At 70.1% G+C, this 228,431-nt stretch carries 204 protein-coding genes, 1 other RNA gene and 2 pseudogenes (2 of these 207 only partly in view); 88 read left to right on the top strand and 119 right to left on the bottom strand.

From position 1 onward, the window contains the following. The 6 genes from OG707_RS25905 to OG707_RS25880 all read right to left on the bottom strand — a co-directional run. On the bottom strand, positions 1-1,992 hold the 5' portion of the coding sequence (locus OG707_RS25905; protein ID WP_329122306.1) for a SpoIIE family protein phosphatase. Its footprint begins 528 nt before the window's first position; only the first 1,992 of its 2,520 coding nucleotides appear in the window; the start codon lies at positions 1,990-1,992; the stop codon falls past the left edge of the window. Positions 1,993-2,174: 182 nt separating this feature from the next. Beyond that, positions 2,175-2,579, bottom strand: a complete 405-nt coding sequence (locus OG707_RS25900; protein ID WP_329122303.1) for an ATP-binding protein — start codon at positions 2,577-2,579, stop codon at positions 2,175-2,177. Positions 2,580-2,696: 117 nt separating this feature from the next. Continuing rightward, entirely contained in the window at positions 2,697-3,101 is a 405-nt protein-coding gene (locus OG707_RS25895; protein WP_329122301.1) for a (deoxy)nucleoside triphosphate pyrophosphohydrolase, read from the bottom strand. 34 nt (positions 3,102-3,135) lie between these two features. Further along, the gene (locus OG707_RS25890; RefSeq protein WP_329122299.1) at positions 3,136-3,315 is read right to left on the bottom strand and encodes an SPOR domain-containing protein; all 180 of its coding nucleotides are present in this window, start codon (positions 3,313-3,315) and stop codon (positions 3,136-3,138) included. 139 nt (positions 3,316-3,454) lie between these two features. Beyond that, a complete protein-coding gene (locus tag OG707_RS25885) occupies positions 3,455-5,167 on the bottom strand; it encodes a purine-cytosine permease family protein (protein WP_329122297.1) in 1,713 nt (570 codons plus the stop codon). 164 nt (positions 5,168-5,331) lie between these two features. After that, positions 5,332-6,084, bottom strand: a complete 753-nt coding sequence (locus OG707_RS25880) for a GntR family transcriptional regulator (RefSeq protein ID WP_329122295.1) — start codon at positions 6,082-6,084, stop codon at positions 5,332-5,334. A 178-nt stretch (positions 6,085-6,262) separates the two neighbouring features. On the opposite strand from OG707_RS25880, the gene OG707_RS25875 reads away from it, so the two are divergent. After that, positions 6,263-7,576 (top strand): glycoside hydrolase family 18 protein, encoded by a 1,314-nt coding sequence (locus OG707_RS25875; RefSeq protein WP_329122294.1) that lies wholly within the window; start codon positions 6,263-6,265, stop codon positions 7,574-7,576. Positions 7,577-7,625: 49 nt separating this feature from the next. Here OG707_RS25875 and OG707_RS25870 read toward each other — a convergent pair whose 3' ends face one another. The 9 genes from OG707_RS25870 to OG707_RS25830 form a co-directional block, all read right to left on the bottom strand. Beyond that, positions 7,626-8,729 (bottom strand): threonine synthase, encoded by a 1,104-nt coding sequence (locus OG707_RS25870; RefSeq protein ID WP_329122292.1) that lies wholly within the window; start codon positions 8,727-8,729, stop codon positions 7,626-7,628. Between the two features lie 12 nt (positions 8,730-8,741). Beyond that, positions 8,742-10,487 carry an ABC transporter ATP-binding protein gene (locus tag OG707_RS25865; protein ID WP_329122290.1) on the bottom strand — a complete coding sequence of 582 codons (1,746 nt, stop codon included), beginning with the start codon at positions 10,485-10,487 and terminating at the stop codon, positions 8,742-8,744. Then, on the bottom strand, positions 10,484-12,214 hold the full coding sequence (locus OG707_RS25860) for an ABC transporter ATP-binding protein (protein ID WP_329122288.1): 1,731 nt from the start codon (positions 12,212-12,214) through the stop codon (positions 10,484-10,486). Before OG707_RS25860 ends, OG707_RS25865 begins: the two co-directional genes overlap by 4 nt. A 1,332-nt stretch (positions 12,215-13,546) precedes the next feature. Then, a complete protein-coding gene (locus OG707_RS25855) occupies positions 13,547-14,392 on the bottom strand; it encodes an ABC transporter ATP-binding protein (RefSeq protein ID WP_329122286.1) in 846 nt (281 codons plus the stop codon). After that, the gene (locus OG707_RS25850) at positions 14,389-15,381 is read right to left on the bottom strand and encodes an ABC transporter ATP-binding protein (protein ID WP_329122284.1); all 993 of its coding nucleotides are present in this window, start codon (positions 15,379-15,381) and stop codon (positions 14,389-14,391) included. Before OG707_RS25850 ends, OG707_RS25855 begins: the two co-directional genes overlap by 4 nt. Next, positions 15,381-16,244 (bottom strand): ABC transporter permease, encoded by an 864-nt coding sequence (locus OG707_RS25845; RefSeq protein ID WP_329122282.1) that lies wholly within the window; start codon positions 16,242-16,244, stop codon positions 15,381-15,383. Before OG707_RS25845 ends, OG707_RS25850 begins: the two co-directional genes overlap by 1 nt. Next, complete coding sequence (locus OG707_RS25840; protein WP_443071390.1) at positions 16,241-17,158, bottom strand: ABC transporter permease; 918 nt, start codon at positions 17,156-17,158, stop codon at positions 16,241-16,243. Before OG707_RS25840 ends, OG707_RS25845 begins: the two co-directional genes overlap by 4 nt. A 47-nt stretch (positions 17,159-17,205) precedes the next feature. Then, complete coding sequence (locus OG707_RS25835; RefSeq protein ID WP_329122278.1) at positions 17,206-18,885, bottom strand: ABC transporter substrate-binding protein; 1,680 nt, start codon at positions 18,883-18,885, stop codon at positions 17,206-17,208. Between the two features lie 71 nt (positions 18,886-18,956). After that, positions 18,957-20,627, bottom strand: coding sequence for an amidohydrolase (locus tag OG707_RS25830; RefSeq protein ID WP_329122276.1), 1,671 nt, complete (start codon positions 20,625-20,627; stop codon positions 18,957-18,959). A 126-nt stretch (positions 20,628-20,753) separates the two neighbouring features. Here OG707_RS25830 and OG707_RS25825 point away from each other — a divergent pair, with 126 nt between their 5' ends. Continuing rightward, positions 20,754-21,449 (top strand): TetR/AcrR family transcriptional regulator, encoded by a 696-nt coding sequence (locus OG707_RS25825; protein WP_329122274.1) that lies wholly within the window; start codon positions 20,754-20,756, stop codon positions 21,447-21,449. A 99-nt stretch (positions 21,450-21,548) separates the two neighbouring features. Here the strand turns inward: OG707_RS25825 and OG707_RS25820 are convergent, their stop codons facing one another. Continuing rightward, complete coding sequence (locus tag OG707_RS25820) at positions 21,549-22,961, bottom strand: carotenoid oxygenase family protein (protein WP_329122272.1); 1,413 nt, start codon at positions 22,959-22,961, stop codon at positions 21,549-21,551. A gap of 90 nt (positions 22,962-23,051) precedes the next feature. On the opposite strand from OG707_RS25820, the gene OG707_RS25815 reads away from it, so the two are divergent. Next, a complete protein-coding gene (locus OG707_RS25815) occupies positions 23,052-25,649 on the top strand; it encodes a glycosyl hydrolase family 65 protein (protein ID WP_329122270.1) in 2,598 nt (865 codons plus the stop codon). Here the strand turns inward: OG707_RS25815 and OG707_RS25810 are convergent. Next, positions 25,633-26,184, bottom strand: coding sequence for an isochorismatase family protein (locus OG707_RS25810; protein ID WP_329122268.1), 552 nt, complete (start codon positions 26,182-26,184; stop codon positions 25,633-25,635). The two genes, OG707_RS25815 and OG707_RS25810, sit on opposite strands and share 17 nt — an antisense overlap. 45 nt (positions 26,185-26,229) lie before the next feature. After that, positions 26,230-26,673 (bottom strand): MarR family winged helix-turn-helix transcriptional regulator, encoded by a 444-nt coding sequence (locus OG707_RS25805; RefSeq protein ID WP_329122266.1) that lies wholly within the window; start codon positions 26,671-26,673, stop codon positions 26,230-26,232. 98 nt (positions 26,674-26,771) lie between these two features. Here OG707_RS25805 and OG707_RS25800 point away from each other — a divergent pair, with 98 nt between their 5' ends. Together OG707_RS25800 and OG707_RS25795 are read left to right on the top strand one after the other, a co-directional pair. Further along, positions 26,772-27,071, top strand: a complete 300-nt coding sequence (locus tag OG707_RS25800; protein ID WP_329122264.1) for a YkvA family protein — start codon at positions 26,772-26,774, stop codon at positions 27,069-27,071. Between the two features lie 149 nt (positions 27,072-27,220). Beyond that, complete coding sequence (locus OG707_RS25795; protein ID WP_329122262.1) at positions 27,221-27,847, top strand: hypothetical protein; 627 nt, start codon at positions 27,221-27,223, stop codon at positions 27,845-27,847. A gap of 89 nt (positions 27,848-27,936) precedes the next feature. Here the strand turns inward: OG707_RS25795 and OG707_RS25790 are convergent, their stop codons facing one another. From OG707_RS25790 to OG707_RS25780, 3 genes are read right to left on the bottom strand one after another with little or no spacing between them, the layout of a single operon-like run. Continuing rightward, positions 27,937-30,867, bottom strand: coding sequence for a hypothetical protein (locus tag OG707_RS25790; RefSeq protein WP_329122261.1), 2,931 nt, complete (start codon positions 30,865-30,867; stop codon positions 27,937-27,939). A 2-nt stretch (positions 30,868-30,869) separates the two neighbouring features. Further along, positions 30,870-32,702, bottom strand: a complete 1,833-nt coding sequence (locus OG707_RS25785) for an HSP90 family protein (RefSeq protein WP_329122257.1) — start codon at positions 32,700-32,702, stop codon at positions 30,870-30,872. Positions 32,703-32,748: 46 nt separating this feature from the next. Then, positions 32,749-33,735: a hypothetical protein gene (locus tag OG707_RS25780; protein WP_329122255.1), complete on the bottom strand. Its 987-nt coding sequence runs from the start codon at positions 33,733-33,735 to the stop codon at positions 32,749-32,751. Between the two features lie 180 nt (positions 33,736-33,915). On the opposite strand from OG707_RS25780, the gene OG707_RS25775 reads away from it, so the two are divergent. Next, on the top strand, positions 33,916-34,911 hold the full coding sequence (locus OG707_RS25775; RefSeq protein ID WP_329122254.1) for an alpha/beta fold hydrolase: 996 nt from the start codon (positions 33,916-33,918) through the stop codon (positions 34,909-34,911). A gap of 22 nt (positions 34,912-34,933) precedes the next feature. On the opposite strand, the gene OG707_RS25770 is transcribed toward OG707_RS25775, so the two are convergent. Next, positions 34,934-35,416: a GNAT family N-acetyltransferase gene (locus tag OG707_RS25770; protein WP_329122251.1), complete on the bottom strand. Its 483-nt coding sequence runs from the start codon at positions 35,414-35,416 to the stop codon at positions 34,934-34,936. A gap of 65 nt (positions 35,417-35,481) precedes the next feature. After that, positions 35,482-36,570, bottom strand: a complete 1,089-nt coding sequence (gene ychF, locus OG707_RS25765; protein ID WP_329122250.1) for a redox-regulated ATPase YchF — start codon at positions 36,568-36,570, stop codon at positions 35,482-35,484. Between the two features lie 179 nt (positions 36,571-36,749). Here ychF and OG707_RS25760 point away from each other — a divergent pair, with 179 nt between their 5' ends. After that, a complete protein-coding gene (locus OG707_RS25760; RefSeq protein WP_329122248.1) occupies positions 36,750-37,274 on the top strand; it encodes a DUF6542 domain-containing protein in 525 nt (174 codons plus the stop codon). A 44-nt stretch (positions 37,275-37,318) separates the two neighbouring features. Here the strand turns inward: OG707_RS25760 and OG707_RS25755 are convergent, their stop codons facing one another. From OG707_RS25755 to OG707_RS25745, 3 genes are all read right to left on the bottom strand, one after another. Continuing rightward, positions 37,319-38,329 (bottom strand): quinone oxidoreductase family protein, encoded by a 1,011-nt coding sequence (locus tag OG707_RS25755; protein ID WP_329122245.1) that lies wholly within the window; start codon positions 38,327-38,329, stop codon positions 37,319-37,321. Between the two features lie 76 nt (positions 38,330-38,405). Beyond that, positions 38,406-39,152 carry a polyphosphate--glucose phosphotransferase gene (gene ppgK, locus OG707_RS25750; RefSeq protein WP_329122243.1) on the bottom strand — a complete coding sequence of 249 codons (747 nt, stop codon included), beginning with the start codon at positions 39,150-39,152 and terminating at the stop codon, positions 38,406-38,408. A 30-nt stretch (positions 39,153-39,182) separates the two neighbouring features. After that, positions 39,183-40,172 (bottom strand): 4-hydroxy-3-methylbut-2-enyl diphosphate reductase, encoded by a 990-nt coding sequence (locus OG707_RS25745; RefSeq protein WP_329122241.1) that lies wholly within the window; start codon positions 40,170-40,172, stop codon positions 39,183-39,185. A gap of 54 nt (positions 40,173-40,226) precedes the next feature. Here OG707_RS25745 and OG707_RS25740 point away from each other — a divergent pair, with 54 nt between their 5' ends. From OG707_RS25740 to OG707_RS25725, 4 genes are all read left to right on the top strand, one after another. Continuing rightward, positions 40,227-41,585, top strand: coding sequence for an APC family permease (locus OG707_RS25740; RefSeq protein ID WP_329122239.1), 1,359 nt, complete (start codon positions 40,227-40,229; stop codon positions 41,583-41,585). 9 nt (positions 41,586-41,594) lie between these two features. Continuing rightward, positions 41,595-42,824 carry an exodeoxyribonuclease VII large subunit gene (xseA, locus tag OG707_RS25735; protein ID WP_329122237.1) on the top strand — a complete coding sequence of 410 codons (1,230 nt, stop codon included), beginning with the start codon at positions 41,595-41,597 and terminating at the stop codon, positions 42,822-42,824. 9 nt (positions 42,825-42,833) lie between these two features. Next, the gene (locus OG707_RS25730; protein ID WP_329122236.1) at positions 42,834-43,088 is read left to right on the top strand and encodes an exodeoxyribonuclease VII small subunit; all 255 of its coding nucleotides are present in this window, start codon (positions 42,834-42,836) and stop codon (positions 43,086-43,088) included. Positions 43,089-43,188: 100 nt separating this feature from the next. Further along, positions 43,189-43,779: a malonic semialdehyde reductase gene (locus tag OG707_RS25725; protein WP_329122235.1), complete on the top strand. Its 591-nt coding sequence runs from the start codon at positions 43,189-43,191 to the stop codon at positions 43,777-43,779. Between the two features lie 64 nt (positions 43,780-43,843). On the opposite strand, the gene OG707_RS25720 is transcribed toward OG707_RS25725, so the two are convergent. Beyond that, positions 43,844-44,371, bottom strand: a complete 528-nt coding sequence (locus OG707_RS25720; protein ID WP_329122233.1) for a DUF4245 domain-containing protein — start codon at positions 44,369-44,371, stop codon at positions 43,844-43,846. A 133-nt stretch (positions 44,372-44,504) separates the two neighbouring features. On the opposite strand from OG707_RS25720, the gene glpX reads away from it, so the two are divergent. Beyond that, positions 44,505-45,536: a class II fructose-bisphosphatase gene (glpX, locus tag OG707_RS25715; protein ID WP_329122231.1), complete on the top strand. Its 1,032-nt coding sequence runs from the start codon at positions 44,505-44,507 to the stop codon at positions 45,534-45,536. 61 nt (positions 45,537-45,597) lie between these two features. Here glpX and OG707_RS25710 read toward each other — a convergent pair whose 3' ends face one another. The 3 genes from OG707_RS25710 to OG707_RS25700 all read right to left on the bottom strand — a co-directional run bounded on the left by OG707_RS25710 (position 45,598) and on the right by OG707_RS25700 (position 48,825). Then, a complete protein-coding gene (locus OG707_RS25710; protein ID WP_329122230.1) occupies positions 45,598-47,418 on the bottom strand; it encodes a bifunctional metallophosphatase/5'-nucleotidase in 1,821 nt (606 codons plus the stop codon). A gap of 200 nt (positions 47,419-47,618) precedes the next feature. Beyond that, entirely contained in the window at positions 47,619-47,987 is a 369-nt protein-coding gene (locus OG707_RS25705) for a WhiB family transcriptional regulator (protein ID WP_329122227.1), read from the bottom strand. A gap of 127 nt (positions 47,988-48,114) precedes the next feature. Continuing rightward, positions 48,115-48,825: a DUF1707 SHOCT-like domain-containing protein gene (locus OG707_RS25700; RefSeq protein WP_329122226.1), complete on the bottom strand. Its 711-nt coding sequence runs from the start codon at positions 48,823-48,825 to the stop codon at positions 48,115-48,117. 146 nt (positions 48,826-48,971) lie between these two features. Between OG707_RS25700 and OG707_RS25695 the strand changes: the two genes are divergently transcribed. From OG707_RS25695 to OG707_RS25680, 4 genes are all read left to right on the top strand, one after another. Then, positions 48,972-50,639: a fumarate hydratase gene (locus OG707_RS25695; RefSeq protein WP_329122225.1), complete on the top strand. Its 1,668-nt coding sequence runs from the start codon at positions 48,972-48,974 to the stop codon at positions 50,637-50,639. Positions 50,640-50,766: 127 nt separating this feature from the next. Beyond that, entirely contained in the window at positions 50,767-51,453 is a 687-nt protein-coding gene (locus OG707_RS25690; RefSeq protein WP_329122223.1) for a hypothetical protein, read from the top strand. Next, positions 51,450-51,575: a hypothetical protein gene (locus tag OG707_RS25685; protein WP_329122221.1), complete on the top strand. Its 126-nt coding sequence runs from the start codon at positions 51,450-51,452 to the stop codon at positions 51,573-51,575. Before OG707_RS25690 ends, OG707_RS25685 begins: the two co-directional genes overlap by 4 nt. A 10-nt stretch (positions 51,576-51,585) precedes the next feature. Further along, the gene (locus OG707_RS25680; RefSeq protein WP_329122219.1) at positions 51,586-52,941 is read left to right on the top strand and encodes a hypothetical protein; all 1,356 of its coding nucleotides are present in this window, start codon (positions 51,586-51,588) and stop codon (positions 52,939-52,941) included. A 38-nt stretch (positions 52,942-52,979) separates the two neighbouring features. On the opposite strand, the gene OG707_RS25675 is transcribed toward OG707_RS25680, so the two are convergent. After that, positions 52,980-53,831, bottom strand: coding sequence for a trypsin-like serine peptidase (locus OG707_RS25675; RefSeq protein ID WP_329122217.1), 852 nt, complete (start codon positions 53,829-53,831; stop codon positions 52,980-52,982). A 69-nt stretch (positions 53,832-53,900) separates the two neighbouring features. Here OG707_RS25675 and OG707_RS25670 point away from each other — a divergent pair, with 69 nt between their 5' ends. The 5 genes from OG707_RS25670 to OG707_RS25650 all read left to right on the top strand — a co-directional run bounded on the left by OG707_RS25670 (position 53,901) and on the right by OG707_RS25650 (position 58,933). Further along, on the top strand, positions 53,901-55,289 hold the full coding sequence (locus tag OG707_RS25670; RefSeq protein WP_329122215.1) for a class II fumarate hydratase: 1,389 nt from the start codon (positions 53,901-53,903) through the stop codon (positions 55,287-55,289). A gap of 44 nt (positions 55,290-55,333) precedes the next feature. Then, positions 55,334-55,999, top strand: coding sequence for a cytidylyl-2-hydroxypropylphosphonate hydrolase (fomD, locus tag OG707_RS25665; protein ID WP_329122213.1), 666 nt, complete (start codon positions 55,334-55,336; stop codon positions 55,997-55,999). 206 nt (positions 56,000-56,205) lie between these two features. After that, positions 56,206-58,035: an ATP-binding SpoIIE family protein phosphatase gene (locus tag OG707_RS25660; protein ID WP_329122212.1), complete on the top strand. Its 1,830-nt coding sequence runs from the start codon at positions 56,206-56,208 to the stop codon at positions 58,033-58,035. A 75-nt stretch (positions 58,036-58,110) separates the two neighbouring features. Next, the gene (locus OG707_RS25655) at positions 58,111-58,554 is read left to right on the top strand and encodes a TM2 domain-containing protein (protein WP_329122209.1); all 444 of its coding nucleotides are present in this window, start codon (positions 58,111-58,113) and stop codon (positions 58,552-58,554) included. Further along, a complete protein-coding gene (locus OG707_RS25650; RefSeq protein WP_329122207.1) occupies positions 58,547-58,933 on the top strand; it encodes a DUF2752 domain-containing protein in 387 nt (128 codons plus the stop codon). The genes OG707_RS25655 and OG707_RS25650 overlap by 8 nt, the downstream gene beginning before the upstream one ends. On the opposite strand, the gene OG707_RS25645 is transcribed toward OG707_RS25650, so the two are convergent. Beyond that, on the bottom strand, positions 58,930-61,185 hold the full coding sequence (locus OG707_RS25645) for a transglycosylase domain-containing protein (RefSeq protein WP_329122205.1): 2,256 nt from the start codon (positions 61,183-61,185) through the stop codon (positions 58,930-58,932). The genes OG707_RS25650 and OG707_RS25645 overlap by 4 nt on opposite strands. 249 nt (positions 61,186-61,434) lie before the next feature. On the opposite strand from OG707_RS25645, the gene OG707_RS25640 reads away from it, so the two are divergent. The 3 genes from OG707_RS25640 to OG707_RS25630 are packed head-to-tail and all read left to right on the top strand — an operon-like array spanning position 61,435 to position 64,984. After that, positions 61,435-61,959: a PadR family transcriptional regulator gene (locus OG707_RS25640; RefSeq protein WP_329122202.1), complete on the top strand. Its 525-nt coding sequence runs from the start codon at positions 61,435-61,437 to the stop codon at positions 61,957-61,959. Next, positions 61,956-62,651 carry an ABC transporter ATP-binding protein gene (locus OG707_RS25635; RefSeq protein ID WP_329122200.1) on the top strand — a complete coding sequence of 232 codons (696 nt, stop codon included), beginning with the start codon at positions 61,956-61,958 and terminating at the stop codon, positions 62,649-62,651. Before OG707_RS25640 ends, OG707_RS25635 begins: the two co-directional genes overlap by 4 nt. Further along, entirely contained in the window at positions 62,648-64,984 is a 2,337-nt protein-coding gene (locus OG707_RS25630; RefSeq protein WP_329122198.1) for an ABC transporter permease, read from the top strand. The genes OG707_RS25635 and OG707_RS25630 overlap by 4 nt, the downstream gene beginning before the upstream one ends. A 6-nt stretch (positions 64,985-64,990) precedes the next feature. Here OG707_RS25630 and OG707_RS25625 read toward each other — a convergent pair whose 3' ends face one another. After that, on the bottom strand, positions 64,991-65,941 hold the full coding sequence (locus OG707_RS25625; RefSeq protein WP_329122196.1) for a hydrogen peroxide-inducible genes activator: 951 nt from the start codon (positions 65,939-65,941) through the stop codon (positions 64,991-64,993). Positions 65,942-66,073: 132 nt separating this feature from the next. On the opposite strand from OG707_RS25625, the gene OG707_RS25620 reads away from it, so the two are divergent. After that, positions 66,074-66,628 (top strand): peroxiredoxin, encoded by a 555-nt coding sequence (locus tag OG707_RS25620; RefSeq protein ID WP_329122194.1) that lies wholly within the window; start codon positions 66,074-66,076, stop codon positions 66,626-66,628. Positions 66,629-66,630: 2 nt separating this feature from the next. Then, the gene (locus OG707_RS25615; protein ID WP_329122192.1) at positions 66,631-67,164 is read left to right on the top strand and encodes an alkyl hydroperoxide reductase; all 534 of its coding nucleotides are present in this window, start codon (positions 66,631-66,633) and stop codon (positions 67,162-67,164) included. Positions 67,165-67,220: 56 nt separating this feature from the next. Here the strand turns inward: OG707_RS25615 and OG707_RS25610 are convergent, their stop codons facing one another. The 5 genes from OG707_RS25610 to OG707_RS25590 all read right to left on the bottom strand — a co-directional run bounded on the left by OG707_RS25610 (position 67,221) and on the right by OG707_RS25590 (position 72,856). After that, complete coding sequence (locus tag OG707_RS25610) at positions 67,221-67,931, bottom strand: hypothetical protein (protein ID WP_329122191.1); 711 nt, start codon at positions 67,929-67,931, stop codon at positions 67,221-67,223. Positions 67,932-67,975: 44 nt separating this feature from the next. Next, complete coding sequence (locus OG707_RS25605) at positions 67,976-69,310, bottom strand: AI-2E family transporter (protein ID WP_329122189.1); 1,335 nt, start codon at positions 69,308-69,310, stop codon at positions 67,976-67,978. 115 nt (positions 69,311-69,425) lie between these two features. Then, on the bottom strand, positions 69,426-70,118 hold the full coding sequence (locus tag OG707_RS25600) for a transglycosylase SLT domain-containing protein (protein WP_329122187.1): 693 nt from the start codon (positions 70,116-70,118) through the stop codon (positions 69,426-69,428). 396 nt (positions 70,119-70,514) lie between these two features. Next, the gene (locus OG707_RS25595) at positions 70,515-71,837 is read right to left on the bottom strand and encodes a PhoH family protein (RefSeq protein ID WP_329122185.1); all 1,323 of its coding nucleotides are present in this window, start codon (positions 71,835-71,837) and stop codon (positions 70,515-70,517) included. Between the two features lie 257 nt (positions 71,838-72,094). Beyond that, the gene (locus tag OG707_RS25590) at positions 72,095-72,856 is read right to left on the bottom strand and encodes an isoprenyl transferase (RefSeq protein ID WP_329122183.1); all 762 of its coding nucleotides are present in this window, start codon (positions 72,854-72,856) and stop codon (positions 72,095-72,097) included. 104 nt (positions 72,857-72,960) lie between these two features. Between OG707_RS25590 and mgrA the strand changes: the two genes are divergently transcribed. Continuing rightward, positions 72,961-73,998 carry an L-glyceraldehyde 3-phosphate reductase gene (gene mgrA, locus OG707_RS25585; RefSeq protein ID WP_329122181.1) on the top strand — a complete coding sequence of 346 codons (1,038 nt, stop codon included), beginning with the start codon at positions 72,961-72,963 and terminating at the stop codon, positions 73,996-73,998. A 107-nt stretch (positions 73,999-74,105) separates the two neighbouring features. On the opposite strand, the gene OG707_RS25580 is transcribed toward mgrA, so the two are convergent. From OG707_RS25580 to OG707_RS25570, 3 genes are read right to left on the bottom strand one after another with little or no spacing between them, the layout of a single operon-like run. Further along, positions 74,106-74,834, bottom strand: a complete 729-nt coding sequence (locus tag OG707_RS25580) for a prepilin peptidase (RefSeq protein WP_443071389.1) — start codon at positions 74,832-74,834, stop codon at positions 74,106-74,108. A 13-nt stretch (positions 74,835-74,847) separates the two neighbouring features. After that, complete coding sequence (locus OG707_RS25575) at positions 74,848-75,615, bottom strand: class I SAM-dependent methyltransferase (RefSeq protein WP_329122179.1); 768 nt, start codon at positions 75,613-75,615, stop codon at positions 74,848-74,850. 51 nt (positions 75,616-75,666) lie between these two features. Beyond that, positions 75,667-76,035, bottom strand: coding sequence for an anti-sigma factor antagonist (locus tag OG707_RS25570; RefSeq protein WP_329122176.1), 369 nt, complete (start codon positions 76,033-76,035; stop codon positions 75,667-75,669). Between the two features lie 246 nt (positions 76,036-76,281). Between OG707_RS25570 and OG707_RS25565 the strand changes: the two genes are divergently transcribed. The 3 genes from OG707_RS25565 to OG707_RS25555 all read left to right on the top strand — a co-directional run bounded on the left by OG707_RS25565 (position 76,282) and on the right by OG707_RS25555 (position 78,681). Beyond that, a complete protein-coding gene (locus OG707_RS25565) occupies positions 76,282-77,592 on the top strand; it encodes a sensor histidine kinase (RefSeq protein ID WP_329122174.1) in 1,311 nt (436 codons plus the stop codon). Next, positions 77,556-78,203, top strand: a complete 648-nt coding sequence (locus tag OG707_RS25560; RefSeq protein ID WP_329122172.1) for a response regulator transcription factor — start codon at positions 77,556-77,558, stop codon at positions 78,201-78,203. Before OG707_RS25565 ends, OG707_RS25560 begins: the two co-directional genes overlap by 37 nt. A gap of 91 nt (positions 78,204-78,294) precedes the next feature. Continuing rightward, entirely contained in the window at positions 78,295-78,681 is a 387-nt protein-coding gene (locus OG707_RS25555) for a VOC family protein (protein ID WP_329122170.1), read from the top strand. A gap of 9 nt (positions 78,682-78,690) precedes the next feature. On the opposite strand, the gene sigJ is transcribed toward OG707_RS25555, so the two are convergent. After that, positions 78,691-79,581 (bottom strand): RNA polymerase sigma factor SigJ, encoded by an 891-nt coding sequence (gene sigJ / locus OG707_RS25550; protein WP_329122167.1) that lies wholly within the window; start codon positions 79,579-79,581, stop codon positions 78,691-78,693. A 190-nt stretch (positions 79,582-79,771) separates the two neighbouring features. Here sigJ and OG707_RS25545 point away from each other — a divergent pair, with 190 nt between their 5' ends. The 3 genes from OG707_RS25545 (at position 79,772) to OG707_RS25535 (ending at position 82,470) form a co-directional block, all read left to right on the top strand. Continuing rightward, a complete protein-coding gene (locus OG707_RS25545; RefSeq protein ID WP_329122164.1) occupies positions 79,772-80,278 on the top strand; it encodes a sigma-70 family RNA polymerase sigma factor in 507 nt (168 codons plus the stop codon). After that, positions 80,275-80,937, top strand: a complete 663-nt coding sequence (locus OG707_RS25540) for a hypothetical protein (protein ID WP_329122163.1) — start codon at positions 80,275-80,277, stop codon at positions 80,935-80,937. The genes OG707_RS25545 and OG707_RS25540 overlap by 4 nt, the downstream gene beginning before the upstream one ends. A 231-nt stretch (positions 80,938-81,168) precedes the next feature. Further along, positions 81,169-82,470, top strand: a complete 1,302-nt coding sequence (locus OG707_RS25535) for an LPXTG cell wall anchor domain-containing protein (protein WP_329122161.1) — start codon at positions 81,169-81,171, stop codon at positions 82,468-82,470. A 92-nt stretch (positions 82,471-82,562) separates the two neighbouring features. On the opposite strand, the gene OG707_RS25530 is transcribed toward OG707_RS25535, so the two are convergent. Continuing rightward, a complete protein-coding gene (locus OG707_RS25530; protein WP_329122159.1) occupies positions 82,563-85,421 on the bottom strand; it encodes a PDZ domain-containing protein in 2,859 nt (952 codons plus the stop codon). A 114-nt stretch (positions 85,422-85,535) separates the two neighbouring features. Next, positions 85,536-86,525: an alpha/beta fold hydrolase gene (locus OG707_RS25525; protein ID WP_329122157.1), complete on the bottom strand. Its 990-nt coding sequence runs from the start codon at positions 86,523-86,525 to the stop codon at positions 85,536-85,538. 211 nt (positions 86,526-86,736) lie between these two features. On the opposite strand from OG707_RS25525, the gene OG707_RS25520 reads away from it, so the two are divergent. Genes OG707_RS25520 through OG707_RS25510 form a run of 3 tightly spaced genes read left to right on the top strand, consistent with a single transcriptional unit; the run spans position 86,737 to position 89,380 of the window. Continuing rightward, positions 86,737-87,765, top strand: coding sequence for a DMT family transporter (locus OG707_RS25520; protein ID WP_329122156.1), 1,029 nt, complete (start codon positions 86,737-86,739; stop codon positions 87,763-87,765). A 16-nt stretch (positions 87,766-87,781) separates the two neighbouring features. Beyond that, positions 87,782-88,192 (top strand): hypothetical protein, encoded by a 411-nt coding sequence (locus OG707_RS25515; RefSeq protein WP_329122154.1) that lies wholly within the window; start codon positions 87,782-87,784, stop codon positions 88,190-88,192. Between the two features lie 45 nt (positions 88,193-88,237). Continuing rightward, positions 88,238-89,380, top strand: coding sequence for a serine hydrolase domain-containing protein (locus tag OG707_RS25510; RefSeq protein WP_329122152.1), 1,143 nt, complete (start codon positions 88,238-88,240; stop codon positions 89,378-89,380). A 1-nt stretch (position 89,381) separates the two neighbouring features. On the opposite strand, the gene OG707_RS25505 is transcribed toward OG707_RS25510, so the two are convergent. After that, positions 89,382-90,206: an alpha/beta fold hydrolase gene (locus tag OG707_RS25505; RefSeq protein WP_329122150.1), complete on the bottom strand. Its 825-nt coding sequence runs from the start codon at positions 90,204-90,206 to the stop codon at positions 89,382-89,384. Between the two features lie 186 nt (positions 90,207-90,392). Between OG707_RS25505 and OG707_RS25500 the strand changes: the two genes are divergently transcribed. Beyond that, the gene (locus OG707_RS25500; RefSeq protein WP_329122149.1) at positions 90,393-90,797 is read left to right on the top strand and encodes a hypothetical protein; all 405 of its coding nucleotides are present in this window, start codon (positions 90,393-90,395) and stop codon (positions 90,795-90,797) included. A gap of 338 nt (positions 90,798-91,135) precedes the next feature. Then, a complete protein-coding gene (locus OG707_RS25495; RefSeq protein ID WP_329122148.1) occupies positions 91,136-92,440 on the top strand; it encodes an HNH endonuclease signature motif containing protein in 1,305 nt (434 codons plus the stop codon). Positions 92,441-92,978: 538 nt separating this feature from the next. On the opposite strand, the pseudogene OG707_RS25490 reads toward OG707_RS25495, so the two are convergent. Next, positions 92,979-93,311 (bottom strand): annotated as a pseudogene (locus OG707_RS25490) (transposase); the annotation flags it as partial. Between the two features lie 13 nt (positions 93,312-93,324). On the opposite strand from OG707_RS25490, the gene OG707_RS25485 reads away from it, so the two are divergent. The 5 genes from OG707_RS25485 (at position 93,325) to OG707_RS25465 (ending at position 98,436) form a co-directional block, all read left to right on the top strand. After that, complete coding sequence (locus tag OG707_RS25485; protein ID WP_329122146.1) at positions 93,325-93,717, top strand: hypothetical protein; 393 nt, start codon at positions 93,325-93,327, stop codon at positions 93,715-93,717. A gap of 304 nt (positions 93,718-94,021) precedes the next feature. Further along, positions 94,022-94,357 carry a hypothetical protein gene (locus tag OG707_RS25480; RefSeq protein WP_329122144.1) on the top strand — a complete coding sequence of 112 codons (336 nt, stop codon included), beginning with the start codon at positions 94,022-94,024 and terminating at the stop codon, positions 94,355-94,357. 454 nt (positions 94,358-94,811) lie between these two features. Next, a complete protein-coding gene (locus OG707_RS25475; RefSeq protein ID WP_329122142.1) occupies positions 94,812-95,003 on the top strand; it encodes a hypothetical protein in 192 nt (63 codons plus the stop codon). A gap of 167 nt (positions 95,004-95,170) precedes the next feature. Then, positions 95,171-96,346: a Cmx/CmrA family chloramphenicol efflux MFS transporter gene (locus OG707_RS25470; protein WP_329122141.1), complete on the top strand. Its 1,176-nt coding sequence runs from the start codon at positions 95,171-95,173 to the stop codon at positions 96,344-96,346. Positions 96,347-96,351: 5 nt separating this feature from the next. Further along, positions 96,352-98,436 (top strand): WD40 repeat domain-containing serine/threonine protein kinase, encoded by a 2,085-nt coding sequence (locus OG707_RS25465; RefSeq protein ID WP_329122139.1) that lies wholly within the window; start codon positions 96,352-96,354, stop codon positions 98,434-98,436. An 8-nt stretch (positions 98,437-98,444) separates the two neighbouring features. On the opposite strand, the gene OG707_RS25460 is transcribed toward OG707_RS25465, so the two are convergent. Then, positions 98,445-98,645 carry an ArsR family transcriptional regulator gene (locus tag OG707_RS25460; protein WP_443071388.1) on the bottom strand — a complete coding sequence of 67 codons (201 nt, stop codon included), beginning with the start codon at positions 98,643-98,645 and terminating at the stop codon, positions 98,445-98,447. A gap of 28 nt (positions 98,646-98,673) precedes the next feature. Further along, complete coding sequence (pip, locus tag OG707_RS25455) at positions 98,674-99,633, bottom strand: prolyl aminopeptidase (protein ID WP_329122136.1); 960 nt, start codon at positions 99,631-99,633, stop codon at positions 98,674-98,676. Positions 99,634-99,738: 105 nt separating this feature from the next. On the opposite strand from pip, the gene OG707_RS25450 reads away from it, so the two are divergent. Beyond that, the gene (locus OG707_RS25450; protein WP_329122134.1) at positions 99,739-100,122 is read left to right on the top strand and encodes a VOC family protein; all 384 of its coding nucleotides are present in this window, start codon (positions 99,739-99,741) and stop codon (positions 100,120-100,122) included. 4 nt (positions 100,123-100,126) lie between these two features. Here the strand turns inward: OG707_RS25450 and OG707_RS25445 are convergent, their stop codons facing one another. Continuing rightward, positions 100,127-100,357 carry a hypothetical protein gene (locus OG707_RS25445; protein ID WP_329122132.1) on the bottom strand — a complete coding sequence of 77 codons (231 nt, stop codon included), beginning with the start codon at positions 100,355-100,357 and terminating at the stop codon, positions 100,127-100,129. Positions 100,358-100,548: 191 nt separating this feature from the next. Here OG707_RS25445 and OG707_RS25440 point away from each other — a divergent pair, with 191 nt between their 5' ends. Continuing rightward, entirely contained in the window at positions 100,549-102,048 is a 1,500-nt protein-coding gene (locus OG707_RS25440; protein ID WP_329122129.1) for an IMP dehydrogenase, read from the top strand. Between the two features lie 25 nt (positions 102,049-102,073). Here OG707_RS25440 and OG707_RS25435 read toward each other — a convergent pair whose 3' ends face one another. Together OG707_RS25435 and OG707_RS25430 are read right to left on the bottom strand one after the other, a co-directional pair. Next, entirely contained in the window at positions 102,074-102,607 is a 534-nt protein-coding gene (locus OG707_RS25435) for a hypothetical protein (protein ID WP_329122127.1), read from the bottom strand. 176 nt (positions 102,608-102,783) lie between these two features. Beyond that, positions 102,784-103,431, bottom strand: a complete 648-nt coding sequence (locus OG707_RS25430; protein WP_329122125.1) for a hypothetical protein — start codon at positions 103,429-103,431, stop codon at positions 102,784-102,786. Between the two features lie 180 nt (positions 103,432-103,611). Between OG707_RS25430 and OG707_RS25425 the strand changes: the two genes are divergently transcribed. Further along, on the top strand, positions 103,612-104,466 hold the full coding sequence (locus tag OG707_RS25425; protein WP_329122123.1) for a hypothetical protein: 855 nt from the start codon (positions 103,612-103,614) through the stop codon (positions 104,464-104,466). A 13-nt stretch (positions 104,467-104,479) separates the two neighbouring features. Here the strand turns inward: OG707_RS25425 and OG707_RS25420 are convergent, their stop codons facing one another. Both OG707_RS25420 and OG707_RS25415 read right to left on the bottom strand, forming a co-directional pair. Continuing rightward, the gene (locus tag OG707_RS25420) at positions 104,480-105,109 is read right to left on the bottom strand and encodes a hypothetical protein (protein WP_329122121.1); all 630 of its coding nucleotides are present in this window, start codon (positions 105,107-105,109) and stop codon (positions 104,480-104,482) included. 154 nt (positions 105,110-105,263) lie between these two features. Further along, complete coding sequence (locus OG707_RS25415; RefSeq protein ID WP_329122119.1) at positions 105,264-105,944, bottom strand: TetR/AcrR family transcriptional regulator; 681 nt, start codon at positions 105,942-105,944, stop codon at positions 105,264-105,266. 87 nt (positions 105,945-106,031) lie between these two features. On the opposite strand from OG707_RS25415, the gene OG707_RS25410 reads away from it, so the two are divergent. Further along, positions 106,032-107,141 carry an FAD-dependent oxidoreductase gene (locus OG707_RS25410; protein ID WP_329122117.1) on the top strand — a complete coding sequence of 370 codons (1,110 nt, stop codon included), beginning with the start codon at positions 106,032-106,034 and terminating at the stop codon, positions 107,139-107,141. Between the two features lie 187 nt (positions 107,142-107,328). Here OG707_RS25410 and OG707_RS25405 read toward each other — a convergent pair whose 3' ends face one another. Then, complete coding sequence (locus tag OG707_RS25405; protein WP_329122115.1) at positions 107,329-107,949, bottom strand: hypothetical protein; 621 nt, start codon at positions 107,947-107,949, stop codon at positions 107,329-107,331. Positions 107,950-108,037: 88 nt separating this feature from the next. Beyond that, positions 108,038-108,541 carry an ATP-binding protein gene (locus tag OG707_RS25400; protein WP_329122113.1) on the bottom strand — a complete coding sequence of 168 codons (504 nt, stop codon included), beginning with the start codon at positions 108,539-108,541 and terminating at the stop codon, positions 108,038-108,040. Positions 108,542-108,805: 264 nt separating this feature from the next. On the opposite strand from OG707_RS25400, the gene OG707_RS25395 reads away from it, so the two are divergent. Next, positions 108,806-109,657, top strand: a complete 852-nt coding sequence (locus OG707_RS25395; RefSeq protein ID WP_329122111.1) for a helix-turn-helix domain-containing protein — start codon at positions 108,806-108,808, stop codon at positions 109,655-109,657. A gap of 11 nt (positions 109,658-109,668) precedes the next feature. Further along, positions 109,669-109,866, top strand: a complete 198-nt coding sequence (locus OG707_RS25390) for a hypothetical protein (protein WP_329122109.1) — start codon at positions 109,669-109,671, stop codon at positions 109,864-109,866. Positions 109,867-109,929: 63 nt separating this feature from the next. On the opposite strand, the gene OG707_RS25385 is transcribed toward OG707_RS25390, so the two are convergent. After that, a complete protein-coding gene (locus OG707_RS25385) occupies positions 109,930-110,199 on the bottom strand; it encodes a hypothetical protein (protein WP_329122107.1) in 270 nt (89 codons plus the stop codon). 1,372 nt (positions 110,200-111,571) lie between these two features. Beyond that, complete coding sequence (locus tag OG707_RS25380; RefSeq protein WP_329122105.1) at positions 111,572-112,162, bottom strand: Uma2 family endonuclease; 591 nt, start codon at positions 112,160-112,162, stop codon at positions 111,572-111,574. A gap of 104 nt (positions 112,163-112,266) precedes the next feature. Between OG707_RS25380 and OG707_RS25375 the strand changes: the two genes are divergently transcribed. The 3 genes from OG707_RS25375 (at position 112,267) to OG707_RS25365 (ending at position 114,000) form a co-directional block, all read left to right on the top strand. Continuing rightward, positions 112,267-112,635 carry a VOC family protein gene (locus OG707_RS25375; RefSeq protein WP_329122103.1) on the top strand — a complete coding sequence of 123 codons (369 nt, stop codon included), beginning with the start codon at positions 112,267-112,269 and terminating at the stop codon, positions 112,633-112,635. An 84-nt stretch (positions 112,636-112,719) separates the two neighbouring features. After that, a complete protein-coding gene (locus OG707_RS25370) occupies positions 112,720-113,379 on the top strand; it encodes a pentapeptide repeat-containing protein (RefSeq protein WP_329122101.1) in 660 nt (219 codons plus the stop codon). A gap of 57 nt (positions 113,380-113,436) precedes the next feature. Further along, positions 113,437-114,000, top strand: coding sequence for a dihydrofolate reductase family protein (locus tag OG707_RS25365; RefSeq protein ID WP_329122099.1), 564 nt, complete (start codon positions 113,437-113,439; stop codon positions 113,998-114,000). Positions 114,001-114,007: 7 nt separating this feature from the next. Here OG707_RS25365 and OG707_RS25360 read toward each other — a convergent pair whose 3' ends face one another. From OG707_RS25360 to OG707_RS25300, 13 genes are all read right to left on the bottom strand, one after another. Further along, positions 114,008-114,637, bottom strand: coding sequence for an OmpA family protein (locus tag OG707_RS25360; protein WP_329122097.1), 630 nt, complete (start codon positions 114,635-114,637; stop codon positions 114,008-114,010). Between the two features lie 4 nt (positions 114,638-114,641). Then, positions 114,642-115,232 (bottom strand): hypothetical protein, encoded by a 591-nt coding sequence (locus OG707_RS25355; protein ID WP_329122094.1) that lies wholly within the window; start codon positions 115,230-115,232, stop codon positions 114,642-114,644. 15 nt (positions 115,233-115,247) lie between these two features. Next, positions 115,248-115,853, bottom strand: a complete 606-nt coding sequence (locus OG707_RS25350; protein WP_329122092.1) for a pilus assembly protein TadG-related protein — start codon at positions 115,851-115,853, stop codon at positions 115,248-115,250. Next, positions 115,850-116,092, bottom strand: a complete 243-nt coding sequence (locus OG707_RS25345; protein WP_329122090.1) for a hypothetical protein — start codon at positions 116,090-116,092, stop codon at positions 115,850-115,852. Before OG707_RS25345 ends, OG707_RS25350 begins: the two co-directional genes overlap by 4 nt. Positions 116,093-116,214: 122 nt before the next feature. Then, positions 116,215-117,096, bottom strand: coding sequence for a response regulator (locus OG707_RS25340; RefSeq protein WP_443071387.1), 882 nt, complete (start codon positions 117,094-117,096; stop codon positions 116,215-116,217). Beyond that, entirely contained in the window at positions 117,089-118,426 is a 1,338-nt protein-coding gene (locus OG707_RS25335; protein ID WP_329122088.1) for a sensor histidine kinase, read from the bottom strand. Before OG707_RS25335 ends, OG707_RS25340 begins: the two co-directional genes overlap by 8 nt. A 56-nt stretch (positions 118,427-118,482) precedes the next feature. Continuing rightward, complete coding sequence (locus tag OG707_RS25330) at positions 118,483-119,373, bottom strand: DUF5936 domain-containing protein (protein ID WP_329122085.1); 891 nt, start codon at positions 119,371-119,373, stop codon at positions 118,483-118,485. 5 nt (positions 119,374-119,378) lie between these two features. After that, positions 119,379-120,320 (bottom strand): type II secretion system F family protein, encoded by a 942-nt coding sequence (locus OG707_RS25325; protein WP_329122083.1) that lies wholly within the window; start codon positions 120,318-120,320, stop codon positions 119,379-119,381. Between the two features lie 49 nt (positions 120,321-120,369). Next, a complete protein-coding gene (locus OG707_RS25320; protein WP_329122081.1) occupies positions 120,370-121,713 on the bottom strand; it encodes a CpaF family protein in 1,344 nt (447 codons plus the stop codon). Continuing rightward, entirely contained in the window at positions 121,710-122,021 is a 312-nt protein-coding gene (locus OG707_RS25315; protein WP_329122079.1) for a hypothetical protein, read from the bottom strand. Before OG707_RS25315 ends, OG707_RS25320 begins: the two co-directional genes overlap by 4 nt. A gap of 143 nt (positions 122,022-122,164) precedes the next feature. Further along, complete coding sequence (locus OG707_RS25310) at positions 122,165-123,763, bottom strand: AAA family ATPase (protein WP_329122077.1); 1,599 nt, start codon at positions 123,761-123,763, stop codon at positions 122,165-122,167. Between the two features lie 19 nt (positions 123,764-123,782). Next, positions 123,783-124,493 carry a Flp pilus assembly protein CpaB gene (gene cpaB / locus OG707_RS25305; RefSeq protein ID WP_329122075.1) on the bottom strand — a complete coding sequence of 237 codons (711 nt, stop codon included), beginning with the start codon at positions 124,491-124,493 and terminating at the stop codon, positions 123,783-123,785. A 73-nt stretch (positions 124,494-124,566) separates the two neighbouring features. Continuing rightward, positions 124,567-125,472, bottom strand: coding sequence for a hypothetical protein (locus tag OG707_RS25300; protein ID WP_329122073.1), 906 nt, complete (start codon positions 125,470-125,472; stop codon positions 124,567-124,569). A 248-nt stretch (positions 125,473-125,720) separates the two neighbouring features. Here OG707_RS25300 and OG707_RS25295 point away from each other — a divergent pair, with 248 nt between their 5' ends. Beyond that, entirely contained in the window at positions 125,721-127,268 is a 1,548-nt protein-coding gene (locus OG707_RS25295) for a chitinase (RefSeq protein ID WP_443071386.1), read from the top strand. An 85-nt stretch (positions 127,269-127,353) separates the two neighbouring features. Here OG707_RS25295 and OG707_RS25290 read toward each other — a convergent pair whose 3' ends face one another. Then, a complete protein-coding gene (locus OG707_RS25290) occupies positions 127,354-128,247 on the bottom strand; it encodes a S1 family peptidase (protein ID WP_329122069.1) in 894 nt (297 codons plus the stop codon). Positions 128,248-128,331: 84 nt separating this feature from the next. Continuing rightward, positions 128,332-128,787 (bottom strand): hypothetical protein, encoded by a 456-nt coding sequence (locus tag OG707_RS25285; RefSeq protein ID WP_329122067.1) that lies wholly within the window; start codon positions 128,785-128,787, stop codon positions 128,332-128,334. A 51-nt stretch (positions 128,788-128,838) separates the two neighbouring features. On the opposite strand from OG707_RS25285, the gene OG707_RS25280 reads away from it, so the two are divergent. Beyond that, complete coding sequence (locus OG707_RS25280) at positions 128,839-129,297, top strand: MarR family winged helix-turn-helix transcriptional regulator (RefSeq protein ID WP_329122065.1); 459 nt, start codon at positions 128,839-128,841, stop codon at positions 129,295-129,297. Between the two features lie 57 nt (positions 129,298-129,354). On the opposite strand, the gene OG707_RS25275 is transcribed toward OG707_RS25280, so the two are convergent. From OG707_RS25275 to OG707_RS25260, 4 genes are all read right to left on the bottom strand, one after another. Further along, positions 129,355-130,833: a GntP family permease gene (locus tag OG707_RS25275; RefSeq protein WP_329122063.1), complete on the bottom strand. Its 1,479-nt coding sequence runs from the start codon at positions 130,831-130,833 to the stop codon at positions 129,355-129,357. Between the two features lie 171 nt (positions 130,834-131,004). Beyond that, positions 131,005-131,415 carry a RidA family protein gene (locus OG707_RS25270; protein WP_329122061.1) on the bottom strand — a complete coding sequence of 137 codons (411 nt, stop codon included), beginning with the start codon at positions 131,413-131,415 and terminating at the stop codon, positions 131,005-131,007. Next, a complete protein-coding gene (locus tag OG707_RS25265) occupies positions 131,412-132,197 on the bottom strand; it encodes an IclR family transcriptional regulator (protein ID WP_329122059.1) in 786 nt (261 codons plus the stop codon). The genes OG707_RS25270 and OG707_RS25265 overlap by 4 nt, the downstream gene beginning before the upstream one ends. Continuing rightward, the gene (locus OG707_RS25260) at positions 132,194-133,588 is read right to left on the bottom strand and encodes a sugar kinase (protein ID WP_329122057.1); all 1,395 of its coding nucleotides are present in this window, start codon (positions 133,586-133,588) and stop codon (positions 132,194-132,196) included. The genes OG707_RS25265 and OG707_RS25260 overlap by 4 nt, the downstream gene beginning before the upstream one ends. A gap of 115 nt (positions 133,589-133,703) precedes the next feature. Between OG707_RS25260 and OG707_RS25255 the strand changes: the two genes are divergently transcribed. Together OG707_RS25255 and OG707_RS25250 are read left to right on the top strand one after the other, a co-directional pair. Next, complete coding sequence (locus OG707_RS25255; RefSeq protein ID WP_329122055.1) at positions 133,704-134,966, top strand: amino acid deaminase; 1,263 nt, start codon at positions 133,704-133,706, stop codon at positions 134,964-134,966. Positions 134,967-134,983: 17 nt separating this feature from the next. Beyond that, on the top strand, positions 134,984-136,591 hold the full coding sequence (locus OG707_RS25250) for an N-acyl-D-amino-acid deacylase family protein (protein ID WP_329122053.1): 1,608 nt from the start codon (positions 134,984-134,986) through the stop codon (positions 136,589-136,591). 70 nt (positions 136,592-136,661) lie between these two features. On the opposite strand, the gene OG707_RS25245 is transcribed toward OG707_RS25250, so the two are convergent. The 6 genes from OG707_RS25245 to OG707_RS25220 form a co-directional block, all read right to left on the bottom strand. Then, positions 136,662-137,084, bottom strand: coding sequence for a hypothetical protein (locus tag OG707_RS25245; RefSeq protein WP_329122051.1), 423 nt, complete (start codon positions 137,082-137,084; stop codon positions 136,662-136,664). A 101-nt stretch (positions 137,085-137,185) separates the two neighbouring features. Continuing rightward, the gene (locus OG707_RS25240) at positions 137,186-138,001 is read right to left on the bottom strand and encodes a hypothetical protein (RefSeq protein ID WP_329122049.1); all 816 of its coding nucleotides are present in this window, start codon (positions 137,999-138,001) and stop codon (positions 137,186-137,188) included. Further along, positions 137,974-138,750 (bottom strand): hypothetical protein, encoded by a 777-nt coding sequence (locus OG707_RS25235; RefSeq protein ID WP_329122046.1) that lies wholly within the window; start codon positions 138,748-138,750, stop codon positions 137,974-137,976. The genes OG707_RS25240 and OG707_RS25235 overlap by 28 nt, the downstream gene beginning before the upstream one ends. Before the next feature lie 12 nt (positions 138,751-138,762). Next, on the bottom strand, positions 138,763-140,145 hold the full coding sequence (locus tag OG707_RS25230; protein WP_329122043.1) for a putative T7SS-secreted protein: 1,383 nt from the start codon (positions 140,143-140,145) through the stop codon (positions 138,763-138,765). A gap of 43 nt (positions 140,146-140,188) precedes the next feature. Further along, positions 140,189-140,479: a type VII secretion target gene (locus OG707_RS25225; protein WP_329122040.1), complete on the bottom strand. Its 291-nt coding sequence runs from the start codon at positions 140,477-140,479 to the stop codon at positions 140,189-140,191. Between the two features lie 97 nt (positions 140,480-140,576). After that, positions 140,577-142,013, bottom strand: a complete 1,437-nt coding sequence (locus OG707_RS25220) for a cellulase family glycosylhydrolase (RefSeq protein ID WP_329122038.1) — start codon at positions 142,011-142,013, stop codon at positions 140,577-140,579. Positions 142,014-142,123: 110 nt separating this feature from the next. On the opposite strand from OG707_RS25220, the gene OG707_RS25215 reads away from it, so the two are divergent. From OG707_RS25215 to OG707_RS25205, 3 genes are all read left to right on the top strand, one after another. After that, positions 142,124-142,651 carry a hypothetical protein gene (locus OG707_RS25215; RefSeq protein WP_329122035.1) on the top strand — a complete coding sequence of 176 codons (528 nt, stop codon included), beginning with the start codon at positions 142,124-142,126 and terminating at the stop codon, positions 142,649-142,651. Positions 142,652-142,661: 10 nt separating this feature from the next. After that, complete coding sequence (locus OG707_RS25210; protein ID WP_329122033.1) at positions 142,662-143,873, top strand: pyridoxal phosphate-dependent aminotransferase; 1,212 nt, start codon at positions 142,662-142,664, stop codon at positions 143,871-143,873. Between the two features lie 79 nt (positions 143,874-143,952). Further along, positions 143,953-144,336 (top strand): SCO4983 family protein, encoded by a 384-nt coding sequence (locus OG707_RS25205; protein WP_329122031.1) that lies wholly within the window; start codon positions 143,953-143,955, stop codon positions 144,334-144,336. Positions 144,337-144,396: 60 nt separating this feature from the next. On the opposite strand, the gene OG707_RS25200 is transcribed toward OG707_RS25205, so the two are convergent. Next, the gene (locus OG707_RS25200; RefSeq protein ID WP_329122029.1) at positions 144,397-144,687 is read right to left on the bottom strand and encodes a hypothetical protein; all 291 of its coding nucleotides are present in this window, start codon (positions 144,685-144,687) and stop codon (positions 144,397-144,399) included. Further along, entirely contained in the window at positions 144,684-145,040 is a 357-nt protein-coding gene (locus OG707_RS25195; protein WP_329122027.1) for a hypothetical protein, read from the bottom strand. The genes OG707_RS25200 and OG707_RS25195 overlap by 4 nt, the downstream gene beginning before the upstream one ends. 179 nt (positions 145,041-145,219) lie before the next feature. Here OG707_RS25195 and OG707_RS25190 point away from each other — a divergent pair, with 179 nt between their 5' ends. From OG707_RS25190 to OG707_RS25175, 4 genes are all read left to right on the top strand, one after another. Next, positions 145,220-145,360: a hypothetical protein gene (locus tag OG707_RS25190; RefSeq protein ID WP_329122026.1), complete on the top strand. Its 141-nt coding sequence runs from the start codon at positions 145,220-145,222 to the stop codon at positions 145,358-145,360. 112 nt (positions 145,361-145,472) lie between these two features. Then, complete coding sequence (locus tag OG707_RS25185) at positions 145,473-145,694, top strand: DUF397 domain-containing protein (RefSeq protein ID WP_329122025.1); 222 nt, start codon at positions 145,473-145,475, stop codon at positions 145,692-145,694. Positions 145,695-145,806: 112 nt separating this feature from the next. Next, complete coding sequence (locus tag OG707_RS25180; RefSeq protein WP_329122023.1) at positions 145,807-146,049, top strand: DUF3224 domain-containing protein; 243 nt, start codon at positions 145,807-145,809, stop codon at positions 146,047-146,049. A gap of 5 nt (positions 146,050-146,054) precedes the next feature. Beyond that, positions 146,055-147,206, top strand: a complete 1,152-nt coding sequence (locus tag OG707_RS25175) for a serine hydrolase domain-containing protein (protein WP_329122021.1) — start codon at positions 146,055-146,057, stop codon at positions 147,204-147,206. Here the strand turns inward: OG707_RS25175 and OG707_RS25170 are convergent. Further along, positions 147,196-148,320, bottom strand: a complete 1,125-nt coding sequence (locus OG707_RS25170; protein WP_329122020.1) for an alpha/beta hydrolase — start codon at positions 148,318-148,320, stop codon at positions 147,196-147,198. The genes OG707_RS25175 and OG707_RS25170 overlap by 11 nt on opposite strands. A 73-nt stretch (positions 148,321-148,393) precedes the next feature. Between OG707_RS25170 and OG707_RS25165 the strand changes: the two genes are divergently transcribed. Continuing rightward, a complete protein-coding gene (locus tag OG707_RS25165; RefSeq protein WP_329122018.1) occupies positions 148,394-148,963 on the top strand; it encodes a TetR/AcrR family transcriptional regulator in 570 nt (189 codons plus the stop codon). A gap of 125 nt (positions 148,964-149,088) precedes the next feature. On the opposite strand, the gene OG707_RS25160 is transcribed toward OG707_RS25165, so the two are convergent. Further along, entirely contained in the window at positions 149,089-150,921 is a 1,833-nt protein-coding gene (locus OG707_RS25160; RefSeq protein ID WP_329122016.1) for a phosphoenolpyruvate carboxykinase (GTP), read from the bottom strand. A 215-nt stretch (positions 150,922-151,136) separates the two neighbouring features. Here OG707_RS25160 and trhA point away from each other — a divergent pair, with 215 nt between their 5' ends. From trhA to OG707_RS25145, 3 genes are all read left to right on the top strand, one after another. Next, the gene (gene trhA / locus OG707_RS25155) at positions 151,137-151,814 is read left to right on the top strand and encodes a PAQR family membrane homeostasis protein TrhA (protein WP_329122014.1); all 678 of its coding nucleotides are present in this window, start codon (positions 151,137-151,139) and stop codon (positions 151,812-151,814) included. A 137-nt stretch (positions 151,815-151,951) separates the two neighbouring features. After that, positions 151,952-153,436 (top strand): MFS transporter, encoded by a 1,485-nt coding sequence (locus OG707_RS25150; RefSeq protein WP_329122013.1) that lies wholly within the window; start codon positions 151,952-151,954, stop codon positions 153,434-153,436. A gap of 2 nt (positions 153,437-153,438) precedes the next feature. Beyond that, positions 153,439-154,047 carry a TetR/AcrR family transcriptional regulator gene (locus OG707_RS25145; protein WP_329122011.1) on the top strand — a complete coding sequence of 203 codons (609 nt, stop codon included), beginning with the start codon at positions 153,439-153,441 and terminating at the stop codon, positions 154,045-154,047. A 149-nt stretch (positions 154,048-154,196) separates the two neighbouring features. Here OG707_RS25145 and OG707_RS25140 read toward each other — a convergent pair whose 3' ends face one another. The 6 genes from OG707_RS25140 to OG707_RS25115 all read right to left on the bottom strand — a co-directional run bounded on the left by OG707_RS25140 (position 154,197) and on the right by OG707_RS25115 (position 163,979). Further along, positions 154,197-156,596, bottom strand: coding sequence for a galactose oxidase early set domain-containing protein (locus tag OG707_RS25140; protein ID WP_329122008.1), 2,400 nt, complete (start codon positions 156,594-156,596; stop codon positions 154,197-154,199). After that, positions 156,593-157,816 carry a glycosyltransferase family 2 protein gene (locus OG707_RS25135; protein ID WP_329122006.1) on the bottom strand — a complete coding sequence of 408 codons (1,224 nt, stop codon included), beginning with the start codon at positions 157,814-157,816 and terminating at the stop codon, positions 156,593-156,595. The genes OG707_RS25140 and OG707_RS25135 overlap by 4 nt, the downstream gene beginning before the upstream one ends. Next, complete coding sequence (locus tag OG707_RS25130; RefSeq protein ID WP_443071499.1) at positions 157,813-159,444, bottom strand: ArnT family glycosyltransferase; 1,632 nt, start codon at positions 159,442-159,444, stop codon at positions 157,813-157,815. Before OG707_RS25130 ends, OG707_RS25135 begins: the two co-directional genes overlap by 4 nt. Positions 159,445-159,479: 35 nt before the next feature. Beyond that, the gene (locus OG707_RS25125; protein ID WP_443071498.1) at positions 159,480-160,712 is read right to left on the bottom strand and encodes a glycosyltransferase; all 1,233 of its coding nucleotides are present in this window, start codon (positions 160,710-160,712) and stop codon (positions 159,480-159,482) included. A gap of 222 nt (positions 160,713-160,934) precedes the next feature. Continuing rightward, positions 160,935-162,947 (bottom strand): thioredoxin domain-containing protein, encoded by a 2,013-nt coding sequence (locus tag OG707_RS25120; RefSeq protein ID WP_329122002.1) that lies wholly within the window; start codon positions 162,945-162,947, stop codon positions 160,935-160,937. A 33-nt stretch (positions 162,948-162,980) separates the two neighbouring features. Next, positions 162,981-163,979: an ArsR/SmtB family transcription factor gene (locus OG707_RS25115; RefSeq protein WP_329122000.1), complete on the bottom strand. Its 999-nt coding sequence runs from the start codon at positions 163,977-163,979 to the stop codon at positions 162,981-162,983. Positions 163,980-163,998: 19 nt separating this feature from the next. On the opposite strand from OG707_RS25115, the gene OG707_RS25110 reads away from it, so the two are divergent. Both OG707_RS25110 and OG707_RS25105 read left to right on the top strand, forming a co-directional pair. Then, on the top strand, positions 163,999-165,330 hold the full coding sequence (locus OG707_RS25110; protein ID WP_329121998.1) for an MFS transporter: 1,332 nt from the start codon (positions 163,999-164,001) through the stop codon (positions 165,328-165,330). Positions 165,331-165,407: 77 nt separating this feature from the next. Beyond that, complete coding sequence (locus OG707_RS25105) at positions 165,408-166,016, top strand: anthrone oxygenase family protein (protein WP_329121996.1); 609 nt, start codon at positions 165,408-165,410, stop codon at positions 166,014-166,016. Here the strand turns inward: OG707_RS25105 and OG707_RS25100 are convergent. The 8 genes from OG707_RS25100 to OG707_RS25065 all read right to left on the bottom strand — a co-directional run bounded on the left by OG707_RS25100 (position 165,965) and on the right by OG707_RS25065 (position 176,150). After that, on the bottom strand, positions 165,965-167,113 hold the full coding sequence (locus OG707_RS25100; protein WP_329121993.1) for a uroporphyrinogen-III synthase: 1,149 nt from the start codon (positions 167,111-167,113) through the stop codon (positions 165,965-165,967). The two genes, OG707_RS25105 and OG707_RS25100, sit on opposite strands and share 52 nt — an antisense overlap. 76 nt (positions 167,114-167,189) lie before the next feature. Further along, positions 167,190-168,533 carry a nitrate/nitrite transporter gene (locus tag OG707_RS25095; protein WP_329121991.1) on the bottom strand — a complete coding sequence of 448 codons (1,344 nt, stop codon included), beginning with the start codon at positions 168,531-168,533 and terminating at the stop codon, positions 167,190-167,192. Between the two features lie 132 nt (positions 168,534-168,665). Beyond that, on the bottom strand, positions 168,666-169,478 hold the full coding sequence (locus tag OG707_RS25090) for a pentapeptide repeat-containing protein (RefSeq protein WP_329121989.1): 813 nt from the start codon (positions 169,476-169,478) through the stop codon (positions 168,666-168,668). Positions 169,479-169,503: 25 nt separating this feature from the next. Further along, positions 169,504-170,931, bottom strand: a complete 1,428-nt coding sequence (locus OG707_RS25085; RefSeq protein WP_329121987.1) for a hypothetical protein — start codon at positions 170,929-170,931, stop codon at positions 169,504-169,506. A gap of 55 nt (positions 170,932-170,986) precedes the next feature. Next, on the bottom strand, positions 170,987-172,192 hold the full coding sequence (locus OG707_RS25080; RefSeq protein ID WP_329121985.1) for an acyltransferase family protein: 1,206 nt from the start codon (positions 172,190-172,192) through the stop codon (positions 170,987-170,989). Beyond that, positions 172,189-174,291 carry a bifunctional polysaccharide deacetylase/glycosyltransferase family 2 protein gene (locus OG707_RS25075; RefSeq protein WP_329127966.1) on the bottom strand — a complete coding sequence of 701 codons (2,103 nt, stop codon included), beginning with the start codon at positions 174,289-174,291 and terminating at the stop codon, positions 172,189-172,191. The genes OG707_RS25080 and OG707_RS25075 overlap by 4 nt, the downstream gene beginning before the upstream one ends. A 39-nt stretch (positions 174,292-174,330) precedes the next feature. After that, positions 174,331-175,026 (bottom strand): hypothetical protein, encoded by a 696-nt coding sequence (locus tag OG707_RS25070; protein WP_329121983.1) that lies wholly within the window; start codon positions 175,024-175,026, stop codon positions 174,331-174,333. 170 nt (positions 175,027-175,196) lie between these two features. Beyond that, a complete protein-coding gene (locus tag OG707_RS25065) occupies positions 175,197-176,150 on the bottom strand; it encodes a LysR family transcriptional regulator (protein ID WP_329121981.1) in 954 nt (317 codons plus the stop codon). Positions 176,151-176,509: 359 nt separating this feature from the next. Here OG707_RS25065 and OG707_RS25060 point away from each other — a divergent pair, with 359 nt between their 5' ends. Both OG707_RS25060 and OG707_RS25055 read left to right on the top strand, forming a co-directional pair. After that, positions 176,510-177,766 (top strand): MFS transporter, encoded by a 1,257-nt coding sequence (locus OG707_RS25060; RefSeq protein ID WP_329121979.1) that lies wholly within the window; start codon positions 176,510-176,512, stop codon positions 177,764-177,766. 32 nt (positions 177,767-177,798) lie between these two features. Further along, on the top strand, positions 177,799-178,794 hold the full coding sequence (locus tag OG707_RS25055; RefSeq protein ID WP_329121977.1) for a LacI family DNA-binding transcriptional regulator: 996 nt from the start codon (positions 177,799-177,801) through the stop codon (positions 178,792-178,794). Here OG707_RS25055 and OG707_RS25050 read toward each other — a convergent pair. The 6 genes from OG707_RS25050 to ftsE all read right to left on the bottom strand — a co-directional run bounded on the left by OG707_RS25050 (position 178,783) and on the right by ftsE (position 182,981). Next, a complete protein-coding gene (locus OG707_RS25050; RefSeq protein WP_329121976.1) occupies positions 178,783-178,983 on the bottom strand; it encodes a hypothetical protein in 201 nt (66 codons plus the stop codon). The genes OG707_RS25055 and OG707_RS25050 overlap by 12 nt on opposite strands. A 128-nt stretch (positions 178,984-179,111) precedes the next feature. Then, positions 179,112-179,500, bottom strand: a transfer-messenger RNA (tmRNA) gene (ssrA, locus tag OG707_RS25045). A gap of 81 nt (positions 179,501-179,581) precedes the next feature. After that, positions 179,582-180,070 (bottom strand): SsrA-binding protein SmpB, encoded by a 489-nt coding sequence (gene smpB / locus OG707_RS25040; protein ID WP_329121974.1) that lies wholly within the window; start codon positions 180,068-180,070, stop codon positions 179,582-179,584. A gap of 18 nt (positions 180,071-180,088) precedes the next feature. Beyond that, positions 180,089-181,294 (bottom strand): S41 family peptidase, encoded by a 1,206-nt coding sequence (locus OG707_RS25035; protein WP_329121972.1) that lies wholly within the window; start codon positions 181,292-181,294, stop codon positions 180,089-180,091. A gap of 67 nt (positions 181,295-181,361) precedes the next feature. Continuing rightward, positions 181,362-182,282, bottom strand: a complete 921-nt coding sequence (gene ftsX, locus OG707_RS25030; RefSeq protein WP_329121969.1) for a permease-like cell division protein FtsX — start codon at positions 182,280-182,282, stop codon at positions 181,362-181,364. Between the two features lie 9 nt (positions 182,283-182,291). Beyond that, a complete protein-coding gene (gene ftsE / locus OG707_RS25025) occupies positions 182,292-182,981 on the bottom strand; it encodes a cell division ATP-binding protein FtsE (protein ID WP_329121967.1) in 690 nt (229 codons plus the stop codon). Between the two features lie 281 nt (positions 182,982-183,262). Here ftsE and OG707_RS25020 point away from each other — a divergent pair, with 281 nt between their 5' ends. Next, positions 183,263-183,454, top strand: coding sequence for a hypothetical protein (locus tag OG707_RS25020; protein ID WP_206963810.1), 192 nt, complete (start codon positions 183,263-183,265; stop codon positions 183,452-183,454). Between the two features lie 77 nt (positions 183,455-183,531). On the opposite strand, the gene OG707_RS25015 is transcribed toward OG707_RS25020, so the two are convergent. Together OG707_RS25015 and prfB are read right to left on the bottom strand one after the other, a co-directional pair. Next, positions 183,532-184,212, bottom strand: a complete 681-nt coding sequence (locus OG707_RS25015) for a hypothetical protein (RefSeq protein WP_329121963.1) — start codon at positions 184,210-184,212, stop codon at positions 183,532-183,534. 272 nt (positions 184,213-184,484) lie between these two features. Then, on the bottom strand, positions 184,485-185,591 hold the full coding sequence (prfB, locus tag OG707_RS25010) for a peptide chain release factor 2 (protein ID WP_329121961.1): 1,107 nt from the start codon (positions 185,589-185,591) through the stop codon (positions 184,485-184,487). 176 nt (positions 185,592-185,767) lie between these two features. Here prfB and OG707_RS25005 point away from each other — a divergent pair, with 176 nt between their 5' ends. Continuing rightward, a complete protein-coding gene (locus tag OG707_RS25005; RefSeq protein ID WP_329121959.1) occupies positions 185,768-186,331 on the top strand; it encodes a hypothetical protein in 564 nt (187 codons plus the stop codon). On the opposite strand, the gene OG707_RS25000 is transcribed toward OG707_RS25005, so the two are convergent. Together OG707_RS25000 and OG707_RS24995 are read right to left on the bottom strand one after the other, a co-directional pair. Continuing rightward, positions 186,328-187,572, bottom strand: a complete 1,245-nt coding sequence (locus OG707_RS25000) for a serine/threonine-protein kinase (protein ID WP_329121957.1) — start codon at positions 187,570-187,572, stop codon at positions 186,328-186,330. The genes OG707_RS25005 and OG707_RS25000 overlap by 4 nt on opposite strands. A gap of 144 nt (positions 187,573-187,716) precedes the next feature. Continuing rightward, positions 187,717-189,342: a serine/threonine-protein kinase gene (locus OG707_RS24995; RefSeq protein ID WP_329121955.1), complete on the bottom strand. Its 1,626-nt coding sequence runs from the start codon at positions 189,340-189,342 to the stop codon at positions 187,717-187,719. Between the two features lie 454 nt (positions 189,343-189,796). Between OG707_RS24995 and OG707_RS24990 the strand changes: the two genes are divergently transcribed. From OG707_RS24990 to OG707_RS24960, 7 genes are all read left to right on the top strand, one after another. Further along, positions 189,797-193,318, top strand: a complete 3,522-nt coding sequence (locus tag OG707_RS24990) for an FtsK/SpoIIIE domain-containing protein (RefSeq protein ID WP_329127964.1) — start codon at positions 189,797-189,799, stop codon at positions 193,316-193,318. Between the two features lie 246 nt (positions 193,319-193,564). Beyond that, a complete protein-coding gene (locus OG707_RS24985; protein ID WP_329121953.1) occupies positions 193,565-194,902 on the top strand; it encodes an ABC transporter substrate-binding protein in 1,338 nt (445 codons plus the stop codon). A gap of 7 nt (positions 194,903-194,909) precedes the next feature. After that, positions 194,910-196,268: a carbohydrate ABC transporter permease gene (locus tag OG707_RS24980; RefSeq protein WP_329121951.1), complete on the top strand. Its 1,359-nt coding sequence runs from the start codon at positions 194,910-194,912 to the stop codon at positions 196,266-196,268. Beyond that, complete coding sequence (locus tag OG707_RS24975; RefSeq protein ID WP_329121949.1) at positions 196,265-197,146, top strand: carbohydrate ABC transporter permease; 882 nt, start codon at positions 196,265-196,267, stop codon at positions 197,144-197,146. The genes OG707_RS24980 and OG707_RS24975 overlap by 4 nt, the downstream gene beginning before the upstream one ends. Before the next feature lie 393 nt (positions 197,147-197,539). Further along, positions 197,540-199,792 (top strand): bifunctional glycosyltransferase/CDP-glycerol:glycerophosphate glycerophosphotransferase, encoded by a 2,253-nt coding sequence (locus tag OG707_RS24970; protein ID WP_329121947.1) that lies wholly within the window; start codon positions 197,540-197,542, stop codon positions 199,790-199,792. A 9-nt stretch (positions 199,793-199,801) separates the two neighbouring features. Beyond that, positions 199,802-200,728: a class I SAM-dependent methyltransferase gene (locus tag OG707_RS24965; RefSeq protein WP_329121945.1), complete on the top strand. Its 927-nt coding sequence runs from the start codon at positions 199,802-199,804 to the stop codon at positions 200,726-200,728. Between the two features lie 28 nt (positions 200,729-200,756). Then, positions 200,757-203,078 (top strand): CDP-glycerol glycerophosphotransferase family protein, encoded by a 2,322-nt coding sequence (locus OG707_RS24960; RefSeq protein WP_329121943.1) that lies wholly within the window; start codon positions 200,757-200,759, stop codon positions 203,076-203,078. Positions 203,079-203,206: 128 nt separating this feature from the next. Here OG707_RS24960 and OG707_RS24955 read toward each other — a convergent pair. The 5 genes and pseudogenes from OG707_RS24955 to OG707_RS24935 all read right to left on the bottom strand — a co-directional run. Further along, a pseudogene (locus tag OG707_RS24955) lies at positions 203,207-203,911 on the bottom strand (glycosyltransferase 87 family protein); the annotation flags it as partial. A 146-nt stretch (positions 203,912-204,057) separates the two neighbouring features. Further along, complete coding sequence (locus OG707_RS24950) at positions 204,058-205,347, bottom strand: hypothetical protein (RefSeq protein ID WP_329121941.1); 1,290 nt, start codon at positions 205,345-205,347, stop codon at positions 204,058-204,060. Between the two features lie 8 nt (positions 205,348-205,355). Then, positions 205,356-205,730 carry a hypothetical protein gene (locus OG707_RS24945; protein WP_329121939.1) on the bottom strand — a complete coding sequence of 125 codons (375 nt, stop codon included), beginning with the start codon at positions 205,728-205,730 and terminating at the stop codon, positions 205,356-205,358. Positions 205,731-205,779: 49 nt separating this feature from the next. After that, positions 205,780-207,270 (bottom strand): bifunctional glycosyltransferase/class I SAM-dependent methyltransferase, encoded by a 1,491-nt coding sequence (locus tag OG707_RS24940; protein WP_329127962.1) that lies wholly within the window; start codon positions 207,268-207,270, stop codon positions 205,780-205,782. Between the two features lie 41 nt (positions 207,271-207,311). Beyond that, positions 207,312-208,550, bottom strand: a complete 1,239-nt coding sequence (locus tag OG707_RS24935; protein WP_329121936.1) for a glycosyltransferase family 39 protein — start codon at positions 208,548-208,550, stop codon at positions 207,312-207,314. 225 nt (positions 208,551-208,775) lie between these two features. Here OG707_RS24935 and OG707_RS24930 point away from each other — a divergent pair, with 225 nt between their 5' ends. Continuing rightward, on the top strand, positions 208,776-209,843 hold the full coding sequence (locus tag OG707_RS24930) for a glucose-1-phosphate thymidylyltransferase (protein WP_329121934.1): 1,068 nt from the start codon (positions 208,776-208,778) through the stop codon (positions 209,841-209,843). A gap of 51 nt (positions 209,844-209,894) precedes the next feature. After that, positions 209,895-211,376, top strand: coding sequence for a hypothetical protein (locus OG707_RS24925; protein ID WP_329121932.1), 1,482 nt, complete (start codon positions 209,895-209,897; stop codon positions 211,374-211,376). A 24-nt stretch (positions 211,377-211,400) separates the two neighbouring features. Here OG707_RS24925 and OG707_RS24920 read toward each other — a convergent pair whose 3' ends face one another. Next, positions 211,401-214,880: a bifunctional glycosyltransferase/CDP-glycerol:glycerophosphate glycerophosphotransferase gene (locus OG707_RS24920; RefSeq protein ID WP_329121930.1), complete on the bottom strand. Its 3,480-nt coding sequence runs from the start codon at positions 214,878-214,880 to the stop codon at positions 211,401-211,403. A gap of 292 nt (positions 214,881-215,172) precedes the next feature. Here OG707_RS24920 and OG707_RS24915 point away from each other — a divergent pair, with 292 nt between their 5' ends. Then, entirely contained in the window at positions 215,173-216,777 is a 1,605-nt protein-coding gene (locus OG707_RS24915) for a glycosyltransferase family 2 protein (protein WP_329121927.1), read from the top strand. Here OG707_RS24915 and OG707_RS24910 read toward each other — a convergent pair. Then, the gene (locus OG707_RS24910; protein ID WP_329121926.1) at positions 216,767-218,836 is read right to left on the bottom strand and encodes a bifunctional glycosyltransferase/CDP-glycerol:glycerophosphate glycerophosphotransferase; all 2,070 of its coding nucleotides are present in this window, start codon (positions 218,834-218,836) and stop codon (positions 216,767-216,769) included. The two genes, OG707_RS24915 and OG707_RS24910, sit on opposite strands and share 11 nt — an antisense overlap. Positions 218,837-218,936: 100 nt before the next feature. Between OG707_RS24910 and OG707_RS24905 the strand changes: the two genes are divergently transcribed. The 3 genes from OG707_RS24905 to OG707_RS24895 are packed head-to-tail and all read left to right on the top strand — an operon-like array spanning position 218,937 to position 224,055. Beyond that, positions 218,937-221,330 carry a glycosyltransferase gene (locus OG707_RS24905; RefSeq protein ID WP_329121924.1) on the top strand — a complete coding sequence of 798 codons (2,394 nt, stop codon included), beginning with the start codon at positions 218,937-218,939 and terminating at the stop codon, positions 221,328-221,330. After that, positions 221,327-222,616, top strand: coding sequence for a hypothetical protein (locus tag OG707_RS24900; protein WP_329121923.1), 1,290 nt, complete (start codon positions 221,327-221,329; stop codon positions 222,614-222,616). The genes OG707_RS24905 and OG707_RS24900 overlap by 4 nt, the downstream gene beginning before the upstream one ends. Further along, positions 222,541-224,055, top strand: coding sequence for a hypothetical protein (locus tag OG707_RS24895; protein ID WP_329121921.1), 1,515 nt, complete (start codon positions 222,541-222,543; stop codon positions 224,053-224,055). Before OG707_RS24900 ends, OG707_RS24895 begins: the two co-directional genes overlap by 76 nt. On the opposite strand, the gene OG707_RS24890 is transcribed toward OG707_RS24895, so the two are convergent. Then, complete coding sequence (locus OG707_RS24890) at positions 224,045-224,653, bottom strand: TetR/AcrR family transcriptional regulator (protein ID WP_329121919.1); 609 nt, start codon at positions 224,651-224,653, stop codon at positions 224,045-224,047. The two genes, OG707_RS24895 and OG707_RS24890, sit on opposite strands and share 11 nt — an antisense overlap. Positions 224,654-224,804: 151 nt before the next feature. Here OG707_RS24890 and OG707_RS24885 point away from each other — a divergent pair, with 151 nt between their 5' ends. Both OG707_RS24885 and OG707_RS24880 read left to right on the top strand, forming a co-directional pair. After that, positions 224,805-225,716 (top strand): ABC transporter permease, encoded by a 912-nt coding sequence (locus tag OG707_RS24885; RefSeq protein ID WP_443071497.1) that lies wholly within the window; start codon positions 224,805-224,807, stop codon positions 225,714-225,716. Continuing rightward, positions 225,709-226,506, top strand: a complete 798-nt coding sequence (locus tag OG707_RS24880; protein ID WP_329121917.1) for an ABC transporter ATP-binding protein — start codon at positions 225,709-225,711, stop codon at positions 226,504-226,506. The genes OG707_RS24885 and OG707_RS24880 overlap by 8 nt, the downstream gene beginning before the upstream one ends. Before the next feature lie 314 nt (positions 226,507-226,820). On the opposite strand, the gene OG707_RS24875 is transcribed toward OG707_RS24880, so the two are convergent. Beyond that, positions 226,821-228,431, bottom strand: partial view of an NAD-glutamate dehydrogenase gene (locus OG707_RS24875; RefSeq protein ID WP_329121915.1) — the 3' portion only. 3,297 nt of this gene lie beyond the right edge of the window; only the last 1,611 of its 4,908 coding nucleotides appear in the window; its start codon lies beyond the right edge, outside the window — the gene reads right to left on this strand; its stop codon occupies positions 226,821-226,823.

Raw genomic sequence — 228,431 nt, 5'->3', positions numbered from 1 at the left:
TACGGGATCCGCCAGCGCGCCCCGCAGCTGCGACAGGCCCTCGTCCAGCGGATGCTCCCGCGACTCGACGAGGCCGTCCGTGTAGAGCGCGAGCAGCGCGCCCTCGGGGAGTTCGACCTCGACCTCCTCGAAGGGTTCGCCGCCCACCCCCAGTGGCATTCCGGGCGGTACGTCCAGGAGCAGCGGCTCCTCCCCCGGTTCCACCACCAGCGGCGGCAGATGGCCCGCGTTGGCGAACGTGCAGCGGCGGGTGACCGGGTCGTAGACCGCGTACACGCACGTCGCCAGATAGACCTCCGACAGGTCCGCCTCCCGCGACTTGTGCGCGGCCCGCGAGGCCTGCTGCGTGCCGCCGGGGGCGCCGAGACCCCGCGCGATCTCGTCCAGCGCGGAGAGCACCTCCGCCGGCTCCAGGTCGAGCAGCGCCAACGTCCTGACCGCCGTACGCAGTTCACCCATCGCGACCGCGGCCCGCAGCCCGCGCCCCATCACGTCCCCGACGACCAGCGCCGTCCGGTGTCCGGGCAGCTCGATGACGTCGAACCAGTCGCCGCCGACCTCGGTCTCCATGTTGCCCGGCAGATAGCGGCAGGCGATGGTGAGTCCGGCGGCCTCCGGGTCGCCGGGCGGCAGCAGGGACCGTTGCAGTATCAGGGCGCGTTCATGCTCGCGCCGGTAGAGGCGGGCGTTGTCGATACAGACGGCGGCCCGCGCGGCCAGCTCCACGGCGAGCGCCCGGTCGCGCTCGCCGAAGGGCTCGCTCCCCTTCGTACGGGCGAACTGCACCAAGCCGACCACCGTGTCGTGCGCGACCATCGGCACGGCGAGCGTCGACTGCACCAGGCTGCCTTCCGCGCCGGGCACGGACTGCAGCTGCGCCTCGCGCAGGGCCTTCGCGTAGGGCGAGACGAACGCGTAGCGGTGGACGGCACCGAGCGGGGGCGCCGCGCCCTCGTCGCCGTTGCCGACCTCCAGCGGCCCGTCGGAGACGGCGCTGGCGAAGGCGACGCGGCGCAGCTCGGCGGAGCCGTCGGCGTGGCCGGGGCCGGCCTCATCGCCGGCGAGGAGGCCCTGGTAGAGGTCGACCGCGGCGAGGTCGCAGAAGCCGGGGACGGCGACGTCGAGGAGTTCGCGGGCGGTGGTCTCCAGGTCGAGGGAGTTGCCGATGCGGGCGCTGGCCTCGTTGAGGAGGGCGAGGTTGCGGCGGGCGTTGGCGGCCTCGCGGGCGGCGACATGGCGGCGGGTGACGTCCGTGCCGAGCCCGGCGACCCCGATGGGGCGGCCGGCTCCGCTGTGGACGCGGTAGAGGTTGACCGACCAGTGCCGGTGGTCGGTGGAGCCGGGGGCGGTGCCCACGAGCTGGAGGTCGGTGACGGGCTCGCCGCTCTCCAGTACGCGTCTGAGCGCGGCGGTCATCCGCTCGGCCTCGGCGGGTGCGAGGTAGTCGTGGACGGTACGGCCTCGGTGCTCGTCGACGTCGCCGCCGAAGAGGGCGGCGAAGCGGCTGTTGGCGCGCTGCACCGTGAGGTCCATCCCGAACAGGAGGAAGCCGAAGGGAGATTGGCCGAAAATCGCCTGCGAGGAGGCGAGGTCGGTCTCGATCTGCCGGAGCACCCTGACGTCCACCACGATGCACACCGCGCCGCGCCGCCCGCTGGGGGTCTCGCTCGGCATGACGTACAGCTCGGCGACTCCGTGCGCGTGGTCCTCGCCCGGCATCCGGAACGGGACCAGACCCGTCCACTCCTTGCCGTCGAGGATCTCCGCGACCCTGCCGCGACCGCGTCCGTGCAGTTCGGCGGGCATGAAGGCGTCCACCGGATCCTTGCCCACGGCATCGCGTGCGGCCACGCCGAAGAGCTCCTCGGCCCGGCGGCTCCACTGCTCCACCAGTCCGTCGGCCCCGATGGAGAAGGAGGCGACTCTGATGTAGTCGTAGATCGAGCCGGGCGGGCTGCTCTGCCACACGACGTCGCCCGCCGTGTCAGGCATCCCAGTAGTCCCAGGTATCTCGCTCACGCGACCGTCCCCTCCAGCTCAAGCACACCGGACCGGCCTTGGACCGCAGTATTCAGCACTACGGCCCCGGCAGGCACGGTGTTCACGATCACAGCACGGTCTCAGTCCCTTTCGGACAGCCGCGACGCGTGATCGCACTCGTCCCACCCCGTCTACTAACCAGGCTGGGCCAGCTCGAACCACACCGTCTTGCCCGTTCTCCCGCGACGGGTCCCCCAGCGCTGTGCGGAACAGGCCACGAGCTGCAGTCCCCGGCCTCCCTCGTCGTCCGGTCCCGAGCTGCGCTCACGGGGCGGATCCGGAAGCGGATCGGAGACTTCCACCAGCAGATCGCCATGATCCAGGCGTACGAGACGGACACCGATCGGGCCCGACGCGTACCGCAGCGCGTTCGTGACCAGCTCACTCACCAGAAGGACCGCGACATCGCCGAAGGCCGGAAACAGACCCCAGGTGTGCAGGGCGTCGCGTACGGCATGACGTGCGACGCGTACGGCATCGGGCTCAGCAGGAAAGGTCCACTCGGCGCAGTCGCCTTCGGTGTCGATCACGCCGACCACTTCCCAAGACCAGCAATGGACCTGAGTCCTATTTCGGGGGGTTAATCACCAGATACCCGATATCAGCGCTCAGCTATCGGGCCATATGGCGCACAGTGTCACGATCGGCGCATTGCGTCAGTCGTGCGCCCCCTCCGCGAGCCGTCGCGCGGCCTCCTTCACGGCGGGCCGGTCCAGCTCCAGCCAGTCCACGGAGTCGATCTCGTCGGGGCCGAGCCAGCGCAGTGCGTCGTGGTCCTCCAGCGGCTGCGGCTCCCCGGACAGGAGCCGCGCGGTCCACACCTGGAATACGTAGCCGGGCTTCAGGGGCCATTCTCCGGGGATGCGCTCGACGACCTCGGACTCGATGCCCAGCTCCTCGCGCAGCTCCCGTACGAGGGCCTCCTCGGGGCTCTCCCCGGGCTCCACTTTCCCGCCCGGGAGCTCCCAGCCCCCGGCCAGCTCGGGAGGCGCACTCCGGCGCGCGGCCAGCAGCCTTCCCCGGTCGAAAAGAGCTCCGCCCACGACGACACGATCAGTCATGGGCGGAGCTTACTGAAGCGGGGTGCGAGCGGGGCTAGCGCGCGATCTGACCGATGCGCTCGACCCAGTAGAGCTGCTTGTGGCCCCGGTCGTCGAGGCTGTCGGCGACCTTGTCGGCCTCGGTCTTGGTGGCGTAACGGCCGACGCGGTAGCGGTTGCCGTTGTCGTCCTGCCGTATCACCAGCCAGGGCAGGAGGACGTCACTGTCGTTCATCGCACGGCCCCGTCCGCCGGAGTGCAGGTCAGTAATGATCCCCAGGAAACCTCACTACGCATATGCCCGAGCGTACGCCTGACCTTTACTGAGCGGATACGACTTTGCACAATGAGGTACGCATCCGGCCATGGGGCTCTCAGGCGGTGCGGACCGGGATCGTCGGTACCGGCATCAGGACCGGGCCCGCGGACTGATCGGTGCGGCAGACGTCGCCGCACGTCGCGTCCAGCGAGCAGCAGAGCGAGCAGATCGGGCCCGACTGGACCGGGCAGTCGGCGACGTCCGGGAGCTCGTAGTCGGTGTCGCAGACCGCGCAGGTGTGGGTCGCGGTGATGTCCTCGACGTCCACGTCGGGGCCGTTCACCGGGTTGGGGCGGGCCAGGTAGTACTTGCCCTTGGTGGCCCAGGCGATCAGCGGGCAGAGCGTGACGGCGAGGCCTGCGGCGATGAAGGTGGAGAAGGCTTCCGCGTACTCGCCGAAGACTCCGAAGAACGCGATGATCGAGACGGTCGACGCGACCACCATCGCACCGAATCCCGCCGGGTTCACGGCGTAGAGGTAGGCGCGCTTGAACTCGATGTACTTGGGGCTCCAGCCGGCCCGCTTGTTGATGACCAGGTCGGCGGCGACGGCCGCGATCCAGGCGATGCCGACGTTGGAGTAGAAGCCGAGCAGCTTGTTGAGGGCCGCGAACATGTTCATCTCCATCAGCGTCAGCGCGATGGCGAGGTTGAGGAAGATGTACCAGACCCGGCCCGGGTGCTTGTGCGTGATGCGGGAGAAGAAGTTCGACCAGGACAGCGAGCCGCTGTAGGCGTTCGTCACGTTGATCTTGATCTGCGAGACGATGACGAAGATCGCGGCGGCGGGGAGCCCGAAGGAGCCGAGCCAGGGCTTGAGGGCCTCGATCTGCGGGGCGATGGGCTCCAGCGCGTGGGTCTTGCCGACCGCTTCGAGCGCGGCGAAGGCGAGCAGTGCGCCGCCCAGCTGCTTGGCCGCGCCGATGATGACCCAGCCGGGGCCCGCGGCGAGTACGGCCAGGTTCCACTTGCGCTTGTTCGCCTCGGTCTTGGCGGGCATGAAGCGGAGGTAGTCGGCCTGCTCGCCGATCTGCGCGATGAGGGAGAGGGCGACGCCGGTGCCGAGCCCGAAGCCGATCCAGGAGAAGCCCGAGCCCGCGCCCTCCGTGCCGCCGAAGGAGGAGAAGGCGGAGAAGGTGTCCGGGGAGTGGAAGGCGAGGACCAGGAAGGGCAGGACCATGCCGATCAGCCAGATGGGCTGGGTCCAGGCCTGCACCTTGGCGAGCGCGCCCATGCCGCGGAAGACGATCGGAATCACGATCAGGGTCGTGATCAAGTAACCGAACTGGACCGGGAGTCCGACGGCCTGGTGCATGGCCTGCGCCATGATCGAGCCTTCGAGGGCGAAGAAGATGAAGGTGAACGAGGCGTAGATGAGCGAGGTGAGCGTCGAGCCGAAGTAGCCGAAGCCGGCGCCCCGGGTGAGGAGGTCCATGTCGACGCCGTACTTGGCGCAGGCGCGGGCGATCGGGATACCGGTGACGAAGATGATCGTCGCGGCGCAGAGGATCGAGGCGAGTCCGCTGGTGAAGCCGTACGTGAAGACGATCGAGGCGCCGATCGCGAAGTCCGCGAGGTAGGCGATGCCGCCGAGCGCGGTCGAGGCGACCATCGTCGGGGACCAGCGCCTGAAGGAGTGCGGCGCATAGCGCAGCGAGTAGTCCTCGCGGCTCTCGTCGGCGGCGAGTTTGGCGTAACTGCGCTTGGTCGGCGGCTCGCCCGGCGGGGCTTCGGTGGTGGCGCTGCTGGGCGTCGCGGTGTCCGTCATCTGCGGCTTCCCGTTCGTCGTCGGTCTCCGGGGTGCGGGTACGGACGAGAAGGTAGGAGCCGGACATGACAATTTGTTGCAACCGGTGATTGCCCCGAAGTTACGTGACGGGCGCGGGCGTTAACTCGCGATCACGCGGGGCGGACAGAGCGTCCGCCCACCGGTCACTTGACCGGCAGGTGGTATGCGATCCGGTACCGGTCGGCGGGGACAACGATGTCCGCCGTCTCCACCGGGCGTCCCGAGGCGTAGTACGTACGGCAGATGACCACGACGACATGGCCCGGCACCCCGCCCAGGGTCAGCAGCTCCTCCGCGAGGCCGGGACGGGCACCGACCTCCTCCACCACGTTGTCCACGACCAGGTCGATCGCCGCCATGCGCTCGACCACGCCGCAGCCGCCGAGCGGGCCCTCCTCCGGCAGCATCACGGGCGTGCGCCCGGTGACGGCGAGCGGCTCGAAGGAGGTGGAGAGCATCATCGTCTCGCCCGCGTCCCGGAAGACGTACCGCGTGCGCATCACCCGGTCGCCCTCCTTGATGCCCAGGCGCAGCGCGATCTCCGTACTCGCCTCGTCCTGTTCGCTCCTGGACTCCCAGGTGCCGCGCGCGGCCTCGTCGGCCTGCTCCTGGCGGAAGGGCGAGGCGCCGGCGGCCAGCCGGTATCCGGAGCGGGCGACGCGGCGCGGGACGGGGCGCTCGCGCACATACGTGCCCGATCCGGAGCGGCCCTCGACGAGGCCCTCGGCCATCAGGACCTTGCGGGCCTCCAGGGCGACCGTGTCGGAGACCCCGTACTCCTCGCGGATGCGCGCCTGGGACGGGAGTCGGGTGTGCGGGGGCAGCGATCCGTCGGCGATCTTCTGCCGGAGATCGCTGGCAACGCGCAGATAGGCCGGCTGCTCACCGAATGTCACGAACCACTCCCCGTAATTTGACGGACAGCAACAGCCTGACAACCGGCGGTCGTCGACCGCAAGCGAGGGCCAGAGTTTCACCCGAAGTGATGACACGCCTTTTCAGGAGGGCCTGTCGCGGGTATGGATGCCCGCTCAGCTCTTGACCTCCTCTGGTCCAGACCAATACGTTCCGCGCATGCCACGAAACCGTCGAAGAACCCTCCTCGGAGCGGCAGTTGCCGCCTGCTCGCTCTCCCTCCTCACCACCCTCGCCCCCGCCGCACAGGCGCACGGCGGGGACCACCGGCCCTCGTACAAGCGCGTCGGCTACTTCACCCAGTGGGGCATCTACGGGCGGAACTACCAGGTCAAGGACCTCGACACCAGCGGTCAGGCCGCCAACCTCACGCACATCAACTACGCCTTCGGAGGCGTGAATTCCGCAGGCCTGTGCACCTCCGCCGACTCGTGGGCGGACTACAGCCGCCCGCTGGACGCGGCGACCTCCGTGGACGGCACGGCGGACACCGCCGAGCAGCCGCTCGCCGGAAACTTCAACCAGTTGCGGGAACTGAAGGCCAAACACCCGGGGTTGAAGGTGCTGCTCTCGCTGGGCGGCTGGACCGGTTCGGCCCACCTGTCGGACGCGGCGCTCACCCCCGCCTCCCGCAAGGCGTTCGTCTCCTCCTGCATCGACCTCTTCATCAAGGGCAACCTGCCGGTGGACGGGGCGCGCGGCGGAGCCGGCGCGGCGGCCGGGCTCTTCGACGGGATCGACCTCGACTGGGAGTGGCCGGGCTCGGAGGCCGACGCGGGGACGGTGCACCGTCCCGAGGACAAGCAGAACCTGACGGCGCTGGTCCACGAGTTCCGTACGCAGCTCGACGCGTACGGCCGCACCCAGCGCCACCACAAGCACTACGACCTGTCCGCCTTCGTGCCGACGGCCCCCGCGAAGATCGACGCGGGTTACGAAGTGCGCAAGGTGATGCGGGACTTCGACTTCGTGAACCTCCAGGGGTACGACTTCCACGTCTCGGGCGAGACGACGACCGCCCAGCAGTCCGCGCTCTTCGCGAAGAACGACTTCAGCGTCGACGGCACCGTCGACTCCTGGCTGCGGCGCGGCGCACCGGCCCGCAAGCTCGTGGTCGGCATGCCGTTCTACGGGCAGGGCTGGACGGGCGTCACGGGCGGCGGCGACGGGCTGAACCAGCCCGCAGCCGGACCCGCACCGGCGACGTGGGCCAACGGGACCGAGGACTACAAGGCGCTCAAGACGCTGGCCGCCTCGGGTACGTACAAGCTCTACCGGGACCGGACGGGCGGCAGCGCGTGGCTCTTCGACGGGACGACGCTGTGGACGTACGACGACCCGCAGGTGCTGCGGACGAAGGCGGAGTACGTGCGCCATCGCGGCCTGGGCGGGGCGATGTTCTGGTCGATGGACGGCGACACGAGCACGGGTGAGCTGACCGCTGCGGTCGACCGGGGGCTCGGCGGGCGGTGACGCCCGGCGCGGGGGCGGGCGGGGGTCGACCGGCCCGCCTCCGCGTGGTTTATGCCAGGCCCGTCTTCAGCCCCGCCCCGCACAGCGGGACCACGGCCGTGCGGTCGCCGAGGGCGCCCGCGCTCGCCGCCGCCCAGCACGCCACGCCCGTCGACTCCACGAAGAGGCCTCGGGACGCCAAGTCCAGTTGGGCGGCCCGGATCTGATCCTCCGTCACCGTCAGGAACGTACCGCCCGACTCCCGTACCGCCGCCAGGATCTGGCGGGCCCTCGGCGGGCGCGGGATCGCGATGCCCTCCGCCAGGGTGGGGGCCGTCGGGGTCTCGGGGAGCAGGTCGTCCGCACCCGAGTGGAACGCCGCCGCCAGCGGCGAGACCGCCTCCGCCTGGACCGCGTACAGCGCCGGGCGTGACGCGATCAGGCCGTGTGCGTACAGCTCATTGACCGCCAGGGATGCGCCGAGGAGCAGCGTGCCGTTGCCGACCGGCACCACGATCACCTCGGGGAGCGTGCCGCCGCGCTCCTCCCACATCTCGTAGACGTACGTCTTCGTGCCGTGCAGGAAGTACGGGTTGTAGACGTGCGAGGCGTAGAAGACGCCGGGGGTGTCCGCCGCCTTGCGGGCCGCCGTCGCCGTGGCCTCCCGGTCGCCGTCGACCAGTTCGAGGTCCGCGCCGTGCGCCCTGATCTGCTCGATCTTCTTCGGGGACGTCGCGCCGGGGACGTAGACCGAGCACGGCAGGCCCGCCCGCGCGCAGTACGCCGCCACCGCCGTGCCCGCGTTGCCGCTGCTGTCCGCGATCACGCGCCGAGGGGCGAGGCGGCGGGCCAGCTCCGCGAGCATCACCGCGCCCCGGTCCTTGAAGGAGAGCGTGGGCATGAGGAAGTCGAGCTTGGCGGAGACCGTGTCGGTGAGCGCGACGAGCGGGGTGCGGCCTTCGCCGAGCGAGACGGAGGGGGCGGAGAGCGGGAGGGCTTCCTCGTACCGCCAGAGCGAATTGACGCGCTCCGGAAGGGACTTGAGAGGTACGGGGGCGGTCTCCCACTCCAGGTCCCAGGGGCCGCCGCACTGCGGACAGCACCAGGGTGCGGCCGCCTCCACCGGAGCGGTGGAGGCATCGGCGGGGCAGCGGTAGCGAGGCGTCGTCGTCATCCTCGAAGCCTGTCAGACCCCGTGCCACGACTCCCACAGCGCCGCGTACGCTCCCCCGCCCGCGACCAGGTCGTCGTGCGTGCCCAGCTCGGCGATCCGCCCGTCCGCCATGACCGCCACCCGGTCCGCGTCGTGCGCGGTGTGCAGGCGGTGCGCGATCGCGATGACCGTACGGCCTTCCAGTACGGCGGCCAGCGCCCGTTCCGTGTGGCGGGCCGTCGTCGGGTCCAGGAGCGCGGTCGCCTCGTCGAGTATCAGGGTGTGCGGGTCCGCCAACACCACGCGCGCCAGGGCCAGTTGCTGGGACTGCGCGCCGTCCAGCTGCTGGCCGCCCGGGCCGCCGAGTTCCGCGTCGAGGTCGTCCGCCCACTCCGCGCCTACCACCGCGAGCGCCGCCCGCAGCTTGTCGTCGTCCGCGTCCGGGGCGGCGATCACCAGGTTGTCCCGTACGGTGCCGAGGAAGACATGGTGCTCCTGCGTGACCAGCACCACCTGGCGCCGCAGCTGCTCCGGATCGAGGCCGGCGACCGGGGTGCCGCCGACCGTCACACTGCCCTCGCGGGGCGCGTCGATACCCGCCAACAGCCGTCCCAGCGTGGACTTTCCGGCCCCGGACGGGCCGACGACCGCAAGACGCTCGCCCGGCCGCACCGTCAGGTCGACGCCGTGCAGGACGTCGCGCCCGCCGGCGTACGCATAGCGCGCGCCCGCGATCTCGATGCGGTCGTCCGCCGGGGGCGTCGACGCGCCGGGCTCCACGACCGGCACCTCGCCCAGCCCCTCCACCCGTGCGAACGCCGCCCCGCTGCTCTGCATCTGCTCGACCACGAACAGGATCGCGTTGAGCGGCTGCGACAACTGCTGGAAGTACACCGCCGAGGCCACCACCGCCCCCAGCGTCACCACCCCGTGCTGATGCAGTACGCCGCCGAGCAGCAGCACCGCCACCACCGGGACCACGTACGACACGTCCAGCGCCGGGAACAGCACGCTGCGCAGCGCCAGGGTCCGCTCCCGGGTGCGGCGGCTGCGCTCGACTGCCGTCTCCGCGGCGGCGATGCGCTGCTCCTGCAGGCCCAGCGCCTCGACCGTGCGCGCACCGGCGGCGGTGGTCGCCAGGACCTCGGTGAGCGCCGAGTTGGCCGCGCCCTCCGCGAGATACGCGGCGCGCGCCCGGCGCAGATACCAGCGGGTCGCGCAGAAGACCCCGACCAGGCCCACCAGACCGCACGCGCCGAGCAGCGGGTCGATGACCAGGACCGCGGCCAGGATGAACAGCGCCTGGACCGCGGCGACGAAGACATCGGGGGCGGCGTCGCGCAGGGTCGCGCCGACGGCCGTCACATCACTCGTACCGCGTGTCGTCAGGTCGCCTGTCCCCGCGCGCTCCACGACGGCGGAGGGCAGCGAGAGCGCCCGCTCCGTGTACCGCTCGCGCACTCGCGCCGAGGTCCGCTCGCCGAAGCGGTGGGCGAGGTAGCGGGCGTAGCGCGCGAAGACCATCTGGACCAGCGCGAAGACGACGACGAGCGCCGCGAACCGGTTGACCTCGGAGAGCGCGTGTCCACTCGTGCCGTCCGAGCGGATCGTGTCGATGATCCGGCCGAGCAGCCAGGGCGCCACCAACCCGGCTGCTGCGGCTGCCGAGTTGAGGCCGAGGACGGCGGCGAAGGCACGCCGGTCCGCCTTGATCAGTGCGTACGCGGCCCGGCGCACGGTGCGTGCGGCGGCGATCGGCAGTGCGGTGGCGCCGCTCATCGGGCGTCCTCCGTTTCCTCGGCGCCGCGCGAGACGAGCGCCCGGTATCCGGGTTCGGCGGCGAGCAGTTCGCGGTGGCTGCCGGTGGCGGCGACGCGTCCTTCGACCAGGTAGTGCACGTGGTGCGCCCGGTCGAGGAGCAGGGGCGAGGTGGTGGTGACGACGGTCGTACGGCCGGCGCGTGCGCTCCGCAGCCGGGCGGCGACCGCGGCTTCCGTATGCGCGTCGACGGCGGAGGTCGGCTCCACGGCGAGCAGCACTTCGGGGTCGGCGAGCAGGGCCCGTACGAGACGGACGCGCTGCCGCTGCCCGCCGGAGAGGTTGAGGCCCTGCGCGTCGATGGCGGAGCCGAGGCCGTCGGGCAGCCCCTGCACGATGTCCTCGGCGAGCGCGGCGTGCAGGGCGAGGCCCAGGGCCTCCTCGTCGCGTTCGGCGCGGCCGCCGACGACTTCGCGGAGGGGGCCGGAGAAGAGGTGCGCCTCGTTGTCCGCGACGACGATCCGCTCCCGGACCTCGGCCTGCGCGACCGCGTCGATGCGCAGCCCGCCCCACCGCACGTCGGAGTCGCCGAACCGCCCCAACCGGTCGACCACGTCCGCCGATTCGGCGGGCCTGGCGCTGACGAGCGCGGTGAGCGCGCGGGGCGCGATCTCGACGCCGGACGCGGGGTCGTGGAGTACGGAATGAGGCGTCGGCCCCGTCCCCGTGCCGCCGTCGGCGGCGGGCTCCATCTGCAGGAACCGTACGATGCGGCGGGCGGCGACCAGGCCGCGGCTGATGTCGTACCCGCCCTCGATGAAGAAGGTGACGGGGATGACGAGTACGGCGACGTACCCGTAGATGGCGGTCAACTGCCCGACGGAGATGGTCCCTTCGGCGGCCATGCGGGCGGCGAGCCAGGTCACGGCGGCGAGGAACAGGGCGGGCAGCCCGACGGCGAGGGCCTGGATCCAGCTGAAGACGGCGCCGACCTTGTAGCCCTCCGCCTGCAGGTCCTGTGAGCCCTGGCGATAACGCGTCAGGTACACCTCTTTGCCGCCGAGCCCGCTGAGCACGCGCAGCCCGCCGGCCATGTCGACGAACCGCGTCGACAGCCGCCCCTCCTTCTCCCGGTACGCGGACTCCGCGCCTTGCAGCCGCCCGAGCAACGGCCCCACGAGCACCGCGAGTACTGGGACCCCCACCAGCACCACGACGGCGAGCAGCGCGGAGACGGAGAGCAGCAGCCCGGCGATGACGAAGTACGCGATGACGGCGCCGACTCCGGGCCCGGTCACGGTCATGACGTTGGCGACGATCTGCACGTCGCGGATCCCGATGGTGACGACCTCCCCGGCGGTGACCCGCCGCCGCAGCACGGCCCCCAGCCGAACGGTCTGCCGCACGACGGCGCGCACGGTCCGGTACTGCGCGTCGAGCCGCGACCGGGTCATGGTCCGGTGCCGCATGATGCTCAGCCAGGCCATCACCAGCCCCACGGCGAGAAGGGCCGCGGTCCACCCGGCGAGGGCGCGCATGTCCTCTTTCTGCAGGCCGTCGTCGATGGCGCGGGAGAGGAGATAGGGCGGCAGGGCGAGCCCGACCATCCAGCTGGAGCCGAGCACGGCGGCGAGGACGGTACGGCGGCGCTGACTGACCACGAGCCACCAGAGGTAGCGGGGGGCGCTGCGGTGATCGGGGGCCGTGCGGTTGACCGCCCGTATCGAAGCCGCCGTCGAAACGCTCATCCCGTCCCCACCTCTACCGCTTACGATTCGTGCGGCCGTTCGATGACCAAGAACTTTGGAGCACGGTAACCCGTGGACATCCCGCGCGGCGGCCCCGGTACCGAGCGTGGGTGGTGGGCTTCGGGTGGGTGGGGCGGGTTGCGGTTTCGTTTCGCGCCTTCGGCGCACGGAATCTGGTTACAGCGAACAGGTGGGGGGCGGGCGCCGGACGCCGGTCGCGCGGGTTGGTTCGGTGCTGGGGTTGCGGGATGTACGACGCTGCGCGTCGTAGGCCTCGCCCTGGGGGCGAGTCCGTCTGGCTGCTGCCGCGTGGTGGTTGGGGTTTCGTGAACACCGCGATGCTCGTGCGGACCGGTTGTGCTGATCGGTTCATCTGCGGGGCACTTCGGCGGGGGGTGAGCGTTACAGCGTCCGGGATGGAGCTCCGCTCCCCGGGGTGGTGGCGGATGTCGCACCACTTGCATGGGCTGCCGGTCTGGTCTTGGCGTCAACGGGCCGTTGGTTGATGGGTGTTCATGCCCCGCTGGTCGCTGTCCGGTGGCCGGATGGGGTGTTACCTCGGGTTACTGTCGGAAACGGACAGGCATAGCGGACATATGGGTGCGCCTGGTGTCCATTTCCGGCCGCAACGGGCAACTGGCGTCGACTCCGGCTACTCCGAGATACGTAGGTCCGGTCCCGCCGGACCTACGTATCTCGCAGTGGCAGCCACGCCACCCAAAGCAGCGCAAAAGGTGCATGCTGGGCGGTGGTGGGAGAGGGTGTGGCGCGGAAGTTCGGCGGGACCGAACTTCCGCGCCACAGGACCCTTCGCACCCCCTTCGCACCCGCGAGGCGCTTCGCCCGCCCCACCACCCACCGGGCAGTGACCAGCGGGGCATGAAGTCGAGCCAACGGGCGGGTGGTTGACGCCGAGCCGAGAGCAACTGCCCCATTCAAGTGGTGCGCCAACCGGCCACCGCGCACCCATCGCGCCCCGGGCCACCAGGACCGTGCCGCCGTTGCGGGCGCAGCCCGCACCCCGACACCGGCCCACCGCCCGCAGCCCCGGCCCCAGCCCGACCCCCGCCGTTCCCGGTCCGGGCTACCCCCACCCCAGATCCCCGTACACGTGCGGCCAGGCCTCCCTGCCGACCGATAGCCGCCAACCCCAGCGCTGGAGGGGCCGGAGTCAAGGGTGGAGCGAAGCGGAATCGCGCAGCGACGCGACGAAGTCGCGCCCTTTACTCCGGACCCGGAAGCGCGCACACTCCCGGCGTCGGTTGACAGGGAGACCCACCCCACGAAGCCCCCGACAAGCGGAGCCGGGTAGGAGCCGAGCCCCACCACCCCCTAAGCCGCCAGCTCCCTGCGCCGTGCGCTGATCGAGTCCGGGTCCCAGCCGGGGCGGGGGACCGACGCCAACAGCAGTTTCGTGTAGGGGTGTTCGGGGGATTCCAGGAGGTCTGCCACCGGGCGGTGTTCCATCGTCCTGCCCCGGTACAGGACCAGTGCCTCGTCGCACACGTAGCGCACCACCGCCAGGTCGTGGCTGACGAAGACCAGGCCGATGCCGGTGTCCCTGCGGATGTCGGAGAGCAGGTTGAGCACCTGGGCCTGTACCGACACGTCCAGCGCCGAGACCGCCTCGTCCAGGACCAGGACTGCGGGCTCGACCGCCAACGCCCTTGCGATCGCCGCGCGTTGGCGCTGGCCGCCCGAGAGTTGGCGGGGCAGCGCCGCTGCCTCGCGCTCGCCCAGGCCCACCTGCGCGAGGAGCTCCCGCGACCTCGCCGCCCGCGCCGCCGGGTCGCGGTGGCCGTGCAGGCGCAGCACTCCGTCGAGGGTCGCGCCGATGCTGATGCGGCCGTCCAGGGAGAGGTACGGGTCCTGGAAGACGATCTGGACCGCCTTCGCCCGGGCGAGACGGGCCGCCTTCCCCCGTACGGTCGCGGCCAGCGGTTCGCCCTGCACCAGGATCCGGCCCGCGTCGGGGCGCTCCAGACCGATCAGCATCCGGGCCGTCGTGGTCTTGCCCGAGCCGGACTCCCCCACGATGCCGAGCGCCCCGCCCTGCGGGAGGACGAACGAGAGGTCGTCCACCGCGACCAGCTCCGACGTCCCTCCGGTCCGGTACGTCTTGCGCAGGCCGCTCACCTGGAGCAGGGGGTGTACGGATGGCGCTTCTGCGGTGGTCAACTGACCTCCTCCGTAAGGGTGTTCAGTACCTCGTCGGCCCGGTGGCACGCGACCAGCGTCGCGCCGTGCTCGGTCAGCGGCGGCGGTGACTGGTCGCAGAGCCCGGGCTGCGCGAAGCGGCAGCGGGGCGCGAAGGCGCAGCCGGGCGCCGTGTCCAGCAGGCCCATCGGGGCGCCGGGGATCGGGGTGAGGCGGGCCGGCGGACCCTGCGGCGCCGTCAGCGGCGGGGTCGAGCCGAGCAGGCCCGCCGTGTACGGGTGGCGGGGGGTCGCGAAGAGCTCGGCCGTGGTCGCGGTCTCCACGATCCGGCCCGCGTACATGACGTAGATCCGGTCGCAGGCGGCCGCCGCCAGCTCGATGTCGTGCGTGATCAGGAGCAGACCCAGGTCGCGTTCGCGCTGGAGCCGTCCCAGGATCGCCATGATCTCGGCCTGGGTGGAGACGTCGAGCGCGGTGGTCGGTTCGTCGCAGAGGAGCAGGCGGGGCTCCACCATGAGCGCGCCGGCGATCATGACGCGCTGGAGCATGCCGCCGGAGAGTTCGTGCGGGTACTGGCGGAGGTGCCGGGGCGGGTCGGGGAGGCCCACCGCGCCGAGGAGTTCGACGGCGCGGGCGTTCGCCCGGTCCTTCGCCCAGCCCTGGCCGACGCGCAGCGACTCGGTGAGGAAGTCGCCGATGCGGCGGACCGGGTTGATGCCCGCCCGAGGGTCCTGGAAGATCATCGACGCCTTGCCGGTGCGTACCGTCCGCAGATCGGCGGCGCTCGCGCCCACCAACTCCGTTCCGTCGACGCTGACTTGACCGTCGAGTGCAGCACCTGCCGGGAACAGGCCGAGTGCGGCCCGCGCCGTGACGGACTTCCCCGAACCCGACTCGCCCACCAGCGCGACGACTTCACCTGCGGACACCGTCAGGTCGATCCCGTCGAGGACAGGACGGGCCGTGCCGGGCAGGGTGATGCTCAGGTTCTCGTATTCGAGCAGTGCCATCAGGATTCCCTCCCCGCGAGCCGGTCGCCGAAGTTCTCCCCGACGATGTTGAAGGCGACGACCACGAGCACGACGGCCACCGCGGGCACGACCGCGGAGAGCGGCTGCCCCTGGAGCACGGCGGCCTGGCTCTGGTTGATCATCGCGCCCCAGTCGGGTGTCGGAGGCTGGACGCCCAGGCCCAGGAAGGACAGGGCGGCCAGGTCGAGCAGCGCGTAGCCGAAGTTGACGGTGGACTGGGCGAGCACGGTCGGGCCGATGTTGGGCAGGAGGCGGCGGACCGCGACGTACAGCGCGGAGTGCCCCTGCACGCGGTAGGCCGCGATGTACGGCCTGGCCTGCTCCTGCATCGCGAGTCCGCGCACCAGCCGTGCGGTGTACGGCATGTACGCCACCGACATCGCGATCACCGGTGCCGTCATCCCCTTCCCGAAGACCGCCACCGCGAGGATCGCGACCAGCAGCGCCGGGAAGGCGAAGACGACGTCGAGGAGCCGCCCGATCAGGGTGTCGGCCCAGCCGCCCCGCCACGCCGTGAACAGGCCGACGGCGATGCCGGTCACGGTCGAGAAGACGACCACGAGGAGCGGTCCGACCAGGCTCGTACGGCTTCCCTCGATGAGGGCGGAGAGCGTGTCGTGCCCGCCCTGGTCGGTGCCCAGCCAGTGGCCGGCGCCCGGGCCGACCAGACCCGCGCCCAGCTCCCCGTACGTCGGATCCTGCGGTGCGAGCCACGGCGCGAAAGCGGCGACCAGTACGAACAGGACGAGCAGCCCCAGACACAGATTCTGGAGCCAACCGCCGCCCAGCGTCCGCAACTTGGTGACCGGACCGCTCAGCACCCCTGCTGCAGATGCGCTCATCGTGCGCTCCCCGCTGCGGCCACCCGCGGATCGATCAGCGGATGGACCAGGTCCACCAGCGCGTTGACGACGACGAACGCGGCCACGACGAGCAGCACGATCGCCTGCACCACCTGGAAGTCCATCTGGTTGACGGACGTGATCAGCAGCGAGCCGATGCCCGACATGCCGAACGCGGTCTCCACGATCGACGTGCTGACGAGCATCCCGGAGATGAGGAGGGCTGAGACGGTGACGATCGGGCCGAGCGCGTTGCGCAGGACGTGCCGTCTGATCACCGTCCACCGCGGGGTGCCGCGGCTCACCGCGACCTCGACGTGTTCACGGCCGAGTTCCTCCAGCATCGAGGAGCGGGTCACCCGGGTCACCAGCGCCATGAACGTCACCGACAGGGCGATCGCCGGAAGGATGACGTGATGGAGCCGGTCCAGTACGCCCGTGCCGTTGCCGATCGTCGGGAACCAGCCCAGCTTCACGCCGAACACCGACCGCAGCAGCAGCGCCGCGACGAACGCGGGAGCCGCCGCCCCCACCGTCACCAGCAGCATCAGCGCGGAGTCGGTACGGGTGCCGCGGCGCAGCGCGCCGAGCATCCCCGACGCGATGCCGACCACCCCGATGAGCACGGCCGAGGCCGCGATCAGCAGGAGGGTGGCGGGCAGCCGGGAGGCGAGGACGGAGGAGACGTCCTGGTGGAAGACGTAACTGCGGCCGAAGTCGCCGTGCAGTACGCCGCCCAGCCAGTCCCAGTAGCGGACGAAGAACGGCTGGTCGAAGCCGTACTGGTGGCGGATCTGGGCGAGTTCGTCCGGGCCGGCGCTGCGGCCGCGGATCAGGAAGCTCGCCGGATCTCCGGGCGCCAGGTACAGCGAGGAGAACACCAGGAACGAGGTGACCAGGAGGGTCGCGGCCATTCCGGCCAGTCTGCGCAGGCCACCGAGCGCCCGCGTAGCGGAACGGCTCACTTCTTGGCCCCGATCTCGGCCGCCCACGGGTAGTAGAGGAAGGCGACCGAGGGCTGCACACCGGTGATCTTGTTGCCGAGGAAGACGCTCGTGGGCGTCGTGTAGAGCGGCAGCCACGGCAGTTCGCGCAGGGCGATCTTCTGCGCCTCGGCGTTGAACTCGTTGCGCTTGGCCGGGTCGTACTCGGCTCCGGCCTTCTCTACGGCCGCGTCGAACTCCTTGTTGGACCACTGGCCGTAGTTGGTGAACATGCCGGTCTCCAGCGATCCGTACATGTCGATCGGGTCGGTGACCGACGTGTACCAGAACGTCATGAAGAGGTCGATGCCCTTGCGGGCGGCCGGGTCGGTGAAGAGCGTCGAGTACTTCTCCGGGGAGAGCGTCTCGATCTTCGGGTCGAGGCCGATGGCCTTCGCGGCCTGCTCGACGGCCTGCGCGATGATCGTCGTCTGCGAGTCGAGCGGGCTGGTCGCGATGACGACGCGCTTGCCCGTCACCCCGGCCTTCTCGGCGATCTTCTTGGCCGCGGCCGGGTCGTACGCGTACTTCGGTACGTCGGCGACGAGGGCCTTGCGCCGGTCCTCGGGCGACTGGTTCCACATGTTGTCGGTGACGAGCGAGTCGGAGACCTTGCCGACGCCGTGCGCGCCGGCCTTCACGATGCCCTTGCGGTCGATGGCCATGAGCAGCGCCTTGCGCACCTCGGTCTTGCCGAGCGGGCCCTTGAGGTTGGAGACGACCTCGTCGGTGACGGTGGTGTTGGTGCCGTAGTAGAGCTTGCCCGCCGTGGAGGTGGAGAGCTGGCTGTAGGCGTCGGCCGGGATCATCCAGCCGCCGTCGACCTCACCGCTCTGGAAGGCGTTGACGCGGGTCGTCGCGTCGCTCAGGAACACGAACTTGACCTGGTTCGCCTTGGCCTTGAGCTTGGTGTCCCAGTAGCCGTCGAACTTCTTCAGGGTCAGCGACTGGCCGGAGCTCCAGGAGCCGAAGGAGAACGGACCGGTGCAGTTCACGCCGCCCTTGGGACTGCCGTAGTCCTTGCCCGCCTTTTTGAGGGTGGCGGCGGACTCGACGGTGCCGGAGCTGTTGGCCATCTGCTGGTTGAAGGCCGCGTCGGGCTTGGTGAGCTTGACGGTGACTTCCAACGGCCCTGATGTGGCGATGGACTTCACATTGCGGAAGGTGTTCGCCCAGGCGGCGCCGACGGCCGGGTCCATCTGGCGGCGCAGGGATGCGACGACGTCGTCCGCGGTGAGCACGGTCCCGTCGTGGAAGTGGACACCGGGGCGGATCTTGTAGACCCAGGTGGTGGGGTCCGGGTTGCTGTACGAGGTCGCGAGGCCGGGCGACGTCGTCAGATCCGGGTTCCAGCGCAGGAGGCTCTCGCAGACGTTGGAGAGGACCTGGTTCGGCGGGAAGTCGAAGGCGTACGCGTAGTCGAGCGAGGCGGGCTCGGCGTAGATCGACCAGGTGAAGGAGTTGATGGGGCCTGCTGCCGCGGGCGTCTTCGCGGTGAGTTGGTACGGGGTGGACGCACCGGAGCCCTTGGTGGGGTGCGCCGTGCCGCTGCAGGCGGCGGTGACGAGCAGGGCGGACGCGGCGAGGACGGTGCCTGCGACGCGGCGGAGGGGTCTGGCGGTGGCGGGAGATGCTGGTGCTGCGGGAGTTGAGGGCATCGTCTACCTCTGTCCGGGGCGGGGTGGTGGCGTGGTGACGTACGCGGCGGGGTGGGATCGGGCGTGCGGGATCAGTCCGTAGCGCTGAAGACGAGGTCGCCCTCGATGTACGTCCGGCTGACGCGGGTCTCGGCGATCTCCTCGGCGGGGTGCGCGAAGGGGTCGCGGTCCAGGACGACGAGGTCGGCGTATTTGCCGGGCTCGATGGTGCCGGTCTCCTCGTCGAGGTGGTTCACCCACGCGGTGCCTGCGGTGTACGCGGTCATCGCCTGGGCGAGGGTGATGGCCTGCTCGGGGTAGAACGGCGGGTGCACCTGGCCGTCGGACTCCTCCGCAGGGACGGCGCGGTTGACCGCGACATGGATGCCCCACAGCGGGTTGGGGCTGCTGACAGACCAGTCGCTGCCGGCGACGAGGCGGGCGCCCGCACGTGCCAGGTCTCCGAAGGGGTACTGCAGGGCGGCCCGTTCGGGCCCCAGGAAGGGGATCGTCAGCTCGTCCATTTGCGGTTCGTGCGCGGCCCACAGCGCCTGGATGTTCGCGGCGACGTCCAGGTCGGCGAAGCGCTTGATGTCGTCGGGGTGGACGACCTGGAGGTGGGCCATGTGGTGGCGGTTGTCGTTCGCACCGTTGGCGGCGCGGGCTGCTCCGAGCGCGTCGAGTGCCTCGCGTACGGCACGGTCGCCCAGTGCGTGGAAGTGGACCTGGAAGCCCGAGCGGTCGAGGGCGGTGACCGCCTCGGTGAGCAGGGCCGGCTCGATGAAACTCAGCCCTGAATTGCCGGTGGGGCAGCCGCAGTTGTCGAGGTAGGGCTCCAGCATTCCGGCGGTGAAGTTCTCCGCGACGCCGTCCTGCATGATCTTCACGGAGGTGGCGTTGAAGCGGCCGGCCCGTCCCGTACGACGGCGCTCCTCGATGTCCGGTATCTGGTCCATCCCGCGTTCGCGGTCCCACCACAGGGCGCCGACGACCCGGGCACGCAGCGAGCCGTCGCGGGCCGCGCGCAGATAGACGCCGAAGTTGTCCGGGCTGCCGGGGAAGGCGCCGATCATGGCGTCCTGCCAGCTGGTCACCCCGAGTGAGAACAAGTACTCCTGGGCGGCGAGCAGTCCGGCGCGCGCCTCGTCGAGCGTCGCCACGGGTACGTGACGGGCGACCAGCTCGACGGCGCCCTCCTGGAGGGTGCCGGCCGGGGTGCCGTCGGGCTCGCGCTCGATCCGTCCGTCCACGGGGTCGGGGGTGTCGCGGTCGACGCCCGCGATCTCCAGGGCGCGGGAGTTGACCCAGGCGCCGTGGCCGTCGCGGTTGGTGAGCAGCACGGGCCGGTCGGGGACCACCGCGTCCAGCATGGCGCGGGTCGGCGTGCCGCCGGGGAAACTGTCCATCGACCAGCCGCCGCCGCGGATCCAGGGTGCGTCCGGGTGCTCCTCGGCGTACTGGCCGACGACCGCGAGGCATCCCTCGGCGGTGTTCTGCGCGCTCTGGTCGCAGCCGAGCATCTGGATCCCGCCGACCACGGGGTGGATGTGCGCGTCCTGGAACCCGGGCACAAGGAGTCCGCCCGCCAGGTCGACGACCTCCGTGGACGACCCCGCGAGCGAGCGCACGGTGGTCGCGTCGGCGACGGCGAGGATCCGTCCGTCCCGTACGGCGACGGCTGCCTCGACCGGGGTGGTCCCGGTTCCGGTGAAGACCCGCCCTCCCACGAAAACGGTGTCGGCCTGCTGGCTGGTGTTCGCCATCGACGCATCCTCCGGCTCGGCGGGGCGGGCCCGCTGGCTTGTGTTGAGGAGGAGTGAACGGCAGCGCAACACTGTTGTCAACGGTGTTGCGCCAAGGCCGTATCCGATCGATACACTGGGCGCACCATGCCGACGACACCCGCCACCACAGCCCGTTCCAAGCGCGCGGGCAGCCAGCTGACGCCCGACGCGATCATCGAGGCGAGCCTGCGCATCGCCGCCCGCGGAAGCGAGGACGCCTTCACCGTCCGGCGCCTGGGCGAGGAGCTCGGCGCCGACCCGACCGCGATCTACCGGCACTTCCGCGACAAGGACGAACTGCTGCTCTCGGTCGCCGACCGCACGCTCGGCGAGGTGCTCGACAGCATCCCCGAGGGCCTCGGCTGGCAGGACCGGATCCGGGCGCTGGCCGCGGGATCACTCGAAGTCGCCCTGAAATACCCGGTGGTGGGCTCGGCCATGACCAGCCGGACCACCCGGCGCCCGCATGAGTTCCGGGTGGTGGAGCTGATCCTCGGGGCCGTCATGGAGGCCGGCCTGGAGGGACCCGAGGCGGCCGTCCACTACCGCATGGTCGGCGACTCGATCCTCGCGTACGTCGGGCAGCAGGCGTCCTACCTGCTGTTCGCCCCGGAGGCCCGCGCGGCCGACGAGTCCTCCTGGAGCCGGGAGTACCGCTCGGTCGCCCCGGCGGAGTTCCCCAACATCACGCTGCTGAACGCCGAACTGCCCGAGGTGACGGACGAGAAGATCTTCCGCCTCCAGGTGGAGGCGCTGATCGCCGCGATCGAGACCCGGGCGCTGGCGCTGCGCGCCGAATAGCCCGAAGCACCGCGGCCGCTGCCTCCGTGCCGCAACGGGCCGCCCCGGCCGGGACGGGGTCCGCGCGCACCGCGCGGACTTCCCATATTTACCGGCTTGTTACGCCTCGGCCGGTATCCAGTTGCCGTGGAAGCCGGTCGGTACCCGGACCGGCAGATGGATCCGCGCCACCGGTTCGGCCGTGAAGTCGCCGGCGGCCAGGACCACCAGGTCCGTCGCCTGCCGGTCGGGGTCGAACGCATAGGCCAGCACCCAGCCGTCGTCCTCCGCCGCGTCCGGCGACGCCGGGACGAAGACGCCTTCGCCCACGTCCCCGTCGGGGTGGAAGCGGTGGATCTCGGCTCCGCCCGATGTCAGGTCGTACTTGATCAGGCCGATCCCCGCCTGCTCGTAACCGCCCTCCTGCAGCGCGTGCCGCGCCGCGGCGAACCCTTCGCGCGGCTCCAGCACCCCGTACCCGAACCGGTGTTGACCCGTGGCCCGGCGCGGGTCGACGCGCGGGAACTCGATCGGTCGGTCGTCCAGCGTCTCCGTCCGCACCCGGCCGGCCGCCAGGTCGATGGTCCAGCGCTCCAGCCGCGGCGGGCAGTCGTCGGGGCCCTGCACGCCGCCCCGGCTCCGGTCGAAGATCTTCTCGTACCGCACGAGGTCGACGACGATCCGCTGTCCGCCGTCCGTCTCGTACGCGTTCATCGGGTGGAAGACGAAGCACGGATCGATGTCCAGCCAGCGCACGTCCTCGGCCCCGCCGTCCCTGGGCAGCACCCCGATCCGCGCCTGCTTCCGGTCGTCCCAGCCGTACGGGAACGTCGAACCGGCGGTGGCCGCCTCCATGGAGAAGCCCACCGGCAGGTCGTACAGCAGCACATACCGCTCCGTCAGGGAGAAGTCGTGCATCATCGGGCTGCCTTCGACGGGTATGTCGACGTGCCGCTTGATCCGGCCGTCCACACCCGCCACCAGGTACTGCACGTACGGGTACGTCCAGCAGTACGCGACCGCGTGCAGCTCCCCGTTCACCGGGTCGACCACCGTGTGCGCGGCGAAGCCGCCCGGCAAGGTGCCCTGGAAGTCGTACGGGCCAAGGGTGTTGAGCTCGTCGTCGAGTTCGTACGGAAGGGATCCGCCCTCGACCGTGGCGAGATTGCGCCCCGCGAAACGCAGGATGTGGGTGTTGGCCCCGAAGTCCATGTCCTGGTGGCGCGGCCCGTTGAACGGCTTCTCGCCGAGCCGCTCGGCGACCTTGTCGCTGCGCACCCACCGGTTGCGGTACCACTCGGCGCGCCCGTCCCGCAGCCGCACTCCGTGCACCATTCCGTCGCCGGTGAACCAGTGGTGCGCCGCCGGGTCGTCGACCCCCAGCGGGTTCGGCCCGTTGCGCAGATAGCGGCCGTTCAGGGCGTCCGGAATGCGCCCCGTCACTTCGAGGCCGTGCGCCGTCACCTCTTCCCTCACGGGAGCGAAGATGCCGCTCAGATAGGGGTTCGCCTGGTTCTCCGGACCGTCCTTCATGACTCCACCATCCACCCATCCAGGGGACTGTGCAGGCGCGTCCCGCCCGCCGGGCCGGACGCCGATTCCGTGGTCTTACATGGTCGTGCGATGAGTCTCTTGCGCACACGCACCCGCATGTCGCTGATCACCGCACCCCTGCTCAGCGGCACGCTGATCGCCGCTGCCGTACCCCCCTCGCCCTCCCCCGTCTCCCCTGCGGCCGCAGCCGCACCGGCCGTCCCCGCCTGCGGCAAGGAGGCGGACGGCTGGTCGCTGACCTCCACGCGCCCCGATCCGACGGTCGGTCAGCATCCTTACATCGGAAACGGATATCTCGGCCACCGGGTTCCCGCCCTCGGCACCGGATACCAGGGCTCCGAAGACCCGAGCGGCTGGCCCCTCTACACCCCCCGCTACGACGGGGCGTTCGCCGCCGGCCTCTACGCCCACAACTCCCGCTCCGACGCCGACCGCCAGGCCGTCGCCGCCCTCCCCACCTGGACCGGCCTCGAAGCGGGCCTCGGCCCCGGCACGGCATCGCACTACCGCCAGACCCTCTTCATGGCCTGCGGAGTGGTCCGCACCTCCTACACCTGGACGGGCCGCGACGGCCGTACGACCGACCTGTCCTACGAGGTCCTCGCCGACCGCAGCGACGTGCACACCGGCGCCGTGCGCCTGCGCCTCACCCCGCGCTGGACCGGCGCCGCGACCGTCACCGACCGCATCGACGGCCGGGGCGCCCGCCGCATCACCGCCGCCGGAGCAGCCGGAGCAGCCGCCGCCGGCCGTACGACGTCGGTCTCCTTCCGCGCCGACGGCACGCACACACCGGGCACGGTCGCCTCAACCCTCGTACCGGCCAAGGGAATTCACCCCACCTCCGAGCACCGCTCCGCCTCCGGCCTGAGCGCCGCCCGCGCCCTCATCTTCCCCGTCCGCACCGGCACCACGTACGAGATCGCCAAGCACATCGGCGTCGACACCACCCTCACCCGCGCCACCGAGGCCTCCCGCCGGGCGGCCGCCCGCGGCTGGCGGGCCGTCCACAGCGGGAACGCGTCCGCCTGGGCCAAGCTGTGGGCGTCCGACATCACCGTCCCCGGGCAGCCCGACCTCCAGGCGTGGGTGCGCTCGGCGCAGTACGGACTCTTCGCCAACTCCCGCCCGGGCTCCGCCGATTCGCTCTCCCCCGTGGGCCTGACCAGCGACAACTACGCGGGCGAAATCTTCTGGGACGCCGAGACCTGGATGTTCCCCGGCCTCCTCGCCACCCGCCCCGAGCTCGCCAAATCCGTCGTCGACTACCGCTTCCGCACCCGCGCCGCCGCAGCGGTCAACGCCCGGAAGCTCGGCTTCAAGGGCCTGTTCTACCCCTGGACGTCCGGCAGCAAGGGCGACAACTGGGCCGAGTGTCACAGCTGGAACCCACCCCACTGCATCATGCAGACCCACCTCCAGGGCGACATCTCCCTCGCCGTCTGGCAGTACTACCTGGCGACCGGCGACGGGCAGTGGCTGAAGGAGCGCGGCTGGCCGCTCCTCAAGGGCATCGCCGACTACTGGACCTCGCGCGTCACCAAGAACGACGACGGCTCGTACTCGATCAAGCTGGTCGCGGGCCCCGACGAGTACAGCAACGGCGTCACCGACGGCGTCTACACCAACGCCGTCGCGGCCACCGCCCTGCGCAACGCGGCCCGCGCCGCCACCCTCCTCGACACCGAAGCCCCGGCCGCGTGGTCGGAGATCGCGGACCGGCTCCGTATCCCGTACGACAACAAGGCGGGCGTCTTCGAGCAGTACGCGGGGTACGACGGCTCCCTCATCAAGCAGGCCGACACGGTCCTGCTCCTCTACCCCCTCGACTGGAAGATGACGAAGCAGCAGGCGGCCCGCACCCTCGCCTACTACGCCCAGCGCACCGACCCGGCAGGCCCCGCCATGACGGACTCGGTCCACGCGGTCGCATCGGCGGCGATCGGCAGCCCCGGCTGCGCGACGTACACCTACCTCCAGCGCGCCATCCGCCCTTACGTACGAGGGGACTTCGACCTCTTCTCGGAGGCGAAGGGCGACAAGGCGGGCGCCCACGACGCCCTCGCGGGGCACCCGGCGATGGACTTCCTGACCGGCAAGGGCGGCTTCCTGCAGACCTTCACGCACGGGCTGACGGGGCTGCGCGTCCAGGAGGACGGCGTCCACCTGGACCCGATGCTGCCGCCCCAACTCCCGCAGGGCACCACGCTCCACGGGCTGCACTGGCAGGGCCGTACGTACTCCGTGGCGATCGGCGCGAAGACCACCCGGGTCACGCTCACCCGCGGCGCGCCCTTCACGCTCCACACCCCCAAGGGCGCCCGAAAGCTGACCACCACCCTCGAACTGCCCACCCGCCGCCCGGACTTGACCCCTACCACCAACACGGCCCGCTGCCGCCCGGCGACGGCCACCTCCGAGCAGCCCGGCTTCTACGCGGCCGCAGCCGTGGACGGCGACGCCGCGACCACCTGGTCACCGGACCCAGCGGCGAAGACGGCGACGCTCACGGTGGACCTCGGCCCGGGCACCGGCAAGGCGAAGATCACCCCGTCCTGGGAGAAGCGCCCGACGTCGTTCACGGCCACGCAGAAAGGCCGGCTCGTCCACCTCACGGTGAACGGACCGGCCGTCCTGCGGGAGTTGAAGGTCAGCCGAGGAGCTTGACGATCGCGTCGGCGGTGTCGGTCTCGCCGAGCCGCGGGAAGATGTGCGCGACGCTGTTGGCGTGCGTCTCGGCCTTCAGGTCGGTGATGGCGTCGGTGGCGACGGTCACGTGGTAGCCGTGCTCCTGCGCCGACCGCGCCGTCGCCTCGACGCCGATGCTCGTCGCGATGCCGCCGACGACGACCTGGGTCACGCCGCGGCGGCGCAGCTGCATGTCGAGGTCGGTGCCGTAGAAGGCGCCCCAGGTCTGCTTGGTGACGACGATGTCGCTGTCCTGCCGGTCGAGCTCGGGGACGAGCTCGACCCAGTCGGCCGGCGGGGTGCCCTGGGCCGGAGGCTGCTCGTTGCGGCCGGGGGCGCCGCCGGTCACCCGTACGAGAACGACGGGCAGCCCGCGCTCGCGGAAAGCGGCGGCGAGAAACGCGGCACGCTCGACGACGTCGGCGGCGGGGTGGGCGAGCGGAAGCCCGACGATCCCCTTCTGGAGGTCGACGAGGACGAGCGCGGTCTTGGCGTCAAGTGCCGTTGCGGTCATGGGGGTTGCTCACTTTCGTCAATGCTGTAGGGGGAATGACCGGGATCAGCGCTGCACGATGCGCTCCAGCAGCGCGACGGCGTCGCTCAGCGTCCGCAGCTCGCCCGCGTCGAGCTCGCCCTCGATCGCCCCGGTCAGCCAGCTCTGCGTATCGATCCGTGCGTCGTCGACCGCCCGCCGCCCCTGGGCGGAGACCGACACCACGACCTGCCGTCCGTCGCTCGGGTCGGGCGCGCGCTCCACCAGACCGCGCTCCTCCAGCGCGCCCACCGTCAGCCGCATCGACTGCGGCCGTACGAGCTCGAGGCGCGCCAGCTCGGCGGTGGTGGCGGGGCCGCCCCGGACGAGCCGGGAGAGCACGGACCGCTGCGAGGGGGTCAGCAGGCTCTCCGGGGAAGCACTCCGCATACGCCGTACGACCCGCCCGAGGGCGACGGTGAGCTCGGCTGCGACCTTCCCGGCATCCGGCGGCGCAGGATCCTTGGTCATAGCATCTACCGTACGAGATCGACAGGCAGCCTTGCAAGTCTGCCTGCCGAAGCACATCACGTCAGCGTGGCGCCGCAGTCATCGGGTACCCGTACTCCATGGACACCTCCACCCAAGTGCTGCTGGGGCTCGCGGCACTGGCCTGCGTGGCGACACTGGCGTTCGCGGTCGTCCTCGTGATCCGTCTGTTCCGGGCCCGCCGCCTGCTGCGCGACGCCGGAATCCCCGTCCAGAACAAGCTCGCGTTCTGGGGCGCGCTGATCTACACGATCAGCCCGGTCGACCTGATCCCCGACCCGGTCTACCTCGACGACATAGGGGTGCTCCTGCTGGCGCTGCACACGCTCCAGGCGGCGGCCCGCCGACGGCCGGGCACCCTCGGGACCGAACGCCTCTGAGCCCGTCCGCGCGTGCGTACAACCTTGATCCGGCCACATCGCCTGCCTGCGGCGGCGGGCAGGACGGCGAGGACGCGAAGACGAAGGGCGCCTCCACGGCGGCGAGACCGGCGGCGAAAGCACTCACGACCGCCGAGCTGGAGAAGCTCGTGATCGCCAAGGGCGACGTCACGGACCACGAGATCACGGTGCCGGGGAAGGACGACGTCTTCAAGCCGGGCCAGGTCTCCGTCGACAAGTCCGAGTGCAAGCCCGTCGCCCAGGCGCTGTCGTCCCTGCCGGCGAGCGAGCCGAAGGCGAGCGTCCAGCGGCTCGTCGTCCACAAGTCGGCGAAGGCCAAGAAGGGCATGCCTTCGACGAAGGAGCTCGGGAAGATGACGGAGAAGCAGGCCCAGGACGCGACGCTCGACTCGCTCGACATCACCAAGACGATGACCTCCCTCTGGTCCTACGACGGCCAGGGCGCCGAGCAGGCCCTCACCACGCTGCGCGAGGCCGCCAAGAAGTGCGCCGCCGGCTTCACCATGACGCTCGACGGGGAGAAGCAGCAGGTCACCAAGGTCGAGGAGGCGGCACTCTCCGCCGGGGACGAGGGCGCCTCCTGGACGGTGACAGCGGAGGACAGCGGCAACAAGGTCCTCACCGATGTCGCCGTCTTCCGGAAGGGCGCCACGCTCGCCGGATTCTCGTCCTTCAACATCGCGGCGGCCGCCCGGGGCAAGGCGTTCGAGCCGCCGACGGACGTCATCACTGCCCAGGCCGCCAAGCTCCGCTGATCGGCCCCGCCATCCCCCTCCGGCCTGCACGCATGCACGCCGGAGGGAGGGTGCGGGACTCCGCGCCGGTCAGGTCGCCGTGCGGAGCCTCACCTTTCGTCACGCAGGCGGGCCGCCAGGTTCGTGAGCGATTCGGCCTCGTCGGCCGCACCCAGGGCGGTCAGCCGGGCGACGGCCGCGTCGAGCCGTACGAGCGCGGGCTCGGCGCGCTCCAGGTGGACCCCCTCCACAAGCGACGCGAGCCGTACGCACTCCGCCCACTCCCCGGGGTGAGGGCCTTCCGGCTCGGGCTCGGGCAGCAGCGCGAGGGCCTCCTCCAGGTGGGCCAGAGCGGTTTCGGCCTGACCGGCATAGGCGTTGACCCGGCCGTACTCGTAGGCCAGGGCGGTCTCCAGGGAGCGGCCCCCGGGCTCGAACGAGACGGCGCGCGCCTCCTCGGCGATGCGGCCCGCGTCGGTGAGGAAGGTGAGGGCCTCGGCGAGTCCGTCGGGGCCCTCCTGCTGGACCTGGAGGCGGGCGAGTTCCCGAAGGGCATTGCTGATCGGCTCGTAGCGCGGGGCCTCGGCGTGGGCGGTGAGCGCCTGGGCGATCACCTCGCGTGCCCGTACGAACTCGCCTCCCTCACCCAGGAGTACGGCCGTCTCCGCGGCGATCATGGCGTGGCTTCCGGGGTCGTCGTCCCAGTTCGCGGACTCGGCGGCGAGGGCGGCGAACTCCGCCGTGGCGGCCTTGAGGTCCTCCCCCACGTGCAGGGCCCTGGCGCGCGTCAGCCGCAGCTGGGCGACGAGCCGGTCGTCCAACTCGCCCGTGGTGACGACCTGTTCGGCCAGGAGGGAGTCGAGGAGCGCGATGCAGTCCTCGATCCGGCCGAGGTCGAGGCTGAGCTGGGCGGCGTTGCTGTACGTGCAGAACGCCTGGATCCGGTTGTCGTCGCGCAGGTGCAGTTCCGCGGACCGTGTCAGATGACGGAGGGCCTCGTCGGGACGGTCCAGGTGCATCGAGACCCTGGCCAGCTCGCCGTGGAGGCGGGCCGTGTCGGTCGCACCCGCCGGCCAGCCGGCGGCCTCCCGCAGCCCCTCGGACAGCGCCTCGTGCCCGGCCTTCGCGTCACCCAGGCCGAGCAGCAGCCGGCCGCGCAGACCGTGCAGCCTGGGCAGGTGCCACGCAGGGCCGTCCGACTTCAACCGCGCCTGGAGAGCGTCCAGTTCCGCGATGGCCGCGGGCAGGTCGCCGGTGAGGGCGAGCGTGCTGGCCTGCAGCAGCCACCCGCCGGAGATCTGCAGGGTGACGTCGTGGCGGCCTGCGAACTCGCGCAACTCGGCCACCTCGGCGAACGCTGCCGCGGCATGCTCCTCGCCCGGCGACGACTGCAGCCGCAGCCCGAGGGCGGTGGCGCGCAGGCGCAGCAGCCGGGCCTCCTGGTCCGGGGTGAGGTCCGCGGTCTCCTCGTGCAGGCGGGCCATCGCGGTGTGGGCGGCGGTCAGCGCTTCGGCCTTCTCGGCGTCGTCGTCCGGTATCTCGGCGGTGGCGATCAGGGAGCAGGCGTGGGAGACGGCGGCCTGGCCGGGGCTCCCGGCGTCCTCGTACAGCCCTGCGGCCTCCTCGTGGAGGGCCGCGCAGGTCGCGAAGTCGTCCTTGCGTCCTGCCCGCTCCCCCTCGTCCTTCAGCAGATCCGCGCGCAGTACAAGCTCCGGGCCGATGCGCGGGTCGTCGGGGTGGACGTAGCCGCGCGCCGCGACGAGCGTGCGCAGCCGCGCCCAGTACGCTTCCGCGTCCGGGTGTCCCTGCTCGTCCAACTCCCTTGCCTTGAGGATGAGTTCGGGCAGAGCGTCGGGGATCTCGGCAGTCTTGCGGACGGCTGCGGGTACGGCGACCGGGACGGCGGCAGGCGACGCGTCGTCGAGGCTGCGGACCCGCAGCGTCAGCTCCAGGGAGTCCAGCAGCGGGGCGCGCTCCAGTCGGGCGCGGCGGCGGTCGGTGTGGGCCGGGGTCCCGTTGCGGGCGTCGAAGCGGGCCGCGAGGTCGTCGGCGCGGCCCCGTACCTCGGCGCGCAGACCGGCCACCGTCCACGTACGGCCCAGGTATCCGGCCGAGGGGAGGTCGCCGTGGCCGAGCGCCTCGATGCGCGCGAGGAGAACCTCGACGCCGGTGAGGAAGTCGAGCATGTCGAGCGGCGACTCCACCTCCTCGAACAGCGAGCGGTTCTCGGAGAGCAGTTCAAGTCCCCGCGCTTCGTTGCCGGTCAGCGCGCAGAACTCCAGATGCCGGCCCACCTCCCCGGACATCGAGGGGTTGTGGCGGCAGGCGCGGTAGCCGGCGAGGTGCAGTTCGCGGGCGCGTTCGGTGTCGCCCGTACGGAGAAGGGGCAGCAGGGCGTACGAAATGGAGCGCGCGGGCTCCTCCTGGCAGGCGCCCTGCCCCGCCAGTACGGGCTCCCACTCGCGCAGCGCCCGTACGTCGTCGCCCGCACCGAGGTGGAACTGGGCGCGCTCGCAGATCTCGCAGGCCCCGCAGTCGCTGAGCCGGGTGCGGGCGCGGGCGGCCCACAGTTCGTAGGCCAGCGCGGTGTCCTCGCCGACGTGGGAGGCGAGCTGGTACGCCTGCCCGTAGTACGGCTGCAGCTCCAGGCCGGCCTTGACGTACCGGTCGCGCATCTCCTGGAGCCACTGGCGCAGGCTGCCGAGCGGCATCTCGGGCAGGGCGAGCAGGGCGTTCGCCACCCACTTGAAGCGCCAGAAGAGCTGGTGGCGCCCGCGCTCGTCGAAGAGGTCGGGCTGCTCGTCGAAGAGGTTGAGCAGCCGGGCGAAGACGACGGGCGACTTACGGGGTTCGGAGCCGTAGGTGTAGGCCTCCTGGAGCTCGAACAGTGCGAGGACCAGCAGCTCCGGGTCGTCGAACTGCTCGGCGGCCTCGGTGAGTTCCTCGGCCGTGACGGTACGGGTGCGCCCGTAGGGGCGCTGGTCGTTCTCCTGGAGCGCGTGGCGCAGCTCGTCGGTGGACTGCGGTGTGGTCGTCGGCATCGTCAGCTGTCCTTGCGGAGGGCGTGGGCGAGGAGGTCGAGGAAGGAGCGGTTGATGAGGCTGGACTCGGCGGGCCGCAGGGGGCGCCGGGACAACAGCGCGGCCTGCCCGTAGAGGGCTTCGGCGCTGGTGCGGGCGAGTTCGGGCTCGTCGATGGCGACGGCGGTACGGACCAGCGGGTTGAGCTGGTTGAGGATCAGCTGGGCGCGCGGGGCCTCCTGGCGGAGCGCGCCGAGGATGTCGCCCCACAGGCCGCCCTCCTGCTCGCGGGCGAGCTGGGAGCGGGTGCGCTCGTGGCGGGCCTCGCGGCTGTCGACGAGGAGGGCGGGGGCGGAGGCGGGCTGGAAGGAGCGCAGCGCGACGTCGCAGTCGAAGACGGCGAGGGCGTCACGGGCGCGGCTCAGATAGGCGCCGGCGGCGAGTTCCGTCTCGCGGTCGACGGGGTCGAGGTGGGCGGTGAGGGTCTCCGGGTCGAGGTCGGCGACCGTGTTCTCCGGCCTGATCTCCGGGAGCCGGTGGACCAGTTCGCGGTCGTACGTGTAGCCGCCGTTGACGACGCCGAGCCCGGCGGCCGAGGCGATCGCGGCGACCTGCCGGAACTCCTCCACGCTGGAGGTGACGAGGACGGTGCGGTGCGAGCGCGCGAACTCGTCGAGGGTGGCGTGCCCGTCGGTCGTCTCGAACGGCAGCCAGGGCAGCAGCATCCGCAGGATCTCGTCGTCGTGCACGGCGAGGGACTTCACCGCCAGGTGGTGCGCCTGGAGGAAGCGGGAGAGGAGGTCGGGGTCGCTGGCGGCGGCCTTGGCGATCCAGTCGCGCAGCCGCTCGGTGAGGGCGTCGCGTACGGCGGCGAGGGTGTCGTCCTCGTACAGGGCCTCGCGCGACGCCGTCGGGCGCAGGCTCTCGGCGTCGACCACGCACCGTACGAAGAACGCCCACTCGGGCAGGATCTCCTCGGCCCGCTCCGACAGGAGCATGCCCTTGACGTGCACGCGGTGCCCGTGGCGGCGCCCGGCCGGGACGGCCTCGGGCAGCACGCAGGCGATGCCCTTGAGACCGACGGCGGGGAGGTCGAGCTCGATGGTGTCGAGCGGCGTGAACCCGAACACGTCCTCGCCGTACGCGGCCAGCGCGCGGCTCCGGGCTCCCGGCGTCGGGTACGCGACCGACCAGGGGGCGGGGTCGGGATTGACGGGTACGGCGGGGCCCGCACTGCCGTCGTCGAAGGTCACGGGGTGGCGCAGCAGGGCGCCGAAGTGGCGTGCCAGGGAGTGCACTTGGCCCGGCCGGGTCCACTCGCCCGCGTCCGCACGGGGGGTGAGGGTGACGGTGGTCCCGGGGCGGGTCCGGGCGGATGCGGGCAGCGTACGGACGGTGTAGCTGCCGTCGCCGCGCCCCTGCCACTCCACGACGGGCGCGTCGGGCGTACGGGCGCTGCGGCTCACGACATGGATCTCGTCGGCGACGAGGAAACAAGAGAGCAGCCCGATGCCGAACTGCCCGATGAAGTCGGCGCGTTGCTCGGCGATGCGCTCGGCGTGCTTGCTGCTGCGGCCGATGGTGGCGAGGAACGTGTGGACGTCGGCCTCGGTGAGACCGATGCCGTCGTCCTCGACGCGCACGACGGCCCCGTCGGCGTAGAGGCGGATGCCGTACGTACCGGGCGCACCGCCCGGTTCATGCAGATGCCGTGCGCTGAGGGCGTCCACGGCGTTCTGCAGCAGCTCGCGCAGATAGACGCGGGGACTGGAGTAGAGGTGATGGGAGAGGAGATCGACGAGGCCGCGCAGATCCACCTGGAAGGTGCGATCGGTGGCGGAAGTGGGCTGAGTCATGGGGCAGTCCGGGGATGGCAGGGGTGGTGGAAGGAGGGCGGCGGGTTCAGGCGCGGCGGCTGCGGCGGGCGAACTCCGCCTGCGGATCCGCGAGATAGCGCCAGGGCCATGGGGTGTAGGCGCCGTCGAGCTCCTTGAAGACGCGGCGGAGCGTGTGGTGCTCACCGGAGAGCGACAGGGCCATGGCGAACTTGTTGAAGTCGCCCTGCCAGCCGGGGCTCCGCTCGTAGGAGGGGTGCAGGATGCTGTGCTCGGCCGCCTCGACCAGCTCGTCACGAACCTCCGGCGCGACGAGGCAGGCCCCGTCGTCCGACTCGACCCAGTCCTCGATGCGGGCCATGGCGATCACACAGCCCAGCCGGTGCCCCTCGGGTGCGCGGTCGTACGCCTGCCGGGCGAACGCCCCGGCCTCGCCCGGCTCTCCGCCCCAACGGGGCTGGAGCTGCGACAGCCACTCCTCGTGGCAGTCGAGGTCCAGCGGATCACGGCGCAGGGCGGCGTCCCACCGGGTCTCGTTGATGGTGCGCCCCAGCGACACGCCCCGCCCGGACGTGAGGAGCTGCCGCCAGGGGGTGACCCACTCGGGCCGCAGCTCGGCGACCTCGAACAGCTGCGCCTCGGCGATGTCGAGCCGCTCGTGGAAGACCTTCCACTGCTCCTGGGTGACGTTCTTGGCGCGCGCGGAAGTACGCGCCTCCCACCCCCAAGTGATGTGCCGCGCCCCGGATATGAGCAGGGCGGCGGCCCGGTGCTCCTTGTCCTCCTCGACAGCCCGCCCGATCCACTCCTCCACCCCGTCGAGCTCGACGAGCTCCCCGAGGACACCGTGATCGCGCCCGAGATCGAAGGGAACCAGCGCCGCTTTGACGGCTTCCCAGTCCCGCGAGTCGGCCGCCTCCACCACGTCCAGAACGCGCCGGTCGCCGAGCGCCCGCAGCTCGTACATCCCGTTCTTCCGCTTGCGCGGCGCGGGAAGCACGTGCGGCCCCGCCTGCGCACTCTCCCCACCTCTGCCGAACAACTTCCCCAGCATCCCGAGCCCTCCCCAGGTCCCACGTGATCGTCGGGGGCAGCATAAGCGGCCCCTACGACAGCGGACCTGCAGGGTCCTGTCAGCGCTTCACGACGATCCGCGGGGGACGCGCAGTGTTCCGTACGGGATGCATATGCCTAGTCTGACGGGAGTTGACGGAGCACGAACCAAGGAGGGGCCGTGGCGGGGCACATCGAGGGCGTGGAGCATCACAGCATCAAGGTCAAGGGCCTCACCCTGCACTACGCCGCGGCGGGCGCGGAGGACGGCCCGCTGGTGGTGCTGCGGCACGGCTTCCCGGAGTGCTGGTACTCCTGGCGCCACCAGCTCACCGCGCTCGCCGCGGCCGGTTACCGCGCCGTCGCCCCGGACCAGCGCGGCTTCGCCCGCAGCGACGCCCCGACGGCCGTCGAGGCGTACGCGCTGCCGAACCTGGTGGGCGATGTAGTGGCTCTCGTACGGCAGTTGGGCCGCGACCGATTCGCCGTGGTCGGCCACGACTGGGGCGCCCCCGTCGCCTGGCTCACCGCACAGCTCCGCCCGGACCTGGTGCGCGGCGTCGTAGGCCTGAGCGTGCCGCCGCCCGTGCCGGACCCCGGGCACACCCCGCCGCTCACCGCGCTGACGGAGATGTTCGACGGCCGCTTCTACCAGAACTACTTCTGCCAACCGGGCGTGGCAGACGCCGAGTTCGCCGAGGCCCCGGAGAACACCTTCCGCCGCTTCCTCTACGGAGCGAGCGGCGACAACCCGCAGACCGACCCGCCCCCGCAGCCCCTGGTCCCCCCGGGCAGCACCTTCCTGGAGACCCTGGACGAGCCGAAGGAACTGCCGTCCTGGCTGACCGAGGACGACATCGCGGTGTTCACCGAGGAGTACCGGAACAACGGCTTCACCGGCGGCCTGAACCTGTACCGCAACATCGACCGCAACTGGGAGCTGGGCGCGGCCTGGGACGCCCTCCCGATCAAGGTCCCCGCGCTCTACGTGGTCGGCGACCGAGACCTGGTAGGAGTCTTCCCCGGCATGGACCAACTCCTCCCCGCACTCCAACAACTGAACCCGACCCTCCGCCCCACGGTCACGCTCCCCGGCTGCGGCCACTGGACCCAGCAGGAACGCCCGGCCGAGGTGAACGAGGCACTGATCGACTTCCTGGGCGGGTTGCCCGACTGAGCCGGTCGCCGGCGCCCCGCGGTCAGGCTTCGGCCGCACCCGTCCGGGCGGCGACGATCTCCTCGTCCTCGAAGTCGCCGGTGGGTACGAAGCCGAGCGATGCGTACAGGCGCGCGGCCGGGGCGTTGTCCGGGTGGTACGAGAGCCGGACCTCCCGGTACCCGGGGAGCGTGGCAAGGCGCCCGATCAGCGCGCGCACGGCGGCACGCCCCACGCCGTTGCCCTGCTCGGCGGCATCGACGATCATGCCGCCGATCCAGTGGGCGCCTTCCTCGTCGTCGTACGCCCACATCACATGGCCCACGACCTCGTCACCGGCCCGGACCGCGAGGGAGTTCCAGAGCCCGCCCCTCATGGAGAGCAGCAGATAGCGCGCGCCGAGGGCGGCCACGAAACGACGCTGGTCGTCGGCGGGAGCCACGTCGGCGACGTCGCGCCAGTTCTCGTCGGTGATGTCCTCGAGCGTCACGCGCCGGCCCCGGCGGTCGGTTATGTCCTTCGTCATGCACGCCATCCAACAGCAAGGGGCCGGACCCGAAGGCCCGGCCCCTGAACCGGGGTGCAGCGCTGTCACACGTTGAAGCGGAACTCCACCACGTCGCCGTCCTGCATGACGTACTCCTTGCCCTCCATGCGGGCCTTGCCCTTCGCGCGGGCCTCGGCCACCGAGCCGGTCTCCACCAGGTCGGCGAAGGAGATGATCTCCGCCTTGATGAAGCCCTTCTGGAAGTCGGTGTGGATCACGCCGGCCGCCTCCGGGGCCGTCGCGCCCTGGGGGATCGTCCAGGCGCGGGACTCCTTGGGGCCTGCCGTGAGGTAGGTCTGCAGGCCGAGCGTGGCGAAGCCGACGCGGCCCAGGGTGGCGAGGCCGGGCTCCTCCTGGCCCATCGACTGGAGGAGTTCGAGGGCCTCGTCGTCCTCGAGCTCGATGAGCTCGGACTCGATCTTGGCATTGAGGAAGATCGCCTCGGCGGGGGCGACCAGGGCGCGCTGCTCGTCCTTGAACTCCTCGTCGACCAGCTCGTCCTCGTCGACGTTGAAGACGTAGAGGAACGGCTTGGTGGTGAGGAGGTGCAGCTCGTGCAGGAGGTCGCCCTGCTCGGTGCCCTTGGTGATGCCCGCGGAGAACAGCGTCTCGCCGGACTCCAGGATCTTCTGGGCCTTCTCGACCGCGGCGAGGACGAGGACCTTCTCCTTCTGGAGACGGGACTCCTTCTGGAGGCGGGGGATCTGCTTCTCGACGGACTGGAGGTCGGCGAGGATCAGCTCGGTGTTGATGGTCTCGATGTCGTCCTTGGGCGAGACCTTGCCGTCGACGTGGACGACGTTCTCGTCCTTGAAGGCGCGGATGACCTGGCAGATCGCGTCGGACTCGCGGATGTTCGCCAGGAACTTGTTGCCCAGGCCCTCGCCCTCGGAGGCGCCGCGGACGATGCCCGCGATGTCCACGAAGTCGACCGTCGCCGGGAGGATCTTCTGCGAGGAGAAGATCTCGGCGAGCTTGGTCAGGCGGGCGTCGGGGACGCCGACGACGCCGACGTTCGGCTCGATGGTGGCGAACGGGTAGTTGGCCGCCAGCACGTCGTTCTTGGTCAGGGCGTTGAACAGGGTCGACTTGCCGACATTCGGCAGGCCGACGATTCCGATCGTGAGCGACACGTTGGCGACTTCCCGTTACAGAGGGTGATGGATCGGCCCTGGTTGGGCGGGCCGATGTACCAGTTTACGGGCGCGGACGGAGCTGATTCCTGTTCCCGTACGTCGAACTCATCGCCAAGCTCGCCCAAAGCGCGTGTCCCGCGCCGGATTGACCCCACCCGGCGACCTACGTTGGTCGGGTGGAGCAGCAACACAGGACCCGGACCCCCCGCCCCGACGTTCCCTCGCAGGCCGGCCGTGGCGAGACCTCGACCGTCTACCGGGTCTCCGGAGCGCGGCCCGCACGGCCCGTGGCGCCGCTGGTGCTGGCCCTGCGGAAGATGCCCGGTCCGCGGCTGACCGGGCTCGGTGGCGGGCTCTTCGCCATGGTGGCGATGCTGGCGGCCGGCGGTCTCGACTGGCTGCTCTTCGGCGGGTCCGCGGTGGCGTACGGGCTGCTGTTCCTGCCGGTGAGCGTGGCGACCGCGATGTGGGTACGCCCCGCCGACCTCGTGACCGCGCCGATCAGCGTCCCGATCGCCTTCGCCGTCGGGGCCGTGCCGATCTCCGACGGGGCGGGCGACGGGCTCGGCGGCAGCCTCATGGGCGTCCTGACGACGCTGGCGCTGCATGCCGGCTGGCTGTACGCCGGCACGCTCGTCGCCGCGGTGATCATGGTCGTACGGCGCGTACGCGTCATCTCCGAGCGCCGCCGCGAGCGCTAGGTCTTCCGTTCCGGGAGGTGACGCCCCGACCTCGTCACCCGCGATCAGCTCTGCGTCTCCTCGCGGCGTCCCACAGCGGCCGCATCGAGTACGAGGAGCAGCTTGCCGGTGGTACGCCGAGCCTCCAGATCGCTGTGGGCCTGGGCGGCCTCGGACAGTGCGTAGCGACCCGTCACAGTGACCTCGAGCGCCTTGGAGCGCACCCACTCGAACACATCGGCGGCCCGTCGGAGCAGTTCGGACCGATCGGCGATGAAGTCCCCGAGGCTGGGCCGGATCAGGGTCAGCGAACCGCCGTGGGCGAGCCGGATCGGATCAAACGGCGGCACGGCACCACTTGCCGCGCCGAAGAGCACGAGATGGCCGCGGGTTCGCAGGCTGGCGAGGCTCGCATCGAAGGTGTGCGCGCCGACGCCGTCGAAGACGACCGGCAGTCCCTGACCGCCGTTGAGCCGCCTCACCTCGGCTGCGAGATCGTCGACCGCGGAGGAAAGGATCACCTCAGCGGCCCCGGCACGCTTCGCCAGCTCGGCCTTCGCCGTGGTCGACGTCGTGCCGATCACCCTGCCGCCGAGATGGGTGATGAGCTGGGTCAGAAGCAGCCCCATGCCGCCGGCAGCCGCATGCACGAGCACCGTGTCGCCCCCCTGAACCGGGTAGGCGTCCTTGACGAGATAGTGCGCGGTCATGCCTTGGAGGAGCACGGCGGCGGCTGTCTCGAAGCCGATGTCGTCGGGCAGCGGCACCAGCCGGGAGGCGTCCACGACGGCCCGCTCGGCATACGAGCCGGGAATCTCCACCCAACCGACCCGGTCCCCGACTGCGACGTCAGCGACGCCGGGTCCCACTTCGACGACCGTGCCGGCGCCCTCGGCGCCCGGGGTGAAGGGCAGCGGGAGGCTGTAACGGCCTTCGCGGTGGTAGACGTCGAGGAAGTTGACCCCGGATGCGGCGACCTCCACGATCGCCTCGCCCGGACCCGGCCGCGGCAGGTCCACCTCGGCCTCCTGCAGCACCTCGGGACCGCCCACTTCGTGCACCTGAATCGCTCGCATGACTCTCCAATATCGGTTCGTCCTCCACCAACCCCGTTGATGGCGATCCGATTCCCGGCAGGGCCGGGCAATACAGCTAGGCCACCATGCGCGAGGCCGCCATCGCGGCCCCTACGATCCCCGCGTTGTTCTCCAGCTCCGCCGGCACGATCTCGGCCCTGATGTCCTCGATGAGGTGCAGGAACTTGTCGGCCTTGCGGCTGACTCCGCCGCCGATGATGAAAAGTTCCGGCGAGAAGAGCATCTCCACATGGGCCAGGTACTTCTGGACCCGGTGCGCCCAGTGCTGCCAGCTGAGCTCCTCGTCGTCCTTGGCCTTCGTGGAGGCGCGGGTCTCCGCGTCGTGGCCGTGCAGCTCCAGGTGACCGAGCTCGGTGTTGGGGATCAGGCGGCCGCCGCTGAAGAGGGCCGAGCCGATTCCCGTACCGAACGTGAGCAGGATGACCGTGCCCTCGCGGTCGCGGCCCGCGCCGAAGGTCACCTCCGCGATGCCGGCCGCGTCCGCGTCGTTCAGGACGGTGACGGGGCGGCCGTCCAGGCGCCGGGAGAGCAGCGACGCCGCGTCCGTGTCCACCCAACCCTTGTCCACGTTGGCCGCCGTACGGACCGTGCCGTCGGTGACGACGCCGGGGAAGGTGATGCCCACGGGGCCGTCCCAGTCGAAGTGGGAGACCACCTCCGCGACACAGCCGGCCACACCGTCGGGTGTGGCCGGCTGCGGGGTCAGTACCTTGTGGCGCTCCTGTGCGAGGTCGCCGCGGTCGAGGTCGACCGGAGCGCCCTTGATGCCGGATCCGCCGATGTCCACGCCGAAGATCTGCATGGCCCCCACGTTACGACGGACCGCTGACACTCACTTGGCAGACAGTTCGGCCGCCTCCGCGCGCAGGTCGCGGCGGAGCTCCTTGGGCAGCGAGAAGGTGATCGACTCGTCGGCCGTCTTCACCGTCTCCACGTCTCCGTAGCCCCGCTCGGACAGCCACTCCAGTACGCCGTCGACCAGCACGTCGGGGACCGAGGCGCCCGAGGTCAGGCCGACCGTCGTCACGCCCTCCAGCCAGGCCTCGTCGATCTCGGAGGCGAAGTCGACCAGGTGCGCGGCGGGGGCGCCCGCGTCCAGGGCGACCTCGACCATGCGGATGGAGTTGGAGGAGTTCTTGGAGCCGACGACGATGACCAGTTCGGCGTCCTCGGCCAGCTTCTTCACCGCGATCTGGCGGTTCTGCGTGGCGTAGCAGATGTCGTCGCTCGGCGGGGAGAGAAGGTTCGGGAACTTGGACTTCAGGGCGTCGACCGTCTCCATCGTCTCGTCGACCGAGAGCGTGGTCTGGGAGAGCCAGACGACCTTGGACTCGTCGCGGACCGAGACATTCGCTACGTCGTCCGGGCCGTCGACCAGCGTGATGTGGTCCGGGGCCTCGCCACTCGTGCCGATGACCTCTTCGTGGCCCTCGTGGCCGATCAGGAGGATGTCGTAGTCCTCCTTGGCGTACCGGACGGCTTCCTTGTGGACCTTGGTGACGAGCGGGCACGTCGCGTCGATCGTCGCGAGATTGCGCTCGGCGGCCTCGGCGTGGACGGTCGGGGCGACGCCGTGCGCGGAGAACATCACGATGGAGCCCTCGGGGACCTCCTCCGTGCGCTCCACGAAGATGGCGCCCTTCTTCTCCAGGGTCTGCACGACGTACTTGTTGTGCACGATCTCGTGGCGGACGTAGACCGGCGCACCGTACTGCTCCAGGGCCTTCTCGACGGCGATCACGGCACGGTCCACACCCGCGCAGTACCCGCGGGGAGCGGCAAGGAGGACACGGCGAGCTGTCGTTGCAGTCATGTTCTCCATCGTAAGGCCGTGCCCGGCGGGCCAAAGATCGGCTCTGCGGGAAGACTGAGGCGCATGAGTACGGGAGAGAGCACAGACACCGGCGAGGCCGGGACCCTGCGACGGAACCTCGGCTTCCGCGATCTGGTCGTCTACGGGCTGCTCTTCATCGCCCCCATGGCCCCGGTCGGTGTCTTCGGCACGCTCGACGCGAAGTCGCACGGCGCCGTGGCGCTGGTCTATGTCGTCGCGACGGTGGCCATGGCGTTCACCGCTTTCAGCTATGCGCAGATGGTGCGGGTCGTCCCCCAGACGGGCTCGGTCTTCGCGTACGCGCGCAAGGGCCTGGGCGAGGGGCCCGGTTTCATCGCCGGGTGGATGGCGATGCTCGACTATCTGCTGATCCCGGCGGTCGCGTACCTCTTCTCCGGGATCGCGATGAACTCCCTCGTGCCGTCCGTCTCGCGCTGGGTGTGGACCGCGATCGCCGTCGTCATCACGACGCTGCTCAACCTGTGGGGGGTGCGGGCGGCCGCCCGGGTCGGCTTCGCGGTGCTCGCGATGGAGATCGTGGTGCTGCTGGTGTTCGTGGTCTCCGCGCTGGTGGAGATCTCGCAGAACGGGGCGACGCGCGGGCTGCTGACGCCGTTCACCAGCGACGTCGGGTTCTCGATGAGCGCGGTGCTCGGGGCGGTGTCGGTGGCCGTCCTGTCGTATCTCGGCTTCGACGCGATCGCCTCGTTCGCCGAGGAGGTGACCGGGGGCTCGGCGAAGGTGGCGCGGGCGGTGCTGTTCTGTCTGGTCCTCGCGGGTGTCCTCTTCATCGCGCAGACCTATCTGGCCGCCGTCCTCGAGCCCATGTCGTCGGCCCAGCTGGCCGCCGATCCGGAGGCTCAGGGGACGGCGTTCTACGACACCGTGGACGCGGCCGTGGGCGGCTGGCTGCACGATCTGGTCGCGGTCTCCAAGGCGATCGGCGCCGCCTTCGCCGCGCTGGCCGGGCAGGCGGCGGCCGGACGGCTGCTCTTCGCGATGGCCAGGGAGCGCAGGCTGCCGAAGGTGCTGTCGAAGACCGAGTCGGGGGTGCCGAGGCCCGCGCTGCTCCTGGCCGCGACGGTGACGCTGGTGGCCGCGGTGTGGGCGGCCCGGCGCGACGACGGCATGGACCATCTGGTCTCGGTGGTGGACATCGGGGCGCTGACCGCCTTCGTCCTGCTGCACGCCTCGGTGGTGGGCTGGTTCGCCGTACGGAAGATGGAGGGACCCGTCATCTGGTGGCGGCACGTCCTGGCCCCGGTGCTGGGTGCGGCGATCACGATCGCGGTGATCGTGGAGGCCACGGGGACCGCGCAGGTCGTCGGGCTGATCTGGCTGGCGATCGGACTGGTGGTGCTCGCCGTTCAGCTGCGGCGCCGTGTCAGTGCAGGCGGCTAGCCTCTCCGTATGGCTCTGAATACGAGTGCGGATGCGCCGCTTCCCGTCGGCGAGGTCTCGCGGCTCATCGGGGGGTGGATCGACCGCCTGGGCGCGGTCTGGGTCGAGGGGCAGATCACCCAGCTGTCCCGGCGGCCGGGGGCCGGTGTCGTCTTTCTGACGCTGCGCGATCCGTCGCACGACGTCTCGGTGGGGGTGACCTGTTTCCGGCAGGTCTTCGACGCGGTCGCCGACGTCGTCTCCGAGGGCGCGCGGGTCGTCGTCCACGCGAAGCCCGAGTGGTACGCGCCGCGGGGGCAGCTGTCCCTGCGGGCCGTGGAGATCAAGCCGGTGGGGATCGGTGAGCTGCTCGCCCGGCTCGAGCAGTTGAAGAAGACCCTCGCGGCCGAAGGGCTCTTCGCGCTGGACCGCAAGAAGCCGCTGCCGTTCCTGCCGCAGCTGATCGGTCTGGTGACGGGGCGGGCCTCGGCGGCCGAGCGCGACGTGCTGGAGAACGCGCGGCGGCGCTGGCCCGCCGTCCGCTTCGAGGTGCGCAATGTGGCGGTGCAGGGGGTGCACGCGGTGCCGCAGGTCGTCCAGGCGGTGAAGGAGCTGGACGAGCTGGCCGAGGTCGACGTGATCGTCGTGGCGCGCGGCGGGGGCAGCGTGGAGGACCTGCTGCCGTTCTCGGACGAGCAGCTCGTACGGGCGGTGGGCGCGTGCCGTACGCCGGTCGTCTCCGCGATCGGGCACGAGCCGGACTCCCCGCTGCTCGACCTCGTGGCGGATCTGCGGGCCTCGACCCCGACGGACGCGGCGAAGAAGGTCGTACCGGACGTGGGTGAGGAACTGGACCGGGTGCAGGGCCTGCGCGACCGGGCGCTGCGGACCGTGCAGGGCGCGCTGGACCGGGAGGAGCGGGGGCTCGCCGCCGCGCTGGCCCGGCCCTCGATGGAGCGTCCGCAGCGGATGGTGGAGGAGCGCGAGGCGGTGGTGGACGCGCTGGTGGAGCGCAGCCGGCGCACGCTGGGGCACCTCCTGGACCGCGCGGACTCCGAGCTCTCGCACACCAGGGCCCGGGTGGTGGCGCTCTCGCCGGCGGCGACGCTGGAGCGGGGCTATGCGGTGCTGCAGCGGGCGGACGGTGCGGTCGTACGGGACCCGGCGGAGGTCGGGGACGGGGATGCGCTGCGGGCCAGGGTGGCCGGGGGCGAGTTGAACGTGACAGTGACGGCGCAGGACCAGCAGGTCCAGGACTAGGTGGAGATCATGGCGAAGACGGACACGGCAGCCACCGGGACCGGGGACACGGCCCTCGGGTACGAGCAGGCGCGGGACGAACTGATCGATGTCGTACGGAGGCTGGAGGCCGGCGGCACGACCCTGGAGGAGTCCCTGGCCCTCTGGGAGCGCGGCGAGGAGCTGGCCAAGGTCTGCCGGCGCTGGCTGGACGGGGCGCGGGCGCGGCTGAACGCGGCGCTGGCGGAGGGCGAGACTCCGGAGGGCGGCGACGGGGCGGTGTGAGGACGGTCACCCGGGGGCCAGATTAGTTGAAACTTAATCTAATGCGTCGTACAGTCGGGACATCGCCTGATCGTTCATGCACGTCCGGAAGGTACGACTGATGTCCCTCGTTCTTGACCCCGCCGCCCAGGACCTCCTGTTCCGCGAGGCCCGCACCGCCAACACGTTCACCGACGAGCCGGTGACCGAGGAGCAGGTGCAGGCGATCTACGACCTGGTCAAGTTCGGCCCGACCGCCTTCAACCAGTCGCCGCTGCGCGTCACGCTGGTCCGCTCCCCCGAGGCCCGCGAGCGCCTCGTCGCGCTGATGGCCGAGGGCAACCAGCCCAAGACCGCCTCCGCCCCGCTCGTCGCGATCCTCTCCGTGGACAACGAGTTCCACGAGGAGCTCCCGAAGCTGCTCCCGCACTTCCCGCAGGCCAAGGACATGTTCTTCGCCGAGCGCCCGGTCCGCGAGCAGGCCGCCCTGGTCAACGGCGCCCTCCAGGCCGCGTACTTCATCGTCGGCATCCGCGCCGCCGGTCTGGCCGCGGGCCCGATGACGGGCTTCGACTTCGCCGGTGTCCAGAAGGAGTTCCTGGACGGCGACCACTCCGCGCTGATGGTCGTCAACATCGGCAAGCCGGGCGACGACGCCTGGTTCCCGCGCTCTCCGCGCCTGGAGCTCGACGAGGTCATCACCACCGTCTGAGTCACCAAGCGCAACAAGAGGCGGTCACCCCCGGTCCCGGGGTGGCCGCCTCTTCGCGTACCCGCTACTTCGTGCGCAGCGCCGCCGCCATCTTCGCCAGCTGCTCGTACGGCGCCGTGCCCGTCACCACCGTCGTGGAGCCCTTGTCCCGGCGCACCAGCGCGTCGTAGTGCGAGCCCTCCCAGCGCTGCCAGGTCTCGCCGTTGACCTGCTGCGTCGCCGCGGTCTTCTTCGCCTGCTGGCTCACCGAGCGCGCGTACTTGTCCGCGGCAGCACCGGTCACCGCCGACTGCTCTATGGCGACGTACTGCTCGTTCGGGTCGACGAAGCCCAGGTGCCAGGCCTCGCCGTTCTTCCCGTCGTACGTCACCGAGGTCGCACGCCACTCCTTGGAGAGGCCCTGCGGTGCCGCGACGGGGTACGAGGCGCTCCGCTGCGCCTGCATCAGCTCGACCCGGTAGTCGGTCGGCTTCTTGATCGGGCTCGCCTTGTCGTCGTGCGGGACGAACACGTAAATACCGGCGACGACCGCACCGATCACCGCCATGGATGCGAACGCACCCCGAACTGTCTGCTTTCGCGCACCTGCCATGTCGCCCATGGTCTCAGGTGGTGACAGTGCTCATACGTGGGGGCCCCTGCTCATTTTATCGCCCAAACGATAGAATCGAACGAACCCTCAACATCTACATACGGCCGTCGTCGTATCAGAAAGGTGCGTGCCGATGACCGAGCATCAGCTTCCGTCCCAGCTCGAGGTCTCTCCCGAGGCCCCCGACCGCAACCTCGCCCTGGAGCTCGTCCGGGTCACGGAGGCCGCCGCCATGGCCGCCGGCCGGTGGGTCGGGCGCGGCGACAAGATCGGCGCGGACGGCGCCGCCGTCAATGCCATGCGCACCCTGGTCTCCACCGTCTCGATGAACGGCGTCGTCGTCATCGGCGAGGGCGAGAAGGACGAAGCGCCGATGCTCTTCAACGGGGAGCACATCGGTGACGGCACCGGCCCCGAGGTGGACATCGCCGTCGACCCGATCGACGGGACGACGCTCAACGCCAAGGGCCAGCCCAACGCCATCGCGGTGCTCGCGGCCGCCGACCGCGGGACGATGTTCGACCCGTCGGCCGTCTTCTACATGGAGAAGCTGGTCACCGGGCCCGAGGCCGCCGACTTCGTCGACATCAACGCCCCGGTCTCCGTCAACATCCGGCGCGTGGCCAAGGCGAAGAACTCCAGCCCCGAAGACGTCACCGTGATGATCCTCGACCGGCCGCGCCACGACGGCATGGTCAAGGAGATCCGCGAGACGGGTGCGCGGATCAAGTTCATCTCGGACGGCGACGTCGCCGGTTCGATCATGGCCGTACGGGAGGGCACCGGCGTCGATCTGCTGATGGGCATCGGCGGCACTCCCGAGGGCATCATCTCGGCCTGCGCGATCAAGTGCCTCGGCGGCACCATCCAGGGCAAGCTCTGGCCCAAGGACGAGGCGGAGCGGCAGCGGGCGATCGACGCGGGCCACGACCTCGACCGGGTGCTTTCGACCAATGACCTCGTCAGCGGCGAGAACGTCTTCTTCGTCGCCACCGGGATCACCGACGGCGAGCTGCTGCGCGGGGTGCGGTACCGCGCGGAGACCGCCACGACCGAGTCGCTGGTGATGCGGTCCAAGTCGGGCACGATCCGCCGGATCGACTCGACGCACCGGCTCTCGAAGCTGCGCGCGTACAGCCAGATCGACTTCGACCGCGCCAAGTAACAACTGATGTGAGGGGCGCTCCCGTTGTGCGGACGGGGCGCCCCTCACGCATGTCCGCGTACTAGAAGACCGGCGTGCCGGCCTGCGTCAGCTTCCAGTTGGAGACCGCGAAGTCCTTCGGGTCCAGGGCGCCCTTGGCGACGACGTAGTCGATCATCGTCTGGCGGATCTCGATCGTGGAGGAGAAGGCGATCTCGGCGGTCGCGATGTGCGGGTAGCCGCTGCCGCCGTTGGCGCGGTAGTTGTTGACCGCGATGACGAAGACCTGGGCGTCGTCGACCGGGGCGCCGTTCAGGGTGAGGTTCTTGACGCGGGAGCCGATGGGCTGCGCGATGTCGATCTCGTAGTCGACGCCGGCCATCGTGTCGTACATGTAGTCCCAGAAGCTGTTGGCGTTGGTGAGGGTCGCGGTGTCGACCTTCGTCCCGGCCGGCACCTGGGCGTAGTACTTCGCCGCGTACTCCAGGTAGTCCTTGAGCTGGGCACCGGTCAGCTTCTTGCCGTACAGCGTGTTGTCGTACGTGTAGAGCCCGGCGATGTCGCGGATCGTCACGTCGCCCGCCGGGATGTCCGCGGTGCGGCTGAAGGGCGCGGCGATGGAGACCATCGGCAGGGCGGCGTCGGCGGCCGAGAGTCCGGCGGCGACCGTGTCCATCTGGACCTTCTGGATGAAGTCCATGACCGGGACGTCCTTCCAGCACGCCTCGGCGGCCGACATCTCCTCGGTACAGGTGCCGACAGGGGTGTTGACGTACTTCACGACCAGGTCGTGGTCGGCCTTGATCAGCCGGGTGATGACCGGGTCCTCCTCCTCGGCCGCGGGGCTGAGGGTGTCGGAGGTGACGGCGGTGACCTTCCAGCGGCCGTGCGGCTCCAGCTCCAGTTCGAAGTCGAAGACCGAGAGGCGCTTGCCGTAGCAGAACGGCTCGGAGAGCACGACGTCCTTGCCCGTCTCGGTGTTGGTGACGGTGTAGGTGGGGACGTTGGTGTGCGTGTGACCGACGAGAATCGCGTCGATGCCGGGGACCTGCTCGGCGACGAGGTTCGAGGCGTTCTCGATGTACGGGAGGGAATCGCCGTACGAGGAGGAGCCGTCGAGGCCCGAGTGGTCGCTGAGGAAGATCACGTCGCAGCCGAGCGAGCGCAGCTTCGGGACGTACTTCTTCGCCTGCTCGACCAGCCCGGGGAAGGCCATCTCGCCCGAGACGTTGTCCTTGTCCCACAGAGCGATTCCGGGGTTGGTGAGCCCGAGGATGCCGACCTTGATGTCCGGGGCGCCGTGCACGCGCACGTGCTTGACGGTGTACGGGTGGAAGGCGGGCTTCAGCGTCTTCGCGTCCAGCGCGTTCGCGCCCAGGAGCGGGAAGTTGAGCTGCTTCTCGAACTTGCGGAGCACCGGGATGCCGTAGTTGAACTCGTGGTTGCCGAGCGCGGCGGCGTCGTACTGCAGCGCGTTCATGGCGAGCGCCATCGGGTGCTTGGGGCCGGGCTTGCCGTCGGTGCCGGTGATCGGGTCGACGCGTGCGAAGTAGTACGCGAGGGACGTGCCCTGGATGATGTCGCCGGCGTCGATGAGCAGGACGCGGTCGGCGCCCTTCTCGGCGCGCAGCTTCTTCACCAGGGTGGCGATCTTGGCGATGCCGACGGCGTCGCCCGCGCTGTCCTTGTACGTCGCGTCCGTGTAGTAGTCCCAGTTGAAGACGTGGCTGTGCAGGTCGGACGTGCCGAGGATGGAGAAGGAGTGGGTCTTCTTCGGCTTCTCGTGCTTCCCGTGATTGCGCTCGGCGGCGCTCGCTGCCGTGGTGCCTGCGGCGGTGGCGACGGCCACGGCGGCACCCGTCGCTGCGGACTTGTTGATGAATTCCCGGCGGTTGATCGGCATGCACGTCTCCTGTGGAACTGGTGGGACCGGTGGGACTGGCCCGGCACAAGGGGATACGCGCGTAGATACTTGCCGCTGCAGGGGTGTTGGCTGAATCCCGATCAGGTCATCTCCCGGTCAAGGGAGCGTATGGACAGGTAACGCACAGCGGGGGACGCACCCGGTGCGGGTGCGTCCCCCTCCGTCAACTCGCGGTGAAATCAGCCCGCTTGGGCGATGTGGTCCGTCGCGGCGTTCCTCAGCTCCACCTCGCGCCGGCGGCGCCTGGCCAGAACGACCCGGCGCTCGGCGGCGGTCAGGCCACCCCACACCCCGTACGGCTCGGGCTGGAGCAGGGCGTGTTCGCGGCACTCGACCATGACGGGACAGCGCGCGCAGACCCGTTTCGCCGCCTCTTCCCGGGAGAGCCGGGCGGCCGTCGGTTCCTTGGACGGTGCGAAGAAGAGGCCCGCCTCGTCCCGGCGGCACACCGCCTCCGCATGCCAGGGGCCGGCCTGGTCCTCCCGCGCGGAACCTCGCTGCGGCGGGACGGCGGCGACCTGCACGGACTGGTACGGCGGATGCAGCACGGTCTACTCCTGACGACGGCTTCGCGAGCGAGAGACGATGCAGCACTCCCTACCCGCTGTACGCGCGCCTATGCACTGAGTTCCGATGTGCACACGTTCCTACAGCCCCGGACGAGTCCGGACAGAGTCAGCCGAAGTGCTTGCGCATGTGCTTGTCCAGATGCTTTTCCAGGCGCTTGTGCAGGTCGGTGACGAGCTTGCCGCGCTTCGGCTTGGCCTCGATGTTCCCGAAGACCGAGTAGCCGTTGACGACGACGACCGGGGCCTCGGGATTCTCCGACTCCAGGTTCTCCACCTCGAAATTGCCGAAGATCCCGGTGCCGCTGCCGCGCAGCGAGATGTTCTCGGGGACGGTGACCTCGACGTTGCCGAAGATGGAGGTGGCGTCGATGACGGTGAGGCGCTGCTCGAAGAGGGCCTCGGTGAGGTCGATCTCGATGTTGCCGAAGAGCGAGAAGGCCCTCGTACGGCTCCCGACGCGCCAGCGTCCCTTGCGGGTCGAGCTGGAGAAGACCGCGACCAGGCTCTCGGAGGTGGCGGGGAGGTTCGGATCGGGCTGGGCGGCCCAGGCGGCCGCGGTCTGGTCGCGGTGGCCGCCACCGGGGGCCGGCAAGTCCTTGACCAGCGGCTCCAGTTCGCCGACGGTCTTGGCGCGGTAGACCGAGTCGATGCGCTCGGCGTGCTCCTCGGCGGTCAGCCGCCCCTCGGCCAGGGCGTCCCTGAGGATGTCCGCGATGCGGTCGCGGTCGGCGTCGGAGGCGCGGAGCGCGGGCTCGGCCGGGGCGGTCGGCGCGGCGGGGGCGACCGGGGGCTGGTGGGGTTGCTTTTCGAGGTCCACCTCCCCAGCGTACCCAAACGCGATAGATCGCGACTAGGGCGAGGTGAGCCCTACCTCACAACAGAGTGGGATCGATGGGGTTCTAGGCTGGTGGGCGCCGGGCCAATGGAGGCCGGGCGCCGTCTGCCGAGTGAGGAATGGCCGTAATGCCAGAGTTTGCGTACTCCGATCTGCTCCCTCTGGGAGAGGACACCACGCCCTACCGCCTGGTGACCGCCGAGGGTGTCTCCACCTTCGAGGCCGACGGCCGTACGTTCCTCAAGGTCGACCCCGAGGCACTGCGCAAGCTCTCCGCCGAGGCGATCCACGACATCCAGCACTACCTGCGCCCGGCGCACCTCGCCCAGCTGCGCAAGATCATCGACGACCCCGAGGCCTCGGGCAACGACAAGTTCGTCGCGCTCGACCTCCTCAAGAACGCCAACATCGCGGCGGCCGGCGTCCTCCCGATGTGCCAGGACACCGGCACGGCGATCGTCATGGGCAAGCGCGGCCAGAACGTGCTGACCGAGGGCGGCGACGAGGAGGCTCTCTCGCGGGGCATCTACGACGCGTACACGCAGCTCAACCTGCGCTACTCCCAGATGGCGCCGATCACCATGTGGGAGGAGAAGAACACCGGCTCGAACCTGCCCGCGCAGATCGAGCTCTACGCGACCGACGGCGGCGCGTACAAGTTCCTCTTCATGGCCAAGGGCGGCGGCTCGGCCAACAAGTCCTTCCTCTACCAGGAGACGAAGGCCGTCCTCAACGAGGCGTCCATGATGAAGTTCCTGGAGGAGAAGATCCGTTCGCTCGGTACGGCGGCCTGCCCGCCGTACCACCTGGCGATCACCGTCGGCGGCACGAGCGCCGAGTTCGCGCTGAAGACCGCGAAGTACGCCTCCGCGCACTACCTGGACGAGCTGCCCACCGAGGGCTCGGCCACCGGCCACGGCTTCCGTGACGTGGAGCTGGAGCAGAAGGTCTTCGAGCTGACGCAGAAGATCGGGATCGGCGCGCAGTTCGGCGGCAAGTACTTCTGCCACGACGTACGGGTCGTCCGCCTGCCCCGCCACGGCGCGTCCCTGCCCGTCGCGATCGCCGTCTCCTGCTCGGCGGACCGCCAGGCGCTGGCGAAGATCACCGCCGAGGGCGTCTTCCTGGAGCAGCTGGAGCGCGACCCGGCGAGGTTCCTCCCGGAGACGACGGACGAGCACCTCGACGAGGCCGGCGACGTGGTCAAGATCGACCTCAACCAGCCCATGGACGAGATCCTGGCCGAGCTCACCAAGTACCCGGTCAAGACCCGCCTCTCCCTCAACGGCCCGCTGGTCGTGGCCCGCGACATCGCGCACGCCAAGATCAAGGAGCGCCTCGACGCGGGCGAGGACATGCCGCAGTACCTGAAGGACCACCCGGTCTACTACGCGGGCCCGGCCAAGACCCCCGAGGGCTACGCCTCCGGCTCCTTCGGCCCGACCACGGCCGGCCGTATGGACTCCTACGTGGAGCAGTTCCAGGCGGCGGGCGGCTCCAAGGTGATGCTGGCCAAGGGCAACCGCTCGAAGCAGGTCACGGACGCGTGCGACGCGCACGGCGGCTTCTACCTGGGCTCGATCGGCGGACCCGCGGCCCGTCTGGCGCAGGACTGCATCAAGAAGGTCGAGGTCGTCGAGTACGAGGAGCTCGGCATGGAGGCGGTCTGGAAGATCGAGGTGGAGGACTTCCCCGCGTTCATCGTGGTCGACGACAAGGGCAACGACTTCTTCACGGAGCCTGCGCCCGCGCCGACCTTCACGAGCATCCCGGTCCGCGGCCCCGGGCTCGCGTAAGGGAAGCGCCGCCCCATCACACCGAGGTCACCCACCGCAATCCATAGATTGCGGAGGGTGACCTTGTGGCTGAGGGTGGGACACACGTGTGCCTCGTGTGTCCCGTGCGGAAGGAACGCCCACCCTCATGGCCCGGAAAAAGTTCTGTCTGGTCGTCAGCGCCGCCCTCTGCTGCTCCCTGGTCGCCGGCCCCGTCGCAGCCGCCTCCCCCGTACCGCCGACGCCGACACCCACCCCGACGCCCACCCCGAGCGCGTCCTCCAAGCTGACCATCCAGGAGGACCCGCTCCGGGAGCGTGAGCGGATGGCCGTCGGGTTCCGTACGGTCGGGAAGTTCGGCGGGGCCACCGGGGCGACCGCCGAGCTGGCCGGGCTGGTCATCGGCGGGGAGCGGGACCCCAAGACGCTCGACGCCGCTCTGGCCGACGCCGACAAGGGGCTCGACAACCTCCTCGCGATCATCCCCGGCGGCTCCCTCACGCGGGCGAAGATGGCCGGCTACGACATCAGGGGCTCGGTCGCGCTCCTCAAGACGGACCAGCGCGCGCTCGTCGAAGCCGGGGTGAAGGGCGACGTGGCGTCGTTCATGGGCACCGCCGCGTTCCTGATGGTGCATCTGGCACTGCTCGCCGCCGACATCTTCTTCGGGCTCGGTTTGAGCATCGCCCAGGCGTTCATCCCGTTCCCGCTGCCGACCTTCACCGTGCCGGACTTCAAGTTCCCGTGGGACAAGCCGCAGCCGACCGCCACGCCCACGCCGTCCGCCACGCCGTCTCCCACCACCACCCCGAGCCCTTCCGGGAGTACGTCATGAGCACCGTCCGCCAGGGCACCGACTCGCTCGACGACGCGACCGTGGAACAGCTCGAGGACGCGAACGCCGGAGAGATCGCGGACTGCGAGCTCGACAACCTTCTAGCCATCATGCCGGGGTGATCTGCGGACCATGACCGACACCGAGAAGGAGCGTCACCGCCCCGCAGCCCCGCCGTCCACCCGGGTCCGCAAGGCCGAGAGGATCAACCTCGCCCTGCTGGCGCTCTCCGCCGTGGGCGCCGTCGTCTTCGGCATCGTCTACTTCGCCGACGGCAGCGTCCACGCGGGCCACACCCAGCGCTCCGGCTGGGCCCCGTTCCTGGGGTGCCTCGTCCTGGTGTGTCTGTTCGGCGCGGCCGCGCTGATCAGGCCGTTCCGGATGGAGACCAGACGCTGCGCGCTGATGGCGACCGTGGCGAGCCTGATCTTCGCGCTCGGCATCGGCACGATCTGGCAGATCGTCTCGCACGACAAGGTCACCGACACCATCGTCGGGACGCCGCTGATGAGCACCAAGGACACCTCGGCGTACATGAAGAAGACCTTCCCGGGCGTCAAGCTCCGCTACATCCCGACCGGAGTGTTCATCCAGGGCTCCAAGTTCGCCAGCCCCCAGGAGGTCGAGGTCAGCGGCTATGTCTGGCAGCGCTACTCCCCCGACATCCCCGAGTCCTCGATGGGCGTCGTCTTCCCCGAGGCGCCGGACGGGTACTCGCTCGACGAGGCGTACGACACCAAGACGACCGACGGGCAGCGCCTCAAGGGCTGGCACTTCAACCTGACCCTGCGCCAGAAGTTCGACTACGCCCAGTACCCGCTGGACAAGCAGAACATCTGGCTGCGGATGTGGTCGAACGCCACCTTCACCAACGATGTGCTGGTCCCCGACTTCGCCTCGTACCCGCCCTGGAAGTACGGCGAGATCGGCCTCGACCAGGACATCGTGACCAGCGGCTGGGCGCCGTACTTCACCGGCTGGAGCTTCGACCAGCACAAGTACACGATGACCCAGGGCCTCCAGGACTGGAACAAGCCGTTCGTCGCCGCGCCCGAGCTCTACTTCAACGTCGGCATGGAGCGCAGCTGGGCGGGCCCGCTCGCCGGGAAGCTGCTCCAGTCCTTCTTCATCGCGGCGATCATGTTCCTGGCGCTCTTCGTCTACACGAAGGACGACAACAAGAACCCGCGCTTCGGCTTCTCCACCTGGACGGCGATCTCGTTCTCGGTCTCGCTGCTGCTGGTCGTGGTCGTGGACCAGACCCAGATCCGGGAGATCGCCGGGGACACGTCGCTCACCTATCTGGAGTACTTCGCGATCGCGCAGTACATCGTGATCATGGGCATCTTCGCGAACGCCATCCTGATCGGCTCCGAGACGAAGTTCCGCGCGCTGGAGTGGCAGGACAACCTGCTGCCGACGCTGCTGTACTGGCCGGTCCTGATCGGGCTGTTCTTCGTCTTCACGCTGTTCGTCTTCGCGACCTAGCGGCGTTACGGGGGCGGGCGCCACGCCCGCCCCCCTCGCTACAACTTCCCCTGCGCGTCGTGGAGTTGACGTGCCGTGTCGTCGAACATCGCCCCCCACGCCTCGTCGTCCGCCCCCGCCGACTTCAGCCGCGAGCTGGTGACCCCGACCTGGACCTCCTCGCCCTGGGCGGTGCGCGCGTACCAGGGACCGCCGCTCGCGCCGTTCGTCATTCGGCACGGCTGGAGCTGCTCGCCGCCGGCCAGGCGGGGGTCGTCGACCGGGGTGGTGGGGCCGGAGCAGTACTGGAGGGTCTCGCCGTCGTACGGCTTCACGTACGGATAGCCGAGCGCCGTCTTCTCCCCCGCCACCGGGGCGAAGACCGCCCGCCGGGCGCCGACCACGTCCTGGACGTGGCGGTTCTTCACGTCGGTGTCGAGGGCGACGAAGGCGAAGTCCGCCTTGTGGTCCTCCTTGTCCGCCCAGGCCGGGGCGATGCCGACGGAGCGGGCGGCGAACCCTCCGTGCGGCCAGTCGTCGGTGTCGTACCCCGGCACGAACATCAGCGCCTTCATGAAGCCGCCGTACTCGTTGAGGTGGACGCAGTGGCCCGCCGTGGCGATGGTGTCGTGGTTCGGGGAGTCGACGACGGCGGCGGTGCAGGTGGCCTTCTGGCCGGCGGGGAGGACCATGAAGAGGCGGCCGACCTGGCGTACGGAGTCCTTGCCCTGGGTCCAGGGGACGCCGTCCGGCGGGGCCGGATCGCCGTCCGGGGCCGAGGCGGCCATCGCCTCGTGCATGCGCTGGGGGGTCCAGTACGCCCGTATGTCGTCGGCGGACTGGCCGCCCTGCTGGACGGGGGCGAGGGTCGCGGTGAGTGCTGCGGCGACCACGGAGAGTATTCCGATCATAAATCGAACGTAACGCCGGACGGGAACATCCACTACCGGACCGTTGCTGCCACAGACGGAGGTAGGACCATGACGCAGCAGTACCGCATCGAGCACGACTCCATGGGCGAGGTACGGGTCCCCGCCGACGCCAAATGGCGGGCGCAGACCCAGCGCGCGGTGGAGAACTTCCCCGTCTCCGGGCAGCGCCTGGAGCGCGCCCACATCGAGGCGCTGGCCCGGATCAAGGCGGCCGCGGCCAAGGTCAACGCGGAGCTCGGGGTCCTCGACAAGGACATCGCCGGGGCGGTCGCGGACGCGGCCGGGGAGGTCGCGGGCGGGCAGTGGGACGACCAGTTCCCGGTGGACGTCTTCCAGACCGGCTCCGGCACCTCCTCCAACATGAACATGAACGAGGTCGTGGCGACGCTGGCGAGCGAGCGGCTGGGGCGCGACGTGCACCCGAACGACCACGTCAACGCCTCCCAGTCGTCCAATGACGTGTTCCCGTCGTCGATCCACATCGCGGCCACGGCGGCCGTAACCGCCGATCTGATCCCGGCACTTGAGCAGCTGGCGCTGGCGCTGGAGCGCAAGGAGGAGGAGTTCGCGGAGGTCGTGAAGTCGGGGCGTACGCATCTGATGGACGCGACGCCGGTGACGCTGGGGCAGGAGTTCGGGGGGTACGCGGCGCAGGTCCGGTACGGGGTCGAGCGGCTGCACGCGTCGCTGCCGCGGCTGGCCGAGCTGCCGCTCGGGGGGACCGCGGTGGGGACGGGGATCAACACTCCTCCCGGCTTCTCGGCCGCGGTCATCGCGGAGGTCGCGCGGGCGACGGGGCTGCCGCTCACCGAGGCGCGCAACCACTTCGAGGCGCAGGGGGCGCGGGACGGTCTGGTGGAGACGTCCGGGCAGCTGCGGGTGATCGGGGTCGGTCTGACGAAGATCGCGAACGATCTGCGGTGGATGGCGTCGGGGCCGCGCACGGGCCTGGCGGAGATCTCGCTGCCGGATCTGCAGCCGGGGTCGTCGATCATGCCGGGGAAGGTGAACCCGGTGATCCCCGAGGCGGTGCTGATGGTGGCGGCGCAGGTCACGGGGAACGACGCGACGGTGGCGGCGGCCGGGGCCGCGGGCAACTTCGAGTTGAACGTGATGCTGCCGGTGATCGCGAAGAACGTACTGGAATCGGTGCGGCTGCTGGCCAATGTCACGCGCCTGCTGGCGGACCGCACGGTGGACGGGATCACGGCGCACGTGGAGCGGGCGCGGGAGTACGCGGAGTCGTCGCCGTCGGTGGTGACGCCGCTGAACAAGTACATCGGGTACGAGGAGGCGGCGAAGGTCGCGAAGCGGGCGCTGGCGCGGCGGCAGACGATCCGGGAGACGGTGCTGGAGGGAGGCTACGTCGAGCGGGGCGACCTGACGCTGGAGCAACTGGACTCCGCCCTGGACGTGCTGGGCATGACGCACCCGTGACGTGGATCGCAGCGGCGGCCCCTGCCCGTCACTAAGATCTGCTCATGACAGGCACCGGAGGTAACCAACACTGGGCGCCCGGAGATCACATCCTCTGGCGCTATCTCGGCAACGCCTCCGGCGACCCCCACATCTGCCGGCCCGTCACGGTCGTCCAGGACACCGACGATCTCCTCGCCGTCTGGATGGCCCCCGGCACCGAGTGCGTACGCCCCGTCATCGCCGACGGCACCCCCGTGCACCAGGAGCCCCTCGCGACCCGCTACACCAAGGCCCGCACCGTCGAGCGCTCCCAGTGGTTCGGTATGGGCGTGCTCAAGCTGGCGCGGCCCGGGGAGCCCTGGTCGGTGTGGCTGTTCTGGGATCGCGGGTGGCGTTTCCGGAACTGGTACGTGAACCTCGAGGCGCCGCGCACCCGTTGGGCCGGCGGCGTCGACTCCGTGGACCACTTTCTGGACATCGCCGTGGAGCCGGACCGGAGTTGGCGCTGGCTGGACGAGGACGAGTTCGCGCAGGCCCAGCGCGACGGGCTGATGAACGCGGACGAGGCCCGGCACGTAACTGAAGCGGGGCGTTCTGCTGTCGCGGCCGTCGAGGCGTGGGGTGCGCCGTTCTCCGACGGGTGGGAGAAGTGGCGGCCCGACGCACGATGGCCTGTTCCTGAGCTGCCGAACGACTGGGATCGCGCCCCGGCGCATATGCCTGCGTGAGACCCTTGATGCGCCCCCGGGGTCCAAACGTAGGATCGGCTTCCGTAAGGCTGCGCCCTGCAACGAATTGAAAACCGCCAACGAACCGGGCGCGGTGCACTATCTGACCGAATGTCACTACAGGGGGGTGCGGCCATGACAGCGGGTATACGACTCCACGAAGCGGTTGCACCGCACACCTGCCCCGGACGGACGGAACCCCACGCGTGACGGAGCACTCCACCTCCCACGAAGGCCGGCAGCCCACCACCGCTGCCAGGCCGTACGAACGTACCCGTCCGCGCCAGGAGGCGGACGCGGACGAGGCCAAGGCCGCCAAGGACATCGCCGCCGCGGCGGCGATCCCGGCGCCCGCGGCCCCCGCGCGTCCCGAGGGCGACCGGCTGCGGTTCGTGGGTGCGGCGACGCGCCGCATCGCGCGCGGCATAGACCTCGACGAGATCGTGCTCGGGCTGTGCCGGGCGACCGTGCCGACGTTCTCGGACGCGATACTCGTCTTCCTCCGGGACCCGCTGCCGGTGGGCGACGAGCGTCCGGTGACCCCGTTCGTTTTGCGGCTGCGCCGCACGGACCGGCTGCGTTTACCTGAAGAGACCGATCAGGAAGAGGCGTTGGAGCCTCTCGCCGCCGAGCTCTGCGAGGTCCGGTCCGGGGGCGCGCTGGCCGAGGTCCTCCGGGGCGTACGCCCGGTCTTCGGCGACTCCGCGGCCGCCCGCGCCGCACTGCCCGAGCTGCTCGGCGGCGGCCACCCGGTCCCGACCGGGCATCGTACGATCCTGGCCCCGCTCAGGGGCAGACGCCGGGTGATCGGCGCCGCGGTCTTCATCCGCCGCCCCGAGGGGCCCTCCTTCGAGCCCAACGACCTGCTCGTGGCAGCCCAGTTGGCGACGCACACCGCGCTCGGCATCGACAAGGCGGTGCTGTACGGGCGCGAGGCGTACATCGCCGACGAGCTCCAGCGCACCATGCTGCCCGACTCGCTCCCCCAGCCGACCGGCGTGAAGCTGGCCTCGCGCTATCTGCCCGCCGCGGAGACCGCGCGCGTGGGCGGCGACTGGTACGACGCGATCCCGCTGCCGGGCAGCCGGGTCGCACTCGTCGTCGGGGACGTCATGGGACACTCCATGACCTCGGCCGCGATCATGGGCCAACTCCGCACCACCGCACAGACGTTGGCGCAGCTGGACCTGCCGCCCGCCGAAGTGCTGCACCACCTCGACGAGCAGGCGCAGCGGCTCGGCTCCGACCGGATGGCGACCTGCCTGTACGCGGTCTACGACCCGGTCGCGCACCGCATCACCATCGCCAACGCCGGCCATCCTCCGCCCGTACTGCTGCACCTGGGAGGGCGGGCCGAGGTGCTGCGTGTCCCTCCGGGCGCGCCCATCGGCGTCGGCGGGGTCGACTTCGAGGCCGTCGAGCTGGACGCCCCTGCGGGCGCCACGCTGCTCCTGTACACGGACGGGCTCGTCGAGTCCCGGCTGCGCGACGTCTGGACGGGCATCGAGCAGCTGCGCGAACGCCTCGCCGCCACCGCCCAGTTGACCGGACCCGACCACTCGCCGCCGCTGGAAGCCCTCTGCGACGACGTACTGGACATGCTCGGCCCGGGCGACCGCGACGACGACATCGCGCTGCTCGCCGCCCGCTTCGACGGGATCGCGCCGAGCGACGTCGCGTACTGGTACCTGGACCCGGAGGAGCAGGCGCCGGGCCGCGCCCGCAAGCTCGCCCGCAAGGCGCTGGCGCGCTGGGGCCTGGAGGAGCTGTCGGACTCGATGGAGCTGCTGGTCAGCGAAGTCGTGACCAATGCCGTGCGGTACGCGGAGCGTCCGGTGACGCTGCGTCTGCTCCGTACGGACGTGCTGCGCTGCGAGGTCGGCGACGACGCGCCCCAACTCCCGCGCCAGCGGCGCGCCCGCGACACGGACGAGGGCGGCCGCGGGCTCTTCCTGGTGAACCGGCTGGCCCGGCGGTGGGGAGCGACCCGGCTGTCGACCGGCAAGGTGGTGTGGTTCGAACTGCCGCTGCGGTGAGGTCGGGCCGCGCCGAAGTCGCCAGCCTCTACTGGCATGATGGCGCGGCACCGACCACACGAGCAGGAGAACCACGTGTCCGAACAGACCCCGTCCGACGAGACCCCCCAGGACCGGACCGGCCAGGGACCGGCGGGCGGCCAGACGCCGCCGCAGGACGCGAACCCGTACGGGCAGCAGCAGCCGCCGCAGGGCGCGAACCCGTACGGCCAACAGCCGCCGTACGGCTACCCCTACCCGCCGCCGCCCGGCACCTACACGGGCGACCCGGCCGCGCCGTACGGCTACGACCGCTACGGCCGCCCGTACTCCGACAAGTCGAAGATCGTCGCGGGCCTGCTCCAGTTCTTCCTCGGCTGCTTCGGCGCCGGCCGCTTCTACACCGGGCACACCGGCATCGCCATCGCCCAGCTCTGCACCTGCGGCGGCCTCGGCATCTGGGCCCTCGTCGACGCCATCATCATGCTGGCCAGCGACAACGCCACCGACAGCGACGGCCGGGTGCTGCGCGGTGGCTGACCGCCGCCCCTGGTCCCCGGCCGTCGCGCCCCTCGCGGTACTCGCGGGGGCGGCGGCCGGGGCGGTGTACCTCTACGGCACCGACCCGCACGAGCCCGGGCACCTTCTCCCCCGGTGCCCGTTCCGCCTGGCGACCGGGCTGCTCTGCCCCGCCTGCGGGGGCACGCGGATGGCGTTCGACCTGATGCACGGCCGGTTCACGGCCGCCTGGCACGACAACGGGATGCTGCTGCTCGCCTCCCCGTTCGCCCTCGGCCTGCTGGCCCGCTGGGCCTGGAACGGAGTGCGCGGACGCCACTGGCGCCCCGCCCTCGGGGGCCGCACCCAGGCTCTGATCCTCGGTGCGGCCGTCCTCTGGACGGTGCTCCGCAACGCCTAGTCGTCGTTCGGCAGGGCGTTCTGACTGCCGCCCGGATTGGGCGCCGAACTGCTCTGGCCCGGGTCCGGCGGCCCGCTGCTGCTCTGGCCCGGATCCGGATCCACCGGCGTCTCGGAGGGCGTCTCCGACGGCGTCTCGGACGGGGTCTCCGACGGGGTCCTGCTCGGGGTGTTGGACGGCGTCTCGGAGGGCGTCTCCGACGGGGTCTCGGACGGGGTCCAGGTCGGCTCGACGGCGGCGCCCTGGTCGGTGTCCAGGTCGAACTTGGCGTTCTTCATGTCGAGCCCGAAGGTGTACGCGGCCCAGATCTGCGCCGGGAAACCACCACCGTTGATACGGCCCGTGGGGCTGCCCGCGGCGCCGCTCATGGTGACCTGGCCGCCCTTGAGGATCTTCACGCCGTCCACCGTGCGCGGCGTGGCCGCCTCACCGAAGAGGCCCACCGAGGTGACGAGATCCGGCGTATAGCCCGTGAACCAGGCCGACTTGTTGTTGTCGGAGGTACCGGTCTTGCCCGCCACCTGCTGGTCCTTGTTCTTGACGACCTTGCCGGTGCCCTCGTCGACCACACCGGTCAGCACGGAGGTCAGCGCGTCGGCCGTCGACCGGCTGACCACCTGCTCGCCGATCGCGTCCTTCATCTTCGAGTACGGCTCACGGTTGGCGTGCGTCGCGGTCTTGATGATGGTGGGCGTGACCTTCTTGCCGTGGTTGTCGAAGGTGGCGTAGGCCCCGGCCATCTCCATGGGGCTCGCACCGTACGAACCGAGCGTCATCGCGGGAACGTTCTCGGCGGTCTTCATCCGGCTGAGGCCGAGTTCGATGCCCAGCTGCTTGACGTTCGCGAGCCCGACGTCCACGCCCATCTGCGCGAACACCGAGTTGATCGACTTGTTCATGGCGGTCTGCACGGTGACCTCGCCGTAGCTGACGTTGTCCTCGTTGGGCGGGTCGAAGGGGGTGTCGCTCCCCTCCACCGGCCGCTTGCTCTTGCCGCTGTACATCGTGTCCGCGGTGATCGCCTGGTTGTCCTGCGTCTTCGCCTTCTTCTCCAGCGCCGCGGCAAGAATCAGCGGCTTGAAGGTGGAAGCGGGCTGGTAGTCCGTGCGCTTGGCGTTGCTGAACTCGTGCTTGAGGTAGTCCGTGCCGCCGTACAGCGCCAGGATCGCGCCCGTGTGCGGGTCGACCGAGACCGCACCCGCCTGGAGGTCGGCGTCGACCTTCCGCTTCTTCGGGTCCAGCTTGTCGGTGACCTGCTCCTTGATCGTCTTCTCCAGCGCCGCCTGCTTCTTGGCGTCGATGTTGAGCGTGATCGTCCAGCCGCCCGCGTCGATCTCCGCCTCGGAGATGCCGGACGCCATCATTTCCTGCTTGGCGGCCTTGACCAGATAGCCGGTCTCGCCCTTCAGCCCGGCCTCGGCCTTGGGCGCCCGGGGCTTCGGGAGGTCCTTCAGGGCCGCACGGTCGGAGGCGCTCAGCCAGTTCTTCTCGACCATGTTGTCGAGGGTGTAGTTCCAGCGGTTGGTGACCAGCCGCTTGCCCTCGGCGGTCGCCGCCTGCCAGTCGTACTGACTCGGCGCCTGCAGCAGCGAGGCGAGATAGGCGCCCTGCGCGACGTTGAGCTTCTTGGCGTCGATGCCGTAGTACGCCTGGGCCGCGGCCTGGATCCCGTACGCCTGGCGCCCGTAGTAGCTGGTGTTGATGTACCCCTCGAGGATCTCGCTCTTGGAGAACTTCCGGTCGACCTTGAGGGAGATCACCAGTTCCTTGAGCTTGCGCGTCGCGGTCTGGTCCTGGGTGAGGTAGTAGTTCTTCACGTACTGCTGGGTGATGGTCGAGCCACCCTGCTTCCCCTTGCCGCTGGCCGTGTTGTAGAGGCCGCGGGCCAGGCCCTTGATGTCGATGCCGTTGTCGTCGTAGAAGGACTTGTTCTCGGCGGCGACGAAGGTGTGCTGGACGTCGGTGGGTATCTGGTCGAGTCCGACCTTCTCCCGGTTGATCTCTCCGGTGCGGGCGATCACCTTGCCGTTGGCGAGCTTGTAGACGTTGCTCTGCTGCTCGGCGTCCGCGTTGGCCGTGGGTACGTCGACGTACAGATAGAGCCCGATGAAGGCGGCCATGCCGAGCAGCACGATCCCGAAGAACGTGCCCAGCATCTTCTTCCAGGTGAAGAGCCGGCGTATGCCGGACTTCTTCGGCTTCGCCCGGCGCGCCCCGCTCTGCCGGGCTCGTCGCTCCTCTGCACGGCCCATCGCTCTGTACGCTCCGCCTTCTTCTCTGCCAGGTCAGCTCAGCTCGCAAGCTAACACCGCACGTACGGACAAAGGACGGCTGATCCGCACTTTTCCGTACGTGACAATCAGCACCTGTCTCTAGGGAACCGACGAGCGAAGCGCACGCAAGGTTGCCAATCCCGACCGAAGTTGACCGATGAGGTGCGAAATGTCGCATAAGTCGGCCACTATGCACTGTAGGTATACGTGGTGTGTATAGTGCTCGGCATGTCAATCGGCCACACCCTGCTCGGGCTCCTGGAGTCCGGCCCCCGCCATGGATACGACCTCAAGCGCGCCTTCGACGAGAAGTTCGGGCACGACCGCCCGCTGCACTACGGGCAGGTCTACTCGACCATGTCGCGGCTCCTGAAGAACGGCCTCGTGGAGGTCGACGGCATAGAGGCCGGCGGCGGTCCCGAGCGCAAGCGGTACGCCATCACCGAGGCCGGCGTCAGCGACGTCGACCAGTGGCTCGCGCAGCCCGAGAAGCCCGAGCCCTACCTCCAGTCGACGCTCTACACCAAGGTCGTCCTGGCCCTGCTGACCGACCGCAGCGCCGCCGACCTCCTCGACACCCAGCGGGCCGAGCACCTGCGGCTGATGCGCATCCTCACCGACCGCAAGCGCCGCGGCGACCTCGCCGACCAACTGATCTGCGACCACGCCCTGTTCCATCTGGAAGCCGATCTGCGCTGGCTGGAACTGACCGCGGCCCGCCTCGGCCAGCTCTCCACGGAGGTACGGGCATGACCCCCTCGGCCCCCGCCGGCTCCCTGCTCGTCGCCAAGGACCTGCACAAGACGTACGGGCAGACCCCCGCCCTCGACGGCGCGTCCTTCTCCATCCACCCCGGCGAGATCGTCGCCGTCATGGGCCCCTCGGGCTCCGGCAAGTCGACGCTGCTGCACTGCCTCGCCGGGATCGTCCGCCCGGACGCCGGGACCATCACGTACAACGGCCACGAGCTCTCCTCGATGCCGGACGCCGGCCGCTCCGCGCTGCGCCGCAGCGACTTCGGCTTCGTCTTCCAGTTCGGCCAGCTGGTCCCGGAGTTGACCTGCGTCGAGAACGTGGCGCTCCCGCTGCGCCTCAACGGGGTCAAGCGCAAGGAGGCCGAGCGCAGGGCCGCCGAGTGGATGGAGCAGCTGGAGGTCGACGACCTGGCCGGGAAGCGTCCCGGCGAGGTCTCCGGCGGGCAGGGGCAGCGCGTCGCCGTCGCCCGTTCGCTGGTCACCTCGCCGCGGGTCCTCTTCGCGGACGAGCCGACCGGTGCGCTCGACTCCCTCAACGGGGAGCGCGTCATGGAGCTCTTCACCCAGGCCGCCCGCTCCACCAACGCGGCTGTCGTCCTGGTCACCCACGAGGCGCGGGTCGCCGCGTACTCGGACCGCGAAATCGTCGTACGGGACGGGAAGTCCCGCGACCTGGAGTTCACCGTATGAGCGCGTCCAGCTGGGCCACGGACCTGTCCATAGGCGCCAAGTTCGGTGTCGCGGGCGGCCGCGAGGGCTGGATGCGGACCCTGCTGACCGCCGTCGGCGTCGGGCTCGGCGTCGCCGTGCTGCTCTTCACGACCGCGGTGCCCGGCGCCCTGTCCGCGCGCGACCAGCGCAGCGCGGCGCGCGACGACTTCACGGCGCAGATGACCGACAAGCGCGGGGACACGACCCTGCAGGCGATCACGGACACGCAGTACGGAATGGACGACGTCCGCGGCCGCCTCGTGCACGGCGAGAGCGCCGCCGCCCCCGTCCCGCCGGGCCTCGGCTCGCTGCCCGCGACGGGCACGATGGTGGTCTCCCCCGCCCTCGGGGCCCTCCTCGACTCCCCCGCGGGCAAGCTCCTGCGCGAGCGCATCCCGTACAAGGACGTCGGGACGATCTCCGACGCCGGGCTGCTCGGCCCGCACGAACTCGCCTACTACGGGGGCGTGGACAGTCTCACCCTGGGCAGCGGCGAGGTCCGGCGGATCAGCTCCTACGGCGGTCAGCAGCAGCAGGAGCCCATGGACCCGGTGATGGCGCTGCTCGTCGTCATCATCTTCATCGTGCTGCTGATGCCCGTCGGCGTCTTCATCGCCGCCGCCGTCCGCTTCGGCGGCGACCGCCGCGACCGCAGGCTGGCCGCACTGCGGCTGGTCGGCGCTGACGCGCAGGCGACGCGGCGCATCGCGGCGGGCGAGGCGCTCGCCGGGGCGCTCGTCGGGCTGGTGCTCGGCGCCGGATTCTTCCTCCTTGGGCGGCAGTTCATCGGCGACATGACCGTCGCGGGGATCAATCTCTTCCCCGCCGACGTGGACCCCTCGCCCGCCCTCGCGGTGCTCGTCGCGCTCGCCGTGCCCGCGGCGGCCGTCGGGGTGACGCTGCTGTCGATGCGCGGGGTGGTCGTCGAGCCGCTCGGTGTCGTACGGACCGCGACCGCACGCCGTCGCCGGGTTTGGTGGCGGCTGGCGCTGCCGGCCGCCGGACTCGTCCTGCTCGCCCCGATGATCGGCAAGGGCCGCTCCGGGGGCGGCTTCAACAAGGTCCAGGTCATCAGCGGTACGACGCTGTTCCTTTCCGGGGTCGTGGCGCTGCTCCCCTGGGTGGTGGAGGCCGTCGTGAACCGCCTCGGCGGGGGCGCGACCGCCTGGCAACTGGCCGTACGGCGGCTGCAGTTGACCAGCGGCACGGCAGCCAGGACGGTCAACGGGATCGCGGTGGCCGTCGCCGGGGCGATCGCGCTGCAGATGCTGTTCACGGGGATCGACGGGGACTACACGAAGACGACGGGCGCCGATGTCTCCCGGTACCAGTTGTCCGTGTACGGCCTCAACAAGACCGCGGCCCAGAGCGCGGACGTCGAGGCGAAGCTGCGGGCCACGCACGGGGTGCGCTCGGTGGTCACGCTCGGGAACGCCTCGGTGGCGAAGTTCTCCCGGTACAACGAGTCGTACAGCGACCTCACCGTCGGCGACTGCGCCTCGCTGCGCGCGGTCGCGAACATCGGCTCGTCCTGCAAGGACGGCGACGCGTTCGTCGCGACGGGCGGCTGGGACCCGAACGCGGTCGCGATGGCCAAGCCGGGACACCGGGTGTACCTGAGCGGCTCGAGCCTCCTCCCCACGGACAAGTCGCGCGCGCTGCCGATCAGTTGGACCGTACCGGCGGACACCCGGACGGTGACCGTACGGAACTCGCCCGACGGGGGCACGGACGGGGGCGGTCTGCTGCTCACGCCGGGGGCGCTGCCGGCGCTCAAGGAGGGGCAGATCAGCCGGAGGATGTTCCTGAGCCTGGATCCCGCGGTGACCGACGCGAACGACCTGGCGCGGAACAGCATCGCGGGGATCTCGCCGCTCTACAGCGTGCAGCGGCTCTCGGAGACGGAACAGAGCCAACGGTTCGCTTCGGTGCGACGGGGTCTCTACATCGGCACCGCGGGTGTCCTGCTCCTCATCGGCGTGAGCCTGCTGGTCGCGCTCCTTGAACAACTCCGCGAGCGCAAACGGCTGTTGGCGGTGCTGGTGGCCTTCGGTACGCGGCGTTCGACGATGAGCTGGTCGGTGCTCTGGCAGACGGCGATCCCCGTCGCGTTGGGGCTGATCCTGTCGACGGTGGTGGGCGTAGGGCTCGGTGTGATGCTGCTGGCGATGGTGGGCCACTCGATCACGGTGGACTGGAGCGTGGTGGCGGCGATGACGGGGATCAGCGGGGGCGCGGTGCTCCTGGTGACGCTGCTGAGCCTGCCGCCGTTGTGGCGGCTGATGCGACCTGACGGCCTGCGGACAGAGTGACCGGCTCTAATTCAGCCACACCGGCAGCGGTCTCATCGCCTCCCGCAGCGCCGCCGCGAACGCCTCGAACTCCTCGCCCCGCGCCGCCCCCACCCGCATCGCCAGCGCGATGCGGCGGGACGGGGCGGGGTTCGCGAAGTACGCCGTCGCCAGGTGCTCGTTGCGGCCCGTCTCCACTCGTACCGCCGTCCGCGGCAGCAGCGTCACCCCCAGTCCGCCCGCGACCAGCTGCACCAGCGTCGACAGACCGGCCGCCGTCGTCGTGACCGCGGCCCCGTCGCTCCTCCCCGCCTCCCGGCACACGTCCAGCGCCTGGTCGCGCAGACAGTGGCCCTCGTCGAGCAGCAGCAGGTCCAGCGCCTTCAGCGCCTCCCTCGGCACGTCCTCCCGGCCCGCCAGCCAGTGGTCCCTCGGCGTCACCAGGACGAAGTCCTCGTCGAACAGGGGCAGTTCGGCCACCCCCGGCACCCCCAGCGGCACCGCGAGGAGCAGCAGATCGAGCCGCCCCGCCGCCAGCCCCTCCAGCAGGGACGACGTCTGCTCCTCGTGCACCTGGAGATCCAAGGCCGGGTACTCGCGCCGTACGAGACGCAGCACGGTCGGCAGCAGATACGGCGCCACCGTCGGAATCACCCCGAGCCGCAGCACCCCGGTGAACGGCGCCCGCACCGCCTCCGCCTCCTCCATCAGCTCCCCGACCGCATCCAGCACCGTCTTCGCCCGCGCCGCAAGCCGCTCCCCCGCCGGCGACAGCAGCACCTTGCGCGTCGTCCGCTCCAGAAGCTGTACGCCGAGGGTCTCCTCCAGCGCCGAGACCGCCCCCGACAGCGCGGGCTGGCTCATCCCGATCGCCGCCGCCGCGTCACGGAAGTGCAGATGCTCGGCCACCGCCGCGAACGCCCGCAGCTGCGCCAGGCTCGGCTGCTTGCTCTGCTTGCTCCTACTTACTGTGGCCACTGATAGGCACCTCCGATCATCACGACCGAGTCTAGCTATTTCCGTGATCAATGCATCCTGTGGCACGCTGTGAGCCGTCCAACCCCCAGGAAAGCCCCAAAAGGGATTCCTGCCCCTTTGCAAGGAGTGCGCGTGCTCACTGTCGGTGACAAGTTCCCCGAGTTCGACCTGACCGCTTGTGTTTCGCTGGAGGCGGGCAAGGAGTTCGAGCAGATCAACCACAAGACCTACGAGGGCAAGTGGAAGATCGTCTTCGCGTGGCCGAAGGACTTCACCTTCGTGTGCCCCACCGAGATCGCCGCCTTCGGCAAGCTCAACGAGGAGTTCGCCGACCGTGACGCCCAGGTCCTCGGCTTCTCCGGCGACTCCGAGTTCGTGCACCACGCCTGGCGCAAGGACCACCCGGACCTGACCGACCTGCCCTTCCCGATGCTCGCCGACTCGAAGCACGAGCTCATGCGCGACCTCGGCATCGAGGGCGAGGACGGCTTCGCGCAGCGCGCCGTCTTCATCGTCGACCAGAACAACGAGATCCAGTTCACGATGGTGACCGCGGGCTCCGTCGGCCGTAACCCGAAGGAAGTCCTCCGGGTCCTGGACGCGCTCCAGACCGACGAGCTGTGCCCGTGCAACTGGACCAAGGGCGAGAACACCCTGGACCCGGTCGCCCTCCTGGCCGGTGAGTGACCATGGCGCTCGATGAACTCAAGTCCGCCATACCGGACTACGCCAAGGACCTGAAGCTGAACCTCGGCTCGGTCATCGGCAACTCGGACCTCCCGAAGCAGCAGCTCTGGGGCACCGTCCTGGCCTGCGCGATCGCCTCGCGCTCGCCGCAGGTGCTGCGCGAGCTGGAGCCGGAGGCGAAGGCGAACCTCTCCCCGGAGGCGTACACCGCCGCCAAGTCCGCCGCGGCGGTCATGGCGATGAACAACGTCTACTACCGGACGCGCCACCTCCTCTCCGACCCCGAGTACGGCACGCTCCGCGCGGGCCTGCGGATGAACGTCATCGGCAACCCGGGCGTCGAGAAGGTCGACTTCGAGCTGTGGTCGCTCGCGGTCTCCGCGATCAACGGCTGCGGCCAGTGCCTGGACTCGCACGAGCAGGTGCTCCGCAAGGCCGGGGTCGACCGCGAGACCATCCAGGAGGCCTTCAAGATCGCGGCCGTCCTGCAGGCGGTCGGCACGACGCTGGACGCGGAAGCGGTGCTGGCGCAGTAGCGGTTGCGTACGACATGAGCGGGCCCCGGTGACAGATCCTGTCGCCGGGGCCCTTCTCACTTCTTGAGCGCCGCCATCATCGCGCGCATGTCCTCGATCATCGCGGGCTGGAGGGCGGCCATCTCCGCGGTGGACGGGGGCTTGGGCCCCGCCGCCTCCATATCCCCGTAAGAGTTCATGGAGATGTCGACGTTCAGGGTGAACACGGCCGACCCGTCCCGGACCCGGAGCTCGGGAATGCCCGCGTTCCCGTCGTTGGTGGTCACCATGTACGCCTCGTCGCCCAGGCCGGGAACCTCTTCGACCTTCGACTTCTGGTCGACGTACCAGTCGTTCTTGCTGAGGGTCGCCCGGAACTCGGGGCCCGGATCGGTCACCTTGTGCAGCGCGGCGGACAGCCCCACCGAGTAGCTCAGCGAGGACTTCTCCTTCTCCGCCTTCGCCTTCTCCTCGGCGGACTGGATCCCCACCGTGCAGCGCGCCCGGTCGAGAGTGCTGTTCCGGTCGTCCCAGCGGACGGGATCGTTCTCCCGCTCCCGCTCTCCGATCGCGGCGGTCAGCGCCTTCAGCCGGACCTTCTGGCAGAGATCGGCCCCCACCGCGTACCCCTTGATGTCCACCCCGTCGTCGCGCCCGCGCTCGTACGCGAAGAGCGCCCCGCCCCAGACCGCCGACGCCACCACCGCCCCGCCCAGCGCCCACAGCCACGGTCTGCGCGGCCGGGGCGCTCTCGGCGGGCGGCCCTCCAACTCTCCGGCCAAGTCCATGACTTGGCTGTCGCCGAAGTCCCCCACTATCTCCGGCTCTGATATCACTCGGTTCCCCCGTTTTCATCTCTGTCGTCGTTCGGCAGTACCGGTGCCACCTCGACCGCCGTCGCCCCGTGCGGGGCCGGTGCCGTCCTGAGGGCGTTCTCCCGGCTGTAGGTGCGCAGATAGCCCACCATCGTGTTGGTCACCGCCACCAGCGGGACCGCGACCACCGCGCCGCCGATCCCCGCGACCAGCCCTCCCGCCGCCACGGAGAGCACCACCGCGAGCGGATGCACCCGTACCGCACGGCCCAGGATGAACGGCTGCAGGATGTGGCCCTCGATCTGCTGTACGGCGAGGACCACGATCAGCACCATCAGCGCCGTGAACACGCCCTCCGTCACCAGGGCGACCACCACCGCCAGCGCGCCCGAAATGACCGCGCCGACCAGGGGGATGAAGGCGAACAGGAAGATGAAGACGGCCAGCGGGACCGCCATGGGGACCTTCAGGAAGTAGATCCCGAGCCCGATGAAGATGGCGTCGATCATGGCCACTATCACCGTCCCGCGCACATACGCGGTCAGCGTCCGCCAGGCGCGCGGGCCGGCGCCCGCGAGGCCGGGGCGGGCCGCTGCGGGGGCCAGCTTGAGGGTCCACTGCCAGATGCGCGGGCCGTCGTACAGCAGGAAGAGCGTGGAGAACATCGCCAGCAGTATCCCGGTGAGCACCTCCACCATGACCGTGATGCCCTGAAGGCCGGTCGAGGTGATCTCGTTGGTGTTGGCGCCGATGGTGTCGGTGAGGTTCTTGGCGATCTGGTTGATCTGGTCCTCGGTGACATGGAACGGGCTGTTGAGCAGCCAGCGCTTCAGCTCCTGGATACCGTCCTGGACCTTGGTCGAGAGCGTGTCCAGGTTCTCCATGACCTGCCAGACCACGAACCAGCCGACGAGCCCCATGAGGACGAAGCCGGAGATCGCGGTGACCGCGGTGGCGAGGCCGCGCGGCAGGCCCATCTTCTTGAGGCGGGCCACGGTCGGCTGGAGCAGGGCGGTGACCAACAGGGCCGCGACGAAGGCGAACACGACCAGCTGGATGGCGCTGATGACCTTCATCAGGACCCAGAGCGTGCCCGCGAGGACCAGCAGGCGCCAGCCCGCCTCGGCGGCGACCCGCATCCCCCAGGGGACGGCGGCCACCGGGTCGGGGCGGGGGGCCACGGCGGGAGCGTAGGCGGGCGGCGGGGGTACGTGTTCGGGGGCGGCCTGTGATTCCTGTGGTTCTTCCTGGCCGGCCTTCACGTCCTCCTCCGCACGGCGTTCCTCCAGCCGTTCGCCCAGGCTGGTCAGTTCGGCGCCGAGCCGCTCCAGCCATCCCGGCAGTCCTGCCATGTCGTTCCTTCTTCCCCCGTGGTGCCCCCGGCTCGGTTCGAGGCTGACCGTACACGCACGGAGCCCCCCACCGAAGGACGGTGAGGGGCTCTGTGAAGTTGAGTGCTGAGGCTGCTCAGTACGAGTGGTGGGTCTGCCAGTACGACCAGGCACCGCACGGGGAGCCGTAACGGTTCTCCATGTAGTTGAGGCCCCACTTGATCTGGGTGGCCGGGTTGGTCTGCCAGTCGGCGCCGGCCGAGGCCATCTTGGAGCCGGGGTAGGCCTGGACGAGACCGTAGGCACCCGAGGAGGGGTTGGTCGCGCGGTAGTTCCAGCCGGACTCGTGCTCCACGATGTTGCTGAAGCACTGGAACTGGTCGGACGCCATCATCGACTGGGCCATCGCCTTGATCTGCGACACCGAGTACGAGCTCTGCTGGGTGTAGCTGATCTTGGAGCGGGCTTCGGAGCGGCTGGCCGCTTCCTTGGCCTCGCGCTCCTTCTTCAGCTTCGCCTCGGCGGCGTCCTTCTTCGACTTCGCGTCCTTGGCAGCCTGGATGCGGGCCGCAGCCTCGGCATCCTTCTTGGCCGACGCGTCGGCCTGGGCGGCCTGGACGTCTGCCTGCTGACTGAGGGAAGCGGTCTGCACCTGAGCCTGCTGGCCGGTGGGAATGTCCGCGAGGAGCGTCGTGTCCGGTGCAGCTGCTGTGTCGTTGTTGTCGTTCGCGGGCAGGGTGCTGCCCGAGGCAACGCCGACGACGGCGCCAACGGTGGTGACCGCAGTGGCAGATGCCACCGCGAATCCGCGAACCGAAATCCGGCTCACACGGTTTCCTTCCAGCAGCGCCCGCACCGGTGACCCCGCGGACGCAATCGTGCCCCTGGCACAGGCCTCCCAACTGCTGGGTCACGGGAGGCACGGGCCCGGTGGGCAACTCCCTTGCGGGAGAGCCGCGTGGTGCTCGGGCGGCATACGGCGTCAGATGTGGAGTTGTGTGGTGCTTTGGTGCACGGGTGCCGTATGCGGGGCCTGACGGAAGAGAGACTCTGCCGGACGGGGGCACCGCAAGGCAATTATCTGCTGAGTGTGAAAGCTCACACGTCGTTTACCCCAACGGATTTCCGGAAACGCAGGCGCACCGAAGAGCCGCCCGGCTAGGCTGCTGCGCCTCGCCGGACGGCTCCGGTTCTGCCAACTGCTGGGTAACCGAGGGCATATGCCTCAGATCTGGCCGTCCTCCAGCATTTCGGTCACCAGTGCGGCGATCTGCGACCGCTCGGAGCGGGTCAGGGTGATGTGCGCGAAGAGCGGGTGGCCCTTCAGCTTCTCGACGACGGCCACCACACCGTCGTACCGCCCGACCCGCAGATTGTCGCGCTGGGCGACATCGTGCGTGAGGACAACCCTGGAATTCGCCCCGATACGGGACAGAACGGTCAACAGAACGTTCCGTTCCAGGGATTGGGCCTCGTCCACGATCACGAACGCGTCGTGGAGCGAACGGCCGCGGATGTGGGTGAGCGGCAGGACCTCGAGCATGCCGCGCCCCAGGACCTCCTCGATCACCTCGCGCGACGTCACGGACGAGAGCGTGTCGAAGACCGCCTGCGCCCACGGGCCCATCTTGTCGGCCTCGGACCCCGGCAGATAACCGAGCTCCTGCCCCCCGACCGCGTACAGCGGCCTGAAGACCATGACCTTCTTGTGCTGCCCGCGCTCCAGTACGGCTTCCAGCCCCGCGCAGAGCGCCAGCGCCGACTTGCCGGTGCCGGCCCGGCCGCCCATCGAGATGATCCCGATGTCCGGGTCCAGGAGCAGATCCAGCGCGATCCGCTGCTCGGCGCTGCGGCCGTGCAGCCCGAAGGCCTCACGATCGCCGCGTACGAGACGGACGTTGCCCTCGCCGGTGACCCGGCCCAGCGCCTTGCCGCGCTCCGACTGGAGCACGAGTCCGGTGTGGACGGGGAAGTCGGCCGCCTCGGGGACGTACAGCGTCTCCTCGGAGAAGAGGAGGTCCACCTGGTCGGCGGAGAGCTGCAGTTCGGACATTCCGGTGAAACCGGAGTCGGTGATCGCGAGCTCGGCGCGGTACTCCTCGGCGAGCAGACCGACCGACGAGGCCTTGATGCGCAGCGGGAGGTCCTTGGAGACGACGGTGACGTCGTATCCCTCCGCCTGGAGATTGCGTGCGACCGCGAGAATGCGGGAGTCGTTGTCCCCCAACCTGTAACCAGCGGGAAGAACGCTGGGATCGGAGTGGTTCAGCTCGACCCTCAGGGTCCCGCCCAGCTCGCCCATCGGGATGGGGGCGTCGAGGCGGCCGAACTTCACCCGGAAGTCGTCCAGCAGGCGCAGCGCCTGCCGGGCGAAGTAACCGAGCTCAGGATGGTGCCTCTTGGCCTCCAACTCCGTGACCACGACAATCGGCAGCACGACTTCGTGCTCGTCGAATCGGGCCATGGCATTGGGGTCGGCCAGCAGGACGCTGGTGTCGAGAACGTAAGTGCGCCTGTCGGGCATGCGGCGCTTAGTGCTGGTCACCACGGAAGGACGTACCCCCTCGGCTGAGGTTGGGGTGCGACGACGTCGCGAGCGGTGGAACCGGTCTCAGGCCACGATGCACGGGCCGAGCGCCGGCCCACCCCGCTCTTCTCTGCGGGCTCCGTGTGCAAAGGGCCTCCCGGGTGAGCTGCCTCGAACGCTGCTCACGAGGGGGTATGCCCTCGAACACCCGAAGCCATGCCACCCACCGCATATGCGGGTGAGGGAGATGTGCCCAGAGAGAGGATCAGCCGGGGAGGTCAGGCGCCGTAACGCCGGTGGCGTGCCGCGTAGTCACGCAGGGCACGCAGGAAATCCACCTTGCGGAAGGCCGGCCAGAAGACTTCGCAGAAGTAGTACTCCGAGTGGGCGCTCTGCCAGAGCATGAAGCCCGAGAGGCGCTGCTCGCCGCTGGTGCGGATCACGAGGTCCGGGTCGGGCTGGCCGCGGGTGTAGAGGTGTTCGGAGATGTGCTCGACGTCGACGATCTCGGCGAGCTCCTCGAAGGAGGTGCCCTTGGAGGCGTGCTCCAGGAGGAGCGAGCGGACCGCGTCGGCGATCTCCTGGCGGCCGCCGTAGCCCACGGCGACGTTGACCAGTATTCCGTCGCGGTCGTGGGTGGCCTGCTCGGCCTCCTTGATGACCGACTGCGTACGGGAGGGGAGAAGGTCGAGCGTGCCGACGTGGTGGACGCGCCAGCGGCCGTCCGACGCCAGCTCGCGGACCGTGTCCTCGATGATGCCGAGGAGCGGTACGAGCTCGTCCTCGGGGCGGTCGAAGTTGTCCGTGGAGAGCATCCACAGGGTGACGACCTCGACGTCCGTCTCGTCGCACCAGCCCAGGAACTCGGAGATCTTGTCCGCGCCCGCCTTGTGCCCCTGCGCGGCGGTGCCGCCCGAGGCCTTGGCCCAGCGGCGGTTGCCGTCCAGGATGACGCCGATGTGCTTGGGCACCTGGGCGTGGTCGAGGCGGCCTTCCACCCGGCGTGCGTAGAGCCCGTACACCAGGTCGCGCAAGTTCACTGAGATTCCTCTCACGAGGGCTGTGGGGGTAAGTGGCCACAGTACTGCGCAGGGGTCACTGCCACCCAACCCGGACTGTCACAGCTCCGTGATAGTCAGGGGACATGACCGATTCTCTTCGTTATCTCGCCGCCGGTGACCGTTATGACTCCATGGAGTACCGGCGGACCGGCCGGAGCGGGCTGAAGCTGCCCGCGATCTCCCTCGGCCTGTGGCACAACTTCGGTGACGACCGCACCCTCGACTCCCAGCGCGAGATCCTGCGCCGCGCCTTCGATCTCGGAGTCACGCACTTCGACCTGGCGAACAACTACGGTCCGCCGGCCGGGTCCGCCGAGCTCAACTTCGGCAAGCTCTTCGCCCAGGACTTCGCTCCGTACCGCGACGAGCTGATCATTTCCACCAAGGCCGGTTATCTGATGCACCCCGGCCCGTACGGCGAGTGGGGCTCGCGCAAGTACCTGACCTCGTCGCTGGACGCCTCGCTGAAGCGCATGGGCCTCGACTACGTCGACATCTTCTACTCCCACCGCTTCGACCCGGAGACCCCGCTCGAGGAGACGATGGGCGCGCTGGCCTCCGCGGTGCAGCAGGGCAAGGCGCTGTACGTCGGTGTCTCCTCCTATACGAGCGAGCAGACCGCCCAGGCGGCCGCCATCCTGAAGGAGATGGGTGTTCCCGCCCTCATCCACCAGCCGTCGTACTCGATGATCAACCGCTGGACCGAGGACGACGCGCTGCTCGACACGCTGGAGACGGCGGGCATGGGCTGCATCTCCTTCGTGCCGCTCGCGCAGGGTCTGCTCACCGGCAAGTACCTGAAGGGCATCCCGGAGGGCTCGCGCGCCACACAGGGCAAGTCCCTCAACCCGGATCTGCTCTCGGACGAGGTGCTGCGCCGCCTCAACGGTCTCAACGAGATCGCGAAGCGCCGCGGTCAGTCGCTCGCACAGCTGGCACTCAACTGGGTGCTGCGCGACCCGCGGATGACGTCCGCGCTGATCGGTGCGTCGAGCGTGAAGCAGCTGGAGGAGAACGTCGCGGCTCTGGCCGGAGCGCCGCTCAGCGACGCGGAGTTGAAGGAGATCGACACCTTCGCCGTGGACACCGCGGGCGCCAACATCTGGGCCGGGCGCGGCTGACGGAAGAAAAAACGGGCCGGTCCGTGGGGGGGGATACGGACCGGCCCGAGGGGGGGTTTCCACCATAACCCTTCGTAAGTGGTGCTCGCTGCCACGACGTGCCGCAACTACGCTCCGAATCCGCCGAGCAGCAGACCCGTGCAAGCGCCGGCCACCATGAACGGGCCGAAGGGCAGCGCGGTCTTGAGGGTGGCCCTACCCATCGCGACCAGGGAAATCCCGTACAGGGAGCTGTAGACGAACCCGGCGAGAGCGCCCAGCATCAACACCCCCCACCCGTACCACCCAAGAGCTAATCCGAGTGACGTAGCCAACTTGACGTCACCAAAGCCCATCCCCCGCGGGTTGACGAGGAACAGCACGTAGTAACCGCCGCCGAGCGCGCAGGCACCGAGAAGGGCGTGGATCCAGGAGCCCCGGGCGCCGGGAATCAGGGCCGCGAGACCCAGCAGGGCGGCGGTGGCGGCGGCGAGCGGAAGGGTCAGTACGTCGGGCAGTCGCTTCACGGCGCGGTCGACGAGGGCCAGCAGTACGAGCACGGGCGCGATCAGCAGCCAGACGCACAGCTCGGGCACAGGTCCGGCTGATAGTGCGAGCGCGGCACAGAGCAGTGCGGTGACGGTGACGGTGACCGGGGTGCTCGGTCCGTACCACCCGCGGTGTGCGGTGCGGGCGGGCCCGATCCAGCCGGTGAGGGGTGCGCCGTCGGGCGCTGTCGCACGCCAGGGCTCCTCCGGCTCGACCGACAGCCGGTGGGCGGGGCGCGGCAGGAGGAGCCCGGCGGCGGCGCCGAGCAGGCCCGCGAGGAGGGTGAGCACGAGGAGCACGGCATCCACGGCGGCCGGCCCTCTACGCGGCGGGCTTGCGGGCCTCGACGAGGAACCGTGCGGTCGTCGCCACGAACGGCCCCTCCTTCTCGATCTGCTCGTGCAGGGACCGGAGTTGGGGCAGATACTCCGCCACCGTGAAGCCCGGCACCATCCAGATCACCTTGCGCAGGAAGTAGACGACGGCCCCGATGTCGAGGAACTCCGTCCGCAGCTTCTCGAGCCGCAGGTCCACCACCTCAAGTCCTGCCGCCTCCGCCTCCGCCCGCGCCGCCTCCGGGTCGCGGCCCTTGCGGCCTTCGGGCTGCGGGCCCAGGAAGTACTCGATGAGTTCGAAGACGCTCGCCGGGCCGACCTCCTGCGAGAAGTACGTACCGCCGGGAGCCAGTACGCGGGCGATCTCCGTCCAGTACGCCTTCACCGGGTGGCGGCTGACCACGAGGTCGAACGCCCCGTCGGCGAACGGCAGCGGCGGCTCCTCCTGGTCCGCGACGACCACCGCACCCCGGGGGTGCAGCAGCGCGGTCGCCTTCGCGACGTTCGGCGGCCAGGCCTCGGTGGCGACCGCGAGCGGCGGCAACTTCGGTACGGAGGCGAGGACTTCACCCCCGCCGGTCTGGATGTCGAGCGCGGCGGACGCCCGCCCCATCCGCTCCCCCATCGCCCGCGCGTACCCCCACGAGGGGCGCTCCTCGGTGGCGCGGCCGTCCAGCCAGGAAAAGTCCCAGCCCGCCACGGAGACGGAGTCTGCCTCGGCGACGAGTTCTTCGAAAGATCGATCGGTGCTCATAGGAGCCGACCCTACGGAGAGTGACGCCGAAGGGCCCGCGCTTTTACGAACTCAGCCCTGTGCCACCGCCTCCTCGACGGTCTCCACCACCCGGAAGCAGTCACCGAGCCCGGCCGCGCGCAGCAGCTTGAGGTGCCAGGGCCGGACGCAGACCAGCACCATGGTCCCTCCCCGGTCCCGGAGCCTGCGGCGGGCGCGGCAGAGCAGGGCGAAGGCGGCGCAGTCGATGAATTCGACGGGGCGCAGGTCGACGACGAGCCGGGAGCCGACGAGGGCGGTCGCCGCATCGATGTGCAGCCGGACCTCGGGGGCGGTGGCGAGGTCGATCTCGCCGTGCAGCTCGACGATCGTGGAGCCGTTCTTGGAGTAACTGTGCGCACTGTGGCCTGAATCGGGAAGAACTCCAGGCAGATCTTTCACACCCACGGCAGTCCTTGGCGATAGCTCGGAACGAGTGGACAGCCACCGGAGTCCAGGGCGACACCCTCACGATAGGAAGGCGGGGGGTGAAGAAACGTGCATGCTTTTATCGATTCACTCGTGCAAGTGAAGTTTGGTACATCTCCGGGCGCGCGGCCGTGGAGATCTGCTAGGCGTCGGTCCGCTCCTGCGAAAGGGGAGTTTTCTCCACCGACGCGGCACCACCTGTCACCACATAATGACGCCGTGGCTGAAAACGAACAAGCAGCAGACAGCGGGAAGTTCACCTTCCGCGGCGGGCTCGTGGCCCTTCGCCGCTCCCTCACCCTGTGCGGCCTTGCGACGGTCGTCTCCCTCCGTTCCCTTGCTGTCTCCTCGGCGGTGTGGCTGATCGGTCCGGGCCTCGGTCTCGTCCCGGCCGCGATGGCCGGCGTCCGCCAACAGGCGGACAGACAACGCGAGTTGGCCGCCGCCTGGTCGGGGGTCGAGATACCGGGACCGTACGGACCGCTGCCACCCGCGCCGCCCGGCGCCCGCGGACTGGTCGCCCGTTACCGGTGGCTGTTCAGCGACCCGCAGACCCGCCGCGAGCGGCTCTGGGCGCTGCACGAGCCGCTGGTCGGCGGGCCGCTCGCCTTCGTACCGGCCGCGCTGCTGCTCAGCGGGGCCTGGGGGATCTTTCTCGCCGCGTACGGAACCCAGCTCACCCAGGGGTCCTGGAACAACGCCTGGTATCTGTTCTTCCCCGTCATGGGGTGGAAGACGGCGGCCCTGGCCGGCTTCCTCGGGCTCGTCCAGTTCCCGCTCGCCCTGTGGTCCGCCCCCAAAGTCGTGCGCCAGCACGCCCGTTGGACCCGGCGCGTGCTGACGCCCAGCGCGAAGGAGCTGCTGAACGCCCGCGTAAAACACCTCGCCGAGACCCGCTCCGACGCCGTCGGCAACCAGATGGCCGAGATCCGCCGTATCGAGCGCGATCTGCACGACGGGGCGCAGGCGCGGCTGGTCGCGATGGGGATGACGCTCAACGCCGCCGAACACCGTCTTGCGACCGACCCCGAAGCCGTACGGGAGCTGCTCGTCGAGGCCAGGGAGTCCTCGGTCAAGGCCCTCCAGGAGTTGCGCGACCTCGTCCGCGGCATCCATCCGCCGGTCCTCGCCGACCGCGGACTCGTCGACGCCGTAAGGGCGTTGGCGCTCGGCAGCCCGCTCACCACCGAGGTCGTCGCCGGCCTGCCGGGCCGCCCCGATCTGCCCGTGGAGTCCGCCGCCTACTTCGCCGTCTCCGAGGTGCTGACCAACGCCACCAAGCACGCGCGGGCCGACCGCGCCTGGATCGAGGTCGGTTACGATCATGACCGCCGCGCCCTGCGCATCACCGTGACCGACGACGGCCACGGCGGCGCGGACCCGGCTCGTGGCACCGGCCTGCGCGGCATCGAGCGCAGGCTCGCCACCTTCGACGGCGTACTGGCCGTGAGCAGCCCGCCGGGCGGGCCCACCCTGGTGACGATGGAGCTGCCGTGCGAATTGTCCTCGCCGAAGACCACTTCCTCCTGAGGGACGGCCTGATCCGGCTGCTGAAGGCGTACGGCCATGAGGTCGCCGCCGCCGTCGACAACGGCGAGGACCTCCTGTCCGCCCTCACCGCCGACCCCCGCCCGGACATCGGCATCGTCGACGTACGGCTGCCGCCGGGCTTCAGCGACGAGGGGCTGCGGGCGGCCGTGGAGGCGCGGCGCAGGGTGCCGGGTCTGCCCGTACTGCTGCTGTCGCAGTACGTGGAGCCGCTGTACGCACGGGAGTTGCTCGCCGGGGGCGGGGGTGCGGTCGGGTACATGCTCAAGGACCGGGTCACCGACGGCACGATGTTCATGGACACCGTCCGCCGGGTCGCGGAGGGCGGGACCGCGATGGACCCGCAGGTCGTCGCGCAGCTGATGGTCCGCAGGGACCGCGACGAGCGAATCGCGGCGCTCACCCCACGCGAGCGCGAGGTCCTGGAGTGGCTGGCGCAGGGGCGGTCCAACGCCGGGATCGCGGAGGGGCTCTTCGTCACGGAGAAGGCCGTCGCCAAGCACATCGGCAACATCTTCACCAAGCTGGGGCTGCTGGCGGGCGAGAGCGACAACCGGCGGGTGCTGGCCGTGCTGGCCTACCTCGATCGCTGAGACTCCCGTACGATCTACGACAGCATCGCGTGCCGGCCGCCGCCTGGGCGGAGCATGGAGGTGCCGGGCATGCCTCTGGAGGCATACCACCGTGTCTGTATCCGTTCAGCTCAACCACACCATCATTCACGCCCGTGACAACCGGGCGTCCGCCGAGTTCCTGGCGGGCATCCTCGGCCTCGAAGTGGGCGAGGAATGGGGGCCGTTCATCCCCGTCACCACCGGGAACGGCGTCACTCTCGACTTCGCCGCCATCCCTGCCGATTCGATCACCGTGCAGCACTACGCCTTCCTCGTGCCCGAGGAGGAGTTCGACGGGATCTTCGACCGGATGAAGGCGACGGGCGCCGACTGGTTCGCCGACCCGCACATGAAGCACCCCCGCGAGATCAACCACAACGACGGGGGCCGCGGGGTCTACTTCATCGACCCCGCGGGCCACGCCATGGAAGTCATCACCCGGCCGTACGGCGGCTAGGGATCGCGGTCAGCTGACGCCGGCGAGCTTCTCCGGGTTGGTCACGATGTAGATGCTCCGCACCTCGTCGGTCTCCGGCGCCAGCTCCAGGACGAGTACGGCGAAGAGCGCGTCCCCGCTGAAGAGCAGTGCCGACGGGTCCCCGTTGACCCGTCGGTACTGGATCCGCGCGTCCGGCACCCCGCGCCCGGACCGGGCCGCCAGCAGCCGGGCCACCTTCTCGCGGCCGTGCACAGGTCGCCGTCCCGCCGCCGGGGCCTTGCCGCCGCCGTCGGCCCACAGGGTGACGTCCTCGGCGAGGATCTCCAGGAGCGCCTCCAGGTCGCCGCCCGCGTTGGCGGCCATGAAGCGCTCGGTGACCTGCTGCCAGATCTGCGGGTCGGGGCGGTAGCGCGGACGCCGCGCCTGTACGTGTTCCCTTGCGCGGTGGGCGAGTTGGCGTACGGCGGAGGGCGAACGGCCCAGGATCTGCGCGGTCTCCGTGTGTGCGTACCCGAACACCTCGTGGAGGACGAAGACGGTCCGCTCCAGCGGTGTCAGCGTCTCCAGGACCACCATCAGGGCCATCGACACGGAGTCGCTGCGGTCGGCGTCCGTCGCGTCGTCGGCGGTGACGAGGGGCTCGGGGAGCCACGGGCCGAAGTAGGTCTCGCGGCGGCGGCTGATCAGGTCCTTCCTGGCCAGCGCCTTGTTCACGGCGATCCGCACCAGGTAGGCGCGCGGGCTCTCGATCGGCTCCGCGTCCGGGGACGAGTTGCGGCCGGTCCAGGCCAGCCAGGTCTCCTGCAGGACGTCGTCGGTGTCGGCCACGGAGCCGAGCATGTTGTAGACGACGGAGAAGAGCAGCTCCCGGTGGCCGACGAAGACCTCCGTGGGAGCGGGCTGCGGGCTGTCGGTCATGGGTGCGTGCCTCCTGCTAGCGGTCCCTCTTGCCCACTGAGAGCGGAAGCAGGGGCCGAAGTGTGACACCTCTCTTGTCCGGGACCCCGGGGCCTCGTCCACTGGGGACGTGAAGGAGGACGAGGTCCCGGAGAACGAAGAGAGTACGGCTTCGTGTAAGCGGATCGGTGCCGCCAGGCGTAACAGGGGTGTGAAGCAGCTGGATTTCAAGGAGTTCTACCGGGCCGACCGGGACGCCTGCCTGCGGGCCGTCCTGGCGAGCGTGGGTGACCGGCAGCTGGCCGAGGATCTGGTGGCCGAGGCCTTCACCCGTGCGTGGACGGGGTGGGCGAAGGTGAGCCGGCATCCGTCACCGAGGGCGTGGGTCGTACGGACCGCGCTCAACACCCGCGTCACGTGGTGGCGGCGCAGGCGCCGGGAGGTGACGCTGGCCGACGGCCACGAGGTCTGCGGACCCGACGCCACCGATGCCGCCCTCGACCCGGCGCTGCTGACCGCGTTGCGCCGACTGCCGCAGAGGCAGCGGGAGGTGGTCGCCTTCCGGGTCTTCCTGGACCTGGACACGGCGGGCACGGCCAAGGCCCTGGGGATCGCGCCCGGGACCGTAACCGCCCATCTGTCGCGGGCTGTTGCGGCGCTGCGCGGCGAACTCGTATCCGTACCGCACCAGCAGAGGCAACAGGAGGACCTGTCATGAACGACACCGACACCGACCAGCTCTTCGACGCGCTGAGGGGCTCGCTCGACGACGTGCATCTCGCCACTCCCGTCGAGGAGATCGTCGCCAAGGGGCGCTCGCGCCGGCGGCTGCGCAAGGTCACGGGCGTGGCCGCGGTCGCGCTGGCGTCCGGGCTCGCGGTAGGGGTCTCGACCCTCGCCAACCCGTCGACCGCGCCACCGTCCTATGCGACGTCGGGCGCGGGCGTGCACATCCACACGGCCGCGTACACCGTGGACACCCAGCCGGACGGGTCGGTCCACGCCACCTTCGACAAGCAGCGGTACTTCAGCGACCACGCGGGGCTGCAGGCGGCCCTGCGCAGGGCCGGATTCCCCGTCCTGATGAAGACCGGGGTCTTCTGCAAGGGGCCGAACGACGACGGGAAGCTCAGCGAGTCGGGCCAGGGCGCCGGGGTGGACCGGGTGATGGAGGGCGTACGGGAGGACGACGGGCGGGTCACCTTCGTCTTCAAGCCGGAGAACATGCCGGCGAACACGCAGTTGTTCATCGGCTACCTCGACGCGGCCCAACTGGCCGCCGTACACATGAATCCCGGGTCCGTGGAGCGCCTGGTGCCCACGAACCAGAAGCTGACCTGCGACACGGTCGCACCGCCGGAGCACGTGTACCGGTAGAGCGCCCAGGAGGGCGGCCCCGGGGGGCGGCCGCCCTCTTCTCGTGCCCCGGCGTCATGACAAGCCCCACACAGGAAACCCCTACCGTGAGCACAACTGTCCCGCTCTGATGCGGTTTGTCACCCACCTCGCGCCTCGCCCTCGCATTGCCGTGCACAGGAACTCCATTTACCCGTGCTTTACCTGCATCTAGCATCGAGCCCTCTCCGTCCCACCGAGGAAAAGGCTCCCTTGAAGATCCGTCGCACTCTCGCAACGGCGGTCGTGGCCGCCGTGGTCGCCCCCGTCGCCCTTCTCTCGGTCACGGCCCCGGCGTTCGCCGCCACCGCCAGGCCCGCCGCGCAGGCACAGGCCCAGAGCAAGCCCACGATCGCCGAGCTGGAGAAGGCCGCGGCCGACGCGCAGAAGGCCTATGACGACGCCGTCATAGCCGAGAAGGCCGGGCAGGAGGCCTTCAAGAAGTACACCGAGACGCCCAACGAGCTCACGATCAAGGTCGACGAGACGAAGAAGGCGGCCACTGCGGCAGCCGACGCGCAGGTCATCGCCGAGCAGGCGCTCGCCGACGCCAGGGACGCGCTCATCAACCTCCCCGACACCGCCACCGAGGAGGAGAAGGCCGCAGCCAAGCAGGCGATAGCCGACGCGGCAACGGCCGTCACGGCCGCCGCGGACGCCAAGACGAAGGCCGACGAGGAGTACCGGAAGGCCGGCGACGCGAACGACGACGACCTCGTCGCCCACTCCAAGGTGCTCGCCCTCCTCCAGAAGGCCGTGCGGGACGCCCTGGACACGAAGAACGCCGCCGACAAGGCCCTCGCCGACGCCAAGGCCGCCGAGGACCCGGACTGCGTGGTGGCCCCGAAGTTCGGCGCCGTGGCCAAGGGCCTGCCGTCGAAGATCGTCGCCGGTCAGTGGGTGGGCTTCTCCCTGCGCGTCACCAACGGCACCGCCAAGACCGTGGACGCGGTCCTCCCGTTCGCCATGTTCCACGCGATGGACGACACCGGCACCGTCGACTACGACAAGCTCGTCACGCTCCAGTGGTACGACACCGCGTCGGCCTCCTGGAAGACCGTCGGCGGCGACCACCTCGCCGGCGAGCACGGCGCCCTCAAGGCGGGTGCCCACCTCGACGTCAAGCTGCGCGTGAAGATCGACGCCAAGGTCAAGTCCGGCGGCGGGATGGCCTTCGTCACCGGTGCGTACGCCAATGAGGACGGCACCTGCGGCGGCGACACCGGCAGCGAGTACGAGTTCGAGATCCTGCCCGCGGGCAGCAAGCCCGGCAAGGTCGACGACGCCGAGCCGAACGACAGCCACCCGTCCCTCCCGGGCGACAAGCCGCAGGGCGGCAACTCCGGTCAGGTGAAGGACACTTCGGGCGCGGACTCCGCCGCCGACGGCAGCCTCGCCAAGACCGGCTCCCCCTCGGCCCTCCCGCAGATCGCCCTCGCGGGCGGCGCGGCCGCGGCCCTGGGCGCGGGCGCGGTCTTCGTCGTACGCCGCCGGAAGGCCGGCGCCGACGCCTGATCCACCGCGACGGCCCGTGCGGCCGGAGCGGTTCGGGGCCCGTACCTCCCGGCGGAGGTACGGGCCCTTGTGCGTCCCGGCGCGGGGTGCGGTCAGCCCCGTACCGTGAACGCGTCCACGATGAGGTAACTCCCGCTCTTCATCACGCCCTTGACCGTGTGCTCGCCCGGGGCGAGTCCGTCCGTGCTGAACACGGTCTGGTCGTACGCGCGCGTGGCACTCGTGGCGTCGACGGTCTGGCGCAGGGTCCCGTCGACGTAGATGTCGATCAGGCCCTCGTCGCTGTACTTCTCGGTGCTGAAGTCGACGCCCGTGCCGTTGAAGGTGAAGGAGAAGGAGTCGCCGATGTGCGTGGTGGCGACGATGTCGTCCATGTACGAGCCGGCCCCGCCGGTGGCCGTCCCGCGCCAGCCCCAGTCGCTGCCGGTGTAGACGACGCCCGCGGTGTTGTTGAGCTTCTGCGCGCCGGTCGGCTTGGTGAGGGTGAGGGTGGATGCCGCCTGGCCGCGCCAGATGCCGGCGGTGACCGTGGAGCCGGGGGCGAGCTTGTTGTAGACGGTCCAGAAGCTGTCGCGGTCGGTGACGGGGGTGCCGTTGACCGTGCGGATCACGTCGAGGGTGCGCAGGCCCTGGCCGTAGGCGTACGAGGTGGCGGGTACGGACTCCAGGTAGAGCCCGTTGAAGTCGCCCAGCCCGACCGCGGACTGGACCGCGTTGTCGTAGATCTCCTTGGCGGTGGCGCCGAGGAACGGCTCGGCCTGCGACTTCACGGTCGGCACGGTGGGCGCGGTCGGCCAGATGACGGCCGGCGGGACGGGCTCGCCGGGGCGTCCCGTACCGAAGGCGTCCATGGGGATGTTGGTGAACCCGTGGGCCAGGGCGGGCGAGCCGGCGGCGACCGTGTAGTCCTTCATCGCGGGGTCGGTCCAGGGCGAGCCGTGGGCGAAGAGCGGGTCCGCGGTGGCGGAGTGGGTGTCCAGGCCGTTGGCCGACCAGGTGCCCCCGAGACCGGTGACGGGCTTGCCGTTGTTCCAGAAGACGTTGTCGTCGGCCGTGTACTTGGCGGTGGCCGGGTCGCTGGTGTTGAGCTGGTAGGGCTGGTCGGTGAGGACGATGTTGTGGTGGATCGCGTCGCCGGAGTCGCGGTGGGTGATCTGTTCGTAGATGCTGCCGCCGACCAGGATGTTGTTGCTGACGGTCCGCTCGAAGCCGTCACGCAGCTTGATGCCGGAGTTGAGCAGCAGGTTGCTCTTCACGATGTAGTTGCCGGAGCCGTCGTCGAGGTCGATGGCCCACTCGCTGTTGTGCCAGATGCGGTTGTTGCTGATGGTGTTGGGCTCGACCACGTCCAGCTTCGCGTACGACTTCTGCAGCGCGTCGGAGGCGGCGCTCGGGTTGATGTTGGGCCCGGCGATCGGCCAGAAGCGGTCACGGCCCCAGGCGTTGATCGGCCCGTGGTCGGAGGTCTCCTTCACGCAGTCGAAGATGTCGTTGTACTCGACGCGATGGCCGCCCCAGGTGCCGTCGTTGATGTTCACGCAGGAACGCGGGCTGCCGTGCACGGTGTTGTGGGAGACCGTCACCCGGCTGCTCATGGAGATGTTGACGCCGGCGCTCTGCTTCTCGAAGCGGCCCATGTCGGCCATGGAGTTGTAGCTGACCGTGATGGAGCGCGGATAGTCCTGCGTCTTCGGACCTGGGGTCAGGTCGGTGGGCGGGTTGACCATGGCGCCCCAGGTGGAGGGGTCGCGCACCGCGTCGCGCGAGCCGACGACCTGGACGTCGCTGGCGCCGGATCCGGTGAAGCGGTTACGAGTGATCACGTCGCCCTTGTTGTACCCGTCGAGGAAGACGCCGTTGCCTCCGACCTGCACGAAGGAGGAGTCCGAGACGGTGATGCGCTCGGCGTTCTTCGCGTGGACGGCACCGGCGCGGGCGACGGCCCAGTCGCCGAGCTGGAGGGGCTCGTACGGGGTGTCGAAGAGGGTCCGGTGGGTCTGGGTGAAGGTGAGGCCGTCGAAGGTGAGGTCGTGGACGGGGCGGGTGGCGGACGCGCCCTGGATGTGGACGAGTTCGTCGAGTTCGGCGGTCTCGACGACCGCCTTGTCGAGGTCGCCGGTGCCGGCGGGCGGCTGGAAGTAGAGCTTGCCCGCGGCCTTGTCGTAGAACCACTCGCCGGGTGCGTCCAGCTCCTCGAAGATGTTCTCCGCGACGACCTTGCCGGTGTCCATGGCGCTGCCGCGGTTGTTGTCGCCGACCCACTGGGTCTGCAGACCGCCCGGAGCGAGCCCGGTGATCTTGTAGTCGTTGCCGCCCCAGTGCCCGGAGTGCAGGGCGCGGAGGTCCCCGGTGGCGGGGTCCCGCCACCCCTTGGCCCGTTCGTTCAGGGTCGCGAGGGTGGTCGTCCCGTTGAGTACGGCGGCGTTCGGGTCGGCGTTGGGATAGCGGGCGAGGGTCTGCTGCGACCCGCCGAGGAAGAGCCCGTCGATGCTGTGTCCGGCGCCGATGTCGGCGACCTGGATGTCCCCTGCGTACGTCGACCAGGCGGCCCGCACCTGCCGCCCGCCGCTGAACACGACGTTCGCCCCCGGGGCGGCGGAGTAGGTGACGGGGGCGCCGGCCGAACCGGAGTCGGCGGAGGTGAAGTCGAGGGTCCTGGCGAGGTGGTACGTACCGCCCGCGAACCACACATGGACGGCCTGCCCGCCCGCGGAGGCGGCGCGTGCGGCCGTCTGGGCGCGGGCGGGGGTGAGGAACGGGCGGGCCTGGGACCGCCCTGAGTTGGAGTCGCGCCCGTCGACGGCCACGTAGATGTTCACCGCGGCGGCATGACTCCTGGCGTCACTCCCGGTGGGACTCGCCAGCGCCTGCCCGCCGGGAAGGGACGTCAGGGCGGCGGCAAGGAGCACACCGCCCGTGACCGTACGACGTCTCAGCGATCCACGCGGCATACCCAACTCCTTGGACACATCCGATGTATGAGGCGTGGGAAGCCTGCTCGCGCGGAACACAGGTGTCAATACTGCGCGTTGGGATCGACCAGATCGGATGTATCGCGAGTACCGTCAGAGCGATCCGAGCCAGTCCATGAGCAACTCATTGACGGTGTCCGGCCGTTCCTGCTGGATCCAGTGCCCGCACCCCTCGATCAGATGCGACCCACGCAGCCCCGGCAGCGTCGTGTCGTACGCCTTGATCGCGTCCGCCAACCACATCGTCGAGGCGTCCCGCGTACCGCCCACGAACAGGGACGGCTGGGTGATCGGTGCGCCCCGGAACTCCGCCAGGTCCTCCCAGTCGCGGTCCATGTTCCGGTAGCGGTTGAGCGCGCCGGTCAGCCCCGTCCGCTCGAACTCGGCCGCGTAGACGTCGAGTTCGGCCTCGTCCAGCCAGGCGGGCAGCGGCGGTCCGGCCGGGAACCTGTCCCGCAGGCGCCCGCCCCGGGTCACGAAGTGCGGGTCCGGGGCGTCCGGGCCCGGCATCGTGTCCGCGGAGAACGCCGCGTAGAACCCGGCCAGCCAGCCCCGTACGTCGGGCTCGATCTCCGCCTCGGCGCGGCCCGGCTCCTGGAAGTACGCGACGTAGAACTCCTCGTCCCCGCCCATCCCCGCGAACACCTCGCTCGGGCGCGGGCCGCCCGGCGGTGCGTACGGGACGCTCAGGAGGCCGACCGCGCGGAAGACGTCGGGGCGCACCAGCGCGCAGTGCGCGGCGATGGTCGAACCCCAGTCGTGGCCGACGACCACCGCCGTCTCCTCGCCGAGCGCGCGCACGACGGCGACGGCGTCCTCGACCAGGTCGAGCATCCGGTACGCGGCGGCCCCGTCCGGCCGGGAGGAGCGACCGTAGCCGCGTACGTCGACCGCGACCGCGCGGTAGCCCGCCGCGGCGAGCACCGGGAGCTGGCGGCGCCAGGAGTACCAGGACTCCGGGAAGCCGTGGACGAGGAGGACGAGTGGGCCCGTGCCCTGCTCCACGAGGTGGATGCGGCCCGCCGGTGCGGGGACCAGGCGGTGGGTGAGGGGTGCGGGCTGCGGCGTGGGCGTCTGCGGCATGGGTCCTCCGGGTCGGGTCGCTCGGTGTTCGCTCCGTGTCCTGCGACGATCATCCGGCGAACCCTGCCGCACCCGCGATTTCTGTTGCCGCTCCGGCAAGTTCGAGGGCGCCCGACTGACGCCGATTACGCTGTCCCAGCCCGCTGACCTGCGGTCGCCCACTCCGCCCCACTCCGCCCCACCCTGCCGAGCCCTTGCTGAGGAGCCCCCGATGAGCGTCCCCGCGGCCCGCCGTGCCTGGCTGACCGATCTGCCCGTGCTGCTGGTCGCAGTGGTGTGGGGCTCCAGCTACCTCGCCGCCAAGGGCGTCACCACGACCCAGACGGTGCTCGCGGTGCTCGTCCTGCGGTTCGCCGTGGTGCTGCCCGTGCTGTTCGTCGTCGGCCGGCGCAAGCTGCTCGCGCTGAGCGGTGCGCAGATACGCGGGGCCGGCGTCCTCGGGCTGATACTCGCCGGGGTTTTCATCCTCGAGACGTACGGCGTCGTGCACACCTCCGCGACCAACGCCGGGCTCATCATCAGCCTCACCATGATCTTCACGCCGATCGCCGAGAGCCGTCTGCGCGGGACGAAGCTGTCGGGGTCGTTCGTCGCGGCCGCCGGGCTCTCGGTGCTCGGGGTGCTGCTCCTGACGCAGGGCGCCGGGTTCTCCGAGCCGTCGCTCGGCGATCTGCTGATGCTGGGTGCGGCCGTCGTCCGTACCGTCCACGTCCTCGCGATGTCGCGCATGAAGTCGGTGCAGGACGCGGACGCACTGTCGATGACCACGGTCCAACTGGCCAGCGCCGTCGTGGTGTTCGCGCTGCTTTCGGCGGCGCCGGGCACCGGGGGCACGCCGTGGGCGGCAGCCGCGGGCTTCGGGGCCGGGGACTGGCTGGGGCTGGTCTATCTGTCGGCGTTCTGCACACTTTTCGCGTTCTTCGTACAGATGTGGGCGGTCCGCAGGACGTCCCCCTCGCGCGTCAGCCTGCTGCTCGGCACGGAGCCGGTGTGGGCCGCGGTCGTCGGCATCGCGCTCGCCGGGGACCGGCCGGGGTGGCTCGGGTTCGCGGGGGCGGTGCTGGTGCTCGCGGGTACGGCGTGGGGGCGTACGGCAGTCGCCCCGCGGCCGACGGCGGAGGCGACCGCACCAGCCGTCGAGCCGAACGCCACGGACCCCGGCGTCTACGATCTCGCCCATGGGGAATTCCATGGTGCGCCCAGCGCCCCTGACCGTCCTTCCCACATGCGTGTGGAGTGACGAAGAGCGGGATGCGATGCGGCTCGGACATGTCAGCCGCGCGATGGAAGGCAAATGGCATGTGGTCTCCGAGGGCGACACCGTCCGTCTGCTGAGGAGCTGGACGGGGCACGAGATCTACCGGGCCGAGTTCGCCCCGGCAGGGGCGTCCGAGGGCGGCGGGTGGCGCATCGTCCGGGCCGAGGCGGAACGCGATCCGGACCGGTACCGGGATTTCGGAGCGGAGTTCGACGCGGTGATGCTGGAACTCGTCCTGCGGACGTATGCCCTGTCCGAACCCGCAGCGGAACTGCGCACCCTCATGGTCTCCCTGGTCGCCGATGCCACGGGCCATGTCGACACCCGCCCCGCTCTGGTGCAGATGAGTCTTCTCGGCGTGCGTACGGATCCGCCGCCGGGGATTGTTCCCGGCGGCGGGGTGGCCTAGCCTGCGGAAACCTCCTCACTCGTGATCACCTCGGCAGGGGACCCCATGACCCGTATCCACGGCACGTACCACCCCCGATTCCAGCCCCTGATAGACGAACTGAGCCGTCGCATCGACGCGGGCGACGAGGTCGGTGCGTCACTCGCCGCCGTGCACGAGGGCGAGATGGTGCTCGATGTGTGGGGCGGCTGGACCGACGAGTCCCGTACGACGGAGTGGGCCGAGGACACCGTCACCAACGTCTGGTCCTCGACCAAGACGGTGGTCTCGCTCGCGGCCCTGATGCTGGTCGACCGCGGTCTGCTCGACGTGCACGAGAAAGTGGCCCACTACTGGCCGGAGTTCGCGGCGGCCGGCAAGCAGGACATCGAGGTACGGCACCTCCTCTCGCACACCTCCGGTCTCTCCGGCTGGGACCAGCCGGCGGCCATGGAGGAGCTGTACGACTGGGACCGCGCGACCGCCCGCCTCGCCGCGCAGGCACCGTGGTGGGAGCCGGGCACGGCGTCCGGGTACCACGCACTGACCTTCGGCCACCTGATAGGCGAGGTCGTCCGCCGGATCACGGGCAAGCCCCTTCGCGAGTTCGTCGCCGAGGAGATCGCGGGCCCGGTGGGCGCGGACTTCACCATCGGCCTCCCCGCGGACCAGTACCACCGGGTCTCCCCCGTGATCCCGCCACCGCCGCAGGACTTCGACATCGTGGCGCTCGGCCCCGACCACCTCACCTTCAAGACGTTCGCCGGACCGCCGCTGGACGCGACGGCGAGCTGGACCGACGGCTGGCGCGGCGCCGACATAGGGGCGGCCAACGGCCACGGCAACGCCCGCTCCCTCGCCCGGATCCAGTCCGCGCTCTCGCACGACGGCACCGCGTGCGGCGTGAAGCTCCTCGGCCGCGAGACCGTCGACCTGGTCTTCGAGGAGCAGTACGCGGGCCCGGATCTGGTCTTCGGCGTCCCGGTCCGCTTCGGCGTCGGCTACGGACTCGCCGAGCAGGCGACCCGCCCGCACCTGCCCGACCACCGGATCTGCTTCTGGGGCGGGTGGGGCGGCTCGATGGTGCTCAACGACGTCGATGCGCGCAGCACGTTCACGTACGTCATGAACAAGATGCAGCCCGGCATGCTCGGCTCCGCGAACGGCATCGCGTACAGCAGCACGTACTACGCCTGCCTGGAAGCCTGACTCACCCGCAGACCTCCCACACCGCGTCCCGGATCGCACTCTCCAGCCGGTCCGGCGCGGTGAGCTGGGCGATGTGCCCCTCCCCGACGAGCGTGACGATGCGCGCGTCGGGCAGTACGGCGGCCAGGTCGGCGGTGCGCTCGCGGAGATGTTCCGGGCTCTGGTCCCCTTCGAGGAGGGTCACCGGCAGTTCGAGGCCCTTGAAGCGGTCGATGCCGACGCCGAGGGCGTCGAGCGCCTCGTCGTCGGTGATCTGCGCCGCCGCGTGCACGGCGAAGGCGGCGGCGATGCGCGGGTCGGCGAACATCCCGTCGACCTCGGGCGCGGGCATCCGTACGACGTCGCGCATATGGATCCGCATCGCCTCGACCGGATCCCCCGCGTCGATCGCGGCGCGGGCGCGGAGCCCGGCCACGCCGGCGAGCAACGACCGGGTGGGCAGAGGCGGTTCGTACAGAAACAGCCCGCCGAACGCCGAGGGCTCGGCCCGCGCGGCCTCCAGCGCGGCGACCGCACCCGAGGAGTGCCCGACCAGGAACACGGGCCGGGGCCCGAGAAGCCGGGCGACGGCGAGGATGTCGGCGGCCTCGTCGGCCATGGAATGGTCGGGGGCGATGTCGGCGCCGGAGACGTAGATACGCCGCCGGACGCGGACGACACGGAAGTCGGCCGCGAGCGAGCGGGCGACCGCGTCCCAGGTGGAGATGTCGCTCCCGCCGGGGTGAACGACCAGCAGAACAGGGCGACTTGCACTGATCTCGCGGGTGCCTTCGTCGAGTGCGGTGATGGGTGTGCCGTCCTCTGAGACGGCCAGTAGCTCAGTCATGACCTCAGCGTGCTCCCGCACGCCGACACACCGCCGACACGGGCCCGACAGGTGGCCGACAGCGGGTCGGGGCCGGGTAGGCGCGGACTAGATTTCCCATATGCCGGAATCGATCCACCATGCACAGAAGGTCTCACTTGGCTGACGATCTACCGCGGCGAGCAGCGCACCGAGAAACTGGTGAGCGTGCACGAAAGCAGCGAGGGCTGGCTCGCCTCGATGACCGGGTACGAGGCATTCGATCACGAGGGGCAGCTTCTCGGCTCATTTGGTGTGCTGATGAAGAAGTCCCTGGACCGCACGACATGGCAGTTCGACCAGCCCGGACTGGGCCGTTTCATCGGGACGGAGCGCAGCGTGAAGACGGCGCGGGGACGGCGCCTGCTGGGGCTCGCCGGGGTGGTGGGCGAGATCGCCGGAGCTCTGGTGAAGTACCACTTCGACTTCGAACGGGACGGGAAGACGGCGTTCAGCATCGAGAAGCCCAAGGTGCTGGACGACTGGTACAAGCTGACCGTGCACGAGGATGCGATCGACCGGCAATTGCTGTTCGCTCTGGCAGTCACGATGGAAGCCAGACAGCGTGGTTGAGGGGCGGGGCGGATTCTGCCGGTGGTGATGGCACCGGGTTTCGTGGCCGGGTGCGGGTGGGTGGAGGGCCGCCTCCACGGTCCGGTGGGGGCGGGGGCGATACGCGTGGGCGGGTGCGGCTTACCGATGGAAATTAGCGTGGTTGGGGTGCGTGGTGGGCTGGCGAACTGTCCCTTCGCGCGTGGTCGGCTGCGGCTTCGTCGCAACGTCCTGGTTCTGATGACTGTGAAATAAACACGGGATTGACCTGGCATTATCACGGAGAGTGAGGGAGAATAGGGGTATCAACCACCGTATAGGGGACGGTGGTTGGTGACCGACGCACGGGGGTGTGGGGGATGGAAGAACAAAGGGAAGCACCGGGGACACCGGACGAGTGGGCGGCCTTTCTGCGCACGCAGGACCCGTCGGCGCATGTGATGGACCTGCTGCCGGTCCTGGACGCGGAGAAGCTGTCCGCGGCCGGGCGGATCGATGCGTTGGCGGTACTGGAGCGCTGCGCGTCCTGGGTGGCTGCCTGTCAGGTGCCGTTGCTGGCGGGGATCGAGGCGCAGACCAGTGCCGAGTTGCCGGTGGGTGCGGACTTCGAGACCACCCTGCTGCATGACTGGGACTACGCGGCCGAACAGGTCGCCTGCGCCCTGAAGCTGAGCGGGGCAGGTGCGGGCGACCGCCTGGAGGTCGCCCGCGCGCTGATGGACCGCCTGCCCCAGACCCTGGAGCTGCTGGCGCAGGGGGAAATCTCCTGGCGCCAGGCCAAGACGGTGGTGGATGCGTGCGCGGTCCTCGACGATGAGATGACCGCGAAGGTCGAGGACGCGGTGGTGGCCAAGCTCCCCACCCAGGCGGCGCACGAGACCCGGCGGATGCTGAACCGCACGATCGCCCGCCTCGACCCCGAGGGTGCGGCCGCCCGCCACGAGCAGCGGCGTCTGGAGCGGACCACGGTCAACTACCCGCAGCCGGACGGCATGGCGATGTTCGGAGCGATCATCCCGGCAGAACAAGCCGCACTCATGGAACAGGCCGTCGACGCCCACGCCGCCACCTTCGCCGACGACGGCCGCACCCTCTCCCAGAAGCGGGCGGACGCTTTGTTCGACCTGATCACCGGCACCACCAACACGCAGTCGGTGGGCGGTCGTTCAGCGGCGGTCGTTCAGATCACCGTCCCGCTGGACGTGCTGATCGGGGCCAGCGAGGAGCCCGCCGAGTTGAAGGGCTACGGACCCATCACCGCCGGACAAGCCCGCGACGTGGCGTTCGCAGAAGGCACGGTGTGGCGGCGCCTCATCACCCACCCCACCACCGGCATGGTCGTCAAAACCGACCCCACCACCTACAAACCCACCGCCGAAACCACTCGCCACGTCGAAGCCCGCGACCGCCACTGCGCGTTCCCGACCTGCCGAATGCCCGCCCACCGCACCGACCTCGACCACGTCGTGGAATTCGATCACCACAACCCACCCGCAGGCGGCCAGTCAGTGCCCGAGAACCTGATCCCGCTCTGCCGACGCCACCACGGCCTCAAACACCGAGGCGGCTGGACCGTCGTCCGCAACGAAGCGACCGGGCAGACCCACTGGACGGCACCCACCGGACACACCTACACCAACACCCCCGACACCTGGACCGAATAGCGCCCCCCAGCCGGCCCTCGTGTTGCCAGCGCCTGTGCGCCGAAGGCGCGACACGGCGTGCAACCCTGCCCGCCCACCCGAAGCACCCCACCGGGCCCATTTCTCACATCAGTTGGGGAAAGGTCGTTGCGACGGAGTCGCAGCCGACAACGCGCGTACGGAGGTAGTCCAGCCACCCACGCACCTCAGCCACGCTACTTTCCATCAGTAAGCCGCACCCGCCCACGCGAATCGCCCCCGCCCCCACCGGACAGGAGAGGCGGCCCTCCACCCACCCGCACCCGGCCACGAAACCCGGTGCCATCACCACCGGACAGAACCCGATCGAGCATCACCTGCCGAGCGGTCTCAGCAAGTAGTTCCCAGAACCCGAGGAGTACGGGCTGCACGTCCCCCATCTCGATGAGAACAGCAAGCGCCCTCTCCCGCTCCTGGCTTCCGATGCCCTAACGGACATCCCCTACCGCCTAAGGGTTGCCCCATAAATGATCTTCGGCGTGATCGGGGTCGGTTGCCCGTCGTGAGTACCTGTCGCTTATCCGTCGATTGTCAGATAGGCAGCGACCTGGCTGTTCGCGATGCGTCCGGCAGTACCGGTGTACTGGCGCTGCATGCCGCACATCGACGACCAACACCGCATCCTCGTGGTGCAACTGCTCGACGATGAACTCGCGGATGTCGTCGCGGACCGCGTCGGAGTCTCACCTGGCCTTCGACAACAGATGCTGCAGGCCGTCCGGGGAAGCGTCCCCCGCGTACTCGGCGAGCGTCCAGCAATTCTTGCGCGGCAGGTCCGACAACAACCCGAGGACCAGTGCCCTCGCCCGGCGGCGCGGTTCCACACGGCGAACCGCCGCGCGATACGGTCCATCAGGACCTCGAACATGGTTCCCCGACCAGCCCGGATCAGTAAGATCACCATCCAGGCTGGAGCACCAACCCTGGAGTTGATTCCGCCGATGGACATGTCCTCCCGGGAGATCCGCATCCCCCTTGCCGAGGCCGTCGCAGTCCTGCAAGACCTGAACGAGTTCGTGGTATCCCTCGACCGACTCGGATCCCGCCAGGCGTCCGGCACCGCCGATGAGCACACCGTCGGAACGTTCATCGACGACTGGGACGTGGCGCGACGGTTGGCCCGCGTTCGACACGTCATCAGCGTCGCGCTGGATGAGCAACTGAGCAAGGAAGACAACCTCGAGATCGACGCGCTGTGTGAACAGGGCCGCTTCTACACGGATAACGTCGGCAATCCCTCCCCCGACCAGTCCAGCTGATACGGCAAGCGCGTCAGGCCGGTCCAATCGAGAGGGGAAATCAGCCCGACCGTGACCTGGAAACCCACCAAGATCATGGTCTACGGCTGGAGTACTAGGACTGCAACTGACCGTGACAGGAACAAGGACACTCAGTTCCCGGACACGGTCCTGCGCGATATGCGTGATCGACCGCTCCGCTTCCCTGCAAGGCAAGTAGCAGTCTGCCGAATCCAAAAGCCGATTGGCCGTCAGAGATCTCCTCGCCAAATCCTTCGGCGAGCTTGCGACGTGCGACGGAAAAGCCACACGCATACTCAGCTACATGCCAAGCAACGAGGGCATCAAGGTAGTCGACTGCCTCGTCTCTCCGCGCACCGTGGACGACGCCTCGGACCAGGGCGGTGCGACCTGCTTCAATCCGCTCAAAGCACCAGAGCAAAGTGAAGTAGGAAGTCAGAGCATGGCTCCAGTCAACAGCGCTGGACGCAGAGTCCGGATCGCCATAGTGAAGGCTTCCGATGATCTTGCGGGCGGCAGCGACTTCCCCGGTGGTCAGATCGTGATGCAAGGCTCGGGCGCCTTCGAAACGGGCTCGTCGGCGTTCGGACCGGAACGCGAGCAGGGCAACAACCACCGCTGCCAGTGCCAGCATCGTTGAAGACACTCCGGCCAGTGCTGACCACTCATCTGCCCCCATGCTCGCCCTTCCTCCGGCTGGGGCCTCTCCCCCACAGATTCCGCGCTGGCCCTAACCCTGTCCGCATTCGGCTTCTGCCATGCAGGCGCTGATCCGAAGAAGCGGCGGCTTGCCGATCGGTACAACAGCCGACGAGTGCCCACCCGGCAGGGACAATGCGGTCTCGTAGGGGGTGGGGATGGAGCAGACAGTCTTCGAGTCCATCAGGTACTCGGGCGGGTGCCCTGACTGCGGTGCGCAGTTGGAGTGCTGCGGAGTCCAAGTTCTCGTGAGCGGTTCCTTGAGCTGGGACACGGAGTCTCGGTGCCCGGCCTGCGGGTTCGCAGAGGCCTCATGTGGTGGGGATCTGCCTGTCGACATGCGGGAGCGGTTGCTGTCCGAGCGGGGGCCGGCGTATCTCCAGGTGGATCCGTCGGTGAGCCGTTCTGCGGTCATGCTCGTGTTGCGGGCCGCACTTGGGGTCGGGCTGGGCGAAGCCCGAGCCTTGCTGGGTGAGGTCCTGGCCGGAGACCACTCGGGCACCGTGCCCGAGATGGAGTTCCTGGCCCGCAAGCTGCGTGCGGCCGGGATCGAAACCCGTGTGCTTCGGCGGGGGGCGGTCGGGTAGCGTGCGGGGCATGTCGAGCCCTGAGGCATCCACGGTGGGGGTTTTCGGTCCCGCCGTCAGCCCCCTCAACCACTGAGTCCGTAGCTCTGCCGGACACCTGTGCCCTTACGGGCTGACCGCGGTGACGAGACGTCCCTCTCGTACTTCTCTCACCTCGGAGTTTCTCGATGCCTCTCCCGTTGTATCTGCTTGCCGTGGCCGTATTCGCCATGGGCACCTCCGAATTCATGCTGGCCGGTCTGTTGCCGGACATCGCCTCCGACCTCGGCGTGACCGTCGGGGCCGCATCCTCGCTCACCTCCGCCTTCGCGGTCGGGATGGTCGTCGGCGCCCCGCTCATGGCCGCGCTTGCGCGCAACTGGCCGCGGCGGTCCAGCCTGTTCGGATGCGTCGTCGTGTTTCTGACGGCCCATGCCGTGGCGGCTGTCACCTCCAGCTTTGCGGTCCTCTTCGCGACGCGGGTCGTCGCGGCGCTCGCCAACGCGGGATTCCTCGCCGTCGCCCTGACGACAGCCACCACGCTGGTCGCTCCCGAGCGGAAAGGGCGCGCGCTTGCCGTGCTGTTGTCCGGCACCACGGCCGCCACTGTCGTCGGAGTCCCGGGGGGAGCCGTACTGGGTGCGGCTCTCGGGTGGCGTGCCACCTTCTGGGGCGTCGCAGTTCTCTGTCTTCCCGCCGCCGTCGGCATTCTCTGGGGGCTCCCGGGCTGTGCTCGCAAGGCCTGCGTTCCTGCCTTGCGAGCAGAGTTCGCGCGACTGCGCAGCCGGCGATTGATCGTGGTCATGGTGCTCGGCGCACTGGTGAACGCGGCGACCTTCGCGAGCTTCACCTTCCTCGCCCCTGTGGTGACCGACACCGCCGGGCTGGGTGAATTGTGGATCTCCGTCGTACTGGTGCTCTTCGGGGCCGGCTCCTTCACCGGTGTCGCCTTCGCCGGCAAGTGGTCCGACCGGCGCCCCGGTCCGGTCGTCGCCGTCGGCGGGCCCCTGCTGCTCGTCGGCTGGGCGGCCCTGGCCGTACTGGCGGACCGGCCGGCCGCACTGCTCGTCCTCGCCTTCGTACAAGGCGCCCTGTCGTTCGCGTTGGGCAGCACGCTGATCACGCAGATTCTCTACGAGGCGGGAGCGGAAGCGCCGACCATGGCCGGCTCCTACGCGACCGCCGCACTGAACGTCGGCGCCGCCGCAGGGCCCCTCGTCGCCGCCACCACTCTCCATTCCGAAGCCGGCAACCTCGGGCCGCTCTGGGTCAGTGCGCTTCTGGTCCTGGCCGCGCTGCTCCTCGCGTTGCCGTTCCGCAAGGTGATGCGGGCGGCGCAGGGTGGTGAGTCCCCACTACTGTGATCACCATGACGGGGGCAACGGGGCAGTTGGTCAGTGGGCGCTATCGGCTGGTCGAGGCGGTCGGGCGCGGGGGTATGGGGCGTGTGTGGCGCGGGCATGATGAGGTGCTCGATCGCGAAGTCGCCGTAAAGGAAGTCCTGTTGGGGGACGGCGTGCGGCCTGAGCTGCGTGCTCAGCTGATCGCGCGTACCGAGCGCGAGGCGCGTGCCGCTGCTCGGCTGCGGCATCCGAACATCGTGACCGTCCACGACGTGACGCAGCACGACGGGACTCCGTGGATCGTCATGGAGTACATCGCCGGGCCGTCTTTGGGCGGACTTCTCGACCGGGAACGGCAGTTGGGGTGGGAGCGGGCCGCCGGGATCGGTGCCGCTCTTGCGGATGCGTTGACTCATGCGCACGCTGCGGGTGTCGTGCACCGCGATCTGAAGCCGGACAATGTGCTGCTCGACGGGGAACGGCCCGTCATCACCGACTTCGGGATCGCCCGGGTGCTGGATGCCACGCATCATCTGACGGTTACCAACTCTGTTATCGGGACTCCGCAGTTCATGCCGCCCGAGCAGTTGGAGGGCAAGCGGGTCGAGGCCCCGGCGGATCTCTGGGCGTTGGGGGCCACGCTCTACACGGCGGTGGAGGGGCGCCCTCCGTTCCACGGCGACACCCTGACGTCGATCGTGGTGGCCGTGCTGACGCAGCCGGTTCCGCCGCCGGGGCGGGCGGGGCCGCTGGCGGAGCTGCTGGTCGGGCTGATGGACAAGGAGCCGGGGCGGCGTCCGGATGCGCCGAGCGTGGCGGAGCGGTTGCGGGCGCTGGGGGCGGGTGCGGGTGCGGGCCCAGTGGCGCCCCGGGTCCCTGCACCTGCTGCGGATCCGGTCCCGGTTCTGGCACCGGCCCCGGCCCCGGCCCCGGCCCCAAGCCGTACGACCCACGGCGCCTCCCCCATCCCCACCGTTCCGGACAGCCCTGCCGCCATCGCCGCGGCCCCCACCGTCTCCGCCCCGCCCGCCCCGCGCAGGCGGCCCACTCCGCCTCCCGCTCCCCCCGCGGCCGACACGACCCCCGACTTCCTGCGCGGCCCGAGCCGGCGTTCCCTCCTCATCGGGGGCTTCGCCGCGCTGGCCGCGACAGGAGGGGCCGTGTACGGCGTCACTCAACTCAACCGCAACGCGGGGGGCCCCGACGCGAACACCCCCACGGAGGTCACCCTCGACGGGCACAACTCCACCGTCGAGACAGTGGCGTTCAGCCCCGACGGCAAGCTCCTCGCCTCCGGGGACATGGACGGGCTCATCCTGGTCCGCGACGCCGCCACCCATGCCGTGAAGGCCAAGTTCACCGTCCCGAAGCTGATGGGCACGGCTCTGGCCTTCAGCAACGACAGCAGGATCGTGGCCGTGCCGTGCACCAAGAACGCGATCCGGCTCCTGGACGTCACGACCCGCACCCAGGCCGGGGCCCTCACAACCCCCAACGGCTACGCGAGTGTGGTCGCCTTCCATCCGGACGGCAGGACATTGGCCACGGCGGGCGAGGCGAAGGAGATCCGTCTCTGGGACCTCGCCACTCGTACGCTCAGGACCACCATCACCGGCTTCACGGACGACATCTCCGCGCTGGCCTTCAGCCCCGACGGCAAGACCCTTGCCGCCAGCACCATGGAGGACGGCCGCATCTGGCTGACGAAACCCGCCCCCGACAGCAGCCCGGTCCAACTCCCCGACCCCGATCCCGCGCACAAGAACTTCGCGGAGTCGATGGCGTTCAGCCCGGACAGCCGCCGGCTCGCCGTGGTGAGATCAGGTCCGTTCGACCTCTGGGACATCCCCGCCCGTACGTACTCCACGATCTCCGGCCCGGACGTGGGCTACTCCCTGGACTCGGTCGCCTTCAGCCCGGACGGGAAGACGCTGGCCACGGCCGACTCGCTGGGCAACGGCATCCAGGTGTGGAACGCCTCCACCCGCACCCTGGTCAAGGACTTCACGGCGTACGATTCGGGCGCCCGCGCCGTGGCCTTCAGCCCCGACGGCAAGACCATCGCGTCCGGCGGTGAGAGCAGGAACGTGGTGCTGCGGCCGGCACCCTGAACCCTGCATCACCGCGCCGGGCGGGTCACAGGGTTGGAGCGCAGGAGCGAAGCCCCCAACGGGGTGAGGATGTGCAGCACGGACGCGCCCTGACGTCGGCTGGCGATCAGGCCCGCGTCCCGCAGCGCGGTCGTGTGCTGACTGGCCGAGGACGCCGACACCCCTGCTGCACAGGCGAGTTCACCCGTGGTGGCCGCTGCGGGTCGCACGGCCCGAGACCCGGGCGGCGCCATGGGATCAGCGGTTCTTGAACGCTTCGATGGCGTCCCTGACCACCTCGCCCGCGGCATCGCTTCCCGCGTGCCCCGAGTCCTCGATGATGTGGAGGCGGGCGCCCGGCCACGCCTTCGCCAGCTCCCATGCCGTCTGGACCGGGCAGCCCATGTCGTGCCGGCCGTGCACGATCACCCCGGGGATCCCGGCGAGCTTCGGCGCGTTCCGGATCAGCTGGTCCTCCTCCAGCCAGGCGCCGTTGCCGAAGATGTGCGCGCAGATCCTCACGAACGCGATCCGCGCGTCGGCCTCGCGGTTGCTGTACACGCCGGGTACGCCGTTGGGCTCGCCCGCGATGACGGCGTCCTCCCAGGCGAGCCAGTCCGCGGCGGCCTTCTCGCGGATCGCACGGTCGGGGTTCTCCATGAGACGTGCGTACGCGGCGAGGAGGTCGCCGTCACGCTCCTCCTCGGGGACGCCCTCGCGGAAGCGGTCCCACGCCTCGGGGCGGAACTGTCCGGCACCCCGGTAGAGCCAGTCGATCTCGGAGCGGCGGGAGGTCATGACCGACTGGATGACGATCTCGCTGACGCGCTCGGGGTACTGCTGTGCGTAGGCCAGGATGAGCGTCGGGCCCCAAGAGGCGCCGTTGAGCAGCCACTTGTCGACACCGAGGTGTTCGCGCAGCCGCTCCATGTCGTCGACCAGGTGCTGCGTGGTGTTGAGGCTCATGTCGGCCGCCGGGTCACTGGCGTGCGGGGTGCTGCGGCCGCAGTTGCGCTGGTCGTAGCGGATGATCCGGTACGCCTCCGGGTCCCAGGCCCTCGTCGGGCGCTGCATCGCACCGCCGCCCGGGCCGCCGTGGACCGTAAGGGCCGGCTTGCCCTCGGGGTTGCCGAGCTGCTCGTAGTAGACGCGGTTGCCGTCTCCGGTGTCGAGGAACCCGGAATCGTAGGGACTCGTCGGAGGGTAGAAGTCGACCATGAGCGCCGATCGTACGGACAAGAGGCTGTCGGCCGAGCGGAATTAAGGGCGCGACCGACGGTTGGTGGTTGGCAGTCGGCGCGCATTTCAGGAAGGCTGGCGCTCATGATCTCGGTAGTGCAGAACGTGGCGATCGACTGTGCGGACGCCTATGAGTTGGCCCGGTTCTGGAGCGGCGTGACCGGCCGCCCGCTGGATCCGGAGGCCGAACCGGGTGCCCATGAGACGCAGGTGCTGCTGGCGGACGGGCCGGTGCTGCACTTCAACCAGGTGCCCGAGGGCAAGACGGTCAAGAACCGGATCCATCTGTGTCTGCGGCCCGACACCTCGCGCGATCCGGAGGTGGACCGGCTGCTGGCTCTCGGCGCCGGCTTCCTGGCCGATCACCGGAATCCGGACGGTTCGGGGTGGGTGATCCTCACCGACCCCGAGGGCAATGAGTTCTGCGTACTGCGCAGCGAGTCCGACCGGGCTGCCATGGACTCCTGACGGATCAGCGCCGCCGCGTCAGACGGCTGTGCCCGAAGGTGCCAGAAATGTCGGACTGGGCGTGCAGGGAACGGACTTCGTCGTGGATGCGCTGCGCCTCCAGGACGGCGCGCTTCTCGATCGCGTACGCGTCCGGATTCTCGGTCCGCGAACTCCGGCCCCGCCGGCCGACCAGCGCGAGCAGCCCCGCCACCACGACGGCCGTCCCGAGTATGAACACACCGATCGCGCCCATGGGTCGCTCCATCCCGTACGTTCCCGCTCCCCCGAACGGGAGATCAACAGCATAGGCAGGGAATTCGTGCTGGGCCAGGGTGATCGGTAGGGTGCCAGGTCACGACCGCGCCCTGTCGGACGCCGCCCTTCCGACAGGGGGGTCGCACACGGCCGGGCAGACGGGCTCCGGCCGACGGGTCAGGAGGAACAGTGGCACAGATCATGGCCGAGGTCTCACGGACGTTCAACGAGTTCCTGCTGCTGCCGAACCGGACCCGCACCGACTGCTCGCCCGCCACGGTCGCGCTGCGGACTCCCCTCGTACGGCACATCGTCGGCGAGACGCCCGCCATCGAGCTGCAGTCCCCCTTCACCTCCGCGATCATGCAGGCCGTCAGCACACCGGAGCTCGCGATCGCCCTCGCGCGCAACGGCGGGCTGAGCTTCCTGCACCACAACCAGTCGGTGGAGGACCAGGCCGCGGCGGTACGCGAAGTCAAGGGCTTCAAGGCCGGGTTCGTCACCAGCGACACCAACGTCCGCCCGGACGACACCCTCAGCGAGCTCGTCGAGGTCATGCGCCGTACCGGCCACAGCACCGCCGCCGTCACGGACGACGGGACCGGAATCGGCCGCCTCCTGGGCCTGGTGACCTCGCGCGACTTCCACCCCCAGCGTCACGACCTCGCCGGCCCGGTCAGCGGCCGTATGACGCCCATCGCCGAACTCCCGTACGCCGGCGCCGACATCACCCTCTCCGAGGCCAACGCACAGCTCTGGGACCAGCGGCTCGACTGCCTGCCCGTCCTCGACGGCGGCGGCCGGCTGCAGCATCTCGTCTTCCGCTCGGACTACGCGGACAACAAGCGGTTCCCGAACCAGCTCGTCGACGCCGCCAAGCGCCTGCGCGTGGGCGCCGGGGTCAACACCCACGACTACCGCGAGCGCGTCCCCGCCCTGCTGGAGGCGGGCGCGGACGCCCTGTGCTTCGACTCGTCCGACGGATACAGCGACTGGCAGGCGGAGGCGCTGGGCTGGGTCAAGAAGCACTACCCGGAGATCCCGATCGGCGGCGGGAACGTCGTCGACGGCGAGGCGTTCACCTTCCTCGCCGAGGCCGGTGCGGACTTCGTCAAGGTCGGCGTGGGCGGCGGCTCCATCTGCATCACCCGCGACCAGAAGGGCATCGGCCGCGGCCAGGCCAGCGCCGTACTGGACGTCGCAGCGGCCCGCGACGCCTTCGCCGAGCGGACCGGCGCGTATGTGCCGATCTGCTCCGACGGCGGCCTCGTGCACGACTACCACGTGGCCCTGGCGCTCGCGATGGGCGCCGACTTCGTGATGATGGGCCGCTACTTCGCCCGCTTCGACCAGGCCGCCGGCGCGAAGGTCCCCACCCGCGACGGCTTCGTGAAGGAGTACTGGGGCGAGGGCTCCAACCGGGCCCGGAACTGGGCGCGTTACGGGCAGGGCGGCGGCCAGGGGCTGCTCTTCGAGGAGGGCGTCGACGGGTTCGTACCGTACGCCGGTGACCTCGACGAGGGCCTGTCCACGACCATCGCGAAGCTCAAGACGACGATGGTCTCCTGCGGCTCCGCCACGCTGCAGGAGTTCCAGTCCACGGCCCGCCTCACCCTGGTCTCCGACCAGAGCTTCCAGGAGAGCCACGCCAACGTCACGCTGCGGGACACCCCGACGTCGATCGCCTGACGCCGGCACGCAGAGGCGCCGAGGGTCAGGCCGCGTGGCAGAGCGTCGCGGGGGCGGCCCGGGGCGAAGTGCGGGCCACGGCTGCGGGCACGGAGTGGGTGGCGCGGGCGGGGGTCGTGGGCTGCGTGTGGTTCCGCGCGAAGACGAGGAGCCGCAGCACCGCGAAACGTGCGACTCCCGCGAGCGCGGAAGCGGACAGATAGACGACCTGTTCGACCACCGCACCGGGCGCCGCCACCAACACCTGCAGGACGAACATCGCCCCGCAGGTCACCGCGTACGCGGCCGCCGCCGACCCGGCCGACTGCACATGCTGACGCCGACTCGCATGCCCGCCCGCACCGAAGGTGAAGCGGGCGTGCAGTTCGGTGGCGAGCAGCGTGGAGGCCACGCTGATCACGGCGTTGGCCAGGACCCAGGGGATCCAGGAGCCGAGGGCCGCCACGGCGAAACTGGAGGCGACGCCCACCCCGCCGCCGCAGAGCACGAAGCGGGCGAAGGCGGTGAACGCGCCGGGCGCCGACTGCTGTTGCCGTTTCCGGCTCAGTGCCGTTTCCATGACCCCGCCCCTCGCCCGCTGCTTTCGCTGTCTGTACTTTCTAACAGCCAACTAGGCCAGAACTGGACCTACTTAAGGGCAGCGGGCGACAGAACCCGACGCTGACGCACCGCCGCCCCGGACCGAAGGCTTCGGTCCGGGGCGGCGGCGGCGCCGGTGGCGGTCGGGCAGTCGGCTCACTTGCGCGGGCGCGACCGTACCGCCGTGATCACGATCCACAGGATCGCCGTGAAGCGGCCCAGCGGGAGCAGCAGCATGGCCGACTCGGTGGCGAACGACACGAGCGACAGTACGGACAGGGAGGCCGCGACCACACCCAGCACCGTGGTCCAGCGCGGGGCCGACGAGGCGCCGGCACGGACTCCCGCGGCGACCAGGAGGCCCAGCAGCGGGACGTGGATCTGGCCGCCGGTGAGGAAGGTCAGGTAGTGCAGCGTGTGCTGGGTATCGCCGGTGGCGTTCAGGACCGGGATGGCCGCGTTGAGCAGACCCGAGGCGGCCAGTGCGGCCGCGGCCGCCCAACCCGCCGTGCGCGCCCGCCCGTTGCCGAGGGTCGTTGCGAACAGAGCCAGCGGGACGGCCGCCAGCAGGTGCGCGATGCCCTGGGCGAGGACCGTGTTCTGGTTGGCGGCGAAGTAGGCCGCGGCCTCCGTCTCGGAGTCGAGTGGCGAGGGGTATATGCCCGTCCCCAGCAGGCTGGAGAGCAGCATCCCGCCGATGAAGAGCGCGGCGAAGGTGACTCCGGCGAGGAACCGACGACGGTCGGCCGTGGTTTCCGCCCTGGAAGCGGCTGTGACTGAGGCGGACTCAGTGGCGGTGATCATGGCTTGCTCCTCGTCGTCGTGCGGACCGGTGCGTTGCCATGGACACTACGAACTCAAGCCTGGGCAATCGTCCTATGGGCGGCGGCAGTTGGACTACTTCCGCGGGAGTAGCCCGCGCGGCTCCGGCTGAGCGACCACGCGCCATGGCGGATCCGGGGAACTTGCTCTATTCCTGTCGTCATGACTGGTGTGGTGTGGCTGGCGGTGAGCACGGGCGGGCTCCTGGTCGTCCTGAACCTGGGCATCGGCGGGCTGGCCCTGTCGAGCCGCCGGGCGGGGCTGCGGGCGGCGGAACGGCTGCTGGCGTCCGGCGAGTTGGACGCGTACCACGCGGCGTGGCTGCTCGGACCGGGGTTCCGGCGGTCTGAGCCCCGGCAAAGGGAACGTACGGCGGCCGAGATGGCGATGCGGTCGCTGCTCGATGCGGGGCTGGTGCGGCGGGACCCTGACATACGGACCAGTCCTGAGATACGGCTCGACCCCGCCGTGTGGCTCGACGCGTATCAACCACTGGTGGCCGCAGAGGAGTTGGACCCGGAAGGCGTCACACCACCGGAGCATCCCCTGGAGCTGGAGGCCTGGCGCTTCGCCCGCGCCTCGTGGTCCGCCGCAAGCCCGGTGACAGTGAAGGCGCTCGCCGACCACCCCACCTTCAAGACGGCCTGCAAGGCCCACACAGAGCGCCTGTCCGGATACCTGCCACTGCACCGCACGCGGCGCGACAACCGCGCAGGCCGGGCGCCGTGGACCGCGGGGCTGATCACCGCGGGATGGATCGCGGTCAACACCTGTGTCCTGCTGGCCGACAGGGTGCACCGAGAGGGCCTCGAAAAGGTCGACGGCGTAGTGGGCGCGACCATCGGGACCGCCGCGCTCTCCGGATTCCTCGCGGTGACGTTCCACGTCGTCGCCTGGCGGGGCTGGCGGGACCGCTGGCCCCAACAGCTGCGCGCCCACTGCCAGGCGCTGATGCGGCGGGGCACCCGCGACTCGGTCACTCCGGTCGCGGATCCCCCGGCGCTTCCGCAGAAGTGACGACTGCGGATTACTACGCCGCGTCCGTCACGCCCGTCCACTTCGTGCACATTCCGTTGGCCCCGGTGTTCTCGGCGAACGTCGCGGGGTCGCGCCAGCCGGGCATGATCTTGTCGACCTTCGCCCAGTCGTGGTCGTCGATGGCGCGGAACGCCTCCATCTTGAAGTCGTAGAACGCTCCGAGACCTGGCGTGGTGGCGCAGCCGTCCCTGATGTCGCCCTTGAGGTCCAGGACCGCATCCTTGAGGGCGTTGGCGTAGCTCGTCATGCCGCCGCACATCGCCTTGCGGGTGTCGTTGGTCAGCCGGGGCTGCCCGTACAGGTTCTCGCGGGCCGCCGCTTCAGGGGTGTAGGACCGCTTGAGCGTGTAGGGCGTGATGGCCTGCCACGACTCGACCGCCTGGTACCACTCGTTGGTGTACTTCGGGTCGTCCTCGTCCCGGGAGCACATGGCGTCGAACACCTCCTTCGCCAGCTTCTGCTCGGTGTCGTCCGCACCGTCCGCAGCCACCGCGCTCACGCTCCCCCGGTGCGGTACGACACTCGTGGCCCCTGCGACGCCCGGCAGCACCGACACCAGCGTCCCTGCGATCGCCACCACCCAGCCGGCCCGCCTGCACGCACTGCCCATTCCTCGACCCACGGCACTACCTCACGATTAGTGATGAATCAGCACTGTCCGTGAACAATCTAGGGTGCGCGGGACACCCCCTCGCGCGCCACACGGGCCGCGCGGCGGCCCCACGAGGGACTGCCGGGCCCGACTCACGTACCGCACAAAGGATTTCGGTCGCCCATCACCTCGAGAGACGGGCCTCGATGCCGTCGAGCAGGAAGGCGAGGCCGATCCGGAAGGTGTGGTCGGCGTCCCAGTGGGCGGCATCGCGCACCACCGTGGCCAGCGCGGGGAATCGGCCGGTGGCGAAGGTCCGCTCCAGATAGGGCCCGAGCGATCTCTGCCAGCGCTCCTCGTCCATCCCGGTGGCCCGCTCGGCACGACGTGCGGCGATTTCCCGGCGGACCGCGCCGATCACGTACGCATCGACTGCCGAGACCACCGGCATGACGTCATCCACACCGATGCCGCTCATCGCGGACACCACGGCCTCGCCCCTGGCCAGCGCGTGCGGCCCGAGCTGCGGACGGCCCCCGAGGAGATCGGCGAGCCATTCGTGCTCGTGGGCGGCTCGCCGGGTGGTTTCGGCCAGGGAGTTCAGCATCTCCCGCCAGTCGTCGCCGACCGGCCGGATCTCGGCGTGGATCGCGTCGACCATCAGGTCGAGCAGCTCTTCCTTGCTCGCGATGTAGCCGTACAACCGCATCGGCCCGGCGCCCAGTTCAGTGGCGACCTTGCGCAGCGACACCGCCTCCAGGCCGTCCGCGTCGGCCAGCCGGATCGCCGCGCGCACGATCCGCTCCCTGCTCAGCGGGGCCTGAACCGGTCGACTCGGAGGCTCCGGCCTCTCCCACACCACCATGCCGCTGACAGTACATCGCATCAGGCGATACAGTGTATCGACCAATACGGCGTATCGGAGATGTGTCGGAGAACGGGAGAGGCAATCATGACCATTGCCATCGTCGGAGCCGGCCTGGGCGGCCTGGCCCTTGCCCGCGTGCTGCACCTGGGCGGCATCGATGCCGTCGTGTACGAGCGCGAACCGTCACGCGATGCGCGCGGGCAGGGCGGGATGCTCGACATCCACTCCGGACAGCGGGCGCTGCGCGAGGCCGGTCTGATCGACGAGTTCTACGCGATTGCCCGAGGCGAAGGCCAGGACATGCGCCTCCTGGAGCCGGACGGCACCCTGCTGCTCCAGGAGGACACCCCCGACGACGCCCCGCTCGACCGACCCGAGGTCGACCGCGCCGATCTGCGCGATCTGCTGCTGAATTCCCTCCCCGACGGCATGGTGCGCTGGGGCCACGCGTTCACCTCCGCCGGCGAGGGCCTGCTGCACTTCGCCGACGGCAGCAGCGCGGCGTACGACCTGCTGGTCGGCGCGGACGGCGCGCAGTCCCGGGTCCGCCCGCTGCTCACCGACGCCCGCCCTGCGCACATCGGCCAGAACGTCGTCGAGATCGGCATCCCCGACATCGACCGCACGCACCCCGACCTCGCGGCGATGGTCGGGCGCGGCAACTACTGGGTGCTCGGCAATGGGATATCCCTGGGGGCCCAGCGCAACGGCGACGGTCGCGTGCGCATCGGTCTCAGCTTCTACAACACCGCCGAGGACTGGTTCGCCACGAGCAGGATTCCGTTCGACGACCCGGCCGCAGCCCGGGCGCGGCTGATCGACCTGCTCCCCGGCTGGGACCCACGATTCACCGCGCTGATCGCGGCCTGCGACGACACGGTGGTACCGCGGGCGCTCACCACACTCCCGGTCGGCCTGACCTGGCCGTCGACACCGGGCGTCACACTGATCGGCGATGCCGCACACCTGATGCCGCCGGTGGGGCAGGGCGCCAACATGGCGCTGCTCGACGGGGCCTTGCTCGGACGCGCGCTGGCCGCATGCCCGGAGGACTTTCCTGCGGCTGTCGAGGCGTACGAACGCGAGATGTTCGAGCGCGCCGGTGCTGCCGCCCGGATGTCCGCGGACATGCAGGAACTGCTGATGTCGCCCGACGCCGCACAGAAGTTGCTCGCGTTCTTCAGGCCGGACTGAGGAACCAGGCAGTCGAAGCGTTCATGCAGGGTGTGGGCAGTCTCTCTCCTCGCACAACTGATGCATGTGGTAGCCGAGTTGGCGCCGTCGCTGCTCCCGGCCGACGAACCACGTCGCCAGCGCGGCGGTGACCATGACGATCCCGCAGGGCGGCGACGCTCTCAGGCCCACCGCCTGACCCGGCGACTCAGTCACTGTTGTCCATGAGGACACACACGAGCCGACCCTCATGGTCGTAGAGCGCGGTCCCGCGGCCGCACCCGGCATGGGCGCCCGTCTGGAAGGCGATACACATCGCGCCGTCGCCCGAAGCAGCGGGAACCTCCTGGACGTTGGGCAGGCGCCCGGCCTCGGCGCCCTCGACCAGCTCAGCCCTCGCCTGCGCCGCGAACTCGGCACTCCACGCGAGCGACGAAGCGGCCCCGTCCCAGATCGCGCCCTCCGGCCCCAGGGGCTGGTAGTCGCCGTACACATCCTCCAGCCGACCCTCGGTGAGCGCTGCAGCGATGGCCTGCGGGGTCGCGAGCGGGATGACGGCAAGGTTCACCCACGACGCCGGCATGCCGTAGACCGCGCGCTGAGCGGCATCGGGCTCGACCACTTCCAGGTACACCGGGTGCCGACCGGCCGGGATGTCCTTGTGCGGTACGAGTTCGCCGGGGCTCGGCTTCGCGAAGCCGACATCCCCGGTCACCACCAGGTCGCTGACCCGGTGGAATGCGTGACGCCCTCCGAGGTACGGCCAGTCGCCCGCCTTCTCGTCGGCGAATCTCTGCGCTATCCGGTCGAGGACCTCTGCCATCTCCATGCCGCAAGATCATGGCACGCCCCGCCGGGCACCCGGCCAACCGGGCTGTACCGCCAGGTCGTTGCGGTCCGGCCCTGCTGCGGGCGGCTCAGGGGGTGATCGTGTACGTGGTGGTACTACGGGTGGGGAGCACGGCCCAGGTGCGGGTGCCTCCGGTGGGTTCGTGGGCGGGACCCAGGCCCCAGGTGCCGCCGCACGCTTTGACGAGGCAGGCCAGTACGCGGAGGCTCGCGCGGCGGCGGGCGTCGCAGGCGGCGGCGAGGCGGGGGTTGGTGTGGCGGGGGTGGGCGTCGTACACGATGACGCGGATCGCGTCGTCGCGGTGGCGGAGGGAGAGGTAGATCTCGGCGTCCGGCGGGCTGAACTTCGCTGCGGTGGCGGTGAGTTCACTGGTTGCCAGGACGGCGGGGTCCGTGAGCGGGGTGAGGTTGTGGGCGCGGAGGGCGGAGGCGGTCGCGATGCGCGCGACGGCCGCGCTGCGGGGTGCGGCGGGGAGGGTGAGGCTGTAGGCGAGGGTGGGGAGGTGGCCGTCGGGCTGGAGGGGTTCCGGACAGCGGGTGTAGGTGGGGGTGAGGGTGGTGGTTGCGTGCATGGCAACTCCCGGTGGGTGGTTGTGGGGGTACGCGCAGCGGTTGGTGGGCCTGTCTCCCTGACACGGGCCACCCCTCCCAGGGGAGGAGATCGCGGGCAGCGCCGTGTGATGCACTTCCAACTGCCTTACGTAGTCGATGCGTTACCAACCGTAGAGCATGAGGGGGTTAATTAGGTCCCTTAGTCGTGAAACTTGCGCCAGATCGTGGTCCGGTCGCACATGTACGCGGCAGACTGCACGGGACCGCGCACGAAAGGGAACGGCATGCCAGCGAGGACCGCCCCCACTGAACGCCAGAAGCGCCTGGGCAGCGAGCTGCGCAAGATGCGCATGTCAGCAGGGATGACTGCCGAGTTCGCGGCCGGACTCCTGGGCGTCGACCGGGGGAAGATCTCCCACATCGAGCTGGGCGTGCGGGCCATCAGCGCCGACCGTCTGCGCACGCTAGCCTGCAACTGCGAGTGCACCGACGAGCGATACGTCGAAGCCCTGACCGAAATGGTGCAGCCCCGCACGCGCGGCTGGTGGGAGCGATATCGCGGCACGCTGCCCCAAGGCCTTCTGGATATCGCCGAGCTGGAGGCCTACGCCGTACGCATGCGCGCCGCGTACTCCATGCACGTCCCGGGCCTGCTCCAGACCTCGGACCACGCACTGGCCGTCTTCCGCGTGGTGATTCCGAAGCTGCCCGAGCGGGAGGTCGCCTTGCGGCTCGCTCACCGCGTGGAGCGCCAGCAGGTCCTGGAGGGCGACAACCCGACCAGATTCGTGGCCATAGTCCACGAGGCCGCCCTGCGCATGCAGTTCGGCGGGCGCGATGTCGCGCGGGCCCAACTGGAGCATCTACTGAAGAAGTCCGAGCAGGGCAATGTGACCTTGCTGGTCATCCCTTTCGAGGCGGGCGCGTTCCCTGGAGCCGGGCAGACAGTCCTGTACGCGGAGGGCCCGGTGTCGCAGCTCGACACCGCCCAGATCGATACGTCGCACGGACCGGAATTCCTGCACGCCGACATGCAGTTGACGAAGTACCGGGCCCACCTGGACTGGATGGAGAACATTGCGCTGGCCCCCGAGGCCTCGCGCGACTTCATCCGCACCATCGCTCGCCAACTCTGAGGAGACTATCGATGCCGGAGAACAACATCACCTGGGATGAAGCTTTCTGCGGGGAAGGCAACTCCTGCTTCCGGCTCGGCACGGACGCCGAAGGCAACGGCTACATCAGCATCCTCGGCGAGGAAGACCGCTACCTCACCGACAGCCGCGACGCCCTGCGCAACTTGATCCGCGACATCAAGGCCGGCAAGGCGGACCACCTGCTGTAGGCAGCGCCCCAGGCCTCCGGGGTCGCGGCCCGCGCACCTCGGCGCCGCGACCAGCGGTACAAGCTACGGGCTGCCGGTGATGAGAGCCGTGCCGACGGGCCCCAGGACGCAGGTCCCGATGGAGATCGCACAGGCCGCCTTGAACAGGTACCGCCCGGACTCCTTACCCGCCCACGCCTGCTCGCCCCGGTTCATCCGGGCCCACTCCGCCCCGTGCGTCATCATGTACGCCTTGCTGGCCCGCCGCCCCAGGACGTACCACCGCACCGTCAGCGCCCCGGACCCGCACAGAACCGCAATCCACCACACCCACACCCAGCCGCTCGCACTCATCCACTCCCCCGCCCCGAAACCCCTACCCGTTTCCCCTGGTCGGGGGCTTCGTGTGGTGGGTCTCCCTGTCAACCGACGCCGGGAGTGTGCGCGCCTCCAGGGACGGGGTCAAGGGCGCTCCCTTCGGTCGCGTCGGCTGCGCCGATTGCGCTTCGCTTCACCCTTGACCCCGTCCCTTCCGGCGCTGGGGTTGGCGGCTATCGGTCGGCAGGGAGGCCTGGCCACAGTGGGGAGGGGACCTAGGGTGTGGGTGGCCCGGACCGGAACGGCGGGTGGCGGGGGTGGGCCCGGGGCTGCGGGCGGGGATCCCCTGTCCCATCGCGGGCTGCGCCCGCAACGGCACCCAGGCCGGGATCCGGTCCGGGACGCAGGTGGTGCGGGCGGGCTGGTTCGCGCGCCCTTGGCATGGGGCTGTTGCTCCCGGCTCGGCGTCAACCACCCGCCGCCCGGCTGGACTTCATGCCCCGCTGGTCACCGCCCGGTGGGCGGAGGGGCCACAACATCCACCAGGCACCATTTGCCCGCTTTGGGCGATGCGGCCGTCACTGCGAGATACGTAGGTCCGGCCCCACCGGACCTACGTATCTCGCAGTGGCCGGAGAGGGGTGACACCACCCCCGCGCACCCCATTTGCCCCACTATGGTCGGCATGGCCTGAGCCCCGTGACCCAAATCGCCACTGCCGTCGCACATTTGGGTCGCACGCCCTCCCGCCGGGCACCCAATTCCCGGGTTGCGGCCGGAAGCGGACACCAGGCGTGCCCATATGTCCGCTATGCCTGTCCGTTTCCGGCAGTAACCCGGGGTAACAGGCCTTCCGTCCCACCCACCCACCGGACGGCGACCAGCGGGGCATGAACACCCGCCAACCGGCGGCCCGTTGACGCCGAGCCGAGACCGGCGGCCCCATGCAAGTGGTGCAACACCCGCCCCCACCCCGGGGAGCGGAGCTCCACCCCGGACGCTCTCACCCCAACTTCCCCGCCGAAGTGCCCCGCAGCCGAACCGATCAGCCCTACCGGTCCGCACGAGCATCGCGGTGTCCACGAAACCGCAACCACCGCGCGGCAGCAGCCAGCCGGACTCGCCCCCAGGGCGAGACCTACGACGCGCAGCGTCGTACATCCCGCAACACCAACACCGAACAACCCGCCACCCAGCGAACCCGCCCGCGCCCCCCACCTGTTCGCTGTAGCCAGCCTCCTTGCGCCGAAGGCGCGAGACGCCGCGCAACAGCCCCACCCACCCGAAGCCCACCACCGGACCCCGCCCGCCCATCCCCGGGAGAGGTTCCATGGCTGCACTACCTAGCGGCGGAGGCACAGGGCCGTTGGGCACCATGGCAGGCAAGGCGGGCTATGCTCTTCTGGCGTTACGCGGACGACGCGGCGTTCCCTGCGCTTCCGTAGCGGCGGAACGCGCTGGTCTCCACAGTCCACGGGCCAAACGGAACCGTGTCACCGAAGATGTACGGGGACTTGGCCTCATACCGATCCTTGACGGGGTCGGAATGAACCTCGATGGTGCCGGTGCGAGGGTCGACGATCATGTAATGGGCGATGCCCATGGCCGGGTACTCGGCGAGCTTGTCGCCGTAGTCGTTCTCCGGGTGGGAGGGCGAGACGATCTCGACGGCCGCCAGGACCTGCGCGGCATCGACGGTCAGTCCCTCTTCGTCGAGGGCTTCCTCGGGGATCACCACAGCGTCGGGACGTCGCATCCGGCCGATCTCGGGGTGCTCGATCTCGGGACCGTTCTCGCAGACGTAACCGGGGTGCGTGGCGGGAAGCTGCTCGTTGAGCTGATCGCGGGTACGGCGGACCGTGCCTGCGTGCCGCTTGGAGAGGATCTCCATCGCCAGGACCGGGCCGGAGGGTCCGATCTCGATGCACCAACTGCCTTCGAGCCGCTCGGCGTACGCCGTGAGTTCCTCGGCAATCGCGCGCATCTTCGCGTACTCCATACCCCAAGGTAGCGAAGCGGGCGTCCGTCGAAGTGGTGCTGCCGATGAGTTCAGGGTCGTTGAACGGTCTGCCCAGTGACCGGACCGTTCTCGACAGGAGTGCCATGTCCACCATCCAGCCAGTGATCCTCACCGCCCGCCATGACGTGCTACTCGGCTTCTATACGAAGTTGTTCGGCGCCGAGGAGATCTTCCGGAGGCCGGAGAAGGGCCCCGCCTTCTACCTCGGGCTGCGCATCGGCGACACCGACCTCGGGCTCGTGGCCAAGAAGGACGCGGATACCGAGGCCGCACCGCGGATGCTGCTCAGCATCGGTGTCGACGACGTCGACGAGACACTCGGCCGGGTCGAGGCGCTGGGCGGCTCCGTCAGCGGCGGCCCCACCGACATGCCGTGGGGGCAGCGCGTCGCGCACATCAAGGATCCGGACGGCAACCCGGTGAACCTCACCCAGCCGACCCCGGCCCGGTGACGCTCCACTGACACCCGCGTCGCGTGCCGGGCCGCCCCGCACGACGATGGGGCTGTGTACTCCGAAGCGGATCCCCGTACTCGTGTGAGCCCGCCCAAACTGGCCGGGCCCGGCGTCGAGCTGTCCCAGATCGCGTCGCTCGACACGGGTCGCGGCACCGTCCTGGGGTTCCGGTGCGCGGAGGCACAGATGCGGGATCTCAGCCTTGACCGGACCCATCTGCACACGGGCCGCGTCACCGGGCTGCATACGGCCCGTACGTACTTCAGCGGGGTCAGGGCCGAGTCCGTCGCATTCGAGGACTGCTCGCTCGGGACACTCGAATGGAGCAAGGGGAAGATCGCGCGTTCCGTGTTCCGGGGCTGCAAGCTCATGGGGGCCACGTTCGACGACGTGACCGCCGACCATCTCCTCTTCGAGAACTGCCGGCTCGACTTCGCCGCCTTCAACCGGCTGCGGACCGCCGGCCGCGTGGTGTTCTCCGGGTGCGTGCTGACCGAGGCGACGTTCGCCGGATGCGATCTGCGGCACGCGGTCTTCGACGGCTGCACGCTGCGGCAGACGGAGTTCGACGACGGGTACTACCGGGGTTGCGACCTGCGCGACAACGACCTCTCCGGGGTGCGAGGAGTGCACCGGCTGGAGGGAGTTGTCATCAACAGCTCGCAGCAGTTCCAGCTCACCGAGGCGCTCGTTTCTTCGCTGCAGGTCACCTTTGGTGATGCGGAGTCTCATCGCCGATGAGTTCCCTGCACCGCGTCGGTCCGTACACATGAGACCTACTCACGGAAGGCCGGCGCCATGCGGAAACTGATCTACGGCATGAACCTGTCCCTGGACGGCTACATCGCCGCGCCCGGCGACGACATCGGCTGGAGCGTACCGAGCGACGAGATGTTCCAGTTCTGGTCCGACCAGTTGGAGGCGACCGAACTGACGCTGTACGGGCGCAAGTTGTGGCAGACGATGAGCTCCTACTGGCCGACCGGCGACCAGCAGCCCGACGCCACCCCGGCGGAGAGGGAGTTCGCGCGCCGCTGGCGGGACATGTCGAAGGTGGTGTTCTCCTCGACGATCGACAAGGTCGACTGGAACACCCGCCTGGTCACCGGCGACGCGGTCGCCGAGATCACCCGGCTCAAGGCCGAGGACGGCGGCCCGATGGACATCGGCGGCGCGACGTTCGCCGGGGCCGCCATGCGGGCCGGGCTGATCGACGAGTACGTACTGGCCACCGCGCCGGTCCTGGTGGGCGGCGGCACGCCGTTCTTCACCGCGCTGGACAACTGGGTGAACCTGAACTTGGTGGAGACGCGGACGCTTCCGTGTGGCGTGATCCTGACCCGGTACGAGACGAAGCGTTGACCGCCCGTCAGTTACTGGCTGTACGCGGGAAGGAGACCTCCACTCGGCGGTTCTTCTTACGGCCCTCTTCCGTTGCGTTGGAGGCGATGGGGTAGTCCTCGCTGTAGCCGCGGATCTGGAAGGTGATGGAGGAGGCGCCGGGGAGGGACTTCGTGAGTTCCTGCTGGACGGCGTCGGCTCGCTGCTTGGAGAGGACCTTGCCGTGTTCGTAGGAGCCGAGGTCGTCGGTGAAGCCGAACACGCGGACGTTGGTGGCGTGTTGGGCTCCGATCTCGGTGGCGATGTCCTTGATGCGGGCAGCGGCGGCGGGGTTGAGCTTGGCGCTGTTCTTGGGGAACAGGACTTCCGCCTGGAGGGCGAAGGTGGTGTCGGAGGGGGTGTCGGAGCGGCGTTCCTCGCCGCCCAGGTCTTCGACTACGGACTTGATGTCGATGATCCGGGAGGGCGCGAGGGTGGCGCCGTCGCCCAGCTTGAGGTTGGGGGCTGTGGGGCTGATCGTGGGGGCCGGGGAGGATGTGGTTCCGCCGGGGGGCGTGCTGGGGGTGGGGCCGTCTGCGTGGGCGAGGGTGGGGGTTGTGAGGAGTAGGGCTGTGGTCAGGGCCGCTACGGACAGGTGGCGGGCGTGAGGTGGTCGCATCGGGTCACTCGCCGTCGGTGATGTCGATGGTGGCGGGGGGCATGTCGGCGATCTGGAACTCGACGGACTTTGTGCTGGCGGGTGGGGCGGGGAACTGGGCGTAGAAGGGCTTTTCGGAGTTTGCCTGGAAGCCGCCTGTGAACTTAGTGCAGAGGCAACGGCCGTCAGTGTCGCGAAGAATGAGGTACTTCTTCTTACCTGTCATGTCGACCAAGGAAGCACCGGCCATCGATGCGGAGTTGTTGACCAGCTCTTTCTCGTCCCCCGACCACGAAGCAGGGTTCCAAGCCTTGTTGGCGCCGTTCATCACCTTGCCACTGATCGTGACGAAGCCGCCGGAGTCTCGTACTGCCGAGTTGATGGTGATCGTCACACTGTCGCCCCCCTTCACCTGCGCCAGAACCTCGTCTGGCTGCGGGGTCACGGACTCCTGAGCCTTGTCGCCGCTCTCCGTCTTGTGCGTCACAGGAGTCGATGCGGTCGACTTCCCCTTCTTGTCTCCACCATCACCACCGCAACCGACCACCAAGAGGGCCAAGCCACTCGTGATCGCCACAGCGGTCAACGCCCTGCGGGCCTTCATGGTGTGCCGCATGCTCATCTCTCCCACTCACTCAGCCAGGTGTACCGAGAACAGGTCCTTCGCCTCGGGCAGCGCAAGGTCGTCGAGGTGCTTCGGGTCGATCTTCCAGGGCGGGTCGTCGCCACAAGTGAATTCGATGAAATCCGTATCGTTGCCTGGTGTCACAGAGCAGCGAGGTTCGATGACCGCGACGGCATGGGCCTTGGCATGGCTCTTGGAGGTCACGGGAAGGATCGACTTACCCGCGGTGTAGTTCGTCGTGATGCTGGCCCTGAATGCTGGGTACCCCGCGACCGTGGTCGGCGCCAGCCCATCGAGCGTCGCGTCGTTGTCGCCAGCGAGTTGGGAGGCCGCGGCCTCTCCCGTCCCATGAACCGGTTGCTCCATCAGGAGCCACTTGACCCAATCATCTTGATTGTCCAAGGAGTTGAGAAATCCGTCGGCAAGCTCGTCCCGCACATCCTGAGCTGCCGCCAATGCAGATGCATCTGCAGCCGACTGTGCCCCGTTGCGAGCGACCGCTGCCTGAGCAAACGCGAAGTACGCAAACGCGAGAAAGAGCAGACTCCCCACCACGACAACGTAGATGGGGATGGTCTGCCCTCGGTCATCCCGCAGACGGACGCCTCTCATCCGCCAGTGATGTTCCCGACCGCAGTGCTGATCGCTGAAGAGATTGTGTCCTGCAACCCCAACCCCCGAACCGCCACCACAATCAGCGCCACAATCACCAGCAGCCCGCCGTACTCCACCACGCTCGCCCCACCATCGGCTGCCCGCCCCCGCATCCGCGTCACCACCGTGTCGCGCCACCCCCGCACCGCGATCTGCGTCCGGGTGATCGCCGTCAGCCTGATGTCCCTCTTCGCCATGGTGATGTGCCCCTCTGGATGACTGAGACTGTGCGGTCGCCCCCGTACGCCTCGCAACGTACGCGGAAGCAGCCCCTCCGGCAGAGGGTCCACGGGCCCAACTCCGGGCCCAAAGAACAACGTCACCCATGACGGCCCGCCGTCCCCAGCCACACCGCTATGGCCTCGCTCCGGCTCACCGCGTGCAGTTTCGCGAAGATGCGGTTGATGTGGTTCTTGACCGTCTTCTCGCTGATGAAGCAGGTGGCGGCGATCTGCTGGTTGTTCATGCCCGACGCGATCAGGTTCATCACCTCCACCTCCCTCGAACTCAGCCCGAAGTCACGCCTGTTGTGCACATGTTGTGGAAGCCTCTGCCGAGACTGTCCCACAACTGGTTGCATTTGCGAAGACGTTTCGGGGGTTCTGCTGGTTCCCTTGTATGGAGTCGCCGCCGCGTACACCGCCCCCAGCCCCTCCGGCAGCCCCACCTCCCCCGTCGTCCCCCGTACGTGCGCCAGCAGCGCGTCCTGTGCCGACGCCGAGAAGTGGGCCCGGCCCGCCTTGATGTCCCGTACCGCGCCCACCAGTTCGTCCGCCGTGAACTCGCCGTGCACCAAGTAGCCCCCCGCGCCCAGCCGCAGCGCCTCCTGCACGATCTCGCTCTCCCTGCTGTACGTCAGCATCATCACCGGTGCGATCCGCACCAGGTACGGAAGCGCCGAGATGCCGTCCACCCCCGGCATCCGTACGTCCAACAGCACGACGTCCGGCCGGTGTTGCTCCGTCTGCGTCAGCGCCTGGCGGCCGTCCGACGCCTCTGCCACCACCTGGATGTCGTCTCGGGCGTCCAGGAGGGCGGTCAGGCCTGCCCGTACGACCGGGTTGTCGTCGGCGATCACGATCCGCAGCGCCGACGGGGAGGGCGGTGGAGCCGGGGCTCCCAGTGGGGTGTGTTCGGAGCGGGGTTCGAAGGTGTGGGAGTGGGTGTGCTGGGACACGTGGTAGGAGCTCTCGTCAGGCACTGGCCGCTCCCCTTTCCGTGGGTGAGTGAACTGATGGGCCCAGAGCTGCCGTTGGGAGGTCGACGCGGACCTCCGTACCGCCCTCGCTCCTTCCCCTGCCGATACGGATCCGGGCCCCTATCCCTGCCGCGCGCTCGACCATCCCCACCAGGCCGAAGTGGCCCGCGCGGCGGAGGTCGTCGAGGGTGGTACCGCGCGGCAGGCCTGATCCGTTGTCCAGGACCGAGAGGTGGAGGTCGGTGGCGATGATGCCGATCTCCACCGTGATCCGGGTCGCGCGGGCGTGGCGGTGGGCGTTCTCCAGGGCCTCCGTCGCGATCGTGAGGAGCTGGCGGGCCACCGCGTGCGGGAGGGCGGGGGCCGGGGCGTCGCCGACCGGGATGAAGTCCGTGGGGATCTGTGTGCGTGTCGCGAAGTCCCTTACCCGGGAGGAGAGTTCTGCTGCTACTTCCACTCCGCCTGTGTCGTAGTCCGCCTTTCGGCGGAGGTCCGAGAGGATCTCGCGGGACTCCGCCGCCGCGCGGCGCGCCGAGCGGGCGACCATGCCGGCCTGGTGTTTCACCGTGAGCGGGTCCATGCGGTCGGCGGACTGGGCGAGGCTCTCCGCCGACAGGGCCAGGCCGTGGAGCGTCTTGGCCACCGAGTCGTGCATCTCGCGGGCCAGGCGGGCGCGTTCCTCTTCCACGGCGTCGTTCACCGCCAGGCGGGCCGTCGCTTCGGAGAGGGCCTGCGTTGCCGTACCGAAGCGGAACATCAGGTTGCGGAGGGTGACCCCGATGATGCCCGCCGCGATGCAGAAGCCCGTGAGGAGCAGCGTCGAGGCGGGGCCCTCCATGCTCTCGCGCCAGGCGGAGAACGCGGCGGCCAGCAGGAGGATCTGGATCAGCGTGAAGATGCCGGCGCCGCGCCAGCCGTAGAGCAGGCCGGCGAGGAGAGGGGTGCAGACGGTGGCGTAACCGAGGGTGGAGTCCGGGGACGCGGTGAGCAGGAGGACCGAGCCGAAGATGAAGTCCAGGGCCATCAGGGAGCGGTACTTGATCAGGAGCGGGCCGAAGATCTCCCAGTCCCTGAGCATCGCGTACGAGCCGACCAGGCTGAAGACGATGGCTGCGCCTACCAGCCAGGGGCCTACGCGGCCGCCCGCTCTGTCCAGGGCCAGGGGGGTGCCGATCACGATCAGGGCCAGCCTGAAGCCGAAGACCTGGCGGCAGAGTGCCTGCAGGGCGTTGATCTGGATCGGGAGGCTGGGCGCGGGGGCGTCGTCCTCGAACGCGGACGCGGGGGGCGGGTCCGCGTGGGCCGGGCCGCCCTGGAGCAGAGTGGTGGGCACAACACTCCTACGGTCCATCGCTGCCCTCCCCTCCCCTCAGTTCAGTTCAGTTCAGTTCAGTTGCCGAAGAGTTGGCCGAAGTCGGTGTCCGAGCCGAGGAACATGTTCGCCACGATCAGGATCAGAGTCGCCGGGACCATCGAGATCAGCGTGACCATGGTGGTTTTCGGGATCGCTTTCGCCGCCCTGCGGCGGGAGTTCTGGGCGTCCGTACGGCGCATGTCCGTGGCGATCTGGATCAGGGTGTCCGCGATCGGCGCGCCCAGTTCCTCGCCCTGCTGGAGCGCCGTCACGAACTGCGAGACCTGCTCGGACTCGTTGCGGCGGCGCAGTTCGTCGAAGGCCTGGCGGCGGCTGACGCCCATGTCCATCTGGCGCAGTGTGATGCGGAGTTCGTCGGCCCAGGGGCCCGCGTACTTCTCCGACACCCGTTCCAGCGCCTGGCGGAAGTTGAGGCCCGCGGAGACGACGACGGCGAGGACGTCGAGGAAGTCCGGGAGCGTGCGCTCGATCGTCTGCTTGCGGTTGCGGATCGCCTGCCAGATGGTGGCGTCCGCCGCGAAGGCTCCGTAGGCCAGGGCTACGAGCGCGAAGATCATCATGCCGTTGGTGAGGAGCGCGAAGCCCGCGAGGCCGCCGAAGATGCCGAAGACGGCGCGCCGGGCCGCGTAACGGTCGATGGTGAGGCCGCCGGGGTTGCCCGCCATGTCGATGCGGCGGCGCTTCTTCTCGACCTGTTTCGGGCCCATGGTTTTGAGGACCGACGGGGCGAAGCGCATGCCCGCGCGGTCGATCGCTGCCTCCAGGCCCTTCACACGGGTGGAGCCGACTTCGAGCGCGATCGCGAGGTCCTCGGGGATCTTGGCTTCGGCGCGGTACATGCGGATGCCGAGGAAGATGCCGACCAGGGAGAGGCCGAAGAGCGCTGCTAGGAGGAGTCCTGTCATCGCTCTCAGACCTCGATCTTGCCGAGGCGGCGCATCGCTATGAAGCCGACCACGTAGAGCGCTATCGACACAACTACCGCTATCTGACCGATCGTTGAGCCCGTCATGCGCGCGAGGCTGCCTGGTGCCATCGAGTTCAGCATCACCATCGCGCCGAGGCCGAGCAGCGGCAGCGTGTACGCGGTGGCGTTCACCTCGGAGAGCATCGTGATCACCTCGCGGCGGGTTTCCTTGCGCTCCTCCAGGGTGGTCGTGAGGTTGCGGAGGGAGGCGACGACCGTGCCGCCCGCGCGGTTGGAGAGGACGAGGGTCGTGACGAGGACGACCAGCTCGCGGGAGGGGAGGCGGTCGGCGAGTTCGGTGAGGGCCTCGTCGATGGAGCGGCCTAGGGCGAGTTGGTTGGCGACCGTGGCGAGCTCTTCGCCTGCGGGGGCTTCCAGTTCGTCCGCCGCCATGGAGAGGGCCGTACGGAGTGCGAGGCCGGCGGCGGTCGCGTTGGCGAGGATGCGGGCCAGCTCGGGGAGCTGGTTGATGAAGGCCTCGATGCGCTTCTGGCGCTGCCAGTTGAGGAAGGTGTTGGCCGCCCAGAGGGCGATGAGCGCTGCCACCGGGCCGAAGAAGGGGGCCAGGAAGGCGGCGGCCACGGCCCAGAGGACTCCGGTGGCGAGCAGTGCGTAGACGAAGAACTCACCGGGGGTGAGGTCCAGGCCGGTCGCGTTGATGCGCTGCTGGATGCGCTTGCCGAGGGCGGTGCGGCGGAGGCGGGTGTCGACGGTGGTGAAGTGGCGCGTGCGGGTGCCGGGTGGGGTGTGGCCGGTGGTGATCGCGAGGCGTTTCTCCAGCTCGGCGTGCTGGGACTTGCCTCGCGTGTACGTGAGGAGGCCTGCGATGGCCAGGGCTGCGCAGGCCAGGGTGGCGGCGATGGCGATCAGGGCTGGGGTCGTCACGGGGTCTCCTCCCGGGGGTGGTCGTGGGTGGGCGTGCGTGGGCCGGGGGTCATCGCGCCTCCCGGAGTTGGAGGGGTGTCAGTTCGTCCGCCACTCCGAACGCCGGGGGGATCGGCTCGTTCGCCAGGTACAGGCGTTCCGCGACCCTGCGTGGGAGCGGAAGGTGCTCGAACTCGCCGTGCACCACCCTGTCCGCCGACATCGGGCGCGCCCTGAAGCGGGAGACCGTCGCGATCTGGAACTGCTCGCGGCCGTGCGACGTGAGGATCGCCAGCTCGCTGATCTTGCGCGAGCCGTCCGCGTGGCGCGTCAGCTGGACCAGTACGTCCACCGCGCTGTTGATCTGGTCGCGCAGTGCCTCGAAGGGGATCTCCACCTCCGACATCGAGCCCAGCGTCTGGAGCCGCATCAGCGCGTCCTCGGCGCTGTTGGAGTGGACCGTCGCGAGCGAACCGTCGTGGCCCGTCGACATCGCCTGGAGCATGTCGAGCGTCTCGCCGCCTCGGACCTCACCGACGATGATCCGGTCCGGGCGCATACGGAGCGAGTTGCGGACCAGGTCGCGGATGGTGATCTGGCCCTTTCCTTCTACGTTTGCCGGGCGGGTCTCCAGGCGGATCACGTGCGCTTGTTGCAGCTGGAGCTCGGCTGCGTCCTCGACCGTGATGATGCGTTCCTGGTCGGGGATCAGGCCCGAGAGCGCGTTGAGGAGGGTTGTTTTGCCACTGCCTGTTCCGCCGCTGACGATCACGTTGAAGCGGGCTCTTACGAACGCGGAGAGGAGGAGGAGTAGTTGTTCGTCCAGGGTGCCGAGGTTGATCAGTTCGGTGAGGCGGTACGCGCGGGGGAAGCGGCGGATCGTGAGGGTGGGGCCCGTGAGGGAGAGCGGCGGGATGATCACGTTGACGCGCTCGCCGGAGGGGAGGCGGGCGTCGACCATGGGGTTCGACTCGTCTACGCGGCGGTTGACCGTGGAGACGATGCGTTCGATCGTCTGCATGAGTTGTTCTGTGGAGGCGAATCGGAGGGGGAGTTGTTCTACTCGGCCTGCTCGTTCTACGAAGATCGCGTCTGGGCCGTTCACCATGATTTCGGTGATCGAGGCGTCTTCGAGGAGGGGTTCGAGGACTCCTAGGCCGAGGGCTTCGTCCACTACTCGGCGTATCAGTTGGGCGCGTTCCGAGGTGGAGAGGACCGGGCCCTCGCGGCTGATGATGTGGCCCAGTACGCGTTCCAGGCGGGCGCGGCGTTCGGCTGCGGCGAGGGAGGACATCTCCGCGAGGTCGATCTCTTCGAGGAGTTTCGCGCGGTAGGTGGCTACCAGGGGGCCGTCCTCGCGGGCCGTCTGGGCGTGCTCCTCGGGGGTGGTGACCATACGGGAACGCAGGCTCATGGGGTTCCTCCTCCGACTCCGCCGTCCTGGTCGTCGTCCTTGGGCATCGTCACGGTGCGGGTGATCGGGCCGAAGGGGTTCACTCCGGGGAGTACGGAGGGGACTGTGACGGTGGCCGTCGCTTTCACGGTGTCGCCGGCGTCGTTGATCTTGACGATGGTGTCGTCGCTGAGCCAGCCGCTGACCGCCGACTTGCCTGCGGTTCCGCCCGAGCCGGGGGTGAGGGATTCGCTGCGGGCGGCTGTGCGGGCTGCGGTGCCGGCCTGGTTGGCTGCGTAGCCGATGAGGCCGAGCTGGATGGCTGCCATCGCTACGAAGAGGAGGATCGGGAGGAAGCCGGTGAATTCGAGGATGGAGGTACCTGTGTCGGACCTCCAGCCCGTCCGGCGATTGAGGACAGGCGGCCGAAGGTCGCCTACCGGGCGGGGGCCGGACCTGACCCTGGTCCGCGTCACTCCGCACCCCCCTCCGCCGCCGCGGCCGCGTCCCCGTCCACCTTCCACGGGAAGTTGCCCGCCCCCGGGAACAGGATCGGCGTCTCCAGGTGAACCTTGGCCCGCCACACCGTGCCGTCCAGCGTGCACGTCGCCGTCGCCGCGCCCCGCCAGCTCGCCGGCAGGCGTTTGACCGCCGCCTGTTGGCAGGCCGCCTCCGTGCTCTCCCCCGACGTCGCCGCCGCCGTCGCCGCCCGCGACGCCTCGTCCGCCGCGTTGCCCGCCAGCGAGAACGTGTATCCCCACAGCACGCACTGCCACATCGCCACCAGTACGAAGATGATCAGCGGCGCCATCCCCGCGAACTCGATCATCGCCGCGCCCCGGTCCCCGCCCCTCCTCCGCAGCGCCAGGCCCGTCCCCTTCGCGGGAGCCACCGCCGTCGATCTCGTCAGTTCCAGTTCACCCGCCAGTGCCCACAGCGCCTGTTTCACCGTCGAGCGCGCGTCCAGGTCCTGCATGCGGCCCGCGTCCACCGCCGACTGAAGTTCCTTGAAGGCGGCAGGGATTGAGGTCCTCGCCACCTTTGTGCCCGTGATCCTCTCCACCAGCGGCGGCTGGATCTCCGTCTGGCGGGAGGCGCGGTTGACCAGTGTCGTGGTCTCCTCCGCCTTGCGGATCTGCAGGCGGTCCCACATCCGGACCATCCGCTTCGCCGCCCGCACCGCCACCACGTCCGGGGTCACCAGGAGCAGCGCCCGGTCCGCCATCTCGATCGCTGCCGCGTTGGCGCCGTTCATCTGCGTACCGCAGTCGACGACCACCACCTCGTAGCGGTTACGGAGCGACGACACCACCTGCCGTGCCACCCGGTCCGTGACCTCCTCGCCCCGCTCCCCGTCGCCCGGCGCGAGCAGCAGGCCGATGCCCGTGGAGTGGGCGTACACCGCGTCCTGGAGGACCCTCGGGGAAATGTCCGCGATGCCCGCCAGGTCCACGATCGAGCGGCGGAACTGGACGTCCAGGTACGACGCCACGTCGCCCGACTGCAGGTCCAGGTCCACCAGCGCCACTGTCCGGCCCGACGCCGCTGCCGCCAGGGCCAGTTGGACCGCCGTGAGCGTCGCTCCGACCCCGCCCTTCGCGCCGGACACCGTCACCACCGTGCCGCCCGGGCCGCCGCCCATCACCTCCGCCGAGCCGCCCAGGTGGCGGCGTACGCCCGTTGCCCAGGAAGCCGCGTTCTGGACGCGGGCCGACAACTCCTCGTACCCGAGCGGGAGTCCGACCAGGCCGCGCGCGCCCGAGTCCATCGCCGCCGTGTAGAGCATGGGGCCCGCGTCCGACGTGATCAGGACGACCCCGCACGCCGGGAAGCGCAGAGCCACCTCGCGGATCAGCTCCAACGCCGGGGCCGGGCCAATCCGTTCGTGGACCAGGACCACCTCGGGGAGTTCGTCGATCGACTCCGACGCGAGGCGCGCCAGCATGTCCAGGAGGGACGTGGAGTCGACCACCGGTGCGTACGGTTCCGCGTCCGGGAGCTGGCTGAGGAGCGTCGTCATGGAGCGGGCGGCGTCCAGGTCGCCGACCGCCGGGAGGATTCGGATCGTCACAACGGGCCCTCCTCTTCCCTTACTTGTCGCCGTCTAGGGTGTAGCGGCGGTCGCCCGGCGGGACGGTCGGAGCTTCCCCGGGGGCCACCAGCGCCAGGCGGACATGGGTCGCGAAGGACTCCGCGTACGCGACGCGCTGGGAGTCGAGCGTGCCGAGCGCGAAGGTGATCGGGACGGCCTCGGTGGCGGTGCGGGTTCTGTTGTTGGTGTTGTTCGCGTCCAGGGCGGTCAGTTTCCCTACGTCCAGGACCCTGGCGTTCGAGACGATCACCTCTGAGGTGTTGGGCTTTGTTTTGTTGTCGCCCGCGAACGTCGCGTAGATGTTGACCGTCGAACCGGGAGTGATCTTGCCCGCGACACCCGTCGCCGCGTCGATCATGATCGCGATCTCCTGTTCGCCCGGCTTGAGTTCGGGCTGGTCGACGATCATGTCGGACTGGAGGAGCGAGCCCGATTTGAGCTGGGTGACCGCGATCTTGCCTCTGATCTGGGAGAGGTTGGTGACCGCGTTCTCCGAGAGCCAGCGCTTCGGCATCTTCGTCTGCTCGAAGTCCGACGGGTCGAGCTGTTTGTACGGGGCGATGTCGTTCTTGAGGCGGTACGCCGTCACCTCGGGGCCGACCTTGGAGTTCACGTCGCGTATCACGGCCAGGACGCCGGCGAAGGCCGCGAAGGCGCAGAGGACGGAGAGGAGCAGCAGGATGATGCCGCGGCGCTGGCGTGAGTTCACTTGCGTACTACCTCGTTCAGGAACGTTGGGGGTCTGGATCAACGGACAGGAGCGGGGTGGTGCACGTGCGCGGTTACGTCGAGCCGGTGGTGAGCGCCCCCGCCACCCGTTTCTGGTTCGTGGGGCGCTGTGCGGGTGGGGGTGTCGGCGCCGATTGCTGCAGAAGCGGGGACGAGCAGAATCCGCAGCGGTCGCCTATGAGTTGGAGGCCGCACCAGTGGCAGGTCTCGCGCCGTACCGAAGCCACCAGTTGGTAGAGGACGGAGATGTCGGAGATCGCTGATGCGAATTCGATGAGCTTGGGCGTGCCCCACCAGCCCGCCGAATCCGCCGGGAGCGCGGTCTCCAGCAGGCCCTGTACGTGCCAGGAGGGGGCGAGGGTCTCACCCACCCACTCGGACTGGAGCTGGCCTCGGGCCACCAGCATGTGCGTGCCGAATCCCGGGCCCGGGAGGGCGTCGGTCGGGTGTGAAGTCAGCTTCAGGAGGTGGGGTGTTGGTGCTGTCAGTACCGCGAACTGTGAGCCCGGCACCCAGGACTTGGCGTGCGCCTTGAGCGTCACCGGTACGCGGTCGAGCTTCGTCACGGAGGCCAGCAGCGCGCCCGCGTAGATGTAGTGCGAGAGCAAACGGGCCGCGGACGCGATGACCCCCGGGCTGAAGTCGCAGAGGGAGAGCTGGCGCAGCTGGCGTACGAGAACGGCCACCGCGAGCGGCGGCAGCTCCATCGGGAGCAGGGCGATGCGGTCGCTCTCCAGGACCGAGCGCACGGTGTGGAGGCGGTGAACCGCCCCGGGCGCGAGGGAGTTCGGATAGACGACGACCACGTACCCATGCTGTTCGAGCAGCGTGTGCATCTCGGCGAGCGAGCCTTCGAGCGACTGGGCCGCCGGGGGCTGGAGGACCGCCGCGAGCGGGGTGTGGTGGTCAGGGGGTGGCAGTACGAGATCGGGGCTTGTCACGGCTATCGCGGTTGGCACGTTGTGTTCCCCCGTTCACGGTGTGTGTCTCCAGCAACAGCACTGTATCCAGGCAGGCCGGAGCAAGAACCCCCAACCGGGCAATATTCATTGGATCTTGGACGGATCGGGGCGTTCGATTCCGCGATGCGGATGTCCGCCCTCCAGAGGTCTTGACAACTCAATTGGTCTGGACCAGCTTGTACCAGCAACGGTGGCCACCGTCTCCTCCCCCGCCCCGCTCACTCCCCCACCCCCGGAGGCACCACGTGGACCGAGCACCCAGACCGCACCGATCTCCCCGCTCCCTCCTTCTCCGTAAATCCTGGATAGGCGTGGCGACCGCGCTCGTCGCCGCGGGCGCCGCATCCCTCACCGCGATGGCCACCAACGCCTCGGCCGCCGACATCAACGTCGCCAAGAACGCCGGCTTCGAGTCCGGCCTGACCGGCTGGACCTGTACGGGCGGCACCGGATCGGTCGTCACCTCGCCCGTGCACGGCGGGTCCTCGGCGCTGAAGGGCGCCGCGTCCTCGTCGGACAACGCGCAGTGCTCGCAGACGGTCGCCGTGCAGCCCAACTCCACGTACACGATGAGTGGTTGGGTGCAGGGGAACTACGTCTACCTCGGCGCCTCCGGCACCGGCACCACCGACGTGTCCACCTGGACCCCGGGGGCCACGGGCTGGACGCAGCTCTCCACCTCCTTCAAGACCGGCGCCTCGACGAAGTCGGTCACGATCTACACCCACGGCTGGTACGGCCAGGGCGCGTACTACGCGGACGACATCACGGTCAGCGGCCCCGACGGCGGCGGCGGTACGGACCCGACACCGACCCCCACCGCCTCCACGTCCAACCCGTCGACCCCCACCCCGACCCCCACGCCGACACCCACCCCCAGCTCGACGGTGACGCCGCCCGCCGGGTCCGTCCCCAAGCACGCGGTCACCGGCTACTGGCAGAACTTCAACAACGGCGCCACGGTCCAGAAGATCAGTGACGTCCCGTCCGCGTACGACATCATCGCCGTCTCCTTCGCCGACGCGACGACCACGCCCGGCGCGGTCTCCTTCACGCTCGACTCGGCGGGCCTGAACGGCTACACCGTCGCCCAGTTCAAGGCCGACATCGCCGCCAAGCAGGCCGCGGGCAAGTCCGTCGTCATCTCCATCGGCGGCCAGAACGGCACGATCAGCGTGAGCGACTCCGCCTCCGCGACGAACTTCGCCAACTCCGTCTACTCCCTGATGCAGACGTACGGCTTCAACGGCGTCGACATCGACCTGGAGAACGGCCTCAACTCCACCTACATGTCGCAGGCGCTCAAGTCCCTGGCCAGCAAGGCCGGTTCGGGCTTCGTCCTCACCATGGCGCCGCAGACCATCGACATGCAGTCGACCTCGGGCGAGTACTTCAAGACCGCACTGGCCGTGAAGGACATCCTGACCGTCGTCAACATGCAGTACTACAACAGCGGTTCGATGCTCGGCTGCGACGGCAAGGTCTACAGCCAGGGTTCGGTGGACTTCCTCACCGCGCTCGCCTGCATCCAGCTGGAGGGCGGCCTCGCCCCCTCGCAGGTCGGGATCGGCGTGCCGGCCTCGACGAGCGGCGCAGGCAGCGGCTACGTCTCGCCGTCGGTCGTGAACGCGGCGCTCGACTGCCTCGCCAAGGGCACGAGCTGCGGTTCCTTCAAGCCCTCGAAGACCTACCCGGGTCTGCGCGGCGCGATGACCTGGTCGACCAACTGGGACGCCTCGTCGGGCAACGCCTGGTCCAACGCGGTCGGGCCGCACGTCCACGCCCTGCCGTAACACCGCAACCACCGCACCGCCGCACCGCCGCAGATACGCAGCGCCCGCCGCTCCCCCGGCGGGCGCTGCTGTGCATCCGCTACGGCTACGGCTTGGGCAGCGTGCAGCCCGCGCGGGTCAGGTCGATCTTGTTGCCGATGCCGACGCAGGCGACGATTCCGTACGTCTCCTGCGCGTAGTTGATGCCCTTGCGGACGGTGACCGTGCCGTCCGCGGCGACCTCGCACGGGTTGTTCTCCGTGCAGCGCGCGCCGTCCTCATTGCCCGTGTTGTTGACGGCGACGACCTTGCCGGTCGTCGTGTCGATCACCGGGGAGCCCGAGGTGCCGCCGATGGTCTGGCAGGCGGAGGTGTAGCGGACCGAGTCCTTCCAGGTCCAGTCGCCCTCCTTGAGGCGGTAGACGAAGCCGTCGATGCTGCAGCTGTACGTGCGCTTCCAGTAGCCGGAGACCACCTTGATGGCGCTGCCCTGCGTGGGGTGGGCGGCGTTGAGTTCCAGGGCCTTGATGCCGTAGGAGCTCTGGATCTGGGCGTAGGTGGAGGTCAGTTCGTACAGGGAGATGTCGGTGTCCGTCATCGTCCCGTACGCGATCTTGCTCGCCCGGAGCGTGGCGACCTTGGTGCCCGCGCCGTTCAGGAGCGAGAAGGTGCGGGTGGAGGGGCGGTCGACGATGACCTCGCCCGCGGCCGGGAAGCCGGTCTCCAGGCAGTGGCCGTTGGAGAGCACGAGGGCGGGGTCGGTCGACTGCGAGTCGGGCATGCGGATCACGGAGCCGGAACAGTTGCTGAGCGCGACCGTGCCGGCGAAGTCGACCGCCTTGACTGCGGGTGCGGCTTGGGCCGCGGGTGCGGCTTTGGCTGCGGGTGCGGCTTTGGCTGCGGGTGCGGGGCTGCTTGTGGCTGCCGCCGCTGTCGCGGGTGCTGCTGCAACTCCCAGGAGGAGGAGTGACAGCAGGGCACCGACGAGAGGCTTTTTCATGGGGGGTCCCCTCTGTGACCGAAGTTCTTTCGGTTTTGACATGCGCATTGTTAGCGCATGTGCGGCAGAGGAGGGAAGAGTGCCTTATTGGCCGCGGGAGCCCAGGTAGTAGCCGATGACCGGGGCGATCTCGGTGAACCACTCGTGGAGCATGGCCGCATTGCGGGCCGAGACCGACCCCTCGAAGAAGCGTCCGTCGGGCAGGACCACGGCGACCATCAGGACGGTGCCCACGGGGCCCGCCTTGTAGTGGACGGTCTGGATGTGGTGCCAGGGGAAGTCCGCGGTCTGGCCCTGGTGCTCGAAGGAGACTCCTTCGGCGTCGACGACGATCGCCTGGCGGCGGTCGGCGGCGAGGAAGTCCGGGTGGGGGGACGGGGCTTGGGGCTGCTGCGGCTGCTGGGGTTGGAACGGCTGTTGTGGCTGGAAATGCTGCTGCGGCTGCTGCGGTTGCTGGGTGGGGAAAACAGCGGGCGGCGGGCCGAAGCCCTGCGGCGGGTGTGCCGGGGGTGGGGGGTACTGCTGCCCTGAGTTCTCCATGGCGCCACAGTATCAAGTCAGATACATCATTCTTGATGTAATCTCGGCCCCATGAACGCAGTCGAGCTGTTCCTCCTTGGCCGCACCCTGATGAAGATCGGCGAGGCCGCGCTGCCCACCGAAGGCATCGGCAAGCACACCACCAGCGTCCGCACCGTGATGATCGTGGCCGGCGACGCACGGCAGAACCCCGGCAGCGCGGTGGGCGAGATCGCCGCCCGCACCGGGCTGCCGCAGAGCGCGGTCTCGGCGTCCGTCGCCCGGCTGCGTACCGCCGGCGCCGTCGTGACCGAGCCCGACCCCGCCGACCGCCGCCGGATGCTGGTCAATCCGGCGCCCTCTGTCTCGGACCGGGTCGAGGAGGTACGGGCGGCCTCCGTCGACTCGGTCCTCGCCACCGCCCTCGACACCGACGACCCCGAGCGGGTCGCCGCACTCGTCGCCACCCTGGAGGCGCTGGCCGCGGAGCTGACCCCGCAGGCCATCGCCCGCGTACGCGCGACGGACTGAACGGACCGAGGGGCGCCCGGAGTTGACCTCCGGGCGCCCCTCCATCGTGGTTACTGGCTAGATCACCAGGCTGAGCAGTGCCGCGACTGCGAAGCCCGCGACCGACAGGACCGTCTCCAGGACCGTCCAGGACTTCAGGGTGTCCCGCTCCGTGATGCCGAAGTACTTCGAGACCATCCAGAAGCCGCCGTCGTTGACGTGCGAGGCGAAGATCGAGCCCGCCGAGATCGCCATGATGATCAGCGCGAGGTGGGCCTGCGAGAGGTCCTGGCCCTCGACGAGGGGGACGACGATGCCGGCCGTGGTGACGATCGCGACCGTCGCCGAACCCTGCGCGACGCGCAGCACGACGGAGATCAGCCAGGCGAGCAGGATGACCGGCAGGCCCACGTCGTTGAAGGTCTTGGCGAGGGCGTCCGCGATGCCCGACGCCTTGAGGACCGCACCGAAGACACCGCCCGCGCCGACGACGAGCAGGATGTTGCCGACCGGCTTGAGGGACGCCGTGGAGACCTGCTCCAGGGACTTGCGCGACCAGCCGCGGCGGATGCCGAGCAGGTAGTACGCGAGGAACAGCGCGATGGTCAGCGCAACGAACGGGTGGCCGAAGAACTCGATCACCGAGCGGAACGTCGACGGGTCGAGCGCGATCGAGGAGAACGTCGCGAGCAGGATCAGGATCAGCGGGGTGCCGATGATGGCCAGGACCGCGGTGAGCGAGACCGGCTCCTCCTGGGACTTCACGCCCTGCGCCGTACGCTCGGCCAGGACCGCCGCCTTGGCCTCCTCGGAGGCGTCGAGCATGTCCTGCGGGACCTCAACGAAGAGGCGCTTGCCGATCCAGGAGGCGTAGACCCAGGCGCAGAGCAGCGCCGGGATACCGACCGAGATGCCCATCAGGATGACCCAGCCGAGCGACACGTGGAACAGCGCCGCCGCGGCGACCGGGCCCGGGTGCGGGGGCAGGAACGCGTGGGTCATGGAGAGGCCGGCGAGCAGCGGCATCGCGTACAGGACGATCGACTTGCCGGAGCGCTTGGTGGCCGCGTACACGATGGGCGCCAGCACGAAGATGCCGACGTCGAAGAAGACCGGGATACCGAAGATGAGGCCGGTGAGGCCCATCGCGAGCGGGGCGCGCTTCTCGCCGAAGAGGTTGAGGAGGCGGGCGCTCAACGTCTCGGCGCCGCCGGAGACTTCGAGGATCGCGCCGAGCATCGTGCCGAGGCCGATGATGATCGCGATATGGCCGAGGGTGCCGCCCATGCCGGTTTCGATGACCGAGGTGGCGGTGGACTTCTGGACCGTGCCGAAGAGTTCGGTGACGGAGAGACCGGCGCCGAGGCCGACGGCTATGGAGACGGCGAGGAGGGCCACGAACGGCTGGATCCTGACCTTGATGATCAGGACGAGCAGCAGGGCTATGCCGAGCGCGGCGACGAGGAGCAGGCCCGTCGTACCGCCGATGAGGGGGAGCAGACCGCCGGTGTGCGGGGTTGGCGGGGGGACTGCGGGGGCTGCTGCGGCGAGCATCATGCGGTGAACTCCATTGTTTCCGTGGTGCATTCGGGCATGGGGGGATCACGGCACGGCGCCGCAGAGGAGCGGGTGGGCGCCGTGCCGTGGGGGTGCGCGTGCTGGTGCGGGTTTAAGAGACTCACTCGGGTTTCGCCGTGTGGTGGGGCGGGTGGACGCTGGCCGGCTGCTTTAGCCGAGTACGGCCAGCGCGTCGATCTCGATGAGCAGGCCGGCGGGGAGACCGACGTAGACCGTGGTGCGGGCCGAGGCCGGGGCCTTCAGGTTCTGCTCCTCGAAGTACGCGTTGTAGATCTCGTTGAGCTCGGCGAAGTGCGCGGTGTCCGTGAGGTAGACGCGCATCATCATCACGTCGTCCCAGCTCGCGCCGCCCTCCTCCAGGATCGCCTTGACGTTGGCGAAGGTCTGGAGGGTCTGCTCGCGCAGGGTCGGGCCCGCGGGGGTCGGGGCCTGGCCCTCGACGGCCGGCAGGAAGCCGACCTGTCCTGCGACCTGCAGGATATTGCCCTTGCGGACGCCGTGCGAGAACTTCGCGGGCGGGGCGGTGTGGGTGGAGGGGGTGAGAGCGGTCTTCTCGGTCATGCGACTGATCCCTTGGGGGTGTTGGGGGTTGTCTGTGCGGGTGTCCTGCCGGAGTACTCGCCGCTGATCGCGTCCGCGGTACGGCGTACGAGCGGGAGCAGGGTGAGGAGTTCCTCCGCCGTGACGACGACGTTCGGCGCCGACATCGACATCGCTGCCACCACCCGGCCGTCGGCGCCCCTGATGGGGGCCCCGATGCAGTTGATGGACTCCTCGTGGCCGCCGAGGTCGGTGGCCCAGCCCTGTTCGCGTACGACGCTGAGCTCCTTGAGGAAGGCGCCCGCGTTCGGGGTCGAACGGGCCGTGTAGGTGGGGTAGTCGAGCCGTTCGGCGATGGCGCGCCGCTCGGGCTCGGGGAGGTCGGCGAGGAGGAGTTTGGCCACGGCGGCGACGGTGATCGCGACGGGTTTGCCGATGCGCGAGTACATCCGGACCGGGTAGCGGCTCTCCACCTTGTCGATGTAGAGGACCTCGTTCTCCTCGTACACGGCAAGGTGGACCGTGTGGCCGACCTGCTCGTTGAGGGCGGTGAGGTGGGGGTGGGCGATCTCGCGCACGTCGAGGTTCTCGACGGCCTCCTGCGCGAGGGCGAACAGGCGGGCGCCCAGGCGGTAGCGCTGGTCCTGCTGGCGGTAGACGAGGCCGTGCTCGTGGAGGGTGCGCAGCAGGCGCAGGGCGGTGGACTTGTGCACGTCCAGGCTCGTCGCGACCTGGCCGAGGTCGGCGGGGCCGCGGGCGAGCAGGGGCAGGATCGAGAGCGCCCTGTCGACGGTCTGGCTCATGGGGTACGTACCTCCTCGGCGGCCTGCGGCGAGGTCGTCGTCCAGCCGGGGCCGAGACGAAGTGTCCCCCAGGCGGCGTCGTCGAGGGCGACAAGCCGGTCGGCGTGGGCGCGGGAGGGCGGGGCGGCGAGGTCGGCGGGGGTGGTGAGGGCGGCGGCGGCCATGAGGTGACCGTGGCGTACGCGGTCGCGTACGGGGAGTCCGCGGAGGGTGCCGGAGAGAAACCCGGCGGCGAAGGCGTCGCCGGCACCGACGGGGGCGACGACGTCCACGCGGAGGGCGGGGACGTCGGTGACGCTGTCGGTGACGCGGGTCTGCGCGGCGGGGGCGGTTTCGGCGACGCCGGTCTGCGCCGGGGCGCGGTCTGCGCCGCCGCTGCGCGGAGCCATGTCCCCGACCCCGCCCCTTCCCGAAACCTGGGGCGTTGCCCCCGGACCCCCTGACGCGGCCTCCGGCCGCTCGTCCTCAATCGCCGGACGGGCTGAATGTGCCTGGTGCGCGCTTGCATTGCGCGGCAGATTGTTCGCGGGGATTTGCACGCGGGCCGTTTCTGCGCGGGCCGTTTGCACCCGCACGTGCAAGCCCTCACCGGCAAAATCCAGCCCCTCCGGCGATTGAGGAGCGGGGTCCGGGGCGGAGCCCCGGAGGAGGTCCGCCCCGGTACGGGTGAACACCGTCGCTCCGGCCGAACCTCGCTTCACCACCAGCGTCGCCGGCTCCGGGAGCGCCTCCCGGATCGCCTCTGCGCCATGCAGACCCCACGCGCCCTCCGCCTCGTCCTCACCCACGAAGACCAGGTCCGCACCCCGCGCCAGTTCCAGCAGCACCTCGGGGCCCTGGCCCGAACGCCACAGCCCCGGGCGGTAGTTCACGTCAAAAGACACCAGGGGGCGACCAGGACCCCGCGTCATCAACTCCCGCATCAGTTCCAGGCAGTCGTCCGACAGCGCCGCCGTGATCCCCGACAGGTGCAGGATCCGGGCCGCGCGCAGGTCCTCGTACGGGACCGTCCGCGGCGACATCGCCGACGCCGCCGAGCCCGCCCGGTAGTAGAGCACCTCGTGGTCCGCCGCCTCGCGGTCGTCCGCCGTACGGAAGTAGATGCCGGTGGGGCGCGACGCGTCACGGCCGACCGCGCTCACGTCCACGCCGTACGCCCCGATCGCCTCGACCAGGTGCTCCCCGAAGCCGTCGGCCCCGACCCTGCTGACCCACTTCGCCGCATGTCCCGCCGCCGCCAGGGCACACGCGACATTGGACTCCGCACCGCCTATCGCGCGGTCGAAGGACGGCACGTCGGCGAGGCGGCCGGGGCGCGCGGGCAGGAACGTGACCATGGACTCGCCGAGGCAGACGACGTCGGTGTCGGCTGTGGTGGGCTGCACGGTCACGGGGTCTGCTCCCTGGGGCACTGGACGACTGGATGGCTCGGATGTTAGACAGCACTGAGCGCGATACGCAATGACCGTTGCACATGTTGCAACGTGGACTCTCCAGGAGGCTCGGATGAACGGCGAAGAAGCCGCAGCAGAGGTCGTCGACCACCGCTTCAAGGGGCTGCCCCCGACCGCACAGGGCCTCACCCTCGCCGCCCTGGCCGCCGAGCGCCGCAACCTCTTCACCGACGGGTTCACCACCCCCGTCCTCGCCCTCTCCGCCGAGTCCGTCGCGCACAATCTCGAGCTCATGGAGACGTACTCCACCCGCCACGGCCTCGCCTTCGCCCCGCACGGCAAGACCTCCATGGCCCCCCAGCTCTTCGCCCGCCAGATCGAGCACGGCGCCTGGGGCATCACCCTCGCCGTGCCCCACCAGGTGCGCGTGGCACGGGAGTTCGGGGTCCAGCGCATCTTCCTCGCCAACGAGGTCGTCGACGCCGCAGCCCTCCGCTGGATCGGCTCCGAGCTCGACGCCGACCCGGACTTCACCTTCATCTGTTACGTCGACTCCGTGCGCGGCGTCGAGCTGATGGACGAGGCGCTGCGCGGGACATCGCGTGCGCTGGACGTCGTCGTGGAGCTGGGCGCGGGCGACGGAGCCCGCACCGGCGCCCGTACCGAGGCCGAGTGCGCCGCGATTGCCGACGCCGTGGCCGCTACGGAGACCCTGCGCCTGGTGGGCGTCGCCGGTTACGAGGGCGAGGTCCCCGACGCCGACGGCGAGCGCGTCCGCGCCTGGCTGCGGCGGCTCGTCGCGCTGGCCGCCGACTTCGACAAGGCCGGACGGTTCGGTCGTACGGACGAGATCGTGATCAGCGCGGGCGGCAGCGCCTGGTTCGACGCGGTCGCGGACGTCTTCGCGGAGATCCCCGAACTGTCCGCCCCCGTCTGCAAGTTGCTCCGCTCCGGCGCGTACATCTCGCACGACGACGGCCACTACCGCCACCTCACCCCCTTCAACCGGGTCCCCGACGAGGGCGCCCTGCACGCCGGGTTCCGGCTCTGGGCGCAGGTCGTCTCCCGCCCCTCCGGCGAGCAGGCCTTCGTCAACGCGGGCAAGCGCGACGCCGCGTACGACCTCGACCTGCCCGAGGCGCAGGTCGTACGGGACGGGCGCACCGGGGAGATCCGGCCCGCCACCGGCATCACCGTCAGCGGCCTCTCCGACCAGCACGGGTGGGTCCGCACCACGGACGAGGCGGACCTGGAGGTCGGCGACTGGGTCGGCATGGGGCTCAGCCACCCGTGCACGTCCTTCGACAAGTGGCAGCTGATCCCGCTCGTCGAGGCGGACGGGACCGTCGTCGACTACATCCGTACGTACTTCTGAGAAGCGGAGCTCCTGTCATGGATCTTGTCATCCGCGACGCCCGCGTCATCGACGGCACCGGCGGCGACTCGTACCGCGCCGATGTGGCCGTGGACGGCGGCCGTATCGTCGCCATCGCCCGCGAGGGAGACGAACGGCCCAGCGCCACACGGGTGTTGGACGCCAACGGGCTCGCTCTCTCCCCCGGCTTCATCGACATGCACGCCCACTCCGACCTGGCGCTCCTGCGCGACCAGGGCCATGAGGCGAAGGCCGCGCAGGGGGTGACCCTGGAAGTCCTTGGGCAGGACGGCCTGAGTTACGCGCCCGTCGACGACCGCACCCTCGCCCAGGTCCGCAAGACCATCACCGGCTGGAACGGCGACGGCAGCGACATCGACTTCGACTGGCGCACCGTCGGCGAGTACCTGGACCGGCTCGACCGGCAGGGCATCGCGGTCAACGCCGCGTACCTCATCCCGCAGGGCACGGTGCGGATGTACGCGATGGGCTGGGACGACCGGGCCGCGACCCCCGCCGAGATCACGCGCATGAAGCAGCTCGTCGCGGAGGGCATGGAGCAGGGCGCGGTCGGCATGTCGTCGGGGCTCACGTACACGCCCGGGATGTACGCGGACGACGCCGAACTCACCGAGCTCTGCCGAGTGGTGGCCTCGTACGGCGGCTACTACTGCCCGCACCACCGCTCCTACGGGGCGGGCGCGCTCCAGGCGTACGAGGAGATGGTCGCCCTCACCCGCAGCGCTGGCTGCGCCCTGCATCTCGCGCACGCCACCATGAACTTCAGCGTGAATGAAGGGAAGGCGCCGGAGCTGCTCAGCCTCCTGGACGCGGCGCTCGACGCCGGTTCCGACATCTCGCTCGACACCTACCCCTACACCCCGGGCTGCACAACTCTCGTTGCCATGCTGCCCAGTTGGGCCAGCGAGGGCGGGCCCGACGCGATCCTCGCCCGCCTCCAGGACGACGCGACGGCGGAGAAGATCCGCCACGTCATGGAGGTCGAGGGCGCGGACGGCTGCCACGGGGTGCCCATCGAGTGGGACACCATCGAGATCTCGGGGGTCAGCGACCCGGGTCTCGCGGGCTGCGTCGGCAAGACCCTCGCGCAGAGCGCGGCCGAGCGCGGCGAGGAGCCGTGGGTCACCGCCCGGCGCCTGCTCATCAACGACCGGCTCGGTTCGACGATCCTGCAGCACGTCGGCCACGAGGAGAACGTCCGGCAGATCATGCGCCACCGCGTCCACACGGGCGGCAGCGACGGCATCCTCCAGGGCTACAAGCCGCACCCGCGCGCGTACGGCACCTTCCCGCAGTATCTCGGCCGCTACGCAAGGGAGTTGGGGGTGCTCTCCCTGGAGGAGACGGTCGCCCACCTCACCTCGCGCCCCGCTGCCCGGCTGCGGCTCTCCGACCGCGGCCTGGTCCGCGAGGGGTACCGCGCCGATCTGGTCCTCTTCGACCCGGACACGGTCGCGGCGGGCTCCACCTTCGAGGCGCCGCGCACGCTGCCGGTCGGCATTCCGTACGTACTGATCGACGGCCGCTTCGTCGTCGAGGACGCCCGCAGGACGGACGTCCTGGCGGGGCGTGCGGTGCGCGGCAGCGCGTACAAGGCGGCCTGACCCCGGTCACCGGAGTGCCGCCCGCCCCGTGGCGAGGGAGGCGGGCGGCACGTTCCAGGGGTGCGGGGCCTCAGCTCGTTTCCTTGCCCTTGTCCTTCTTCTCCTTGTCGCCGCCACCGCGCCAACTCGCCGTCCGCGAGGCCCTGCTGCCGTCGTCGACATGAAGCGCGGCCTCGGTGATCTCGGCCTTGAAGTGCTCGTCGATGTACGCGGCGAGCCGACTGCGCACCGTGCTGTCCGTGACCTTCTCGCCGATGTCGACCCCGCCCCCGTAGTCACCCTCCAGCCAGGCGCCGCCGAACACCCACGGCCTGCGGTCCACGGCCGGGTGCACATTGATGTAGAGGCGCTGCGCCCCGTACGAGATCCGGATCGACTTGGACGTGAAACTCGTCCCGCCCACCCAGGTCCACTCGTAGTCGGAGGTGTGCGCGCTGAGTGTGGTGAGTGCCGTGACGGTCCGCTGCTGAGCCGCGGGTACCGGTGTCGCCATGATGGGTTCCCCCTTGCTGCACGCAGGCCGGGACCGGCCCGGTGGGGGGAGTCTCGTGCGGGGCCGCCATGAACGCCATACGCCAGAAATGGCCGACCGGGTCAGCCGAAGTCGTTGCGGACCGCTTCGGCGTGGCTGCCGCGAGGAGGCGCCTGGGCGGGGATCGGCAGGGGCTGGGCGGCGGGCACGCCGACCGGCACGGCCGCTGCCGGTTCCGGTTCCGGTCCGGCCGCGGGCTCGGGCTCGGGTGCGCCGTCCGTGGTGGCCGGCTTCCCTCCCGGGTAGCCCCAGTCCACCGACTGGACCACCGCCGCGAGGATCTTCGAGTACTGCTCCCACTCCTGCATGGAGGGTGTGGTCAGCTCGAAGCAGAGGACCTCGGTCTGGTTCGGCAGGGGGAGGTAGACCTGTATGACCCCCCGCTCCAGCTGTCCGTCCACACCGAGGCCGGCCAGTTCGTCGGGGAGCGGCGAGGTGTTCCCCTCGATCTTCGCCACGGCGGGTCCGCACGGCAGATGGAGCCGCTCGACATCGGCCTCGGGGAAGGCCTCCCGCAGCCCGGACTCGATCTCCACCACGCGCTTCAGGGGGGCCACCGGGCCCGACTCCGTGTACTCCAGGGTCACGGTGAGCGTGGCCGTGCTCTGTCTCCCGTCCTCCATCTCGAAGAGGCAGAAGCCCGCGTAGACGCCGCCGGCGACGAGGAGTTCGTCGACGGTCGGCACCAGCGACAGCGCCACCGCGAGCTGCTCGTCCGGCGTTCCGCCGGGGGCCAGTTCGGCAGCCAGGTCCGCGAGCCGGTCGGCGGCCTCCTCCTCGTCCGCGACGAGCGGGAGCTCGTGGAAGAAGGGGGGTACCGCGTATCCGACGCAGAGCTGGTCGGCTGCTATCAGAACGGCCTCAGAAGATCCGACCACCGGAATGCGTTCCTTTCGTTCTCGTCCTGGACCAGTTGGCCCACCGGCTCGACCGTGGGACCCGTGTACCGGGGCTCGGCATCGGACGGCTCCGGGGCGACGGCGGCCGGATCGAAGCGGATGTGGCTGTGGTAGGTGCGGTGGTACGGGAACGGGTAGCGCGCCGGGACCGGGGTCCCGGCGCGGCGGGCCGCCTCCACCACGGCCAGGTACGCGTTGAGCCGCGCCTTGGCGGTCTGCCGGTACGGCAGGGCGCGCTGCTTGCGCACGGAACGCCAGCACCAGAGCGCGGTCAGCACCAGCAGGACGCCGCTGACCGCCGCGCCCGTCGTACGGCCCGACGAGGCCGTGACCCCGGCGACGATCGCCAGGATCGCCAGCGGGAACAGGAAGGCCGCCGCGCGGTAGGAGGCGGCTTCACTCGTCTTGTGAACCGTGTACAGCAGCCTCTGCACCGCTCCGTTGTCGGAGAAGTCGAACTGGAGCCTGGCGCCTTCGGCGTGGGCCAGTTGAGCGGTGGCGGGGTGCGCGAGGAGTTCGTGCGCGGGAATGAGCGCACGCTGCTTGGGCGTCGAGTCCTTGTAGTACCAGCGCTCGACCATGCCGGGCGGCAGCGGGTTCTGCGGGTACGCGCCGGGAGGCGGGCCTTGTCGGTACGCGCCCTGCTGGTACGGGCCCGGGGGCGGACCCTGCTGATACGGATTCGGTTCGTACGGCCCCTGCTGGTAGGGGCCCTGGGGGAACGACACGGCTGTCTCTCCTCAGGCCACGGCGGCCAGGAACGGCCTGGGCGACGGGCCCGGCGCGGGCATGGTCGTGATCGGCGGCTCCCCCATCGACGGCCCGGGCGTGGGCATCGTCGTGATCGGGGGCGGCCCCATCGACGGTCCGGGGGTGGGCATCGTCGAGACCGGCGGCGGCAGCGGTGCGGGCGACGGCGTGGGCGCGGGGGCGGCCGGCTGCGCCGGCTGGAACGACTCCTGCTTGCCCCCGTCCCCGCTCACGAGCCCCCACGCACCGTGCACCGCACTGAGCGCCTTCGAGCCCAACTGGACGGTTTCCGGGGCGACTTCCTTCCCGAACTTCGACAGGAGCTTGCTGCCGAGCTTCGAGGAGATCGTGCTGCCCGACATCCCGGTGACGGCCTTGCCCGCGCCCGTGACGCGTTCCATCAGCGAGGCGCCCTTCCCCAGCGTGGCGAGCGCCTTCACACCCTTGCTGCCCCCGGAGATGAACTTCCCCGCCGCGCCCACGCCCGGAATCACCCCGAGCGCGTCGACCCCGATCTTCCAGGCCGGTGTCCCGTTTCCGCGCGCATTGCCCATCCAGTGCCCGGCCATGGCCCCGGCGGAGGCAACGGTCGCACCTGCCAGGACGACGGCCGCGACGGGCGCACCCACCCCGGTCGCGGCGAGCGCCAGACCGACCACCGTCAGCCCCGCGCTGATCGTCGACAGCAGATCCGCGTTGTCGACGAGCCAGTCCAAAGACCCCCGCCAGGCCGCCTTCAGCCCGTCCATCGCCCTGTCCCACCAGTGGAAGTCCGGCGGGTGGTTCTCGGACGCCTTGAGGATCGCGCGTTCCGCGTCGCCCGCGCGGTCCTTCCAGGTGGCCTGGAGGTCCTCGGCGCGGTCGATGATGTCCTGCAACGTGTCGTTGGCGCTGTTCAGTTGCTGGACGGAGGTCTCGTACGCGCGCTGGGCGCTCTCCGTCTCCGGCGTGATCGGCGTGCCGACCAGCTTCATGACGGCTTCGCGTTGCGCGTTGTACGTGGCCTCGCGGTCCTTCACCCGCGACCGTGCCTCGATCGCGTCCTCCTCCAGGCCGTTCGCCCGGCCCTGGAACCCTTCGAGCAGGCCGTGCCAGGTGATCAGCGCCTGCTTGCAGTCGCGCATCGAGTCCGTGCCCTGCTTGAGGTACTTCGGCAGATCACCCAGTTTCTTGGTGAACGCCTCGGCCGCCTCCCCCTCCCACATGCCGCCGGTCTCGCCGACCTGCTTGAGGGTGTCGTGCATGTCTTCCAGGTACTCGCTGACCAGGCGCACGTCCGTGGCGAGGCCGTTGATCGTGTCGAGATCGCCGCGGGCCGGGTTGAAGCCCAGTCCGGGCCAGTCGTAGTTCTTCTGCTGGGTGAAGTACGCCATGAGCTCGGCGCCCCTTCCGGTTTCCGTCGTCGGGCGTCGGGTGTCAGGCGCTGAGGCTCTTGGCCGTGCTCTTCTCGTTCTCGTCGTACGTCGTGATCGTCTGCTGGAGCTTGTCGTGGATCGTGGCCGACGCCTTGGCGATACGGGTGATCCCGTCGTCCCACTGCGACTGGAACTCGTCGCAGGCGTGGTCGAGCCCCTCGGATCCCAGCCCGTTCGGACCGACGTTCTTCAGCTTCTTCGACGCCTCGTTCATCGTCTGTTCGACGTGCGCCAGCTTCTGCAGCAGCTTCTGCATTTTGTCGACGTCGACAGAGAACTGTCCCCCGGCCATGTGCTCACCCCGTTCGTCAGGCACTTGGGTCTCAGTTGTATCAACCACCCCTGGGGCAACAGAAAACCTCCACAGGTCCCCCACATCACGGGCACGGCTACGGCAGCGGCGTGATCTTGACCGTGTGCTCGCCGGGCGCCGAAGCAAGAGTCAGGACACGGGACTTGGCGTCCCAGGTGCTCGCGGACCCGTCGGCCGTCCGGCCGCCCTTGGGGAAGAAGCGGCTCGGGAGGTAGACCTCGGTCCCGCCCCCGACGTTCGCCGAGCCCCGCCAACTCACCGTGAAGGTCAGCGACTTGGCGTCCCAGTCGTATGCAAACGGGTCCCCCGCGATCGCCCGCGGATACGGCCGGTCCAGGACCGGCACCAGCGCGGTCGGCTTCAGGTCCTTGTCCCAGGGCGACCAGGTGCCCGGGTCGCTGGACCAGTAGGCCGTGCCCGCGCCCATCGCGTCGGCGATCTCCCGCACCTTGGTGACGTAGGCGCCCGCCCCCGGCAACGTCATGTCGAGCCCGTACTCCCCGATGAGCACCGGCGCCCCGAGCCGCCGCGCCGTCTTCTCCGTCTGCTCGCGCCAGGAGTCGAGGGTGGTGTCGACCTGGGACTTCGTGTCCCCTGTGTAGCCGCCGCCGAGGTCCATGGGCAGCGGATAGAGGTGCGGGGCGTACGCGATCCGCGCCTTGTCCCCGCCGCCGCGCGGGTCGGCGAGGTGCGGAAGGGCGCTCGGCAGGCCCCAGTTGGAGCTGACGGCCTCCGACTCGACGAAGATCCACGAGTCGTGGTCGACGGCGCGGATCGCGGTGATCGTACGGCGGTAGAGCGCGGCCAGCGGGCCGGCCTCGAAGGCGGGGCCCTGGACGGAGCCGCCCCAGGGCTCGTTCATCAGGTCGTACCCGATGACGGCCGGATCGGACCTGAACTTCTGCGCGACGTGCGCCCACGCGGCGGCGTAGTGCGCGCGCAGGTCGCGGCTCGCGGACCGGGTGCCCCAGAAGTGGTCGAAGGCCCGGATCGTGCCGGGCTCCACGTACTTGAGCTCCCACTGCTCCTGCTCGGTGACGCCCAGACCGTCGGCCTCGGTCGCCCAGGCGGGCGCTCCGTTGCCCTTCACGGCGGGCCCGTAGATGTCCTGGTGCATGTCGAGCATGACGCGATAGCCACGGCTTCCGTACCAGCGCACCCGTGTCGCGACCTTGGTGAGGTACGCGTCGTCGTACTTCCCCGGCTCCGGTTCGACGTTGCGCCACTGGATCAGGAACCGTACGAAGTCCGAGCCCAGCGCGTCGGTCTCCTGCTGGACGTCCTTCTCCTTGATCCACGGCATGCCGCCCGAATCGGACTTGGCGCTGCTGGCGGTGTTGAGCCCGTGGAGGACCAGGGCGCGCCCCGCGTCGTCGGTGATCCAGCGGTGGCCGCTCGCGGTCGCGGCCCGTTCGGCGCCGGATCCCTCGGGGCCGACGGCCACCAGCAGGGCGGCGGCGACGGCACACGCGGCGCCAACTCCCGTCCAGACGCGCCAGTTGCTCCTGATCATGGCCGGGAGCGTATGCGTTCCCCGCGCCGCCCACCAGACCTGAAACTTGTTCACTTTTTGTCGTCCGCACCTCTGTCGGACGGGACGGGCGCCGCCTACAGTGACCGGCCATGCGCCACCTCCGCTGGAACGCCACCACCTCCGTGGCCGGCGTCTGCCTGCTGCTGGTCCTGCTGTACGGCTCGGGCTACCTCTTCACCACGCTCACCGCGTACACGGGCATGACCGTCGTCCCGAGCGCGCTCGGCGCCCCGATGGGCCTGCCCGGCCTGCGCGCCTACCCGCTCGGCGCGACCACCTGGTCCTGGCAGCTCTGCGAGGACTTCGCGGCGCTGCTGCTGATCGCGGTCGCCGTCGTACGCATCCGCCGCCACCTGCGCAAACGCCCTGCCGCCGGCCGCGTGCGCCGACTGCTCGCGGGGTGGACCGCGCTGATCGCGGGGGCTGCGGCGGCCGGGGCGTGGCGGGGGCTCGTGGCCGCCCGGATGGTCGAATCGGGGGCGCTGGGCTGGCTGGCGTACGCCGTCGCGGGGGCGCTCTTCGGTGCGCTGTGGGGGCTGCTGCTGGGCTGGCTGCCGGGCGCGGCAGTGAGCCACGCCTCAGGGAAACCAGCGGCGGGCGGCGTTACTCAGCCGTAAGCTCGCGGACATGCAGGTGATCCAGTCGACGAAGCTCGCCAATGTCTGTTACGAGATCCGGGGCCCGGTCCTGGAGGAGGCGATGCGGCTGGAGGCGGCAGGCCATCGCATCCTCAAGCTCAACACCGGCAACCCGGCCGCGTTCGGCTTCGAGTGCCCCCCGGCGATCCTCGAGGACGTCCTGCGCAACCTCCACGACGCGCACGGTTACGGCGACGCGAAGGGTCTGCTCTCCGCCCGCCGCGCGATCATGTCGCACTACGAGACCAAGGGCATCCCCCTCTCCGTCGAGGACATCTACCTCGGCAACGGCGTCTCCGAGCTCATCCAGATGTCGATGCAGGCCCTCCTCGACGACGGCGACGAGGTCCTCGTCCCCGCCCCCGACTACCCGCTGTGGACCGCCTCGGTCTCCCTCGCGGGCGGCACCGCCGTGCACTACCGCTGCGACGAGCAGGCGGAGTGGATGCCGGACCTCGACGACATCGAGCGGCGCATCACCGACCGCACCAAGGCCATCGTCATCATCAACCCCAACAACCCCACGGGTGCGGTGTACGACGACGAGATGCTGCGGGGTCTGACGGAGATCGCCCGCCGCCACTCCCTGGTCATCTGCTCCGACGAGATCTACGACAAGATCCTCTACGACGGCACGACCCACACCCCGACGGCCGCGATCGCCCCCGACCTCCTGGTCCTCACCTTCAACGGCATGTCGAAGAACTACCGGGTGGCGGGCTACCGCTCCGGCTGGCTGGCGGTCTGCGGCCCCAAGTCGCACGCGACCTCGTACATCGAGGGCCTGACGATCCTGGCGAACATGCGCCTGTGCGCCAACATGCCGGCCCAGCACGCCATCGCCGCCGCCCTGCAGGGCCGGCAGTCGATCGAGGCGCTGGTGCAGCCGGGCGGCAGGCTCCTGGAGCAGCGCGACACGGCGTACGAACTGCTCACCCGGATCCCCGGCGTGACCTGCGTGAAGCCGAAGGGGGCGCTGTACCTCTTCCCGCGCCTCGACCCCGCGGTCTACAAGATCAAGGACGACCGCGAGATGGTCCTCGACCTGCTCCGCGCCGAGAAGATCATGATCGTCCACGGCACGGGCTTCAACTGGCCCGACCCCGACCACTTCCGCATCGTCACGCTCCCCGCGGCGAAGGAACTGCACGACGCGGTGACCAGGATCGGGAACTTCCTGGACGGCTACTCGCAGCCCTAGATCGATTCCCAAGACCCCACTCAACTTTAGACAGAATCTAAGCTAGGATGGTCCCCTGACCGTGAACAGGAGGCCATCCATGTACGAACCGATCCGCACGAAGTCGGTCCACTCGCTGACGGCCGACGACACGGTCAGCTACCCCCACCGCACCCGCGAGGAGGAGCTGGACCTCCAGCTGGCCGGCCACCTCTCCGCGCTCCTCGCGGTGACGGACGAACTCGGCCTGTCCGAGGACGGCGACCGCATCGCCCGCGAGATCGCCCGCCTCCGCTCCACCCCGCCGGTCCGCCACGCAGGCCTCTCCGCCGCGGACCCCGCCGCCCTCCACCACCGCGCCCACGCCCTCGCGGGCCGCGCCCTGGTGGTCGCCGCCTCCCGCGCGGACACGGCGGCCGCGATCCTCGCCGCCGAACGCATGGACGCCCACACCGCCGCCCAGCACCTCACCGCGGCCCGCTGACCGGCCCCGGCCTGCAGCCGCGGAGGCGCGCAGGCCGGGCGCCACGCATGTGCACGTGCGTCAGAGGTTGACCCTCTTGAGATAGACACGCTTGCGATGCGGAATCGTCTGGTACCAAAGCATCAAATGCTCGTCCTCGTACGTCCGCAGACGCATGACGTTGAGATCATCTGCCAGACCCCCGTCCTTGGGATCAAGTCCCAGTGAGGCCAGATCGGTCAGGCCGGTCGCGATCCGCTCCACCTCGCCCCTGAGGTGGTCCGGCATGTCACCGAGCACCCACGCGGCGCTCGGGTCGTACTCGAAGGCCCACCCACTCGCATCCTCCTCACCCTCCCCACGCTTGGTCACAGACCGATCTCCCCCTGCGCCTCGGCCAGGATGCGACTGGTGGTGTCCATCGCCGCACGGAACTGCTCCTCCGTACTGTCAGGGTCCCCGGAGACCTGCTCGGCGCGATGAAGCGCCATGGCGCGCGAAGGCCAACGCTCGACCGCGACAAACGTCGCCCACTTAATCAAGAAGAACCGCAGAGGATTGACCGACTGCGCCTGCACTGCCCGATCGAAGGCCTCGGCACTCTCCCGGTCGAACTCGGCCAACTGGGCCAGACTGAGCCTCCGCACAGCCTCCCGCACAGCCTCCCTGGTCATGGCGGGCTGGGAAATCAGCGGCCCTTCGTGTTCCGCGCTCTGTGCAGACATACCCAGTTCCTTTCCAGGGGGAAGTACGCCCATCAGTCTGGCAGAGGGGTACGACAGAGCCCCCTGATTCACCAGTGATCCCCGACGAGCCACACCACCCCGTCCTGCCCCCACGGCTTGCGCCATTCCGCCCAGACCTCCTTGCCCCCTCCGGTACGCCGCCCGTTGATGAGCCGGTAATGCCCCCAGTCGTCGGCGTACCTGCGCAGCAGCCACAGTCCGCGCCCACGCTCGGCGTCGAGGGAGGGGCCGGCTCCCGCAACTGGACACCGTCCAACTCGGCGCAGAACATGGCGTCGTACTCGTACACACGGACGTAGCACTGATGAAGTACCGCACGGTCCTGGACCGGATGGAGGCCATGTCTCTCAAGCCCGCCCCTTCACGCAACTTCATCAAGTCGATCATCGCAACCCTCTGAAAGGCTCCCGCGTGCCCGCCGACCTCAACTGGCAGAAGTCGTCCTACAGCAGCGAGGGAAGCAACTGCGTCGAACTCGCCACCGCCCCGGACGGCACGATCCACCTCCGCGAATCCGACGCCCCGGCCATCACGCTCACTCTGCACGGTGCGACTCTGACCGCCCTCCTCGCGGCAACCAGTGCCGACTATCGTGCCCACACCGCCGCCCAGCACCTCACCGCGGCCCGCTGACCGGCCCCGGCCTGCAGCCGCGGAGGCGCGCAGGCCGGGCGCCACGCTCTTTGCCCGGCGCACCTTTTCCGTACGCACCGGACGCGCACCCTCCGTCGGTACGATCGCCCCCATGCGTGCCACCGGAACGTTCAGCGTCCAGGACTTCACCCCGACCGAACTCGCCCCGACGCCCGGCACGCCCACCGCCGTCCCCGTCGGGGTCGCGACGATGGCGAAGCAGTTCGAGGGCGAAGTGACCGGCCGGGCCGCGACTCTCTTCACCGCCGCCTACGACGCCGAGACCGGCAGCGGCGGGATCGAGATCGAGGCGGGCGGCACGCACCGCATCTGGTTCGACTACGAGATCGGATAACAGCCGTGTCCACTCTGCGCGACCTCCTCACCACCCACGTCAACGACGGCACCGTCCCGGGAGCAGTGGCCCTGGTGGCGCGCGGCGGCCGTATCGAAGCGGAGGCCGTCGGTTCGGCCGATGCCGACGGGGCCGCCCCGATGGCGCGGGACTCAATCTTCCGTATCGCCTCCATCAGCAAGCCGCTCACCGCGGCGGCCACGATGGTGCTGGTCGACGAGGGGAGGCTCGCGCTGGACGCCCCCGTCTCCGCCTGGCTCCCCGAGCTCGCCTCGCCCTCCGTCGTCCGTACCCCCTCGTCCCCCGTCGACGACGTGGTCCCGGCGGCCCGCCCGATCACGGTCGAGGACCTGCTGACGTTCCGCGCCGGGTACGGATTCCCCTCCGACTTCTCCTACCCCGCGGTCCAACTCCTCTTCGGCGACCTGCAGAAGAGCGGACTCGACCCCCAGTTCACGCCCGCCCCGGACGAGTGGATGGCGCGGCTCGGCCGGATTCCGCTCCTGCACCAGCCGGGCGAGGCGTGGCTCTACAACACCTGCTCCGACATCCTCTCCGTGCTGATCTCCCGCGCCTCGGGCACCCCCTTCGCCGACTTCCTCGCCGAGCGGATCCTCCATCCGCTCGCGATGACCGACACCGGCTTCTCCGTGCCCGCCGCCGACCTGGGCCGGTTCACCACCGCCTACCGGCCCACCCCCGACGGCAAGTTGGAGCAGGTCGACGCCCCCGAAGGACAGTGGAGCAGCCCGCCGGCCTTCGCCTCCGGCGCGGGCGGCCTGGTGTCGACGGCCGACGACTGGCACGCTTTCGGGCGGATGCTGCTGGCAGGCGGCGAGGCGCCGGACGGCCGCGCGCTGCTCTCCGCCGACGCCGTACGCCGTATGACCACCGACCACCTCACCGCACCCCAGCGCGAGGCGAGCGACCTCTTCATGGAGGGCCAGGGCTGGGGTTACGGCGGCTCGGTCGACGTCGAGCGGCGCGACCCCTGGAACGTCCCCGGACGCTACGGCTGGGTGGGCGGCAGCGGCACGTCGGCGCACATCGTCCCGGCCACGGGGGCGGTCGCGATCCTGCTCACCCAGGTCCAGATGACGGGCCCGACCCCACCCACGATCATGCGCGACTTCTGGGCGTACGCGGCTACCGCCTAGCCCGCACCCACGTCGCGAAGTCCTCGATCCCGTCGATCACCGCCTCGAAGCGGAAGGAGTGGAAGAGGTCGAAGGCGTGGTGTCCGCCCGGGAGTTCGGCGTACACCACCGGCGACGTGGAGACGGCGCGCAGGGCGGTGACGAGCGCCTTCGGGTTCTCCGTCGGGACCAGTTCGTCCAGGTCGCCGTGGGCGATCAGGAACGGCGGCGCGTCCGCCCGGACGAGGTTCACCGGTGAGGTCGCCGGGTCCCCGTCGAAGTACTCGGCGAGAAAGCCGTTGAGCACGATCACCGCGTCGACGGAGGTGTCAGCCTCCTCGAACCCGGGCTGCAGAACGGGGTCGTTGGGGGTGAGCCCGGCGAGCGCCGCCATGTGCCCGCCCGCGGAACTCCCCGACATGAAGACGCCCGCCTCGGGGTCCGCGCCGTACTCCTTGGCGTGTTCGCGCGCCCAGGCGACGACCTTCTTCGCGTCGATGAGGTGGTCGGGGTGCGAAGAGGCGGGCCGCAGACGGTAGTTGGCGCTGATGCAGACCCAGCCCTGGCTCGCGAGGCGGTAGAGGAGCGGGAGCGACTGGGTGTTCTTCCGGCCCGAGTCGTAGTGGCCGCCATGGAAGTGGATCAGCACGGGACCGCCCGTCGGCCGGCCCCGGTGGTGGTAGACGTCGAGGAGATTGCGGCGGCCGGCGTCCCCGTAACTGAGGTTCCCCACCCGCTTGACGTCGCCGCGGCGCCGGAAGAACGGCCGGACCAGGATCCGGACCAGCGGCGGGCGGCGGCGCGTACTCGTACCCGCGCCGAGCGCCTCCTCCAGGGCCCGCCGGACCACCGGCGGCGTCCGTATCCCGCGCCGGGCGACGACCACGAGTCCGGCCAGCGTGACGGCGGCCAGACCGACCGACACCCAGTCGCCCGCCGCGTTGATGTCGCCCTCCGAGAGGGCCAGCACCGTCGAGGCGATGAGCGCGTAAATGGCCCAGAACGGAATCTCGTTGAAGGTGAGGCCGAGCCGGTACGTCACCCAGAAGACCGGCGCCGGCCCCTGGAAGGGCACCAGCGCGCACAGCGTGAGCAACGCCGCGATCAGCACATTGATCAGATAGCCGACAGACACAGATCCACTCCCCGTCCGACACCGCATTCCGTGTACCCCATCTGTGGTACCACGGATGAGGTACTTTTGATACGTGAACCAGGAAAGACGTGACCGCCTGCGCGACGCCGCCATCGGCCTGCTGGCGGGATCCAGCAGCCGGGGGCTGACCCACCGGGCCGTCGACGCGGCGGCGGACGTGCCGCCGGGGACCACCAAGAACTACTTCCCGACCAGGGACGCGCTCCTCCAGGCGGCCGCCGAGCGCATCTTCGAGCTGTACGCAGCCGTACCGCGACCCGCACCCACCGACCGGGCGAGCCTGACCGCGCTGATCGTCGCGCTCCTGGAGAACGCCACGGGCCCCGCCCGCGCACGCCTCCTCGCCTTCTACGAGCTCCGGGGCGAGGCGCCGCGCGCACCGTGGCTGGCGAGCGCGGTGGACGCGTTCTCGGCCGCGGACTTCGCGTACTTCGAGCAGGCCCAGCGCGCCGCAGGCCTGCCCGTCACCCCGCAGCGCGCCGCCACCGTCACGCTGGCCCTGCACGCCGCGCTCTTCCATCTCCTGGCCGAGGGCCCGGCCACGATCGCGGCGGCGGGACTCGACGACCTCGACCGCTTCGTCCGCGAACTGCTGGACACGGTCTACGGGACGGCGACGTAGGAAAAGGGCCCGGCCCCCCGCGCCGTGAGGGGGCGCAGGGGGCCGGGCAACGCGGTGGGCCGTAGTAGGACCCCACAGGTCAGGGCGGATGTCTGTGAACCGCCCACCGCGAGTCAACTCAACGACTAGCCAAGGCGCTTGACCAGCGCGCGGTACTCGTCCCACAGCTCGACGGGCGTGTGCTCGCCGAAGGTGTTGAGGTGGTCGGGGACCAGGGCGGCCTCCTCGCGCCAGACCTCCTTGTCCACGGTGAGGAGGAAGTCCAGGTCGGACTCGGCGAGGTCGAGGCCCTTGGTGTCGAGGGAGCCCTTGGCCGGGAGGATGCCGATGGGGGTCTCGACGCCCTCCGCCGTGCCGTTGAGGCGCTCGACGATCCACTTCAAGACGCGGCTGTTCTCGCCGAATCCGGGCCACACGAACTTGCCCGCGTCGTTCTTGCGGAACCAGTTCACGTAGTAGATCTTCGGGAGCTTGGCCTGGTCCTTGTCTGCTCCGACCTTCACCCAGTGCCCCATGTAGTCGCCCATGTTGTAGCCGCAGAACGGCAGCATGGCGAAGGGGTCGCGGCGCAGCTCGCCGACCTTGCCCTCGGCGGCGGCGGTCTTCTCGGAGGCGACGTTGGCTCCGAGGAAGACGCCGTGGTTCCAGTCGAAGGACTCGGTGACGAGCGGCACCGCGGTCGCGCGGCGGCCGCCGAAGAGGATCGCGGAGATCGGGACGCCGCGCGGGTCCTCCCACTCGGGCGCGATGATCGGGCACTGGCCGGCGGGGACGGTGAAGCGCGCGTTGGGGTGGGCCGCGGGGACGCCGGACTCCGGGGTCCAGTCGTTGCCCTTCCAGTCCGTGAGGTGCGCGGGAAGTTCCTCCGTCATGCCCTCCCACCAGACGTCGCCGTCGTCGGTGAGCGCGACGTTGGTGAAGACGGAGTTGCCCCACATGGTCTTCATCGCATTGGCGTTGGTGTGCTCGCCCGTGCCCGGCGCGACACCGAAGAAGCCGGCCTCCGGGTTGATCGCGTACAGCTGACCGTCCTCGCCGAAGCGCATCCAGGCGATGTCGTCGCCGATGGTCTCGACGGTCCAGCCGGAGATCGTCGGCTCCAGCATGGCGAGGTTCGTCTTGCCGCAGGCCGAAGGGAAGGCGGCGGCAACGTACTTGGACTCGCCGGTCGGGGGCGTCAGCTTGAGGATCAGCATGTGCTCGGCGAGCCAGCCCTCGTCGCGCGCCATGACGGAGGCGATGCGCAGGGCGTAGCACTTCTTGCCCAGGAGCGCGTTGCCGCCGTAGCCCGATCCGTACGACCAGATCTCGCGGTCCTCGGGGAAGTGCGAGATGTACTTGGTGGTGTTGCACGGCCACGGCACGTCCGCCTCGCCCTCGGCGAGCGGGGCGCCCAGCGTGTGGACCGCCTTGACGAAGAAGCCGTCCGTGCCGAGCTCGTCGAGGACCGGCTGCCCCATGCGCGTCATCGTGCGCATCGAGACCGCGACGTACGCGGAGTCCGTGATCTCGACGCCGATCGCGGAGAGCGGCGAGCCGACGGGGCCCATGCAGAAGGGGACGACGTACATCGTGCGGCCGCGCATCGAGCCACGGAAGATGCCGCCCTTGCCGTTGACGCCCTGGAAGATGTCGCGCATCTCCGCCGGGGCCTTCCAGTGGTTCGTGGGGCCTGCGTCCTGCTCGTTCTCGGAGCAGATGTACGTCCGGTCCTCGACCCGTGCGACATCGGACGGGTCGGAGGCGGCGTAGTACGAGTTGGGGCGCTTGATCGGGTCGAGCTTGGTGAAGGTCCCCTTGGCGACGAGCTCCTCGCACAGGCGCTCGTACTCGGCCTCGGAACCGTCGCACCAGACCACACTGTCCGGCTGAGTCAGTTCAGCGATCTCGTTGACCCACGAGATCAGTTCCTGGTGCTGGGTGGGAAGGACAGTGGGAGCCGCGATGTCGCGCGCCACGGTTGCTCCTATGCAGGTGTTTGGAGGGTGAATTGTTGCCGCCCCGTGGGGGCTGCGACCCGGATGCCTGCACGCCCCCAAGATCGGGGCGCTCATCCGGTGCCGACCGCACTCATCTGATCATCCGCGCGATTCGCCCATATGTCCAGGGGGCCTCTCACGTGAGCATCGCCACTCCGTGACTGAACCTACGGAACCGTAGGTAGCATCGACATATGACTGCTGCCGCCTCCGCCGAGACCGAAGTGACCGAACTCGTCCCGACGCCGGTCAAACCGAGACTGCGCGGCTGGCTGCACACCGGGATGTTCCCGGCCGTGATCGTCGCGGGGCTGGCGCTGGTCGCCCTCGCGGATTCCACCCAGGCACGCATCGCCTGCGGGATCTACATCCTCACTGCCTGCATGCTCTTCGGGGTCAGCGCGGTCTACCACCGCGGGACCTGGGGGGCGACGGGCGAGGCCATATTGCGGCGCCTCGACCACGCCAACATCTTCCTGATCATCGCGGGCACGTACACCCCGCTCGCCCTGCTCCTGCTGCCGCGCTCCACCGCGGAGCCGCTGCTCATCGCCATCTGGGCGGCGGCCGCGGCCGGCATCGCCTTCCGGGTGCTGTGGGTCGGCGCGCCGCGCTGGCTCTACACGCCCTGCTACATCGCGATGGGCTGGGCGGCGGTCTTCTTCCTGCCCGACTTCATGCGGCAGGGCGGCGTCGCGGTGCTGGTCTGCGTCATCGTCGGCGGGCTGCTCTACAGCGCGGGCGGCGTCATCTACGCACTGAAGCGGCCCGACCCGTCGCCGGCCTGGTTCGGCTTCCACGAGGTGTTCCACTCGCTGACGCTGGCGGCCTTCATCACTCAGTACGTCGCCATTTCCCTCATCGCCTACTAGCGCGATCCACCTGCAGCACTAGCGCCACGGAGCGGCCGTACCCCGTCGGGTACGGCCGCTTCAGTGTTGACAGTCGCAATCTTTTGAGAGTTACTATCACAAGACATTGACTAGCGGATTCTTGAAGGGGTGGGGACATGGAACGCAAGTGGTGGGCTCTCGGAGCCATGGTGATGAGTTTTCTGGTGATCGGCTTCGACACCACGATCCTGAACGTCGCACTGCCGACCATGGCCGACCAGCTCGGCGCGACGACCGGCCAGCAGCAATGGATGGCCGACTCCTACATCGTCGTCTTCGCGGCGCTGATGCTCCCCGCCGGACTGCTGGGCGACCGCTTCGGGCGGCGCAAGATGCTGATCGCCGGACTCGCGATATTCCTCGCCGGGTCGGTCGTCGGCGCCTTCTCCACCAGCGTCGAGCCGGTGATCGCCGCCCGTGCCTTCATGGGCATCGGGGCCGCGCTGATCATGCCGCTCGCGCTCGCCGTCGTACCGACGATGTTCGAGCCGCAGGAGCAGTCCAAGGCGATGGGGATCATCACCGCCGCCTCGGGACTCGGCATGCCGCTCGGGCCGATCATCGGCGGATGGCTGCTCAACCACTTCTGGTGGGGCTCGATCTTCGTGATCAACGTGCCGATGGCCGCGATCGGGATCGTGGCATGCGTCCTGCTGCTGCCCGAAACGCGTGATCCCGCCGCGCCCAAGGTCGACCTCCTGTCCACCGCGCTGACGACCACCGGGCTCGCCGCGCTGATCTTCGGGATCATCGAGGCTTCGGAGCGCAGTTGGGGCGACCCGCTGGTCGTCTCCATGCTGGCGGGGAGTGTGGTGCTGATCGCGGCTCTGGTCGTACGGGAGCGGCGCATGGTCCGCCCCATGCTGGACCTCAAGCTGCTGGCCCACCGGCCCTTCCTGCTGAACACGCTCGCCGCGACGCTGACCATGTTCGTCCTGTCCGGGCTGATGTTCGTGCTCACGCCGTATCTGTCGGCGGTCCTCGGCAATGACGCCTTCGGGACCGGGCTGCGGATGCTGCCGATGATGGCCGGGCTGACCGTCGCCGCGAAGGCCTCGGCGCCCCTGCTGCGGAAGTTCGGCTCGCGGGCCGTCATCAGCGGGGGGCTCGTGGTCCTCGCCGCCGGGACGCTGCTGGGCGCGACCACGGGGGTCGACGACGGCTACGGGTTCGCGGCGGTGTGGCTGACCGTGGTCGGCTTCGGCTTCGGATTCGCGATGGTGCCCGCGATGACCTCAGCCATCGGGGCGCTGCCCCGGGACCAGGCGGGCAGCGGGTCCGGACTGCTGAGCACCGTACGGCAGACGGGTGCCGCACTCGGGGTCGCGCTGCTCGGCTCACTCATCGCCGGGGCGTACGCGGGCCGGCTGCCGGACGGGGCGCCGGAGGCCGCGAAGGACTCGGTGGTCGGGGCCCATCTGCTGGGCGACGCGGGGCTGGCACGGGCTGCGGATGCGGCGTACCTCCACGGGATGAGCGTGGCGCTGATCGTGTGCGGGGTCGCGGCTCTGGTGACGGCGGTGCTGGCACTGCTGATGCTTCCGGCCAAGCAGGCGCCCGCAGCGGCAGAGGTCTTGGCCCCGGCCCCGGTGGATGCCTGAGAATGGACACCATGGCCGCCACCACGCCCCAGCTGGGACTACGCGAACGCAAGAAGATCAAGACCCGTACGGAGATCCGCCGGGCCACGTACCGGCTGGTCGCCGAGCAGGGGTACGACGCCACGACGGTCGAGCAGATCGCGGAGGCGGCGGAGGTGTCGCCCTCGACGGTGTTCCGCTACTTCCCGACCAAGGAGGACATCGTCCTCACGGACGAGTACGACGAGCTGCTGGTGGCCGCGCTGCGGGACCGCCCGGAGGACGAACCGCCGCTGGAATCGCTGCGGTTCGTCGTCCAGGAGGGGCTGCGGATGTCGATGGAGATCGACCCGGCGGAGATGCGCCAGCGCACGAAGCTGATGGTGGAAGTGCCGGCGCTGCGGGCCCGGATGATGGAAAGCATGTCCGGCACGGGCCGGATGCTCTGCGCGGTACTGGCCGAACGCAGCGGGCGGGACCCGGACGATCTGGAGATCCGGGTGTTCGCGATGGGAACGCTGGGCGGGCTGAACGAGGCGACGGCGTACTGGGCGGAACGGGGGCACCAGGACGACTTGACGGAACTGGTGGACCGGGCGATCAACACGCTGCGGGACGGGCTGGTGCTTTAGGGGGTGTCCGGCGGATCATGCCGCGGTCGCGCCGGTCTGGCACGCACATCTGCGGCGAGATCGCACATGCCCAGCAAGGGCGGCCTGATCCGCCGGACACCCCCTAGCCCCCACCCCGCGGAGCCCCAGTGGGGCTCCGCGGGTGGGGATCAGCTCCGGCAGGCGACCCCGTTCCGGTCCGGGTCCAGGCGCAAGGGATCGTCGCCGTTCACCTTCAGGCGGCCGTACCCGTGCGACCCCAGCCACGCACACCGCGCCGCCGTCGTCCGCTTCACCGTCGCCGGGAACACCGTCGGGACGCACACGTTCACCGTCCCGTAGTGACGGTCACAGCCCGAGATCGTCGTCGACACCGGCGCCGAAGCCCGCTTCTTCGTACGGGACTTGGGCGACGCCGACAGATCGTCGGCGAAGGAGTGGACATGCGCCGCCGACGCCGTCGCGTCCAGCGCCGTCGGTCCCCCCAGATGCACCCACTGCGCCACCGAGGGAATCCCGTTCGCATCCACCCCGAACAGCATGTACCAGCCGGGCGGCGCCAGATTCGGGTTGCTCGTGACGTTCAGGTCGATCGTCTTCCCGTTGATCACCGACATCGGCAGGTCGACGAACCGCTGGTTCGGGTCGGAGGAGTGCGTGACCGCCGCAGGGCGGATCAGCTCCGCCTTCGCGATCGGGCGGTCCACCGTGATCCGCTGCGTATCGCCGTACTTCCACTGGGAGTTGATGACCGACGTGATCGAGGGACGCGCGCCCTTCAGCAGGTACGGCGGCGTGTAGATCGACACGTTGTGGTTCCACGTGCCGTTCCCCGGGTTGTCGCCCGTCGACATCACCCGCCCGTCCGGCAGCAGGAAGGACGAGGAGTGGTACGTCCGCTTCTGCGGGTCCGGGGCCATCGGCGTGAAAGCATTCGTCGTCGGGTCGAACATCGACGCCTCGTACACCGGGTCCGCCCGGTCGTGCAGACCGCCGCCCGTCTCGAAGACGTTCCCGTCCGGCAGCAGCACCGCCGAGACGTACATCTTCCCCTGCGCACCCGTCTCCGGCTTCGGACCCGTCCCCTGGTCGACCGTCCCCTGCGGCAGCAACGGACCTGCCACATATGAGGGGTTGGCGGCCTTGAGGTCGATGATGTCCGTCAGGCGGTTGCCCTCCGGGTTCGTGTTGACGTTGCCGCCGCCCATCGTCAGCACCCGCTGGTCCTGTGCCGGAGGCAGCAGCACGCTCGCCGACTGGTCGCGCTGGTCCTTGTTCTGCAGACCGGGGACGTCGGTGATCGTGTTCGCGTCGTAGTCGTAGACCGAGGCGCCCGACCCCGGGGTCCCGTCGCCGAAGACATGGCTCCCGCTGTAGAAGAGCCGGCCGTCCTGCATGAGGATCATCGAGGGGTAGAGGCCCCAGTACGACCAGGTCTGGTTGACCTGGTTCATCGGCAGCCACTTGTTCTGCGCCGCCGAGAACTTCTCCGCCGTCACCGACCCCGTCGAGTCCTCGCGCAGCCCGCCGAAGGACACCACGTCACCGCTGCCGAGCACGGTCGCCGACGGGTACCAGTGGCCGTCGTTCATGTCGTTGGTGCGCGTGTACGTCTCGGTGTCCGGGTCGAAGAGGTACGAGTCCTTCAGCCCCTCGTAGCCCACCTTCCCGTCCGCCGTCGGGTACGCCTTGTTGCCGCTCATCACGAGCACCCGCCCGTCGGCCAGCTGCACATGGCCGGAGCAGAACATGTCGGCGGGCGTCGGGATCGTCTTGTACGTGCCCTTCACCGGGTCGTACACCGCCGAGGTGAACGTGCCCGCCGCGAACGCCGCCGGGTCGTTGCCCGAGCCCGCGATCAGCAGCACCTTGCCGTTCTTCAGGACGACCGAGTGCATCGAGCGGACCGGGTTCTGCGTCGGCAGCACGTTCCACTTGCCCTTGGCGCACTCCTGCGCCGTACCGCTGCAGACCGGGTCCACGGGCGGCGGCGTGACCTCCGCCATCGCGTAGTCGTCCGTGGTGACCGCCCCCGTGCCGTACACGGAGACGCCCCACGTGATGCGGTCCGTGCCCGCGGGGACGGCAGGAGTACGCACCGTCGCCTGTGCGTAACTCGCGCTCAGATCAAGGGTCTTGAGGTCCGTCCAGTACTGCCAGCCCGCCGTCGCATCGTGCCGGAAGAGCGTGATGGAGGCGTCCGGGGTCGTCGACTTGTACCAGAGCGAGAGGTCGTACTGGCTGTCCGGCGTCACCGCAGGGGCGCACGCCGCGCTCTCCGTGATCAGCACCTTGCGGTCGCCCTCGACGCGGCGCGTGACGTTCACCTTCATCGCCTTCGTGCCCGCGTGCGCGTCCGTGGTCGTGGCGATCGTGAAGTCGTTGTCGCCCCAGCCCGACTTCTCCCAGCACTGCGGCATCCCGTCCGTACCGGCCGTCTCGAAGCCGGGGTTGGAGATGAGGTTCGCCGCCGATGCGGGGGCCTGGGCGGCGGCGAGCAGGGCGGCGGTCATCGCCCCGATCGCCGCCAGAGCGGATATGCGGCGGGTCGTGCGGCTCGTACGTCTCATGCGACCTTCCTGTCCCGGTTGTTACGGCCACTACGGTTGCGGCGCGGCAGATAGACCAGCGCCTCCGTCCCCGCGAACCGCAGCACGAACGTCAGCAGCAGCGCCGCCACCGTCGCGGTCAGTACGCCCATCCCCCACTCCCCCACGAACAGGGCGATCAGCGGGATCCGCAGCACCAGATCGGCATTGGCGATCAGCGCGAACCGGCCCACCCGGTCCGCCCAGTGCCGGTGCCCGCGCCGCGAGCGGAAGAGCAGCAGTTCGATGAGGAGGAAGTTCCAGGCGACGCCCGCCTGGTTGGCGAGGATCTCGGCCGGGAGGTAGTGCATCCCGGCGTTGTTCAGTGCGTGCAGGGCGAGGAGGTTCGGTACGAAGCCCGAGAGGCCGATCAGCCCGAAGACCAGCATCCTGGCGACGGGCGAGGCCGTACGCAGCTCGACGAGATGGCGCAGGAAGCGCATCCCCTCCTTCGCCGACGACTTGGACTCGCCCGCGAACCGGTCCTGGAAGACGAACGGCACCTCCGCGACCTCCGAGGGGCGGCAGCGCACCGCCAGCTCCAGGAGGATCTTGTAGCCGAGCGGCTTGAGCGCGTCCGCCGTCACCACACTGCGGCGGATCGCGAAGAAGCCGCTCATCGGGTCGGAGATCCCGCGCAGGCGGCGCGGGAAGAGCGCCTTGGTCAGCCAGGTCGCGCCGCGCGAGACGGCGATGCGGTAGCCGCCGGCCAGGCCGGCGCGGCTGCCGCCCGCGATGTAGCGCGAGGCGACGACCAGATCGGCATTGGTGCTCTCGCCCGCCGCGACCAGTTCGGGGACGAGCGCGGGCGGGTGCTGCAGGTCGGCGTCCATGACGACGACCCAGTCGGAGCCCGCCGTGCGCAGCCCCTCGACGACCGCCCCGCCCAGGCCGCCGAGCGGCTCGTCGCGGTGGATGACGGCGACCGGGAAGGGGCAGTCCTGGGCGGCGGCCGCGATGACGGCCGGGGTGTCGTCGGTGGAGTCGTCGACGAAGACGACCTCGCAGGGGAGGCGGGACGGCACCGATTCGGTGAGGCGGCGCAGCAACTCCCCTACGTTTCCCGCCTCGTTGAAGGTCGGGATGATGATCGTGACCGCGCCCGGCTCGGAGACCTCGGCTCCCCGCAGGGCCGGGTCGCCCAGTTCGTGCGCGTCCTCGTCCTCGTCCGAACCCGTCGCATCCATCGGCCAGATGCTCATCGCACACCCCCCACGATCTTCCGGATCTCGATCCGGTCCTCGCCGGTGCCGAAGGTGGCGACGACTGCCGAATGGTCCAGTGCGGCCTTGACGTTGGGCAGATCGCGGGCGTCGCGCCGCACGGTCGGCGAGGCGACGACGTAGTCGAGGTCGCGGTAGCCGTGCGGCATCGTCTTGGTGACGGCGGGGTCGAGGTCCGCCTTGTAGAACCAGATCGCGCCGTCGCCCGGCTGGTATCCGGCGTGCACCAGGTCCAGCCAGAGCGCGTCGTCGACCAGGGCGCGGGTGGAGGCGGGGTCCTTCACCTGGGTCTTCATCCAGGCGGCGGCCTCCCGGTAGGGGGCGTTGGCGTCGACGGTGAGCGCGTCGCGGTTGCCGTCGTACCAGCGCGGCACGGTGTACGCGAGCGCCGAGGCGGCCAGCACGACGGCGACCGTCCAGCGGGCGGCCATCGGGATACGCGGGCGCTCCGGGCCAACTCCCTTGCGCAGTACGGCATGCGCGATGCTCGCCGCACCGCCGGCCAGCACCAGCGCGAGGAACGGCAGCGCCTGGATGACGTACATCGCGGGCAGATAGCCGGAGGGCCGCATCGCGACGGCGGCGAGGATCGCCACCACCAGGGCGGGGCCCGCGAGCGCCCGCGCGGTGATCGACCAGCGCAGGGTGAGCAGGAGCAGCAGCGCCCCGGCCAGTCCGCCGAGCGGCAGTATCCGGTCGTAGTACAGCCAGGAGTGGAAGACGCCGTGCGAGCCGGACGCGGAGTCGAAGATCGAGCCGGAGCCCGGACGGCTCATCTGGTACGTGATGCCGTCGATCAGCGACACATGGCCGGGTCCGGGGAGCAGTTCGTTGTTGAGCAGGGCGTAGAGCGGATAGGCGAGCCCTATCAGCACGCACGCGGTGATCGCGCCGGTGACCGCGTACTTGCGGGTGTCACGGTGGCTGTGGCGCCACATCGTGACGAGGAGCGCGGGCAGGACGAGCAGCATCGTTTCTTTGGAGAGAACCGAGGCCGCGCCCGCGACGCCCGCCGCGAAGTGGTGCCAGAGATGGCGGTTGGGCGATGCGGCCAGGCAGAAGGCGAGCAGCATCCACATGACGGCGATGTTGTCGAGGAAGATCTCGCGCTGCAGGACCACGGAGAGCGGCGAGAGGCCGAAGAGCGCCATCGCCAGGGCCGAGGCCCAGCGCGGCAGGAAGAGCCGGCGCGCCAGTACGTACAGGAAGACCGCGCTCGCCGCGCTGACCAGCAGCATCGCGCAGCGCATGGTGGCCACGGTCATGTTGTCGGGCGAGAAGAGCGAGGGGATCCAGGTGAGGAACGCGATCTGGATCCAGCCGAGCGGCGGGTGGTCGTACCAGTACGTGTAGTGCGCGAGGCCGGTGCCCTGCTGGACCGACCAGGCCTGGGCGAGGTAGGTGCCCTCGTCGTCGCTGAGGGCAGGGAAGCGGGTGATGTTCCAGCCCTGGACCACCATGATGACCGTCAACAGGCCTGCGCACAGGGCGAGATCGGGGCGCGAGCGGCGGAAGCGTACGACGGGGCGCGGCTCGTGCGGGAGGCGGTGGGTCGCGCGGCGGTCGCGCTGGACGGGGATCGTCGTGGGCGCAGCCGTGGTCGCGATCGTGGGAGCGGGCGGGGGCGTGGGCGCGAGGGAGGTCACTGGCGGATGTCCTCTCGGATGCTGTTACCGGCGCCGGTACCGGGAAGGTGTGCGCCGGAGTGGCTGGTCAGCTCCCACTCGGTGCGGCCCTTCTGCTCCCGCCAGACCGCGCGGATCGCCGCGCCCGCGAGGAGCATCTGGTAGAAGGGGCCGCCGACGATGAGCTTGAGGTAGTGGACGAGGCGGACACGGAGGCCGTACTGCCGGCCGAAGTCGTGCAGGCCGACGATCTCGAAGACGAACGTGACCATCGCGGTGATCAGCGGCAGGAAGGTGACGACCGCTATGCCGACGGGCACGTCGAGGAAGAGCGCCACGGCGATGTTCAGCGGAATGATCACGCCGGTGAACGCCTGCATGAACGGGGTGGTGAGGGTGTAGCGGGCGAGCAACCGCTGTCGCCAGGTGGGCAGTTGCTTCCAGTCCTTCTTCCGGTAGACCTGGAGGAAGCCCTGGTTCCAGCGGGTGCGCTGCTTGAGGAGCGAGAGCAGCGTGCCGGGGGTCTCCTCGCGGGTGACCATGTCGGCGTCGTACGCGACGACGACCTTCTTGCCGACGGAGGAGAGCCGTACGCCCAGGTCGCAGTCCTCGGCGAGGCACTCCGGGTCCCATCCTTCCGCCTCGCGCAGGACGTCTGTGCGGACGAAGACGGTGTTGCCGCCGAGCGGGATGAAGCCCTTCTCGGCGTGCAGGTGGAGGCGGGAGCGGAACCAGAAGAAGTACTCCAGGCAGTTGCGCAGGGCGTACCAGCTGGAGTGGAAGTTGATCAGCTGTACGCCGCCCTGGACGACGTCCGCGCCGGTCGAGACGAAGGCGTGGTCGACGTGGGCGAGCAGTTCGGGGTGGACCTGGTCCTCGGCGTCGAAGACCCCGACCACGTCACCGCGGCAGTGCGGCAGCGCGGTGTTGAGCGCCTTGGGCTTGTTCTTCTTCTCGTGCGTGTCGACGACGACGCGCACCCGCAGCGGGTCGTGGGCGGCCATCTGCTCGGCGACGGCCGCGGTCTCCGGGTCGTCGTGGCCGACGATGACGATGATCTCGAAGTTCCGGTGGGTGGATTCGAGGAGCCGCTCGATGGTGTGCCGCAGCACCAACTGCTCGTGGCGGGCGGGCAGAAGCAGCGAGAACGACAGCCCCGACGCCTCGGTCGGGGCGTCGAAGCGGGTCGCGGCGAGCGTCTCGGGCGTACGCCAGGCGTGCATCTGCCACCACAGCGTGAAGCCCGCCATCCAGAACAGCGCCAGCGAAACGGCAGCAACGAACAGCGACAGCACCAACGGTCGATCCCCCCTGTGAGCAGAGGGCAGCACACGGCGAGTCACCTGCCGCGCTGTCCCCTGCATCCCCCGCACGCACTCCCCAGTGCGCGCGTCACTCTCTCCTCAACTGTGCGGAGAATATCGGGAATAAGTGAAGATCAGTGACTCTGGGAGGGAAAATCTGTGCTTCGCTTATGCTTCCGAAAGCTTTCGTCCCAGGTCAGCGACGTTGTCAACCGGAGCCGCACACACGAAGTTGCGACATACGTACGCAGCGCCACCCCCGTCGATCAACGGCCGGTCGGCCAGCAGCGGGAACTCGTCGCTGCCCGGCTCCCCCACGGCGACCACGGCCCCGGGTGCGGTCGACAGCAGTGCGGCGCGGTGCAACTCCCTTGTCCTGGCGTCCCCTTGGGGCCCGACGACCGCCACCTCGCGCGGCCCGTCGAGCGCCGCCTCCGCGACGGCCAGACCCCAGCCGATGAAGCGGGGCGCGCGCGGGCCGAGCGCCTTGACCACGCCCAACGCCCTTTCAGCGGTGGTGCGATGGACCTCGGAGCCGGTGTGGGCCGCGTACGAGAGCAGCGCTCCGGCGGCGGCGGTCCAGCCGGACGGGGTGGCGTTGTCGGTGGGGTCCTGGGGGCGGCGGATCAGCTTCTCGGCGTCGTGCGCGGTGTCGTACAGGGTGCCGTTCTCGCCGACGAACTGGTCGATGACGAGGTCGAGCAGGAACCCGGCGAACTCCAGCCAGACACCCTCCCCGGTGACGGACGCCAGCGCGACGAACCCCTCCGCCACATCGGCGTAGTCCTCCAACACCCCGGAATTCGCGCCGACTTGACCGTCCTTGGACGTACGGGCAAGACGCGCACCGGCGTCCATGTGCACGCGTACGAGAAGATCGGCGGCCTCCGTGGCGCGCTCGATCAGATCGGGCCGCTCGAAGTACGCCCCTACCTCGGCGAGCGCGGCGATCGCGAGCCCGTTCCAGGCGGCGACCACCTTGTCGTCGCGGCCGGGGGCGGGGCGTGCGGCGCGGGCGGCGAGGAGGCGTGCGCGGACCTCGGGATCGGCTTCGGCGCCCGGGAGTTGGAGCACCGATGCGCCCTCCTCGAAGGTGCCTTCCTCGGTGACCCCGTAGATCCGGGCGGCCTGGTCCCCGGCTTCGTCGCCGAGCACCTCGCGCAGCTGCGACGGCGTCCAGACGTAGTACGCGCCCTCGACGTGCTTGCCCGTACCGTCGTCGCTGTCGGCGTCGAGCGCCGAGGCGAACCCGCCCTCGTTGGTGCGGAGTTCGGTGGCGATGAAGTCCGCTGTTTCGAGGGCGACGCGGCGGGCGAGGTCGGAGCCCGTGGTGCGCCAGAGGTGGGCGTACACCCGGCAGAGCAGCGCATTGTCGTAGAGCATCTTCTCGAAGTGCGGGACCACCCACTCGCGGTCCACGGAGTACCGCGCGAAACCGCCCCCGAGCTGGTCGTACATCCCACCGCGCGCCATCGCCTCGCAGGTGCCGACGGCCATCTCCAGCGCGCCCTCCGAGCCGGTCCGCGCGTAGTTCCGCAGCAGGAACTCCAGCGCCATGGACGGCGGGAACTTGGGCGCACCCCCGAACCCGGCGCTCTTCGTGTCGTACTCGCGCGTCAGCCCGAGCAGCGCCTGCGTCAGATCGTTCTCACCGGGCATCTCCGGGGAGTCGTAGGCGAGGGAACGGTCCGCCAGGTCCTGCACGATCTTCCCGGCGACCTCGTCGACCTCCCCGCGCCGGTCGGTCCAAGCCGCGTGCACGCCCTCCAGGACCTGCCGGAAGGAGGCCATGCCGTGGCGGGGCGAGGGCGGGAAGTACGTACCGAAGTAGAAGGGCTGTGCGTCCGGGGTGAGGAAGACGGTCATCGGCCAGCCGCCCTGTCCTGTGGCCGCCTGGACGGCCTCCATGTAGACGGCGTCGACGTCGGGGCGCTCCTCCCGGTCGACTTTGACGGAGACGAAGTGCTCGTTCACGTACGCCGCGGTGACGATGTCCTCGAAGGACTCGTGCGCCATGACATGACACCAGTGGCAGCTCGAATATCCGACGCTCAGCAGCACCGGCACACCCCGGCGCCGCGCCTCCTCGAAGGCTTCGGGCGACCACGGCCACCAGTCCACCGGGTTGTCGGCGTGCTGGAGGAGGTACGGGGACGTCTCGTGCGCGAGTCGGTTGGGCATGCCTCCATCCTTGCGCACCGGGCGGGGCGACGCTCAAGCGCCACGAGGGCGGCAGAGTCCGTCACCGAGCTTGCTCCTGCGGTAGCGCACGCTGCGCCCGGTCCGGGCCCGTACCAGGAGCCCCGCGTCGAACAGCAGCGACAGATGCTGGCTGACCGCGCCCGGTGTGACGCCGATCCGCAGCGCGAGTTCCGTGGTCGACGCGGGTTCGGCGAGGAGCAGCAGGATCCGGGCGCGCGGGGCGCCGAGGAGCCGGGTCAGGGTGTGGTCGGCGACCGGGGGCGGGGGTTCGGTCTCGCCGAGCTGGGCGCGTCCGCGCGCCGGGTAGAAGAGGGCGGGCGGCAGCTCGGGGGTGCAGAGCGGCTGGGCGCCGCGTGCGAAGAGCGTGGGGGTGAGGACCATGCCGCGCCCCGCGACGGCCACCTGCTCGCGCCACCAACCGCCGTCGCGGTAAGGGGAGATGAGGCGCAGTACGGCGTGTTCGCCGTCCCAGGTGAGCCGCGGGTCGAGCCCGGCGAAGAGCGCGTCGACGCCTTCCTCGGCGAGGACCCGGCCCCGGTGCGCGAGGTCCGCCTCGAAGACCGCCTGGGCGCGCGGCCACCAGGCGTCCGCGAGGCAGTCGGTCCAGTACGACTCCAGGGCGTCGGCGGTACGGGCGAGGACCCGCTCCGGGTCGCCGGCCAGTACGGCGGGCAGCGGTTCGCCGTCGCTGTACGCGTCCCGCAGCCCCGAGGCGACGACGGAGCTCGGGGTCGCCCGCAGCAGGGCCAGTTCCTCGGCGAAGGTGGGCCGTGCGCGGCTGGGGCGCGGTGTCAGGAAGTCCGGTATCCACATCCGCCCGGTGAGCATGGCGTCGAGGATCTCCAGGTCCTGGCGGTCGTAGGCGCTGCGCATACGCCGCAGCCAGGGCCGCTGGAACGGGTAGCGCACCGGGTCGCGCCAGGCCCGCAGCGAGAACGCGGCCTCCTGGAGCGGCGAGTACGCGAACGACGTACGGGCCAAGTCGTCGACACCGAACAGGAACTCGATCATTTAGTGTCACACTAAATCAATGCCGATCGCGGCGGCAGTCGTCTGGGATGTGGCAGTGACCACTACGCCTGCCGCCCCCGCACCCGAGACCGCCGCACCAAAAGCCCCGCGCCCCACCCACCTCGCCGGCTTCCTCCCCGCCGACCCGGTCCTGCGCCGCCTCTCCCTGCTCACCCTCCTCAACGCCTTCGGCCGCGGCCTGGTCTTCCCGCTGATGGTCCTGTACTTCACCCGCATCGTGGGCCTGTCCACCACCTCGGTCGGCGTCGGCCTGACGATCGCCGGAGCCTGCGGACTGTTCGCGGGGGTTGCCGCGGGCCGGGCCTCCGACCGCTTCGGCAGCCGCCCGGTCCTGACCGCCCTCTGGCTGGGCTGCGGCACGGTGATGGCCTCGTACACCCTGATCAGTTCGTACGCGGCCTTCCTCGTCGCGGTGATCTTCTTCGCGGTCGCCAACCAGTCGAGCACCGGGGTGCGCAGCGCGCTCTACGCGGACGTGATGGACCCGGCGACGCGCGTCGAGGGCCGGGCCCATCTGCGCATGGTGACCAATGTGGCGATGGGCATCGGCGGCGCGCTGGGCATGCTGGCGCTGCAGTCCGACACCCGGACCGCGTACACGGTGATGCTGCTGATCAACGCGGCCTGTTTCTCCGGCGGTGCGCTGCTCGTGTGGCGCCTGCCGGTGCGCCGCACGGTGGCCCAGGCGGTCGCGGAGTCCGGCGAGGCGGTGAGCTGCTGGCGGGCCGTCCGCGACCTCCCGTTCCTCGCCGTGACCGTCCTCAACGGCGTGATCACCCTCCAGTACGGCCTCCTGGAGGTCGGCCTGCCGCTCTGGGTCGTGCAGAACACCGACGCCCCGCGCTGGTCGGTCGCCCTGATCGCGATCCTCAACTGCGCGCTGGTGGCGCTGCTCCAGGTCCGTGTCACCCGCCGGATCGACGATCTCCCGCGCGCGGTCGGGGCGATGGGCCGCGCGGGCGTCCTGCTCGGGCTGGGCTGCCTGGTCTTCGCCCTCACCGCCGGCCTGTCCCCGCTCTGGGCGGTCGCGGTCCTCGCCGTCGGCGCGGTGATCCAGGTCTTCGCCGAGGTCCTCTCGGCGGCGGGCGGCTGGACCATCGGCTACGAACTGGCCGACGCCCGCGCCCAGGGCGTCTACCAGGGGGTGTACTCCACCGGCTTCTCCGCCGCCACCATGGCGGGCCCCGCCCTGATCACCCTCACCGCCATCGACCACGGCACCGCGGGCTGGATCGTGCTCGCGGTCCTCTTCACCGCAGCGGGCCTCGGCTTCGCGCCCGCCGTGCGCTGGGCCCGCCGCGACGGCGACTGGCGCGGCGAACCGGCCTGAGGGCCATGGACGTTCGCGCATGGAGGTGAGCGTCTGGGCCATGTCGATCGGGCCCGGAAGCCGCTTGACTGGCGTACATGACACAGAACACGCACCACACCACACAGCAGCAGCAGCAGCAGCGGAAGACCAGCACCGCCGGCCTCGTCCTCGGGGTCGCGCTCGTGCTGACAGGGATCGTCTCGGGCGTCTGGTACGCGTACTCGACGTCGGTGATGCTCGCCCTCGGCGACGCGGGCGACCGCACCTTCATCGACGTCATGCAGCGCATCAACGACCGCATCGAGAACCCGGTCTTCTTCCTGGCCTTCTTCGGGGCGCTGATACTGACCGGCATCTCGTACTGGCAGCTGAGGAAGTCCGCGGCCCGCTGGTGGGTGCTGGCCGCGCTCGTCCTGTACGCGGCCGTCTTCCTCCTCACCTCCGGCGTGAACGTCCCCCTCAACGACGAGCTGGCACAGGCAGGGAACCCGGCGCGGATCGCCGATCCGGCCGCCGTACGCGAGAAGTTCGAGGGCACCTGGGTCGCGTGGAACCACGTACGCGGCGTGCTCACGATCGCGGCCGTCGGCTGCCTCGGTCGGGCGCTCTTCCTCTACGGGCGGTACGGGAAGAACACGCGGCCCGCGCCGCTTCAGGAGCCCGCGTACTTCTCGTCCGCCGCCGGATCCAGCGCGAGCCGGTAACCCCTCTTGACCACCGTCTGGATCAGCCGGGGCGCTCCCAGGGCCGCCCGCAGCCGGGTCATCGCCGTCTCCACGGCGTGCTCGTCGCGGCCGGAGCCGGGGAGCGCCTTCAGCAGGTCCGCGCGCGAGACGACCCAGCCGGGGCGGCGGGCGAGGGCGCGCAGGAGGGACATCCCGGCGGGCGGCACGGGACGGAGGTCGTCGTCGACGCAGACCGCGTGTCCGCGGATCTGGACCCGATGCCCTGCGATCGGCAACAGGCGGGCGCGGGAGGGGAGTTCGCCGCAGACGACCTGGACCAGCGGGCCGAGCCTGAAGCGCTCCGGCTGGACGGTGTCGATGCCCACGGCCTGCAGCGGCAGCGCGGTGACGGGGCCGACGCAGACGGCGAGCACATCGTGCTGGAGCGCGGCCAGCAACTCCCGTTCCATGCCCCGGACTTCGGCCCGGGCGAGAAGGGACGCGGCGGCGGGCGCGCTGGTGAAGGTGAGGGCGTCGAGCGAGCGGGCGACCGTCGCGTCGAGGAGCCGGTCCAGCGGCCCTATGTCCTCCGGCGGCATCCACCGGTACACGGGTACGGCGACGACTTCGGCGCCCCCGGCCTCCAGCGCCTCGACGAACCCGGGCAGCGGCTCCCCGTGCAGCTGGATGGCGACCCTCCGCCCGTCGACACCCTCCCCGAGGAGCCGGTCGAGGACCTCGGCCATGGACTCGGAGGCGGGCGACCACTCCTCGGTGAGACCGGCGGCCCGTATGGCGCCCTTGACCTTGGGCCCGCGGGCCAGGAGTTCGACCCGGCGCAGTACGGCGAGGAGCTCGTCCCCGACCCCCCAGCCGTCGGCCGCCTCGACCCAGCCGCGGAAGCCGATCGCGGTGGTGGCGATCACGACGTCCGGTGCGTGGACGATCAACTCCTTGGTGGCGTCGAGGAGTTCGGTGTCGTCGGCGAGCGGGACGATCCGCAGGGCGGGCGCGTGCTGCACGACCGCCCCGCGCCGCTCGAGCAGCACCCCGAGCTCCTCGGCCCGGCGGGCGGCCGTGACGCCGACCGTGAATCCCGCCAGGGGCCGGGGTGCGGTTGTTTCTTCGTCTCGCATGATGGTGAAGCGTCCCAAGGGTGCGTGACGGGTTCGGTTCGCGGGGATTTCGGCGCTGTTACGACTGTCCCGCCGACTACACCTCGGCGTAGCTGAGCTGCGGAGTTGCCGCCGTGGCGGGTGCGGTGCGACGGGATCCGCGAAGGTATACCGCCCAGGTGACCGCGAAACACGCTGCGTAGAAGGCGAGGAAGGAGACGAAGGCCGCCGTCCCGGTGCCGGCCGTCTGGAACGACTGCCGGAACGCGAGGTTGATGGCGAGCCCGCCGAGCGCGCCGACCGCCCCGATGAGCCCCATGGCAGCCCCGGACAGCCTGCGACCGTGCGCGGCCGCCGCCTCACCGGTCATGCCCTGCGCCAGGGCCTTGGTCTGGAAGATCCCGGGGATCATCTTGTACGTCGACCCGTTGCCGAGGCCGCTCAGCACGAAGAGCGCGATGAAGCCGACCAGGAAGATCCCGAGGGACTTCTGCACGGAGGCGTAGATGACGACCGAGGTGGCCACCGCCATGGCCGCGTAGTTCCACAGGGTGATCCGCGCCCCGCCGTGCCGATCGGCGAGCCAGCCGCCGACGGGCCTGATGAGCGAGCCGAGGAGCGGGCCGATGAAGGTGAGCGACGCGGCCTGCAGCGGGGTGCGGCCGAACTGGGTCTGCAGGACGAGACCGAAGGCGAAGCTGTAGCCGATGAAGGAGCCGAAGGTCCCCACGTACAGGAAGGACATGATCCAGGTGTGCGGGTCGCGCGCGGCGTCCTTGGCGGCGCCGGTGTCGTTCTTGACGGGCGCGAGGTTGTCCATCTTCAGCGCGGCGAGGACGGCGGCGAGGACGATCAGCGGGATGTAGATGCCGAGCAGGATGCGCGGGTGGGTGGCGCCCGCCGTACCGATGACGAGGAGACCGACGAGCTGGACGACGGGGACACCGATGTTGCCGCCGCCCGCGTTGAGGCCGAGCGCCCAGCCCTTCTTGCGCAGGGGGAAGAAGGCGTTGATGTTGGTCATGGAGGAGGCGAAGTTCCCGCCGCCGACACCGGTGAGGGCCGCGACGACCATGAAGGTCGTGTACGAGGTTCCGGGCTTCATGACCGCGTAGGCCGCGATGGTCGGCACGAGCAGGAGGGCCGCGCTGACGATCGTCCAGTTGCGTCCGCCGAAGCGGGCGACGGCGAAGGTGTACGGGACGCGGGCGATCGCTCCGACCAGGGTGGCCATCGAGATCAGGAAGAACTTGCCGGCCGGGTCGACCCCGTACTTCGGCCCCATGAACAGGACCATCACCGACCACAGCGTCCAGATGGAGAATCCGATGTGCTCGGAGAGGACGGAGAAGAGCAGATTGCGGTTGGCGATCTTCTCCCCGCCCCCCTTCCAGAAGGTCTCGTCCTCCGGGTCCCACTGCTCGATCCAGCGGCCACTCATCACGCCTCCACGGGGGGTGTTGTCCGTCCGATGACAGACAACTGACCGTAGGGACCTGGGGTTTCGGGTTCGTGGCTGTACGTGACCGGCGCGCAACCTTGCGCTCACCCGGGAGCGGAAGGGACGGTGAGGTCAGCCCCAGTGCGCCGGGCGCACGAGCGCCTTGGGCAGCTTGGTGACGGAGTCGCCGCGGGCCGCGTTCAGCTGCGGCTGGGTGAGGAAGAAGGCTCCGGTGAGGTCCGCCCCGGCGAGGTTGGTGTCGCGCAGGTCCGCGCCGATGAGGTCGGCGGTACGGAGGTCGGCGCCGGAGAGGTCGGCGGCGATGAGATAGGCGCCCCGGAGGTCGGCGCCGCGCAGATCGGCCTTGCGGAGACGGGCGCCCATGAGGTCGGCGCCGCGCCGGTTCTTCTTCTTGCCGGGGTTGCCGCGGACGAGCGAACTGGCCTTCAGGAGAAGGGCGTTGACCTTCTGCCGCTGGGCGCCGACGTCGAGGGCGGCGAGCGCGTCGGGCCCGAGGAGGGTGAGGGCCTCGGTCTCGTCGCGCAGAAGGCGGAGTTCAGGGTGGAGGGGGCGGGCGGGCTCCAGGGCCAGGGCCTCGGTGACGTAGAAGAGGAGCTCGTGGAGCTGGCGTACGACGGGGAAGACCCCGAACATCTGCGGCGCGGTGTCGGGGGCCTGCCGCCAGTCCTTGGAGCCGAAGGTGACCTGGGAGACCTTCTGGCCGGCGCCGAAACAGTCGTACACCGTGCAGCCGGAGAAGCCCTGGTCGCGGAGGCGGGTGTGGATCCCGCAGCGGAAGTCCTGCTGGAGGTTGGCGCAGGGCTTCCCGGCGGGCTTGGTGACGGCGAAGTCGGCGGAGACGGCGAAGGGAAGGGCCACGCAGCAGAGCCCGAAGCAGTTGGCGCAGTCACCGCGGAGGGCGGCGGGGGCGGGGGCTTCGGTCATGGTGCGGGGCCCTTCGGGGTGCGGGTCAGGCGGGGTGCAGGACAGTCTGCCGCAGGGCGCGGGTGAAGTCCTCGACGCCCTTCCTGTCGTGCTGGTCGAAGTCACTGCCGGCGAGCATGACCGTACCCATGCTGCCCTTGTCGCCCCAGGTGCAGGCGCCCATGACTTCACCCGTCGGATAGGTGGCGGTCAGGCAGCGCATCCAGCCGCCGTAGGCGCCGGGTGCGGCGTCCCACCGATCGGACGTCGTCGGGACCAGGCCGCCCTGCAGGGCGTCCAGGAAGCTGTCGACGTCGCGGGCCGACATCTCGTGCATGTCTCCGTGCACGCCGAACAGGACCGCTATGGTCCCGGCGGGCTCCCCATCCGGATCGTCCACGTAGACCTTCCTGAACGACTCGATGCCCTCCCGGCCCAGGTCTCCGCCCAGCTCCGAGTCGAGGGTGTCCAGGATCGGGGCGTCCACGACCTCCTGCAGCCCGCGGAAGGTGTCCGGCACCGAGGCCGTGTAGTGCGGGTACTCCCGGTACTGGGCGTTCTGCCACACGCCGCTGCCGACAGCCGCCGCCAGGAGCACGGTGAGCGCCGCCGCCATCTGCAGCTGATCACGCCTGGTGTACCCGGGCACGGGTGGCAGCAGCGAGGCCTCGTCCTCCGCCGACTCCACAGCCCCGGAGGGCAGTTCACGTCGTACAGCACGCTCCCGGGCCCCCTTCAGCAGCCGCTTCAGCGCCACCCCCGGCACCGAAAGCAGCACCCCCGCGCCCATCACCCACCATGGCAGCCGGAACACCGGCACGGCCAGCAGCACCGCGACGTACAACACCAGCAGCACCAGGGCGTACGTCCCGGGCGCCCGCACGATGAACCGCAACAGCCCCCGCCCGCGGCGCTCCAGCGCCGTGAGCGTCTCGTCCAGTACGGCAAGACGCGCGTCCAGCGGCCGGGCAGCGGCCAACTCCCGTACACGCTCCCGCTCGCCCGCGCCCCGCCGGATCACCCGCTGCGCCTCGAGTCTCTGCACCCGCACCGCGGACGGCGGCTTCGGTCCGCCCGACCCGCCGCCACCCGCGGTCTGCGCCGCCTGAAGCGCCTGCGGCGAATCGGGGGCCAGCTCCCGGAGCCGGGCCGCCAGCTCACCGCGCAGTCGGTGGCGTACCGGACGCTCCATGTAGTCCGCCCGCGCGCACAACTCCGCATACGCGGCCAGCAGGTCCAGATCGTCCGGGAAGGACGCGAGCCCCTCCTTGAACACGGCCTCCGCCCGGTCGTCGTGGTCGTCGTCGTCCTCCGCCGCGTGGGCCCGCCCCAGCACCGCGTACAGCCCCGCGTCGGACCCCTCCCCGGAGAGCCCGTCCCGCGCGGCCCCCCGTGCCTCGCTCAACCGGCCCGCCCGCAGCAGCGCCTCCGCTTTCGCGCGCGCCGGTATGACCTCAGTGCTCTCGTCCTGCATGTGCGCTGTTCCCCACCCCTGGTTCAGCCGCCGATCCCCTCGGCGGCTCGCGCCACTATCGCCCGGGGCTTCCTGCCTGGTCAACCAGGGTTTTCTTGCCCCCACCCGTCGGCCACAGCCGCGGCCGCCGCTTTGCCGCGACGTCCTCGATCCACCCCACGGCCAGGATCATCAGCCCGATGAGCGGCCAGACCAGAACGAACATCAGCACGCTCGACAGGGAGGTGAGCTGGGCGTCGAAATGATCGTCCAGCCAGGGGATGTTGTACAGCTGGTCGATCAGCGGCACCGTCGCCATGATCAGCGTGTTGTGCCAGAGGTAGATCGTCACCGCCCGGTTGTTCGACAGAGTGATCCACTTGTCGAACTTGGCGAGTCTGCCCGGCAGTTGCTGCCACGAGGGCGAGTACGCGAGCAGGATCGCGCACGCCCCGAACGACCACGCCGCCTGGGCGAGAGGAATGTCGTTCAAGTCCCAGCCGTCGGGCCCGAGATGGCCCGAGGCCCACCACAGACCGAAGACCATCACCGGGACGGCACACGACACCAGGAAGTAGCGCGGCACCCGCTGCAGCAGCCCGTCCTGGTGGGCGAAGCCCAGCATCCAGCAGGAGCCGAAGACCGCGAAGTCCGTGAGCGCGAGCCCCGGTTCGCCGGGAACCGAGACCAGTCCGGTGGAGAGCAGCGCGGTCAGGCCGAGCGGGGCGAGGAGCGTCGGCCACGGCATCCGGCGGAACGCCTTCAGCAGCAGCGGGGAGAGCAGCACGAACCACAGATAGGCGCGGATGTACCAGAGCGGGCCCACCGCCTGGTCGGGCCAGGTGGCGTCGAAGAGCCCGCCGTCGTCGCCGAGCGTGTCGGGGTAGCCGGGGGCGCCGACCGGCAGGACGTACATCAGCAGTTTGGTCCACGACGGCCGCCACCCCGCGTACAGCATCGTCGTCAGCATCACCGCCCCGAACGCCCACATCGGCGGCAGCAGCCGCCGCAGCCTGCCGCGGACCACGCCGAGCGCGGGGCGCGAGAGGGAGCGGGCCATCAGGGAGCCGGCGAGGGCGAACATCACACCCATGGACGGGAAGACGACCGACAGCCAGCCCCAGCCGAACAGGTGGTAGAAGACGACCCGGAAGAGGGCGACGGACCGGAGCAGGTCGAGGTAGCGGTCGCGGCCGGGGGCGGCGGCACGCGCGGCGGGCCGCTCCGCCTTGTGGCTGCGGCGGGCGGCCGGGACGCTGACGTGGCGTTGCGTACTGCTCATGCGACCGGCCTCCGTTGCGGGATCGAGCCCGGCGCCTCGACCACTCCGGTACGGCGGAGCTTCTGCCAGCGCAGCCGGCCGCCGGTGAGAGCGGTGATCCACGACTGGAGCAGCACGACGTACATCAGCTGCCGGTAGAGGATCTGCTGCAGCGGGAGCGAGACGAGATGGGTGAGCCGCTCGCGGTCGAGCCGGAAGGCGTACGCGGCACAGACGGCCTGCAGGGCCAGAACCGCCCCCCAGGCGGCGGCAGTTCGGGCGGTGGGCCCGAAGACGAGGCCGTACAGGAGGAAGACGTCGATCAGGGGCGCGAGCAGCGGGGCAAGCACCATGAAGAGGGAGACGAGCGGCAGCCCGACCCGTCCGAAGCGCCCGGACGCCCCGCTCTCGACGACCGCGTGGCGGTGCTTCCAGATGGCCTGCATGGTGCCGTACGACCACCGGTAGCGCTGCGACCAGAGCTGCTGCACGGACTCGGGGGCCTCGGTCCAGGCGCGCGCGTTCTCCGCGTACACGACGCGCCAGCCGTCGCGGTGCAGCGCCATGGTGATGTCGGTGTCCTCGGCGAGGGTGTCCTCGCTCATGCCGCCGACCCGGTCGAGGGCGTCGCGGCGGAAGGCGCCGACCGCGCCGGGGATGGTGGGCATGCAGCCGAGCATGTCGTACATGCGGCGGTCGAGATTGAAGCCCATGACGTACTCGATGTGCTGCCAGGCCCCGATGAGCGAGTCGCGGTTGCCGACCTTGGCGTTGCCCGCGACGGCGCCGACGCGCGGGTCGCCGAAGGGCTGGACGAGTTCGCGTACGGTCGACGGCTCGAAGACCGTGTCGCCGTCCATCATCACGACGAGGTCGTAACGGGCGTGCGCGATCCCGTTGTTGAGGGCGGCGGGCTTGCCCGCATTGCGCTGGCGCACGACTCTCACGTACGGCATCCGGAGCGCGTCGACGATGTCCGCGGTGCCGTCGGTCGACCCGTCGTCGACGACGATGATCTCGATGCGGTGATCGCTCGCGGCGAGGGAGCGGACCGTGTTGGCGATGCATTCGCGCTCGTTGTACGCGGGGACGACGACCGAGACGGGCCGGGTGACCTCGGGCCCCCAGCGGAATCCGCGCCGGCGCACCCGCCGCGCGTGGACGGCGGCGAGGATCAGCATCAGCCCGAAGCGGACGAAGACCAGGACGCCGATGACGGCGAGGCAGACGACCAGGATGTCGGTGGCACGCTCCGAGACGCCGACGACGGTGACGAAGGCCTTGCCCTTCCAGAGGGCGAGCCCGGTGACCGGGGTGTGCGCGCTGGGGGCGCCGAGCGCATCGGTGAGATTGGTGAACTTGTAGCCCTGCGCCTGGAGTTCGGGCAGGAAGCGGTCGAGCGCGGCGACGGTCTCGGCACGGTCGCCGCCCGCGTCGTGCATCAGCACCACGGCGCCCTTGCCACCGGCGGGCGTCGCATTCTCGACGATCTTCGCGATGCCGGGCTTCTGCCAGTCCTCGCTGTCGGTGGAGTCGAGCGCGGTGATGTATCCGCGGCTGCCGACGTACTGGATGACCGGCCAGTTCTCGTCGTCGATCGCGTCGGCGAAGGAGGAGTACGGCGGCCGGAAGAGCGAGGAGCGGATGCCGGCGGCGCCCGCGAGGGCGAGCTGGGTCTGGGAGAGCTCCCAGTCTATGCGGCTCTTCGACTGGTAGGAGAGATCAGGGTGGTTGAAGGTGTGCACCCCCACCTCGTGCCCTTCGTCGACCATCCGCCGCACGAGGTCCGGATAGCGCGAGGCGTTGGCGCCGGTGACGAAGAAGACCGCATGCGCGTGGTGCTTCTTCAGCTCATCCAGGATCTTCGGCGTCCACTTCGGGTCGGGCCCGTCGTCGAAGGTCAGCACCAGCCTGTGGTCCGGGATCTGCAGGCTGGTGGGGTGGGACCGGGAACGTGCGTCGATGACCGGTCCGCCGTCGAGGATCCGGTCGGGCACCTCCCCGGTCCCTGCTTCGGGGCGGATCCGGTGGTCCGGAACGATCTCGTTGTGGACGTATCCGCGGACGAGCAGCATCGCGAAGAGCGCGACCAGAAAGAGCGGCGGCAGCAGCAGCCGCATCGGGAACGTGCGCCGTGCGGCGGCGCGTCGGCCTGTCACTTACGGTGCTCCCGCCGCGGGAGGAGCGGGCGGCGACGATTCGACGGGCGGCGGGCTGGAGCTCGCGCTGGGCCCGGGATCCGGCGAGGCCGAGGCCGACGGGCTGGCCGCGGGGGCCGAGGACTGGGATCCCCCCGGCAGCGGCCCCGCGACGTCCGGGCTGCCCTTGGCGGTGGGCTGCTGCCCCGGTTTGGCGGGGGCGGTGGCGCCCGCGCCGGCCTTGCCGCTCGCTGCGGGGCTCGCGGCCGCGGTGCCGGTGGGGGTGGCCGCGCCCGGCGTACTGGCGGCGCCGTACGTACCGGACGTCTGGCCCGGGGCTGCGACCGCACCCTGCGAGGCGTCGGCGTTGGGCGGGATCCGTACCGTGTCCGCGGCCTTCTTGCCGTCGTCGGAGGGGCCCGGGATGAGCAGCCAGGGCGCGCTCGAATTGCCGCCGAGGACGGTGGCGACGAGCATCACCGCGTAACAGGCGCAGACGATCCCGGCGAGCCATCCGAGGCGCCGGATCTTCCGCCCTCTGCGCCCGCTGGCGTCGACGAAGACGGGCCCCGCGTCAGGACTCTCGCCCACGACGGACTCGAGCGTCTCCTCGACGGACGATTCCGCCAACTCCCGCCCGAGACCGTCCCGTTGGACGGTCACATCGGGCGGCTCGTACATGTGCCCGAACTGGGCGCCTTCTTGCCATTTGTCCACCACTGCTGAACGCACTCCCCCCAGGCCCTTGTCGCATGCGCGTCATGGCCCGGACACTCACCGCCCGGCAACGGAGTCCCCACCCCGTGCGAGCGCCCCTATCCCTTGTGAATCCGGACCGCGAATGTAGCGCACCACCACACCCGCCTGACGCCAGTGTCCACACTTGCTCACATGTACGTCCGGTCAACGACCGGAATCCACGCTCCCGGGGGCCGCTTCAGCCACCCGCGCTCGGCGACCAGCGCATCTGCGGCCTCTCGAATCGCATCGAGTGCCGGATGCCGCAAACCTTTTCGCCATACGAGGGAGATCGGGGACAGCGGCACGGGATCCACGAGGGGCCGCAGCACCATGCCCTCGACGGCGATGAACTCGGTGCTGGCCAGCACGGACCACCCCCGCTTCCGGATGACGCGCACGAACTCCTCCGCGCCGTCGATCTCGGGATAGGGCGCGGCAAGCAGGATCCCCCGCCCGTCGAACAGCCGCTCGGCGAGGTCGGTCCACTCGGCGGTGGCGGGATTGCCGGCGGCGGCGTAAAGGGTCTCTCCACTGAGCGCACCGAGCGGAACCTGCTCCAGGGCGGCCAGTGGATGCCCGTCGGGAAGGAGGACGGCCATCCGCTCGTAGCGGAGGGGCCGGTGCTCCAGCGCGCCGCGCAGCGCCTCGGGAAGCCCGGCGATGCGCCCGGCCGACACATCGAGCCGCCCGGCGGCGATCTCGGCGGCGGCCCCGGTGAGCCCACTGTGAAAGCGGGCGACGAACTCGAGGCCGGGAGCCAACTCCCGTACGTGCTGAAGGAGTTCAAAGGCGGTCCCGACAGGAGCCCCCACATCGACGAGGAGCGGCCGCACCCCGTCGGCCCAGGCGGCGGAGAGCTCGTCGTAGGCGCCGAGGACGCGACGGGCGTAGGGCAGGAGGCGCAGACCGTCCTCGGTGAGGGAGACCTGCCGGGTGGTCCGCACGAAGAGCACACACCCGAGCTCACGCTCGAGCCGCTGGATGTCACGGCTCAGGGCTTGCTGGGCGACATAGAGGCGGGCGGCGGCGCGGGTGAAGTGAAGGTCCTCGGCAACGGCGAGGAAGGCGCGGAGCAGCCGGGGGTCTATGTCGTGGGGCACGGGCTGAATTTATCGCGAGCAAGATCCGCGCACTGGGCGCGTACCAGCCCACGCCGACCAAAACCCTCCCGCGCTTCCAAGCCCACGCCGGGCAAAATCAAGCCCCTCCGGCGATTGAGGAGCGGGGGTCCGGGGGCAGAGCCCCCGAATCGGGGGCGCAGGGGGCGCAGCCCCCGCACACCACACCGGGGCCAGGGGGTCTGGGGCGCAGCCCCAGTTTCGGGAAGGGGCGGGATTGGGGACCTGCTCCGCGCAGCGGCACCCCAGGCCACACCCGCCCCCGGTTAACAACCCACCCGCGTAAATCCGCCCCGAACAGGTGTTGGACCAAGCCCGCACCCCACCCCGACCCTTGATCCATGCCGCAAACGACCACCACAACACCCCCCACCACCCCCACCCGCACAACCCCCGTCACCCCCTACCGCCGCCTCCTCTCCACCCCCGGCGCCCGCGCCTTCACCCTAGGCAACCTCATCGCCCGCCTCCCCATGGGCATGTTCAGCGTGAGCGCCGTCTTCATGATCGCGAGCGCCCACGACTCCTACGCCCTCGCAGGCGCGGTCACCGCCACCGGCCTCGCAGCCACCGCGGCCGTCGCGCCCTGGACCGCCCGTCTCATCGACCGCCACGGCCAGGCCCGAGTAGCCGTCCCAGCAACCCTGTTCGCCGCCCTCGGCTCCCTCGCCCTCCTCCTCTGCGTCCACTTCGACGCCCCCACCTGGACCCTCTTCCTCTCCTACGCGGCGACAGCCACCACCCCCAACACCGGCGGCATGTCCCGCGCCCGCTGGGCCCACCTCCACCGCGACGACCCCGCGACCCTCCACACGGCCAACTCCTTCGAGCAGGCCGTCGACGAACTCTGCTTCATGACCGGCCCGGTGATCGCCGCCTTCCTCTGCTCGGCGCTCTTCCCCGAAGCAGGAACCCTCATCGGCGCGATCCTCCTCGTCACCGGCATCCTGACCTTCGCCGCCCAGCGCTCCACCGAACCCCCGCCCACCGCCCGCACCACAACCACCCGCTCCCCGATCCGCACCCCCGGCTTCCCCGCCCTCCTCGCCGTCTTCCTCTGCACGGGCGCGGTCTTCGGCGCGATGGAGGTCACGACGATCGCCTTCGCCGACGCCCAGAACCACAAATCATCGGCAGGAGCGGTCCTCGCCCTCCAAGCAGCCGGCTCCTGCGCGGCAGGCCTCCTCTACGGCACCCTGCGCCCCTCCCCGAACGTCCCCCGCCGCCTCCTGGCCTGCCTGGCCGCGATGACGGCCCTGATGACGGCGCCCCTCACAGCAGCCAGTACGACCACCTCCCTCATCCCCCTGGCAGCCGCCCTCCTCCTCGCAGGCGCGGCAACGGCCCCCACGATGGTCACCGGCATGACGTTGGTCCAACGCCTCACCCCCCAGGGCCAGTTGAACGAAGGGATGACCCTCGCAGTCACCGCACTTCTGGGCGGCATAGCGACAGGCTCAGCGACAGCGGGCCACCTCATCGACAGCACCACCCCCGCCACCGCCTTCCTCACCCCGGTCGCCGCGGCAGCCCTGGCCCTGCTCCTCTGCGCACTCACCGTGACCCGCGCCGACAAGCGCCCCATCCCCGAGGACTAGGCTCTGTCCGACCGGTCGAACAGGGGGCTCCCATGGTGAAGATCACGGACGTGGCGCGGCATGCAGGGGTCTCCCCCAGCACGGTCTCGTACGCACTGAGCGGCAAACGCCCCATCACCGAGGACACCCGACGCCGCATCGAGGAGAGCATCCGCGAACTCGGCTACCGCCCGCACGCCGGCGCCCGGGCCCTCGCGAGCAGCCGTACGAACGTCATCGCGCTGATGATCCCCCTCCGCGCGGGCGTCCACGTCCCGGTGGTGATGCAGTTCGCGGCCGCGGTCGTCACGGCGGCCCGCGCGTACGACCAGGACGTCATGCTCCTCACCCAGGAGGAGGGCGAGGACGGCTTGCGCCGGATGGCCGACACGGCCATGGCCGACGCGACGATCGTGATGGACGTCCAACTCCACGACCCTCGCGCCCAGTTGCTCCGTACGCTCCCCCTCCCCTCGGTCCTGATCGGCTTCCCGGCCGACCCCTCGGGCCTCACCTGCGTCGACCTGGACTTCCGCGCGGCGGGCGAGGCCTGCGTCGACCACCTGGCCGCCCAGGGGCACCGCAGGATCGCCCTGATCGGCTCGCCCCCCGCCGTGTACGCACGCGAGACCGGCTTCGCCGAGCGCGTGGTCCAGGGCTTCACCACGGCGGCCGGCCGCCACGGCCTCACCACGTCGTTCCACCCCTGCGAACCGACTCCGGAGGCGGCACAGGACCTGGCCCGCCGCCTCCTGTCCGAAAGTCCCGCGCCCACGGGCCTGGTGATCCACAACGAGCCCCTGATCAAGCCCCTGACGGAGGCGTTCCACTCCCTGGGCCTGCGGATCCCCGAGGACCTGGCCCTCACGGCGATCTGCCCCGACGAAACAGCCGAGCAGGCCCCCGTCCCCGTCACCTCGGTCGCGATCCCGGCGACGGAGGTCGGTGAGAAGGCCGTAGAACTCCTGATGCGAAAGCTGGACGGCGTACCCGTCCCGGGGGCAACGCGCCTCGCGCCGCGCCTGACCCGCCGCGCCTCAAGCCGATGAGGGCTTGACCCCGGTCGCCAGCCATTCGTCGCGCACCGCGACCGGCGTGGCATTGATCGTCGCCAGGGCCTGGGCGCAGACCGCTCCGAGCATCGCGTCCGAGACCCCGTTGTCCTTCATCGCGTCGATCATGGCGTCCCAGGTCACCGGGTCGAGCTCGCACAGCGCCTCAATACCGGCCTCACCCATGATTCCTCCAGTCTCACGCCCCCTGGAACAAGCCTCACGTACACGATCCCGACCGGCAACCGGTGCCCGCGCACAACGAAAAAGACCCCGACTGCCGAAACAGTCGAGGCCTTTCTCTCACATGGGAATTGTGGAGATGGCGGGAATCGAACCCGCGTCCAACGGTGCAAAAGGAGGGCTTCTCCGAGCGCAGTTCACTGTGATTTTCTCGGCCCCGGTGATCTCGTGAACAAGTCTCCGACGGGCTCAGTCACTGTTTGATTTCCCGTCTCACCCCGTGACCGGGCGAGACGGTTTAGTCCCCTAGATTATGCCAGGATCCGGGTCGGGAACACTCCCGGGCTGACACCCATTAAGGGTCCCTCACTCACTGCTTATTAGGCAGCGAGGGCGAAGGACTGGGAATCGCTCTTGGAATTGGCGATTATTGGTTGCGACATATGGTTTACGAGATCATTGCCGCTTCCTCGGCTCGCTTCCCCTGCTTCGACATCCGCTGTCGAAACCGATCATCCCCATGTTTTTTTATCAAAGCACGCCCCTCGCGGGGTGCGCTGCTGCCATGGTACGCGACCCGGGCCGCCCCATGCCAGATCTTTTAGCCGTGCTGGCTCCGCTGCTGCCTGCGCACCGCCGCGACCGCCCGGTTCGTCTCGCGGGTGTCCTGCTTCTCGCGCAGCGTCTGCCGCTTGTCGTACTCCTTCTTGCCCTTGGCCAGCGCGATCTCGACCTTGGCCCGGCCGTCCTTGAAGTACAGAGCGAGGGGCACGATCGTGTGACCCGACTCGTTCGCCTTGGACTCCAGCTTGTCGATCTCGGCCCGGTGCATCAGCAGCTTCCGCTTGCGCCGCGCGCTGTGGTTGGTCCAGGTGCCCTGGGTGTACTCGGGGACGTGGACGTTGTGCAGCCACGCCTCACCGTTGTCGATCTGGACGAACCCGTCGACCAGCGAGGCCCGCCCCTGCCGCAGCGACTTCACCTCGGTGCCGGTCAGTACGAGACCGCACTCGTAGGTGTCCAGAATGTGGTAGTCGTGCCGCGCCTTCTTGTGCTGGGCGACCAGCTTCCGCCCTGTTTCCTTAGCCATAGTGCGAACAGTTTCGCACTAGGACCCACCCCCGAGGCCACTCAATACTGTCTCGGCTCTCGCCTCGGCCCGATCGCCCGCCACCAGGTCGGGCGTGATGCCCACCCCGTCGACCGCATGACCGGCCGGAGTGCGGTAGTGCCCGACGGTCAGCTCGGCGACTGAACCGTCCTGCAGCCTGCTCGGCATCTGCACCGAGCCCTTGCCGAAGGTACGGGTGCCGACCGTGATGGCCCGCCCCAGGTCCTGCAGCGCACCGGTCAGCAGCTCGGCGGCGCTCATCGTGCCGCCGTCGACCAGGACCACCAGGGGTCTGACGGTGTCACCGCCGTCCTCCGCGTACAGCGCGCGCTGCTTGCCGTGGACGTCGTACGTGGCGACCAGACCGCCGTCGAGGAAGGCGGATGCGGCGGCGGTGGCCTCCGTGACCAGCCCTCCGGCATTGCCGCGCAGATCGAGCAGTATGCCGCCGGCCGACTCCTCCACGGCGTCCCGTACCCGCTCGCCCGAGCCCTTGGTGAAGGCGGTGACCTTGATCATCGTGGCGCCGTCGGCCAGGGACCGCACGGTCACGGCCTCGGTCGAGAGCCGGGCCCGGCGGAGCGTTCGCGTCCAGGTGTGGGTGCCGCGCTGCAGCCCGAGTGTCACGGGCGTACCGGGTGAGGCGGAAGAGCCCTTCGCACCCGAGGTACCGGAGTCGCCGTCCCCGCGCAGTTCCGAGACAACGTCGGTGACAGGGCTGGCGTCCACGCGCCGGCCGTCGATCGTACGGATCCGGTCCCCGGCCCGTACCCCCGCCAGCGCGGCGGGCCCGCCCGGCTGGACGGTGGAGACCTCGATGCGCCCGTCCCCCGCGCGCCGCGCGCCGAGCCCGACGCCCGTGTACGTACCGTCCAGGGCTTGTTCGAACTCCTCGTACTCCCCGCGGTCGTACACCGCGCCCCAGCGGTCCCCGCTGCGGCTGACGACCTCCTCGGCGGCCTCCGTACCGGACTTGCCGTCGGCGACGGCGTCCGCTGCGGCCTTGTCGAGGGCCTGCGGGGAGACGGTGCTGGGGGTGGAATCGGCGACGTTGCGGGTCCGGCCGGACGGCGGCGATTTCACGTCGTCCCGGGGCCAGGCGTTCGTCGCGGCGGAGGCGGCGAGGACGCTCGCGAAGACCAATGTCAGGGCCGCCCCGCGGCGGGAGCGGCGGGGCCTGGAAGCGAATTCCGGGCCGGACATGGCGACCACTCTAGGCCAACCCCGTGCGCCGTACGGCTCGTTGCCCGTACGACGCACGGGGTGTCGGTCACACCTTCAGGTACTTGCGCAGCACGAAGGAGGCGGCCAGCGCCGGCATCAGCACACTGATCGCGAGCACCAGCGGGAACTTGGTGATGACCTCGCTCCAGCCGATGAAGTGGATCAGGTTGAGCTTGTCCTGCAGCATCAGCCCGTGCGAGACGGTGAAGAACCGCCCCGCGGCCAGCATGCCGCAGGCGACGACACCGCCGATGAGCCCCGCGACGGCGGCCTCCATGATGAACGGCGTCTGGATGTAGAAGCTGGACGCACCGACGAGCCGCATGATGCCGGTCTCTCTGCGCCGGCTGAAGGCGGAGACGCGCACGGTGTTGATGATGAGCATCAGCGCAATGACCAGCATCAGCCCCATCACGGCGAACGCGGCGACCTTCATGCCGTTGAGCAAGGCGAAGAGATTCTCCAGAATCCCTCGCTGGTCCTGGACGGACTGCACACCGTCCCGCCCTGCGAACGCGGTCGCGATCACCTTGTACTTGGACGGGTCCTTGAGCTTGACGCGGTACGACTCCTGGAGCTGGTCAGGGGTGATGGACGACGCCATCGGAGTGCCCTTGAACTGGTCCTGGTAGTGCTTGTACGCCTCGTCGCTGGACTCGTACGTCACCGTCTCGACAAGATCGGTCATCTTGTCCAGGTCGGCCTTGATGGCGGTCTTCTGCGCCTCGGTGACGGCACCCTTGGCACACTTGGTGAACGTCTCCGCATCGCCCTTGCTGCACAGGTAGATGGAGACGTTGACCTTGTCGTACCAGTAATCCTTCATCTTGTTGACCTGGTCGCTCATCATGAGCGCCCCGCCGAACAGAGCAAGGGAAAGAGCGACGGAAACGACGACGGCGAAGGTCATCGTCAGATTGCGGCGGAGACCTACGCCGATCTCCGACAGGACGAACTGGGCGCGCATGGCGTCCTTTCAGTGCTGGTAGCCGTACACGCCGCGCGACTGGTCGCGTACGAGACGGCCCTTCTCGAGTTCGATGACGCGCTTGCGCATCTGGTCGACGATCTGCTGGTCGTGGGTCGCCATGATGACGGTCGTCCCGGTCCGGTTGATCCGGTCGAGCAGCTTCATGATGCCGACGGACGTCTGCGGGTCGAGGTTTCCGGTCGGCTCGTCCGCGATCAGCAGCATGGGCCGGTTGACGAAGGCGCGGGCGATGGCCACGCGCTGCTGCTCGCCACCGGACAGCTCGCCCGGCATGCGGTCTTCCTTGCCGCCGAGACCGACGAGGTCGAGGACCTGCGGGACGGCCTTGCGGATCTCGCCCTTGGGCTTGCCGATGACCTCCTGCGCGAAGGCCACGTTCTCGGCGACGGTCTTGTTGGGCAGCAACCGGAAGTCCTGGAAGACGTTGCCGAGCTGGCGGCGCATCTGCGGCACCTTCCAGTTCGACATCCGCGCGAGGTCCTTGCCCAGGACGTGCACCTGGCCTTGGCTGGCGCGCTCCTCACGCAGGATCAGCCGCAGGAAGGTCGACTTGCCGGAACCGGAGGACCCCACGAGGAAGACGAACTCTCCCCTCTCGACTTCGAGGGAGACGTCGCGCAGGGCGGGGCGGTTCTGCTTCGGGTAGGTCTTGGAGACGTTGTCGAATCGGATCACAGGTGCACCACGGTCGGCCGGGAGTAGGTGTGCGTGACCTTACGCGAAGCAGATGCGCCCCCGCAGGCGGCGTATGGGGATGCGTGTTATGTCCCGTAATGGAGCAGCCGGGAACCCCTGCGATCGCTCCCTGGATCTGCCGAAATCAGGCAGGGCGCGCCGTATCGTCCCCGAGCTGGCACAGTGGTATGGGGAACGGTTGCGTTTCCCCGGGCGTTGCAAGGAAAGAACGACCGGTAAAGCCCGACCCGCAAGCCGGCTGTGCGGAAGGAGGAGTGCGGATGACCTACGACCGACTGGTCTGCGCGAACTGCGCGTCACCCGTCAGCGAGGGCCGCTGCCCCGTCTGCCGCGCCAACAGGGAGCGACTCCAGCAGGAGGGCCCCTGGGGCGGCCTGAGCCCGGTCGCGCTGATCACGCTGCTGGTGCTGCTGGTGGGGGCGGTAGCGCTGCTGGCCCATCAGACGGTCTGATCCCTTACGTACGAGAGAGGGCCCCGACACCTGAAGGTGTCGGGGCCCTCTCTTACGTACGTACGTGCTCCGCGTGCTTACGCAGCGGTGCGGTTGCCCGCGATGCGCGGCAGGAACCGGAAGCCGATGCCACCGGCGATCATGGTCGCGGCACCGATGATCAGGAACGAGGTCTCGGCGGCGCCGGTCTCGGCCAGCTCCTCCTTGGCCTTGCCCTGCTCGACCGGCTGCGAGCCGAGGTTGTCGGTGTTGGTGTTCGACGAGCCGTCGGTGCACGTGACGGTGTCGGCATCCGAGGTGCAGGTGCCGGCGTCGCCGTCGTCGCCACCCTCGTTGCCACCGTTGGCGTTGCCACCGTTGGCGTTGCCACCCGTCGACGAGCCGTGGGTCGGCTTGTCGGTGGGCTTGTCCGTCGGCTTGTCGGTGGGCTTGTCCGTCGGAACGTCCGTCGGGACGTCGGTCGGAACGTCGGTGGGGACGTCCGTCGGCTCGTCGGTGGGCTCATCCGTCGGCTCGTCCGTCGGAATACCGGTCGGGTCACCCGTCGGCTGATCCGTCGGAATACCGGTCGGGTCGTCGTCCACGCCGAGACCGGCGTCGATGCCCTTCTGGTCCACGCTGGCGTGCGCATTGAGCGGGCCGACGCCCACGTCTATGCCCACGGCCTGAGCGGCACCCGCGGCGGTGAGCGAAGCGCCCGCAGCGATCACCGCACCGGCCGCGATCCGTGCAACGCGGATTCGCGTCTTCTTCGTCATCTGCTTGCTACCCCCAGTAGCTCATCGTCAATGGAGCAGCGTTCGGGGGCGGCAGCGCCAGAGGGGGTGTCGTACCCGTACCCCCGACCACACGCGCCCCAGTGATACGCATGCCGCGCGCCAGCCTTCACGTAAATAAGATGTGCGTCAAGGTCGTTGCGCGCGCAATGCCCGGAATGACCCGCATTGCCCGTCGTACGGGAATACGACTGTGACGAAAAAAGCGAACTGCCGCCCGTGGGGCGGCAGTTCGCTTATCGACAAAGGTACTGCTACTTCTCCTGCTGCTTGCGCCAGCGAATTCCGGCTTCCAGGAAGCCGTCGATCTCACCGTCGAGCACAGCCTGCGGGTTGCCGACCTCGAACTCGGTCCGGAGGTCCTTCACCATCTGGTAGGGGTGCAGGACGTACGAACGCATCTGGTTGCCCCAGGAGTTGCCGCCGTCGCCCTTGAGCGAGTCCATCAGCGCCTGCTCCTCCTGGCGGCGGCGCTCGAGGAGCTTCGCCTGGAGGACGTTCATGGCGCTGGCCTTGTTCTGGATCTGCGAGCGCTCGTTCTGGCAGGACACCACGATCCCGGTGGGGATGTGGGTCAGTCGCACGGCGGAGTCAGTGGTGTTGACGCCCTGGCCACCGGGACCGGAGGCGCGGTAGACGTCCACGCGCAGCTCGGTCTCGTCGATCTCGATGTGGTCGGTCTGCTCCACGACGGGGAGCACCTCCACGCCCGCGAACGACGTCTGGCGGCGACCCTGGTTGTCGAAGGGCGAGATCCGGACGAGCCGGTGCGTGCCCTGCTCCACGGAGAGGGTGCCGTAGGCGTACGGGGCCTTGACGACGAAGGTGGTCGACTTGATGCCGGCCTCTTCCGCGTACGACGTCTCGTAGACCTCGGTCTTGTACCCGTGCCGCTCGGCGTACCGCAGGTACATGCGCTGCAGCTGCTCGGCGAAGTCGGCGGCGTCGACGCCACCGGCCTCGGCGCGGATGTTGACCAGCGCCTCGCGCTCGTCGTACTCGCCCGACAGAAGCGTCCGTACTTCCATCTCTTCCAGCGCCTTCCGGACCGAGACGAGCTCGGACTCCGCCTCGGCGAGGGTGTCGGCGTCGTCCTCGGCCTCGGCGAGCTCGAAGAGCACGCTCAGGTCGTCGATGCGCCCGCGCAGGGCTTCGGCCTTACGGACCTCGGCCTGCATGTGTGAAAGCTTGCTGGTGATCTTCTGGGCCGCATCCGGGTCGTCCCAGAGGGACGGTGCCGCGGCCTGCTCCTCGAGCACGACGATATCGGCCCTCAGCTTGTCGAGGTCCAGGACGGCCTCGATCGACCCCATGGTCGAGGAGAGGGACTTCAGCTCTTCGGAAACATCGACGACTGCCACGGGTCCAGCGTAACGGCTGCTGGTGCGGGCATTCCCCGGGCGGCAAGATCGACAGCCACAAGCGGGCCGGTGGACCCGGCTACGGAACGTGACGCCAGGCTCCCGTACCTCATGATCAACATGCGCCCTTGCGACACTCGGGCGAGGCTGGCTGGAGGGGCTGGAAGGAGCATGTGATGAGACTTCCCTTGCTTGGTACGGCCGCTGTTCTGGGGACCGCAGGGTTCTTCACCTTTGCCAGCGTGATGCCGGCCGCCGCCGCCGATCCCGGTGGGCGGGTGAGTACGCAGGCCGGGCTCAATGTGCACAGCAATCCGACCATGTCGGCCCGGGTGACCAAGGTCCTCGCGTATCAGCAGATCGTGTTCCTGAGCTGCAAGGTCAACGGGCCCAGCGTCGGCGGGAACCGGATTTGGTACAACCTGTCCGACGGTGGGTGGGTCAGCGCGAAGTACGTGGACAATTTCAGCGCCGTGCCGACCTGCAACAGCGGTGTGGGCAACGGTGGGACCCGGGCTCAGGGGCGGGTGACTTCCCGTACTGAACTGCATGTCCGGAAGAGCGCCACCACCGCCTCCGCCTCCGTGAAGGAGCTCAGGCCCGGGTCGGTCATCTCGCTCTACTGCAAGAAGAACGGGCAGAGCGTCGGCGGGAACCCGATCTGGTACATGCTCGGTGACGGGAGCGGGTGGGTCTCCGCTCGGTACGTCGACAATTTGAGCATCGTGCCCTACTGCTAGGGCTGGGTTGAGGTTGACTGTTTGGTGTCCTGGGGCTGGTTCGAAGCGTCGTCTCCCGACGTCGCCAGCCAGCCGCCCACCCCTACCGCCGCCGCCACCACGATCGCCGCCGCGCCCAGCTTGATGCGGCGGCGTCGTACGGCCTCGGTCGTCGACTTGTGGCGGGCCGTGCCCGGGCGGCGCTGCGCCGACGTGCGGGGCGCTCGGGCCGTGCCCAGGGGGCCGCCCGCCAGTTCGTCGGGGGCCGGGACCCGCATGCTCGTGTGGGTGTCGCGGTTGGAGTCGGGGGACGAGCCCGGGACCAGGGGGACCGCGCCTCTCCGGGGAGTGGACGACGGGGTGGGCGTGGTGTCTTCCGCGTACGGCTCTTCTTCCGGCTGCTCATCGTCCGGTTCGTCCACGTCCAGCGGCGGAATGCCTGCCAGGTGCGGGAGTTGCTCGCGCAGGCGGTCGCCCAGTTCGGACGCGCGCAGGCGGGAGGCCGGGGCCTTCGCCAGGCACTGGACCAGGAGTTGCCACAGCTCGTCCGGGATTCCGGGGAGGGGGACGACCGTCTCCGTGACGTGGCGGCGGAGGACCGCTCCCGGGTGGCCGCCGCCGAACGGCGTGAAGCCCGCGAGGAGTTCGTAGAGGACCGTCGCGAGGGCGTAGATGTCTACTGAGGCTCGTGGGGGCAGGCCCTCGATGATCTCCGGGGCCAAGTAGTCCGGGGTGCCGATGATTTTGGTCGCTCGCGTGCGGCGCGGGGTGTCGATCAGTTTCGCCACGCCGAAGTCCGTGAGGAGCGCCGGGTGCGAGCTGCCCGGGCCCAGGGGGCCCTGCATGTCCAGGAGGATGTTCTCCGGTTTTACGTCCCTGTGGACCACTCCTGCCGCGTGCGCCGCCGCCAGGCCGTCCGCGATGTCCGCGACGATCGCCACCGCCGCTTCGGGGCTGAGGCGGCGTTCGCGGTCCAGGCGGGTGCGCAGGTCCGTGCCCCGTACGAGATCCATCACCAGTGCCAGGTCGTTGCCGTCGACCACCAGGTCGCGGACCGCCACCACATGGGGGTGGTCCAGGCCCAGAAGCGCCGTGCGTTCCTGTACGAAGCGGCCCACCAGCTCCTGGTCGGATGCCAGGTCCTCGCGGAGCAGCTTGATGGCGACGGGGCCCTCGGGGCCTTCGCCTAGCCATACCGTGCCCGCGCTGCCGCGCCCCAGGATCTGGTGCGCGGTGTACCGGCTGCCGATTTTCCGTGCCAAGACTGCTCCCTCAGCGGCTGGCGATCGCACCCAAAATACGCGGGTGCTGGGGTGTTCAGTGCCCCGGAAGACGCCAACCTTCACTTCTGCGGGCGAAATTGGCCCGCAGAAGTCGACTTGTTTACAGGGTGGGGTCGGATCGGGTCAGTTTCCCGAGCCTGAGTCGCCGATGCTCGACACGAAGTCGCTCACCTTGCTGATGATGTCGCCGATCTGGGCGAAGAAGCCCTTCGTCGTGCCGATCCAGTCCTGGAGCGGGGTCAACTCCCAGATCAGCCAGGCTCCTACGAAGAGGATCAGGAAGGTGAACAGGCAGCCCTTGAGGCAGCCCAGGCCCGGGATCTTCATCGGGTTCGCGCTGCGCTGACGCGGCTGGCGCGGTTCGCGGGGTGCGGGTGCCTGGGGCTGTTGGGGCTGCTGCGGCGGCGCGTACTGCTGTTGCTGCGGGCGCTGTTGCTGCTGGGGGCGCTGTTGCTGAGGACGCTGCTGCTGCCGCTGGGGCGGGCGCTGGTCCTGGGGCTGTTGGTACTGGGGCTGCGCGTAACGCTGGTCCTGGGGCTGGTTCTGCTGCTGGCCTCGGTGCGGGCGGTGGCGCAGGGGGTCCTGGCTGGGGTCCAGGTACTGGACCTGGGTCTGCTCGTTGCGGTCGCGGGCCGCCTGGAGCTGGCTCTGCCAGGGGTGCGGGCCGTCGGGCTGCGGAGGCTGGTTGGGCATCACCGCGGTGGGGTCGGCCGTGGGGCGCGGCGGGGTGTTCGGCATGACGCTGGTGCGCGCGTTCGGGTCGTACGAGGCCGCATTGGACGGCAGGACCTGGGTCGGGTCGGCCGCGCCCGGCATGTCCGGGACGGTCGTGGGCGCCGGGTCGGGGGCGAGCAGGGAGGCAACCCCGAGGGCCGCGTCGACCTGGGCCGGGGTGGAGTGGACGCCCACGCCCGCGGCGACCGTACGGAGGCCGCGTGCCAGGTTCTCCGCGCTCGGGCGGCGGTCCGGGTCCTTGGAGAGGCAGCGCTCGATGACCGTCCAGAGGGGCTCGGGGACGGTCGTGGGGCGGCGGGGCTCCTCGCTGAGGTGGCGGTGGAGGACCTCGAGGGCGCTGCCGCCCGCGAACGGCGGGCGTCCGGTGACCAGTTCGTACAGGAGGATGCCCGCGCCGTAGATGTCGACCGCGGAGGTCTGCGGGCGGCCCTCGGCGGACTCGGGGGCCACGTAGGCCGGCGTACCGACGAATTCGTGGGTGCGGGTCAGGCCCGGGGAGTCCGCGAGGCGGGCGATGCCGAAGTCGGTCAGCATCGGGTGCATCTGGCCGTCGGGGCTGGTGGAGAGGAGGACGTTGGCCGGCTTGAGGTCGCGGTGGACCACGCCGTCCGCGTGGCTCGCGGCGAGCGCGTCGGCGATCTGCGCGGTGAGGAGGGATGCGGCGACCGGCGAGAAGGGGCCGTTGTCGCGGAGGTAGTGGTGCAGGTCCGGGCCGTCGATCAGGTCCATGACCAGGGCGAGGAGATCGCCCTCGACCACCAGGTCGCGGGTGCGCACGATGTTGGGGTGCGTCAGACGCAGGAGTACGGAGCGCTCGCGGAGGAAGCGCATCACGATGTCCGGGTCGTTCGCGAGCTCCTCCTTGAGGACCTTGATCGCGACCATCTCGCCGGGCTGACCGGCCACGGCCGCCTCGGCACCCGCGGTCTCTCGCTGGCGGGCTCGCCAGACGGTGCCCGTGGCGCCGCGCCCGAGCGGCTCCTCGAGCAGGTACTTGCTGCCTACCGGCCGCACGTCATGCGCTCCCTGCTGGTCGGGGTCTGGTCCTGGTCCTGATCCTCTGGACCTTCTTGCTGCGGTGCTGCGCCGCCGCTCCGGGGGCCGCGCTGCTCGCGCGATCCGGCTCCGGCGTTTCCGGCCCACTCTAGTGCCGCCGAACGGGGCACCGGCCGGGGAAGTTCCGGATGTGCACAGGGCTGTGTTCCCGCTGTGTTCGAGTGGAAGACGCAAGGGCCGCCCAGTTGGTTGCCGAACCCGTCCCAACCAGGCACTTTTACGTCCAAGGCCGACCGTTCAAGATCACTTTCCGGCCACCCCCGGGCGTGTTGTCAGTGGCAGGTGCGAGGATGCTTCACAGCACGGAGTGATGGGGTCGGGAGCCCCTCTTTCCGTGCCGACTTGCCGGGTGGGGGAGATCACAGGCGGCTTCCCTGCCGGGCACCCCGCGCAGAAGGGACCGCCGACGGCTATGCAGATCCGGCTGACCGTCCTCGTGCCGCGAAGCGGCCAACCCTCTACTGAGGTGCGTTCCTGCGACGTGCTGGTGACCGCCCCCGCGGGGACGGCGCTGGCGGCCGTGGCCTCCGGCCTGGCCACCGCCGCGGCGGGCGCCGACGCGGGCGGATCGGGCGCCGTCGTGCTGTATGCGGGGCACCGGCGGCTCGACCTGCAGCGGTGCGCCCTGGGTGAGCCGCCGCTGGTGGACGGGGCGGTGCTCTCGCTCCAGGTGCCCGCGGAGGACGACGGGACGGGTGCGCACGGCGACGAGGGTGCGGCGCAGCTGCATGTGGTGGCCGGGCCCGACGCGGGCGGGGTGCATCTGCTGCACGGTGGGCAGATCCGTATCGGACGCTCGGCGGACGCTGACGTTCCGCTTGACGATCCCGATGTGTCGCGGCTGCATTGCGCGATCACCGTCGGTGACGACGGGCGGGTCACGGTCGCGGACCTGGGCTCGACGAACGGTACGACGCTGGACGGTGCGGCGGTCGGCGGGCGGCCTGTGCGGCTCGCGCCCGGGGCGCTGCTGCGGATCGGCGAATCGGCGCTGCGGATCGCTTCGGGCGCTGCCGGCACGGCAGTTGTGGTGCCGGACGGCGAGGGGCATCTGCGGTTCACGGGAGGCGGGGACGACGAGGAGCCGGGCGTGGATTCGGCCAGTTCCGCGTACGGCAGCGGTCCTGTCGACGGGACGTCGGCGTACGGCGCTGCGGCCGCCCCCCGCGATCCCGACCGCGCCCGCCGCGAGACACCTCCGCGCGGTACGCAGATGCCGCTGCGCGACGACGACATCGACGAGCACGCCAGGGCGGGCAGCGAGAGCGACGGGGACTACCGGGACGGCGAGAGCGCGCGTGGAAGCGGAACGGGGAGTGGAACCGGGAGCGGCAGGCGCGGCGGCATAGGAGCTTGGGCCCGGCGGCTGGCCGGGGGCCGTCCGGAGAGTGTGCGCGAGAGCCTGCCCGCCGAGCGGGCCGAGCCCGCAGGCCCCGGCGGGACCTTCGGGGCGTCCCCCGTGCGCGCCCCCGATTCCTGGCCCGATCCGGCCGCGCTGCTGCTGACCGCGCTCGGTCCCGGGGCGCGGCTGTGGGAGCGCGGGCCCGGGCACCCGGAGGCGCTGGTGGTGCGGCTCGGGACCGCCGACCGGGCCGAGCTCGCTTCCGTACCGGTGACGGTGTCGCTGCGCGAAGCCGGTTCGCTCGGGCTCGCGGGCCCGCGCGAGCGGCTGGCCGGACTTGCCCGGGCCGCCGTGGCGCAGCTCGCGGCGCTCCACTCCCCCGCCGGTCTGGAGATCGTGCTGATCAGTACGGACCGGAGCCGCCCCCTGGCCGAGCGCAAGGCCGACTGGGGCTGGCTCGGCTGGCTGCCGCATCTGCGGCCGGCGCACGGACAGGACTGCCGGCTGCTGCTCGCCTACGACCGCGAGCAGGCCGCCGCCCGTACGGACGAGCTCGTACGGCGCCTGGACTACGGCCCGTTGGGGACGGGATGGGCCTCCGCGGACGCCCGCAGCGTCGACGCGGCCGCCCAACAGTACGAGGGGCCGCGCACGGTCGTCGTCGTGGACGGGGATCCGGGCTCCGCCGTCCTGCGCGAGACCACCGCGCGCCTCGCCTCCGCCGGTGCGGCCGCCGGGATCCATCTGCTCTGCCTCGCCGAGACCCCGGCCGCGTCCGCGCTCTCGCCGGTCGACGCGACGTACGAGACGGCCTGCTCCGCCTCGCTCGCCTTCCGCGAGTGCGGGGCCGTCGCCCTGCTCAGCGGGGATGTGGCGACCGCGCTGCGGCTGCTGCGTACGGCGGGCGGGCAGCCCGCGGGACACGGCACGCTCGCCGCGGTGGACGCGGTGTCGGCCGCCTGGGCCGAGCGGTTCGGGCGGGCGCTGGCGCCGCTGCGGGCGGACGGCGGGATCGAGTCGGCGGCGCGGCAGGCCGCGGCGCTGCCCAGGTCGGCGCGGCTGCTCGACGAATTGGGGCTCGCGAGGGCCACCCCGGCCTCGCTGATGGCCCGTTGGGCCTCGGCGGCGGACGGCAAGGACCCGGCGGCAGGCGCGGACGAACCGCACCGCAGGGACAGCGCTTCCGCCCTTCCCGGGGCGCGCGCGCTGGCCGTGCTGGGGGCCGGACCGCGCGGCCCGCTCACCGTCGACCTGGCTGCGGAGGGACCGCATCTGCTCATCGAGGGCCCGACCGGCAGCGGCCGTACGGAACTGCTCCGCGCGGCGGCCGCCTCCCTGGCCGCAGCGGCACGCCCGGACCGGCTCGCGCTGATCCTGGTGGACGGCTCCGGCGGCGACGGCCTGCTCCCCTGTACGGAACTCCCGCACACCTCCACGCACTTGGTGGCGTCGGACCCGGTCCGGATGCGCGAGTTCGCCCAGTCGCTGGGCGCGGAACTGAAGCGCCGCGCGGAACTGCTCGGCTCGATCGGCTTCGCCGAATGGCACACGCAGCGCGAGGTGTCGGAGCGCATGGTGGGCCAGCGCACGGCCCCCGGCGGCAGGCGCGTCAGCGCACAGGGCGCGGGCCGCGACGAGGCGGCGGCCTGGGCCGGCGCGGGGGCGGCGCGCGGCGGCAGGCGCGTCAGCGGCGCGGTGCAGGACACGGACCGCGGCGAGAACGCCTGGACGGGCGCGCTGCGCGCGGAGCCGGGTGAGGCCGAAGCGGCCGCACGGCCGGGGCCCGCGGGCACGCCACGTGGCGAACCGGAGGCCTCCGAACCAGCCGCACGGCCGCTGTACGACCAGACGGCCGACGCCAACAGCGGCCCGGGCGGCGGGCGTTGGGCCCGGCCGGGCGAGCAGCCCGGCATGACCGCCCCCTCCGGCACCGGGGCGAGCCCCCGGGGTGCCGCCGGGACGGCCCCCCGCGTCGGGGCCCAGGCGCGGCTCGGGGACATAGAGTCCGCCGACTCCGGGACGCTGCGGCTTCGCGTCGCACGGGGCGGGGACATGGTCGACGGCGCCTGGCCGCTTCCCCGGCTCGTCGTGATCGTCGACGACTTCGACGCGCTCGTCGCCCCCGCCCTCGGCAGCCCCGGGCGGCCCGCCGCCGGGTCCGTCGTCCGGGCGCTGGAAGCCGTGGCCCGGGACGGGGAGCGGCTCGGGGTGCATCTGATCGCCGCCTCCGCCCGGCCGGACCGCACCGCCGACACCGAGCTCGCCCACATCGCCCGGCTGCGGGTGGTCCTCGACCCCGCCCCCGCCTCTCCCGGACCGGAAGACCCCAGTCCCGGGCGCGGGCGGCTCGGGCATCCCGACGGGAGGGTCACGCCGTTCCAGGGCGGGCGCGTCACCGGGCGCATCCCGCGCACGGCCACCCTGCGCCCCACCGTCGTACCGCTGGAGTGGGAGCGGATGGGCGATCCGCCGGCCCGCCGCCCCGTCCGTGAGCTGGGCAACGGACCCACCGACCTGGCCCTGTTGGCCAGTGCCCTCGACCGGGCGGCACGGTCCGTGGAGGCCGTCCCGATACCGCCGCTCGTCTGCTGACATTTCGTCTGACGTAACGTCACAGGCCCATCACGAACGGGAGTTGACACCTGAGGCAGTATTGCGGGCCCCGTGGACCGGGCGTAGGACTGACGCACGGGACAGAGGCGTCGCCGACGTGGCCACCACCGGCACGCGCTCCACGGCTGCGCCGATCCGCACCGCACGCGCGCAACGGGAGAGGTCGGGGCAGAGATGCGCACCATACGCACGGCTCGCACAGCTCGTCGTACACGGAACGCCGCAATGGCAGTACTCGCGGCAGGGTCACTCGTCCTCGCCGCAGGCTGCGGGGGCAGCGACAAGAAGTCGGACGACAAGGGGTCCAACTCGCCCAGCGCGGGCGCCAGTACGGGGTCGGGGGTCACCCTCCCCAAGCTCGACGGCGTATCGCTCACGGTCGCCGCCGTCTGGACGGGCGCGGAGCAGAAGAACTTCGTCAAGGTGCTCGACGAGTTCTCCAAGCGCACCGGGGCGAAGGTCACCTTCGTCCCCGCGCAGGACCCGATCGTCAACTTCCTCGGTACGAAGATCGCGGGCGGCTCACCGCCCGACGTGGCGATGATGCCCCAGGTGGGCGCCGTCACCCAGGCCGCCGCCAAGGGCTGGCTCAAGCCGGCGGGCCCGGAGGCCAAGGCAGAGCTGACCAAGAACTACTCGAAGGTCTGGCAGGACCTCGGCGCGGTCAAGGGCACCCAGTACGGGGTGTACTACAAGGCCGCCAACAAGTCCCTGGTCTGGTACAACACCAAGGTCTTCGCCAACGCGGGCGCCAGCGAGCCCAAGACCTGGGCGGACTTCATGAAGACCGCCGAGACCATCTCCGCCTCCGGCGTCACGCCGGTCTCGGTCGGCGGCGCGGACGGCTGGACCCTGACGGACTGGTTCGAGAACATCTACCTCTCCCAGGCGGGCCCGGAGAAGTACGACCAGCTGGCCGCCCACAAGATCAAGTGGACCGACCCGTCCGTGAAGGACGCGCTGACGACCCTCGGCCAGCTCTTCGGCAAGCCGTCCCTGATCGCAGGCGGCGCCGACGGCGCGCTGCAGGTCGAGTTCCCGGCCTCCGTCACCCAGACGTTCACCGGCGGCGACAACCCCAAGGGCGCCATGGTGTTCGAGGGCGACTTCGTCCAGGTCAACATCGGCCAGACGAAGGCGAAGGTCGGCACCGACGCCAAGGTCTTCCCGTTCCCCGCCGTGGGCGCCAAGTCCCCGGTGGTGACCGGCGGTGACGCGGCCGTCGTACTGAAGGACTCCAAGGGCGCCCAGGCGCTGCTGACCTGGCTGGCCTCCACCGACGCGGCGAAGGTCGCGGCCGAGTCGGGCGGCTTCATCTCGCCCAACAAGGGCCTGGACCCGGCGGCGTACCCCAACGACATCCAGCGCACGATCGCCAAGGCGCTCATCGCGGCCGGTGACGACATCCGCTTCGACATGTCCGACCAGGCTCCCCAGTCGTTCGGCGGGACGCCGGGCAAGGGCGAGTGGAAGGACCTCCAGGACTTCCTGAAGAACCCGAAGGACATCGCGGGGACCCAGGCGAAGCTGGAGGCCGACGCGGCCAAGGCGTACAAGAGCTGACGACGCGATGACGTCGGACGCTGCGGCGGGCGGCGCGCTGAACCAGGCGCCCCCCGCCGGGAATCGCTCACCCCGTAAGAGCGTGACAGGCACACGCAAAATGTTCGCGGTCGGCTTCCTGCTGCCCGCGCTGGTGCTGCTCGGCGCGCTCGTGGTCTACCCGATCGGGTTCTCCGTCTACCGGTCCTTCTTCGACAAGTCCGGCAACGGCTTCGCGGGCTTCGACAACTACACGTCCGTCTTCACCGACGACACCCTCCAGACCGCCGTCGTCAACAACGGCATCTGGCTGATCGCCCCCGTCGTCGCCACCGGCATCGGCCTGATCTTCGCGGTCCTCACCGAACGGATCCGCTGGGGCACCGCGTTCAAGCTGGTCGTCTTCATGCCGATGGCCATCTCGATGCTCGCCTCGGGGATCATCTTCCGGCTGGTGTACGAGCAGGACCCGGACCGCGGCGTCGCCAACGCCGTCTGGGTGGGCGTCCACGACACGTTCTCCGAGTCGGCGGGCTACCCGGGCGCACACCCGCTCCCGGTGGCCCCGCTCAAGGCGGGCGGCAGCGGCTCCTTCGTCACGAAGCAGCCGGTGAGCGCCGGAACTCCCGTACAGCTGCCGCTGGTTGGCGTACTTCCGGTGAAAATGCCGTCCGACGCGAAGCCCGCGAAGGAGCCCGGGGCGGCCTCCGGCGGAGGGATCTCCGGCACCGCCTGGCTGGACTTCACCAAGGGCGGCGGCGGAAAGCCGAACACCATCGACTCCACCGAACTCGGCCTCAAGGGGCTGAAGATCGAGGCGGTCAAGGACGGCAAGGTGGTCGCCACGGCGAAGGCGGCGGCCGACGGCACGTTCACGCTCCCCGCGAAGGCGGCGGGCGCGCAGCTGCGGCTTCCGGACTCCAACTTCCACGAGCCGTACAACGGTGTCGACTGGCTGGGCCCGAAGGTCGTCACCCCGGCGATCATGGGCAGCTACATCTGGATGTGGACGGGCTTCGCGATGGTCCTCATCGCGGCCGGCCTGGCCGGCATCCCCCGCGAACTCCAGGAACAGGCGCGGGTGGACGGCGCGAACGAGTGGCAGGTCTTCCGCCGCATCACCGTCCCGCTGCTGAGCCCGGTCCTCGGCGTGGTCACCATCACCCTGATGATCAACGTCCTGAAGATCTTCGACCTGATCTTCATCATCGCGCCGGGATCGTCCCAGGACGACGCCAACGTCCTGGCCCTGCAGCTCTACCGCTCGTCCTTCGGTACGGATGCGGACCTGGGCGTCGGCAGCGCGATCGCCGTCATCCTGCTCCTCCTGGTCATCCCGATCATGATCGTGAACATCCGGCGCATGCGAAAAGAGGCCCGGCGATGACCACGCAACTCCAGGTGGTGAAGGCGAAACAGTCCCTGGCGGCCAGGATCGCCGGGCGGCTCGGCGGCGGCGTCATGCGGATCTTCCTGATCCTGATCGCCCTGATCTGGCTGATGCCGACGGTCGGACTGCTCTTCTCCTCCCTCCGCTCGCCCTCCGACATCGCGGCGACGGGCTGGTGGAAGGTCTTCTCCATCCCGTCCCAGATGAACTTCGACAACTACTCCAACCTCCTCGACAACAAGGTCATCACCGACTCCCTCCTCTCCACCGTCCTGATCACGGTCCCGGCGACTCTGCTCGTCGTGATCATCGGCTCGCTCGCGGGCTACGCCTTCGCCTGGATGGAATTCCCGGGCAGGGACTGGTGGTTCCTGCTCGTGGTCGGCCTGCTCGTGGTCCCCGTCCAGGTCGCCCTGGTCCCGGTGGCGAAGATCTTCGGCCACATCGGTCTCTTCGGCACCACCCTCGGCGTGATCATCTTCCATGTCGCCTTCGGCCTGCCGTTCGCGATCTTCCTCCTGCGCAACTTCTTCGCCGAGATCCCGCGCGAACTCCTCGAAGCCGCCCGCCTGGACGGCGCGGGCGAGATCCGGCTCTTCACCCGGGTCGTCATGCCGCTCGGGGGACCCGCGATCGCCTCGCTCGGGATCTTCCAGTTCCTCTGGGTCTGGAACGACATGCTGGTCGCGCTGATCTTCGCGGACGCCAAACATCCACCGATCACGGTGGCGCTCCAGCAGCAGGTCCGTCAGTTCGGCAACAACATCGACGTGCTCGCGCCCGGCGCCTTCGTGTCGATGGTGATCCCGCTGGCCGTCTTCTTCGCGTTCCAGAGGCAGTTCGTCTCGGGCGTCATGGCAGGCGCGGTCAAGTAAGCAAGGAGCAGGCCCGATTCACCCTCACGGATCACATCGGGCCTGCTTAGGGGGTGTCCGGCGGATCATGCCGCGGTCGCGCCGGTCTGGCACGCACATCTGCGGCGTTGTCGTCAGTTGCCAACTTCCCCAAGCTCTCGGCTTCGCTCGAGCAGGGGAGGCCCCATTCGCGTTGTCGCCCTCCTCCGCCTTGCAGCTGCGCTCGGCATCCGAAGGATGAATCTAAGAGCCGAGACGGAGCGAAGCGCAGTGCACCAGACCACCGCTCACCCGCAGCGAATAGCTCAACGCCCAGCAAGGGCGACCTGATCCGCCGGACACCCCCTAAACATCCGAGTCCCCCAAATGCCGCATCCGGCGTAACCAGCTCACTCCCACGGCCGTTCCAGGGCCATGCCCCGGTTCAGCGTGATCGTCCCCGCCTACAAGGTCCAGGCCTACCTCCAGGAGTGCCTGGACTCGGTCCTCACCCAGAGCTTCGAAGACCTCGAACTCATCGCGGTGGACGACTGCTCACCGGACGCATGCGGCGCGATCATCGACGAGTACGCGGCCCGCGACCGCCGCGTCACCGCCGTCCACCTCCCGGAGAACCAGGGCCTGGGCCGCGCCCGCAACGCCGCCCTCGCCCGCGCCACCGGCGAGTACGTCCTCTTCCTGGACAGCGACGACACCCTCACCCCCGGCGCGCTCCAGGCGATCACCGACCGCCTCAAGGAGACCGGCGGCCCCGACGTCCTGGTCTACGACTACGCGCGCACCTACTGGTCGGGCGAGGCCGTACGCAACGAACGCGCGTCCCAGCTCACCGAGGAGGGCCCGGACACCTTCCGCCTCTCCGACCGCCCCGGCCTCCTCAAGGTCCTCATGGTGGTCTGGAACAAGGCGTACCGCCGCGAGTTCATCGAGAGCCGGCGCATGACCTTCCCGCCCGGCTACTACGAGGACACCCCCTGGACCTACCCGGTCCTGATGTCCGCGGGCTCCCTCACCACGCTCGACCGCGTCTGCGTCCACTACCGCCAGCGGCGCCTGGGCAACATCCTCTCCACCACGAGCCGCAAGCACTTCGACCTCTTCGACCAGTACGACCGGGTCTTCGCGTTCATCGACTCCCGCCCGGAGCTGGCGAGTTGGCGCCCGGTGATCTTCCGCCGGATGATCGACCACTTCACCACCGTCTTCACCAAGCGCGACCGCCTCCCCCGCGGCAGCCGCGCCGAGTTCTTCCGCCGCGCCCGCGCCCACTACGCCCGCTACCGCACCCCGGGCGCGACCCCCCGCCCCACCACACGCGCCCGCCACACCATGGTCCGCCTCGGCGCGCACCGCACGTACGGCACCCTCTTCAGGGCCCTGGCCGTACGCCGCCGGGCGCAGCGCCTGCTCTCCACCGCCCACCGCACCACCCGCGCAGCGCTCCTCCAGCTCCACTACCGCGCCCAACTCCGCCTGCCCGTACGGAAGAACACGGCCGTCTTCGCCGCGTACTGGAACGGCGGCTACGCCTGCAACCCGGCCGCCGTGGAGGCCAAGGTCCGCGAGCTCGCCCCCCACATCCGCACCGCGTGGATCACGGCCCCCGCCCACCGCCACACGGTCCCGCTCGCCACCCGCCGCCTCACGCCCGGCACCTTCGCGTACTGGACGGCGCTCGCCCGCTCCAAGTACCTCGTGAACAACGTCAACTTCGACCGCCGCCTGGTCAAGCGCCCCTCCCAGATCCTCCTCCAGACCCACCACGGCACCCCCCTCAAGTCGATGGGCCTGGACCTGAAGCGCCACCCGGCGGCCTCGCACGGCATGAACTTCCACGACCTCCTCGCCAACACCGACAAGTGGGACTTCACGCTCTCCGCCAACCGCCACTCCACGCTGGTCTGGGAGCGCGCGTACCCCTCGCGCTACACCACGCTCGAGTACGGCTATCCGCGCAACGACCGCTTCCAGAGCGCCACTTCGTACGACGTCTCCCGCATCCGCGAGTCGCTCTCCATCCCCGAGGGCTTCACCGCGCTCCTGTACGCACCCACCCACCGCGACTACGTCTCCGGCCAGCGCCGCACCCTCGACCTGGAGCGCCTGGCCCGCGCGCTCGGCCCGCGCTGCGTGATCCTCACCCGCGCCCACTACTCGTACGAGGCACCCCTCGCCACCACTCCCCTCCCCCGCGTCATCGACGTCTCCGCCCACCCCTCCGTCGAGGACCTCTGCCTCGCCTCGGACGCGCTGATCACCGACTACTCCTCGCTGATGTTCGACTACGCGACCCTCGACCGCCCGATCGTCCTGCACATCGACGACTGGGAGGCCTACGAGGCGTCCCGCGGCACGTACTTCGACATCCGCGACGCTCCCCCCGGTGCCCTCGCCCGCACCGAGGACGAGCTGATCGACATCTTCACCACCGACCACTGGCGCGGCTCGCGCTCCGCCCAGCTGCGCTCCGCGTTCCGTGCGCGCTTCTGCACGTACGACGACGGGCGCGCGGCCGAGCGCGTGGTGCGCCACGTCTTCCTCGGCGAGACGCCGGGCCTCCCCGTACCCCTCCCCCTGGAGAGCCGCACCCCGGCGCCCGCGCCCCAGCACTTCCCCCGTACGGCGGCCGCCACCGCCGGCTACATCCCCTCCAACACCCTCAGCTGAGAGGCCGCCATGACCGGCACCACCCCCACCGCCGCCGAACCGACCGAGCAGCTTCCCCAGCCCACCCGGCTCTCCGACGTCAAGGGCTGGTTCTTCACCGCCGACCAGCTGCTCTTCGACTGGTTCCTGACCCACCAGCGCGAGCAGCGGCTCAGCGGCGACCTCCTCGAACTCGGCGCGTACCTCGGCAAGAGCGCGATCTTCCTCGGCTCCTACCTCGAAGCCGACGAGGCGTTCACGGTCTGCGACCTCTTCGACTCACCGGCCCCCGACGCCTCCAACACCCGTGAGATGAACCGCTCGTACGCGACCCTCACCCGCCGCGCCTTCGAGGCCAACTACCTCTCCTTCCACCCCGCGCTCCCCACGGTCGTCCAGGCCCCCACCTCGGCCGTCACCGACCATGTCCGCCCCGCCAGCTGCCGCTTCGTCCACGTCGACGCCTCGCACCTGTACGAGCACGTGCACGGCGACATCGAGGCAGCCCGCCAACTCCTGCTCCCCGAGGGCGTCGTGGCCTTCGACGACTTCCGCTCCGAGCACTGCCCGGGCGTCGCCGCCGCCGTCTGGGGCGCGGTCGCCACCGCGGGCCTGAAGCCGATCTGTGTGACGGGGACCAAGTTCTACGGAACATGGGGCGACCCCACCGCCCCGCGCGACGCCCTCCGCGCATGGCTGAAGACCCGCAGGCCGGAGCTCTGGCACGGTGTGGAGGAGGTCGCGGGCCACCCCCTGATCCGCGTATCGAACAAGAAGGCCGTCCCGCCGGCCCACCCCAAGTCCCGTCACACGGCGGCCATTCCGGCCCAGCGGACCGCCGCCGGGGCCGCAGGTCCCGCGGCGCGCACCCCGCAGCCCTCGCTCGCCCGGCGCCTCGCGAAGGACCTGCTCCCGCCGGTCCTCACGCGCGCCGTCGCCGCACGACGCACACGCTGAACGTCCCGCAGCAGCCAAGGAAGAGTGAATGCCCCGCTTCAGCATCATCGTCCCCGTCCATGACTCCCTCGGATATCTGCGGGGGTGCCTGGAGTCGGTGCTCGCGCAGTCGTACGCGGACTTCGAGATCATCGGCGTCGACGACGGCTCCGCCGACGGCTCGGGCGGTCTGCTGGACTCGCTCGCGGCCGGGGACGGCCGGGTGCGGGCCGTCCATCTGCCGGAGGCGGTGACCGTCGGCGAGCGGCGCAACGCCGGTGCCGAGGCGGCCAAGGGCGACTACCTCCTCTTCCTCGACCCGACGTTCGTCCAGCTGCCCGGCGCCCTGCAGGCGGTCGCCGAGCGGCTCGCGTCGACGGGCGACCCCGATCTGCTGCTCTTCGGCCACATCCGTACGCCCTTCCTCGGCAAGCCGGAGCCGAGCCGCTCCCTCGCCACGCTGCGGGCGGTCGGCGAGGGCACGCACACCGTCGTCGACCGCCCCTGCCTGCTGGAGCTGGCCGCGGTCTGCTGGAACCGGGCGGTGCGCCGGGAGTTCTGGCAGAGGGAGTCGCTCGCCTTCGAGCCCGGCCGGTACGCGGAGGGCCTCCTCGCCCGGAAGACCCTCGCCGCCGCATCGACGGTCGCCGCCCTGCCCATGGCCTGTGTCGACCACCGCCAGCGCCGCCAGGTGCCGGGCACGGCGGAGCCCGCGGGCTCGCCGCTGGACTTCGTGGACCAGTACACGGGCCTCTTCGCCTTCCTCGCGGACCGCCCGCGCCTCGCCCCGCTGCACGGCCCGCTGTTCACCGGGGCCGTGCAGGAGCTCCTGAAGGCGTACGAGGACCTGCGCTCGGGCCGCCGCGCCTACGTCCGCGCGGTCGCCCGCTTCAGCGCCGCGTACCGACCGGCCGGCCACCGTCTCGCGGGCGGCCGGGCCGGACTGCGCCAGCGGCTGCTCACCGACGGCCGCCCCACGGCCCTGATGGCGCTCGACTCCGCGCTCGGCGCCCGCAGGGCCGTGCGCGGCACGGTCCGCACGCTGCGCAAACGGGCCGCCCGCGCCGCCGTCAAGCACTACTACCGCCTCCAGCGGCTGCGCCCCCTGGACCCCGCCCTCGCCGTCTACTCCGCGTACTGGGACCGCGGGATGAGCTGCAACCCGGAGGCGATCCACCGCAAGGCGGCCGAACTGGCGCCCGGTATCAGGAACGTCTGGGTCGTCTGGAAGGAGAACGCCGGCTCACTGCCCCCGGGGACCGACCACGTCGCGCCCGGCAGCCGCCGCTACTGGCGGACCATGGCCCGTGCCACGTACTTCGTCAACAACGTCAACTTCTCCGACAAGGTGGTCAAGCGCCCCGGCCAGATCCACGTCCAGACCCACCACGGCACCCCCCTGAAGAAGATGGGCCTCGACCAGCAGGACCACCCGGCCGCCGCCCAGGGCCTCAACTTCCGCCGCTTCCTGGCCCGGGTCGACCGCTGGGACTACTCGGTGACGTCCAACCCGCACACCACCGAGGCCTGGTCGCGCGCGCACCCGAGCGCGGTGCGCTTCCTGGAGACGGGCTATCCCCGCAACGACGTGTTCGCCACGGCGACGGCCGACGACGTCCTGGCCGTACGGAATGAGCTCGGCATCGCGCCGCACCAGCGGGCCCTGCTCTTCGCCCCCACCCACCGCGACTACGAACGGGGCTTCACCAGCACCATCGACCTGGCCCGGCTCTGCCGTGAACTCGGCCCGGACACCGTGGTGTTGGTCCGCGCGCACTACTTCTACGCGGCCGCGGGCCTGCCCTCTCACCCCTCCCTGATCGACGTCTCGGCCCACCCCCGGGTCGAGGACCTCTGTCTGGCGGCGGACGCGCTGATCACCGACTACTCCTCGGTGATGTTCGACTACGCCAACCTCGACCGCCCGATCGTGGTGCACGCACCGGACTGGGAGATCTACCGCACGGTGCGCGGCGTCTACTTCGACCTGCTGTCGGGTGCTCCGGGCGAGACGCCCGGCGCGGTGACGACCTCCACGGACGAACTGGTGCGCGTGTTCCGGGACGGCACCTGGTGCAGCGCGGAGAACGCCGTCCTGCGCGGTGCGTTCCGTGAGCGCTTCTGTACGTACGACGACGGGCACGCGGCGGAGAGGGTCGTACGCCGTGTCCTGCTCGGCGACAGCACACCGGTGCGGCTGGTGCCACTCGCCGAGCGCACCCCCGCCCCGGCCGTGAGCAGCTTCAGCCCGACGGCCACGGCGACCGCCAGGCAGAGCCAGGCGGCCATCGCCCACCAGAGCGGCAGCGTGAGCCGGACGCTCGCCGACCGTCCGATCACGCACCAGGGGGCGCCGCACCCCGACGTGTAGGTGAGGACGAGGCAGGCCCCGGCGGTCAGTCCGTAGAGCGTCGCCGTCCAGAACTCCACGAGGAAGAGTGCGGCGGCGGCCCAGGCCAGGTACTGGATGCCGCTGGCCGTGCTCAGACAGAGGAAGAGCGCGAGCGTCAGCCCCGCGACGGCGGGCAGCCGGCCGGGGACGCGGCGCACCAGGAGCGCGCCGGTGGCCGCGCAGAGGGCCACGACGGCGAACCGGCCCGGGCCGTGCAGCAGGTGCAGTACGAACGCCGGGTGGATGCCGAGGAGTTTCACCAGCTCGCTCGGCCCCCACCAGTCGCCGGTGCCGCCCGCGTAGCCGAAGACGTTGTGGCGGAGACCAGCCCACTGGGACCGGGCGGCGGGCCCCCAGACGAGCAGCGAGGCGCCGCCGAACCCGAGGACGAAGACCCGGAGACTGCGCCGCCCTTGGAGCATCGCGACGACGACGAGTGCGGGCAGGACAACGACGGGAACGATCTTGACGCCGAGCGCGAGGGCGAAGACGGCACCGGCCGGTCCCGGGCGCCGCAGATCGCCGAGGAGGTACACGGCGAGCAGGGTGAGGAAGACGAAGACCGGATCCGTGTTGCCGTGGAATCCCGAGACGCCCACGAGGACGGGACTGAGGCTGACCATGACCGAGGCGGCGGCCGCCCTGCGCGTCCCGGCCCCGCGGGCCACCATCGCGTACACGAGCAGGGCCGTGCCCAGGTCGGCGACGCAGGCCGGGATCCGGATGAACAGCGCGAAGGGGACTCCGGTGCGGCCGGCCAGGTCCGCCAGGGAGAGCCAGGCGCCGGTGACGGGCGGGTGGTTGTAGAGCATCCCGCCATAGAAGGGGTGCGCGTACGCGCCGGCTACGCCGAGCCGGTGGACCGCGTGGGCGAATTCCTGGAAGGTCCGCACGTCCGGCGACCCGAGGGTGTGCGCGGCGAGCCAGAGCTTGCCCGCGCAGGCCAGCACGGCCGCCATCATGGCCAGGCGTGACGCGGTGGTGGTGGAACGCACCGTTCTACTTCCTCTACCTCTGCGGGAAACAGATGACGTGCATATCTGTCGACCGCGAAGGGCACACCGCAAACCACCAGGAACCAGACGTGGACGTACAGCCGGTCCGCCTCGCCCGCGTCCGGGTGCGCCGCCTGCGTGGCCAGACCGCAGAGCGCGGTGGCCACGACGAAGAGTCCGGCGGCGCCAGGCCGGCGCAGCGACCACCAGGCCCCCGCGGCCCAGACGAGCAGCGGCAGCGGCTCCGTCAGACGGTCGCGGATCCACAACGGCCAGTAGCTTCCGCTGAGTTCACGCCACTGCTGCCATGCGTCGGGGACGTCGGGGAGCCGGCAGTGGTTCGTGAAGAGCTCCATCACGCTGTCGTCGGCACCGGGCCAGCCGAGGAGCCGTACACCCGCAGCCGTGAGGGCGACCGCTCCCCCGGTCAGCGCCAGGGCGGTGACCCCGTCGCCGCGCCGGTCCCAGCTCCCCGCCAGAAGCCCGACGGCGCAGGCGAGGGCGAGCCAGCCGCCCAGCATCAGGAAGAGCGAGTACTTGACGGCGAATCCGGCAGCGAAGGCCCCGGCCGTCACCGCACAGCCCGCCCTCCTGCGCCCGCGCCACACCAGTGCGAGCCCGAGCAGCACCGCCGCGGAGAGGGCGAGCACCAGACCCTCGGCGAGGGGCCGCATCGACCAGTAGCCGGTCGGCAATACGTAATAGAGCGCCTGCCCCAGCAGAGCGGCCGGAACGGCGGCCCCGGCGACGCGTAGGAACAGCAGGACGAGGACCCCGCCGGCCAGCGTCACCAGCAGGGCGAAGCCCCACATGCCCCAGGTGAGCCCGAACGCCGCCACGAACGGCACGACGGCGTAGGCGTATCCGGGGCGGGAGAGGAAGATCGCCTCGCAGCGGTTGGCCGGGGCGAGGGCCCGTCCCGGCGGGCCCATCAGGGCCGGCAGCGGTACGAGCGCCTCCGCCCGCAGGACCCTGAAGCAGTGGCGGCTCACCGCGCGCTCGTCGAGCGGATCGCGGAACTCCATGACGTTCAGGGCGTGCCGCTCGCGCGCCAGGCGCAGCTGCTGGTCGCAGCGCTGCCCGATCACCTCGTCGGCCAGCCGCGCGCCCGGTGTGTCCAGGACGCGCAGGGCCTGGCCCGCGTAGTTGCTGGTGTCGGGCGAGACATGGCCGGGCGCTGAGGGGATCTGCAGAAACGCGAAGAGCGCCCCGATGAGGAGCGCCCCACGCCATGTGCTGAGCCGAAGCCGCATGCCTACGCTCAGGCCGATTGGCCGGCGAAGACCGTGACCAGTCCGACCACCACCAGGAGCGATCCTCCCCAGGTCCAGAGGGAGGTCTTCTCGTGCAGGACGGTGGAGCTGGCCACCACGATCAGCAGGTAGCCCAGCGCGTTGAAGGGGTACGCGATGCTCAGCGGCACCTGCGCCAGCGTCGACATCCACGCGATCGCGGAGATGCCGAAGACCGCGAGCCCGAGGACCACCCAGGGGGTGGTCGCCGCACGGATCGCGAGCGACCCTCCGGCGTGCTCGGTGGTCTTGGCGGCGACGCGCATGCCGTGCTTGAGCATGATCTGGCCGGCCGCCGAGGAGAAGACGGCGAACAGCAGCAGTACGAGACTCGGCAGAGTCAACGTCCGCCTCCCATCGGCTTGTCGGACATCGTCGGCGCCCTCGGGGGCGTCAGACGCCCACGTGGTCGGCTCGGTCGGCGGGGCTGTACTGGCGGTTGAGAATGTCTTGGACATCGACGTGCTCTCCAGCGATGATCGTCCGGGCCGCATGCGGGGTGAGCAGTGCGACGTGCTGATAGCCGAACAGCGTCGGCCTGATGCGGGTCGCCAGCTTGGAGAGGCCGCCGAGGAGACGGGCGACGATGCCGCCGCCGAGCACGTTCCAGAAGGGCGCCCCGGTCGACGTGATGTCGAGGACGTCGTAGCCGGCGGACTTGACCGTGCGGCGGAGGCTGGCGCGGGTGAAGAAGCGCAGATGCGTCTCATCGAGGATGCCGCGGCGGTCGTAGTCGAAGACGCCGAAGGCCACGCGCAGCCGCGAGTACCAGTGGCTGAAGTTCGGTACGGACAGCAGGACCTTGCCGCCGGGCGCCAGGACGTCGGCGACCCCGGCGAGGACCCGCTCGGGGCGCGAGAGGTGCTCGATGACGTCGCCGGCGACCACATAGTCGTAGTCGACGCCGATCTCCTCGGGCAGCCCCTCCTCCAGGTTGGCGAGGAAGAACTCGGAGCAGCGCTCCCGTACGCCCTCGACCTCGATGTAGTCGACGCCGGTCACCTTGTGGCCGAGCATCTCCAGGCGCTCCGCGAAGAGCCCGCCCGAGCAGCCGAGGTCCAGGACGCGGCCGGGCGGCAGGGTGCGCATCCGGTCGAGGATGACGGAGTGCGAGGAGCCGTCACCCTCCTTGAAGGCGTACTCGGCGGGCTTGGGAATCCAGGAGCAGGTGCCGAATCCCTTGACGGCGAGCCGGTATTCGAGGACGTCCTTGATGACGTCCTTCGCGTACTTCATTCCATTCACGTAGCAGATCTCGTCGCCGTAGTACGTGGGAATGGGGATCTCCTTGATCCGCATTCCGGCGTTGATGAGCTGGACGATGATCTGGGTGTCGAAGTCGAATGCGTCCGTGTTCCGGTCGATCGGCAGCTGCTTGAGCGCCGCGACGCTGTAGGCGCGGTATCCGGAGTGGAATTCGGTGAGCTGCGATCCGAGGAGGGAATTCTCGACCCGGGTGAGGATGCGATTGCCGAGCCACTTGTACATGGGCATGCCGCCCTTGCGCGCCCCGCCCGACTTCATCATGCGCGAACCGAACACCGCTTCGCATTCGCCGCGTTCGATGGGCGCGATCATGTCGGGCAGGGATTCCGGGGCGTACTGGCCGTCGCCGTGCAGCAGCACCACGATGTCCAGACCGCGTTCGGCGGCCAGGGCGTAACCGGCTTTCTGGTTACCGCCGTAACCGAGATTCTTGGTGTGCCGCATCACCACGGTCTGCGGCATTCCCTCCGCCTGCGACCAGCGGCATCCGGCGGTGAATGTCTCGTCGTGGCTCGCGTCGTCCAGGATCAGAATCTCGGCGATGCGCGACCGGAAATCCTCCGGAATGCGGTCGAGCGTCTTCTCCAGCGTGGTTTCGGCGTTGTACGCCACCACCATGATCCCGATCCGGGGGCCGGGGCTGGAGCTGGTGCTTTCCTTCACGTGCGTGTCTCCGCGGTCTGTAGGGGGTGTTCGGGCGCGATGGCCTGAAGGGGGAATCGGGAGGAATCGGCGCTGGGCGGGGGCGTGTTGAGCACCTTGCGGATCGCGGATGCGACACCGAGCGCGAGGATCAGCCAGCCGACGGCGCCGACGGCGAGCTCGACGGAGTTCCACTTGACGGCCCGGTGGACCCAATAGACCCAGGAGGCGAGGGCGCCGACGACGAGGCTGTAACTCAGCCCCTCCCAGAGGCCGATGACGAACAGGCCGGCCACGGGCCAGGCCAGGTACTGCACTCCGGAGGCGGTGGAGAGCAGCAGGAGGAGGCCCATGGTCACGCCGACCACGCCGGGCAGTTCGGAGGGCCGCCGCCAGGCCAGCCACGCCCCGGCCGCGACACAGGCGAGGACCACCAGGAAGTGCCCGTCGCCGCGCATGAAGCCGATCACCGGCTCGGGCGCACCGAGCCAGTCGGCGAACTTCACCAGGCCCCAGAGGCGGTACGGGCCGCCCTCGTACTCCAGGACCTTCTCCTTGAGCGCCAGGGGTACGGTCACGAGGACAGGCCCCCAGACGAGCAGGAACAGCGCGCCGAACCCGGCACAGAACCGCACGAACACCGGCCGTCCACCGCGGAACGCGGCAATCACCAGTGCGGGGAGCGCCACGACGGGCACGAACTTGACGCTGATGGAGAGCGCGGCGCACACCCCGGCGGCGAGGGGGCTCTTCCGGTCGGCGAGCAGATGCGCGGCGGCCAGCGCGAACATCACCGCGACCGAATCGGTGTTCCCGTGGAATCCGGAGGTCGGAATCAATACGGGCGAGAGGGTGACCCCGATCGCACAGGCCACGGCCGTCCGCACCGAGCTCCGCCTGCGTACGATTTCGAACACCAGAATGCTGCACACGAAATCGGCCAGGCAGGCCGGAAGGCGAATGAGTGTGCTGAAGTCGGCGACACGGCCCGCGAGTTCATCGAGTACGAGGAGCATCCACCCCGCCAGCGGCGGGTGGTTGTAGACCGGAAGGTGCGGCATGGGGTGGTCATAGATCCGCACCGGTCCGACCGCGGCGATGTTCTGCGCGAAACCCCGGAAGAACCGGACGTCGGCCGGTCCCCCGGTGGATGCGGCGAGCGTCATCTTCCCGACGAGTCCTATGGCCGCGACCAGTACGACGACGGCCATGCCGCGGCGCGCACCCCAGGCCTTCCGAGATTTCTGCAAGCTCATGGCCGCCGAACGTAGCAACCATCGGGGCAATCGTTCCGGAGGGATGAAATCACTATTCCCGCAAGGAAGTTCGCTCTCCTGCGGATCTCTCCGCACATCACTTCAGGTGAATCACCCATACGGCGCAGGCCAACCCGTAATCCTGTGCTTCAACTCTCGTTCACTACCTGTCCCTTGTGCGGCACACGCACAGCCATTTCGCAGCTTTGACGACGGGTCCAACCAGTGAAAGCACTCGTACTCTCCGGTGGCGCAGGCACCCGGCTGCGGCCGATCACGCACACCTCGGCCAAGCAGCTCGTACCGGTCGCGAACAAGCCCGTGCTCTTCTACGGCCTTGAGGCGATCGCCGAGGCGGGCATCCGCGAGGTGGGCATCGTCGTCGGCGACACCGCCCCGGAGATCGAGGCCGCGGTCGGTGACGGCTCCCGCTTCGGCCTGGAGGTGACGTACATCCCGCAGCTGTCGCCGCTCGGGCTCGCCCACGCAGTGCTGATCGCCCAGGAGTTCCTCGGCGACGACGACTTCGTGATGTACCTCGGCGACAACTTCATCGTCGGCGGCATCACGTCGCTGGTCGAGGAGTTCCGCGCCACGCGCCCCGACGCCCAGATCCTGCTGACCCGCGTCCCCGACCCGCGCGCCTTCGGTGTCGCGGAGCTGGACGGGACGGGCCGGGTGGCGAATCTGGAGGAGAAGCCGGCCGAGCCGAAGAGCGATCTGGCGCTGGTCGGGGTGTACCTCTTCACCCCGGCCGTGCACGAGGCCGTACGGTCCATCGAGCCCTCGGCGCGCGGCGAGCTGGAGATCACGCACGCCCTGCAGTGGCTCATCGACCAGCGACGGATGGTGAGTTCGACGGTCATTTCCGGCTACTGGAAGGACACCGGGAACGTCGCCGACATGCTGGAGGTGAACCGTTCCGTGCTGGAGCTGCTCGACCCAAGCGACGAGGGGACGGTCGACGACGCCACCGAGATCATCGGCCGGGTGCGGATCGGTGAGGGTGCCGTCGTGCGCGGCTCGCGCATCGTGGGCCCGGCGATCATCGGGCCGCGTACGACCGTCGAGAACTCCTACATCGGGCCCTCCACGTCGATCGCCGAGAACTGCCGGGTCACCGACAGCGAGATCGAGTACTCGATCGTCCTGAGCGGCTCGTCGCTGAACGGCGTACGGCGCGTGGAGGCGTCCCTGATCGGCCGGGACGTCGAGATCACGCCCGCGCCCAGCATCCCGGCCGCCCACCGGCTGGTCCTGGGGGACCACAGCAGGGTGCAGATCTCCGGCTGACGCGCCCGCCGCGCCCCGGTGCCCGACCGCTCCTGAAAGGTCTCCGCCCACATGTCCAGAACGATCACCCAGGCGAGCGCGGCTCTGCGCGGTGCCTGGCGCCAGGGCACGCTCTGGCCGTGGTGCCTGGCAGCGATCGCGGCACTCTGCGGCAGTGCCGTGGCCACCGTCTTCCACCCCGGGTACTTCAGCGCGGACAGCCACTTCCAGCTGTTGCAGGCGCTCGGGTACGAGCCGATGAGCGACTGGCACCCGCCGGTGCTGGCGCTGGTGTGGCGCGTTCTCCTCCGGACGACGGGGGCCCTCTCGGCCATGGCCGACCTGCAGACCGCCCTGCTGTGGGGATCGCTGTGGGTCCTCGCCCGTCTGGTCTGGAAGAAGACCGGCAGCCGCGGTCTCTCGCTCGCGATGCTGGCCGTCGGCCTCGCACCCCACATCATGAACTTCACCGGTGTGGTGTGGAAGGACGTGCACCTCGCGTACGCGCTGCTCGCGGTCTGCGCGATCGCGCTGACCGCACGTGAGTTGCCGCGGGAGCGGACCTGGACCCGTTGGGCGCTGGTGGTGCTCGGCGTACTGTTCATCGTGTACGCGGGCATGGTCAGGAAGAACGGATTCCCCGCCGTCCTCCCGGTGTTCGCCCTGCTGGTCCTCGCGGCATGGCCCACCCCCGGCCGCCGCCGCTGGCTGGCCGCCACGGGGATCTTCGTCGCCGTCACCGTCGCCGGAAGCATCGGGGTGTCGGCGGCCGCCCATCCGCTGTCCACCCGGGTGTACGCGGTGATCCCGGTGGACGACCTCACCCATGTGCTGACCCCGGCCCAGGTGCGGGACGCAGCCCAACAGGCGGGCGGCAGCGCGGACTTCACGCACCGCATGGTCGCCGCCGCCGTCGACTGCCGGAAGCGGGAGCTCACGTCCAACGCGTACCTGGAGTGCTATCCGCGCAAGGGCCCGTTCGACCTGATGGAGCTGAGCCGCAACGCCGACGCGCTGGACCGGATGTGGACGGAGCAGATGCCGGAGCACTGGAAGGGGTACGCCGCGTACCGGGTCCGGGTCTTCACCAAGGTGCTCTTCCGGACCAACCAGCCCTTCCTGAACGGCAACCGGCTGCTGCCCGGCAGCCCCGTACCGGAGATCCTGAAGAAGTCGCCGCCCGACGACACCCTGAGGTACGCCCTCCAGAACTACGTGATGGGCGCCGTACGCGACCTGCCGATGCTCTTCCAGGGCTGGTTCTGGCTGGCCGTCGCCCTCGTGCTCGTGCTGCGCCGCCGCTGGCCAGGCCCGTACAGCAGGGAACTGCGTCTCATCGGGGCGAGTTCGGTCGTCTACATCCTCGCCTACCTGCCCACGGCGCCCGAGTCCAACTTCCGCTATCTGTACTGGCCCGCGCTCTCCGGGACCGTCGCGCTGGTGCTCGTCGCGAGCGCGTACCTGACCCGGCGCCGCGCGGCCGACACGCAGGCGGCCGTGCCGTCGCCCGCCCAGGAGGCTCCCCGGCAGGAGAGCGAGGTGCTGCGCGGGTGAGTGCCCGCACAGCACCTCACCGGCTCATGCGCCGTCGGCCGCCAGCATCCGGTCCACCACCGCGGCCGCGGCCGTCCCGTCGTCGAGGTCGCAGAAGACCTCGCGGAACGCCTCGTAGGCCTCCGCGTAGGACTCCGTCGCCGTGGCGGGGGCGCGCAGCGCCTCGATGAGGTCGGTGGAGCCGGGGATCAGCGGGCCCGGCGCCTGGGACTCGAAGTCGAAGCAGAAGCCGCGCAGGGTGTCCCGGTAGTGCTCCAGGTCGTACGTGTGGAACAGCATCGGGCGGCGGGTGTGGGCGAAGTCGAACATCAGCGAGGAGTAGTCGGTGACGAGCACATCGCTGATGAGCATGAGTTCCGCGACGTCCGGGTAGCGCGACACGTCCCGGACGAAGCCGTCGCCGGTGCCCGGCAGCCGGTCGGTGACCAGGTAGTGGCGGCGCACCAGCATGACGGTGGAACCGCCCAGCGCCTCCTCGGCGGCGGTGAGGTCCAGTCGCAGGTCGAGTGCGTAACGGCCGCCTCCCGCCGGGCGGTCCTCGCGCCAGGTCGGGGCGTACAGCACGACACGCTTGCCCTCGGGGATGCCCAGCCGCTCCCGTACGCTCGCGGCGATCTTCTCGCGGTCCGGTGCGTGGAGCAGGGCGTTGCGCGGGTAGCCGCTCTCCAGGACCTCGCCCTCGTACCCGAAGGACCGCCGCAGGACGGGGGTGCTGAAGCGGTTGGGCGAGACCAACAGGTTCCACTGGCGGGCCCGCTGCGGGAGCGACGCGATGTACGGCTCGTTGGCCTGGACCGTGCCGCTGAGGTCGATCCCGATGCGCTTGAGCGGGGTGCCGTGCCAGGTCTGTACGACGTACTGGCCCTCGCGGCGCTCGAACCACTCCGGCAGCTGGGTGTTGGTCACGACGTACCGGGAGCGGGCGAGCGCCTCGTGCCAGGCGGTGGAGCCATGGGCCACGGCGCGGGCTCCGGTGGGCAGCTGGGCCTGCTGGTCGCGTACGACACACAGGTGCTCCAACTCCCCGCCACGGGAGAGGAGTTCCTCGTGGATGGCGCGGGGTGAGTCCGAGTGCTGGCGGCCGTCGAAGCTGCTGTAGAGGACGGCGGGCTTCAGCGGTTCGGTGCGGGCGGCGCGGTAGGTCTCCTGCAGGCGCTGCTGTCCGTGAGTGCCGCGCTCCTCGGCGGCGAGGACGGATCCCGAGGTCAGCAGCAGCTGGTCGTGGTAGCGCCGCTCCAGGGTGAAGTCGCGTTCGTTCAGCCTGCGTTGGGCGGGGACGGCGGCGTGCAGGGCGGGGAGCAGGCGCATCGGGACGCCGGGCGAGTCCTGTTCGCTCCCGGGTGCGCGCAGGAAGAAGTACCAGTTGCCCTCCGCCAGCGGCAGGTCGCCGCCGGGGCCGGTCACGGCGTGGGGGTGCAGTGCGGCACGGAAGCGCCCGTTCTCGTACTGGGCGGGAAAGACGATCTCCTCGCGGTGGACGCTGTGCTGGGCCACCAACTCCACGTTGTACGAGGCACCTTGGGGGTACGAGCCCTCCATGACCAGCTCGCCCTCGCCGCTCCAGCCCGCCCGGTCGACCAGGGGCTGCACCGTCTGGTCGCCGATCTGCAGATTGCCGCGGGCGCTCGCCGTGACGCACAGCTCGCGCCCTCCGTCGCCGAGGGGGTAGCGGCCGGGCTGGAAGGTCCCGGGGGCGTCGACCGGGGTCCGGCGTCCGGTGCGGTCGACGAGGTGGACGCTGTACGGATCGACGGGCCTGGCCTCCGTCTTGTGCACGTCCGCCACGGCGGCGAGCGCGACCTCCGCAGTGAAGGCGCTCTTGCGGACCGTGACCGGGCAGTCGACGACCGCGGCGGAGTGGCGGTGCTTGAGGCGCAGGGTGAACGGGCCCTGGCCCGGGCCTTCCCCGACCAGGGTCCCCTCCAGCAGGACCGTGTCGCCGGAGAGCCGGTGGGTGTCGATCCTGGACCGTACCGGCTCGGCGTACAGCACCAGCTTTCCGTCCTCGAAGGCGGGGACGATGCGCGACGTCGCGTCGGGCCGGTGCACGGCGGGCGGGGTCGGGGCGTCGGCCGGGCCGAGGGCTGCGCGGCGCAGCATGCCGTGGCCGGCGACGCCGATCTCCAGGCGCCAGGCCGTTCCGTCGCCCTCGGACGACAGCCGGCCGGGGTCGACGGCGGTCTCGAACCCCGCCCAGTCGTAGCGGTGCAGCCGCTGCCGTGAGCGCGCGGTGGCCTCGGCGTCCGCAACGGTCCGCACCCGCAGGGGCAGCACCTTGCGCCCGCCCGCCCTCAGCCAGGCGGCCTTCACCTCGCTCCGGCGCGATGCCGCGGGGAGGTTGCGGACGTAGGCGAAGCCGCGCAGCTGGAGCTTGCCGTCGCGCCAGTACGCCTCCAACAGCCGTGCGGTGAGCGGCAGATCGGTGTCGGCGACGCGCAGGACGGAGGCAGGGACGGGGCGTTGCAGGGGCGGGTACTGGGCGCGCCGCCGGCGGATGCCGCGTACGGCGAAGGCACCCGGGTTGGCCTTGTCGAAGGCGAGGAGCCCGAGGAGCTCCTCCAGACGGCGCTCGCGCGCCAGGTGCCACATCAGCCTCAGTCGTACGGGGAGACCTTCCAGGACCCCGGGTTCCGTCTGGTCGGCGAAGGCATTGGCACAGGTGAGGAACGCCTGCTGGTAGTCACTGCTTCCGTCCGGCAGCACCTCCATGAAGTACCAGAGGTCGTTGGCCAGGACGTGCGCTTCGTAGTGCGCCTTGTGCCCGGTGTCGCCGCGCTCCTTCAGGAAGGTGCTGACGTGCGTCACATGGGCCACCCGGTCCTCGATGCCCCTGACGACCGCACGCCGGGTGGTGATGGATCCGTCGCGGTCGCGCCAGTGGTAGACGGTGTTCTTCACGACGTCGACCGACTCGGCGAGGAACTGTGCGGGCAGGACGACCGGGATGTCCTCGTACAGGCTGCCCACCGGGAAGGCGAAGGAGTGCTTCTCCCAGAAGGCCCTGCGGAACACCTTGTTGCAGGCGATCCGGTCGGCGGCCAGGTCCCAGTCCCTGGTGATGTGGGTCCGCATCCGGGTGGAGGCCATCGGCCTGCGGAAGTTGGGCGACTGCTGGAGCTTGCCGCTCGTCCGCAGCCGCATCACGTTCCCCGACGCGAAGTCGGAACCCGAACCGTCGAGGGCGGCGACGAGCAGCGCGTACGCATCGGGCGGGATCACGTCGTCGCTGTCGACGAAGGCCAGGAACTCGGCCTCGGGATCGGCGTGCGCAACCCCGGTGTTGCGGGCCGCCCCCAAGCCGGCGTTCTCCTGGACCACCAGCCGGAACCGGGCGTCCTGCGCGGCGAACCGGCGGGCGATGTCCGCGCTGCCGTCGGGCGAACCGTCGTCGACCATGACAACTTCGAGGTCGGGGAAGGTCTGTTCGGCCAGCGAGCGGAGACACTCCCCGAGGTAGTCCTCGACGTTGTAGATGGGGACGACGACGCTGAGACGTGGCGGCATGGTTCAGGCACAACCTTTCCGGCGGGTGGCTGGTCAACTGGGTCCAACTGCCCGTTACCTCACGCAGTTGTCCGCTTCACCGCCACGCCACCCGCAGGTGCACCAGGAGTCACTCCTTCGGCCCAACGGGCTCCTGAACTGCCGATGATGCGTTCGGGCAGCCTTTGCCGTATCTTTCCCGGGACAACACCTGAGGTATTCCCCCACATACCTCAGGCATTGCAATGACTGGTAATTCAAGGGTGGGGGCACCGCGAAAATGGATCGCGAAAGTTCGGAATCCAGCACAACCTTGCGGGCGAGCATCGTCGTTCCCGTATACAACGCGGGCGAGTACATCGACACTTCGTCCGAGTCCCTGCTGCGGCAGAGCATCGGCGCGGACCACTACGAAGTCATCTATGTTAACGACGGGTCGACGGACGACTCCGCCGAGCGGCTCGAGAAGCTCGCCGCCGCCCATCCGCATGTCCGCGTGCACCACCAGGAGAACTCGGGGTGGCCGGGCAAGCCGCGCAACGTGGGGGTGCGTCTCAGCCGCGGCCGGTACATCCAATTCGTTGACCAGGACGACGCGTTGGGGCTCGAAGCGCTGGAGCGGCTGTGCGCGATGGGGGAGCGCAACGAGGCCGACGTCGTGCTCGGCAAGGTCGCGGGAACCATGCAGGGGCCGAGCAGCGTCTTCGCAGACAATGTCGAAGTCTGCACTGCGCAGGACCATCCACTGATGGAATCCCTGACCCCGCACAAAATGTTCCGGCGGGACTTCCTGCTGGAGAACGGCATCGAGTTCCCCGAAGGGCGGGTACGGCTCGAGGACCAGCTCTTCATGGCCCGCGCCTACGTCGCCGCCGAGCGGGTCTCCGTACTCGCCGACTATCCCTGCTACTACTGGATGCGCCGCGAGGACAAGGGCAACAACAGCAGCGCGGAGATCGATCTCAGCTATTACGAGGACCTGCGCAAGGTCATCCACGCGGTGAAGGCCGGCACCGAGCCCGGCGAGCAGCGCGACCACCTGCTGCGGCGCACCTACCGGGTCGAGATCCTCCGGCAGGCGAGCGAACCGCGGGTGCTGAGCAAGGCATCGTGGGTGGAGGAGCGGTACGAGGCGGTCCGCCGGCTCGTGACCGAGGAGTTCACCGACGGTGTACGCGAAGGACTCAACCCCCTGGCCCAGCTGCGCGCCCACCTCCTCGAAGCGAATCGCCTGGGCGATCTGAAGGCGCTCGCGGAGCGGACCCGGCAGATCCGCTCGCACGCCGAGGTGGGCCGGCTCCGCTGGCGCGACGGAGTGCTGAGCGCCCCGCTGCGGCTCACCCTGAACCACGCGGACGGCAGCCCGGTGACCCTCGTGGAGCGCGACGGGCGGCTCCTGTTCGACCCCGCGCTGCTGGAGGGCGTGACGGGCGTCGACGAGTGGGAGGTCGGCGATCCGCTGCGTGCGGCGGAGGGGCGGCTGCTGCTCAAGGACCGGACGCGGCACATGGGCTGGTTCCCCGACCCGAAGGGGCTGCGCGTGGAGCTGCAGGACGCGGGACCCGGCCGCAAGCAGGCCGTGGTCACCGGCCATCTGGAGATCGACCCGCTGACCGCCGCGGGCGGCAGCCCGCTGGAGCGCGGGGTGTACGACGTCCAGGCCTCCTTCCAGCTCCTCGGAATCGGCCGCAGCGCCCGGATCAGCGGCACCCCGCGCAGTGCGCGCACGGCGGCCGGTGCGGTGCGCGTGGGTGGCACCGCGGCCATCCCGTACTGGACCGGAGGCGGTCATCTCGCCCTGGACATGGGCGAGTTCTACCACCGGATGGACGCGCTGCCGCGCCACGACTGGAAGGCGCACATACCCAGGTCGGTGCGCCGCCCGCTGGGCCGGGTGCGCCGCGCCCTCACGAAGTGAGGAAGAGGCGCCGCACCACCCGCTCCGCCGCTCCCCCGTCGTCGTACGGGCAGAACCGTGCCCTGAACGCCTGACGGAGCGCGCTGGTGGCGCGGGTGTCCCAGGCGCCGGACGCCAGGAGGTCGAGGAGTTCGTCCTCGGTGGTGGCGACCGCGCCCGGGGTCTCGCCCGCCTCGCCGGAGAGCAGGTCGAAGTAGGTGCCGCGGGAGGCGCGGTAGGCCGGCCAGTCGGGGGCGTAGGCGACGATGGGGCGGTCCAGGCAGGCGTAGTCGAACATCAGGGACGAGTAGTCCGTGATCAACACGTCGGAGGCCAGGGCGAGTTCCTCGGTCGACGGGTGGGACGTCACGTCGATGACGCGGGCGCCGCGCCCGGCGGAGGTGCGGCCGTAGAAGTAGTGCGCGCGGACCAGCAGGACGTACTCGTCGGAGAGTTCGCGTGACAGCCGCTCCAGGTCGAGATGGGGCACGAAGCCCTTCTCGTAGTCGCGGTGCGTGGGCGCGTAGAGGAGCGCCGTCTGGCCGGCCTCGATGCCCAGGCCGGTGCGGAGTGCCGTGATCTCGGCGGGAGTTGTCGTGAAGTAGACGTCGTTGCGCGGGTAGCCGAGGTCCAGGTGCTGGTACGCGGTCGAGGGGTAGACCCGGTCCCAGACCTCGGTGGAGTGCGGGTTGGAGGAGAGGCTGAAGTCCCACTGGTCGGTGTGGGCGAGGATCTTCTCGAAGTCCGTACCGCCCGCGCAGGCGGGGTAGCGGCGCTGGTCCAGGCCCATGGTCTTGAGCGGGGTGCCGTGGTGGGTCTGGAGGTAGAGCTGGCCCGGGCGCTTCGTGAAGCCGCCGGGGAAGCTGGAGTTGTTGACCAGGTACGTCGCCCTCGCCATCGCCCGCCAGTAGGCGCGGGATCCCTCGATGACGTACGGCGTCCCGGGCGGCAGCCGGTCGACGTGGCGGCTGCTGACCGCCCACACGGGGCGGATGTTCGGGGCGAGTTCGCGGGCGGCGGCGGCGATCGCGGCCGGGTTGCAGGAGACTCCGCGGTTCCAGTAGGCGCCGTAGACCGCGAGGTTGGGGTCGAGGCCGCTGGTGCGGAGGTCGGCGCGGTAGGCGGTGCGCATGGCGCGGGTGCGCAGGCGCTTCTTGTACGAGGTGAGGGCCGAGCGGGTCCTGGCCCTGCGGTCGGCCGCGGCGCCGAGCGCCTGGTGGGCGGCGTACGAGCCCGAGGCCAGGGGGCGGTGGTGCGGCGGCGGTTCGTACCCCTCGGGGACATGGGCGCGGTAGTGCGCCGACGCCAGGGAGAAGAAGTCCTTGCGGTCCTCGGGGGCGATGCGGCCCGGGTCGTCCAGGACGGCGAGGGTGTGGTCGGTCATGGGGCGGAAGAGGCAGGGGTGCGGGCCCGAGTCGGCGAGCACGGCGGTGTAGGCGTCGAAGAGCGTGAAGTGGTGGCGGCCCGGGGTGGTGGAGGTGGAGCCGCCGCGCCGGATCCGGTGCCGTACGCAGACCCGGTCGAGGACGGCGGGCGGCCCTTCGAGGAGGCGGGTGGCGCGGTGGACCGGGAGGAGGTGGCCGTAGGGGCCGTACCGGAAGTCGAGTCGGTGGGTGGTGAAGAAGGCGCGGCTGAACACGCGGTTCCAGGGGACGGGCACGGCCGCGAGGGGGTCGCTGAGGTCGTCGCCGCCCGGGGTCACCGTCTCCCACCAGTCGATGCACTCGTGCCCGAAGAGGAGCACGTCGGGGCCCTCGCGGAGGCGTCCGGCGAGCGCCTCCAGCGAGCCGGGCAGCAGCAGGTCGTCGCCGTCGAGGAAGAGCAGGTAGTCGCCGCGGGCCAGACCGGTCCCTGCGTTGCGGGCCGCGCCCACGCCCTGGTGCGAGGCGAGCGGGAGGAGGGTGACGCGGGGGTCCCGGTCCGCGTACTCCTCGGCGATGGCCGCACAGCCGTCCGGGGAGTGGTCGTCGACCACGATCAGCTCGAAGTCCCCGTAGGACTGGGCGAGTACGGACTCGACGGCGGCCCGGAGGTATCCCTGTACGCGGTGGACGGGCATGACGACGCTGAAGCGGGGCATGGGCGCTGAGAGTAGTCGCATCGTCGCACTCCGGGGCCGTGTCGCCACTCGTTCGGGCTAGCGCTGGTAACCCCTCCCGCGTCACCGTGTTGACGTCTGTGTGAAGCCACGTCTGAGCGTCGTCGTGCCCATTTTCAACGTCGAGGAGTACCTGGAGGAGTGCCTGCGGTCGATTGCCGAGCAGACCGTCCGGGATCTGGAGGTGGTGCTCGTCGACGACGGGTCCACCGATCTGAGCGGGGTGATCGCGGAGAAGTTCGCGGCCGCCGATCCGCGGTTCCGGTACGTGAAGCAGGAGAACGCCGGGCTGAGCGCGGCGCGCAACGCGGGGGTGCGGCACACGTCGGGTTCGGTCCCGTATCTGACGTTCGTCGACAGTGACGACATCGTCGTGCACGACGCGTACGAGCGGATGCTGGCGTCCCTGGAGACCACGGGGTCCGACTTCGCGACCGGCAATGTGTGGCGCCTCGACGGGCGCGGCCGCCACCAGGCCTGGCAGTACAAGTGGCTCGGCGCCTCGCGCGAGCGCACCCACATCACGCGCGATCCGCAGCTCCTCGCCGACCGGGTCGCCTGGAACAAGGTCTTCCGGCGGGACTTCTGGGACCGGCACCAATTCGCCTTCCCGGAAGGGAAGTTGTACGAGGACACCCCGGTGATGATCCCGGCGCACTACCGGGCGGAGACGGTCGACGTGCTCGCCGGGCACGTCTACTACTGGCGCGTGCGGGAGGGGTCGATCACGCAGCGCCGTACGGACGTGAAGGGCGTACGCGACCGGATCGACGTCTGCGCCGAGGTCAGCCGCTTCCTGGGCGGGGAGCGGGCGTCGGCGGCCGAGAAGCGGGTCTACGACGTGTCATGCCTGCGCGACGACTTCGTCTACTTCCTGGAGGGGCTGCCGATGGGCGGCCCGGAGTACCGCGAGGCGTTCATGGCGGGGGCCGCGGACTTCATGGGGGCGGCCGACCCGACGATCGTCGACGACCTCTCGGCGGATCTGCGGATCAAGTGGCGGCTGGTGCGGGAGGGGCGGCTGCAGGAGCTCCTGGACGTCCTCGTCTTCGAGCAGGAGCACGGCAAGGGGACGTTCGAGGTGCGCGGCCTGCCGTGGCTCAGGCGGGCGGCCTTCCCCGGGGTCGCGGCGACGGAGCGGCTGCGGTCCGGCGAACTCCCCGTGGCAGTACGGCTGTTGGGGGCGGAGTGGCAGCCCGACGGCAGGCTGCGTCTGCGCGGAACGGCAGCGATCCGCAACCTCCCCGCCGGACGCACCCCGAAGCTGGGCATGGCGCGCGAGGCGGGCGGCCGGAAGATGCGGCGGCTGCGGCTGCGCAAGGGCGGCGCCCCCGGCTCCTTCGAGATGACGGTGGACCCCCTCGCCCTCCCGGTCGGCGAGTGGCTGCTCGGGGTGGTGGCCGGCCGCCGCGAGGTGGTGCGCCGGGCCGCCGTACGCCCCCTGGAGGCGTCCGCGGCGCAGCCGCTGGTGAAGGAACTCGGCCACGGCTGGCGGGGGTTGCTGGACTTCCGGGAGGGGCGGGCGTCGGTGACCGTACGGCAGTGCGCGGCACGCGTGGACGGACACCGCCTGGACGGCGACCGCCTGGAGCTGACGGGCCAGCTCTTCAGCGGCGCCCGCCCTACGGCGCTGCGCATCCAACACCCCTCCGGTGAAAGGGAGTTCAGCTACCACGTGGACGGCGCGGCGGACACCTTCTCGACCCGCATCCCGCTACGGCACCTCACGGCACCCCCCACCCACACTCCCCGCCTCCCGAAGGAGGTCGAGCCCCCGCACACGACGCACTGGCGGGTCCGCCTGGTCCTGCCGGACGGCACGGAACAGCCCGTGGCGGCCGCACTCGGCCTGGCCCCGGGCCGATACGACGACGTGTGCGCGACCGCGGACGCGGCAGGGGACCTCCGTCTGGAGGTGACGCGGCAGGCGATCGTCGACGTACTGCGGTGGGAGCGCGGGGAGCTGCGCCTGTCGGGGACGTACGGCGGCGACGGCGAGGGCGACCTGGAACTGCGCGCGGAGGACGGCGGCGAGGTGACGCACGCGGCGGTCACGCGAGACGGAGGCCGCTTCACGGCGAAGGCCCCCGCACCGACGGCACCGGGCCGCTGGCACGCGTACCTGGACGGGATGCCGGTACGGGCCCTGACGCCGGTCGGGGCCGCGCTGCCGGCCGAACACACGGACGAGACATGGGAGTTGACGGCTGACCGCCGCCACGGCGACCGCCTCGTGATCGACGCGGCCAACACCGCCGGCACACCCCCGGGCGGGACAACGCCTAGCGGGCACGGGCCCGTCGAGCAGCAGACCCCGGCCCCCCGAGACGGAGGCACAGAACCGAGCACGGTGACACCCGCACCGCAGGCAGCTGTCCCGACCCCGACGGCCGGCGCGGGGTCCGCATCGCGGGCCGCGTCCGAACCCGGCCCCGGCCCCGGAGCACCGGGCTCCCCCACCTCCGTCCAGCCGTGAGACTCCGCTCCCGGACCGCCGCCTGGTCGCTGCTGCTGGCGGTGGTCTTCGGGTGTCTGCAGCTCACCGGGGTGTCGGGGCGTGCCAGTCCCGACACCAAGAACTACCTCTCGTACGCCCTCAGGCTGCAGGGCGACAGCCCGCGGGCCGCCGCCGACCGGACCATCTCCTACATGTGCCTCAGCCGCGACCCCGCCGCGCGCCGCGCCTGCACGCGCACGATGGAGCGCGGCGTCGCCCGGCACGGCGGTCCGGGCGGGGCCTCGCTGCTCACGCCGTTCTCGGGGCCGCGCTTCCTGGGGATCTTCGCGGTGCGGCCCGGCTACCCGGCGCTGCTCGCCCCCTTCGTCGCGGCCGCCGGCGTGACCTGGGGCGTCTGGCTGGCGGGGCTGTTCGTGACGGTCGCCGGGAGTCTGCTGGTCGTACGCGTGCTGCGTACGCTCGGCGCCTCCGCCGCGATCGCGGTCGCCGGGCAGGCGCTGTACTTCGCGCTGCCCTCCGGCTCCACCGCGATGCGCCCCATGACCGAGGGGACGCTGATGGCGCTGACCCTCGCCGTGGTCTGGGGCTGTCTGCTCGTACTCCGAAAAGACCGCCGGGGGTTCGCCGTCACCGCGGCCGGCTTCGCCGCCCTGTTCGCCGTCAAGCACACCCAGACGCTCTTCCTCGGCGGCGCCCTGGCGGCGGCACTCGCCGCGGTCGCGGTCGTACGTCGCTGCGCGGGGCGCAGGGCGGGCCCCGAGGTGACGGGGCTGCTCCTGCTGGCGCTCGGCGCGGCGGGCTCCACGCTCCTCGCCGCGCAGGCGCTGCACTACCCCACCGCGTACGACAGCGTCCAGGACCTCCTCACCCCCCACTTCCTGCGCCCCGATCTGGCCGATCCCTGGCCGAAGTTGATGCACATGGAGGTGCGGTTCTGGTCCGGATGGGTGCGGCAGCAGTGCCAGGAGCCGCTCCTGCCGCTGCTGCTCGGCGCGGCCGGCTGGGCGGTGTACCGGCGCAGCCCCGCCTTCGCGGCCGTGCTCGCGGCCGCCGCCTGCAGCGGGCTGGTCAACCAGGCGGCCCATCCCGACCACACCGTCTGGGGCGCGCGCCTGATCGTCATGGTCTGGCTGCTGCCCGCCGTCGGGCTGCCGCTGCTCGCCGATCGGCCCGGAGCCCATTGGGTGACGCGTGGGACGGGCGCGGGCCGCCACGGAACCGATGAGGAGTGCACTCACCCCCAGCTCCCACCCCCTGGCGCCCCAGCCCGTACTTCGTCATCGGCGGTCTCTTCTGGGCCCTGATGACGGCGGCCACCTGGCGGGTCCCGATGGTCGGCGACTTCGGTACGCACGCCGCCGTCGTGGAGCGGCTCAGCGCCGACTGGCGCCACCCGACGCACCCGCTGGCCGCCGTGCCCGGCGAGGGCAGCCCGTACTACTCGCCCTACGCCCTCTTCCAGGGGCTGTTCGCGCACGCCATGGGGGTGCCGGGCCGTCTCGTCGTGAAGCTCGCCGCCCCGGTGAACCTCATCGTCCTGCTCACCGGGATCGGCCGTTTCACCAAGGTGCTGACCGACCGCCGCTGGGCTCCGGTGTTCGCGCTCGCCGCGATGGTGCTGCTGTGGGGCACCGAGCGGGCCAGCTGGAGCGGCTACCTCGGGCTGCTCTCGATGACGACGACGCTCGCCTACCCGAGCGCCTTCGCGGCCGGACTGGCCTTCCACATCTGGGCGCTGACGGGCAGGACGGCCCGGGAGCACGAACGTGAGCGCACGAGTTACGTGGAGCACGCGGCGATCGGCATCCTCGTCGGCCTGTTGATGCTGATCCACCCGATCACCTCGGTCGGCACCCTCGTCGGGGTCGCGGCCTTCGTCGTCGGCTGGCAGCGCGAGTGGGACGGCGGCACCGCCCGCCGCTGGTCGCTGACGGTCGTGGCCGCGGTGGCGGTGGCCGCCTCCTGGCCGTACTTCGACGCCTTCTCGCTCGGGTCGAGCGAGAGCGCCGCCGTCCTGGACCATGTGCACCGACGGCTCTACACGCACATCGGGGGCCAGTTCTGGCTGGGGCTGATCGGGGTCCCGGCGCTGTGGGTGCGGTGGCGGCGCTCGCGGCGGGATCCCCTCGTCCTGATGTTCGCCGCTGACTGCGTGCTCGTCGCGTACGGCTGGATCAGCGGGCACTACACGTACGGGCGGCTGCTCGGGCTGACCCTGGTGGGCCCGCAGTTCGCGCTCGCCGTCGAGCTGGCACGGCCCGGCCCGTACGGACTCGGGCGGCGGCTCCTGGCACCGGTCGCGGCGGGGGCGGCGGCACTCGGCTTCTTCACCGTGCAGGCGGGCGCGGTGGTGCCGCGGTCGATGGATCCGGTCGGCTTCGACCAGCCGCCGGACTGGCGGACGTACGCCTGGGTCACTCCGTACGTCGAGCCGGGCGAGACCGTGCTCGCGGACGACTACTACATCAGCCACTCGCTGCCCGGGTACGGCGCGTATCTCGTCGCCCCGACCTGGCCGGATCCCGCGCTCGCGGAGAGGGACCGGTGGCGGCGGAAGCAGGACGTGCGCCGCTACCTCTCGCCGCTCTCCACGGCGACGGAGCGGGCCGGCATCGCGCGCCGGTACCGCGTGCACTGGCTGCTGCTGACCTCGAAGCAGACCCTCCCGCCGGAGGCCGTGGCCGTGACCTTCAGCCCGGTGACGGGTGAAGTCCTGGCCCGCGTACCGGAGTTCAGGCTTTGAGCGCTGCGACCGCGGCCTTGGCCAGGCCGTCCAGATACCCCTTGGGCAGGGCGTCGCGTACGACGATGGCCCGCCAGTACAGCGGCCCGATGATCAGCTCCAGGGCGCGCTCCGGGTCGGTCGACTCCGGCAGGTCGCCGCGCGCCACCGCGTCACGGACGACGGCCGCGGCCAGCCCCTGCTGACTGTCGAGCAGCGCTTCCTTGATCGTGTTGGCGATCTCGGGGTTGCGGGCCGCCTCGACGAGCAGGTCGGGGATGACCTGGGAGGCGACCGGGTGGCGCAGGGCGTGCGAGGCGACCTCCAGGAGGGCCCGTACGTCGCCGTGGAGCGAACCGGTCGCGGGCGCCGGCAGCCCCTGCACGGCGAAGGCCGAGACCAGGTCGAGCACCAGGTGCAGCTTGGACTTCCAGCGGCGGTAGACGGCCGTCTTCCCGACCCCGGCCCTGCGGGCGATGCCCTCGATCGACATCTTCGAGAACCCGACGGTCGCCAGCTCCTCGAAGACAGCGGCCCGAATGGCGTCCGTCACGTCCTCGCGGAGCACGGCGGCGCCGGCAGGCGCTCGACGTGCGGCTTTGGGGTCGGTCGTCGTCATGGCCAAGATTTTACCTTACGTCGGGACGGTTGCGTTTCGACGTGGGACGGTCTTACTGTCACCGTGACGACGAAACGGGTCCGTCCCATCGTCGCTGCCTCCACGGCACCCCACCCCTGCCCCCCGTCGAAAGTGACCGCCCGTGAGCGTGATGACACCGCCGGCCCCTCAGCCGGCCATGGACGCGCAGCCGCCGCAGGACCTGACCGCCTATGCGATCGCGCACGGTCTGACCGTCAGCGGGGCCCGGCCCTCCCTCATCTCGTACGTGAAGCAGATCTGGAGCCGGCGCCACTTCATCACCACCTTCGCCACCGCCAAGCTGACCGCGCAGTACAGCCAGGCGAAGATGGGCCAGATCTGGCAGGTCATGACGCCGCTGCTCAACGCGGCCGTCTACTACTTCATCTTCGGCATCCTGATGAACACCAAGCGCGGGATCCCCGACTTCCTGCCCTGGCTGGTCTGCGGCGTCTTCGTCTGGACCTTCACCAGCCAGTCGATCATGGCGGGCACGCGCTCCCTCAGCAGCAACATGGGCCTGGTGCGGGCGCTGCACTTCCCGCGCGCCTCGCTCCCGATCGCGTACGCCATCCAGCAGCTCCAGCAACTGCTGTTCTCCATGGGCGCGCTGGTCGTGATCCTGGCCTTCGTCGGCGAGTACCCGAAGATGTCCTGGCTCATCGCACTGCCCGCGCTGCTCCTGCAGGCGCTCTTCAACACCGGGCTTTCGCTGGTCATGGCCCGGGTCGCGAGCAAGACGCCCGACATCGCGCAGCTGATGCCCTTCGTCCTGCGTACCTGGATGTACATCTCCGGCGTCATGTGGTCCATCGACAAGGTCACCAAGGGCGACCACCTCCCGCACCTCGTCACGCTCGCCCTGCAGTGCAACCCGGCCGCCGTGTACATCGACCTGATGCGCTTCGCGCTGATCGACAGCGTCACGGCGAAGGACCTCCCGCCGCACGTCTGGGCGATCGCGGCCGGCTGGGCGCTGCTCGCGGCGCTCGGCGGGTTCATCTACTTCTGGAAGGCAGAGGAGCGGTACGGCCGTGGCTGAGACCAGTACAGAGACCCGCCCGGAGGCGGTCGCGACGGAGCCGACGGTCGTCTGCGACGACGTCCACATCGTCTACAAGATCCAGGGCGCGGGCTCCGGAAGGGGCAGCGCCACCTCGGCCCTCAGCCGGATCGTCTCCCGCAAGGAGCGTCCGGGCGTACGCGAGGTGCACGCCGTCAAGGGCGTCAGCTTCGTCGCGCACAAGGGCGAGGCGATCGGACTGATCGGCTCCAACGGGTCGGGGAAATCAACCCTCCTGAAGGCCATCGCCGGTCTGCTCCCGACCGAGAAGGGCAAAATCTTCACCAACGGCCAGCCCTCGCTCCTGGGCGTCAACGCCGCCCTGATGAGCGATCTGACCGGCGAGCGCAATGTCATCCTCGGCGGTCTCGCGATGGGCATGTCCCGCGAGGAGGTCCGCGACCGCTACCAGAACATCGTCGACTTCTCCGGGATCAACGAGAAGGGCGACTTCATCTCGCTGCCCATGCGCACGTACTCCTCCGGCATGGGCGCACGGCTCCGCTTCTCCATCGCGGCCGCCAAGAACCACGACGTCCTGATGATCGACGAGGCACTGGCCACCGGCGACGCCCGCTTCCAGCGCCGCAGCCAGGAACGCATCGCCGAGCTGCGCAAGGAGGCCGGCACGGTCTTCGTCGTCAGCCACAGCAACGCCTCGATCCGCGAGACCTGCGAGCGGGTCATCTGGCTGGAGAGCGGCACCCTGCTGATGGACGGCCCGGCCGACGAGGTCCTGGCCGCGTACGAGAACCACAACCGCAGCTAGGGGGTGTCCGGCGGATCATGCCGCGGTCGCGCCGGTCCGGCACGCACATCTGCGGCGTTGTCGTCGGTCAACAACGCTCCGCGTTGCTTCCCTCCTCCGCCTTGCAGCTGCGCTCGGCATCCGAAGGATGAATCAAAGAGCCGAGACGGAGCGAAGCGCAGTGCACCAGACCACCGCTCCACCCGCAGTGAAAGGATCAACGCCCAGCAAGAGCGACCTGATCCGCCGGACACCCCCAGGCCGGCGCGGCACACGCGAGAGGGGGCGCCCACCAGGCCGGTGGGCGCCCCCTCTCGCGTACGTAACCGCTGTCGCTACACGTGCGTCCGCAGCAGCGTGCGCATCGTGCGCATGGCGACCGACAGGTTCGCCAGGTCGAAGGAGTCCGAGGACTGGATCTCCTCCAGGGTGGAGCGCGAACGGCCCAGGATCGAGGCGTTCTTCTCCTCCCACGCCTTGAAGCGCTGCTCGGGGCTCGAGGTCCCGTTGCCCACCGAGAGGACGTCCTGCGTGAGGCCGGCGTGCGCCGCGTACAGGTCCTCGCGGATGGAGGCGCGGGCCATCGACTGCCAGCGGTCGGCCCGCGGGAGCTCGATGATCCGGTCCATCAGCTTGGTGATCGCGAGACGGTCGGCGAGGTCGTAGTAGACCTCGGCGACGGCCATCGGGTCCTTGTCGATGCGGTCGGCGATCGCGACGATGTCGAGCGTCGGGAAGGCCGAGGAGAACCCGGCCACCCGCAGCGCCAGCGACTCCGGAACACCCGCCGCGCAGAGCTCGTCGAGGATGCCCTGGTACCACTCCAGGTCGGCGCCGCGGAGCATCTTCGGCAGCTCGGCCCAGACCTGCGCCACACCGTCCTTGAAGAACGCGATGGTCTCGGAGAGGTCGAGCGGCTGCGGGCGGTTGCCGAGCAGCCAGCGTGTGCCGCGCTCGACGAGACGGCGCGAGTGGAGGCGGATCCGGGTCTGGACGTCGGCGGCGACCTCGTTGTCGAGCGCCTCCACCTCGTCCCAGACGGCGGAGAGACCGAAGATCTCACGGGCCGCCGCCTGCGCCCGTACGATCTCCTCGATCGACGCCCCGGTCTCCTCCCGCAGACGGTGCAGGAAGGTCGAACCACCGGTGTTCACCGCGTCGTTGACCAGCACCGTCGTGATGATCTCGCGGCGCAGTGCGTGCCCCTCGATCGCCTCGGGGTAGCGCTCGCGCAGCTGGGCGGGGAAGTAGGCGTGCACCAGCTTCTGCAGGTACGGGTCGTCGGGGAGCCCGGTGGTGATCAGCTCGTCGGCGACCGTGATCTTCGTGTACGCGAGGAGCACCGCGAGCTCCGGCTGCGACAACCCGCGTCCGCTGCTGAGGAGTTCACGGATCTGCCGGTCGCTGGGCAGGAACTCCAGCGAGCGGTCGAGGTGCTTGTCCCGGCCCAGGCGCCGCATGAAGCGCTGGTGGGCGTGGAGCAGCGACGGCGACTGGGCGACGGCGTTGGCCAGGGCGGTGTTCTGCGCGTAGTTGTTGCGCAGCACCAGGTGGCCGACCTCGTCGGTCATCTCGGCGAGGAGGATGTTGCGCTGCTTGACGGTCAGGTCGCCTTCCGCGACAAGGCCGTTGAGCAGGATCTTGATGTTCACCTCGTGGTCGGAGGTGTCGACGCCCGCGCTGTTGTCGATGGCGTCGGTGTTGACCTTGCCGCCCGCGCGGGCGAACTCGATCCGGCCGAGCTGGGTCAGGCCCAGGTTGCCGCCCTCGCCGACGATCTTGGCGCGCAGCTCCTCGCCGCTGACGCGGATCGCGTCGTTGGCCTTGTCGCCGACGTCCGCGTTCGACTCGGCGCTCGACTTCACGTACGTACCGATGCCGCCGTTCCACAGCAGATCGACCGGCGCCTTGAGGATCGCCTGCATCAGATCGGCCGGGGTCATCTT

This window comes from Streptomyces sp. NBC_01465 (assembly GCF_036227325.1).
GTDB lineage: Bacteria > Actinomycetota > Actinomycetes > Streptomycetales > Streptomycetaceae > Streptomyces.
This window is presented reverse-complemented; position numbering and strand designations above follow the sequence as displayed.

What these genes read in the sequence shown, in the direction of transcription:
- OG707_RS25895 (WP_329122301.1), bottom strand. Translation starts at nt 3,101, where the DNA reads ATGACTGATCGTGTCGTCGTGGGCGGAGCTCTTTTCGACCGGGGAAGG.
- OG707_RS25890 (WP_329122299.1), bottom strand. Translation starts at nt 3,315, where the DNA reads ATGAACGACAGTGACGTCCTCCTGCCCTGGCTGGTGATACGGCAGGAC.
- OG707_RS25885 (WP_329122297.1), bottom strand. Translation starts at nt 5,167, where the DNA reads ATGACGGACACCGCGACGCCCAGCAGCGCCACCACCGAAGCCCCGCCG.
- OG707_RS25875 (WP_329122294.1), top strand. Translation starts at nt 6,263, where the DNA reads ATGCCACGAAACCGTCGAAGAACCCTCCTCGGAGCGGCAGTTGCCGCC.
- OG707_RS25870 (WP_329122292.1), bottom strand. Translation starts at nt 8,729, where the DNA reads ATGACGACGACGCCTCGCTACCGCTGCCCCGCCGATGCCTCCACCGCT.
- OG707_RS25865 (WP_329122290.1), bottom strand. Translation starts at nt 10,487, where the DNA reads ATGAGCGGCGCCACCGCACTGCCGATCGCCGCCGCACGCACCGTGCGC.
- OG707_RS25860 (WP_329122288.1), bottom strand. Translation starts at nt 12,214, where the DNA reads ATGAGCGTTTCGACGGCGGCTTCGATACGGGCGGTCAACCGCACGGCC.
- OG707_RS25850 (WP_329122284.1), bottom strand. Translation starts at nt 15,381, where the DNA reads ATGGCACTGCTCGAATACGAGAACCTGAGCATCACCCTGCCCGGCACG.
- OG707_RS25845 (WP_329122282.1), bottom strand. Translation starts at nt 16,244, where the DNA reads ATGAGCGCATCTGCAGCAGGGGTGCTGAGCGGTCCGGTCACCAAGTTG.
- OG707_RS25840 (WP_443071390.1), bottom strand. Translation starts at nt 17,158, where the DNA reads ATGGCCGCGACCCTCCTGGTCACCTCGTTCCTGGTGTTCTCCTCGCTG.
- OG707_RS25835 (WP_329122278.1), bottom strand. Translation starts at nt 18,885, where the DNA reads ATGCCCTCAACTCCCGCAGCACCAGCATCTCCCGCCACCGCCAGACCC.
- OG707_RS25830 (WP_329122276.1), bottom strand. Translation starts at nt 20,627, where the DNA reads ATGGCGAACACCAGCCAGCAGGCCGACACCGTTTTCGTGGGAGGGCGG.
- OG707_RS25825 (WP_329122274.1), top strand. Translation starts at nt 20,754, where the DNA reads ATGCCGACGACACCCGCCACCACAGCCCGTTCCAAGCGCGCGGGCAGC.
- OG707_RS25820 (WP_329122272.1), bottom strand. Translation starts at nt 22,961, where the DNA reads ATGAAGGACGGTCCGGAGAACCAGGCGAACCCCTATCTGAGCGGCATC.
- OG707_RS25815 (WP_329122270.1), top strand. Translation starts at nt 23,052, where the DNA reads ATGAGTCTCTTGCGCACACGCACCCGCATGTCGCTGATCACCGCACCC.
- OG707_RS25810 (WP_329122268.1), bottom strand. Translation starts at nt 26,184, where the DNA reads ATGACCGCAACGGCACTTGACGCCAAGACCGCGCTCGTCCTCGTCGAC.
- OG707_RS25805 (WP_329122266.1), bottom strand. Translation starts at nt 26,673, where the DNA reads ATGACCAAGGATCCTGCGCCGCCGGATGCCGGGAAGGTCGCAGCCGAG.
- OG707_RS25800 (WP_329122264.1), top strand. Translation starts at nt 26,772, where the DNA reads ATGGACACCTCCACCCAAGTGCTGCTGGGGCTCGCGGCACTGGCCTGC.
- OG707_RS25790 (WP_329122261.1), bottom strand. Translation starts at nt 30,867, where the DNA reads ATGCCGACGACCACACCGCAGTCCACCGACGAGCTGCGCCACGCGCTC.
- OG707_RS25785 (WP_329122257.1), bottom strand. Translation starts at nt 32,702, where the DNA reads ATGACTCAGCCCACTTCCGCCACCGATCGCACCTTCCAGGTGGATCTG.
- OG707_RS25780 (WP_329122255.1), bottom strand. Translation starts at nt 33,735, where the DNA reads ATGCTGGGGAAGTTGTTCGGCAGAGGTGGGGAGAGTGCGCAGGCGGGG.
- OG707_RS25770 (WP_329122251.1), bottom strand. Translation starts at nt 35,416, where the DNA reads ATGACGAAGGACATAACCGACCGCCGGGGCCGGCGCGTGACGCTCGAG.
- OG707_RS25755 (WP_329122245.1), bottom strand. Translation starts at nt 38,329, where the DNA reads ATGCGAGCGATTCAGGTGCACGAAGTGGGCGGTCCCGAGGTGCTGCAG.
- ppgK (WP_329122243.1), bottom strand. Translation starts at nt 39,152, where the DNA reads ATGCAGATCTTCGGCGTGGACATCGGCGGATCCGGCATCAAGGGCGCT.
- OG707_RS25745 (WP_329122241.1), bottom strand. Translation starts at nt 40,172, where the DNA reads ATGGAGAACATGACTGCAACGACAGCTCGCCGTGTCCTCCTTGCCGCT.
- OG707_RS25740 (WP_329122239.1), top strand. Translation starts at nt 40,227, where the DNA reads ATGAGTACGGGAGAGAGCACAGACACCGGCGAGGCCGGGACCCTGCGA.
- xseA (WP_329122237.1), top strand. Translation starts at nt 41,595, where the DNA reads ATGGCTCTGAATACGAGTGCGGATGCGCCGCTTCCCGTCGGCGAGGTC.
- OG707_RS25730 (WP_329122236.1), top strand. Translation starts at nt 42,834, where the DNA reads ATGGCGAAGACGGACACGGCAGCCACCGGGACCGGGGACACGGCCCTC.
- OG707_RS25725 (WP_329122235.1), top strand. Translation starts at nt 43,189, where the DNA reads ATGTCCCTCGTTCTTGACCCCGCCGCCCAGGACCTCCTGTTCCGCGAG.
- OG707_RS25720 (WP_329122233.1), bottom strand. Translation starts at nt 44,371, where the DNA reads ATGGCAGGTGCGCGAAAGCAGACAGTTCGGGGTGCGTTCGCATCCATG.
- glpX (WP_329122231.1), top strand. Translation starts at nt 44,505, where the DNA reads ATGACCGAGCATCAGCTTCCGTCCCAGCTCGAGGTCTCTCCCGAGGCC.
- OG707_RS25710 (WP_329122230.1), bottom strand. Translation starts at nt 47,418, where the DNA reads ATGCCGATCAACCGCCGGGAATTCATCAACAAGTCCGCAGCGACGGGT.
- OG707_RS25695 (WP_329122225.1), top strand. Translation starts at nt 48,972, where the DNA reads ATGCCAGAGTTTGCGTACTCCGATCTGCTCCCTCTGGGAGAGGACACC.
- OG707_RS25690 (WP_329122223.1), top strand. Translation starts at nt 50,767, where the DNA reads ATGGCCCGGAAAAAGTTCTGTCTGGTCGTCAGCGCCGCCCTCTGCTGC.
- OG707_RS25685 (WP_329122221.1), top strand. Translation starts at nt 51,450, where the DNA reads ATGAGCACCGTCCGCCAGGGCACCGACTCGCTCGACGACGCGACCGTG.
- OG707_RS25680 (WP_329122219.1), top strand. Translation starts at nt 51,586, where the DNA reads ATGACCGACACCGAGAAGGAGCGTCACCGCCCCGCAGCCCCGCCGTCC.
- OG707_RS25675 (WP_329122217.1), bottom strand. Translation starts at nt 53,831, where the DNA reads ATGATCGGAATACTCTCCGTGGTCGCCGCAGCACTCACCGCGACCCTC.
- OG707_RS25670 (WP_329122215.1), top strand. Translation starts at nt 53,901, where the DNA reads ATGACGCAGCAGTACCGCATCGAGCACGACTCCATGGGCGAGGTACGG.
- fomD (WP_329122213.1), top strand. Translation starts at nt 55,334, where the DNA reads ATGACAGGCACCGGAGGTAACCAACACTGGGCGCCCGGAGATCACATC.
- OG707_RS25645 (WP_329122205.1), bottom strand. Translation starts at nt 61,185, where the DNA reads ATGGGCCGTGCAGAGGAGCGACGAGCCCGGCAGAGCGGGGCGCGCCGG.
- OG707_RS25640 (WP_329122202.1), top strand. Translation starts at nt 61,435, where the DNA reads ATGTCAATCGGCCACACCCTGCTCGGGCTCCTGGAGTCCGGCCCCCGC.
- OG707_RS25635 (WP_329122200.1), top strand. Translation starts at nt 61,956, where the DNA reads ATGACCCCCTCGGCCCCCGCCGGCTCCCTGCTCGTCGCCAAGGACCTG.
- OG707_RS25630 (WP_329122198.1), top strand. Translation starts at nt 62,648, where the DNA reads ATGAGCGCGTCCAGCTGGGCCACGGACCTGTCCATAGGCGCCAAGTTC.
- OG707_RS25615 (WP_329122192.1), top strand. Translation starts at nt 66,631, where the DNA reads ATGGCGCTCGATGAACTCAAGTCCGCCATACCGGACTACGCCAAGGAC.
- OG707_RS25610 (WP_329122191.1), bottom strand. Translation starts at nt 67,931, where the DNA reads ATGGACTTGGCCGGAGAGTTGGAGGGCCGCCCGCCGAGAGCGCCCCGG.
- OG707_RS25605 (WP_329122189.1), bottom strand. Translation starts at nt 69,310, where the DNA reads ATGGCAGGACTGCCGGGATGGCTGGAGCGGCTCGGCGCCGAACTGACC.
- mgrA (WP_329122181.1), top strand. Translation starts at nt 72,961, where the DNA reads ATGACCGATTCTCTTCGTTATCTCGCCGCCGGTGACCGTTATGACTCC.
- OG707_RS25575 (WP_329122179.1), bottom strand. Translation starts at nt 75,615, where the DNA reads ATGAGCACCGATCGATCTTTCGAAGAACTCGTCGCCGAGGCAGACTCC.
- sigJ (WP_329122167.1), bottom strand. Translation starts at nt 79,581, where the DNA reads ATGACCGACAGCCCGCAGCCCGCTCCCACGGAGGTCTTCGTCGGCCAC.
- OG707_RS25540 (WP_329122163.1), top strand. Translation starts at nt 80,275, where the DNA reads ATGAACGACACCGACACCGACCAGCTCTTCGACGCGCTGAGGGGCTCG.
- OG707_RS25530 (WP_329122159.1), bottom strand. Translation starts at nt 85,421, where the DNA reads ATGCCGCGTGGATCGCTGAGACGTCGTACGGTCACGGGCGGTGTGCTC.
- OG707_RS25525 (WP_329122157.1), bottom strand. Translation starts at nt 86,525, where the DNA reads ATGCCGCAGACGCCCACGCCGCAGCCCGCACCCCTCACCCACCGCCTG.
- OG707_RS25520 (WP_329122156.1), top strand. Translation starts at nt 86,737, where the DNA reads ATGAGCGTCCCCGCGGCCCGCCGTGCCTGGCTGACCGATCTGCCCGTG.
- OG707_RS25515 (WP_329122154.1), top strand. Translation starts at nt 87,782, where the DNA reads ATGCGGCTCGGACATGTCAGCCGCGCGATGGAAGGCAAATGGCATGTG.
- OG707_RS25510 (WP_329122152.1), top strand. Translation starts at nt 88,238, where the DNA reads ATGACCCGTATCCACGGCACGTACCACCCCCGATTCCAGCCCCTGATA.
- OG707_RS25505 (WP_329122150.1), bottom strand. Translation starts at nt 90,206, where the DNA reads ATGACTGAGCTACTGGCCGTCTCAGAGGACGGCACACCCATCACCGCA.
- OG707_RS25495 (WP_329122148.1), top strand. Translation starts at nt 91,136, where the DNA reads ATGGAAGAACAAAGGGAAGCACCGGGGACACCGGACGAGTGGGCGGCC.
- OG707_RS25485 (WP_329122146.1), top strand. Translation starts at nt 93,325, where the DNA reads ATGGTTCCCCGACCAGCCCGGATCAGTAAGATCACCATCCAGGCTGGA.
- OG707_RS25480 (WP_329122144.1), top strand. Translation starts at nt 94,022, where the DNA reads ATGCCAAGCAACGAGGGCATCAAGGTAGTCGACTGCCTCGTCTCTCCG.
- OG707_RS25470 (WP_329122141.1), top strand. Translation starts at nt 95,171, where the DNA reads ATGCCTCTCCCGTTGTATCTGCTTGCCGTGGCCGTATTCGCCATGGGC.
- OG707_RS25465 (WP_329122139.1), top strand. Translation starts at nt 96,352, where the DNA reads ATGACGGGGGCAACGGGGCAGTTGGTCAGTGGGCGCTATCGGCTGGTC.
- pip (WP_329122136.1), bottom strand. Translation starts at nt 99,633, where the DNA reads ATGGTCGACTTCTACCCTCCGACGAGTCCCTACGATTCCGGGTTCCTC.
- OG707_RS25450 (WP_329122134.1), top strand. Translation starts at nt 99,739, where the DNA reads ATGATCTCGGTAGTGCAGAACGTGGCGATCGACTGTGCGGACGCCTAT.
- OG707_RS25445 (WP_329122132.1), bottom strand. Translation starts at nt 100,357, where the DNA reads ATGGGCGCGATCGGTGTGTTCATACTCGGGACGGCCGTCGTGGTGGCG.
- OG707_RS25435 (WP_329122127.1), bottom strand. Translation starts at nt 102,607, where the DNA reads ATGGAAACGGCACTGAGCCGGAAACGGCAACAGCAGTCGGCGCCCGGC.
- OG707_RS25430 (WP_329122125.1), bottom strand. Translation starts at nt 103,431, where the DNA reads ATGATCACCGCCACTGAGTCCGCCTCAGTCACAGCCGCTTCCAGGGCG.
- OG707_RS25425 (WP_329122123.1), top strand. Translation starts at nt 103,612, where the DNA reads ATGACTGGTGTGGTGTGGCTGGCGGTGAGCACGGGCGGGCTCCTGGTC.
- OG707_RS25415 (WP_329122119.1), bottom strand. Translation starts at nt 105,944, where the DNA reads ATGGTGGTGTGGGAGAGGCCGGAGCCTCCGAGTCGACCGGTTCAGGCC.
- OG707_RS25410 (WP_329122117.1), top strand. Translation starts at nt 106,032, where the DNA reads ATGACCATTGCCATCGTCGGAGCCGGCCTGGGCGGCCTGGCCCTTGCC.
- OG707_RS25405 (WP_329122115.1), bottom strand. Translation starts at nt 107,949, where the DNA reads ATGGAGATGGCAGAGGTCCTCGACCGGATAGCGCAGAGATTCGCCGAC.
- OG707_RS25400 (WP_329122113.1), bottom strand. Translation starts at nt 108,541, where the DNA reads ATGCACGCAACCACCACCCTCACCCCCACCTACACCCGCTGTCCGGAA.
- OG707_RS25395 (WP_329122111.1), top strand. Translation starts at nt 108,806, where the DNA reads ATGCCAGCGAGGACCGCCCCCACTGAACGCCAGAAGCGCCTGGGCAGC.
- OG707_RS25390 (WP_329122109.1), top strand. Translation starts at nt 109,669, where the DNA reads ATGCCGGAGAACAACATCACCTGGGATGAAGCTTTCTGCGGGGAAGGC.
- OG707_RS25385 (WP_329122107.1), bottom strand. Translation starts at nt 110,199, where the DNA reads ATGAGTGCGAGCGGCTGGGTGTGGGTGTGGTGGATTGCGGTTCTGTGC.
- OG707_RS25380 (WP_329122105.1), bottom strand. Translation starts at nt 112,162, where the DNA reads ATGGAGTACGCGAAGATGCGCGCGATTGCCGAGGAACTCACGGCGTAC.
- OG707_RS25375 (WP_329122103.1), top strand. Translation starts at nt 112,267, where the DNA reads ATGTCCACCATCCAGCCAGTGATCCTCACCGCCCGCCATGACGTGCTA.
- OG707_RS25365 (WP_329122099.1), top strand. Translation starts at nt 113,437, where the DNA reads ATGCGGAAACTGATCTACGGCATGAACCTGTCCCTGGACGGCTACATC.
- OG707_RS25360 (WP_329122097.1), bottom strand. Translation starts at nt 114,637, where the DNA reads ATGCGACCACCTCACGCCCGCCACCTGTCCGTAGCGGCCCTGACCACA.
- OG707_RS25355 (WP_329122094.1), bottom strand. Translation starts at nt 115,232, where the DNA reads ATGCGGCACACCATGAAGGCCCGCAGGGCGTTGACCGCTGTGGCGATC.
- OG707_RS25350 (WP_329122092.1), bottom strand. Translation starts at nt 115,853, where the DNA reads ATGAGAGGCGTCCGTCTGCGGGATGACCGAGGGCAGACCATCCCCATC.
- OG707_RS25345 (WP_329122090.1), bottom strand. Translation starts at nt 116,092, where the DNA reads ATGGCGAAGAGGGACATCAGGCTGACGGCGATCACCCGGACGCAGATC.
- OG707_RS25330 (WP_329122085.1), bottom strand. Translation starts at nt 119,373, where the DNA reads ATGACAGGACTCCTCCTAGCAGCGCTCTTCGGCCTCTCCCTGGTCGGC.
- OG707_RS25320 (WP_329122081.1), bottom strand. Translation starts at nt 121,713, where the DNA reads ATGAGCCTGCGTTCCCGTATGGTCACCACCCCCGAGGAGCACGCCCAG.
- OG707_RS25315 (WP_329122079.1), bottom strand. Translation starts at nt 122,021, where the DNA reads ATGGCAGCCATCCAGCTCGGCCTCATCGGCTACGCAGCCAACCAGGCC.
- OG707_RS25290 (WP_329122069.1), bottom strand. Translation starts at nt 128,247, where the DNA reads ATGAAAAAGCCTCTCGTCGGTGCCCTGCTGTCACTCCTCCTCCTGGGA.
- OG707_RS25285 (WP_329122067.1), bottom strand. Translation starts at nt 128,787, where the DNA reads ATGGAGAACTCAGGGCAGCAGTACCCCCCACCCCCGGCACACCCGCCG.
- OG707_RS25280 (WP_329122065.1), top strand. Translation starts at nt 128,839, where the DNA reads ATGAACGCAGTCGAGCTGTTCCTCCTTGGCCGCACCCTGATGAAGATC.
- OG707_RS25275 (WP_329122063.1), bottom strand. Translation starts at nt 130,833, where the DNA reads ATGATGCTCGCCGCAGCAGCCCCCGCAGTCCCCCCGCCAACCCCGCAC.
- OG707_RS25270 (WP_329122061.1), bottom strand. Translation starts at nt 131,415, where the DNA reads ATGACCGAGAAGACCGCTCTCACCCCCTCCACCCACACCGCCCCGCCC.
- OG707_RS25265 (WP_329122059.1), bottom strand. Translation starts at nt 132,197, where the DNA reads ATGAGCCAGACCGTCGACAGGGCGCTCTCGATCCTGCCCCTGCTCGCC.
- OG707_RS25255 (WP_329122055.1), top strand. Translation starts at nt 133,704, where the DNA reads ATGAACGGCGAAGAAGCCGCAGCAGAGGTCGTCGACCACCGCTTCAAG.
- OG707_RS25250 (WP_329122053.1), top strand. Translation starts at nt 134,984, where the DNA reads ATGGATCTTGTCATCCGCGACGCCCGCGTCATCGACGGCACCGGCGGC.
- OG707_RS25245 (WP_329122051.1), bottom strand. Translation starts at nt 137,084, where the DNA reads ATGGCGACACCGGTACCCGCGGCTCAGCAGCGGACCGTCACGGCACTC.
- OG707_RS25230 (WP_329122043.1), bottom strand. Translation starts at nt 140,145, where the DNA reads ATGGCGTACTTCACCCAGCAGAAGAACTACGACTGGCCCGGACTGGGC.
- OG707_RS25225 (WP_329122040.1), bottom strand. Translation starts at nt 140,479, where the DNA reads ATGGCCGGGGGACAGTTCTCTGTCGACGTCGACAAAATGCAGAAGCTG.
- OG707_RS25220 (WP_329122038.1), bottom strand. Translation starts at nt 142,013, where the DNA reads ATGATCAGGAGCAACTGGCGCGTCTGGACGGGAGTTGGCGCCGCGTGT.
- OG707_RS25215 (WP_329122035.1), top strand. Translation starts at nt 142,124, where the DNA reads ATGCGCCACCTCCGCTGGAACGCCACCACCTCCGTGGCCGGCGTCTGC.
- OG707_RS25210 (WP_329122033.1), top strand. Translation starts at nt 142,662, where the DNA reads ATGCAGGTGATCCAGTCGACGAAGCTCGCCAATGTCTGTTACGAGATC.
- OG707_RS25205 (WP_329122031.1), top strand. Translation starts at nt 143,953, where the DNA reads ATGTACGAACCGATCCGCACGAAGTCGGTCCACTCGCTGACGGCCGAC.
- OG707_RS25195 (WP_329122027.1), bottom strand. Translation starts at nt 145,040, where the DNA reads ATGTCTGCACAGAGCGCGGAACACGAAGGGCCGCTGATTTCCCAGCCC.
- OG707_RS25190 (WP_329122026.1), top strand. Translation starts at nt 145,220, where the DNA reads ATGCCCCCAGTCGTCGGCGTACCTGCGCAGCAGCCACAGTCCGCGCCC.
- OG707_RS25180 (WP_329122023.1), top strand. Translation starts at nt 145,807, where the DNA reads ATGCGTGCCACCGGAACGTTCAGCGTCCAGGACTTCACCCCGACCGAA.
- trhA (WP_329122014.1), top strand. Translation starts at nt 151,137, where the DNA reads ATGACTGCTGCCGCCTCCGCCGAGACCGAAGTGACCGAACTCGTCCCG.
- OG707_RS25150 (WP_329122013.1), top strand. Translation starts at nt 151,952, where the DNA reads ATGGAACGCAAGTGGTGGGCTCTCGGAGCCATGGTGATGAGTTTTCTG.
- OG707_RS25145 (WP_329122011.1), top strand. Translation starts at nt 153,439, where the DNA reads ATGGACACCATGGCCGCCACCACGCCCCAGCTGGGACTACGCGAACGC.
- OG707_RS25140 (WP_329122008.1), bottom strand. Translation starts at nt 156,596, where the DNA reads ATGAGACGTACGAGCCGCACGACCCGCCGCATATCCGCTCTGGCGGCG.
- OG707_RS25135 (WP_329122006.1), bottom strand. Translation starts at nt 157,816, where the DNA reads ATGAGCATCTGGCCGATGGATGCGACGGGTTCGGACGAGGACGAGGAC.
- OG707_RS25125 (WP_443071498.1), bottom strand. Translation starts at nt 160,712, where the DNA reads ATGGCGGGCTTCACGCTGTGGTGGCAGATGCACGCCTGGCGTACGCCC.
- OG707_RS25120 (WP_329122002.1), bottom strand. Translation starts at nt 162,947, where the DNA reads ATGCCCAACCGACTCGCGCACGAGACGTCCCCGTACCTCCTCCAGCAC.
- OG707_RS25115 (WP_329122000.1), bottom strand. Translation starts at nt 163,979, where the DNA reads ATGATCGAGTTCCTGTTCGGTGTCGACGACTTGGCCCGTACGTCGTTC.
- OG707_RS25110 (WP_329121998.1), top strand. Translation starts at nt 163,999, where the DNA reads ATGCCGATCGCGGCGGCAGTCGTCTGGGATGTGGCAGTGACCACTACG.
- OG707_RS25105 (WP_329121996.1), top strand. Translation starts at nt 165,408, where the DNA reads ATGACACAGAACACGCACCACACCACACAGCAGCAGCAGCAGCAGCGG.
- OG707_RS25100 (WP_329121993.1), bottom strand. Translation starts at nt 167,113, where the DNA reads ATGCGAGACGAAGAAACAACCGCACCCCGGCCCCTGGCGGGATTCACG.
- OG707_RS25095 (WP_329121991.1), bottom strand. Translation starts at nt 168,533, where the DNA reads ATGAGTGGCCGCTGGATCGAGCAGTGGGACCCGGAGGACGAGACCTTC.
- OG707_RS25090 (WP_329121989.1), bottom strand. Translation starts at nt 169,478, where the DNA reads ATGACCGAAGCCCCCGCCCCCGCCGCCCTCCGCGGTGACTGCGCCAAC.
- OG707_RS25085 (WP_329121987.1), bottom strand. Translation starts at nt 170,931, where the DNA reads ATGCAGGACGAGAGCACTGAGGTCATACCGGCGCGCGCGAAAGCGGAG.
- OG707_RS25080 (WP_329121985.1), bottom strand. Translation starts at nt 172,192, where the DNA reads ATGAGCAGTACGCAACGCCACGTCAGCGTCCCGGCCGCCCGCCGCAGC.
- OG707_RS25075 (WP_329127966.1), bottom strand. Translation starts at nt 174,291, where the DNA reads ATGCGGCTGCTGCTGCCGCCGCTCTTTCTGGTCGCGCTCTTCGCGATG.
- OG707_RS25060 (WP_329121979.1), top strand. Translation starts at nt 176,510, where the DNA reads ATGCCGCAAACGACCACCACAACACCCCCCACCACCCCCACCCGCACA.
- OG707_RS25055 (WP_329121977.1), top strand. Translation starts at nt 177,799, where the DNA reads ATGGTGAAGATCACGGACGTGGCGCGGCATGCAGGGGTCTCCCCCAGC.
- OG707_RS25050 (WP_329121976.1), bottom strand. Translation starts at nt 178,983, where the DNA reads ATGGGTGAGGCCGGTATTGAGGCGCTGTGCGAGCTCGACCCGGTGACC.
- smpB (WP_329121974.1), bottom strand. Translation starts at nt 180,070, where the DNA reads ATGGCTAAGGAAACAGGGCGGAAGCTGGTCGCCCAGCACAAGAAGGCG.
- OG707_RS25035 (WP_329121972.1), bottom strand. Translation starts at nt 181,294, where the DNA reads ATGTCCGGCCCGGAATTCGCTTCCAGGCCCCGCCGCTCCCGCCGCGGG.
- ftsX (WP_329121969.1), bottom strand. Translation starts at nt 182,282, where the DNA reads ATGCGCGCCCAGTTCGTCCTGTCGGAGATCGGCGTAGGTCTCCGCCGC.
- OG707_RS25020 (WP_206963810.1), top strand. Translation starts at nt 183,263, where the DNA reads ATGACCTACGACCGACTGGTCTGCGCGAACTGCGCGTCACCCGTCAGC.
- OG707_RS25015 (WP_329121963.1), bottom strand. Translation starts at nt 184,212, where the DNA reads ATGACGAAGAAGACGCGAATCCGCGTTGCACGGATCGCGGCCGGTGCG.
- OG707_RS25005 (WP_329121959.1), top strand. Translation starts at nt 185,768, where the DNA reads ATGAGACTTCCCTTGCTTGGTACGGCCGCTGTTCTGGGGACCGCAGGG.
- OG707_RS24990 (WP_329127964.1), top strand. Translation starts at nt 189,797, where the DNA reads ATGCAGATCCGGCTGACCGTCCTCGTGCCGCGAAGCGGCCAACCCTCT.
- OG707_RS24985 (WP_329121953.1), top strand. Translation starts at nt 193,565, where the DNA reads ATGGCAGTACTCGCGGCAGGGTCACTCGTCCTCGCCGCAGGCTGCGGG.
- OG707_RS24980 (WP_329121951.1), top strand. Translation starts at nt 194,910, where the DNA reads ATGACGTCGGACGCTGCGGCGGGCGGCGCGCTGAACCAGGCGCCCCCC.
- OG707_RS24975 (WP_329121949.1), top strand. Translation starts at nt 196,265, where the DNA reads ATGACCACGCAACTCCAGGTGGTGAAGGCGAAACAGTCCCTGGCGGCC.
- OG707_RS24970 (WP_329121947.1), top strand. Translation starts at nt 197,540, where the DNA reads ATGCCCCGGTTCAGCGTGATCGTCCCCGCCTACAAGGTCCAGGCCTAC.
- OG707_RS24965 (WP_329121945.1), top strand. Translation starts at nt 199,802, where the DNA reads ATGACCGGCACCACCCCCACCGCCGCCGAACCGACCGAGCAGCTTCCC.
- OG707_RS24960 (WP_329121943.1), top strand. Translation starts at nt 200,757, where the DNA reads ATGCCCCGCTTCAGCATCATCGTCCCCGTCCATGACTCCCTCGGATAT.
- OG707_RS24950 (WP_329121941.1), bottom strand. Translation starts at nt 205,347, where the DNA reads ATGCGGCTTCGGCTCAGCACATGGCGTGGGGCGCTCCTCATCGGGGCG.
- OG707_RS24940 (WP_329127962.1), bottom strand. Translation starts at nt 207,270, where the DNA reads ATGGTGGTGGCGTACAACGCCGAAACCACGCTGGAGAAGACGCTCGAC.
- OG707_RS24935 (WP_329121936.1), bottom strand. Translation starts at nt 208,550, where the DNA reads ATGAGCTTGCAGAAATCTCGGAAGGCCTGGGGTGCGCGCCGCGGCATG.
- OG707_RS24925 (WP_329121932.1), top strand. Translation starts at nt 209,895, where the DNA reads ATGTCCAGAACGATCACCCAGGCGAGCGCGGCTCTGCGCGGTGCCTGG.
- OG707_RS24920 (WP_329121930.1), bottom strand. Translation starts at nt 214,880, where the DNA reads ATGCCGCCACGTCTCAGCGTCGTCGTCCCCATCTACAACGTCGAGGAC.
- OG707_RS24910 (WP_329121926.1), bottom strand. Translation starts at nt 218,836, where the DNA reads ATGCCCCGCTTCAGCGTCGTCATGCCCGTCCACCGCGTACAGGGATAC.
- OG707_RS24890 (WP_329121919.1), bottom strand. Translation starts at nt 224,653, where the DNA reads ATGACGACGACCGACCCCAAAGCCGCACGTCGAGCGCCTGCCGGCGCC.
- OG707_RS24885 (WP_443071497.1), top strand. Translation starts at nt 224,805, where the DNA reads ATGACACCGCCGGCCCCTCAGCCGGCCATGGACGCGCAGCCGCCGCAG.